Here is a 230,686-nt window from a genome sequence, read left to right on the forward strand (position 1 = left end):
ACAGCGAAGACGCCATCAGTTACTGGACGGAGATCGAAACCGCCGTGGGTGCCAGATTGCAGGCCGATGGCAGCATCCAACTCGTCGCGCCTTTTGGCCTACAGGCGCTGTTCAACCGCAGCATCACCTTCAACCCCAAGAGCAATAACCTGGCCGCTTTCGAACAACGCGTGGTGGAGAAGCAGTGGCTCGAACTCTGGCCGCAGCTAAAGCTGGCGCCAAGGTAAAGTTTTGCCGCGATTTGCCGATACCTCTGACAAGCTACCTGGGAGGATCGCATGTCGACCAACATTACCATGATGGTGCCCATCAAGAACCCGATTGCCGGAGTCCGTGAGGTGTTTACCGCCACGGGTAAAGGCGGGGCTGCACTGATGTCGGCACCGGTTAACAATGCCCCTGAAGGGGAGAAATCCAAGAAAACCGATAATGATGCGCCAGTGACCCCAAAAGATAGCAGCGCGGCGTCACGTATTGCAGCGCTGTATAAGCAGATCCAGAACCTGCAGCAAAAGCTGATCGAACTGAAAGACTCGGGTGGCGACACTCAAGAGATCGAACAACAAAAACAGCTGATCATGAGCCAGATCGAAATGCTCCAGGCTGAGATCGCGCGCATTCAGAAACAAGAAATGGAAAAACAGCAGCAAGAGCAGATGGCCAAGGCCATGAGCGGTGATGGCGTGAACCGCCCAACCGCCGCCAACGCCGTGGACGTTTATATCTGAGATGAAGGGCGCAACAGGGCGTTACGCCCATCGACTCAGCTTTTCTTCAGGGGTTTGATCAGGTGATCCAGCCCTTCAATTTTAATCGCCAACGTCATTTCCATCAGCATTCCCAACCTGCCGTTGGGGAATTCGCCCTTACGGGCGAACCATAGCAGATACTCTTCCGGCAGGTCGATCAGCACCCTGCCCTGGTATTTGCCAAAGGGCATCACGGTGTTGGCGATTTCGATCAGGTTCTCTTTTTCCATCAGGCCCCCAGCAGGCGGATCATCTCCGCCTCGTCGATCACCTCGATCCCCAGTTCCTGTGCCTTGACCAGCTTGGAGCCGGCAGCCTCACCGGCAATCACCAGATCGGTTTTCTTGGATACGCTGCCGCTGACCTTGGCCCCCAGCGCCGTCAGCCGATCTTTGGCTTCATCGCGGGAGAGCTGGCTGAGAGATCCGGTCAGCACCACGGTTTTACCGGCAAATGGGCTGTCGATCTCTTCGGCAACTACCACCACCGGCGCAGGCCAGTTAATGCCGATTTCCGGGCTGGTCAGCTCTGCTATCACCTGCTGGTTATGTGCTTCAGCAAAGAAGTTCACCACGTGACTGGCCACCACCTCGCCCACGTCCGGCACCTGTTTTAACGCGTCCAGATCGGCCTCTCGCAGCTTCTCCAACGAGCCAAAATGCGCCGCCAGACCGGCAGCTGTAGCCTCTCCTACCTCACGAATACCCAACGCATACAGGAATCGGGCAAAGGTAGTCTGTTTGGCGTTGGTCAAGGCATTGACCAGATTCTGTGCCGATTTGGGCCCCATGCGATCCAGCCCGGTGAGAATACCGGCGGAAAGACGGAACAGATCGGCTGGCGTTTTGACATATTCTTTATCGACCAGCTGTTCGATAATTTTATCGCCCATGCCGTCAACGTCCATCGCCCGGCGGGAAACGAAGTGCTTCAGCGCCTCTTTACGCTGGGCACCGCAGATCAGCCCGCCGGTACAACGCGCAATGGCTTCGCCTTCCACCCGTTCCACATCGGAACCGCACACCGGGCAATGCAGTGGGAATACCACTTCACGCGCGTCCTGCGGGCGGCGATCTTCGATCACCCCGACCACTTTCGGGATCACATCCCCGGCACGGCGTACGATCACCGTGTCGCCGATGCGCAGGCCAAGGCGTTCGATTTCATCAGCATTATGCAGCGTGGCGTTACTGACTATCACCCCGGCGACCAAAACTGGCTCAAGGCGCGCGACCGGCGTAATCGCACCGGTACGCCCGACCTGGAACTCCACTTCCCGCACCACGGTGATCTGCTCTTGTGCCGGGAATTTGAACGCCGTAGCCCAACGCGGTGCGCGAGCAACAAAGCCCAGAGATTCTTGCAGATCGATATCGTCGATCTTCACCACCACGCCGTCGATATCAAAGCCAAGGTTGATGCGGTCCTGCTCTACCTGACGATAAAACGCCAGCACCTCATCGCTACCGGTGCAAAGCTTGACGCGATCGCTCACCGGCAAGCCCCAGGCTTTGAACTGCATCAGGCGTTGCCAATGGCTGCGCGGCAATTCGCCCCCTTCCAGCAGGCCAACGCCATAGCAGAAGAAGGTCAGCGGACGCTTGGCCGTGATACGCGGATCAAGCTGACGCAGGGAGCCTGCTGCGGCGTTACGCGGGTTGGCGAAGATTTTGCCGTCTTTGCGGCGCGCCTCTTCGTTCATCTGCTCAAAGCCGGCATGCGGCATAAAGACTTCACCACGCACTTCCACCCGGCGCGGGATATTGTCGCCGGTCAGGCGCAGCGGGATGGCGCGGATAGTGCGCACATTAGAGGTGATATTTTCCCCGGTGGTACCATCACCACGCGTGGAGGCACGCACCAGCTCACCATCTTCATACAGCAGGCTGACGGCCAACCCGTCCAGCTTCAGCTCACAGCAGAAGGTCAGTGGCTCGTTGCTTTTCAGGCGATCCTGCACGCGCTTGTAAAACGCCAGATAGCTCTCTTCATCAAAGACGTTGTCCAACGACAGCATCGGCACTTCATGACGCACCTGATCAAACGCCGCCAAGGGGGCGGCCCCGACGCGCTGAGTTGGAGAATCGGCGGTGATCAGCTCAGGATGGGCTTCTTCCAGCTCACGCAGCTCACGCATCAGGCGATCGTATTCCACATCCGGGATCTCCGGCGCATCGAGTACGTGATACTGATATTCGTGATGGCGCAATGAGGTGCGTAGTTGATTGATTGTTTCGTTAATCGATGCCATGGCTCACCATCAAAGATAAAAAACCCCCGGCTGGCGGGGGTTCTGGATTACGGATTATGCAGTGCACAGGCAACCGGTCAGGCGTTGTTTTCCAACACTTCGCGGATGCGTGCTTTATAGGTTTCCAGCTTTTGCGGGGTCATCATGCGGCGCTCGTCGTCAAGCACCACGCCGCCCACATCGTCGGCAATACGTTGTGCCGATTGCAGCATCAGCTTGAAGTTCTGATTGGCGTCGCCGTAAGACGGCACCATCATAAACATCGATACGCCCGGCGTGGAGAAATCGGACATCATTTCCGGATCGAATGAGCCAGGCTTGACCATATTGGCCAGGCTGAACAGCACGGGGCCACTGCCTGCCGGGCTGATATGGCGATGGAAGATCCCCATTTCACCAAATTGGAAGCCCGCCTGCAGTACGCTCTGCAGCAACACCTCCCCCCCGATCACACCGCCTTGATGAGCTGCAACGTGCAGCACCAATACGGTCTCCTGCAGTTTTGCCGGTTTCAACGGTTCCGGCGCTGGCTGCGGTTCACGCACAGGCTCTGCATGCTGGAAGGCTGGCTCTGGTGCAGGAGCGGTAGCCGGAGGCATATCATCAACGCGCGGCTCACGACGCACAACAGGTTGCTGCGGCTCTTCGTCCTCGTCCTGGGCATAGTTATCCAGCAGGATGTCATCGTAATCCGGCCGCTGGGAAAGCGGCGCGGGCTGGGCTGGCCGAGGCGCAGGTTGAGCTGCTGGAGCTGGCCTTGGTGCAATCACCGGCTCTTCGCGTGCGACATCGATATGGCCCATTGATGGCTCATCCTCAACTTCTGCGCGAGTGGCACGGATACGTACCTCTCCCACGCTTTCGGCAGGATCATCAAGTGGAGTAGGTTCACGCTCATTTTTCGAGCGTTTGGCTGGGCGATCGCGAAAAAGGGACGAGCGTTCCTTACGGCTGGTCCAAAGACCATGTAATAACAACGCTATTATGGCGATCGCGCCAACAACGATTAATATCAGACGCAAATCCTGCATCATTGCTATCTCTGTTGTTCCAAGACATTGCCACCGCGGCAAACATTCACTCTTTAACTCTATTTGCCCACAGGCACAAGTGCAAGTCCGTGCTGAACTTTATGCCAATAAAGATGATTATTCGGCATTTTTTTGCTGTTTTTTCAGCCAATGTGGCTCTAGCCAGTGGAAAATCAACCCTATATGATAGCTTGGCCTGTTTAGCCAAAGAGAAAATCTTAAGATATGTCCTATGTGCCTCCCCCTGTCGGATCCACCAACGGCTTCCATTATTTTGCCCAAGGATGGCGCCTGATTTCGCGCCCGGGTATTAAACGCTATGTCGTCCTGCCGTTGCTGGTGAACGTGCTGCTGATGGGCTCTGCCTTCTGGTGGCTGTTCAGCCAACTGGGCGACTGGATCCCGAGCATGATGAGCCATGTGCCAAGCTGGCTACAGTGGCTAAGTTATTTACTCTGGCCGATGGCGGTCATTTCCGTGCTGTTGGTGTTCAGTTACCTGTTCAGTACCATCACCAACCTGATCGCCGCCCCGTTTTGCGGGCTGCTGGCGGAACAGCTCGAAGGCAGCCTGACCGGCAAACCGTTGCCGGATACCGGTATGCTCGGCGTGGTCAAAGATCTGCCGCGCATCATGTCCCGTGAATGGCGCAAGCTGATGTATTACCTGCCACGCGCGCTGGGCCTGCTGTTGCTCTATTTTATACCGGGCATCGGCCAAACGCTGGCTCCGGTGCTGTGGTTCCTGTTCAGCGCCTGGATGCTGGCCATTCAATACTGCGATTATCCGTTTGATAACCACAAGGTCAGCTTCGCCGAGATGCGCCAGGCGTTGCGGCAGCACAAAACCGACAACCTGCAGTTTGGTGCGTTGGTCAGCCTGTTCACCATGATCCCCATCCTCAATCTGGTGATCCTGCCGGTGGCGGTCTGCGGTGCCACGGCGATGTGGGTCGACCGTTATCGTGCACAATTTGTTCGTCACTAACGGCTTTATTTGGGGGCGCTTCGTGCGCCCTTGCTATTGTGATTAAAACTTATTCTCTAATAACATATCGATATACCAATTCTTTACTTCCCTGCCGAGACCGTTAGCGTATGCTTTCGATGTTCCCTACATTTCATAGAGTTATAAGGACGGGCCATGAGCAAGATTTACCAAGACAACTCATTAACAATCGGCCATACGCCGCTGGTTCGTCTGAACCGTATCGGCAACGGACGCATTCTCGCCAAGGTTGAATCTCGCAACCCGAGCTTCAGCGTCAAATGCCGCATCGGTGCCAATATGATTTGGGATGCCGAAAAGCGTGGCATTCTGAGCGCAGGCAAAGAGCTGGTGGAGCCAACCAGCGGCAACACCGGTATCGCTCTGGCGTTTGTCGCCGCGGCGCGGGGTTACAAGCTCACGCTGACCATGCCGGAAACCATGAGCATCGAACGTCGTAAACTGCTCAAGGCGCTGGGTGCCAATCTGGTGCTGACCGAAGGTGCCAAAGGCATGAAAGGGGCGATCGCCAAGGCCGAAGAGATTGTGGCCACCGATCCGAACCGCTACATCCTGCTGCAACAGTTCAGCAACCCGGCCAACCCGGAAATCCACGAACAAACCACCGGCCCGGAAATCTGGGAAGATACCGATGGCGAGGTCGATGTCTTTATCGCGGGCGTCGGCACTGGCGGTACACTGACCGGCGTCAGCCGCTTTATCAAGAACACCAAGGGCAAGGCTATCACCACAGTGGCGGTTGAACCAACCGACTCACCGGTCATCAGCCAGGCATTGGCAGGCCAGGAAATCAAACCCGGCCCGCACAAAATCCAGGGCATTGGTGCCGGTTTCATTCCGGGCAACCTGGATCTGAGCCTGGTTGACCGCGTCGCGCAGATCACCAACGACGAAGCCATCAGCATGGCACGACGCCTGATGGAAGAAGAAGGCATCCTGGCCGGGATTTCTTCCGGTGCCGCCGTGGCGGCCGCCGTCAAACTTTCCGAAGAAGCCGACTTTACCGACAAGACAATTGTGGTTATTCTGCCCTCTTCAGGTGAGCGCTACTTGAGCACCGCTTTGTTTGCCGATCTGTTCACCGAACAGGAACTGCAGCAATAGCGCAAACAGTGCACAAATAGCTAAAAAAGCACCTATTCAGGTGCTTTTTTTGTGGACTGGATCAAAGTTTACACCACTCAACGATTGATTTTCACCGCTGGCTTTAGTATTTAACCGGTCAATTATTTCGATGCGCAAAATTAATCACCTTCCTGCCATTGTTTGAGCTGAATCGATTTACTCATTTGTTGCTCCAGCGAAAAACACGGCATAATGGGGAGCTGATTGAAACAACGCCAGATGCTCGGATTTTTTGATCTGAAATGCTTAAAGCGTCGTTTTATGTTGCATCCATGCTCGCCCCTGTACCATAGTCAGGCGCTAACCAGACAAGCTAAAATCACGCCGTTAGGCTAAACTTTAGCTCCACAACCTTAAATCCGATAAGTTGGGGAAACATCAATGTTCCAGCAAGAAGTGACTATCACCGCTCCGAATGGTCTGCACACTCGCCCTGCCGCTCAGTTCGTAAAAGAAGCCAAAGGCTTCGCGTCTGACATCACCGTGACTTCCAACGGCAAGAGCGCTAGCGCCAAAAGCCTGTTTAAGCTGCAAACTCTGGGCCTGACCCAAGGAACAGTAGTCACCATCGAAGCCGTTGGTGAAGACGAGCAGAAAGCCGTTGAGCACTTGGTAAAACTGATGGCAGAGCTTGAGTAATCGGCCCGTCTTTTTAGTTAACACCAGTCAAGAGTAAGGTAGGGTTATGATTTCAGGCATTTTAGTATCACCGGGTATCGCTTTTGGTAAGGCTCTCTTGCTGAAGGAAGATGAGATTGTCATCAACCGGAAAAAAATCTCTGCAGACCATGTAGAGCAGGAAATCTCACGTTTTCTGGCAGGCCGCGCCAAAGCGTCTGAACAGCTGGAAGTAATCAAAACCAAGGCAGGCGAGACCTTCGGCGAAGAAAAAGAAGCGATCTTCGAAGGCCACATCATGCTGTTGGAAGACGAAGAGCTTGAGCAGGAAATCATAGCCCTCATCAAAGACGATCTGGCGTCTGCCGATGCGGCAGCCTACACCGTGATCGAAGGCCAGGCGAAAGCGCTGGAAGAATTAGACGACGAATACCTGAAAGAGCGCGCGGCTGACGTGCGTGATATCGGTAAGCGTCTGCTGCAAAACATCCTGGGCCTGGCGATTGTCGATCTGACCGCCATTCAGGATGAGGTGATCCTGGTCGCGAAGGACCTGACACCGTCAGAAACCGCACAGCTGAACCTGGACAAAGTGCTGGGCTTCATCACCGATCTGGGTGGCCGTACTTCCCACACCTCGATCATGGCTCGCTCCCTGGAACTGCCCGCTATCGTTGGCACCAGCGACGTGACCACCCAGGTAAAAAACGGCGATTACCTGATCCTGGATGCGGTTAACAACAAGATTTACGTCAACCCGACGGCCGAGGTGATTGAACAGCTGAAAGCGGTTCATACCCAATACGTCACCGAGAAAAACGATCTGGCCAAGCTGAAAGACCTGCCGGCGATCACGCTGGACGGGCATCAGGTTGAAGTCTGTGCCAACATCGGTACCGTGCGCGACGTCGCCGGTGCAGAGCGCAATGGTGCCGAAGGTGTCGGCCTGTATCGTACCGAATTCCTGTTCATGGACCGCGACTCACTGCCAACCGAAGACGAGCAGTTCTCGGCTTACAAGGCCGTTGCGGAAGCCATGGGCTCACAGGCAGTCATCGTCCGTACCATGGACATCGGCGGCGATAAAGACCTGCCGTACATGAACCTGCCAAAAGAAGAGAACCCGTTCCTGGGCTGGCGCGCGATCCGTATCGCGATGGACCGCCGGGAAATCCTGCACGCTCAGCTGCGCGCCATCCTGCGTGCCTCTGCTTTCGGCAAACTGCGCATCATGTTCCCGATGATCATCTCGGTGGAAGAAGTGCGCGATCTGAAGGGCGAGCTGGAAACGCTGAAAGCGCAGCTGCGTGAAGAAGGCAAAGCCTTTGACGAGAGCATTGAAGTGGGCGTAATGGTGGAAACACCGGCCGCGGCAGTGATTGCTCGCCACCTGGCGAAAGAAGTCGACTTCTTTAGTATTGGGACAAACGATTTAACCCAGTATACTCTGGCAGTAGATCGCGGCAACGAGCTGATTTCTCATCTCTATAACCCGATGTCCCCATCAGTGCTTGGCCTGATCAAACAGGTTATTGATGCATCTCACGCAGAAGGCAAGTGGACCGGTATGTGCGGCGAGCTGGCTGGCGATGAGCGTGCTACACTGTTGCTTTTGGGCATGGGGCTGGATGAGTTCAGCATGAGTGCGATTGCAATCCCGCGCATCAAGAAAATTATTCGTAATACCAATTTCGAAGATGTGAAGGCATTGGCAGCGCAGGCCTTGGAACAACCAACGGCACAGGATTTGATGAACTGCGTCAATAAGTTCATCGAAGAAAAAACGCTCTGCTAAAATTCCACGACACTGGAACGCCGCCCAATTTAATGCTTAGGAGAAGATCATGGGTTTGTTCGATAAACTGAAGTCTCTGGTTTCTGATGACAAGAAAGACATGGGCACTATCGAGATCGTCGCTCCACTTTCTGGCGAAATCGTCAATATCGAAGATGTACCGGACGTCGTATTCGCCGAGAAGATCGTTGGCGACGGCATTGCTATCAAACCTGCTGGCAACAAAATGGTTGCTCCGGTTGACGGCACTATCGGTAAAATTTTCGAAACCAACCATGCGTTCTCTATCGAATCTGATAGCGGCATTGAGCTGTTCGTGCACTTTGGTATCGACACCGTTGAACTGAAAGGCGAAGGCTTCAAACGCATCGCGGAAGAAGGCCAACGCGTCAAGAAAGGCGATGTGATTATCGAGTTCAATCTGGCCCTGCTGGAAGAGAAAGCCAAGTCTACCCTGACTCCGGTGGTTATCTCCAACATGGACGAGATCAAAGAGCTGATCAAACTGTCCGGCAGCGTCACCGTTGGCGAGACCCCGATCATCCGCATCAAGAAGTAATCGCGGTTCGATCGTAAAAATGGCGCCTTTATCGGCGCCATTTTTTTATCCAAGACTTCTAAGCCCTACTGCGCTACCAGCGGTTCCGCTTGTAGCTCCTGTTGCTGTCTTTCACGCTCCAAGGCCAATACGCCACGATGTGACAGATAGCAGAACAAGATGCAGCACACCACGCCGCCCATCAGCAGATAAAAGCCGCCATGCCACCCCATGTTATCGACCATCACGCCAAACAGGCTGGTGCCCAGCGTAGCCCCAAAGATATAGCTCATAAAGCCGCGCAGGCCAACGGCGGAGCCGACAGCAAAGCTGGGAACGATCTCCATCGTCTGTACCGAAGCCAGGAACTGTGGCACATAGATCAGGCAACCGACGATCGCAGCAAAGATGGTGACCATCAACAGCGAGTCACTCTTCCAGTAACCAATCAGGCAGATGAAAATCATCACCATGCAGATCATCGCCAGCGGCATACGGCGTCCCTTGAACAGCTTATCCGACAGCCACCCAGCCAACAGTGTGGACGGGATCGCCGCCCATTCGAAGAACAGAAACGCTATACTCATCTGCTCTTTGGAGAAATGCTTTTCGGTGAGCAGGTAGATAGGCAGCCAGCTGATCATGCCAAAGCGCACCATGTAGACAAATACGTCCACCAGCGAGACATACCAGGCATTTTTATTACGCAGAACATAGGTGCAGAAGATCTGGAAGGCGCTCATATTTTCCGGCGCCTGCTCCTGCACACCGGTTTTCACCCTGACGGTTTCTTCCGGCATCATTTGCTCCAAGGCAGGCAGACCTTCGCTGCGCGGGGAACCTTTACCCAGCCATAGCACCACCAACGCAAACAACACTGCTACACCTGCTGGGACGATGTAGCTGGCGCTCTGCCAGTGTTCACTACCCAATACCGCAAAAGCCACGCCGACGATGGGGGCAACTACCCCACCGCCGATATTGTGGGATATATTCCAAAATGCGCCAACGCGGCCACGCTCACGGCGTGGGAACCAGTTGGCAATGGTAATGAACGAAGGCCCTACTCCCATCCCCTGGAACAGGCCGTTAAACACCACCAATGCGGCAAAGACCCAGAAGGCAGTGCTGAACCCCAAACCGACGTTGACGATGGCACACAGCACCAGGCCACAAGCCATAAACACTTTAGGGTTGGCCTTATCGGCCAGGCTGCTCATCACCCCTTTGCTGATGCCGTAGGCAATCAGCATGCAACTGCTCAACATGCCGATCTGCGTCGCACTCAGATCCAGATGCTCTTTCAGGTAGGGCGTCGAAAGGGTGAAGTTGTTACGCACGATGTAATAGGCCAGGTAGCCCAAAAAGACGCTCAGTAACGCTTGCATGCGATAACGCTGGTAGGTTGCCTGCACCTGTTCTGGCGGAACACGCTTCGCCGCCGCGCTAGGTTTTAATAATGAAAACATGTTATTCCCCTGTGAGGTTTATCTGTACTGGCTCGATGCGCCTGCTATTTATTAATAACGCTCGCAGCGGATGGTGTAATTAATTCATTAATAAGACAAGCCCCGTAATATGTGTCAAAATTGACTCAAACCCAGAACAAATAAGCCCAGTTTTGACTCATCAATTAACATTACCGTTATTAACCAAAAACCAGCTCGCTCACTTCCCCGCGCCAGAGCGCCACAGCACTAAGGTTGCACACAAAGCCAGCCCACAAGTGGTGATGTTTTTGAAGGCGTTAACAGTATTGATGGGCTATCGATGGTAATATTCTGACTTCATCAACGTTATAACCCCGGCTAAATTCTGTTGGTTGACGAAAAATATTTTTGTCCCAAATGCTTTGCGGGTTATTTTTATCGTTATTGCGATTTTATGAATAAGATCACAATCGATGAGGTCTAGGGAGAGTTTTATTATGCGTGCAACGCTCGTTTTTGCGGCAATGGCCTGCTGGCTGTTATCCACTGCTGCCTGCGCCAAAAGAAATGAACTGGTGATGGCCACCACCTTTTCACCAGAGGCAACCGCCTACCTCATTAGCCGTTGGCAAGGCCAGCCCCAGTCTGTAGTCATCCGCACGCTGAACCGCACCAGCACCTCCCTGGAACAACTGCTCGACAGCACTGGCAGTGACAACGTCGATCTGGTGCTGACCTCCTCCCCCATGCTGCTCCAGCACCTGCAACAGCATCAGCGCCTGGCAAACTATGAGGGTGCTCCGGAACAATCACAGCGGCTGGTGCCTGAACCTATCCGCAATACCGCCGTGGCGGTGGCCATTTCGGGTTTTGGCCTGCTGATCAACCGCACCAATCTGGCAGAGAAACGGCTGCCGCTACCAGACGATTGGGACGATCTGACCGATGCCCGCTACCAGGGGGCCCTGCTGATGAGCAGCCCTTCCCGCTCGGATACCAGCCACCTGATGGTGGAATCGCTATTGCAACAGCGGGGGTGGCAATCCGGCTGGCAAACGATGCTATCGGCGGCCGGTAACCTGATCACCATCTCTTCGCGCAGCTTTGGCGTGGCGGATAAAGTCAAAAGCGGCCTGGGTTCGGTCGGGCCGATTATCGATAACTATGCCAATCTGCTGCTTGACGATCCACACCTGGCCTTCCATTATTTCCCTCAGGCCGCGGCCTCCCCCACCTATATTGCCGTGACAAGCAATAGCCATTACCCCGCCGAGGCCCGGCGCTTTATTCAGTTCCTCCTCAGCCCACAGGGGCAGCGGGTCCTGGCCGATACCAGCACGGGAAAATACCCGGTGGTTCCACTGCCGGCAGACAGCCCACGCTTCGCGCAGCAGCAAAAGCTGTTACAGCGGCCACCGCTGAATGACTCCCTAATATTGCAACGCCAGCGCCTGGTCCAAAAGCTGTTTGATACGGCCATCAGCTTCCGCCTGTCTCAACTCAAGGACGCTTGGAAAGCGTTGCATGGTGCTGAAAGCCGCCTCAAACGGCCCTTGCCGGAGATCCGTGCGCTGTTGACCGCCATTCCCGTCACCCAGGCCCAAAGCGAAGATCCGCAGTACCTTAAACAGTTTGCTGCACGTAGCGAGAGCGAGCAGCAGGTCATGGAATGGCAACTGTTCTTTCAGCAACAGCAGAGAAAGGCCATCAAGGCGCTGGAAGAGTTAAAATGAGCCGTTTATTGCCGCGCTTCTTCAAACGCCTGACCATCAGCGCCTGCCTGCGGGGTGCCTTTCTCACCGGCGCGCTGCTGACGCTTACCGTCAGCGGGGTCAGCCTGTACTCCTGGCATGAGCAAAGCTCGCAGGTCCGCTATGCGCTGGATGATTACTTTCCGCGCATCCAATCCTCGTTCGTGATCGAAAGTAATCTGAACACGCTGGTCGATCAGCTCAATGAGTTTTTGCAGGCCGCCAATACCAATGCCCGCCTGCAGTTAAGAAATCAGATCGTCGGTCATTTGGAGCAAATCGAGCAGGCCAGTATGCAGTTGGATAACCCTGAACGTCAGCAAATTCAGGCGACGCTGGCAGAAAGCCGCCAACTGTTGGGACGATTGGACAATGCGCTCTACAACATGTTTATCGCCAGGGAAAAGGTCAATGAGATCGCCGCACGCATCAGTTGGTTACATGATGACTTCACCACCGAGCTGAATTCGCTGGTGCAGGATTTCAGCTGGCAACAGGGAGCTTTGCTCGATCAGATGGAGACAGGTTCTGGCCAGGCACTCCCCCGCTTGCAGGCCAGTTTGCGCGAGGTGCAAAGTGAACAGCAGCAGGTTTATGCCCTGGCACGCATCGAGAACCAGATCGCCGATGCCCTGCGCGATCGCCTCAATGAGCTGCAATCCGGCGCTGAAGAGCCCACTTCGGTTGCCGAGCACGTACGTTACCTCGCCTACCTGAAAAAAACGGCGAACGAAAATATGCAGGGGTTGCAGGCTCACCCCAGCACCATCACGCTGCGGCAAACCATCGACGAACTGCTGGAGACCGGCATTGCCGAAAACAGTATGCCTGCGGCGATGAAAGACTATCATCAGGCACAACGAGCACTTACGCTGGCTACTCAGGCCAAGGAGGCGACGCTTGCCCGCTTTCGCACACAGCTGGAATCGCAACTGAGTAACAGCCACCGGCAGATGCAAACCTTTAACCACCGTCTGGAGCAGATCATCCGCGTCAGCGGCAGGCTAATTGTGATCGCCACCCTGCTGGCGATGTTATTGGTGTATTTGCTCAATCACTATTTTATCCGTTCCCGCCTGGTCAAGCGCTTTACCCTGCTAAACCAGGTGGTGGTGCGTATCGGCCTTGGGGAAACCAACGCGGCGATCCCGGTTTACGGTGGCGATGAACTGGGCCGCATCGCCCGTCTGTTGCGGCGCACCCTAGGCCAGTTGAACCAGCAAAAATCCCGACTGGAGCAGGAAATCACCGAGCGCAAGGGCATTGAGCAACATTTGCGATCCACACAGGATGAGCTGGTGCAGGCCGCCAAACTGGCCGTGGTTGGGCAGACCATGACCACGCTGGCCCATGAGATCAACCAACCGCTGAACGCCCTGTCGATGTATCTGTTTACCGCTCGTCATGCGGTGGAGAAACAACAGCCAGAGGCGGCCACGCTGGCCCTGACCAAAGCCGACGGTCTGATTGGCCGCATGGATGCCATCATCCGTATGCTGCGGCAATTCACCCGGCGAACGGAACAGGATAGCCCCTCTCAGCCCGTTGATTTGCGCCAGTCATTAATTGCCGCGTGGGAGTTGCTGGCTCTGCGCCACCAACCGCTGCGGGGGGAACTGCGGCTACCGGACGGTGCGCCAAACGTGTTAGGTGACGAGGTACGCATTCAGCAGGTGCTGGTCAATCTGATGAGCAACGCGCTGGATGCCTGCCAAGAGCGGCCACTATTGCAGATAAGCTGGCAACGCCAGGCGTCCGGTTGGCAGGTCTTGCTGTGGGATAATGGGTCTGGCTGGCCGCTGGCGCGGGCTGAATCGTTACTCAAACCCTTCACCACCAGCAAATCGGTGGGCTTGGGGATTGGCCTGTCCATCTCGCTTTCGCTGATGCAGCAAATGGGCGGTAGCCTGCATCTGGCCTCTACGCTGACGCAAAACGCCTGCGTCGTTTTACAGTTTCAACCGGTGGATCAACCATGTTAAGCCAACAAGCGCAAATTCTGTTAATCGACGACGATGCCGACGTCCTCGATGCCTATACCATGCTGCTCAACCAGGCAGGCTATCAGGTTCAGGCCTGTAATAACCCGCTTAAGGCACAGGAAATGCTCGGTGAGGAGTGGCCAGGGATCGTGATCAGCGATGTCTGTATGCCAGGCTGTTCCGGGATTGAGCTGATGGCGCTACTGCTCGCTCACGATGCCTGTTTGCCGGTGTTGTTGATCACTGGCCATGGCGATGTGCCGATGGCGGTTGAAGCGGTGAAAAAAGGGGCCTGGGACTTCCTGCAAAAGCCGGTCAACCCGGCCCAGCTACTCGAACAGGTCGCGACCGCGCTGGCCCAGAGACGTTCTTACATTGCCCGTCGCCGTTGGCAACAGGAACAGCTGCAGAGCAATCTGATTGGCCGTAGTGAGTGGATAAAGCAGCTACGAGTGCGTTTGCAGCAGGTAGCCGAAACCGATTTAGCGGTTTATCTGCAAGGGGAATTAGGCGTCGGCAGGACGTTGGCAGCCCGTTATTTACACCGCATGAGCCATCGCAGCGAACAGCCGTTGATCGTAGGTGAATTGACGCCAGGGGGTGAGGCACCGTTAGAACAATGGATTGAGCAGGCAAGCGGCGGGACGCTGATTTTACGCCACCTCGAGCACTTGTCTATCACCCAGCAGGCGCGGTTGATCCAGCTCCAGGGACAAGACCCTCTGCCCTTCCGGCTGATCGGCATTGGGACTGCACCGCTGGTGGAACTGGCCGCCGGGCATACCCTACTGCCCGATTTCTATTACTGCTTTGCCATGACCCAAATCGCCTGCCTGCCGCTTTCTCTGCGCCCTGACGATATAGAGCCGTTATTCCGCCATTACCTGGAGCAGGCCTGCCTGCGCCTTAACCATCCGTTGCCGGATCTGCCAGCCGAGCTGATTAAGCGTTTGGTCAAAAGGGTATGGCCAAATAACGTGCGCGAGCTGGCCAATGCTGCAGAGCTGTTTGCCGTAGGGGTGATGCCACTGGCAGAGACCGCCAACCCGCTGTTGCACGGCTCCGATCCCGCTCCGCTGGATCAGCGTATCGAAGACTATGAGCGCCAGATCATTACCGAGGCATTGAACCTGCATCAGGGACGGATTAACGAGGTGTCCGAGTATTTACAGATCCCGCGTAAAAAGCTCTACCTGCGGATGAAAAAGTACGATCTGGACAAGCAGCATTATCGTTGAGTGTGCCAGCGCGGTACCCGAAGCGTGATCACCAGGCCACCCTGTTCGCCATTGTGTGCCTCAACCTGCCCACCATGGGCCAGCACCACTTTGCGCGTGATCGCCAAACCCAGGCCATAGCCTTTGCCAGACATCGCCGATTTTACCCGGACGAAAGGATCAAAGATGCTGGACAGCTTTGACTCCTCCACGCCCGGCCCCTGATCGCTGACCTGGATCTGGAACAGCTGATCGATACGCGTCAGCACCACGGTCACCCGCTGGCCGTGGCTAGAAAAGCGCAGGGCATTACGCACAATATTCTCTACCGCCCGGCGCATCAGTTCAGCATTACCTTTTACGGTGTATTCCTCGTCGGAACTGGCCTGCAACACGATTTCTACGCCAGGGATCTGCGCCTCATAGCGCGCATCGTTAACCACCGCCTCCACCAGTCCATAGAGATCGAAATACTCTTCATCATTGGACAGGCCGTTGTTCTCGGTGCGCGACAGCGCCAGCAGTTCGCCAATCATCTTGTCCAACCGCCCGGCTTCGTGCTCGATACGCTGCAACGAGTTCTCCACGTTCTCCGGATTTTGCCGCCCCAGGCCGATGGCTAGCTGCAAGCGGGCCAATGGCGAACGCAACTCATGGGAGACATCATGCAGCAATTGCTCACGGGCGCTGACCAGTACCTCCAGCCGCTCCGCCATGCTGTCAAAGTCACGAGCCACCTCAGAAAGCTCGTCATGGCGCCTCCGCATCGCCGGGAACAGCCGCACCGCCAGATCGCCCTGCGCTACCCGCTCAAAACCGGCGCGCAGTTGGCGCATCGGGCGCGTCAGGTTCCAGGCCAACATGGCGCTGAACAGCAAGCCCCCCAGCCCACCGACCCACACCATTGGCTCCGGGATGTTCAGCAGACGCCAGCGTTTGGGTGGCCGATATTCGGCACGCAGTCCTGCCAGATCGTAGCTCAACCGGTAGCTCTGGTTATCTGCACCGGTTACCCATTCCACCATCATTTTCGCTGGCTGGTTGGTCTGTGGGTTTTGGCCTGACTCATCAGCCGATGGCTTAATGGCTGGCGTTACGCTTAAGAAGCGGCGTTCGGTTTCAGGCCATTTGGCAACCATTGCGTTCAGCGCAGGCATCCCACTGCTGCGCAACACCGAGGCCGCAGAGGTCAGTTGCAGATTAGCGATACGCCAGGTCATGCTGTTTTCCGGGACCTCATGGCGATTACCATAAAAGGTAAACGTCACCCACAGCGCCTGGGTCATGATGATAAACGTCAGCCAGAAACCGAGCAGGATTTTCCAGAACAGTCTTCCGCGCATCGGCATTACCTGATGCGGTAACCGATACTGCGCACGGTTTCAATGCTCAGTCGGTTATCGGTTAGCGCGCCCAGCTTCTGGCGGATATTGCTGATATGCACGTCCACGCTGCGATCGTAAGCCTCACGTGGCCGCCCCAGACCTTTCTCTGACAGTTCATCCTTCGACACCACTCGTTCTGGCGAACGCAGCAGTAACTCCAACAAGTTGAACTCTGAGGCGGTGAGGTCGAACGTCTTACCCTGCCAGGCACTGCTGCGGGTGGACGGGTTGAGCGTCAATTCGTTAAAGCTCAGGACAGAAACCTTATCCACCGCTTCCGGTTGCTCTTCAAACCGGCGCAGCACCGCACGCAGGCGTGCCACCAGTTCGCGTGGGTAACAAGGTTTGGGGACATAGTCGTCGGCGCCCATCTCCAGCCCGATTACCCGGTCGATGTTGTCCCCTTTGGCCGTCAGCATGATGATCGGCAAGCGGCTTTTTTTGCGTACCTCGCGCAGCACGTCGATACCGCTCATGTCCGGCAGCATGATGTCGAGGATCATCGCGATATACTCGCCAGAAAGTGCACCATCTACTCCAGCCTTGCCGGTCAGCACCAGGGACGCGTTGAATCCTTCAGCCGTCAGGTATTCGCTCAGCATGGTGCCAAGTTCCAGATCGTCATCGACCAATAAAATTTTCATGCCCACTCCTCCGCTGATTTGCCGCCATTTTCGCGTCTATTGTCGCTGTACGCAGCCGGTTTTACCTAATCCTTACACATTGACATTCTCCCGACACAAATGAAAGACGGGGCTTTAAGGCTCAGGGGATAATCGATCTTGAGGGGATAAATGGCAGAGGTTAGGGAATAGGTAGAGAGTCACGCTCCTCCCTACCGATTATTACTCAGCTAGGAAAATACGCCGGTAGACAGGTAACGGTCACCGCGATCGCAGATAATGGCGACAATGACGCTGCCAGGATTGGCCGCAGCAACGCGCAGTGCTCCGGCTACGGCACCTCCGGAGCTGACGCCGCAGAAAATACCTTCCCGCTGAGCCAGTTGGCGCATGGTCTGTTCGGCTTCGCTTTGTGCCATATCCAACACCTGATCCACCAGCTCAGGGCGGAAAATACCCGGCAGATAGGCCGGTGCCCAACGGCGGATGCCCGGAATGCTGCTGCCTTCAGCAGGCTGTAAACCGATGATATTCACCTGCGGATTTTGGCTTTTCAGGTAGCCACCAACGCCGGTAATGGTGCCGGTGGTGCCCATGCTGGAAACGAAATGGGTGATACGGCCAGCGGTCTGCTGCCAGATTTCCGGGCCGGTGGTGGTGAAATGCGCGTAGGGGTTATCCAGATTGTTGAACTGATCCAACACCTTGCCCTGACCCTGCTGCTGCATCTCCAGCGCCAGGTCACGCGCCCCTTCCATCCCCTGTTCACGGCTGACCAGGATCAGTTCTGCACCATAGGCACGCATTGCCGCCTGGCGTTCCATGCTCATGTTTTCCGGCATCAGCAGCTTCAGCGTGTAGCCCTTCATCGCACAAATCATCGCCAGCGCGATGCCGGTATTGCCACTGGTGGCCTCGATCAGCGTATCGCCCGGCTGGATTTCACCACGCAGCTCCGCCTGCTGGATCATCCCCAGCGCGGCCCGATCCTTGACCGACCCCGCCGGATTGTTGCCCTCCAGCTTGAGCCAGATTTCACTGTCCAGCCCTTCGGCCAGTCGTTGTAGTTTTACTAACGGTGTATTACCGATGCATTGTTCCAGCGTGGTCACAATCATTGCCTGCGTATAATGTAAAAAGGCAACCCAGGGTTGCCTTAAATGGGAATGGTTAGAAATTATCAGGCGCTTTTAGCTAACGCAACCGGTTGTAACAGTTGTTCACCGGCGTAGAGGCGGGCATTCAGGCTGCCAACATAGTAACGATCCCCTCGCGCCGGTGCGGCATGGCCTTCCGACATAATCACGCTGATAGGCTCCTGATGCCAGCCAATCGGCTGCACGGTCAACTGCCAGAAGTGGCCACGCGGGCTGACTTCCAACACCTGTACCGGTAATGGGCAACGGGCGCTGCAATCGGTGCCAATCTCCATTTCCCACGGGCGCAGGAACAGTTCGACGCTGCCTTGGTGCATTGGCTGGAACGACAGCGGCCATTGGTGAGCGCCCACAAACAGCTGTGAACCGCGGATTTCACCGTTCAGGCGGTTAACTTCGCCCATAAACTCCAGCACGAAGCGGGTGGCGGGTTCACGCATGATCTCGGTCGGTGAACCTACCTGCTCGATATTCCCCTGGCTCATCACCACGATGCGATCGGCGACTTCCATCGCTTCTTCCTGGTCGTGAGTGACGAACACGCTGGTGAACTTCAGTTCCTCATGCAATTGACGCAGCCAGCGGCGCAGTTCTTTACGCACCTGAGCATCCAGCGCACCAAACGGCTCGTCCAGCAGCAGGATCTGAGGCTCCACCGCCAGCGCGCGCGCCAAGGCGACACGTTGCTTCTGGCCGCCGGAAAGCTGTGAAGGGTAGCGGTTAGCCAGATGACCCAACTGCACCATCTCCAGCAACTGCTCCACTTTCTGTTTGATCGCCGCCGCATTCGGACGTTCACGGCGTGGCAGCACGCTCAGGCCAAAGGCGATATTGTCGAAAACCGTCATATGGCGGAACAGCGCATAGTGTTGGAACACGAAGCCGACGCGACGATCGCGCGCATGCACGCGGCTGACGTCGGTGCCGTGAAAGCCCAGCTTACCGCTGCTCTGGCTTTCCAGCCCGGCGATAATCCGCAGCAAAGTGGTCTTGCCCGAACCGGATGGGCCTAATAACGCCACCATCTCACCGGAAGGAATATCGAGCGAGATATCGTTCAATACCTTGGTACGGCCAAAAGACTTGTTGATACCGTTAATCTCAATGCTCATGATTTTCCTCCCGCTCGAGACGCGCATCCTGACGCGCCAGGCGCCATTGCAGTCCGCTTTTCAGAAATAGGGTGACTATCGCCATCAGGGTCATCAGTGCCGCGGCGGTAAACGCCCCGGCGGTGTTGTAATCCTGATGCAGTAATTCCACTTGCAGTGGCAGGGTATAGGTTTCGCCACGGATAGAGCCGGACACCACCGATACCGCACCAAACTCGCCAATCGCGCGGGCGTTGGTCAGTACCACGCCATACAGCAATGCCCAGCGGATGTTCGGTAAGGTGACGCGGCGGAACATCTGCCACCCGGAAGCGCCCAACAGCACCGCGGCCTCGTCTTCCTGGCTGCCCTGGCTCATCATCAACGGCACCAATTCACGGACCACAAACGGGCAGGTCACGAATATCGTCACCAGCACCATGCCCGGCCAGGCGAACATCAGTTGAATATCATGGGCATCCAGCCAGCCGCCGATCGGGCCGTTGGTGCCGTAAAACAGCAGATACAGCAGCCCCGCCACCACCGGCGACACCGCAAACGGCATATCGAACAGCGTGAGCAGCAGTTGGCGGCCAGGGAACGTAAAGCGCGTAACCAGCCAGGCCAGCAAAGTACCGAACACCAGGTTGACCGGCACGGTGATCAACGCCACCAGCACCGTCAGCCAAATGGCGTGCAGCATGTCCGGATCCGACAGGTTATGCCACACTGCACCTACGCCAGAGGAAAATGCCTCGATAAAGATCATCACCATCGGCACGACCAACAGCAGGATGGAGAACAGCACGCCGATGGCAATCAGCGTCCATTTTCCCCAATTCACGCGTGGGCGCTCTGCGCCGTTCAGGGCGGTAACATCAGCCATCAGTGCCCTCCAATACGGCGGCCAAAGCGGCTCTGCAAGGTGTTAATGGCAAACAGCAACAGCAGTGATGCTGCCAGGATCACCGAGGCAATCGCACTAGCGGCCGGGTAATCGAACTCCTGTAAGCGCACAAAAATCATCAATGAGGTCACTTCGGTTTTCCAGGCAATGTTGCCTGCGATAAATATCACCGCCCCAAACTCCCCCAGGCTACGGGTAAACGACAGCGCCGTACCGGCGAGCAGTGCTGGCGCAACCTCTGGCAACACCACGCGACGGAAACTTTGCCAGCGGGTAGCCCCAAGGGTTTCGGCGGCCTCTTCATATTCTGGCCCCAACTCTTCCAGTACCGGTTGCACCGTGCGCACCACGAAAGGAATGCTGGTAAAGGCCATCGCCACCGCAATCCCCAACCAGGTGAAGGAAACCTTGATATCAAAATGAGCCAGCCATTGGCCGTACCAACCGGTGGTAGAAAACAGCCCCGCCAGGGTCAGCCCGGCCACCGCCGTAGGTAATGCAAACGGCAAATCCATCAGGCCATCCAGTAAGGAGCGGCCAGGAAACTGGTAACGGGTGAGGATCCAGGCCATCAGCATGCCAAACACCGCGTTGAAAACGCTGGCGACTCCGGCCGCCAGCAGCGTCACCTTATAAGCGGCCACGACCTGCGGATTGGTGATCACTTCCCAATACTGTGCCAGGCTCATCTGCGCCAGCTGCATCACCAGCGCGCTGAGCGGCAACAGCAAAATCAGGCAGGTAAAAAGCAGGCTGCTTCCCAGACTGAGAGTAAACCCAGGCAGAACCCGCTTGCTGGCCATCGAAAACATTACTTATGCCCTGCCGCTAACAGTTGGTCCAATTCGCCGCCCGTTGCAAAGTGGGCACTCATCACCTGCGGCCAGCCGCCGAACTGATCTTCTACGCTGAACAGCTTGGTCTCAGGGAATTGGCTCTTGGCCGCCGCCATCACCTGCGGATCATTGACGCGATAATAGAAGCTGGTGATCAGCTTCTGGGCCGCCGGGCTATAGAGATAGTTCAGGTACTCTTTGGCCACCTGTTCGGTGCCGTTTTTCTCAACGTTTTTGTCCACCCAGGCCACCGGGAACTCCGCCAGAATATCGACCGGCGGCACGATCACTTCATACTTGTCTGCACCGTACTGCTTGCGGATATTGTTCACTTCGGATTCAAAGCTGATCAGCACGTCACCCAGGCCACGCTCGACAAAGGTCGTCGTTGCGCCACGGCCACCGGTATCAAACACCACCACGTTTTTCAGCAAACGGGTCATGAACTCACGGGTCTTGGCCTGATCGTTGCCATCAGCCTGGCTGGCCGCGCCCCAGGCGGCCAGATAGGTGTAGCGGCCATTGCCGGAGGTTTTCGGGTTCGGGAAGACCAGCTTCACGTCATCACGCACCAGATCGCTCCAGGTGTGGATGCCTTTCGGGTTGTCCTTGCGCACCAGGAACGCCATGGTGGAATAGAATGGAGAGCTGTTGTTCGGCAGGCGTTGCTGCCAATCTGCCGGGATCAGTTGGCCGCGATCGTGCAGGATTTGCACGTCACTGACCTGGTTATAGGTGACCACATCGGCACGCAGCCCCTGCAAGATCGCCAACGCCTGTTTGGAAGAACCGGCATGGGACTGTTTGATGGTCAGTTTGTCGTTCGGATGCTGCTGATCCCACTGCTTTTCAAAGCCTGGGTTTAGCGCGGCAAACAGTTCGCGGGAGACGTCATAAGAGCTGTTGAGCAATTCTGCCGCCGAAGCCGTACCGCTGGCTAACAATGCCGCCACCAGCCAACCTTTCAACAGCGTATTTTTAACCCGGGAATGTTTCATTCTGCACCTTATCACTGAGTCTTACCGCCGGGCTGATGCCCTGATATTGACCAGTGTATTTATAACTTGATGCAGACCTGTAACGCTTTTATATACCGTTTAGTGATTTTCAAGCATCAAACGCTATAAGGCAGGAGGGGAGCGGTTCACCGCAGAGGGAAGGAAAGCCCGGAGCCAGAGGAACTGGCCCCAGGAGACGCATCAAAGTGACAACAGACGCGTCAACGAAGGTGCGAAGTAGTAGCTGCCGGTCACCGCACGGCTGAAACGCAGCATCGCGTCGTGTTTGCCGTCCAGCTCGCCGAACATGCTTAACAGCTGCTGTTCGATGTTGTGCAGGCGCGCACAATAGGCGATGAAATACAGGCCATGTTTGCCGCTGGCGGTGCCATAAGGCAGGCTCTGGCGCAAAATTTTCAGCCCTTTGCCGTCCTCTTTCAGATCGACACGGCTGACGTGCGAGGTATCTGGCCGTTGATCCGGCGGCAGTTCTTCACTGTCTTGTTTGGTACGGCCAATGATCTGTTCCTGCTGTTCGGTGGTGAAACGCTGCCACTGGCGCAGGTTGTGCTCGTAACGCTGAACCAGCACGTAGCTGCCACCTTCGTCTTCTTCGCCAGCACCAATCACCGCGACTTCCGGGCGTTGTTCACCCTGTGGATTTTCGGTACCGTCGATAAAGCCGCTCAGATCGCGCTCTTCTACCCAGCGGAAACCGTGCGTTTCTTCTTCAATACGAATGGTGTTACCAAACGCGGCCAGTGCGGCCTGCGCCAGGGTAAAGTTAACGTCATGACGCAGCGATTGAATATGGATCAGCATATCGCGTTGGGTGGCCGGTGCCAGCCCCTTGCCCAGCGGTGCGAAAGGCTTCAGTTCTTTGGCTCCCTGGCCATTGGAAAGGTCATGCCAAACGTCGGAGCCAAAAGCGATAACCGCACCCAAGTGGGCATCTGGAAACTGTTGCTGCAACTCACCGAGCGCCTGACAGAACTGTTTGCAACCCTGGCGCAGATCGACAAATTCGCCCTGCACCATAGCTTCCATAAAAATACCAAAACGGCAGTGTTCCAGCAGGATGCCGCTCTGAACCTGTGTCATGTTGATTTCCTCAAGACCTGAATCGGGTAACAGGTTGCCCTGTTATAAACGCGCAATATCATAACGCACAGCAAGCTGATTGCCTTGCCCGAACGCAAAGAAAATAGGGATTTAACGCCAAGCGAGGCAGGCACACCGCAAGGTGCGCCCGCAATAAGAATTATTGTGCTTTGGCATGCCAGACGATCTTACTCACCGTCCAGTTTTGCAGAGTATCGTCCGGTGGGATCAGATCCTGTGGGCCAGCCCATTTGCCACTGAAGATATAGCTGACATTGCGGCTTTGCTGCGCCACGCACTCGACCTTGCCAATATCCTCGCCGTCGGCCGGTTTACAGGCACCATAGGCCTTGCTGAACAGTTCGCTAAACGGCGTACCCAGCTTGCTGCCCCATTCAGTGGCGATCTTGGCGTCCATTACGTCAACGCGCTGCACGTGGCCTTTAGGTTCTCCGGTGATCACCAGCTTAACGTCATCGCCGTCCAATGCCTGGAAGTAGGAAACGATCTGCCCTTGGTTGGTCGCCATCCCACCACGCATGCGGTAGTTGTTATTCAGGCCCTTGCCAATCGCCGCCTCCGTCATGGGAGTACCCGCCCCCACATCACCGACACCTTTGGCGCTAACCTCTACGCTGCCGCCAAACCAGTTTAACGGCGACAGGCTGGACCAGGAGAAGTTTGACATGGCCGAACAGCCGGTCAACAACAGCGGTAGCCCTAACAACAGTGGGCGAATATTCATTCATAGCTCCTTAACATCAATGACATCGGCGATATGCAGCCTCTCATAACCGCTGGGGCTGCGCCATCAATTGCCAGCTTGGAGTACGTAAATTGGGAAAAGTGCCGCAACTTTTAACAATTAACCCGCCTCATCCTGCGGGATAAAACAGGCTTTCAAGCGCCGATTCATTAACAGATACCCCATCGCCAGCACATCCAACAGCACCAGTAGGAGATCCAGCGGAGGTTCATTGCTGTCTTGCTGCCATAGGCTATAAAGCGATCCGAGCAGCGCTGCCGCCAGCGACACTACCAGTACCCAACGCCAACAACGCCATAGACGGGGCCAATGCTGGCGGCGGCCAGCAATCAAAAAGGCCAGCGCCGCAGGCAGCCCAAGCGCAATACCGTACCAAAAGCGCTGAGTATCTGGATAGAACAGTTGTAACAAGCCAGCGCCCTGATCGCGTGAGGTACCCGCCATCACAAACAGTAGCCAGGTACGGGCCTGTATGATCAGTACGCCCCAAAACCACAGCGGCAACCGTAACATACCGTGCTGATCGTAATCGTCCGGTGAAAACCGGTGTGTTGACGCCTTCAAAGACTTTTCCTTGCCGATGTTATGATTACCCTTGCAAATGGCGACGCTGGCCACCATTTTCAATCTGCAGCTTAAGAAGCTCTTAAGATCCTTATGGTTTAATCAGGTCATGTCCCGCTAACGGGAAATCATTCAGACCACTGATAAGGAAAATCCAGATGAAAAAGATCGCTTTACTTACACTCATCGCATTATGCAGCGCACCGGTTCTAGCTCAACAGGGCGGGTTCATCGACCCCAACGCGACACCGGCTCAAACGCAAACCAGCCCGCAAGGTGGTTTCTCCGGCCCTAGCGCCACGCTGACCACGGTAGATAAGGTCAAATCGTTGAGCGATGATACCTGGGTGATGTTGCAGGGCAATATCGAACAGCGCGTGGGTGATGACACCTACACCTTCCGCGACGCCACCGGTACGCTGACGGTAGAGATCGACAGAAAGCGCTGGAACGGCCAGACCATCACCCCAAAAGACAAGGTACAGTTGGAAGGGAAAGTGGATAAGGACTGGAACAACGTGGAAGTCGATGTGAAAAACATCAAAAAACTGCCTTAAACCAGGGCTTGGGGCGGTGGCAACCACCGCCCTGACGATCAATATTCTTGATCTTCGATCAGGCGTTTCCCCAGACTGGTGATCGCCTGAATTTCGTAGCCGAGCTTTTCATACATTTCGATCACGGTGTCGTTGTCTTCACGCACCATCAGCTGAATTTTCGGGCAGCCGCGCGCAATCAGCTTTTTCTCCAGCCGACTAATCAACGCATTGGCAATGCCGCGCCCGCGATAGTCTGGGTGAACGCCCAGGTAATACGCCGAACCACGGTGGCCGTCGTAACCGCCCATCACCGAGCCAACCACCTCACCGCCCACTTCCGCCACTAAAAACAGATCCGGATCGTGGTTCAGTTTGCGTTCAATATCCATCTCGGGATCGTTCCATGGCCGTAACAGGTCGCAACGCTCCCACAGGGTGATGACTTCTTCAAAGTCGTCTTGCCGAAATACGCGAATTTCCATCGTTGCTCGCTACTGTTAATTGCACTTTTTTCTGATTATTGCGTAATTATTAACTGATACCCACAGTCTTTCAAGCTGCAGCGTTTTGCCAGGTAATAAATGGCAATAGTTATCAAGTCGATTAATGAGGATCAATACGCTATAACGTCGCGAAATAGATTGATCGAGTTGGAGCCGCGCGTGATGAAGAAACAGAGCAAAACCTACCTCAATTTCAGCCCCCTCACCGCTTCATCAACCCGCCGCCAACTGCTGCTCTCCGGGCTGGCTCTGGCTCTGCTCGGTGGCAAAACCTCTGCCACCCAGGCCAATATGCTGCAACCAAAACCGCACAGCAAACCGCTACCCAAAGCCACTGGGAGCAAAAGAGTAGTGATGATCGATCCAGGCCACGGCGGTATTGACTCCGGTGCAGTGGGGCATGAAGGCTCACAGGAAAAACACGTGGTGCTGGAAATTGCCAACCATGTGCGGCGTTTTTTGCATGAGCACGAGCACGTTGAAGCCCGCCTGACACGTGAGGAGGATGAGTTTATCCCGCTGTTCCAGCGCGTGGAGATCGCCCACCAGCACCAGGCCGATCTGTTTATCTCGATCCATGCCGATGGATTTACCAGCCCGGATGCCGCCGGTGCTTCGGTGTTTGCCCTTTCCAATCGCGGAGCCAGCAGCGCGATGGCGCGCTATCTCTCCAATAAGGAAAACGCCGCCGATGACGTTGCGGGGGGCAAATACAAAAATCAGGACAACTATCTACAGCAGGTGTTGTTCGATCTGGTGCAAACCGACACCATCAACAACAGCCTGACCCTGGGCCGCCACGTGCTGGGCCAGATCCGCCCGGTTCACCGCCTGCATAGCGAAAGCACCGAACAGGCGGCGTTTGCCGTATTAAAGTCCCCTTCTATTCCTTCGGTGCTGGTAGAAACCTCGTTTATCACCAACCCCGGTGAGGAGCGCCTGTTAGGTACCACCGCCTTTCGCGAAAAAATTGCCCGTGCCATCGCAGACGGCGTGATCAATTTCTTCCACTATTACGACGTTCACCAACGTAAGCCGCGCTAGACCTGCAAAATACGGGGCGAGAAGGTATACTTGCCGCCCTGTTCAGTTACCCATTGCGAAAAACCCGTATGAGTTTACCCACCATTGCCGCAGTAAAATCCTTCCTGCTGGCGTTGCAAGACAAGATTTGTGAGCAGTTGGCCCAGGCCGATGGCGGCGCCGATTTTAAGGAAGATCGCTGGACGCGTGAAGAAGGCGGCGGTGGCCGTAGCCGGGTGCTGACTAACGGTGCGGTATTCGAACAGGCCGGAGTAAACTTTTCCCACGTTTCCGGTGCCACGCTGCCCGCCTCTGCTACTGCGCATCGTCCAGAACTGGCCGGGCGCAGCTTTCAGGCGATGGGCGTATCGCTGGTGATCCATCCGCTCAGCCCCTATATACCGACCAGCCATGCCAACGTGCGCTTCTTTATCGCGGAAAAAGCGGGCGAAGAGCCGGTTTGGTGGTTTGGCGGCGGCTTTGACCTAACGCCCTTCTATGGCTTTACCGAGGACGCCGTTCACTGGCACCGCACAGCGCTTCAACTCTGCGCCCCCTTCGGCGACGACGTGTACCCGAAATACAAAAAGTGGTGCGATGACTATTTCTTTATCAAACACCGTAACGAAGCCCGCGGTATCGGCGGCTTATTCTTTGACGATCTGAATACCCCGGATTTCGAAAGCTGCTTCGCGTTTACCCAGGCGGTAGGTGAAGGCTTCCTGGAGGCCTATCTGCCGATCGTGGAAAGACGTAAAGCACAGCCTTGGGGCGACAACGAACGCCAGTTTCAGCTGTATCGCCGTGGCCGCTATGTCGAGTTTAATCTGGTGTGGGATCGCGGTACGCTGTTCGGCCTGCAAACCGGTGGCCGCACCGAATCGATCCTGATGTCGATGCCGCCTTTGGTGCGTTGGGAATATAACTTCCAGCCCGCAACCGACAGCCCGGAAGCCGCGCTATACCGTGACTTTCTGCCGGTGCGCGACTGGCTACAGGAGCAACAATAATGCAGATTTGGGTCGATGCTGACGCCTGTCCAAACGTGATCAAAGAAGTGCTGTTCCGTGCCGCAGACCGTGCGGCAATGCCTGTCACCCTGGTGGCTAATCAGCCTTTGCGTACGCCCCCTTCGAAATTTATCCGCACCTTGCAGGTTGCTGCAGGATTTGACGTGGCGGATAACGAAATCGTTCGCCGCTGTGAAAAAGGCGATCTGGTGATCACCGCGGATATCCCGCTGGCCGCCGAAGTGATAGAAAAAGGCGCTATCGCCCTGAATCCTCGCGGTGAGCGTTATACACCAGACACCATACGTGAACGCCTGAACATGCGTGATTTTATGGATACCCTGCGCTCCAGCGGGATCCAGACCGGAGGACCGAACACTCTCAACCAGCGCGATAGACAGCAGTTTGCCAATGAGCTGGACAAGTGGCTGCAGCAGGCGAAACGGGCCAATTAGTTTAGGGAGACGCCCCTCACCCCAACCCTCTCCCCAAAAAGGAGAGGGGGCTGGTACGGTGTTGTAATCAGGTACAGGAGCCTAATTGCGGCTCAGGATGAGGGAAATCAGCTTAGAAGCGTACCTCGCCGCCAAACAGATAAGTTCGACCGCGGGCGGTGTTGGCCGCGGTTGCCTCATCTCCCTGGATCGGCAGCATATTCAGCTTGTTAAGCGCGTCGGAATAGCTTTTATCCATCACGTTTTGCACGCTGAATTTCAGCAAAACATTACGGTTGATCTGATAGGTGCTGTACAGATCGATAACGGTGGGAATATTTGGCATCTCCTGTTTCATCAGCTTCCCGGTTTGCTCACTGGTTTCATAGTCTGGAGAAAGGCGGCGAGCCTTGCCGGTATATTTGATGATGCTGCCCACGGTCAACGCTTCGTCAAAGAAACGTAACCCGCTATCCAGCGTGAAGTACATGTCCGGCAGTTCGTTGATATCTCCTGCGCCAAAGTAACTACTGGCGATAGAGGTAGGCTGGTCGGTGTGCTGCTTGCTAAATGAGGCACGGGCAAAACCGCGGCCAGCATCATAGTTGGCTTCCAGCTCCACCCCGTGGGTACGCACCGGCGTCAGGGAGTTGACGTAGATATACATGTTATCCGAGAACGCTTCGCTGGCATCGCTCCAGTCATTCTGCAAGTTCTCACCCAAACTACACTTACGGCCATTTCGGCACACCATGTAAGACTCGCTGAAGATATAGTTTTTGATTTTGCTGGTGTAAACCACCGCCTTAAAGCGCAGTGTGTCCTGCTTGAACAGCAGATCGTTGCCGCTGAGGTTAAAGCCCGCTTGCCAGGTTTCTGAACGTTCGCCTTTCAGGAACGGGTTCATCGAAGCGCCACCGGAATTAGAGAAAAACACCTCTTGGATGTTGGGGGCGCGCATCGATTTACTGTAGCTGGCAAAAGGTTGCAGCCAAGGTGTGACCTGTGCAGACAGCATCACTGACGGGTTAAATCCGTGCTCCTTCAGATCGATATTGGCACTGCCCTGCGGAAAACACTCCACCCGCAAATCACAGGCCGGTTTAAAGCCGGTGAGCTTGTTGTTGGCATAATTGAGATTGAGATCGAGCTGGTAGATATCACGGTTGAGTTGCAAACCGGTGTACAGGCTGGCGATACGCTGGTCACCCGACGGGGCAAAGGTGTTGTTCTCGATCGCCTCATGCGCCGTCTGCGGATCCTCAATCTGTGATTCAACGTGCTTGTCGTACTGGTTGCGCATCAGTTTACCGCCGTAGGTGAACGCTACGTCGGTCTGCCAAAGGCTGAAACGGCTGGTATTATTGATATCCAGCGCGTCGGAGCGGTTTTCCGCATTGGTATTAAAGAAAGTGAACAGTGAATCGCTGTCATACTTCTGATTACCCTTGCTGTGGCTGGCGATCATATTCAGATCCACCAGCTCGGAAAATGGCGCATAGTGATATTTGAGATAAAAATCGTTGCTGTCGATATCGCGGCGCGAGAATTTATTCTGGTAAGTACGGGCAGATAATTCAATGCTGTAATATTCGTTGGGCTTGATATCCACCTTGAACAGCTGCGATTTGGGGTTTTGCTTCATAAACTCGTCGTAGCCGAAGTCCTCACTGCTCACGCCGTCGCCGTTGTTAAAGTTGGAATAGATGGAGCTGCCGCTAATGGCAGCCATCACGCCCAAACTGCCGCTATCGGTGAACGCCGCCCCTTTGGCCCCAACGGCGATCATACCGCTGCGGCCAATGCCGTTACTGCCCACGGAGAACTTGGTGCGCACGCCAAACGGATTATCGGCAAACACCACATCATCCACGCCGATAGTGCGGAAGTTGGCGCTGCCCGCCAATGCGTTCACCCCAGATGCGCCGCTGTTCTCACCACGCGCCACATCGACCCCAACAATAAAATTCGGATCGATCAGCACGCCGGATTGATTGTTGGTGGAACCATGGGACATCACGCCAGAGGTCGAGGTGCCAAAATAGCTCTGGGTAATGCCATCAACCATGGTATTTACCCGGCCAAAACCGCTCATCCCACGGATATTGACGCTGACCGCCCCCTGGCTGGGATCGATTTGAGTAAAAGTGCCGGGCATGCTGCGCAGGATATTATCTATCGACTGTAGATTTTTATTTTCATCGCGCGAACTGAATGCCCCAGGCTTTTCCAATGCCTCCTGTTCGCTGTTATTAGCCGCCGCCGAAACGTTCAGCGGGCTGAATACCGCCTGGCCTTTATTTTCTGCAGCCAACAGCGGGCCAGCCAAAACCATACCGGTGCCAACCGCACCAATAAGCAGTTTAAATTTCATATATCCCCTAAAGTATTGCTATCAAAATCAGTGAGTGATCAATGCTCAGCAGAAAATACCGCTAGGAAGGCGGAAATTAATTATGGTTATTATCTGCCGCGCAGCCATTAAGCCGCGCGGCCAAGATCCTTATTTTTGTGTTTTTGCGTCCATTGCTAAAATAAAGCTGTATTCCAGTGCGCTATTTTCCAACCGACTCAAGCGGCCCGATTTCCCCCCGTGGCCCGCCGACATATCCGTGGACAGCAATAACACCGCATCCCCCTGCTGGAATTGGCGCAGTTTCGCCACCCATTTGGCGGGTTCCCAATACTGTACCTGTGAATCATAGAGCCCGCTGGTGACCAACAGATTCGGGTAGTGCTGCGCGCGCACATTATCGTACGGACTGTAGGACTTGATCAGCGCATAGGGCTGCGGCTGATTGGGATTGCCCCACTCTTCGTATTCGCCGACGGTCAACGGAATGCTGTCATCCAGCATCGTTGTCAGCACATCGACAAAAGGCACCTGTGCCACCACAGCGTTGTATAGGCGGGGAGCCTGATTGATCACCGCCCCTACCAGCAAGCCTCCGGCACTGCCTCCCATCGCGTAAACGCGCCCCGGCTGCCCGTATCCCTTATCGATCAGCGCCTGAGTGGCATCGATAAAGTCATTGAAGGTGTTTGGCTTGTTCGCCAATTTTCCCTGCTGATACCAGTTTTGACCAAGCTCACCGCCGCCGCGTACGTGGATGAGCGCATAGACGAAACCGCGATCCAACAGGCTAATGCGGTTGGCGCTGAACGCCGGGTCCATGCTCATGCCGTAGGCACCATAGCCGTACACCACCAGCGGACTTTTGCCTGGTTTGAATTTGGCACTGTTGTATACCAGCGAGACCGGCACCTTTATCCCGTCGCGGGCGGTGATCCACAAGCGCTCACTGTGATACAGGCCTGGTTCTACGCCCTTCACCTCCTGCCGTTTCAACAACTCGCGTTTACCGCTGTTGAGATCCCATTCATAGGTGCTGGTTGGCGTGGTCATGGCCGAATAGCCATAGCGCAGGCGGTCACTTTCCGGGTCCGGGTTGTAGCCCAGCCAGGCCATATAGCTGGCATCATCAAACGGAATGCTGCGTTGCTCGCCCCCTTGCCAGGCAATCTGCCGCAGATGCACCAAGCCTTCGCTGCGCTCTTTTACCACCAGCCAGTCACGAAACAGGGCAAAGCTTTCCAACTCCCTGTTTTCCTGTGGAGCGATCAGGGGCCGCCATGGCTGGCTCGCGGATGCGGTCTGGTACAAACCGAAATGCGGGCTTTGATGATTGGAACGCAGATAAAACGCACCGCGATAATGGTCGAGATAATATTCGCGCCCGGTCTGACGCGGGGCAAAAAGTTGCACCGGAGTTTGCGGCCGGTTCGCGTCGATCAGGCGCACTTCGGAAGTGGTATTCCCGCTGATGGTGACAATCACGTAATCCCGCGAAGAGGAGCGATCCAGGCTCAGGTAAAAGGCCCCATCGTTTTCCTGATACACCAACTTATCGGCAGCAACCGGCGTACCAAATTGATGGCGGTAGACCTGATAGGGTGACAGCGTTTGGGGATGATTGCGCACATAGAACAAGCTGTTGCCGTCGTTGGCCCACACCATATTGCCCGAGGTGTTTTCAATCACCTCTTTGGCCCAAGCGCCGCTAGCCAGATCGCGCAGGGAAATGCGGTATTGCCTACGCCCTTGAGTATCCTCCGCGACGGCCAGGCGGCGGTTATCTTCACTGACTGCCAATCCCCCCACGCGGTAATAATCTTGGCCTTGGGCACGCTGATTGCCATCCAGCAGCGTCTGCCAGGCGGAGCCATCCGCCACGGCCTGCCGCTGGTAGACGGCAAACTCTTTGCCCGCATCAATGCGTTCCTGATAGCGGTAGCCGTTGAGCTGATAGGGAACCGAGCGATCTTCCGGACTCATGCGGCCCAGCATCTCGTGATACAACCGATCGCGCAGCGTCTGATATGGCTGCATCACCTGTTCGGTATAACGGTTTTCCGCCGTCAGATAAGCCAACACCTGTTTATTCTGGCGGCCATCATCGCGCAGCCAATAATAATTATCGATTCGCGTTTCGCCCTGGGCGGTTAATTTATGCGGAATAATTTCAGCCTGGGGCGGCTGTACGGCCGCCTTGGTGGTAAAGCTTAATAACCCCATAAAAATCAGTAAATAAGTCACCAAAGGCCTGCGGCAGCGAGCCGATTGAACAGGTAATGTCATAACCCCTCACGATAATTTGAGCGTAGCAAACCCCTCTCCTGTTGCGCACAACAAGAGATAAAGCCTGATGGGTAAATACGTTTTGGCTGGCTTACAACAGCGCCAGGTTAAAATCTACTGCCATGGTCACGGCAACCTTGCCTTGGCGTAGCATCTCCGCCGGTGGCGTAGGTAACGGCTGCGCACGCAATATCACCGCCAGCGCTTCACGATCTAACGACGCGGTAGCTGAGGACGTTTTCAGTGCGACATCGGCCACTCGCCCCTGAGCATCCACCACGAAACTCACCACCGGTGCCCCCGAACGCTGACGCCGTTTGGCGTCTGCCGGATAACGCTTCACGCGGTTGAGCATCCCTTTAACCTGACTCTCCCAAGAAAGCTTGGCCTGTGCCTGCGCGGTAGAATCGCTGTTTAACGGTGCCGCCACCCGCTGCGCCAGGTTTTGCGCCTTGGGTGCCGCCGTGCTGGCCGCTGCAGAATGCGTGACGTCTTGCTCTTTCTCTATAGGCGTTGGCGGCTTTGGCGGTGCTTTACGCTGTTGCTTATGCGCATTTTTACTGCGCTCGGCCACCACAATTTTTGCCGCTTCGGCACGTGCCAGTTCGGGCATCTCTGGCTCCCTCTGCTGTTGCACAGGCTGTGCCGCCGAACTATCCGCCTGTTGCTGCAACCCCAGCGGCAACGGCTTGGGCTGGCTTGGCGCTTCGATCTGCGCCGCCCAACTGAGCATGATCGCCGGTGGTGGCATCAGCACCGGCGGCAGCGAAGTTTGCGGCCAGTAAAACAGCCATACCAGCGCCAGATGAATGCCTAGCGCATACAGTAAACCACGCCCCCAGCGCGGCTGCGGCAGAGTTGCCGCCTGAGGGCCATAAGGCTGACTAAACATAGGGATAGTAGATTACCTAATTGCGAATGATTGCAGATCACATTTGCTAATGATAATCATTTGTAAATGTTAATGACAGATCTTTTCGCTATCTTGACGTAATCATTTTGCGGTTGGCGTGACCCAAAGGTAATCCGCCATAGGCCGATCGATGGCCACGCCCTGCTCTGCCAACATCAGCACCGTAAATTTGGCACCGGGCTGCAGATCCTGGATGTGCAGTGGCACACCGACCGTTCTGGAGGCGTGATAACCGCCCACCATCAGCAGTGCCGGGGTGGGTGCAGCCAGTAAACTTTCGGCCATACGGCGATCGCGTTGCTGCTGAATAGCCAGCATGGCATGCAGCTGCACCGCATCAATTTTGCCGTCATGGGAATCACGGATGGTGGCAGCGAGCGCCTGCTGGACTTCTGGCCGCACCGAAAGCTGGCCTTTGGGGAATTCGGGCCGTTGATAAAACGCCATGATTTCGCTGCGATCGAGGTTGGCAGACAACAGAGGATAAGGTGCGCGCATCGCCGCCATTACCACCTCGCCATACAGTGACCACTTCCAACTGGCTTGCCAGGCGGTCAGTTCAGCTACGCGGCTATCACGCACCGTCGGTTCGGTTTGCAGCCATTGTTTTACTTCATACACTTTGCCTTGCTGGCTGGGCGTGATCATCTCCATCAGCACGCTGCCCTGTGGCCGCTGTTGCGGTAATTGCTCTACCAGCCACAGTTCGATCTGGTGGTGATAAGGATTGTCATGCTTTTCGCCCACGATCACCCGTGGCTGTTCTGCCAGGCGCGTCAGTAACTGTTGCGGCGTCAACGTCTCGCCACTGCGTAAATCAACAATCTTGCCTAGCGTGGTAATGTCGCTTTTCGGGGGGGAGACCGGCCCCTGGCTACAGGCTGTAAGCACCAGCGTTGCAAACACTATCAGAAATTTCATTTCGTCTTTCCTTACACAAAAGTGGCGACATTATAGAGAATAATTATCATTTGCATATAGAAATTGGCAGCAACTGGTGGCTGACAGCTGTTTTTTCGTTACCTTGTTTTGAGTTACGTTGATTTCGCGTAATGGAACCGGTATAACTGATAGCCATTTAGACGTCTATATGGATAGATTGTTATGCAACCTGCCGCTGAAGGGCAATTCAAACGCACCATGAAAGCCCGGCATTTGGTGATGCTGTCGCTGGGCGGCGTGATCGGTACCGGTCTGTTTTTCAACACCGGCTATATCATCTCCACGACCGGTGCACTAGGCACCCTGCTGGCCTACTTGATTGGCGCTGTCGTGGTCTATCTGGTCATGCTGTGTCTGGGGGAACTTGCCGTTGCCATGCCGGAAACCGGCGCATTTCACGTCTATGCGGCACGCTATCTTGGCCCGGCAACCGGCTATACCGTTGCCTGGCTGTATTGGCTGACCTGGACCGTTGCGTTGGGCTCCAGCCTGACCGCCGCCGGTTTCTGTATGCAATACTGGTTTCCACAATCACCGGTCTGGTTGTGGTGTCTGATTTTCTGTCTGGCCATTTTTCTGCTCAACGTCATTACCACCCGCTTCTTTGCCGAAAGTGAATTCTGGTTCTCGCTGATCAAGGTGATCACTATTCTGGCATTCATCGTGCTGGGCGGTGCGGCCATGTTTGGCCTGATCCCGATGAAAGACGGCACGCCAGCGCCCTTCCTGAGTAACCTGACCTCATCGGGTTGGCTGCCCAATGGAACGTTACCGATCCTGATGACCATGGTTGCGGTCAATTTCGCCTTCTCCGGTACTGAGCTGATCGGCATTGCGGCGGGCGAAACCGAAAATCCGGAAAAAGTGGTGCCCTGGGCCATCCGCACCACGGTGATCCGCCTGATGGTATTCTTTATCGGAACAGTATTTATCCTGGCAGCGTTGATCCCTATGGAGCAGGCCGGGATTGTGAAAAGTCCGTTTGTCCTGGTCTTTGAACGCATTGGAGTGCCTTATGCCGCCGATATTTTCAACTTCGTGATCCTGACCGCCATTCTCTCGGCCGCCAACTCCGGGCTGTATGCCTCGGGACGCATGCTGTGGTCGCTGGCCAATCAGCGCACCCTGCCTGCCTATTTTTCACGGGTGAATGCGCGCGGGATCCCGATGAATGCATTGACGTTCAGCATGCTCGGCGGCGTGCTGGCCCTGTTGACCAGCGTGATCGCGCCCGATACGGTGTTTGTGGCACTGTCTGCCATTTCCGGCTTTGCGGTCGTTGCCGTCTGGCTGAGCATCTGTGCCGCCCACTACGTTTTTCGCCGCCGCTACCTGCGCAGCGGTCAACCGATTGAAGGGCTGAAATACCGAGCACCAGGCTATCCGCTGACGCCTATTGTCGGCTTTGCGCTGTGTTTATTGGCCTGTATCGGTCTGGCATTCGACCCAGAGCAACGCGTAGCGCTATATTGCGGCCTGCCGTTTGTGGCGATCTGCTATCTGGCCTATTACCTGACCCGGCGTTCCGGGCAGAAAAATCTACTGAACACCGGAGAAGAACATGTCGGTTAACAACCCTCTGGCCGCCTTGCTGGCCGATAACCGCACGTTGATTTTGGACGGGGCAATGGCCACCGAACTGGAGGCCCGAGGTTGCGATCTCACCGATCCGCTATGGTCGGCAAAGGTGCTGATTGAAAACCCGGAGCTGATTTATCAGGTGCATCTGGATTACTTCAAAGCAGGAGCACAGTGCGCTATTACCGCCAGCTATCAGGCCACGCCCCAAGGTTTTTTACGCCGGGGTCTGGATGAGCCGCAATCGTTGGCACTGATCGCCCAAAGCGTCCACCTGGCGCAGCAGGCGCGCGCCGATTATCTGGCCCAGCACCCACAACGATTGCCTTTGCTGGTGGCCGGTTCGGTCGGCCCCTATGGCGCCTACCTGGCGGACGGCTCTGAATACCGTGGCGACTATCATCTGCCGCAAGCAGAAATGATCGCGTTCCATCGCCCTCGCATCACTACTCTGGCTAACGCTGGCGTGGATCTGCTGGCATGTGAAACGCTGCCTTCGTACGCGGAATTAAAGGCCCTGCTGGCGCTGCTGGCGGAATTCCCAGCGCTGGGTGGATGGTTCTCTTTCACTCTGCGCGATAGCCAGCATCTCAGCGATGGAACGCCACTGGCCGTCGTCATGGCTGAGCTTAACAGTAACCCGCAGGTGCTGGCAGTAGGCGTCAATTGTATCGCGTTGGAAAACGTCACCCCGGCGTTGCAGCAGCTTGCCGCACTGAGTGATAAACCGTTACTGGTTTACCCAAACTCCGGCGAACACTACGACGCGGTGAGCAAAACCTGGCACAGCTGTGGTAACCACCAGCAGCATCTGATCAATCAGCTGGCCGATTGGCAGCATGCCGGTGCCCGCTTGATTGGCGGCTGCTGCCGAACCACACCTGCCGACATTCAGGCAATTGCCGAACGCTGCCACGCATAAAAAACCCCCTGTGGCCGAAGCCGCAGGGGGTCACTTTCACGCTATTACAGCGGTTGGGTTTGTGCTTCCACTACGGCCAATGCCACCATGTTGACGATACGGCGCACCGAAGCGATCGGCGTCAGGATATGTACCGGCTTGGACACGCCCATCAATACCGGCCCTACCGTCACCCCTTCGGAAGAGGAGACACGCAGCAGGTTGTAGCTGATCCGCGCCGCTTCCATACTTGGCATGATCAAGATGTTGGCGGAGCCTTTCAGCGGGCTGTCCGGCATCAAATCGTGGCGGATACTTTCCACCAGCGCGGCGTCACCGTGCATCTCACCGTCGATCTCCAATCCTGGTGCCATCTGATTGACCAGCTCCAGCGTTTTACGCATTTTGCTCGCCGACGGGCAGTTGGAAGAACCAAAGCTGGAGTGGGACAACAACGCCACCTTCGGTTCAATCCCGAAGCGCCGTACCGTGTCTGCCGCCATCAGGGTGATTTCCGCCAGCTGTTCCGGCGTTGGATCATCGTTGACGTAGGTATCGGCGATGAAGGTGTTACCGCTCGGCAGCAGTAAGGCGTTCATTGCCCCTGCCACATGTACCCCTTCACGGAACCCGAATACCTTTTCCACCACGTCATAATGCTCGTGGTAGCTGCCGATGGTGCCACAGATCATGGCGTCGGCTTCCCCACGGTGCAGCATGATGGCAGCAATCAGCGTTGGGTTACCAATCACCGCACGGCGAGCCTGCTCCTGGGAGACGCCACGGCGCTTCATGATCTGGTAATACTCACCCCAGTATTCATTGAAACGCGGATCGGACTCGTTATTCACCACTTCAAAGTCTTTACCCGGCGTCAGCTGCAGGCCAAGTTTCTTCAGGCGCATTTCAATCACGCTTGGGCGACCCACCAGGATCGGGTAAGCCAGCCCCTGCGATACCAGCTCTTGGGTAGCATGCAGGACGCGCTCTTCTTCACCTTCGGCCATTACCACGCGTTTCACTTCTTTCTTCGCCTGGGAGAAGATCGGCTTCATAAACAGGTTGGTTTTGTAAACGAACTCGGTCAGTTTCTCCACGTAGGCATCGAAGTCTTCGATCGGGCGCATCGCCACGCCAGAATCCATGGCTGCCTTGGCTACCGCCGGGGCGATTTTGACAATCAGGCGCGGATCGAACGGTTTGGGAATGATGTATTCCGGGCCAAAGGAAAGGTCCTGATCGCCATACGCCGAAGCCACCACGTCGCTCTGCTCTGCCAGCGCCAGATCGGCAATGGCGTGCACGCAGGCCAGCTTCATCTCTTCGTTGATGGTCGTGGCCCCCACATCCAGCGCGCCACGGAAGATGAACGGGAAGCACAGCACGTTGTTCACCTGGTTGGGGTAATCAGAACGGCCGGTACAGATAATCGCATCTGGGCGCACCGCTTTCGCCAACGGCGGCAGAATTTCCGGTTCCGGGTTAGCCAGCGCCATGATCAGCGGATCTTTGGCCATGGTTTTCACCATGTCCTGCGTCAGCACGCCAGGGCCGGAGCAACCCAGGAAAATATCGGCATTGGGAATGGCATCCCCTAGCGTACGCTGGCCGTTATCCGCAATGGCATACGCCGCCTTGGTTTCTTCCATCTTGGCATCGCGGCCCTGATAGATCACGCCTTTGGAGTCGCAAACGGTGATATTCTGCTTGCTCAGACCCAACGCGACCAGCAGGTTCAAACAGGCAATGGAGGCCGCACCGGCTCCCGATACCACCAGGCGTACGTCGGAGATATTTTTCTTCACCACCCGCAGGCCGTTGAGCACCGCAGCGGTAGTAATAATCGCCGTGCCGTGCTGATCGTCATGGAACACCGGGATCTTCATGCGCTCACGCAGTTTCTTCTCAATATAGAAGCACTCGGGCGCTTTGATATCTTCCAGGTTAATACCGCCGAAGGTCGGTTCCAGCGCGGCGATCACGTCAATCAGCTTGTCAGGATCGAGTTCATCGACTTCGATATCGAACACGTCAATACCGGAAAACTTCTTAAACAGAACCCCTTTACCTTCCATGACCGGTTTACCGGCTAGCGCCCCGATATTCCCCAATCCCAGCACCGCGGTGCCGTTGGAGATCACCGCCACCAGGTTACCCTTGGCGGTATATTTATAAGCGGCCAGCGGATCGGCGGCAATTTCCAGGCAGGGGGCAGCCACACCCGGCGAATAGGCCAAGGCCAGATCGCGCTGTGTCTCTAGCGGTTTAGTCGGCGATACCTGGATCTTCCCTGGGACCGGAAACTGATGGAAATCAAGGGCACTCTGTTTGAGCTGTTCGTCCATTATGGGTTCCTTTGCTTTCTTCTTTTATGTTGAGGTAAGGCTTTATCGCTGAACCAGTATAGTGAGAGAATCGTCACAAACTTTGAAGCGTGCCATAACCTTGGGTAAAATTCGTAAATAAAAGTTAAAAGGAAGTTAAACGAACAGAAAAGCAGCAGTTTTATTATGCCTGCGTCAACCGTTTACCACGAAGGTTCGTAGGTGTATGTGAGTGAGAGGGGAAATGGCAAAGGGCTCAACCTGACGCAGTTAAACCCTTTTTTACCACAGCGATTACTGTGACATATTAAGAATGGTGCGGATATTGAGGGCGCTAGTCGCGATGATATCGATCGCCCCGGTACGCAGCGCGCCCAGAATAGCCAACGCTTTGGTATTCTCAGAAGCAATGGCGATCACACAAGGGATTTTCCGCAGCTCATCAATACTCAGGCCAATGACGCGATCGTTCATCACCGTATCTACATGCATCCCCTGCGCGTTGAAAAAGTCATAACCGGCGATATCACCGATCACCCCCTGATTCAGACTGGCATCAATGATCTCGTGGGGAGTAAACCAGCCAAGCTTGACCATATAGCTGTTTTCATTCATATCACCGATGCCCACCAGGGCCACATCGGCCTTGCGCGCCCGATCCAGGGTTTCCTTGATGGTGCCGTTTTGCATAAACGCTTCTTTCAGCGCCCGGTTTTCTACATATGCCGGGGCATACAGCGTCTCGCTGCTACCACCAAACTTCTTCGCCAGACGGCGGCTGATGTGGTCAGCATTGATGGCGTCACCGGGGCGATGTGTTCCCCCAATGCCACAGATAAACTTACAATTTTTGGGGGCCACGCTGCCCACATGATCGGCGATCGCGGCCACGTTACGCCCTTGGCCAACCGCCAGCACCATATCGTCTTTCAGGGACATGGCCAGATAACCGGAAACCAATGCTGCTACCTGACGCCGCTGTTCTTCCTCATCCTGATGATCCAGCGCGATTAATGCACGGCTGAGGGAGAAACGCTCCAGCATTTGCTGCTCCAGCCGGGTACTGAATACCGGATGATAGCGGACGGTGATCTCAACAATGCCTTCTTCTTTGGCCCGCTTGAGTAAACGCCCGACCTTAATCCGCGAAATACCGAACTTTTTTGCAATCTCCTCCTGAGTGATTTCGTCCTGATAATACGCCACGGCAATTTCAGTCAGCAGTTCGTTATCCTGGGATCCTGTTTTTTTTTCCATCCGTTACACGTTTCCCCACGGCAGATTGGTCTTTTTCAATAGAAGATGGGTTCAGCATGCCGAACCCATCTTATCGCATTGCCCGCTAGTATAACCTGTTCAGGCGGCAACGGTATTCAAGCGTTGTTCCACCGCATCAGCCAGTTGGCATAAAAGTAGACAACAGGATACCGCACCGGCATCCAGCACGCCGCGCGAACGTTCCCCCAATCGGCTCGCGCGACCAATCTTGGCAACCAGATCGCGGGTTGAATCACGCCCGGCAACGGCAGCCCGTTTCAACTGCTCCAGCGACTCACTGAAGCTATCGCCACGCCGAACCGCCTGCTCAAACCCTTCGATAGCAGGGATCAGCGTATCCATCAGGCACTTGTCGCCTACGCCAGCGCTGCTGATGTCCTGCAGTTCAGTGAGCCCATTGCGCAACATGGCTAGAAAAACCTGTTTATCCAGCGCCATTTTATCACGCACGCTGTCGGCCATGCCCATGAACAGGCTGCCATACAGCGGCCCCATCGAGCCACCAATCCCTTCCATCAGCGCGTCCGCTACCGCGTCAAAAGCCTGCGCCAACGTCAGTTTTTGGCCCTTGATGGCCTCACCACATAAGGTGAAGCCTTTTGACATATTAATGCCGTGATCGCCGTCGCCAATCGCACCATCTATTTCACTGAGATACTCGCGATTGCTGACAATCACGCCAATCAGCGCCGCGACGATCTCATTGCCATACTGCGTAGAAATTTGTGTGGTCATGATTCACTCCACCTGAGTTAGGCCCAATGAATGAGCGGGCATATCGAGCAACGTTTTCAATTGGTCGTCGAGCTTCATCAAGGTTAACGTCACCCCCATCATTTCCAGCGAGGTAAAATAGTTACCCACATAGCGACGGTGAACCTTGATACCGCGCTCCGTCAGCCGCTTTTCAAGCTCGGCATAATAGATGTAGAGCTCCATCACCGGCGTGGCCCCCAGGCCGGAAATCAACAGGGCAACTTCCTGCCCCTTGTTCAACGGCATATCATTGAGCACAAAGTCGAGCATGGTGCCAGCCATCGCGGACGCCGACTGGATCGGTGATACCTCAATCCCAGGCTCACCGTGATGCCCAATCCCGATCTCCATGTGGCCATCGGCGATATGGAAGTTGGGCTTACCTACCGCCGGGATGGTGCAAGAACTGAGCCCGACGCCGATCGAGCGGCAATTGCCAATCGCCTTTTGCGCAGCAGCGATCACCCCGTCAAGATCGTCACCCAGCGCTGCGGCAGCAGCCCCGATTTTCCACATCAGAATCTCACCGGCAACGCCACGACGTTTTTCAATTTCACTGGCGGGCGCAGAAGCAACATCATCATTTGCCACCACGGTTTTTACCGTGATACCGGCGGCGCTGGCCTTCTTCATCGCCATTTTGACGTTCATATTATCGCCAGCATAGTTGCCATACAGGCAGGCGACCCCCGCCCCGCTGTCCGCTGCCTTGAACGCATCCAGAAATGCCCCCGCCGTTGGCGAAGAGAAAATCTCACCGATGGCCACAGCATCGAGCATGTTCTTGCCAACATAGCCCAGAAACGCAGGCTCATGCCCCGAGCCCCCACCGGTAACAATACCCACCTTGCCTTTGATCGGTGCGGCAGGGTATTTGAGGACTCGTGCATTATCGGTCGCGGTGAAATATTCCGGATGAGCCTTCAGATAGCCCTGAATGGCATCTTCCACGACGCGATCGGGATCGTTAATGATTCTGTTCATCATGGCCTCTCTTTTGCCTGAGTATCGAGTTATTGAATGGTGTAACCGCCGTCAACCACCAGATTGCTGCCGGTGATCATGCTGGCCGCATCGCTCGCCAGGAACAGCGCGCTGGCGGCAATATCCTCGGGTTCGGCAAAGCGCCTCAGGGGGATTTTCTGCTTCATTTGTTCTGCAACCTCGCCAGACCATGCTTTGCGCCCCAACTCGGTCAGCACCACCGTGGGCGAAATGGCGTTTACCCGCACGTTGTGCGGCCCCCATTCCAGTGCCAGAACCTGGGTCAAGCCAATTACGCCGGCTTTGCTGGCGCAGTAAGCCAGATGATTGGGCAAGGCGACCACGCCGGCCTGCGAGGCCAGGTTGATAATGCTGCCACTGCCCTGACGGATCAGATAGTGGCCCACGACCTGGCTGGTAAGAAACACCCCTTTCAGGTTCACCGCCATGGTGTTATCCCAAGCGTCTTCGGGCAGTTCTTCCGCCGGATACAGCGCGACGATCCCGGCACTATTGACCAGCACATCCAGCCGCCCGAAATGGGCATTGGCCTGCGCAACCGCCTGTTCTACCGAGGCTTTGTCGGTGACGTCCATCACGATGCCTAACGCCTGTCGCTGATCCAGCTGCTGAGCAGTCTGCACCACCTGTGGAGCACGATCCAACAGTACGACCTGCGCGCCGTTTTGCAGATAGCATTTGGCAATAGCCAGACCTATTCCCGCCGCGCCGCCGGTTATCAACGCCACTTTCCCTTGCAAGGCTCCCTTGCTTTGACCAGTAATCATAGAAAACTCCCTCAAACGGTTAGTTACGCCAAGCTGTGATGATTTTCTTCCACGGCGGCAGGCACGGCTTTAGGCAAGGTGACATATTTCATCAAGACGCCGCTGAACAAATACAGGCCGGTGAAAATCCAAATCACCCCGCTGCTCCCCAAGCTGCCGATAAATAACCCTACCACTGCCGGGCCAACGAAAGTGCTCAACCCCGCGCCAAGATTCAGGATCGACATGGCGGCACCTTTATTCTCCGGGGCCAACGTTGGCATAATGGCCGAAAGAGGCACGAAGGCCGCCAGGCAAGCACCGAATAGCCCGGCGGCCACGACGGTCAGCAGATAATTGGGGCCGAGGAAGTAAGGCACGTAATAGAACATCAGCGTGGTGATAGCGCAGCCGACGCAACCGAACCACATGACGACGTTACGCCAGCCCAAGCCGTCGCTGATCACCCCAAAGATCAGGTTGAAGATAATGTTCACCGTCCACAGTGCCGCATACATCTGTAGCCAGTCAGTGCGGCTAAACCCGATATCCATCATGTACATCGGCATAAACACCACGAAGCCATACGCCGCAGAGGTATTGATGGTGCGGACAATGCCACCCAGGCCGATTTTCGGGTTCTCAAACGCAATGGTGATCCCCTTTAGCACATAGCTGAGGGAGGCTTTTTGCCTGTCCCCCACGTCGCTATGGCCAGGAGTGCGGTTAAGCATCAGTGCGATCATCGCCCCGAGCACCACAAAGATTAATGCGCTCCATAAGGTGTGAATTTCCCCCAGGAACGGCAGCATGATGCTGGAATAGAGCACGCCCAGTACGCTCAACCCACCGCTATAGACAAACCAGAAAATCCCCACGGCGGAACCCAGCCTTTCCGGCGGTGCCTCATAGGCGACCCATACCAGAAAACCATAGGCAAACAGGGGATAGCCCAGCCCGCGCAGCGCATAGGTCGGTATCATCACCGACAAGTTATTACTGGGTAATCCCCACACCAGAAAACACACCGAGCCCAGCAGGAATAGTAACAATCCAGCCAGCATGACGCGGCGAGCGGTAAAGATTTCTGCCAAAACGCCGGAAAACCAGGCGGAGATTGCCGCAGCAAAACCGTAAACGCTAAACAGCAGCGCAGATTCCTGAATGGTTAAGCCTTTGCCGATCAAATAAGGTGAAAGCCAGCCTTGTTCCAGCCCCTCCCCCATCATAAAGACCAACACACCGGCATAACCGAGCATTAATTTTGGTGACAGACCAATGCGATGAATCAGTCCATTCAGCATAAAACACCCCAGCACATTGAATTGTGGAGGTGCAGGCTAGCCCGCACCCGAAGAATGATGCAGGCATTACAGATTTGGGTTGAGCACCACTTTGATTGAGCCGATGCCCCGTTTCATCATGGCGAAGCCTTCAGCAAACTGCTCGAGCGGCAACGTTTGGGTGACGACGCCTTTGGTGGGCAGATCGCCATTGCGTATCCCTTCAATCACCAACGGATAACAATAAGGGCCTAGGTGCGATCCCAATACGTCCAGTTCCTTGCGATCGCTGATAATGCTCCAATCGACGGTCACCGGATCTTTAAATACCGAGAACTCGACAAAGGTGCCCAACTTACGGATCAGCATCAGCCCCTGTTCGACAGATTGCTGCGCGCCGGTGGCTTCAATGTAGATATCGCAGCCGTAGCCTTCGGTCATGTCCTTAACGATCGCCATCACATCATCGCGCAGTGGGTTCAGCACAACGTCAGCACCAAATTCTTTCGCCAGCGCCAGGCGTTCGTCTGACAGGTCGAGCACCACCAGCTTCGATGGACCGGATTTTTTAATCGCACCGATCATCCCCAAGCCCAGCGTTCCGGCCCCGGCCAGCACCACCACGTCCCCCAGCTTGATGTTGGCGCGCTGTACCGCATGGAAAGAACAGGCATAGGGTTCGATCAGAATGGCGTCTTCGATCGGCATATCCGCAGGAACGTGATAGTTGATGGCCTCTTTGGTGAACTTCATGTATTCCGCCATGCCGCCATTAACGTTATTCTGGAAGCCGTACAGATCGTGTTTCTCACACATCCAATACTGGCCCCGGTTACAGAAACGGCATTGCCAGCAGGGAACGATCTGTTCTGAAATCACCCGATCGCCCAACTTGAATCCTTCAACGCCCTCCCCATAGCCCACCACGTGGCCGATAAATTCGTGGCCTGGGATCATCGGCGCTTTGATGTAAGCCGGCTGTTTTTCATCCCCCCAAAAACTGGCCGCTCCTTCAAACGCTTTAACATCACCGGCGCAGATGCCACAGGCTTCAACTTTCACCAGGATCTCGTGCGGGCCAATTTTCGGTACCTCCACAAGCTCCAGGCGGTAATCCTGCGGGGCATAAGCCACCACCGCTTTCATGGTTTCAGGAATGCCTTCGGCCATGGTTGCCGCTGTTACACAGTTCTGACACATAGTTCTATCCTCGGGTAGGGTTTATTTTTATGATCATAAGTACACGCAAAGAACAAATAAACACTACATACTCTCAACATGTTTGCCCACCACCAACCTTTGAAATTGTGATCCTGCTCAAGAAGCCCCCTTAAAGTCACCTAATAGGCCTTAAAGTCGATTTATTCGTGATGTTGATCACCTTTATCAGCCATAATCCCTTAGTCAAAATAAAAACAAATGAACATCAATTGAACATTTGATAAATCATGGTTATGGTATTCGCCATGACGCGCCAGCGGGGATCGTCAGCCTTACCCTTGATCAACAGGAGATGTGTTATGCAGCCTATTGCGATTGGCGCCGATGATGCCGCCATTGAACTGAAGAATGTGATCGTTGCGTTTCTGCAACAGCGCGATATTCAGGTTACCGACTACTCACCGGGAAGCGATACGCCCCCCATCGGCTATCCCGATATCGCCTTTCAGGTGGCGCAAGGCATTAAGGATGGGAAACACCAACGTGGCATTTTGCTGTGTGGCACCGGTATTGGCATGAGCATTGTGGCCAACAAGGTCCCGGGGATCCGCGCAGCACAGTGCCATGATACCTATTCGGCACAGCGCGCACGTAAAAGCAACGATGCACAAATCATCACGCTTGGCGCACGCGTCATTGGCCCGGAACTGGCAAAATCGATCGTCGAAGCCTGGTTGAGCTCTGAATTTGAAGGAGGGGGATCGGCGCCTAAGGTGGCAAGGATCGGCTATTACGAACAGGTTGTTGGCCAACGCTGAACCAACGTCGACAGAGGGTCACGGCTTGGGGGGCCCATGTGGTATTTCTGCCCCCATTGTTTCTATCCATCGCAACAATCAGAAAAAGCGTATTTCATTCATCAGCCATATGATGCATGGTGTTAACCATAATGAAATACGTTCTCATTTACTGTTATGACTTTGGGCAAGGAGCTTATAAATGAACCAGTTAGACGCACTCAAACAGTTGACCGTGGTTGTTGCCGACAGCGGTGATATCGAATCCATCCGCCAGTTCGAACCGCAGGATGCCACCACCAACCCTTCGTTGATCCTCAAGGCCGCGGCGCTGCCGCAGTATAAGTCGCTGATCACCGAAGCGCTGGAGTACGCCCGCCAGCAAGGCGGCAGCAAAGAAACCCAACTGATTAACGCCAGTGACAGACTGGCGGTGAATATTGGGGTCGAAATTCTAAAAAGCGTACCAGGGCGAATCTCCACCGAGGTGGATGCCCGTCTATCCTTCGATCGCGGTATGTGCGTGGCCAAAGCACGCAAGCTGATCGGCATGTATCAAAACCAGGGGATCGATAAATCCCGCATTCTGATCAAGCTGGCAGCCACCTGGGAAGGGATCAAGGCGGCCGAAGAGCTGGAAAAAGAAGGCATCAACACCAACCTGACGCTACTGTTCTCCTTTGCTCAGGCCCGTGCCTGTGCCGAAGCCGGTGTCTATCTGATTTCGCCGTTCGTTGGCCGTATCTACGACTGGTATCAGGCCAGACAGCCGATGACCGATTACGATGCCGAGCAGGATCCGGGCGTGAAGTCCGTTCGTACCATTTATGAATACTATAAACAGCACCGCTATCAGACCGTGATCATGGGCGCCAGCTTCCGTAAGGTTGAGCAGATCCTGGCGTTGGCGGGTTGTGACCGTTTGACCATTGCGCCAAACCTGTTGGAAGAGTTGAAGCAAAGCAATCAGCCTATCGAACGTAAACTGACGCCGTCTACCGAAGGGTTTTATCAGCCAGCACCACTGGCCGAGGCGGAGTTCCGCTGGCTGCATAACCAGGATGCCATGGCGGTCGAGAAATTGGCCGAAGGCATTCGCCTGTTTGCCATCGACCAGCAGAAGCTGGAAGACATGCTGATCGCACAGCTGTAAGACGATGATAGAAAAGTGAGATCGGCAAAGCAATTGCCCCTCACCCTAACCCTCTCCCACAGGGAGAGGGGACCGATCGAGTGTGTTTTAAAGATAGTGACTCACTTTGGCTAAAGACGATCAAGCTAGCTAAAATGACTGCTTTATTTTCAGGACCGATCGAGTGTGTTTTAAAGATAGTGACTCACTTTGGCTAAGGACGATCAAGCTAGCTAAAATGACTGCTTTATTTTCAGGACCGATCGAGTGTGTTTTAAATGCAGTGACTCACTTTGGCCAAAGGCGATCAAGCCAGCTAAAATGACTTCTTTATTTTCAAACGAGTAGGGGCTAACAGCTCCCTCTCCCTGTGGGAGAGGGGACCGATCGAGTGTGTTTTAAATGTAGTGACTCACTTTGGCTAAGGGCGATCACGCTAGCTAAAATGACTTCTTTATTTTCAAACGAGTAGGGGCTAACAGCTCCCTCTCCCTGTGGGAGAGGGTTGGGGTGAGGGAAACTACTCCATCACCCGGTGGATCTGCAAATACTGCAACAGCATGATGGTTTTACCATCCTTAATGCGACCATCGGCGATCATCGCGATTGCCTCACCAAAGGGCAATTCCACCACTTCAATATCTTCATCCTCAATGCCACCCCCGCTGGTTTGGCGTTCGTTATCCTGGTACTCAGCAATAAAGAAGTGGAGTATTTCCGTCACGCCGCCCGGTGACATGTAGGCCTCAAAGATCTTTTGCACCTTCGAAACCTGAAAACCGGTTTCTTCTACCGCTTCACGGCGAGCGCACTGTTCGGGCTGATCGTCATCCAGCAGCCCGGCGCAGGCTTCCAACAACATGCCTGTGGCATTGCCGTTGACGTAGGTTGGCATACGGAATTGGTTGGTCAGCACCACGGTGCCCTTGGCCCGGTTATACAGCAAAATGGTCGCCCCGTTACCGCGGTCATAGACCTCGCGCACCTGTTCGATGGTTCCGCCGTTTTTACGTTTTAACTCAAAGGTGTATTTATTCAATACGTACCAGTTGTCCGATAACAGCTGCTTTCTGATATTTTCTATTTTTGACGACATATTCCCTCTTCCGTTAGCCAACGCACCACAACCTTTGGCCACTAGCAAAGCGCAGCCACGGCGGATTTGCAACAAAAAACCGCAGGCTGAACAGAAATGGGGGCTTGGGGCGACTAAAACTTCAGCAAGATGATATTACAGTGGCTAGCCAATGCCACACAGCTGAAATATACCAATGAGATAAAAACCTCTCATTTCACAACAAAAGGTTTTTATCAAAAAGACAGCTGTAAAACCTGAGAATAACCTGGCTTATTTACGGTTTAGGAATGGCATCCAACTGGAAACTTGTTCCACTGGTCACGTTACCCTCGTCATCATAGAAATCAACACCGAGCCATGCACTGGTAAATTGCCCTCCATTAGCGGGTAACATCATTGAATTGGGCGTCAAGATCCCTTTATCGATCATATCCTGATATGCAGCGATCAGTTCCTGCTGCCGTGCCAATACCTCTCCGACGGTATCACCACCGACTTGAGCATACCCCGTACTGACACTATTTAAGGCCGCTTGATTAAAACAGTTATAAAAGCCGCTAGCAAATCCCGAAAAATTCTCATTGCCGATAGCCTCCCTGACGGCTACGGAATCAAAGCTGGCATTAAACAAATAGATACCAACTTTTATTTTTTTATCGGCCTCTGTCACATTGGGATTAACTTCAAAACTCAGCATCGAATAAATGCTACTCTTATCCTCTTTATCCCAACCATGCATACGTGCATCAGTAATAAACTCATGAGCGTCCATATTATCAATCCTCTTCAGTCAGTGTGTCGTTTGGTTTTCCAACCCAAGCACCTACTTGGATAAAAATAATATATGTAATTGGGGTAAATGATGATATCCAGTCCTGTTGTGCTGACTCTGAAACAAACACTCATCATTTGATCACGGAAGGGCGGGGTAGCGAATAATCCGACACCTCATCATATTGAAAAAAACCCCGCAGGCCTTGCAGCGCTGCGGGGTTGATATCTACCAGAGTTAGAATCCGGTAGGGACTCCGTGCATGTCCGGCAGTTTATGTGCGATCCCTTTATGGCAATCGATACAGGTTTTGCCTTCGGTGATGGCTTTGTCATGCATCTTGGCCGCCACGGTTTTCTGCGCGGTGAAATCCATATACTCGAAGTTGTGGCAGTTACGGCACTCCTGCGAGTTATTGGCTTTCATACGCGCCCATTCGTTGCTGGCCATGGTCAGACGATGCTCCTCGAACTTCTGCGGCGTGTCGATGATGCCAAACACCTTGGCGTACAACTCTTTGCTGGCCTTCAGCTTACGCAGCATCTTCGGCCCCCACTCATGCGGGACGTGGCAATCCGGGCAGGTGGCACGGACGCCACTGCGGTTGTTGTAATGCACCGTCTCCATATACTCTTCGTAGACGTTTTCACGCATCTCGTGGCAGCTAATACAGAATTTTTCGGTGTTGGCCGCTTCCATACCGGTGTTGAAACCGCCCCAGAAAACGATCCCGGCGACAAAGCCCAACAGCAGCAAAGTCCCCAGGGCCAGCCTGCTCGGCCTGCGCCACCAGCGCCATAGACGACGGATCGGTCCGGCCTTTTTCTCGGATGTTGTGGTATTACGTTCGGCCATAGCTCCCCCGCTTAGTGCCCAAAGCCCTGCATAGGCTTGAAATCATTGCCGATGATTGGTGCCGCATCGGTTTGTGGTACGTGGCATTGCAGACAGAAATAACGACGTGGAGCGACTTCCCCCAGCACCTTGCCATCGCTGTCCATAAAGTGTGTCGGGCTGATACGCGGTGCTCCGGTGGTGCGATAGTGCTCCACGCCGTGGCACTGCAAGCAGCGGTTAGTGTTTTTGCTAATCTGGTAGCCGTCGACGCTGTGTGGGATCATCGGCGGCTGGTTGACATAGTTTAGCGCCATCTTTTCCTGCTGCTTGGGCATTTTGATCTGCCCTTCAGCCGTGCCGGAAACCTCTGGCGATTGCTTGAGATCGACATCACTGGCGGCAAACGCGGCACTGGCAACTACCAGTGTTAACAGCGCGCCCCACAGGGAAAGCTGCTTTTTCAGGACATTGCTGGTCATTTTTTGGCTCCCGAATAATGAAATTTGCTCTTAATTTCGAATACGTTTTCTGCACAAACGTCGATACAACGTCCGCAGGCAATACAGGCATCACTGGCAACCCGTGGTGTGCCTTTTTTAACTAATAACGGCTCACGCAGGATCTGCGGTTCTGGGCAAACATGAAAACAATCCATGCAGCGGGTACAGTTATCACGATGCTCCGCGCTGATCTGCACCACACCCTGGCTACCAATGGCGCCATACAGCGCTCCCATTGGGCAAAGATGGCCACACCAGCCGTGTTCGACCACCAGCAGGTCGAACAGGAACAGCGCCACAATCAGCCAGATGCCAGCACCAAATGCGGCACCCAGCCCTTTCAGCCAGGCTAATACCCCTTCCCCACTGCTGCCATGGATCAGCCCGCGCCCCATCAGGGCCACCGGATTAATCCATTCCCAGATCAGCGTGCCACTCACGGCACTGCCAACCAGTACGACAAGCAAGATGCCATAGCGCAGGGAACGAGGCAGGCTGGCCGATTGACGCAAACCTAACTTGCGCCGCAGCCAGGCCGCCAGATCGGTCACCGGGTTGACCGGGCAAACCCAGCCGCAAAACACCCGATTACCGATCAGGCCGTAGATCAGCACCACTACCGCGCCTACCCACACCAACCAAGCTGGCCAATGCCCGGCCAACAGGCTTTGCAGCATCATCAACGGATCCGTTAACGGTACCGTCTCCGCCAATAGGCTGGCGCTGTAATTGCCACGCAGGATCCAGATGCCCCACAGCGGCCCGGAGAGAAACATCAACAAGATCAACAGTTGGCTACAACGGCGCAGGATCAGGAAGCGGTTGCTACGCAACCAGCCATGGCGCGAACGGGCATCACGCCCCGCTTCAGCGACTGGATTAGCCATCATTCACCTCCCTTTACGCCGCGTGCCGGCAATGTGAGGCCTTCCGGCACCAGTGAATGCCCTGCACGCTGCTTTTCCTGCCAGCCCCAGCGATAGTGTTCACCCAATTGGCCACGCGCCAGTTCCATCGGTAACACCTTGATCGCCGCCTGCTCAAGTACACAAGCCTGCTCACACTTACCACAGCCGGTACAATCCTGGCTGTGAACCGTCGGCAGAAACATGGCGTGCTTGCCGGTACGCTCGTTGTGTTGCAGATCCAAGGTGATGGCCTTGTCGATCTGCGGGCAAACGCGGTAACACACATCGCAACGCAGCCCTTGCCAATTCAGACAGTTTTCATGATCCAGCAACACCGCCAGCCCCATCCGCGCCTGATCGATCTCCGTCAGGTTCGGATCCAGCGCACCGCTCGGGCAGGCCACCACACACGGGATGTCTTCACACATCTCGCAAGGGATATCCCGCGCCACAAAGTACGGCGTTCCCGCCGCTCTCGGCGACAGCAGCGTCGCCAGTTTCAGCGTCTGGTACGGGCAGGCTTGCACACACTGACCGCAGCGAATGCAGGCGCTATCAAACGCCCCTTCGGCCAGTGCTCCCGGCGGCCGCAGGGCCAGGCCATCACGTGCCTGAGACTGCTTTTGTTGCAACCCCAGCAGTACGCCTATCCCTGCCAACCCGGCCACGCTGCGCGCAGCATCCCGCAGGAAGCGCCGCCGGGCCGGTGTTTTATCTCGTTGCTGGCTCATTCCGTTGGCCTTATACCTTCTCCAGTTTTACCGCACACTTCTTGAAGTCGGTCTCTTTCGACAGCGGATCGGTAGCGTCCAGCGTCAGATTATTGACCAGTTGCGCGGCATCAAAGAACGGCATATACACCAGGCCTTTCGGCACACGGTTACGGCCACGGGTTTCGACGATGCTCACCACTTCACCACGGCGTGACACTACCTTCACCTTGTCACCACGGCGCAGATTGCGGCTCTTGGCGTCCAGCGGATGGATAAACAGCACCGCCTCTGGGAAGGCTCTGTGCAATTCTGGCACCCGGCGAGTCATCGAACCGGTGTGCCAATGTTCCAGCACGCGGCCAGTGGACAACCACAGATCGAACTCCTGATCCGGGCTTTCCGCCGCTGGCTCGAACGGCAGTGCGAAGATCACGGCTTTGCCGTCTGGCTTGCCATAGAAGCGCACGCTTTCACCGGCCTTCACATAAGGATCGGTCCCTTCACGGTAACGCCACAGGGTTTCCTTGCCATCCACCACCGGCCAGCGTAAACCGCGCGCCTTATGGTACATATCAAAGGCCGCCAGATCGTGACCATGGCCACGGCCAAACCCGGCATACTCTTCAAACAGCCCTTTCTGGATGTAAAAACCGAAGTCGCGCGACTCGTCGTTCAACTGGTCGGCCGGGATCTCTTCCAGCTTGTACTTGTTCACTTCACCGTTAACGAACAGGACGTCGTACAAGGTTTTACCCCGGTATTCCGGCTTCTGGTTAATCAGCTCCGCAGGCCACACTTCTTCCACCTTGAAGCGTTTGGCAAATTCCACCAACTGCCACAGGTCAGACTTGGCCTCGCCAGGCGCTTTCACCTGCTGATGCCAGAACTGAGTACGGCGCTCGGCGTTACCGTAAGCCCCTTCTTTCTCTACCCACATCGCAGTAGGCAGGATCAGGTCGGCGGCCAATGCGCTCACCGTTGGGTACGGATCGGAAACCACGATAAAGTTGCGCGGATCGCGCCAGCCCGGCATACGATCTTCGTTAATGTTTGGCCCGGCCTGCATGTTGTTGTTACACATCACCCAGTAGGCGTTCAGCTTGCCGTCTTTCAACGCACGGTCCTGCGCAACCGCATGCAGCCCGACTTTTTCCGGGATGGTGCCAGCTGGCAGTTGCCATTTCTGTTCGGCAATCTGGCGGTGCTTCTCGTTGGTCACGACCATGTCCGCTGGCAGGCGGTGGGAGAACGTCCCCACTTCACGCGCGGTACCACAGGCAGAAGGCTGGCCAGTGAGTGAGAACGGCCCACAGCCCGGCTTGGAGATCTTGCCGGTCAGCAGGTGCAGGTTGTAGCACAGGTTATTGGCCCAGACGCCGCGGGTATGCTGGTTGAAGCCCATCGTCCAGTAAGAGACGACTTTCACATTCGGGTCGGCATACAGTTTGGCCAAGGCTTCCAGTTGGTCTTTCGGCACACCGCTTAACTCAGCGGTTTTATCCAGCGTGTACTCCGCCACAAAGGCCTTGTAATCTTCGAAGCTCATCGGCTCCGAAGCATCGCTCCCTGGGTTCTTGGCCGCTTTCTCCAACGGGTGGGTTGGGCGCAGGCCGTAACCGATATCGGTCGCCCCTTTGCGGATATTGACGTGCTGCTTGAGGAAATCCTGGTCAACCGCATTGTTCTGAATAATGTAGTTGGCGATGTAGTTCATGATCGCCAGATCGGTCTGCGGGGTAAACACCATGCCGTTATCCGCCAACTCGAAGCTGCGGTGTTCAAAGGTGGAAAGTACCGAGACGTTGACCTTATCGTTGCCCAGGCGGCGGTTGGTAATGCGCGACCACAGGATCGGGTGCATTTCTGCCATATTGGAGCCCCACAGCACGAAGGCGTCGGCCTGCTCGATATCATCGTAGCAGCCCATCGGTTCATCCATGCCAAAGGTGCGCATAAAGCCGACCACAGCAGAAGCCATGCAGTGGCGAGCGTTTGGATCGAGGTTGTTGGAACGCAAGCCCGCTTTGAACAGTTTGGACGCAGCGTAGCCTTCCCATACCGTCCACTGGCCGGAGCCAAACATACCTACCGCCTCTGGCCCTTTTTCTTTCAGTGCCCCTTTGAATTTTTCTTCCATAACATCGAAGGCTTTTTCCCAAGTGATGGGAGTAAACTCACCTTCTTTGTCGTACTGCCCGTTCTTCATGCGCAGCATTGGCTGTGTCAGTCGATCCTTGCCGTACATGATCTTGGGCAGGAAGTAGCCTTTGATACAGTTCAGGCCCCGGTTAACCGGAGCATCCGGATCGCCCTGCGAAGCCACGATGCGGCCATTTTGGGTGCCGACCAGAACGCCACACCCGGTGCCGCAGAAACGGCAAGGTGCTTTATCCCATTTGATTTCGTCACCGCTGCCGACCACGGCCTGGGCGACCGTTGGGATCGTCAGCCCGGCAGCTGCGGCAGCAGCCGCGGCAGCGTTCGCTTTCATGAAGTCTCGACGACTGAGTTTCATGGCATTACCTCACCTTGCTCATCCTGCTGGTGATAAACCAGCGACACTGCCAACACGCCTTCCAGATTGCGCGCCGACTCAATTTTTTCCAGCAGCGCCTGGGAGCGTGCTGCTTGCATAACGACGACCAGTTTGCCCTGCTGTTGATCCTGTGCCGGAATTTCCGTATCAGGGATTGCCAGCAGCGCCGAGATCAGCGCCGGGAATTTGTCAGGCCGGGCCTGCACCATCAACCCGCTTACGTGCCATTCACTGCTCATTATTTTCACTCCGGGTTATTGCAATCGCCGAGGTCGGGCAACCGGCAACGCAGGCACCACAACCATTGCACGCCGCCGCCTCGAGCGCCGGTTGGGCTATGCCGCCTAACCGTGGCCGAAAACGGATTGCCTGCGTTTCACAACTGTCCTGACAGCTGCGACACTCTACCCCCTGCATCGCCAGGCAAACGGCCGAAAACGAGGCCACTTGTTGCCAGGGTTGGTGCTGGGGTGGGTAAAACAGTGGGGCTTCGCAGGCATCTGCGCATTGTCGGCAAAAGGTACATTCCGCGCGTTGGAAATCGATTTCGGGATAACCGCCACTGCCACTGATCAATACGCCGGTTTCGCAGGCATTAACGCAGGCCTGGCACCGGGTACAACCCGCAAGGAAGAGAGGGGCTTCACGCGACCACGGGGGACGGATCGCATCAGTTTGATGACGCCATTGTCCGCTGAGCAATCTGCGTCGCGACAATTCGGCCATTCGGGTTATCCTTCAAAGTTGGCAACACGCGCGCGTGTAAAAAATTATTATAGTGTGACTTTATTATTGTTTGTCTCGCACCTCGGGTAAGAGGCAAGGATAAAATAGGCTTATCGGAGGGGGTAGATAATCACCCTAAATAGGTAAAAGTAGGTATTACTTGCGCCAGATCAATCACTGATAGCCGATATAGGGCATTTTGCCAACGGTAGACCGCCAAATCGCTATTTAATTGATTATATAGCGAAGATTTGTTTTGGCGCTAAATCGGCCGTTTGCTCAAAATCGCCATGCTTTTTGCCAGCAAAAGTTATAATTTGACGGCGCATAACACTCAGGCCTATAACCAGAAGGACGCTTAATTGCTCGTAAAACGCTCAGTGACCGGCAGCCTGGCGAAGGCGCTGATAAGTATCGTGATCCTTTCCGTGCTGTCCACCGGACTGGCACTGACTACCGTGGCCGGCAGCCTGCAAGATGCCGAAGCGATCAATATCGCGGGATCGTTGCGCATGCAGAGCTACCGGTTGGCGTATGAGCTCACTAACGGTTCCGCTGAAGTGCAGCAGCACCTGGTGCAGTATCAGCAGTCGCTGATGGCTCCGGCCTTGCTTAAACTCGATCGATTTTATGTGCCTGACGATGTGCGGCAAAAATACCTGACGCTGCGCCAGGCCTGGCTGGTACTGGAAAAACAGATCCTGGCCGGGAACCCGGAAAACTATCAGGCCAACGTGGCCAGCTATGTTAACCAGATCGACCATTTTGTCTTGGCTTTGCAGCGCTACTCCGAACAAAAACTGACCATCGTAGCGACGATCAGCGTGATGGGCTACATCGCCATCATTGCCCTGGTGCTGTTCTGCATCCGCTTTATGCGCCGCCAAGTGGTCACCCCGCTCAAACGCCTGGTGGACGCCAGCCTGCGTATGCAACAACGTGACTTTAATCATCCGCCGCTCGACGTTTCATTGCCAAACGAACTGGGCGTCCTGTCGCAAACCTTCACCACCATGTCTGGCGAATTGGCGAAGCTCTACCAGTCACTGGAACAAAAGGTGCAGGAAAAAACCGAGCGCCTACAGCAGGCCAACCGCACGCTGGAGGTGCTCTACAGCTGCTCCCAGGCGCTGAGCGTTGGGCAGTTGGATCAGCGGGCGTTTGAGAAGGTCTTGCATATCATCAAGCTAAGCGAACAATTACATTGTATCCGGCTCAATGTGGAAGACAGCCTAAGCCAATGGCAGGTCAGCAGTGGTGAACCCGTGGCGGAACTGGCCTGGCATTCACAGGTGATCATGCAAGACAACAAACCCTTGGGTAGCCTGAGCTGGCAACATGAGCAACAGCCGCCCCACCCGCACCTGATGCAAAGCGTGACCAATATGCTCAGCCGCGGGGTTTACTTTAACCGCGCACAAAAGCAGCATATGCAGTTCCTGCTGATGGAGGAACGCGCCACCATTGCCCGTGAACTGCACGATTCGTTAGCCCAGGCCCTCACTTTCCTGCGCATCCAGCTTACCTTGCTCAAACGTACCCTGACAGGCCATTCATCGCAGGCAGATGAGATCATTGATGATTTTGATCGGGCGCTGGCGGATGCCTATCGCCAATTGCGCGAACTGCTGGCCACCTTCCGGTTGAGCATTCAGGATGCCGATCTGAACGCCGCGTTGCAGCAGGTACTGGAACCATTAAAACTGCTGACCAGCGCGCGGATTCAGTTACACTGTCGGTTAGCCTCACAGGCGTTGAATGCCCAACAACAGGTTCACGCGCTACAGATCGTGCGTGAAGCCGTGCTTAATGCCATCAAACACGCCGATGCACAGGAAATTGTGATCCATTGCGAAGTCTCCCCCAGCGGCGACAACGAGATCACCATTTGTGACGACGGCTGCGGCATCGACAGCCTGGATGAACCGGAAGGCCATTACGGGCTAACCATTATGAGCGAACGCGCATCGCGCCTGAACGGGACGTTACATATCAGGCGTGGCAATGCCGGGGGCACGGAGGTCTGTCTTAGCTTCCCGCCATAAGGGCTAACAGCATTACACGGCGGCCATTCGAGCCGAGCGACAATGCTAATTACTACTATATTTTAAGAGTCAGCTTTACTGCCGGCAGTAGGCAGTGGCTTTACTCGCTACAGGGAGCACGTTTTATTGTGATGAATAATTACCGAGTAATGATCGTGGACGATCACCCATTGATGCGCCGTGGCATCAAACAGTTACTGGGGCTAGATCCTACTTTCACCGTGGTGGCAGAAGCCAGCGGCGGTGCTGAGGCGATCGCCCTGGCCGCGCAGTTCACGCCAGACGTGATCCTGCTCGATCTGAACATGAAGGGTCTTTCCGGGCTGGATACGCTGAAAGCACTGCGCGATGAAGGGGTAGATGCACGCATTATCGTGCTGACCGTTTCCGACTCCCGCAGCGACGTCTATGCGCTGATCGATGCGGGCGCCGATGGCTACCTGCTGAAAGACAGCGAGCCAGAACAGTTGCTGGAGCATATTCGCCAGGCTGCCGAGGGCCAGAACGTGATTAGCGATGCGGTAGCGGACTATCTTTCGTCACGCAGCGAGCAACACGATCCCTTTGCCGCTCTCACCGAGCGTGAACTGGATGTGTTGCAGGAAGTGGCGCGTGGCATGTCAAACAAGCAGGTCGCGGCGCAGTTGCATATTTCTGAAGAGACGGTGAAAGTGCACATCCGCAATATGCTGCGCAAGCTCAACGTGCGCTCACGCGTGGCAGCGACCGTGATGTATCTGGAAGCGAAAAGCCAGTAATGCTTCCCCGGCACGCCGGGGAACATTCACCCAATGGCCGCCAGCAGCATCTCATGATGCTGATTAACCCAGCTTTGGCTTAACGGGCCCCAGTTTACCAACTGGTAATAGCCATCATTATTACGCTTCCCCTGCTGCACAAACTGCAACTCCAGGCCCAGGCCTGGCAAAGCTTTGAGTACATCCTGCAACGTACGGCGCGGCCAACCGGTCAGTTCCATCAGGCGCGGAACGTTAGGGCGTTCATTGCTGCTGATCAGCCAACACAGATAAAGACGACGAGCAAATACCGGGTTAATTTCCATACTTAACTCCTGCTGAGGAAAACGTCCTGATTATTTCACCGTAACGCAATAAAATCGCCATAATGACGCGTTTCGTGGTGGTGCAATGTGTAACTGTAGATTTCTACTACTGTTATTTACATTATCTCCTTTTTTTCTCCACGCTTTATCTGCGCTCGACGAGTAAAGTGCAGTAGCACCTTTGGGTACAATCAAATCCTGCGACAGCCCGGCCATCCATCAGCGCCAGGCGAAAGCATAGGTGATGCTGTCAAAAATAGAATAAGTCACAACGAGGTTCATGCCGCATGGCCAATTTTTTTATTGATCGCCCGATTTTTGCCTGGGTTCTGGCAATTATTCTTTGCCTGACGGGGACGTTGGCGATTTTTTCTCTGCCTGTCGAACAATATCCGAACCTCGCTCCGCCAAACGTGCGTATCAGCGCCTCCTATCCAGGCGCATCGGCACAGACGCTGGAAAATACCGTTACCCAGATTATCGAACAGAACATGACCGGCCTCGACAACATGATGTATATGTCGTCCCAGAGCACCAATACCGGCCAGGCCTCGGTTACGTTGACCTTTGATGCCGGCACCGATCCCAACGAGGCAATGCAACAAGTACAAAACAAGCTGCAAGCCGCCATCAAGCGGTTGCCACAGGCGGTACAGCAACAAGGCGTAACGGTGTCAAAATCGGGCGATACCACGCTGATGATGGTGGCCTTTGTCTCCAACGATGGCAGCATGGATAAGCAGGACATCGCGGACTACATCGTCTCCAATCTGCAAGACCCCCTCAGCCGCATTAACGGCGTGGGCAGCATGGACGTTTACGGTTCACAATACGCCATGCGTATCTGGCTGGATCCGAACAAGCTCACCAGCTATCAGCTCACCACTCAGGATGTAGTCAGCGCCATCAGTTCGCAGAACACCCAGGTCGCGGTGGGCCAGTTGGGCGGATCCCCTTCCGTGGATCAGCAGGCGCTAAACGCCACCATCAACGCTCAATCCCAGTTGCAAACGCCGGAGCAGTTCCGCCAGATCACGCTGCGCGTCAATCGGGACGGTTCGCTGGTCACCCTGGGTGACGTTGCCACGGTGGAATTGGGCGGGGAAAACTATAACTACCTCAGCCGTTACAACGGATTGCAGGCCGCCGGGATGAACATCAAGCTGGCTTCCGGTGCCAACGAATTGCAAACCGACCAGTTGGTGAAAGCCAAGATCGCCGAGCTTTCACACTATTTCCCCCACGGGCTGGAAGCCAAGATCGCCTATGAGACGACGCCGTTCGTGCAGGCGTCGATCCATGATGTGGTAAAAACCCTGCTGGAAGCCATTTTGCTGGTGTTTTTAGTCATGTACCTGTTCTTGCAGAACTTCCGCGCCACGCTAATTCCCACTATCGCCGTTCCGGTGGTGCTGTTGGGCACCTTTGCCATCCTTTCGGCCTTCGGCTACAGCATCAACACCCTGACGATGTTTGCCATGGTGCTGGCGATCGGCCTATTGGTGGATGACGCCATCGTGGTGGTAGAAAACGTGGAACGCGTGATGAGCGAGGAAGGTCTCTCCCCCAGGGACGCCACCCGTAAATCCATGGGGCAGATCCAGGGCGCGCTGGTGGGGATTGCAATGGTGCTTTCGGCGGTATTTATTCCTATGGCCTTCTTCGGCGGCACCACCGGCGCCATTTATCGCCAGTTCTCGATCACTATCGTTTCCGCAATGGTGCTTTCGGTGCTGGTCGCCATGATCCTCACCCCAGCGCTGTGCGCCACTATTCTCCAGCCGATCGCCAAAGGCCATCATCACGGCAAGCGCGGTTTCTTCGGCTGGTTTAACCGCATGTTCAACCGCAATACCGAACGCTATGAACGTGGGGTAGCGCGCGTGCTGCACCACAGTGCCCGCTACATGGTGATCTACCTGTTGCTGTTGGCCGGTATGGCGGTGCTGTTTATCAAACTGCCGACCTCGTTCCTGCCGCAGGAAGACCGTGGCGTGTTCACCGTGCAGGTGCAGTTGCCAGCAGGTTCCACCCTGCAACAAACCACCAAGGTGGTGGAAAAGGTCGAGCACTACTTCCTGACCGAAGAGAAAGCCGACGTACTGTCAGTGTTCTCCACCATCGGTGCCGGGCCAGGCGGCAACGGCCAGAACGTCGCACGCCTGTTCTTGCGCCTGAAGGACTGGGATCTACGCAGTTCGGGAGCCAATAGTTCTTTCGATATCATCGAGCGAGCTACCAAAGCCTTTAGCAATATCAACGAAGCGCGCGTTATTGCCAGCAGCCCGCCAGCAATCACCGGGCTGGGGAACTCTTCGGGCTTCGATATGCAGTTGGAAGACCACGCCGGGCTGGGGCACGTCAAGCTGATGGAGGCTCGCGATCAATTACTGCAGTTGGCTGGGCAAAACCCGCAGCTATCGCGCGTGCGCCATAATGGTCTTGATGACAGCCCGCAGTTGCAGATCGATATCGACCAACGCAAGGCGCAGGCGCTGGGCGTGTCGATCGACGATATCAACAGCACCTTGTCAACCGCCTGGGGCTCCACCTACGTCAACGACTTTTTAGACCGCGGGCGAGTGAAGAAAGTGTACGTCCAGGCCGGAGCGCCCTTCCGCATGCTGCCGGAGGACATCAACAAGTGGTACGTGCGTAACGACAGCGGTGGGATGGTGCCCTTCTCCGCCTTTGCTACCTCCCATTGGGAATATGGTTCACCGCGTCTGGAACGCTACAACGGTAACTCCACGGTAGAAATCGTGGGCGAGGCTGCCCCGGGCGTCAGTACCGGTACCGCGATGGATGAAATGGAAAAACTCGTCAGCCAGCTACCGACCGGTTTCGGTCTGGAATGGACCGCAATGTCCTACCAGGAACGCCTGTCCGGTTCCCAGGCACCGGCGCTGTATGCCATCTCGCTGTTGGTGGTATTCCTGTGTCTCGCCGCCCTGTATGAAAGCTGGTCGATCCCGTTCTCGGTCATATTGGTGGTACCACTGGGGGTGATCGGTGCCGTCACGGCCACCTGGCTGCGCGGGCTGGAAAACGATGTGTACTTCCAAGTGGGGCTATTGACGATTATCGGGCTGTCGGCCAAGAACGCCATTCTGATCGTGGAATTTGCCAACGAACTGAACAATAAAGGCCAGGAGTTGCTGGAGGCAACGCTGGAAGCCTCGCGCCAGCGTTTGCGCCCTATCCTGATGACCTCACTGGCGTTTATCTTCGGCGTTCTGCCAATGGCCATCAGTTCCGGTGCAGGTTCTGGCAGCCAGCATGCAGTAGGTACCGGAGTGATGGGCGGTATGATTTCAGCCACCGTTCTGGCAATTTTCTTTGTGCCGCTGTTCTTCGTATTGGTACGCCGCCGCTTCCCTGGTAAGGCGCTGCCTCACCATCACGATAGCCAATAGCAGGCGTAAAAAAAGCAGCTTCGGGAAACCGAGGCTGCTTTGCTAAAGACTTAATATTGTTACCCTAGGTGCTTTAAATAAAAACAAACCCAACAGCCTTATTCAAGCTTTAAACCCTATATGGTGTTAGTTACCTAACATCTCATCAATAAAGTCTTTCCAATTTGTTAACTCTCGATCAACCATGATACTTCATAACCTCCAGTTATTGGACGCAGGGATTCTACGCCTGTTTTTTGACCAAGTGAAGCCTTTTGGGAACGATGCCAGTTAACAAAACCCAGGAGCGGAGCATATTTTCAGATTAATCAAAAACCTACCCGGATGTTACTTTTTTAACGAAACCCGCCGAATAATTTGGATGATCCGCGGTCTGCCTTAGCCAAAACAATTGTGTGGCTGATTATTGTTGTAAAATAATCATGACGCGTCGCTATCCCTCTTTTTCCGGCTGCCTGCGCTTGAGAATACGCTGATACCATGGCTGAGGCACGGGGTGAACAATATGTCGCAGCGCTCGGGCGTAATCCATCACCAGCCCCGGCGTCCAGGCCATTGAGAGTGCCCGTCTGCGTACCTGCGCGGCAATCCACAGTTCCGGCATGGTCAAAATACGTAAGGTACCCAGCCAGCTTTTACTCTGTTTGGCAAGCACGCCATCCAGTGAGGCTTCCAAGGCATAGGCAACACTACTGGAGCAGTTACGCGACGTCAGGTTGTAGACTTTTGTCTGCTGATAGCCGCTCCAAAAACGTAGCAGTGCCGAGCTGTTATAACGGTGAAACTGGATCTGCCGATTCGAATCGCACCAGTTGGTCGCCTCGGTAACATAGTCCGGCTGGAAGGTGCCGGGCACGTCATTTTCTCGCGTCGCCTTCAACACATTGAGGAACTCTGAAGGAGAACGATCGATATCTGCCGCTGGATACAGGCTGATGTAGATGCTCGGTACCAGTTCCAATGCAGCATGCCCGGTAGAGATAACCCCTTGAGCATCTACTGCCGCGATATAGCGATTAATGACTGGCCGGGGGATTGGGGCCGCACTCGCCGTTCCTTCCGGAGTCCAGATATGGACGGTTAAAGGCTGTTTAAAATCAATGCTGGGAGCAACCACCTCGGCTGGCCGAGCCGCCGATTTCTTTCCAAAGGCATATAACATCTCGGTGGGTGCCAACAATTCAAACACCGAGGTGCCTTCCCTTAACAGGTTGGCCCGCCTGGCTAATTTCAGGATATTGATGCCACTGAAAACCATCAATGTGCCCAGGAAAAACGATATGGTGGCCTTATAGTGCGCCGGATAAGGGCTAAATAAGAGCATGGCGAACAGTATTTGAGCAATGCCGCTGACCAGCGCATTCCTCCAACGTGGAAACCGGACGATCCAGGCAGAAGCGACCATAAACAAGCCGATAACGAAATAGGAGAAACCAAATAGGATTGCCAGGAGCAGATTACTGTAGGGTTTGTTCGCCAGAATCAACAGTGCGACAACACAAAAGATCCCCCCCTTGAAGTAGAGCACGGCTTTCTGCGCCCCAACCCCGCTGGAGGCAATACTCAACGTGACCAGGCTCTCCAGAAGCATCAGGGCACCAAAAACCTGTAAGGGAAAATAGAGCACACCATCAAGGCCATCGATAAAGATACCGATCCCCATAAGCCCCCAGATAATCCCGATTACCCCCAAAAATTTGGCTTTGGAGCGCACAAAATCAACGCCGAATAATAACAAGGCAATCTGGATCACTGCTGCAACTCTCCACAATACGCAAATAATAGGTTCATTTAACTGTCCTGGTGATAGTGGCTTGCTTGCCAATTGCCGACAATAATGCTCTGTTCTTCCTCATCCAGCAGAACACAGCTGTTATCCACCAACGTCAACCACTCTCCCTGTGGCATCTGGAAACGGAATATCAACGGGGCACGGGGTTGAGGACTATCATTGAGGAGCCAATGGTCACGCAGTTTGCCTTGATCATGCGGGTGAACCCATTGCATCACGTCATCTACGGTGTCTAGCTTGCTGGGAACCTTCTGCTCATACAAACTGCCGAGCTCATCCTCCCAGTGCAAAACCCCGGTCCGCGGATTGAGGCTATAAATCACCCCCTTGCCGGTTATCCGGCCAGTGTCTGGGTTAAAACTGTTGGTAGAGTGCTTCAACACCCTGATAAACACGATCAACAACGCCGTCGCGGAAAGGTAGCTCAAGGCTAATAACAGAGACTCATTGAGATGTAACCCCTTGATAAAAAATGGTCCATTCTGATTATCGGTATAATAAATCACTCCCAACCCAAGAGTGAGAAGCGCTAGAGATCCCCCACGATTCCCCCAGGCCACAGACAGCATAATAGCCAGAATAATGGGGAGGCATGCCAAGGCAAAGTAGAGCGCAGCGGCGTTGTGTTGCAGCCAGAGAAGTGGGTAGCCGAAGATAAACCAGATCGAAGCACACAGCAGCAGCCAAAGTGCCCCTCCCAGAAGGCCCATTTGCAGATTGCAACTGGCGGCAACCAAACGCCGATTGACAACCCCCATGATAACGGCTGTGGCAAAGATAATACCGGTAACATCAGCGATAAAATTCTGCCAGAACAAGCTGAACAAAGGCTGCTGGTGGATTAGTGCATAACCTCCACCGATAATTAGCGCATCCAGACCGCTGAAGACCACGGTTGCGGTGATACAAATTAAGATTGTATGGAGATCGTCATTAAGCCGTGCAAAGCGGCGAACGGCCCAGGCGATCGCGACGTTGGCTGGCATGGACAGCAGGGTATAGATCAGCGATATCAGTGGATTATTCTGCCAGCTTTCCGTCAACAACAAGTCCGCCAACGTCAAGATGACGAACAGGGATAAATAACTGCGCCAGCGAGTCAAAAGAAAGGCGGCAACCGCAACACCGGAGGGAAACCACACGATAGCGATCGGCGAATCGGGATCGTCAAATTTTAATGAGATCAATCCGGCGAGGTAATAGATGATCCCCCATAGCAGCAGGGTGACAAGTTGTCGAACATATGATGGAACGTGGGGTGTCATTTTTTACTCACTGGTATGCCCGCAGGCATTTTTTGTGAAAAATATCACGGGTTACCGTCAAAAAAAACCTGTTTAATCATAGGACATTATCCATCAGAATGAGTGAACTCACCATTGCAAACTCATCAGAGATCTATCCGGGTATATATTTCTTTGCGGATGAATAGTGAAGGAGTAACGTTGCTACAGGATTTAGCGAAACACCGTTGAAAGGGAAAATCATGTCTTCGAGTATCACCATCGAGCAGTTGAAACAACAAGGTCGCTATCCGGAAGCCACCGAGCTGGCCCAACAGATGCTGCAACAGGCACCGTTGGATGGCTCGCTACATTACCAGCTGGCGTGCCTTTACGATGTGCAGGGCTTTGAACAGCAGGCGATCCCCTGCTATCTCGCCGCCTTGCAGCACGGCCTGCCTGCACAGTTACGCCAGGAAGCCTGGCTGGGCCTGGGTAGCACCTATCGCGCATTGGGGGAATACCAGAAATCGCTAACCGCTTTCGACGACGGGCTAAACGAGTTCCCGCAGGCCAAGGAGATCACGCTGTTCCGCGCCATGACGCTCTACAATCTGGGGGAAACCAAACAGGCGGTATCGGACCTGCTGATCCTGTTGGCAGAGACCTCGGCACATACGGAGATCAGCAGCTACCAGCGTGCGATCCAGCAATATGCTGCGGATTTGGATCGTATTGGTTAAGGGGAGAATGATGGAGCTCATCACCGATCTGCGTAACTGTAATATCGACTGGCAACAGTTGGGCGAATTGCTGGCCGCTGCCGGACTGGGCGAGCGTGATCCACAGGTCTTACAGAAGGTATACCAAAATAGCCAATTCTGTTATTGGGGCTTTATTGAGGGGGAGTTGATGGCCACCGCCCATGCCATCAGTGACATGACTTCGGTAGCTTATCTGGCCGATGTCGCCATCCATCCGCGCTTCCAGGGGCAAGGTTATGGTCAGCAGTTGATGGATCGCGTCATGCATGATCTGGCCCCATTAGGTAAAGTGTTTATTTACTCGGTGCCGGACAAATTGGCATTTTATAAGCGATATGGCTTCCACGATCTGACTACCGGCATGGTGTACGCCGATGGGAGCGCGCTGGAAAGGTTACAAAATAGCGGGTATGTGCGTTGAACATCAAACTGCTAATTATTAAGTGAGAAAATAAAAATACTGCTATGAGGACATTTCAAGCAGGCTTATCCCTTAATACACTTAAAGCCACACTTTATGACAATGACTACAAATATCATGATAGTGAATAATTCATAATAACAAAAAAACAATATTCATTTGTGTGCTACGGTAGGCTGAGCCTAAAAATAAAAACCCTCAACCTTAAGTTAATTAACTTTATTGTGGTTTTTATCTGTAACTTACTTGCTTTACCATTCCTAATTACCACACAAGCCACGAATGCTATGCTTATAATAAACATGACAAATGGCCCTCTAGTTAAGCCATGGAGGCATATAAGAATCCCTGTATTTAAAATACCTAAAGCCGAGAAGATGAAAACAGTGCTACTTACAATATCGGCAAGAACAAAAATATAATTCTCAAATGTCTCTTCACTCGAAACCCTACCCTCTCCACCATAAACCTTACGCACGGTTTTAGCATACGAGCGTTTTATTTCTAATAGATCCCTATATGAAAAGCAACTTGTTAGGATTAGTTTTCTCGCATTCATTTTCACTTCCATGTTGTAATATAAAATAAAGAATAATATGTTGCACAAGTCATACGAAACTACATCATCTATTCCCAGATGATATTATCAAAAATTGTTGGAGGTTGTCTTGGTAAATTAATATTCGCAGCATAATTACTTTCCCCCGTCTGTGACAAACAATTAGTACTGAGTGGGGCAGTATCTCGTCGCTTTACAGAGAAGGTCAAAACCAAATGTGTTACTCATCTGCGGACCTGAAAATACAGGTATCTCCCTGTCAATGATGAACACATCGTTGTCTGGATTTAAACTCCATTTTCCCGCATTATCTGTTCTATAACCGAGTGGTATAACATTGTGACCCAGTCTGCCACTCAGTACAGATTTTGACGATTAAAAGGTAGCTTTTACGCCATGACAGACAAACCGCAGCACGCCTCGCTGACCATGTTCGGCATCAACATTCCCTGTGCGTTACACTAATTTTCCATCATAGCTACGGAGGTATCCTCATTCCGCCCCCCATCACTCAAGCAAAGTAGCTACATTTGATCACTTTCGTAGAGATTGCTATCATGAATAAGCGAATTAAAGTAAGCACGATATAATGATCACGATTTTTATTTTAAAGGGATTTGTTTTATATGGATAATTATTTCGGTTTTCGTGAACAAGTGAAAAACTACTACCTTGAGATGGCACTTGCAAACTCTCATGAGTTAGGCCGTTTGGCTAACAGAGCATCTGCTTTTTATCTAAAAAATGCACAATCAAGATTTTCATTTCAAAAAGAAATTGATGGTCTGATCAATCATCATATATCGACTTGCCGTGCAGCAACGACTCAAGAAGGGCAACGCAATGCATTTGCCTGTCTAAAAACTGAGCATGATTCTTTAAGAATGCAGTATGAGTCGTTACAACTTAATAAGGTGGCCAGAGCTGTATATTTGGAAATAAAAAAAGAAAACGGCGTATACACATATGTTGTTAAAGCAATCGGCGTTGTCGCAGGACTATCACAAGTGGCCTCTGGATTAGCTATGGTGCTAGCATCAGAAGTCACTTTCGTTAGTGGTGTTACGGGCGTTTTACTTATTTGTCATGGAGCGAATAACATCTACGAAAACTTACAATTTTTCTTCACGGGTGAGGAAAATACAGGTTACTTAAGAGACCTATATCGCTGGGCATCTACCAACGTAGGTTATGGTGAACGTGGTGGCGATATTCTATATGCAGGCATAGACCTGTCCCTTTCATTAAAAGCTTTATTTGGCAAGGTAGTAGTACCAAATAGTAGAAGCTGGTTAGGTATAAGTGGTAGAGGACCAGATACTGAAAGATTATATTATGCTATGTATAACGATGCGGTTACTGGCTTTAAAACCATGGGGAAGTTCTCACTCTCATTGGAGATAGTGAGCGATGCTATTACTATAAAGGGAGTAATGAAATAGCTCACTAAGAAATATGTGACTTACACAAAAATGCAAATTAATTTCTCATTTTAACTTTTCATTTCTTCTGTCTTTCACAAAAAAATACAAAGACTTAATGTAGAGCCTCATTGGAGTTAGGAAATAAGAAGGTATTACAATCATAAAGCACATAAGAACTATAATTCCAAAACCAAAAACACCATCTTTGGAAACTGTTCCAATTGTGAAAATAGTTAGTATTACCCCTAAGATGATACTTGCTCTGAGGGTTCTTCTACCTATATCTCTAACTGAATATAGAATATCGAGTTGAAAAACATTAGCATTGTTTTTTATTTTTTTTATTTCACTCCTAGTGAAATAAGACTCCAAAAGGAGTCTATCAACGCTTTTTACTTTTTTCATTAGTAAACTCTATCATCCCAAATACTGTAACCACTGGTTCCTGCAATATGATGCTGCCAGGAGATGCTTTCGTACTTCAGAGATATACTTTCTTGTGGTTGTGATTCATTATGCGTTGATGAATTAGGGTAGAAAATGTTAACGTCTATAATTGCAACGTTAGTCAACTTGATGGTGTAAAACAACTCTCGACCACCATTTTGGTTGGTTCTATATATATCTATAATTGCATCCAAACGTTCATTGTTAGATATTGCGATACCAATTAAAGGTGAAGACTTATCGATTGGCTTAACGATAACGAACGGATGATGGCTAACGTGCTGCTCTCTACTGATTGAATGGCTTAGTTGATAAAGATAACTTTGATCTGTATGTCCAGACTGGTATAAGTTCCCGATTGAATCTTTAGTGGAACATCCCGCAGTAATTAACCCTTGTTTTGCACCTTTCAGAGTTAGAAAAATGTCATTAGCCATATCAAAATCCTTTTTTATAAAGTCACTACGCAAACATCATATAAGACTCAATATTATATACAAAACAAATGGTTTTTAACACCTCTACCATAAACAATCAAGTGTAAAGAGAATGATGCGATCATTAAAAACCGCCAATACATCACCAAAATCAATGTAAAGAAACCACTTACCCATATCTCATGAATGTAATCACCCCGTATTAGTGCCATTAGTGCCGTTGATTAAAACTATAGATTTACCCTATTATTTCACAGGGATGCTGTTACAGTTCAAACTCCCCCCTACCGGAGGATTGGCAAAACAGCCCCATGTTCCTCACAAACCAAAACTCTTCACCTGCATGATACCCCCTTGACCGTCTGGATCTAAACCCCGTTTTCCCGCATTATCTGTGCTATCACCGTGCGGTATAAGTTAGTGATCAACGCTTGTGCCACTCAGTACAGATTTTGACGATTAAAAGGTAGCTTTTACGCCATGACAGACAAACCGCAGCACGCCTCGCTGACCATGTTCGGCATCAAAAATTGTGACACCATCAAAAAAGCCCGCCGCTGGCTGGAAGAACAGGGAGTGGCTTACCAATTCCACGACTATCGCGCAGACGGGCTCGACGAGCAGCTGTTGCGTGATTTTGTCGCGCGCCTGGGTTGGGAACCATTGTTGAATACTCGTGGAACCACCTGGCGTAAACTGGATGAAGCCCAGCGCAATGCCTGCGACAATGCCGATGCCGCCATCGCCCTTATGCTGGAGCAACCGGCCATGATCAAACGCCCTTTGCTGGATGATGGTAAAGGACATGCCCTGCCAGGCTTCAGCAGCGAAGGCTATCAGCAATTTATTACCGAGGTTAACTCATGATCTGCCCTGTTATCGAACTGGCGCAACAGCTTATCAAGCGCCCTTCCCTCAGCCCACATGACGAAGGTTGTCAGGAGTTGATGATCGCCCGCCTGAAAGCGATCGGTTTTACCGTCGAACCAATGAACTTTGGCGATACGCAAAACTTCTGGGCCTGGCGCGGTCAGGGCAGTACTCTGGCATTTGCTGGTCACACCGATGTGGTGCCAACCGGCGACGAGAAAAATTGGGATAACCCGCCGTTTGAGCCCGTCATCCGCGACGGCATGCTTTATGGTCGTGGAGCCGCCGATATGAAAGGCTCCCTGGCCGCCATGGTGGTAGCCGCAGAACGCTTCGTTGCCGCCAACCCCAACCATCAGGGCCGCCTGGCGTTTCTGATCACCTCAGACGAAGAGGCCAGCGCCACTCATGGTACCGTGAAGGTGGTGGAAGCCTTGATGGCTCGCAACGAGCGCCTTGATTATTGCCTGGTCGGCGAACCTTCAAGCACCGAACGGGTCGGAGACGTGGTGAAAAATGGCCGCCGTGGCTCGATCACCGCCAATCTGCGTATTCATGGAGTCCAGGGTCACGTCGCCTATCCACATCTGGCCGATAATCCGGTTCACCGGGCTATGCCTGCGTTAAACGAACTGGTCGCCATTGAGTGGGATCAGGGCAACGAATTCTTCCCGCCAACCAGCATGCAAATTGCCAACGTGCAGGCCGGTACCGGCAGCAACAACGTGATCCCCGGTGAAATGTTCGTGCAGTTCAACTTCCGCTTCAGCACCGAGCTTACCGACACCCTGATCAAGCAGCGGGTGCAGGAACTGTTGGATCGCCATAACTTGAACTACAGCATCGACTGGTGGCTGTCTGGTCAGCCTTTCCTGACCGCTCGAGGCGCTTTGGTCGATGCCGTGGTAAATGCGGTAGAACACTATGCCGAGCTCACCCCGCAACTACTGACTACCGGCGGTACTTCTGATGGCCGCTTTATCGCTCAGATGGGAGCACAGGTGGTTGAGCTGGGGCCGGTCAACGCCACCATCCATAAAGTGAATGAATGCGTACATGCGGCCGATCTGCAGTTACTGAGCCGCATGTATCAGCGTATCATGGAGCAACTGGTCGCATGATCAGCGCAGAAATGCTCACCGGGCGCTCGACGGAGCACCTTACCGTACTGAGCGGCAATCACCGGCTGCAACCCGCTGCGGTGGTGGCCTTTCAGGCCATGCAACAGGCGGCTAAAACGGCAGGCTTCGATCTGCAACCGGCCAGCACCTTTCGCGATTTTGACCGGCAGCTGGCGATCTGGAATGGTAAGTTCTGCGGAGAGCGGCCAGTATTGGATCACAATAGCCAACCGATGGATATCCAGCCACTGTCTGCCGCCGAGCGTTGTGAAGCCATTTTGCGTTGGTCGGCCCTACCGGGTGCCAGCCGTCACCACTGGGGCAGCGATCTGGATGTTTACGATCCGTCGCTGCTGCCCGTTGGGCAAAAGTTGCAGTTAGAGCCGTGGGAATATGAAGCCGGTGGTTATTTCCATCCGCTAAATCTTTGGCTGACTGCACATATGGCCGAGTTTGGCTTCTATCGCCCGTTTACCGCCGATCAAGGTGGGGTGGCGGTGGAACCCTGGCATTTAAGTTATCGCCCGCTGGCGCAAGAGGCCGAGCATTTACTGACGCCCGAGCTGCTGCTGGCGGCCTGGCGAGATAAGGACGTTGCTGGTGCAGCTTGGCTCGCAAGCCATCTGCCCGCGATATTCTCGCGTTTTGTTCGCCCTGAAGGAAAGGTGTAAACATGCATTGGTTAGCTGACTACTGGTGGATAATCCTGGTGATATTGGCAGGTATTATCATTAGCGGGATCAAGGAATTACGCCGCCTGGATCATCGAAAATTCCTGGCCAACAAGCCTGAATTGCCGCCCCACCGCGATAACAACGCCAAGTGGGACGACGAAGACGACTGGCCGAAAAAGCCATAACCTCAGGGCGCACATAGCGCCCTGCTGTTTATTTAAAGGCGATCAGATCGCCCCGTTTACCAAACATCGCCTCTTCCCAATAGCGCTGCGGCACGTAGTAATGCAAACGCTCCAGAGCAGCATTCATCATGCCCGAACTGATTGCATGCCCGACGCCTGGTTCAATATCCAACGTCACATCTGCGCCAACGGCCTGCAACTGAGCCTCAGCCGCTTGCGCATGTTCCGCAGCAATAACGCCGTCCGTCTCACCATGGATCAGGTGTACCACGCTGTCACCAAAATCGGCTTGCGGTAACTGGGCAAAACGGCCGCTGAAGGCCACTACCCGCCCGGCCAGTTTGGCTTCGGCTTTTAGCCCTTCCAGCGCCATGATCGAACCCTGCGAAAAACCAACCAGCGCGGTGCCCGCGTAGCCCACACCGCTGTGCTGCTGCCAGTAGCGCACGGTTTCAACAAAGGTTGGCATCACTTCGGCAATGCGTTGCGTGCGGTTGTGTTCGGTGATCCCCTGAACCGAGAACCATTGGCGACCCTCACCGTTGCCAAAAGCGAATGGGCCACCAATACTCACCACCAAGGCCTGTGGGAAATCTTTGGCGAAGTAACTGCCGATCTCCCCCATCGCCACCGGATTATCCCCCACGCCATGAAACAACAGTATCAGTTGCTCTGCCGGTGTTGCGGGGCTTTGGACAACGAAATGCGAGTGTTTCATAGGGGACTCCTCAGGTTAGAGACATCCGGGACAGACCCGGCAACTGCCCTTACTATACGCCGCGGAGAAATCAGGAAAATCGGGTTTTATTGAACAACTCTTTCCATTTATTGCAACGACTGCGCCCACTCCTGCCAGTAGCGGCAATGTTGCGCATTAAGCTGTTGCAACGCCTGCCCTGCCTCTTGCCGCCAAAGCCGCAGCAAGGCTTTTTGGCCACTCAGGCCATATTGGGCAGCGCACTGGGCCACGGTTTGTTGTTGCTGCAAATGCGCACGTAATGCCGCACAGGGCAATGAGCTGTTCAACAACAGACGTTGTAGTGCCCCCAGGCTAGCCTCCAAGGGGCGATGGGCAAAGGCAAAACCGGCCAGCTCGCGCCAGTCTTCTTCATTTAATAGCGGATCGGTATCATCGTCGAGCTCCAGCAACAGGTCGCTATGTTGCCGCAACCAGCGCCAATCCCGAGCCAAGTGCTTATGCGCCGCATGGCACAGCTCCTCCCCTTGCTCGCTAATGGCCAGCACCGCCATGGCGGTGTAACAGCCACTGCTGGCCTCCCGTTTGTTGCCAATCCGCACCAGAGTGAAGCCACAAGATTGCCAAAACCGCCACAGCGGCTCGGTATAGCCGAAGCTAACGGAAAGAAAATCCACCCCCTGAGAGTCACGTTTTTGCTGTTTCACCAACCGGCTGGCGATCCCTTGCTGGCGTAACTCCGGCAACACGGCGATACGGGTAATGCGACGGGAACGCAACGTAGGTGCCCACCATTGGCCGCTATGTGCCGCCAAAGATTGAACGACCAGATTGCCACGCGGCCTTCTGCGGCCCGCCCACACCTCGTGGGCCAGTTCAACCGATAAGCCGCCCTCATCTACCAACCATAGCGCCCCGACCACCTCATCCCCCAACAACGCCGCACTGAAGTGCATCCCGGGCGCATCCATCAGACGGCGTAAATCCAGCGGTGAGGTTCTATAGTGTGCGCTACAGAGCAACGCATAGAAACGCCGTAACCGTTGCGGATCGGCGCACAGTTCAGCCTGTTCAATAGCACTAAAAGTGGGTGACTGCCCTGCCACTGCCCATGCCGGTTCCTCGTTGAACAGCAAGGCGTGATCGATAATCCGCTCCAGGGCATCACCCGCAGCCCAACGCATCGGTTGCTGCAAGCTTACCGGCTGCCACTGCGGCAAAGTAGCGCAGAACTTCAGTAAAAATCCGCGCCCCGTTCCTTCATATCCCTGCACCGTAGTTGTCAGCAATACGCGCGGGAAATAGTCCATTAACTGTTGCAGTAAAGGTCCAGGGATCGCTGCAGCCTCATCCACCAGCAGCCAGCCAACACCCTCTGCACCCTGTTCAGAACAATGCTGTAGCAAAGCATCCGGTGCCCAAAACTTGGCCCGTCCTGCGGCCCACTCGCTGGCAACGTCGGTAGCGGCGCGGCTCGGGCCGGTGATCCAACAGGTTAACGGGCTGCTGGCCATCAACATCCCCGCCACCGTTGATTTCCCCCGGCCACGCGCAGCAGTTAATACCCAGATCCCAGACTCGGCAGCCAACAAGCGGGCCAAAATGGCCTGCTGTTCCTCACTCGGATTACCTTGGGGAGCCTGCCAAGCTGGCCGTAATGGTAAGGGAGCCAGGCACAACGGTTCACCTTGCCGCCAGATAGACACTTCGCTATCGGCCAGCAACCGTTGTTGCAGATGGTGGATAAAATGGGGCGTGGCGATCGGCTGTGGGCAATCGCTCCAGCGCAGGCTGTCGCTATCTGGCTGCTGCGGCCAACTTTGCCAAGGTGGAACCAGCAACAGTAACCAGCTACCGGCTTGTAATGTCCCGCAGAGCTGGGCCAGCGCTTCAACGTCCAGCCCCGCTAACGCATCAAATACCGCATGCAACCGCTCTTGCCCCAACAAGGTTTTGACCGCGTGACTCGCCAACGCATCGATTCCTGCGGGCACGTCATTACCGACCCAAGGCCAGTCCCCCGGCAGCCGTGCCGCCAGTTGCTGCGCCTGATCTCGGCACCATTGCGATTCTCCGCTGATCACCAACAGCCGCCGAATACCCTGCTGCTGCATGCGTTGTTGCATTTTTTGTAACATGAATATTGAGGCCTGAAAGCAGAGTGCCGGGCTCTAGGCACCGGCACTGAGTAATATCAACGGGAGGCGAAGGTATTGCAGGTATTAGGGTCGCCGCTATCGAACCCTTGCTTGAACCAGGTATAACGCTGCTGCGAAGTGCCATGCGTAAAGCTGTCTGGCACCACTCTCCCTTGGCTTTGCTGCTGCAAACGGTCGTCACCAATCGCCTGCGCGGCATTCAATGCGGATTGCAGATCGCCTGCTTCCAGCATCTGCTGTTTCTCGGCGTAATGGCCCCAAACGCCAGCAAAGCAGTCGGCCTGAAGCTCCATTTTCACCGACAGGCGGTTAACCTCTGCCTGGCTAGCCCCTTGCTGCATCTGGCGAACCTTGCGCTCAATCCCCAAGAGATTCTGCACGTGGTGGCCCACTTCATGCGCAACCACATAGGCCTGGGCAAAATCACCGCCAGCGCCCAGCTTGGTTTTCATATCCTGGTAGAACGAGAGATCGATATAGACCGTATCGTCCGCAGGGCAGTAAAACGGCCCCATCACCGATTGACCGGTGCCGCAGCCGGTACGCGTCGCGCCCCGGTACATCACCAGTTTCGGATCCTGATAGTTTTTCCCCATCTGCTTGAAGATGCCCTGCCAGTTATCTTCGGTAGACGCCAGCACCACCGAGGTAAACTTGGCCAGTTGATCGTCTTGCGGGCTGATGCTGGCGCTTTGCTGCTGAGACTGTGGGGAGACATCTCCGCCATTCAGCAGAGGAGTCAGGTCTACCCCGTAGTAACCGGCAACCAGCACCACGACCAGAATGATCAGGCCACCTTTGCCGCCGATAGGTATCCGGGGGCCGCCACCGCCGCCGCCCAGACCTGAAGACTGCCCACGGCGATCCTCGACATTGTCACTTTCTCGACGCCCTTGCCAACGCATAAATAAACTCCAGAGATGATTTTTAATAATCGTAGGAAACTAGCCCTGGTTACTATTATAAGGCGTTCGTGACGCAGCGAATGCAGTAATTTTCTGGAAAGTGGTGAATGAGGGGTGGGAGGCTCAGTTCGATGCTTTGCCCCTCACTCTAGCCCTTCCCCTGTAAGAGAGTGCTAAAGTGAGGGGCATGATTTAACGATTAGTCCAACTTCACGCCGATACGGCGAGCGACTTCTTCGTAGGCTTCAATCAGGCCACCCAGGCTCTGGCGGAAGCGATCCTTGTCCATCTTGGCCAGGGTATTCTTGTCCCACAGGCGGCTACCGTCCGGGGAGAACTCATCGCCCAGCACCACTTCACCGTTGAACAGGCCGAACTCCAGTTTGAAATCGACCAGGATCAGGCCCGCATCGTCAAACAGCTTGCTTAGCACGTCGTTAGCCATATAGCTAAGCTCGCGCATGCGCGCCAGATGCTCTTTGCTCACCCAGCCGAAGGTTTCGCAATAGGATTCGTTCACCATTGGGTCGTGCATCGCGTCGTTCTTCAGGAACAGATCAAACAGCGGCGGGTTCAGCGGCAAACCTTCTTCGATCCCCAAGCGCTTGACCAAAGAGCCTGCGGCACGGTTACGGATCACGCACTCAACCGGTACCATCTCCAGCTTTTTCACCAGCACTTCGTTGTCTGACAGCAGGCGTTCCATCTGCGTTGGGATACCGGCCTCTTCCAGCTTGCTCATAATGAAATGGTTGAACTTGTTGTTCACCATCCCTTTACGATCGAACTGCTCAATGCGCTGACCATCCAGTGCTGACGTATCGTTACGGAATTCCAACACCAGCAGATCCGGGTTTTCGGTGGTGTAGACGGTTTTTGCCTTGCCGCGATACAGTTCAGCTAGCTTTTGCATCTTAACTTACTCCAATGAGATGGTACCTTCCGGCTGCCTGGCAGCCTACTGGGCACAAAATTGACCTGATAAGTTCTTTGGTTTGCTGATAACTATTGTGCCAAATCTGCGACGCAAACGATACCGTATCAGCAAAACAAAAAGGGGCCGCAGCCCCTAGATGTAGTTATTTCACGCTGGTTTTACTGAAAGCCGTCTGGAGCACCGCTACCAGCGCATCGTTCTGCGACTGGGTCAACGGCTTACCTTTGGAATCGATAAATTGCAAACTGGTACGGTTATTCAAATCACCGACCTGCAGTTTGTAATCACCTTCTTTCAGTTCAGGATCTTTGGCGCCCAACGCATCCCAATCACTGCTGCTCAGGGATTTGTAGGTTACGGCGACGCTACCCTGCGGACGGCTGCGGTCACCCACTTTCATCCCCAGTTTTTCCAGTGCCGGTGGCAAACGATCCCACACTACCGTGTACGGCGCACGCACGATCAGCGTTGGCAGGCCGGTGTCATCCGCACCGCTCTGCACGTCCAACACACCAACACGGTTGGCAGACTGGCTGCTCGACAGGTTGTCCTGCTTGTCCAGGCCCTCAACGATGGTGTTCATCATCATACCGTTGTAGCGCTGAACTTCAGAAGGGTCGGTAACCTTGTCGGTTTGCCCCTGCTGACGCAGTTCGAGGGTTTTCACCACCAACGCTTGTTGGTAGCCCTGTTTCTGTACCGTGATCTGGTAGCGGCCTTCGTACTGGTTGTCTTCATCCAGACGGTTCCACTTCACCCAGTCGGTAGTCAGCGTTTGGCTGGCATCCGTACGTGAGGCGATCGGAATGTTTTTGCTCTGCAACAGGCTGGCTACGCGGGACCACAGGTTATCGTTCTGCGGGCTGCTTTCCAGCAGCAGCGTGCCGCTGTCACCGGCATATTGACCTCGGGAACCGCTCAGCAGTGCCAGCGGCTGTACCGGTGGCCGGATATCCAGTTGCTTGCCAACAGCGCCTTTCTGCGCGTTTGCCGGAACTTCATAATTACCAGTTTGTACCGGCAGGATCAGGCCGGACGGCGCGCTCAGCGGTTTGAGCGGTGCGGCGTCAAGATAGGCCTCATCGCCGCTAACCTGGCGTTTGTAGCGCTGATCGGTAGAACAAGCCGCCAGCGTCATCACCAGCGCTAATCCCACGACCGTTGCTAGCGTCGACTTTTGCAATGAATAAGCCATCAAATCTCCCTAAGAGTTACAGCAAACCGGCGCTTTTCAACGCACGCTCCACGACAGGACGGGCAGCGTCGGTCAACGGCGTCATAGGCAGACGCATCGTATCGGTTGCCATCAATCCCAATGCCTTACAGGCCCATTTCACCGGAATTGGGTTTGCTTCTACGAACAAATCCTGATGCAAAGGCATCAAGCGCTGATTCAAACGGCGGGCTTCGGCAAAATTGCCTTGCGCCGCCAGGCGGCAAAGTTCGACCATTTCACGCGCAGCCACGTTGGCCGTCACGGAAATCACCCCTTTGCCACCCAGTTGCATGAAGTCCAGACCGCTGGCGTCGTCGCCGCTCAGCAAAATGAAGTCTTCATCATCAACCAGCACTTGGATCTGACTAACACGACTTAAGTTCCCTGTTGCCTCTTTAACGGCAACAATATTCTTAATTTTGGCCAAACGAGCGATGGTTGGCGGCAGCATGTCACAACCGGTACGTGAAGGCACGTTATAGAGGATCTGCGGCAGATCGGTGCTTTCGGCAATGGCTTTGAAATGCTGGTACAGGCCTTCCTGGGTCGGTCTGTTGTAGTAAGGCGTGACCGACAGGCAGCCCACGACACCGGTATTGCTGAAACGCTGCGTCAGTGAGATAGCCTCGCTGGTGGCGTTGGCACCGGTACCGGCGATCACCGGAATACGGCCTGCGGCCAGTTCCAGCGTCTGCAAGACCACGTCCACATGTTCGTCATGGGGCAGCGTGGCGGACTCGCCGGTAGTTCCTACGGAAACGATCGCCGCAGTCCCACTGGCTACATGATAATCAATCAGTTTTTTTAGGCTCGCACGATCGACAGCACCTTTGGTGTCCATCGGCGTAACCAGTGCAACAATACTTCCCGTAAACATTGGCCGTCCCCTTCACAAACAAGTCACCCATGGTACTTTTGTCACCTATCCAAAAGCAAGCAAACAACGTGTCTAAGCGCTTGGCAGGCGGTTTTTTTTATGTTTACCTTGGTAACCCCATTCAGCACGACAGGAAGCTGCATTTTGCCTAAGCCTGATGAACACTATCTGGTGATCACCGCACTGGGCGCCGATCGCCCCGGTATCGTCAACGCCATCACCCGCCACGTCAGTAGCTGCGGGTGCAATATCGAAGATAGCCGTCTGGCCATGCTGGGTGAAGAGTTCACCTTCATCATGCTGCTTTCAGGTAGCTGGAACGCGATTACCCTGATCGAATCCACTTTGCCGCAAAAAGGCGCCGAGCTGGATTTACTGATCGTGATGAAACGCACAAACTCGCAAGAAAGACCGCCAATGCCAGCTACAGTGTGGGTACAGGTTGAGGTAAAAGACTCCCCGCATATCATCGAGCGGTTTACCGGCCTGTTTGATTCGAGCCAGATGAACATTGCCGAGCTGGTGTCACGGACTCAGCCAGCACAGGGGGATCAGCCCTCCCAGCTCTATATCCAGATCACCGCCCACAGTTCCGGTGGCCAGGATGCAACAAATATTGAACAAGCCTTTTATCGCCTATGTACAGAATTGAATGCACAAGGCAGTATTAGCGTGGTGAACTATCCACAGCATGATGAGAGAGATGGAGAGTAGTTATGAGCCCATTGAAAGCCGGTGATACAGCGCCGAAATTTAGTTTACTCGACCAGGATGGCGAGGAAATTAATTTGGCCGACTTCCAGGGACAACGAGTACTGGTTTACTTTTATCCCAAAGCCATGACGCCAGGTTGCACCGTGCAAGCCTGCGGGCTACGGGATAACATGGATGAATTGAAAAAGGCGGGCGTCGAAGTGCTGGGTATCAGCACCGATAAACCCGAAAAGCTCTCGCGTTTTGTTGAGAAAGAACTGCTCAATTTCACGCTGCTATCCGACGAAGATCATCAGGTAGCTCAGCAGTTTGGCGTTTGGGGCGAGAAAACCTTCATGGGCAAAACCTATGACGGTATTCACCGTATCAGTTTCCTGATCGGCACCGACGGCAAGGTTGAGAAAGTGTTCGATGATTTCAAGACCACCAATCATCACGAAATCGTTCTGAACTACCTGCAGCAGTAAAGGGTAAAGCGCAGCAACATGAGTTGCTGCGCTTTATTTTTCTCACTTCACTTCATCCCCCACATCCACCAGCATGTCATCCGGCCAGGCGTGGATCACGGCTTTCACCAGCGTCGCCAACGGAATGGCGAAGAATACGCCCCAGAACCCCCACAGGCCGCCGAAGATAATCACCGAGAGTATGATCACCAGCGGATGCAGGTTGACCGCCTCGGAGAACAAGATCGGCACCAGCAGGTTGCCATCCAACCCTTGCACCACCAGATAAGCGATAATCAGCGTCCAGAAGTCGGCACCAATGCCCCACTGGAACATCGCCACCACCACCACCGGGATCGTCACCAGCACCGCGCCGATGTAAGGGATCAGCACCGAAAGGCCGACCAACACCGCCAATAACAGGGAATAGCGCATATCCAGGATGAAGAACACCAGATAGGTCGCCACCCCGACGATCACCATCTCCAGCACCTTGCCGCGAATATAGTTGGTGATCTGTTGGTTCATCTCGACCCATACCTGCCCTGCCAACCCACGGTTGCGCGGCAGCACGCGGCGCACCGCATTGATCATCTGCTCTTTGTCCTTCAGCAGGAAGAACGCCATCAACGGGACCAGGATCAGATAGATGGCCAGCGTCAGCAGCCCAACCAGTGAGGCCAGCGAGAATTTCACCACCGACTCACCCATGCCCGACAGACGCTCACGCAGGTTCTGCGCCATCATATCAATGATGCCTGCATCCACCAGCGCCGGATAGCGTGTCGGCAAGGTCGCCGCATAGTTGTAGAACTGATTGAGCATGCCCGGTAAATCGGTCATCAGGTTGATGCCCTGCTGCCAGGCGGTTGGCGCGACCACGAAGACCAACAGCATGGCAATACCGCCAAACACGATCAGCATGATACTTGCCGCCCAGGTGCGCGAACATCCCAGACGCTGAAGGCGAGCGGTAGGCCACTCCAGCAGGTAAGCAAGCACTAGCGCCACCAGCAAGGGGGTCAAGATACCGTGAAAAAAATAAAGGATGCAGAACCCGGCAACCAGGATCACCAGCAACGCAATAGCTTGTGGATCGGTGAAACGACGTCGGTACCACTGTAATAACAACTCCAACATCAGAGATTGCTCCTTATTCCATCAATGGGGGTGAGGCTCGCCAGTCCCTATGCGGCCGAGCAGATATGACATGATTTTTAGATAATTTTAGCCCGGTTATCACCGTGCAGACGTTTCAATGTGGGTAGTGGCTGGCTATGATGTGATAACGTTTGCCGCTCAGGCGCACGATCCCCTGAAAATGCATTTTTGTGAGCCAACGCACTTTCGCGCTGATTGTACTGGAGAGTCTGGCACGGAAGAAGAACTCTTATCTGATACTGACGTCTTACTTGATGACTTTATTGAGGGAATGACCTGACTATGACCATCCGGTTGACTAAAACAGCGTTAACAGTCCTGCTGCTCGGCTCACTTTGCACCTCTGCGTTGGCGCCGGTTAACGCCCAAACGCAAGACCAACTGCCGGATATGGGGACTTCCGCGGGGGGGACGTTGAGCATCGGCCAGGAACTGACCATGGGCGATTTTTACGTGCGGCAGCTACGCGCAAGCGCCCCGTTGATCAACGATCCGCTATTGACCCAATATATCAACCAGTTGGGTAACCGGCTGGTCGCCAGCGCCTATTCGGTGCGCACCCCGTTCCACTTCTTTCTAGTCCGTAACGACGAGATCAACGCCTTTGCCTTCTTCGGCGGCAACGTGGTGCTGCACTCGGCCTTGTTCCGTGAAACCGACAACGAGAGCCAACTGGCCTCGGTCCTGGCGCACGAAATCTCACACGTGACCCAGCGCCATCTGGCCCGCGCAATGGAAGACCAGCAACGCAACGCACCACTGACCTGGGTGGGCGCACTGGGCTCTATCCTGCTGGCGATGGCCAACCCAACCATGGGCATGGCGGCGCTGAGCGGTACGCTGGCGGGAACGCAGCAGGGGATGATCAGCTTCACCCAGGCAAATGAACAAGAGGCCGACCGTATCGGTATTCAGGTATTGCAGCGCGCCGGGTTCGATCCCGAAGCGATGCCAGACTTCTTGCAAAGGCTGGCCGATCAGTCCCGCTATGCCTCAAAACCACCGGAAATGCTGCTGACGCACCCATTGCCAGACAGCCGGCTTTCGGACGCCCGCAACCGCGCCAACCAAATGCCGCGCCATCTGGTGCAATCCAGCCAAGACTATCTGCTAGCAAGGGTACGTACGCTGGGCATGTACAGCTCGGAAGGCTATGGTCTGAGCGAAGACCTGCTGAACACTTACAGCAAAGGCAACATTCGCGAGCAAATAGCCGCCAAATATGGCCGGGCGATCCTGTTCTATGAAGCCAAGAAATACGACGAAGCGCGCAATCTTATTCAGCCCCTACTGGCAAAAGATCCGAAAAACGTCTGGCTGCTGGATCTGCTGACCGACATCGATCTGGGTCAGAATAAGGCGGCTCAGGCTATTGCTCGCCTTGAGGCGGTCAATGCGGCGCAAAGCAATAACCCGGTGTTGCTGCTCAATCTGGCAAACGCCTACGTTGAGGGTAATCAACCCGCTCAAGCGTCAAAAATCCTCAACCGATATACCTTTGCCCATCCGGACGATCCGAACGGCTGGGATCTGTTGGCTCAGGCCAGTGCCGCCCAAGGTCTACGCGATGAAGAACTTTCCGCCCGGGCAGAAAGCCTGGCGCTGGCAGGCCGTCTGGATCAGGCGATCGGTTTACTCAGCAACGCCAGCTCATTACAAAAACTGGGCAGCCTGAAACAGGCTCGTTATGACGCGCGGATTGACCAACTGCGTCAGTTGCAAAGAACCTTCAGCAAGTTCCAACGCACTTGATTTGAACAAGGAAAGAGAAAAAATGAAAAACGTCACTATTTATCACAACCCACGCTGCTCGAAGAGCCGTGAGACGCTGGCACTGCTGGAACAGCATGGCGTTGAACCGCAGGTGGTGCTGTATCTGGATACGCCGCCTTCCGTCGCCGAGCTGAAAAAGCTGTTGCAAGAACTCGGTTTCACTTCGGCCCGCGAATTGATGCGCAAGAAAGAAGATCTCTACAAGGAACTGAAACTGGCGGATGACACCCTGAGCGAAGAGCAACTGCTGCAAGCGATGGTGAGCAATCCGAAACTGATCGAACGCCCAATAGTGGTCAAAGGCAGCAAAGCCCGCATCGGCAGACCACCGGAGCAGGTGCTGGAGATCCTGTGACAGCAAGCCGGGCGATTATCAGCGCGTTGGCCGCACAGGACAGCGACGCCGCAGCTAGTGCTGCACAGGCGCATGTTCTGTCATTCCGCAGTGCGCTGTTACACGAAGGGTGAATAACCTAAAAATGGGTAATGGGGGAGTAGTGACCCACTACAGCCCCAGAATTTCCTTCACAAACGGAATGGTCAGCTTGCGTTGTGCCGTGATCGACGCGCGATCCAGCTGATCGAGCGTCATAAACAGCGTGCGCATTTCACGATCCAGGCGCTTGAGCAGGAAACGGCCCACGTCTTCCGGCAGTTCGAAACCACGCAGTTTGGCGCGCAACTGCAACGCCTGTAGTTTCTCTTCGTCCGACAGTGGCTGTAGCTTGTAGATCTGCCCCCAATCCAGGCGCGAGGCCAGATCCGGCAAATGCAGATTTAGCTGGCGCGGCGGACGATCGCCAGTGATAAACAGGCGGGTGCGGCCAGTTTCCAGAATGCGGTTATAGAGATTGAAAATCGCCATTTCCCATTCTTCATCACCGGCAATACACTCGATGTTATCAATGCAGACCAACGCCAGCTGTTCCATGCCGTCCAGCACTTCGGGCACAAAATAGGCCCGCTTATCCAGGGGCACATAGCCTACTGCTTCGCCACGCTGCGAGAGTTCGGCACAGGCCGCATGCAGCAAATGGCTGCGTCCCCCGCCTTCGCGTGACCAGAAATAGATGTAGCTACCATGCTCCTGACGGACTGCGGATTGGATCGCGGCTAATAAGGATGGGTTCTCACCCGGATAAAAACTGGCAAAAGTTTCATCATCGGGTAGATAAAGTGGCAATGAAAGCTGTGCCGGCGTATTCAGAAAAGCACCTCAACCAAAACTGGCAGGAAAACGCAATGAGTCTACCACAGAAAGCAACCGCTGTTGAACCCGCCATGAGAACAACGCGATTTAGTTGCCAAATTTGTCTTATACGGCAAAGCTGTTCTAAGATAAGTCGTACAAATTGACGATCACCGAAAGGAGTTAGACCGTGAAAGCGTGGAATAAAGTGCTATTGGCCTCAATGGTAGGTTTACTGCTGGTGGGCTGCGATGATGCCAAGGTCGATTCCCACCTGGATAAGGCCAAAGACAGTGCCGAACAAATGAAAGATGCGGCGGAAAAGAAAGCGGATCAACTGACCGACGATGCCAAGGCCAAAGCGGAAGAAATCAAGCAGGCTGCAGCGGCCCAGACGGAACAGCTGAAGGATCAGGCTTCCGCCATTAAAGATGACGCTGCCAAGCAGGCAGATGCCCTCACTGATGAGGCCAAGGCCAAAGCTGCAGCGATCAAACAGGATGCAGACAAACAAAGCCAGCAGCTGATCGATCAGGCCAAAAACATCAAGGCCGATGCGATTAACGGAGCTAACGATCTGGCACAACAGGCCAAGGCAAAAACCGAACAGCTCAAGAACAGCATGGACAATAAGGCTCAACAAGCCGACGGTAAAACCGAACAACCGGCCCAGCCTGCCAATCAATAAACAGAGTTGCTCTGTATGGGCGCAGCATGCTGCGCCCGCTTGGCTACCCGCCCAAGTTGTCTATCAGCGTGATGATGGATAATTTAAAGTTTTTTGGGACATACCGATGTAGCGCAGGTGAGGACGCTCAGAACGTACGTAGCCAGTCAGAATACTTCGGAGTAACCTCCCCTAAAACCCTCGGGCTTTTCATCTTATATCCCCACCTGCATTGAGCAATGAGTTTACGGCGGATTATATTAAATCCGGATAAGACTTTACATGCACTGGGAATAATCCTATCCTTATGGGTGGCATTCATTACTCAGAGGATTGAGATGGTTGGTTACTATTTGATAGATAAAAAGATAGTTTACAATAATGATCACGGGGAAATTCTCAACCTTAATGAGCCAGAAGTAAAAGTAAAGCTTTCTAACCCTGCGGCTAAATGTTTACAGAAACTCATTGATGCAGATCATCAAATTGTCTCTCCAGATGAGCTTATCGATGATATTTGGGGACAGAAAGGTGTCATTGTAGGCACTAATACCCTATATCAGCATATCTATATCCTGAGAAAACACCTTTGCTCACTGGGATTAGATAAAAACATTATTAAAACAACTCCGCGCTCCGGGTTCAATATCCCGCAAGAATTTACTATTGAGCCATTTCAGGATGAAGTCGAGTACGTAAAACAAGAAGATCATCAAAAACAACAGCAACAGGTAGAAGAACAACCGGCATTAGCAATCAATGCGTTCCCCCCCCAAAAAAACAGCTTATTAAAAAGAAGTAGCACCTATTATTTAGTGATAGCCTCCACCCTCGTTATTGTTTCATTACTTTATGTTTACAACACTAAAAACCCGCCAATAATAAATTACTCATTAATGGGGAAATATCAACACTGTAATATCTATCAGAAAGATGGAAAATTCACCTTATTATATATCAAATCAAAAATTGATAAGCACAAGATACAGTGCGATAAAGTAGGGAACCAGTCTTTGTATTATTTTGGAAATCCCGAGATTAAAAGGGAATCTATTTTCATATGTGATAATCGCATTGATGGTGATGCTAGAAGTAATTGTAAATCATATCATTGGTCTGGCTATGAAAACTAAATCCATCATTTCATTAGTAATGCTAACATGTGCCATCCTGGCCATAGCGTATTATTTTCTTTACTCAGAAAACAAAACAGAAAGTATCTCTTGCGAATCTAAGCTTTATTTGAAATTTGACGTCCCAAAACCTGGATTAGTCGCCAATTATAATATTTCAATAGACTTAAAAGGCGATAGCAGTAAAGATGATGGAAGAGGTAAATTTTCAGTAACTGCAAACTATTATGATGGGGAGAAAACGTACTATATCAGGCGTGATATCATTGTCAGCTACCAAGTTGACGATAATGGGTTGTATTTTTTTAAAACCCTTTATATCAACAAATATGCCCGAGACACCATTCCTGAAAATATTGAAAAACGCCTTGTGCCAGATGTTTATTCGAAAGTAAACAGTTTGTCAAGCTACGCCATACGCCCGGCAGGTAAGCAAGGGTATTTTATCTATGATCCCGATATTCCGATCTTGTACTGTAATCGGTTATAACCGGACAACCTTTTGCAGATGCACTCGAGATACATCGCCTGTCCATGAAGCCAATATTCTCACCGTTAAGGTGAGTAATATTGGCATAATCAATGGCCAGCAGGCTAATAGGCCTTTATGGGTTATTTTTGATCCAGTCGCTCTTCTGGCACATCGATCACTTCTTCTTCCTTGCGGTACAGGCTGATCAGTTTGAACAGCAGGCTCAGGCCGACGCCAACGATGGTCGCCAATGCCATACCTTTCAGCTCCGCCGCACCGATATGCACTTTCGCGCCGCTAACGCCAATAATCAAGATCACCGAAGTCAGGATCAGGTTCTGCGCCTTGTTGTAATCCACCTTGGATTCGATCAATACGCGGATACCCGAAGCGCCAATTACACCATACAGCAACAGGGAAACACCACCCATTACCGGCACCGGTACCACCTGGATCGCCGCCGCCAGCTTGCCTACGCAGGAAAGCAGAATGGCCAGAATAGCCGCGCCGCCGATCACCCAGGTGCTATAAACCTTGGTGATGGCCATGACACCGATGTTCTCACCATAGGTGGTGTTAGGCGTAGAGCCGAAGAAGCCGGAGATCACGGTAGAAATCCCGTTAGCAAACATGGAACGGTGCAGGCCCGGATCGCGCAGCAGGTCTTTTTTAACGATGTTCGCCGTGACTACCAGGTGACCAACGTGCTCGGCAATCACCACCAATGCCGCTGGCAGAATGGTAAAGATGGCAAACCACTCAAAGCGTGGCGTGTAGAAGGTCGGCAAGGCAAACCAGTGCGCGTCACGGATTGGCGTCAGATCCACCACGCCCATAAAGAACGACAGCGCATAGCCTACCAACACCCCGATCAGGATCGGGATAATCGCCAGGAAGCCGCGGAACAGCACCGAGCCCAATACGGTAACACCCAGCGTCACCAGTGAAATAGTGATGGTCGTGCTGTCTGCAGAGGTACCTTCCGCCGGTAACAGCCCGGCCATGTTGGCCGCCACGCCCGCCAGCTCCAAACCGATGACGGCAACGATTGCGCCCATCGCCGCAGGCGGGAACATCACGTCCAGCCAGCCGGTTCCGGCCTTCTTGACGATCAGCGCCACCAGGCAGAACAGCACGCCACACATGATAAAACCGCCCAGTGCAACCTCATACCCCAGCGGCAACAGCAGCAACACCGGTGAAATAAACGCAAAGCTGGAACCCAGATAGGCAGGTATCTTGCCTTTACAGATAAACAGATACAGCAATGTCCCCACGCCGTTGAACAACAGCACCGTCGCCGGGTTGATCTTGAACAGGATCGGCACCAGCACGGTGGCCCCGAACATGGCAAACAGATGCTGGAAGCTGAGTGGGATGGTCTGGAACAGCGGCGGGCGTTCACTAACGCCGATGGCGCGACGGGTCATGGGGTGTTTTTCCTCTGAGTTAGTATCAGTTGTGTTAGCTTGGTGATTAATACCCAATGGATTGCCAGTGTTAGCAATCCAAAGGGCATTAAAAAGCCGACTCTCAGGTCGGCTTATTTATTATTTGGTACCAAATATCTTGTCGCCTGCATCACCCAGGCCAGGCACGATGTACCCTTTGTCATTCAGACATTGATCGATCGACGCGGTATACAGCTCAACATCTGGATGCGCTTTCTCCAGCGCGGCGATCCCTTCAGGAGCGGCGACCAGCACCAGCACCTTGATGCTGCTGCAACCGGCTTTCTTCAGCAGGTCGATAGTGGCGATCATCGAACCACCGGTAGCCAGCATTGGGTCAACCACCAGCGCCATGCGCTCGTCAATGTTGGAAACCAGTTTCTGGAAATAAGGGACCGGCTCCAGGGTTTCTTCATCACGATAAACCCCAACCACGCTGATACGAGCACTCGGTACGTGCTCCAGCACCCCTTCCATCATGCCCAGACCGGCACGCAGGATAGGCACTACGGTAATTTTTTTCCCTTTAATCTGCTCAACTTCAACCGGCCCACACCAGCCTTCGATGGTAACTTTCTCTGTCACCAGATCGGCGGTCGCTTCATAGGTCAGCAAACTACCCACTTCAGAAGCCAGCTCACGAAAGCGTTTGGTGCTGATATCGTGTTCGCGCATCAGACCAAGCTTGTGCTTAACCAGCGGGTGTTTCACCTCAACGATCTTCATCATTTTTCTCCTATTAAGGTGGTTGACGGCCAAAAAAATCGCCGGATTATACCGCCTTTTGCTCCCGACGCCACTATCAATAGCCGGATCGAGATCAACAAAAGAGTGATCAACAGTATAGAAGACGAAAAGTTCGAGCGGGCTCACATGGTTCTCGCAAACGTTTGCTTGCGCTGTTAGAATTGCCGCGCCTGGTTCCGGCATCACCGCCGGAAGCACCGTTCTCAAACCGCAAACCGTCGTGGGGATCGCGCAGTGACCGACAAAACCTCTCTCAGCTATAAAGACGCAGGTGTCGATATCGATGCTGGCAACGCATTGGTAGACCGCATCAAAGGTGTAGTGAAACAGACCCGCCGCCCGGAAGTAATGGGTGGGCTGGGCGGTTTTGGCGCCCTGTGCGCGTTGCCGCAGAAATACCGCGAGCCGATACTGGTTTCCGGCACCGACGGCGTGGGCACCAAGCTGCGTCTGGCAATGGATTTAAAACGCCACGACACCATCGGTATCGATCTGGTGGCGATGTGCGTTAACGATCTGGTGGTTCAGGGCGCTGAGCCGCTGTTCTTCCTCGATTACTTCGCCACCGGCAAGCTGGATGTGGATACCGCCGCCAGCGTGATCACCGGGATTGCCGAAGGCTGTAAACAATCCGGCTGTGCGTTAGTGGGTGGTGAGACCGCCGAAATGCCCGGCATGTACCACGGTGAAGACTATGACGTCGCCGGTTTCTGCGTGGGCGTGGTTGAAAAATCCGAAATCATCGACGGCAGCAAAGTGCAGTCTGGCGATGCGCTGATCGCACTGGGCGCTTCAGGCCCGCACTCCAACGGTTATTCGCTGGTGCGCAAGATCCTGGAAGTGAGCAAGACCGACCCCACTACCACCGACCTGGCAGGCAAACCGCTGGCAGATCATCTGCTCGAGCCGACCAAGATTTACGTCAAATCGGTACTGGAATTGATCGAGAAAGTGGAAGTACATGCGATTGCTCACCTGACCGGTGGCGGTTTCTGGGAAAACATCCCACGCGTGCTGCCAGAAGGGATGCAGGCGGTGATCGACGAATCGAGCTGGCAGTGGCCTGCCGTGTTTAGTTGGTTGCAGCAGGCGGGCAACGTGAGCCGCCATGAAATGTACCGTACCTTTAACTGCGGTGTCGGTATGGTGATCGCGCTGCCACAGGAGTCGGTAGAAAAAGCCATCGCCATATTGACCGCCGCGGGTGAAAAAGCCTGGCAGATTGGTAAACTGACCGCTTCTTCTGACGAACAACAAGTGGTCATCCAGTGATGAAAAAGATTGTGGTGTTGGTCTCCGGCCAGGGGAGTAATCTCCAGGCACTGATCGACGCCTGCCAACAGGGCCGGATCGCCGCCACTATCGTGGCGGTACTCAGCAACAACGCACAGGCTTATGGCCTGCAGCGTGCCGAAGAAGCTGGCATTGCCGCTCAAGCGCTGGATGCCAAATCCTTTGCCGATCGCGAAGCCTTTGACGCCGCGCTGGCGCAAGCTATCGACCAATACCAACCCGATCTGGTGGTGCTGGCCGGTTATATGCGCATTCTCAGCAACGCGTTTGTGCAGCGCTATGCCGGGCGCATGCTGAATATCCACCCTTCCCTGCTGCCGAAATACCCCGGGTTGCATACCCATCGCCAAGCTATCGACAACGGCGATGCCGAGCATGGCACTTCGGTACATTTCGTCACGGAGCAGCTCGACGGTGGCCCGGTGATCCTGCAAGCCAAGGTGCCGATCTTCCCCGGTGACGAGGAAGATGAGGTCATTGAGCGGGTGCAAACCCAGGAACACACCATATACCCTCTGGTGGTGGGCTGGTTTATCGAAGGGCGGCTGGCAATGCGCGACAACGCTGCCTGGCTGGATGGTGAACGCCTGCCAGCACAAGGCTATGCCGCCGACTGACCCGCAATTTAACCGCAAGCTAAACGGTGCCTTTCACGGTGCCGTTTTTTTTCGCCTTCAATCAGCTCCTGAGGTTATACTTTTGCCAGATTAATAATACCGAGGAGAATGTATGTCGAGTACCACCAACGTCAGGCTACGCCCGCTGGAGCGGGAAGATCTGGCGTTTGTTCACCAGATGGATAACAACGCCAGCGTCATGCGCTACTGGTTCGAAGAACCCTATGAAGCCTTTGTCGAGCTTTCCGATCTGTACGATAAACACATTCACGACCAGAGCGAACGGCGTTTTATCATCGAGCATGAAGGGGCCAAAGTCGGGCTGGTTGAACTGGTAGAGATCGACCATATTCACCGCCGCGCCGAATTCCAGATCATCATCGATCCGGCGCATCAGGGCAAAGGCTACGCCAGCACCGCCGCCAAACTGGCGATGGACTACGGCTTCTCGGTACTTAACCTGTATAAGCTGTATTTGATCGTCGATAAAGAAAACCCGAAGGCGATCCATATTTACAGCAAGCTGGGCTTTGAGGTGGAAGGCGAACTGATTGACGAATTCTTCGTTAGCGGCGCATACCGCACCGTGCTGCGCATGTGCATCTTCCAGCCGCAGTATTTGGCGAAGTTCAAGACTGCCCAGCCTGGCGATAGGCCATTGGTTAAATAGCAGTAAAACGGGGAGATATTCCTCTCCCCGAAAGATCCAGAATTACTTCGCGCCCAGATAATCCCATTTCCCCACTTCCACACCCTGATTACGCAGGATGTTGTAGGCGGTGGTCAGGTGGAAATAAAAGTTGGGGAGGGCGAAAGTCAGCAGGAAATCTTGCGCGGTGAAGTGAAAATCACGCGTTTTGCTTTTTATTTCAATATTGCGGCCATCGGCCTCGGCGAAATCGGCTGCCTGGAAGCCCTGCACATAGGCGATAGTTTTTTCGATACGCTGGTGCAGCTCGGCAAAGCTGGCTTCGTTATCCGGCATGGACGGTACTTCCTGCCCGGCTAATCTGGCCACTGCGCCTTTGGCAGCATCGCTGGCAATCTGTACCTGCCGCAGCAGTGGAAACATATCTGGCGCCAGTCGGGCTTCTAACAGCACGCTTTCAGCCTGCTGCTTCTGCTGCAAGAACTGCTCACCTTTTTTCAGTAACGCCGACAGGATCTGCAAACCACGGACAAACTGCATTGGGGAATGGGCATAAATCGATAAAGACATACAACCTCCAGATGTGAGTGACCAGCCATCTTACGCCGGTTGCCAGAGTATTGTCGTTGAGTTGTTTGACAGGTTGTGTCCGCGCCCAATATTCATGCACAAAATCAATTTAGCCTTAATAATCACACAAATAAACAATTTGCGTGGCCACTTCAGATTATCCTTGGTTGGTCAAGCGAGTGGTGAATTAGGCGACAATATTAGGTATCATCACTCGCTACTACGGATAGCCTAACAGGAACCGTCACGCTGGCTGCCGCCTGGCATCCCGCACTTTCGCGGCGAATGGACTTCAAACGGCCTGAAAAACATGCGTAATTACAACTTATTATGGTGTATATGGGGATTATGGACGCTGTCCATCGTTCTCTGGCTGACAGGGATCAGCTTCACCGGTATCTACATAAAACGCGCGCTGCTGGCCGCCTTGGTCCTGGCACTGTTGGCAACGCTGGCGTTTATCTACAAAATAACAAGGACGAATCAAATGCTGTCATTCAATAAGAAAAATAAAGCCGTTAATGAAGAAAAAGCGCAGGAGCTGATCGATCAGCCCGTGCCTCAGCCGGTTGCTCACTCTGAGCCAAACACCCTGCCTGAAGTTGCCGACGCCATCAAGCCAATCCGTGCCAAGAAAGACACCTTTATCTCCAATGGTGCACTGTTCACCGGCGTGATCGAAGGCGATGGCAATATCATTGTCGAAGGTCGGGTTGAGGGAAACATCATTTGCAGCCACATGGTGCGTATTGAAACCAGCGGCCATGTCAAAGGCGAGATCCGCGCCCAGCAGATCATGATCAATGGCCCGGTTGAAGGCCGTTGCTTCGCCGACTCGCTGTCAATCCAGCCTAAGGGCAGCATGCGCGGGGATATTTTCGCCGACGAAATCTCCATCGAGAAAGGCGGCCTGTTTATTGGCCAGTCGCAGCTGATGCAAAAAACTCCTCCTCAGGCCCAGCCCTCTCAGGCAAAAGTGACCGCGCTGAAAAAGGTTGAACCTGAACAGCAGGAACAACCGACCCCGCAGCCGAGCAAGCATGCCAATTAAGCTCCTCGCCCGTCAACCATAGCGGCCAGTGATGTAATCCTCTGTGCGGCGTTGGCGTGGCGAAGTGAAAATCGCGTCGGTATCGTTATATTCCACCAGCGTCCCCTGGTGGATAAACGCCGTATAGTCGGAAACCCGCGCGGCCTGCTGCATGTTGTGAGTCACCAGCACCACGCTGTAGCGCTGTTTCAGCACCGAAATCAACTCCTCGATGGTTAAGGTGGAAATCGGATCCAGCGCAGAGGTCGGCTCATCAAGCAGCAACACTTCCGGTTCAACCGCGATCGCCCGTGCAATCACCAACCGTTGTTGTTGGCCGCTGGACAGGCGGAACGCATTTTCCCGTAGCCGATCTTTCACCTCGTGCCACAGCGCGGCGGCACGCAAGGATCGCTCTACGGCTTCATCCAGAATACGCCTGTCGCGGACGCCCTGTAAGCGCAGGCCGTAAACCACGTTTTCGTAGATCGATTTCGGGAACGGGTTGGGCCGTTGGAATACCATGCCCACGCGCCGCCGCAATGCGGCAACGTCAATCTGCGGGCCGGAAATGGTTTCGCCATTAAGCTGCAGTTCGCCGTCAATCCGGCAGCGATCCACCAGATCGTTCATCCGGTTAAAGCAGCGCAACAGCGTCGACTTGCCGCAGCCAGAAGGGCCGATCAGCGCCGTCACCCGGTGTTTGGGAATGCGCAGGGAAATATTGTGCAGCACCTGCTTGTCACCATAAAACAGATCCAGACCGTTGACCGCCAGCGCGGTATGCTCATCGGCCAACTGCTGGACATCCAACCGGGGTAGGCTGCCCGGCGTTATCAGACTCATTTGGCGCTCCCCAAAAGATTCAATCTTGTTACTGCGACCATGCTTTATACCGCTCCCTTAGCGAATGCCGGATGCCCATTGCCGTCAGATTCAACCCAACAACAATTAACACCAGCAGGAATGCCGTGGCAAACACCAGTGGCCGCGCCGCTTCTACGCTAGGGCTCTGAAACGCCATATCGTAAATCTGGAAGCTCAGGTGCATGAATTTACGTTCCAGGTGCAAATAGGGGAAAATATCGTCCACCGGCAACACCGGTACCGATTTCACCACGCCAACCAGCATAAGCGGTGCCGTTTCCCCCGCTGCTCGTGCTACGGCCAGGATCAGGCCGGTCATCATCGCCGGTGCCGCCATCGGCAGCACGATCCGCCAGAGCGTTTCCGCCCGGGTGGCTCCCAGGGCCAAAGACCCCTGGCGCAACGAAACGGGAATACGCGACAACCCTTCTTCAGTGGCAACAATCACCACCGGCAAGGTCAGCAATGCCAAGGTCAAGGCGGCCCACAGCACGCCCGGTGTGCCGAACGTCGGGTTCGGCAAGGAATCGGCGTAAAACAGCCGATCGAGCGAGCCCCCCACCATATAGACAAAGAACCCCAGACCAAATACCCCGTAGACGATCGACGGCACCCCCGCCAGATTCACTACCGAGATGCGGATCAGCCGCGTCAGCAGATTATTACCGGCATACTCGTGCAGATAGACGGCGGCAATCACGCCAAACGGCATCACCACGATCGACATCAGGATCACCATCAACACGGTACCAAAGATCGCCGGGAACACGCCCCCTTCGGTATTGGCTTCCCGTGGGCTGTCGGTCAGGAATTTTTGTACTTGCTTGGTCCAATGCGCCAACTTCTGCCCGTTGCTCATGTCATTGGGATACCAGGCATCGCGCACCTGGCTCAGGGCAATGGTGTGAACCTGCCCGTGCATGTCGCGCAGCAGCAAGGCATCACGCTGGCGATCGCGTTCCAACCCTTGCAGTTTGCCTGCAAGCTGGCGGTATTGGCGTTGCAACTCCTGCCGTTCGGCACGGATAGAGGCTTGCCAACGTGCATCCAGCTTATTCTCACGCTGCAGGCTCTTTTCATGCAGGCGCAAATGTTCAAACTGTTCGTTAATCCGCGCCATGTCGCGGAACTGAATATCACGCGCCTGTCGCGTCAGCGCCGAAATCTGCGGCAAGCGCTGTTGCAACGCCTGGCTGAGATCGCTACCGGTCAACGGTTGGCCATCCTCCAGTAAACCGGCTAGGTAGCCGTACGCGGTGCCGTTGCTGTTACGCTCCAACACTAATAAATCGCGTGGGGTGGTCATTCTACCGACGTCACTGGCCAGCAAAGTACGGAAATCCTGCCCTTCGCTTTCCCGGTTTCCCACTTTGATCAGGTAGCGGATAAAGCTTTGCGCTTCCCCTGGTGGCAACGCAACACCGGCGTCTTGCAATTGCTGGCGCGAGATCGTCTGCCGTTGATACAGTTCCCCCACGATCGTTACCGGGCCTGCGGCCGTCTGATTCAGCTCGAACTGATAGACCGGGCTAGGCCAGAAATAACGCGTCCCCTGCCCGGCCAGCAGCAGTAAAATGCCGATCAGCGCCAGCAGGCTGATGGCCACCGATGCCGCCGTCAGCCAAATCCACGGGGAGCCGCTTTTCACCCAGCTTCTCATGGGGTCTCCTGGTTCAGCGTATAGCGCTTACGCAAGCGTAAGCGTACCGCCTCCGCCAGCGTGTTAAACACAAAGGTAAAGATAAACAGCACCAGCGCAGTCAGGAACAGCACCCGATAATGGCTACTGCCCGTGACGGCCTCTGGCATTTCGATCGCGATATTGGCCGCCATCGCCCGTAAGCCCTGGAACAGGCTGCCGTCGATCAGCGGCGTGTTGCCGGTGGCCATCAGCACGATCATGGTTTCCCCCACCGCGCGGCCAAAACCGATCATCAGCGCAGAGAAAATACCGGCGCTGGCGGAAGGCAACACTACGCGCAACACGGTTTGCCACTGGGTAGCCCCCAGGGCCAATGACCCCCGGCTAAGCGAGGCAGGCACGCTGAACAACGCATCCTCTGCCAGCGAAAAGATAATCGGCACCAGTGCGAAGCCCATCGCCACGCCCACCACCAACGTATTGCGCTGGTCGAAGTCCTCGCCCAACCAGAAATGCAGCGGCTCACCAAACAGCTTAAGCTCCAGCCAAGGCCCTACGGCAAGCGCCAGCCAAACCGTTAGCACCACTACAGGTAACAGCAACAGTAAATCCCAACCCGGTGACCAAGGCCGCGTCGTAAATCGGTTAACCAGCCAACTGCATAACAGCACGACCCCGGCCAACAGGAACGGCAAGGCCAACACGGCCAGCAGATAACGCTCAATCATCGGCGCCAGCCAGATACCGGCCACCAGCCCAATCACCACCGTTGGTAACGCGCCCATCACCTCGACCGCCGGTTTGACGACCCGCCTTAACCCTGCCGACATAAAGCAGGCGGTATAGATCGCCCCGGCCAGCGCCAGCGGGATGGCGAATAACATGGAGTACGCTGCCGCCTTGAAGGTGCCAAAGATCACCGGCATCAGGCTGAATTTAGCCTGGTAGCTATCTTCACCCGAAGTGGATTGCCACACATACGCCGGTTCAGGGTAGTTCTCATACCACAGCCGCTGCCACAGGGAACGCCAGGTGACGTCTGGATAGAGATTATCCACGGCGTAATGCTGCCAACCCTGGGCAGTTTCCAGCAACAGACCGTCGCCACGTGGGGCAAACGCCATCTGTTGTACGTTGACGGGGAGCTTGTCCTTCAGCAACGGCTTGGACTGGATACTGGAAAACAAGGCGAACTCGCCCTGCGGCTGCAAAGTTGCGAATACCCGCCGATATGGCTCGGCGACCAACAACTCCTGCGTGGTAGTCTGATGGGCAAATTGCTGTATCGGTGCTAACTGATAGCGCTGGTTTTTCTCCACGTCAAACCATTCACGCAGGCTACCGTCGCCAGCCTGGATCAATAATGCGCTCCCCCCCGGCAACGCCGTCAGACGGTAGGGAGGATGTTCACCCAGGGTTCGCGTCTCTCGCAGCTGCGGCTGTGCCCCTTCAATCTGATAACGGGCCAGTTGGTTGCCGGTTAACAGATAGAGCTGGCGGCCATCCGGCGTTAGCAACAGTTGTTGTGGCACGTCGGTCAAAGGGATTTCCGTGGGTTGGCCCTGAAGCGTCGGGCTGAAACGCCCAAACAGCAGCCGGTTATCGTCCGTTACCGCCGCCAGCAGGAAGTTGCCCCGGCGGACTTGCGCCAGGCTTAGCAATGTCAGTGCTTGCCCATGGGGATCAAACGCCAAAGGCTCCTGCCCCAGCGGAAAACGCCACTGCGGTTCACCACCGCCCGACGGTGCAAAATCGGCCTGGGCAACTATCAATCGGCCATCCGCCCGTGCCAGGGCAAACAGGTCACGCTCTCCAACCGCATGAGCCAATAATGTTGGCTGGCTCAATAGCGTTTGCTGTATAGGAGTATTGTTCGGTGCCTGCAACGGATAAAAATGCCCTTCCCCCTGGCGATCGATGCGATAACCAATACGCTGCTGTACGTCCATCCCGATAGCCAGCGCCGGGGAGCTGTAGCTCATTGGCAATACGCGTGAAGTGCCTAGCGAGGCCGGTTTGAACAGCGGTAAAACCGAAAGCAATAGATAGACAAAGATCAGCATCAGCGTCATCAATACCAGCAGCCCGCTGACGGTCACGGCTCCTTGTACGCCACGATCAACGTGCGCACGCAGGCGATCGCGGGGATGTTGGTTAAGCGTTGTCTGTGCCATTTGCCTGTCGTCGGTTCCGTTGTCGGGCTTGCACCCAAAGATAACCGGGCATCTTATGTCAGTTTTGTGACGTTTGCATGACAAAGTTGCCGGGAGCCATGCTGGAGGAATAACAATTTGCGGCGGGCAATACGGCGGGATAACTCCTCAGATATGTTGGACATTGTTGTCAATCTCTCGCAATAATGAAGAAGGACACTAGAGCGGTATTCGGCGATAAGTCCGATCCTTTTCTAAAATTGAACTGGAGTAGCAATGGGTCAGGAAAAGCTCTACATCGATAAAGAATTAAGCTGGTTATCCTTTAATGAACGCGTGTTGCAGGAAGCCGCAGATAAGAGCAATCCCTTGATTGAGCGCATGCGATTTCTGGGCATTTACTCCAATAACCTGGATGAATTCTATAAAGTCCGCTTTGCCGATCTGAAACGGCGCATCTTGATCAGCGAAGAACAGGGTTCAGGTGGCGCGTCACGTCATTTGCTGAAAAAAATTCAGGCCAAGGTGCTGAAGACCGATCAGGAGTTCGACAGCCTGTACAACGATCTGCTGCTGGAGATGGCGCGCAACCAGATCTTCCTGATCAACGAGCGTCAGGTGTCGGAGAACCAGCAAATCTGGCTGCGGCAATACTTCAAGCATCATTTGCGCCAGCACATCACGCCGATCCTGATCAATCACGACACCAATCTGGTGCAGTTCCTGAAGGACGATTACACCTATCTGGCGGTGGAGATCATTCGCGGTACGCGCATCGATTATGCGTTACTGGAAATTCCTTCCGACAAAGTGCCCCGCTTCGTCAATCTGCCGCCGGAAGCCCCCCGCAGACGCAAGCCGATGATCCTGCTGGATAACATCCTGCGCTATTGCCTGGACGACATCTTCAAGGGCTTCTTCGACTATGATGCGCTCAACGCCTATTCGATGAAAATGACGCGCGATGCAGAATACGATCTGGTGACCGAAATGGAATCCAGCCTGTTGGAACTGATGTCGTCGAGCCTGAAACAACGCCTGACCGCTGAGCCGGTACGCTTTGTGTATCAGCGCGATATGCCCAACGAGATGGTGGAGTTGCTGCGTAACAAGCTGGGGATATCCAACTACGACTCGGTGATCGCCGGTGGCCGTTACCACAATTTTAAAGACTTCATCAGTTTCCCGAACGTCGGCAAGGCCAATCTGGTCAACCGCCCGCTACCGCGTCTGCGGCATATCTGGTTCGATAAATTCCGCAACGGCTTCGATGCCATCCGCGAAAAAGACGTGCTGCTGTACTACCCGTACCACACCTTTGAACACGTACTGGAGCTGCTGCGTCAGGCGTCGTTCGATCCCAGCGTGCTGGCGATAAAAATCAATATCTATCGGGTAGCCAAAGACTCACGCATTATCGAATCGATGATCCATGCGGCGCATAACGGCAAGAAAGTGACCGTGGTGGTGGAGCTACAGGCACGCTTCGACGAAGAGGCCAACATCCACTGGGCCAAACGCTTGACCGAGGCCGGGGTGCACGTGATCTTCTCCGCTCCGGGGCTGAAAATTCACGCCAAACTATTCCTGATCTCGCGCCGTGAAGGCGACGATATTGTGCGCTATGCTCATATTGGTACCGGCAACTTTAACGAAAAAACCGCCCGTATCTACACCGACTACTCGCTGCTGACCGCCGATTCGCGCATCACTAACGAAGTACGCCGGGTATTCAATTTTATTGAAAATCCGTACCGGCCGGTCTCCTTCGACAACCTGATGGTTTCGCCGCAGAACTCCCGCCGCATGCTGTACGATCTGATCGATCGGGAAATTGCCAACGCATTAGCCGGTGAAAACGCCGCTATTATGTTGAAAATAAATAATCTGGTGGATAAAGGGCTGGTAGATCGGTTATATACCGCTGCCGCCGCCGGCGTGAAAATCCGTCTGTTGGTACGCGGCATGTGTTCGCTGATCCCCAACCTGCCGGGAATTAGTGACAATATTCAAGTTATCAGCATCGTCGACCGTTATCTGGAACACGATCGGGTATACGTTTTCGAAAACAAAGGTGACAAACGGGTTTACCTCTCTTCCGCCGACTGGATGACCCGTAACATAGATTACCGTATCGAAGTGGCTGTATCGCTGCTGGATCCGGCGCTCAAACAGCGCGTTCTGGACATTCTGGAGCTGCTGTTTAGCGATACGGTCAAGGCCCGCTATATCGATAAAGAACTGAGCAACCAGTATGTACCGCGTGGCAATCGCCGTAAGGTCCGTGCACAGGTGGCCATTTATGAGTATTTAAAAGCTCTGGAACAACCGGACAACTAGGCCAGCCACTATGCCGCTAAAAAGCACTGTAACCAATAATAAGCCACAGGAAATCGCTGCCATCGATCTTGGCTCGAACAGTTTCCATATGGTGATCGCCCGCGTCGTTAACGGCGCATTACAGGTGTTAGGCCGTTTAAAACAGCGGGTACACCTTGCCGATGGATTGGATAGCAACAACGTGCTCAGTGAAGAAGCCATGGAGCGGGGCTTGGCCTGCCTGGCGCTGTTCGCCGAGCGATTACAGGGGTTCCCAGCGGATAACGTCACCATCGTGGGTACCCACACCCTGCGTCAGGCGGTGAATGCCGAAGTGTTCCTCAAGCGGGCGGAAAAAGTGATCCCTTATCCGATCGAAATCATCGCCGGGCAGGAAGAGGCCCGTCTGATTTTTATGGGGGTCGAGCATACTCAGCCGGAAAAAGGCCGTAAGCTGGTGATCGACATCGGCGGGGGGTCCACCGAACTGGTGATCGGGGAGGATTTCGAGCCTCTGCTGGCAGAGAGCCGCCGCATGGGCTGCGTGAGCTTTGCCCATATGTTCTTCCCTGAAGGGGAGATCAGCAAAACCAACTTTAAACGAGCACGCCTGGCCGCCGCACAAAAATTGGAAACCCTGGCCTGGCAATACCGCATCCAGGGCTGGCAATATGCCTTGGGGGCATCTGGCACCATCAAGGCCGCTCACGAAGTTTTGGTGGCCATGGGTGAAAAAGACGGTTTGATTACCCTTGAACGGCTGGAGTTACTGGTTGAGCAAGTGTTGCAGTTTAAAAACTTCAGCGCCCTGAGCCTGCCGGGCCTGTCGGAAGATCGCCAATCGGTATTTGTGCCGGGGCTGGCGATCCTGTGTGGGGTATTTGATGCGCTGGCAATCCGCGATCTGCGTCTGTCCGACGGTGCCCTGCGCGAAGGCGTGTTGTATGAAATGGAGGGCCGCTTCCGCCACCAGGATATTCGCAGCCGCACGGCCAAAAGTCTGGCCGATCACTATAATATTGACCGCGAGCAGGCCAAGCGCGTGCTCGAAACCACCGAGCTGTTGTACGCTCAGTGGATGGCGCAAAACACCAAGCTGGTGCAGCCACAGTTGGAAGCGCTGCTGAAATGGGCCGCCATGCTGCATGAGGTGGGACTGAGCATCAACCACAGCGGCATGCACCGCCACTCCGCCTATATTCTGCAAAATACCAACCTGCCAGGCTTCAACCAGGAACAGCAGTTGCTGCTATCGGCGCTGGTGCGTTTCCAGCGTAAAGCGATCAAGCTCGAAGAGTTGCCCCGCTTGAACCTGTTCAAGAAGAAGTACTATCTGCCGCTGATCCAGCTGTTACGCCTGAGCACCCTGCTTAACAATCAGCGTCAGGCCACTACCACGCCGGAAACCCTGCGCCTGGTCACGGATGACAATCACTGGACGCTGCGCTTCCCGGCGGGCTATCTGTCGCAGAACAACCTGGTACAGCTCGATTTTGAGCGTGAGCAGGAATACTGGAATGACGTGGTTGGCTGGAAACTGGTGATAGAAGAAGAAGGCGAGCAGGACGCAGACGCAAAACCTGCCGCGTAACCCCTCACCCCAACCCTCTCCCACAGGGAGAGGGAGCTGACCGGAGTGCTTGGTTGGCCTGTGCTGCTTCGGTAAATACGGAGTAAGAAGAACGAGGATGGTGTACGGCGCAGAAAAATCAGCGTACTCGATCATCCCTCATCCAAGATGAATCACTACAATTTCAACCACGCTCGATCGGTTCCCTCTCCCTGTACTAGAGGGAGCTGACCGGAGTGCTGTAAATACGGAGTAAGAAGAACAAAGATGGAGCATGGCGCAGAAAAATCAGCGTACTCGATCGTCTCTCATCCAAGATGAATCACTACAATTTCAACCACGCTCGATCGGTTCCCTCTCCCTGTACTAGAGGGAGCTGACCGGAGTGCTTGGTTGGCCTGTGCTGCTTCGGTAAATACGGAGTAAGAAGAACGAGGATGGTGTACGGCGCAGAAAAATCAGCGTACTCGATCGTCCCTCATCCAAGATGAATCACTACAATTTCAACCACGCTCGATCGGTTCCCTCTCCCTGTGGGAGAGGGTTAGGGTGAGGGGCCACGTTCTCAGTCAGACTCTTCGTCTTCCGGTTGTGCCTCCATCGGCACTAGAGACGCCAACAATTGAGGTTTGCCGATAAAGTAGCCCTGCATATAATCCACGCCGAGGCTTTTAAGCGCATCGCGCTGCTCGGGCGACTCGACATATTCCGCCACAATCGACAACCTTCTCATCAGCGCCACCTTGCAGATTGACGCAATGATCTGGTAATCCACTTTGCTGGTCAGCATATCCTGCACAAAACTGCCGTCGATCTTCAAGATATCGACATGCAGCTCCTTCAGTCGATCGTAGGTGGCATAGCCGGTGCCAAAATCATCCAGGGCAATACGGCAACCTAACTGACGCAGCTCTTTCAGCGAATTTTTGGCATATTTCACATCCTGCACCAGATGAGACTCCGTCACTTCCAACACCAGTTGATAAGGCTCAATCTGGTATTGCCGCAAGGCATCGCGCACGTCTTGGCACAGGCTTGGGCGACACAGCGAGGACGGTGACAGATTCACGGCAAAGCGCGCGCTAGGCATACCTTCGCGATAGAGCTCCATAAACTGCAAGGTTTGGCGCAGTACCCACATATCCAACTGGTAAGCCAACCCGAATTCATGCACCACCGGCAGGAATTCGTTGGGAGGAATAACGTTCCCTTCATCATCCAGCATACGCAGCAGGATCTCATGGTAAGAATCGCCGCGAACCCCGACAATCGGTTGAGCCATCAACATGAAACCGTCATTATCCAGCGAGCGTTGTACCCAGTGTAACAAGGCGACCTTGCGCTTGATTTCATCCTGAACCACATGATGATCGTTCTGCACGTTTTCAGGCCGGCCACTGGTCAGAGACATTTCCGCCAACGAGCTCAATTCCCCCAGTAACAGATGCAGGTGTTCCACTTCCGAATAGACTCCACAGTAGCTAATTCCCAGCGGTGGATGGATTGGCAGACCGTTCCACACCAGACGAAACTTCTCCAGCGTGCTGTGGATTTTGGCCACCCGGGCCTCACCGTCGGAACCGTTGAGCCGCAGCACCAGATCGTACCCCGGCAGGTGATAGACGTCCTCCCCTTCCTCCAGCACCGTGCGCAGGCTGCTCGCCAGCTTCTGTTTGAACCGGATGCGCAACTGCATGCCATAGTTACGGCTGAGCAAATCCAGCTCGGAAATCCGCAGGAAACACAGCGTCGAACGCGGCACCTTGGCCAGATCGCGCTTCAATGCACGCAGGTTGGGTAAGCCGATGACCGGATCTTTTAACGAGGCGCTTTGCGCCTTCGCATGGTCCATCCGCTGGCGAGTATGCACCGCAGATGTCAGCAAAATACTGAGGGTGAACGCCAGCATCATTGACGAGATCATGGTCAGGTTATGCAGCAGGCTGTCCCATTGCACATAACCCGGATAGTTAAAGAACAGCACCAGAAGGGTTGCCGCCCAGATAATACAGTTGAACAGGTAGCCAAAGCGCATGGCGCTATACAGCATTACTGGCAATAACAGCGTCAGGCTGTAGTCGGGCACCTGCATGGCATTGGTATCAGCCGTGTGGTAGGCAAGCACCACGACCAAGGCAAGCAGCACCACGACCCACAGCTGCAGCTCACTTTTTTTAACCGATGGCGCCATCTCACGACGGATCCTTCCCAGCAGTACGCGAGCAAACTTGGGGTTCTTAATGATCCGTAAGACGAAATAGAACAGTTGCATGGAGGACAGGCAGCCAATCAGAATGGCCTGAAAGTTTATCAGTGCATGCAGGTGATTACCGCTTCCGGAAAGCATGCCGAGTTCGTCCGGCAACAAATCGAGGCCGATAACCAGCTGTAAACCAAAAATAAACAGCACTGGCGGCATCAGCACCAGCCAGATAAGCCGGTGTTTACCCAGCTTCAACTCGGTGAGTCCCACACACCAGTGGCGCTGCGACTGGCAGCGATAGCCCCACCAGCAAATGCTCAGACATCCCACATACAGCAACGTCATGATCACGTCGACTTCGCTGCCGCCGGCGCGGTTGGAATAGCGGATAAGGATAGCCAAAGCGATGCCAGGCATGGCACGCCAGTCATAAACCATCAGCAAAGAAAAGCAGACCACTAGCGGTAGATAAACCAGATACACTTTGCCATCAGGCAGCATCAGGCGCGGCGATAGCCAGCCTGCAAGCGGCACCAGCAGTAGGCTCAGCACAATAGGCTGCCCCCACCAACGGTCACGTAAATTATTCCAGAACTTTAAAATACCCATCAAGACACAGTATCCGCTAAGGCGTGATTCACTTCGTCGCTTAAGCGTTTTAAATCGCAGAGAAAGCAGGATCCGATCCCACCACAGAACCATTCGGGGAGCAAGCTGAGACATACGGTTCCAGCATCAAGAATGGCTGTGAATTCTATTCTCTGCGATAGCTTAAGATTTGACCACGATCAATTAATAGAGAAAAGGCTAATAAAAATCCATATGACACGTCATAGGCCGATAATAACCTATTAATACACAACAAAAAATCAGACAAAATCTATATCCCGTGCATTTCGAGTAACCACTTAAAAAGTGGTGGACATAAACCCCAGCTAAATTGCTCGATCAAACGCACGGAAATAAATGGACATCTTTTGTCATCAGAGCCTAGAATTCCATTTACAATTTAAATCAATGTTAGTCATGGCAGGCATGTGTCAAACAACAGTAATCGCCACCATCATTTTCCAGCGGCAGCCCCAACAGGGTGCTTGAACAATGCCAATGGGAAAAACCGACGGGCTCAATGAACCATGAGAAAGACCACAACCGGGCGCATGACCAAAGTCGTGCTGCTGATCAGTTTCATCATTCTAGTCGGTCGCCTGCTGTATGCCGCCATTGCCGCTATTCCCCATCATCAGGAAAAAAGATCGCTGCCTGAACCGCAGACCCAGGAAGCCCGCGTGGATAATCGGTGATTATCTTGCCCTACCAAGCGACCATCACCCTGAGTCACTGGCACGCCAAAGCTGCTGACCCTGCACCATCAGATTGATAAAAATCACGCCAACTGCCGCTATGCTCTATCTTTTAAAGATAGTCTAAAAGGAACCCGGTGTGCCAAGTCAGCGTTAAGGAATTCCATGTCCGCCGCAACACATAACGTCAAAAAAGTCGCTGAGTATCGTCAGCGCATCCTAAGCCTACTGTTAAATAATACCCCTTTGGTTGACGGCATTCTTGGCCGCTCAGGGGATGAAAAGCAACTCAGCGAAGGCGAACTGCTTAATCATACCGCCGAAATCACCCACTTGCTGCAAGATATGCACGCCGCTGACCTGGCGGACCTGCTAGAAGCGCTGCCACAAGATGAACGCCTGGCGCTGTGGCGGCTGGTGGATAACAACAAGCGCGGCCAAACCCTGGTAGAAGTTGCCGAACCCGTCTGGGATAGCCTGATCGAAGAGATGAGCGATAAAGACCTGCTCAAGGCGATCAAAACCCTGGATGTCGATGAACAGGCCTATCTGGCGCAATACCTGCCACGTAACCTGATGGGCCGCCTGCTGACCTCACTGGAGCCAGAGCAGCGTGAGCAGGTGCGCGAGATGGTCCATTACGGTAAGGATACCGTCGGCTGGATGATGGACTTTGAACTGGTCTCGGTACGCCCTGATGTCTCTTTGGGGGCCGTACACCGCTTCCTGCGTCAACGCAAAACCATCCCGGACGCCACCGATAAGCTGTTCGTCACCGACCGCAAAAATACCCTGTTAGGCGAGCTGCCGCTGACCGCGATCCTGCTTAACGATCCGCAAACCCCGGTGTTTAAGGTGATGGATAGCGATCCCACCACCTTCCAGCCGGAAGACAAAGCCGAAGCGGCGGCCAGCGCGTTCGAACGTTATGACCTGATCAGCGCCCCGGTGATCGATGCCAAAGGCAAACTGATGGGGCGGTTAACCATCGAAGAGATCGTTGACGTAGTTAACGAAGAAAGCGACACCACTCTGCGTCGCATGGGCGGGTTAAGCCCGGAAGAAGACGTGTTTGCCCCGGTCAGCAAGGCAGTGAAAACCCGTTGGGCCTGGCTGGCCATCAACCTCTGTACCGCCTTTATCGCCTCCAGGGTCATTGGCCTGTTTGAACACACCATTTCACAATTGGTGGCGCTGGCCGCCTTGATGCCTATCGTCGCAGGTATCGGCGGCAATACCGGCAACCAGACCATTACCATGATCGTGCGCGCGCTGGCGCTGCATCAGATCGAAGAGGGCAATATTTCACGCCTGTTGTTCAGAGAGCTGGGCGTAGCCATCATCAACGGGATCGTCTGGGGTGGCATCATGGGGCTGGTCACCTATCTGCTGTATGGCGACCTGGCGATGGGGGGCGTGATGACGCTGGCCATGATGCTGAACCTGCTGGTCGCCGCGCTGATGGGGGTGATCATACCGATGACCATGCTCAAACTGGGCCGCGATCCTGCCGTGGGCTCCAGCGTACTGATCACTGCCCTGACCGATACCGGTGGCTTCTTTATCTTCCTGGGGCTGGCAACCGTATTTCTGCTTTAGTCAGTGTCACCGCTAGCTCGACCAGAGCAAATCGCTGGTTTCCCTTGCGGAGAAAGTGCCGAATCGCAACGGTGTGTCTTGATAGAGGTTGGGTATATACTTGGATAGGTATTCCTCGTCCGCTGTACTTCCCTATGGCGGCGGGGTTTAGTGGTCGATAGCACAAAGTGAAGGTTACCGATGGATCTCAGCGCAACGCAGCACCCACTCAAAGCTAAAGGTGTCTTGTTCACCCACTCGTTGCTGAGCGCACTGATTGTGTTTCTGCTGGCCTACCTGTGCCTGACGCTGTCAGCAGAATCCAGCCACTTTACCCCGCTGTGGTTCCCGACTGCCGCCGTTATTATGCTGATGTTCCACCAGCCACCGCGTACTTGGCCATTGCACTTGATCCTCTGCGGGATCGGCATGTGTCTTGCCAGTTTCCTGCTGTTCGGCCTCAGTTGGTTCCCGGTCAAACTCACGCTGATCAACCTGCTGGAAGCCACCGTTTGTACCCTGCTGCTACGGCGAATACTGCAGCCAGACGACCCGTTGAACGGCTTGGCAAGCTGGTTGAAATTTGTGTTCTGCGCCGTGATCTTCATGCCCATGTTCAGCGCACTGCTGGCAGCCTCACTAGCGCCCGCGCCTGGGGAAACCTTTTGGCAACCCTTCAGCATCTGGTTTATTTCCGAGGCGATCGGCGTACTGGCTCTGGCGCCGATCGGGCTGGTTTATCGCCGCTCAATGTTAAGAACGCTGAACCTGTTCGAACTGTTGTTGGTATTGCTGGGAACACTGACCTTCAGCTATCTGGCGCTACTCTACCTACCCTTCCCGTTTACCTTTATCATCCTGCCGTTGCTGTGGGCAGCGATCAGCCTGCCGCGGCTCGAAGCCTTTATCATCTGTTTTACCACGACCCTGATGATTACGGTGTTGATCTCGCTCGGACTGTTACATTTTCAAGAGAACGGGGCGTTTTTAAGCGATGTGACAATCTACCTGCCACTGATGTTGATCCTGATCCCAGCCCACGCCATGGCGATGGTGATGCATGCTTTTCGGGTGGAAAAAGAGCATATCGTGGAAAGTGAAACGCGTTTTCGTAATGCGTTGGAGTATTCAGCCATCGGCATGGCGCTGGTCTCACCAGAAGGGAAATGGTTACAGGTCAATCAGGCGCTGTGCAAGCTGCTGCGCTATCCCGCAGAAACCCTGCGCCGCCTGACGTTTCAAGAAATCACCCATCCCGATGATTTAAATGCCGATCTGACACAGTTACAGGACCTGCTTGATGGCCATATCAGCAGCTACACCATGGAAAAACGCTATATTCGTAGCGACGGTGAGAGCGTCTGGACACTGCTGGCGGTATCCCTGGTGCGCGATCCGCAGGGCCAACCGCTGTACTTTATTTCTCAAGTAGAAGATATCAACGAACTAAAACGCACCGAAGCGGAGAACCGCAGCCTGGTGGAACGAATAACGCTAGCTAATCAGGCTGGCGGGATCGGCGTGTGGGAATGGATGTTGAACGGAGATAAGCTCACCTGGGACAAAAGGATGTTCGAGTTGTACGAACTGACGCCGGATCAAACTCCCACTCTGGCCCTATGGAACTCTTTACTGCTGGAGGAAGATCGTGAACGCATCGGGCGGCAAATGGCAACGCTTACCGACCAGCACCGGCCGTTTGTGATGGAGTTCCGCATCAAGACCCGGTTGGGGGGAATACGCCATATTCGCGCCCAGGGTAATACCATTTTCGATGAGCATGGTGAGCCGAAGCGGATGATCGGTACCAATATCGACATGACGGAAATCAAATCGCTGGCCGAAGCGCTGCACGAAGAGAAGGAACGTTTACACATTACGCTGGACGCCATCGGCGAAGGGGTGATCTCCACCGACCGCGAAATGCGCATCACCTTTATGAACCCGGTAGCTGAACAAATGTGCGGTTGGCCGCTGGAGTTGGCGCTCGGTATGCCGATCAACGGCGTAGTACGGATGACCGACGGCAAGGATGGCCCAGAGATAGAAAATCCGGTGAAAAACTGCCTGCAAGAGGGTCCTCCCCTGCCAGCAGAATACGCGCTGGTACTGCATAGCCGCGACGGCCGCCGCTTCGACGTCCAGGAATCGGTATCGCCGCTGAAAACCATCGAGGGCGAGGTGATGGGGGCAGTGATGGTGTTGCAGGATGTCAGCGCCTCGCGAGAACTGATGAAAAAGCTCAGCTACAACGCCTCACACGATGCACTGACCGACCTGAAAAACCGTACCAGCTTCGAAAAGCGGCTGAAGGGCGCCATTGCCAGCGCGGCCGAAAGCCAGCAACAGCACTCGCTGGTGTTCCTCGATCTCGACAGGTTCAAGGCGGTTAACGATAGCGCCGGACACGCAGCAGGCGATGCCTTGCTCAGGGAGATTGGCCAGTTGATGCAACGCCAGCTGCGTAACAGCGACTGCCTGGCACGGCTCGGTGGCGACGAATTTGGCCTGATCCTGTTCGACTGTTCGTTGGAACAGGCCAAGCAACTGATGCAAAAGATGATCGAGCAAATCGGCGAACACTCATTCTGCTGGGCGGGCAAGATTTATCATGTCGGAGCCAGTGCCGGTATTACGCAAATCGGTGCCACCAGCGGCAAGAGCAGCGAGCTATTGGCACAGGCCGATATCGCCTGTTATACCGCCAAGCACCATGGCCGCGGCCAGGTTTATATTTATGAAGCTCGGCAAAAACAGCAGATGGAGCGCCAGCATGAGCTGCTAACGCGCCAGGAAGTACTAGATATTATCGATAATCAGCAATTGCTGTTACGCGTCAGGGCAGCCTCGCCGCCTAAAACGCCGCAGGCGGTCTGTTTCTATCAGCTAAAGCTGTACGTTACCCCACCCGACGAACGCCTGCTAGCCGCTGAATCCTTCCTCGCCGCCGCCCAGCTCTACGGCCTGCTGCCGGATGTCGATCGCTGGTTGGTAAGTCAGGTACTGGAAAGACACGCAGAGGCTCTACACCGCAAGGGGCTGGCCATTGCGCTGCCATTAGCCACGGATAGCGTGCTGGATATTGATTTTCAAAGTTATTTGCTGGAGTTACTGGCGGCTTCAGTGCTGCCAGCCAGCGCGCTGTATCTGATGGTGGACGAGACCATCGTGCTCGATCACCCAGAGGACGGCGGTGACTTTATGCGCCGTTTGCAGCAGATGGGCTGCAAGCTGATCGTCAATGGTTTTGGCCGCAACCTGAACGCCTTCAATCAATTAAACGGCCAGACTATCGATTACATCCGCATCGACGAGCGTTTTATCACCGACGTCCACTGTAACCAAATGGATGAGCTGATGGTGTCGATGATCCATGGTGCCGCGCAACGTATTAATACTCAAACTCTAGCCGGGCCTGCACATCAACAGGTTACGCTAAGTGCGCTGACAGCCATCGGGGTCGATCTGGTAGACGGTGACACCGTTGCGCTGGAGCTACCGCTGAGCGAGTTACTCAGCGGCGGCTACTTCGGTATTCACTGAAGGAGCCCAACGATCGTTATGCCACAGATGCAAGGTGGCGTAGGAACGCCAAGGCCGCCAGCGTTCGGCATAGCGCTCAATCTGGCGCGGCGTCATGCCGGGGAAACGCTGTTTGATCAGATAGTCCCCCGCCAGAAAAACGTCCGGCCATGACCAGGCCCGCATCGCGATATAGCTGGCGGTCCAACTGCCTATCCCCGGTAATGAAGTTAACTCCTTGATACCCTGTTCGATATCCAGCACGTTATCCAGCTGCAAACGCCCTTCTGTTACCCTGCGTGCAATTTCAATCAGCGCCGCCGCGCGCTTCAGCTGTACGCCCAATGGACGCAGATCTTCCGGTTGCAACTGGGCGATCCGCACCGCCTGCGGAAAAACATGAGTGATATCGCCATACGGCTGCTCCAGCGCCGTTCCCCAGCGTTCGGCCATCCGTCCGGCAAAGGTAGCCGCCATCTTGACGCTGACCAACTGCCCCAACACCGCACGCGTAGCCTGCTCAAAGCTGTTGACGCAGCCTGGCAAACGTAAGCCGGGCGCATTCGCCGCTAACGTACCTAACGCCTCGCAAATGCGGTCCGGCGCGGCATCCAGATCGAACAGTTGGCGAATGCGCCGCAGGACTTCGGTCGTCACTCTGCTGAGCGATGGGGCAATTTCCACCCGCACCCGGTTTCGCGCCTCTTCCGGCTGGACGCTCACCCAACCGCAATATTCGACGCCGCCCTGATCCACCGCGATCGAACGACAGTATTGTTGACCGGCAACGCTTTCCACGCCGCTGACCGCACGAGTCTGTAAGAATCCCAGCATACGCGGCCAATCGTAAGGTGGCCGATACCCCAGATGAAATACCAGTCCACTGGTGGCGGCCCGCTCACTTCGGCCAGCAGTGCTGCGCAATACCGAAGGGATCAGGCGATAACGGGCCTTAAACAGCTCATTAAAACGCCGCAGGCTGCCAAACCCGGCGGCAAACGCCACCTCGCTCAGGGGCAAATCGGTATCCGCCAGCAGCCGTTTGGCCTGCAACAGACGGTGCGACTGGGCGTAATCAATGGGGGAAGCGCCGAACTGCTCGGCAAAAATGCGCCGCAGATGGCGATCGGAAATCCCCAGACGGGTAGCCAGCTGTTCACAGCTATGCTCTGAAAGATAGCCCTGCTCAATCAGCTGAACCGCAACCTGAGCATAGCGATTGCCCAGATCGATCAGCGCCAGCCCTGGAGCCAATTCGGGGCGGCATTTCAGGCAGGGGCGAAAACCGGCCAGTTCGGCGGCGGCGGCGCTGGGATAAAAGGTACAATTTTCGATTTTCGGCGTGCGGGCACTACATACCGGCCTGCAATAGATACCGGTGGAGGAGACACCGACAAAAAATCGTCCGTCAAACTTACGGTCACGCGCACTCAGCGCGCTATACAGCGCCTGTTGTTGATTCTTCATGGCATCGCTCGGAGTCAGTTTTTTGTTCATTATGGCGCTCGGACCTGTGGCTGACGTGCGGGAATCGGACATTAACCTGTTTGATATCGCTGCCATCAAGTTAACCATGCCGCCGCGATTGCCGCTAAATTTTTCGCCAGTTAGCGGCCCACTCGTTGCTCGGCAGACCAGTCTCGGGTAAAGTCGCCCCCCTTCATCGGCATGGGGAACGAAAAATGTTTATTGGCTTCGATTATGGCACTGCCAACTGTTCTGTCGCCGTTATGCGCGACCAGGGCCCTGAATTACTGACGTTGGAAAACAACGAACCGTATCTCCCTTCGATGCTGTGCGCACCGACGCGTGAGGCGGTGAGTGAGTGCCTGCATCGCCACTGGCAGGTGCCAACCGGCAGCGAGGAAAACCAGCAGCTGCTGCGCCGCGCCATCACTTTCAACCGCGAAGAAGATATTCCGGTCAACGGCGACAGCGTGCTGTTCGGCCTGCAGGCGCTGGCCCACTACATCGAAGATCCGGAAGAAGTGTATTTTGTCCGCTCGCCGAAATCCTTCCTCGGGGCTAACGGCCTTAAGCCACAGCAGATTGCGCTATTTGAAGATCTGGTGTGCGCCATGATGTTCCACATCAAGCGCCAGGCGGAAAGCGTATTACAAACCAGCATCGCTCAGGCCGTCATTGGCCGCCCGATCAACTTCCAGGGCACCGGCGGTGAAGAGGCTAACCAGCAGGCGCAGGGGATTTTGCACCGCGCCGCACAGCGGGCCGGTTTCAAAGAGATCGAGTTCCAGTTCGAACCGGTTGCCGCCGGGCTGGACTTTGAAGCGACGCTAAGCGAAGAGAAAACCGTGCTGGTGGTCGATATCGGCGGCGGCACCACCGACTGCTCGGTGCTGTTGATGGGGCCACAATGGCGCGATCGTGCCGATCGCCAACAGAGCCTGTTGGGGCACAGCGGTTGCCGCGTAGGCGGTAACGATCTGGATATCATGCTGGCGTTCAAACAGCTGATGCCGCTGTTCGGTATGGGCGGTGAAACCGAGAAAGGCATTGCCATGCCTGCATTGCCTTACTGGAACGCGGTAGCGACCAACGACGTCCCGGCCCAAATCGATTTCTACAGCACGGCCAATGGCCGTATGCTGCGCGATCTGATCCGCGACGCTGCCGAACCCGAGAAGGTGAAACGTCTGTTGAAAGTCCATCAGCAGCGCCTGAGCTATCGGCTGGTACGTGCGGCGGAAGAGAGTAAAATCGCGCTATCGGGTCAGGCAAGCATCAGCGCTCAACTGGATTTTGTGCAGCCGGAGCTGGCAGAAACGATCAGCCAGGAGCAGTTGGCCGATGCCATTGCCCAACCTCTGCTACGTATCCAGGAACAGGTTAGCGCCGCTCTGGCTACCAGCCAAAGTAAGCCGCAGGTCATTTACCTGACCGGTGGTAGCGCGCGCTCACCACTGCTGAGAACTGCACTGCAACAGCAGTTGCCGGGGATCCCGATCGTCGGTGGCAACGATTTTGGCTCGGTCACCGCCGGGTTGGCACGCTGGGCGCAGACGCTGTTTCGTTGATTAACGCAGGGGCGGCTAACGCCCCTGACAATGGAGCATTATGGCTATCATCACTGGTGAAACACCTAGATTGCTGCTGCGCGGTTGGCAAGATAGCGATCTGCCCGCCTTTGCCGCGCTCAATAGCGCTCCTGAGGTGATGAAATACTTCCCGGCAACGCTAAGCAGAGCTGAAAGCGACGCCCAGGCCAATCGTATCCGCCAATTTATGCAACAACACGGCTGGGGGCTATGGGCCGTCGAGGTGAAGCATCAGGCTGCCTTTATCGGCTTTGTCGGGCTAGCCATTCCTGGCGACGATCTGCCCTGCTCGCCCTGCGTGGAAATTGGCTGGCGGTTGGCGAAGGAGCATTGGGGCCAAGGCTATGCCAGCGAAGCGGCACGTTGCGCACTGGATATCGCTTTCAATAGGCTGCAACTGCCAGAGGTGGTGTCCTTTACCGCTGAAATTAATCTCCCTTCCCGCCGGGTGATGGAGCGCATCGGGATGACCTTCAGCGGTGAAACCTTCGAGCATCCCCGTTTACCTCTGGGCCATCCACTACGCAAGCATGTGTTGTATCGTAAGCTGTCGCCAAACAAGTAATGGTGATAATAACTCATTGAATAATAATTGATGTTATGGGCCTTACCAGGCACTTGCCTCATCCAGCGCCTTGATATCCTCGGCGGCCAATTGGAGCCGAGTGGCACTCACCAACTCATCCAACTGGGTTAACGAGGTGGCGCTGACGATGGGCGCGGTGATGCTTGGGCGAGCAATCAGCCAAGCCAACGAGATCTGTGCGGGTGTAGTCTGGTGCTTCTCTGCCAGCAGATCGAGGGCTGCCAGAATGCGGAAACCGCGCGGGTTCAGATAACGCGACACAATGGTATCTCCGCGCTGGCTCTTACCCACGTCCTGTGCGCTACGATATTTGCCGGTGAGGAAACCACTGGCCAGTGAGAAGAAGTTGATCACCCCCAGCCCCTGTTGCTGCGCCACCGCTTCCAGCGCCTGCTCATAACCTTCACGGGCATACAGATTATATTCCGGCTGCAGGGTTTCATAGCGCGCCAGTCCGTTTTGCTCGCTGACTTTCAGTGCTTCCACCAGCCGGTCTGCCTGATAGTTGGAAGCGCCAATAGCACGCACTTTCCCGGCTTTGATCAATTCATCAAATGCAGACAGAGTTTCTGCCAGCGGAGTGTCCTGGTCATCATCATGGGACTGATAAAGATCGATATAATCGGTTTGCAGGCGGCGCAACGAAGCCTCTACGGCCTGACGAATATAGCGTGGCGACAAGCCTTGTTTGCCCTCGCCCATCGGTTTTCCCACCTTGGTAGCGATGATCACCTGGTCGCGCTTGCCGCTTTTCTTCAGCCAGTTACCAATCACCGTTTCTGACTCGCCACCTTGGTTGCCCGGCGCCCAGCTCGAATAAACGTCGGCGGTATCAATAAAATTCAACTGATTGGCTACCAGCGCATCCAACAGGCTGAAAGACGTGGCCTCGTCTGCAGTCCAACCAAACACGTTGCCGCCAAAGGTCAGTTGCGGGACCTGAATGCCGGAACGGCCCAACGGTTTCTTGCTCATGATGTGGCTCCTGAGGGAAAAGGAAATATTCGCCCTAAATTATTAGCGCGAAAACGGCTGGAACGCTAAAACGAATCGGTTATATGTCAGAAAATGTCTAGCTAAGCGTGGTTTTGGTAAAATAGACATTCTCCGCCGATAAACCTGACGCTTCCTCCATATTTCCTTCATTTTTACACCGTGACGGCTCGCTAAACTAGTATCCTGTAAGGAGTATCACTTTTGGCAACTGATTGCCCGCACGACTGTCTCTGGAGAGAATGCCCAACGCCATGAATACAAAACCCAAACGCCGCTCACTGCTCTTGCGCCTGCTAGCCATAGGTATCGTGGTGCTTGCCGCCATTCTGATCTGGCGTCACTTTAGCGCGCCACAGGCTACCGGTGCAGCGCCGGGTGCGCAGCAGGCAGGTTCAGGCCCAGCAGGAGCCGCAGGCAGAGCCGGTGGTAGACGAGGGGCTCCCATGTCTCCAGTGCAGGCCGCCACCGCCACAGTGCAGAGCGTGCCGCGTTTCCTCTCGGGATTGGGCACCGCCACCGCGGCCAACACCGTGACCGTCACCAGCCGCGTCGATGGTCAATTGATGGCGATACACTTTACCGAAGGCCAACAGGTCAAGGCGGGAGACCTGCTGGTTGAGATCGACCCGCGCCCTTACGAAGTGCAATTAACTCAGGCTCTGGGGCAGTTAGCCAAAGATCAGGCGACGCTGGCCAATGCCAAACGCGACCTCGCCCGTTACCAACAGTTGGCAAAAACCAATCTGGTATCGCGCCAGGAGCTGGATACCCAGGAGTCATTGGTTCGCCAGACCGAAGGGGCTATCAAGGCCGATCAAGGGGCGGTGGACAGCGCCAAACTGCAAATAACCTACAGTAAGATCACCGCACCGATTAATGGCCGCGTGGGCCTTAAGCTGGTTGACGTGGGCAATTACATCGCCAGCGGCAGCACTACCGGCATCGTGGTGATCACCCAAACGCATCCGATCGATGTAGTCTTTACCCTACCGGAGAGCAATATCGCCGATCTGGTCAAAGCACAGAAAGCTGGCCCCGTGAGCGTCGAGGCATGGGACCGCACCAACCAGCAGTTGTTAACCACCGGTGAGTTATTGAGCCTGGATAACCAGATCGATACCGCGACGGGTACCATCAAACTGAAGGCTCGCTTCGACAATCAGGACGATGCGCTGTTCCCGAATCAGTTCGTTAACGCCCGGCTGAAGGTTGCCACCCTGCAAAATGCGGTGGTGATCCCCACCGCCGCGCTGCAAATGGGCAACGAAGGTAACTTCGTCTGGCTGCTGAGCGCAGACAATAAGGTCAGCAAACATCTGGTGACCGCCGGTATTCAGGATAGCCAGCAGGTGGTCATTAGTGCCGGGGTCAATGCGGGCGACCGCGTCGTCACCGACGGGATCGACCGCCTGACCGAAGGCATGCAGGTTGAAGTGGTGGCCCCTCATACATCGACGGCCACCCCGAATGCAGAACAACCGAAGCACCGCGCTAAACCTCAGGGGAACTCCTGATGCAGTCGATGTCCCCACATAGCGGAGGTGGGCCTTCCCGCCTGTTTATTCTTCGCCCGGTAGCCACCACGCTGTTTATGCTGGCTATCATGCTGGCCGGGATTATTGGCTATCGCTCGCTGCCGGTTTCCGCCCTGCCGGAAGTGGATTACCCAACCATCCAGATCGTCACACTCTACCCTGGCGCCAGCCCGGATGTGGTCACCTCGGCGATCACCGCGCCGTTGGAGCGCCAGTTTGGCCAGATGTCCGGCCTTAAGCAGATGGCCTCGCAGAGCTCCGGTGGCGCCTCGGTGATCACCCTGCAATTCCAGCTTGAACTGCCGCTGGACGTTGCCGAGCAGGAAGTGCAGGCGGCCATCAATGCCGCCACCAACCTGCTGCCCAGCGATCTGCCCTACCCGCCGATTTACAGCAAGGTTAACCCTGCCGATCCACCGATCCTGACGCTGGCCGTCACCTCGACCGCCATGCCGATGACCCAGGTAGAAGACATGGTGGAAACCCGGGTGGCGCAAAAGATTTCGCAGGTTACCGGGGTCGGTCTGGTCACCATTTCCGGCGGCCAGCGCCCGGCCGTACGGGTGAAACTCAATGCTACGGCGGTCGCCGCCTATGGGCTGGATAGCGAAACCATTCGCACCGCCATCAGTAACGCCAACGTCAACTCGGCCAAAGGTAGCCTGGACGGCCCGACGCGTTCGGTCACGCTCTCTGCCAACGATCAGATGAAAACCGCTGAGGATTACCGTCAGCTGATTATCGCCTATCAGAACGGAGCAGCCATCCGCCTGCAAGATATCGCCACCATTGAGCAAGGCGCAGAGAACAACCGCCTGGCGGCATGGGCCAATAAAGAACAGGCCATCGTGCTGAATATTCAGCGCCAGCCGGGTGCCAACGTGATCACCACCGCCGACAGTATTCGCGAGATGCTGCCAGAGCTGATCAAAAGCCTGCCAAAATCGGTAGATGTGAAGGTGCTGACCGACCGCACCACCACCATCCGGGCCTCGGTCAGTGACGTACAGTTTGAGCTGCTGCTGGCGATCGCCCTGGTCATCATGGTGATCTACGTCTTCCTGCGTAACGTTCCCGCCACCATTATCCCGAGCGTGGCGGTGCCGCTTTCCCTGGTGGGCACCTTTGCCGTCATGTATTTCCTCGACTTCTCCATCAACAACCTGACGCTGATGGCGCTGACCATCGCCACCGGCTTTGTGGTGGATGACGCCATCGTGGTGATCGAGAATATCTCGCGCTATATCGAAAAAGGTGAAAAACCGCTCGACGCGGCGCTGAAAGGGGCAGGAGAGATCGGCTTTACCATTATCTCGCTGACCTTCTCGCTGGTAGCGGTGCTGATCCCACTGCTGTTTATGGGCGATATCGTTGGCCGTCTGTTCCGAGAGTTTGCGGTGACGCTGGCAGTGGCGATCCTGATTTCCGCGCTGGTTTCGCTGACGCTGACGCCGATGATGTGCGCCCGGATGCTTAGCCACGAATCGCTGCGTAAGCAAAACCGTTTCTCTCGTGCTTGCGAGCGTTTCTTTGACCGGGTGATCGCCCAATACGGCGTGTGGCTGAAAGTGGTGCTGAACCATCAGTGGCTGACGTTAGGCGTCGTCTTCGGCACCATGGCGCTGACCGTGTTGCTGTATCTGCTGATGCCAAAAGGCTTCTTCCCGGTGCAGGATAACGGCATTATTCAGGGTACGCTGGAAGCGCCACAGAGCGTTTCATTCAGTAACATGGCCGAGCGCCAGCAGCAGGTTGCTGCCGAAATTCTCAAGGATCCGGCGGTAGAAAGCCTGACGTCCTTTGTTGGCGTGGACGGCAGCAACGCCACGCTCAACAGCGGCCGTTTGCAGATCAACCTTAAACCGCTGAGCGAACGTAGCGATCGCATCCCGGCGATCATTACCCGCCTGCAGCAACAGACGGCGCAGTTCCCCGGCTTGAAGCTGTATCTGCAACCGGTGCAGGATCTGACCATCGACACCCAGGTGAGCCGCACGCAGTACCAGTTCACCCTTCAGGCGATGTCATTGGATGACCTCAGCCTGTGGGTGCCGAAGTTGATGGCCGAATTGCAGCAGGCCCCGCAACTGGCCGAAGTGACCAGCAACTGGCAGGATCAGGGGCTGGTGGCCTATGTGAATGTCGACCGAGACTCGGCCTCGCGCCTTGGCATCACCATGAGCGATGTCGACAGCGCGCTGTATAACGCCTTCGGCCAGCGCCTGATCTCAACCATTTACACCCAGGCAAACCAATATCGGGTGGTACTGGAGCATGATGTCTCCAGCACACCAGGGCTTTCAGCGTTAAACGATATCCGCCTGATCAGCAGCAACGGCACCATCGTGCCATTAAGCACCATCGCCAAAATAGAGGAGCGCTTTGGCCCGCTGTCGATCAACCATCTCGATCAGTTCCCGTCGGCCACCGTGTCGTTTAACGTGGCCGGTAATTACTCGCTCGGGGAAGCGGTAGAGGCCATTACTCAGGCTGAGAAAGATCTCAACATGCCCAAAGACATCACCACCCAGTTCCAGGGGGCCACGTTGGCATTTCAGGCTGCCCTTGGCAGCACGCTGTGGCTGATCCTGGCGGCGGTGGTCGCGATGTATATTGTGTTGGGCGTGCTGTATGAGAGCTTTATCCACCCGGTGACCATTCTTTCGACCCTGCCCACCGCCGGTGTCGGGGCCCTGCTGGCACTGATGCTCTCCGGCCATGAGCTGGATGTGATCGCCATTATCGGCATCATCTTGCTGATCGGCATCGTGAAAAAGAACGCCATCATGATGATCGACTTTGCATTGGCTGCCGAGCGTGAGCAAGGGATGACGCCGTACGACGCCATCTATCAGGCCTGCCTGCTGCGTTTTCGCCCGATCCTGATGACCACGCTGGCCGCGCTGCTGGGGGCATTGCCGCTGATGCTGAGTACCGGCGTCGGGGCCGAACTGCGCCGCCCGCTGGGCGTCTGTATGGTCGGTGGTCTGGTGATGAGCCAGATCCTGACGCTGTTCACCACGCCGGTGATTTACCTGCTGTTTGATAAATTGGCTCGCAATACCCACCGCCAGCCAGAACCGCAGGAGCTGCCGTGAAATTCTTTGCCCTGTTTATCTACCGGCCGGTTGCCACAACGCTGTTGACGCTGGCGATCACCATCGCCGGGGTGATTGGCTTTCGGCTGCTGCCGGTATCGCCGCTGCCGCAGGTGGATTTCCCCGTCATTCTGGTGAGCGCTTCGTTACCTGGCGCCGATCCGGAAACCATGGCCTCCTCGGTAGCTACACCGCTGGAACGGGCCCTGGGCCGGATCGCCGGGGTGAATGAAATGACCTCGACGAGTTCACTTGGCAGCACCAGGGTGATCCTGCAGTTCGATCTCGATCGCGATATCAACGGGGCTGCACGTGACGTACAGGCTGCGATTAATGCCGCCCAAAGCTTATTGCCTACCGGGATGCCAAGCCGACCCACCTATCGCAAGATCAACCCGTCCGACGCGCCAATCATGATCCTGACGCTGACTTCGGATACCTACAACCAAGGGCAGCTGTATGACTTCGCGTCAACGCAGCTGGCGCAAAAGATTGCCCAGACGGAAGGCGTAGGCGATGTCTCGGTCGGCGGCAGTTCCTTACCTGCGGTACGCGTGGAGCTTAATCCCGGTGCCTTATTCAACCAGGGGATTTCACTGGATGCGGTAAGGCAAACCATCGCCAACGCCAACGTACGCCGCCCGCAAGGCGCGGTGGATGACCCACAGCAGCGCTGGCAGATCCAGGCCAACGACGAATTGAAAACTGCGGCGGCCTACCAGCCGTTGGTGATTCACTATAACAACGGCGCGGCGGTACGGCTGAGCGACGTGGCCAACGTCATCGATTCGGTCCAGGACGTACGCAACGCCGGGATGACCAACGCCAAACCGGCCATCATTCTCACCATTAGCCGTGCTCCCGGTGCCAATATCATTCAAACCGTGGATCGTATCCGCGCCGAGTTGCCCGCGTTGCGGGAGAACATCCCCGCCTCGATCGAACTGAGTATTGCCCAGGATCGCTCACCGACGATCCGTGCCTCACTGGCCGAAGTAGAGCAATCACTGGTGATCGCCATCGGGCTGGTGATCCTGGTGGTCTTCATCTTCCTGCGCTCTGGCCGCGCAACGCTGATCCCGGCAGTGGCCGTACCGGTTTCCCTGATCGGTTCCTTCGCCGCCATGTACCTGTGCGGCTTCAGCCTGAACAACTTGTCGCTGATGGCCCTCACCATCGCCACCGGTTTTGTGGTGGATGACGCCATCGTGGTGCTGGAAAACATTTCGCGCCACGTCGAGGCCGGGATGAAACCGATCAAAGCTGCCCTGCAAGGGGTACGTGAAGTCGGTTTCACCGTGCTTTCCATGAGCGTATCGCTGGTGGCGGTGTTTATTCCCTTGCTGTTTATGGCCGGCTTGCCAGGCAGGCTGTTCCGTGAATTTGCCGTGACGCTTTCGGTGTCGATCGGGCTTTCGTTACTGATTTCACTGACGCTGACGCCAATGATGTGCGCCTATCTGCTGCGCTACCAGCCACCGCGCGAACAGCGTCGTATTCGGGGTTTTGGCCGCATGTTGCTGGGTTTGCAGCAGGGCTATGGCCGCTCACTCAACTGGGTATTAGGCCATTCCCGCTGGGTAATGGCAGTGTTCCTGGCTACGATTGCCCTTAACGTCTGGCTGTACATCAGTATTCCAAAAACCTTCTTCCCCGAGCAGGATACCGGCCGCCTGATGGGCTTTATCCAGGCCGACCAGAGCATTTCGTTTCAGGCAATGCGCGGTAAGCTGCAAGAGTTTATGAAGATCGTGCGGGAAGACAAGGACGTGGATAACGTCACCGGTTTCACCGGCGGTTCGCGCACCAATAGCGGCTCGATGTTTATCTCCCTCAAACCGCTGTCGGAACGCACCGATGATGCTCAGAAGGTGATCGCCCGCCTGCGTGCCAAACTGGCGAAAGAGCCGGGGGCCAGCCTGTTCCTGATGGCTGTACAAGACATTCGCGTTGGTGGGCGGCAGGCCAACGCCAGTTACCAATACACGCTGCTTGCCGACGATCTTGGCGCACTACGCGAATGGGAACCGAAGATCCGCACCGCACTGGCAGCGTTGCCGGAGCTGGCGGACGTCAACTCCGATCAGCAGGACAAAGGCTCGGAAATGGATCTGACCTACGATCGCGAAACCATGTCGCGGCTGGGCATTTCGGTCAACGACGCCAACAACCTGCTCAACAACGCTTTCGGACAACGCCAGATTTCCACCATCTATCAGCCGCTGAACCAATACAAAGTGGTGATGGAGGTAGCTCCGCCCTATACCCAGGACGTGAGCTCGCTGGACAAAATGTTTGTGATCAACAGCAGCGGCCAGCCGATCCCGCTGTCTTACTTTGCCCAATGGCGGCCAGCCAACGCACCGCTGGCGGTGAACCATCAGGGGCTGTCGGCAGCCTCTACCATCTCGTTCAACCTGCCAGACGGTGGCAGCCTGTCCGAGGCGACGGCAGCCATCGAACGGACCATGACGCAGCTGGGAGTTCCCTCCACCGTGCGAGGCTCGTTTGCCGGTACCGCACAGGTGTTTCAGGAAACGCTGAAATCACAGCTGTTCCTGATCGCGGCGGCCATCGCCACGGTATATATCGTGCTAGGTATTTTGTATGAGAGCTATATCCATCCGCTGACCATACTGTCCACGCTACCTTCTGCCGGAGTCGGGGCATTGCTGGCACTGGAACTGTTTGACGCGCCGTTTAGCCTGATTGCGCTAATCGGGATTATGCTGTTGATTGGTATCGTTAAAAAGAACGCCATCATGATGGTCGACTTTGCCCTGGATGCGCAACGCAACGGCGGGATCAGCGCCCGTGAGGCCATCTTCCAGGCCTGCTTACTGCGTTTTCGCCCCATCATGATGACGACGTTGGCGGCCCTGTTTGGCGCCTTGCCGCTGGTTCTGACCAGCGGGGACGGGGCTGAGCTGAGGCAGCCGCTGGGGATCACCATCGCCGGGGGGCTGCTGATGAGCCAATTGTTGACGCTGTATACCACGCCGGTGATCTATCTGTACTTTGACCGCTTGCAGATGAAGTTCTGTCGCGGTAAAAAACTGACGCCGCTGCCTCACTGATCGGCAGCAACGCGGGAGATAAGGGCCTATGAGATGAACATCAAACCCAGCGCCCCACCAGGGTCCACCTCGGTGCGATGGCAGCTGTGGATCGTGGCTTTCGGCTTCTTTATGCAGACGCTGGATACCACCATCGTCAATACCGCGCTGCCCTCCATGGCAGCCAGCCTGGGGGAAAACCCGCTGCGCATGCAGTCGGTGATTGTTTCCTATGTGCTGACGGTCGCAGTGATGCTACCTGCCAGCGGATGGCTGGCGGATCGGGTAGGTGTCAAACGGGTGTTCTTCAGCGCCATCGTGCTGTTCACGCTTGGGTCGATCCTGTGCGCCCGTTCGGAAACCCTGAATGAGCTGGTGGCCTCCCGCGTGATACAGGGCATCGGCGGCGCGATGATGGTGCCGGTCGGCAGGCTGACGGTGATGAAAATCGTCCCGCGTGAACAGTATATGGCGGCGATGACCTTCGTCACCCTGCCCGGCCAGATCGGCCCGCTGATGGGACCCGCCTTGGGGGGCTTTCTGGTGCAATACGCCAGTTGGCACTGGATCTTCCTGATCAACATTCCCGTGGGGATCGCCGGAGCGATTGCCACCGCGCTGCTGATGCCCAATTACACCATGCAGACCCGGCGTTTCGATATCAGCGGCTTTATCATGTTGGCAATTGGCATGGCGACGCTGACGCTGGCGCTCGACGGGCATAAAGGCATGGGGCTTTCCTCTGCCACCATCGCCGGGCTGGTGGTTATGGGTTGCGCTGCGCTGGCTGGCTACTGGTTGCATGCCCGAGGTAACAGCCGGGCGCTGTTCTCACTACGACTATTCAAGACGGCAACCTACCGCATCGGGCTAACCGGCAGCCTGTTGGGGCGGATCGGCAGCGGGATGTTGCCCTTTATGACCCCGTTGTTTTTGCAAGTGGGTATGGGGTTTTCCCCGTTCCACGCTGGGTTGATGATGATCCCGATGATCATCGGCAGCATGGGCATGAAGCGCATCGTGGTGCAGGTGGTTAACCGCTTCGGTTATCGCAATGTACTGGTGGCCGCCACCCTGATGCTGGCGCTGGTTACCCTGAGTTTTCCGCTGGTGGCGATACTGGGCTGGGTTTATCTGCTGCCGGTGATACTCTTCTTCCAAGGCATGGTTAACTCCCTGCGTTTTTCCGCCATGAATACCCTGACGCTGAAAGATCTGCCCGATCGGCTCGCCAGCAGCGGCAACAGCCTACTGTCTATGGTGATGCAGCTATCCATGAGCCTGGGCGTCAGCATTGCCGGGATCCTGATTGGCAGCTTCGCGCATCATCAGGTGGTGGCCGATAGCCCGGCTATCCACAACGCCTTTATCTACAGCTATGGCTGCATGGCGCTGATTATTGCCCTACCGGCGCTGGCTTTCGCCCGCGTACCGACCGACATCGCCCCCAACCGCACGTTGACCAAAGAGCCGGGCACCGGCTCCACGAGGAAACAATGAGAATTGGCATAACCGGCAAGCTGTTCATGGCGATCTTCGCCACCTGCATGTTGGTGTTGATCACCATGCACTGGGGCGTACGCGTCAGCTTTGAACGGGGTTTTATCGATTACATCAAGCACAGCAATGAGCAGCGCATCAGCATGCTCGGTGACGCGTTGGAAGATCAGTATCGCCGCCACGGCAACTGGGAATTTCTGCGTAACAACGATCAGGTGGTGTATCAGATTATGCGTTCGTTTGAGCAGAACAGCGACAGTAGCCACAATCTGCCCCCCAAGGGCTGGCGCACCCAATTCTGGGTGGTGGACAGTCAATATAACCGGTTGGTAGGCCATTCCGGCCCGATCCCGAAAGAAAGCACCCGACACCCGATTCATTACAACAATCAGATCGTCGGTTGGGTAGTGGCTACTCCACCGGAAAAACTGACGCGCAATGCGGACATCAACTTCGATCGCCAACAGAAGCGCACCAGCTGGATGATCGTTGGGCTATCTACCTTGTTGGCGGCGGCAGTCACTTGGCTGATGTCGCGCGGCCTGCTGGCACCGGTTAAACGCCTGGTTGCTGGTACCCATCGGCTAGCGGCGGGTGATTTCAGCGCTCGGGTGGCGGTCAGCAGCCAAGATGAGCTGGGTCGGCTGGCACAGGATTTTAACCAGCTTGCCACTTCGTTAGAAAAGAACGAACAGATGCGGCGAGCGCTAATGGCGGATGTTTCCCACGAGCTGCGTACCCCACTGGCGGTACTGCGTGGTGAGTTAGAGGCGCTGCAAGACGGCGTTCGCCAACCCACACCGGCTTCGCTCAGTTCGCTACAGGCGGAAGTCTCAACCCTCACCAAATTGGTGGACGATCTGCACCAGCTGTCACTCTCCGATCTCGGCGCCCTCGCCTACCGTAAATTGCCGGTAGATTGTGTACATCTGGTGCAGATCGCAGTGGCGGCCTTCCGTGAACGTTTTCATGCCAAACAGTTGGAAATCGTCACCTATCTACCGGAACAGATGCCACTGTTTGGCGATCCTGACCGACTGCTCCAGTTATTCAACAACCTGTTGGAAAACAGCCAACGCTATACCGATGCCGGTGGTCGGCTGGAGATTGGTATCGAACGCCTGCCGGGAATGGTGCGGATTTACTGGCAGGACAGCGCCCCAGGAGTGAATGACGAGCAGTTGGCTCTCATCTTCGAACGCTTTTATCGCACTGAAGGATCGCGTAACCGCGCCAGCGGCGGTTCGGGGCTGGGGCTCTCCATCTGTCAGAACATTGTGGAGGCACATGGCGGCGAGATCCGCGCACAACACTCGCCTTTAGGCGGCGTGCGCATTACAGTAGATTTCCCCATCTCTGGTGAATAATAAGGTTGTTTGATGGAAAACCAAAATCAGCCACTACAAATCTTGATTGTGGAAGATGAACCCAAGCTGGGCCAACTGTTGGTAGATTATCTGCAGGCTGCTGGCTACGCCACCCGCTGGCTGAGCAACGGCAGCGAGGTGATCCCGGCGGTGCATGAACATCCACCAGCGCTTATTTTGCTGGATTTGATGCTGCCAGGCTGCGATGGCTTAACCGTTTGCCGTGAGCTACGCCGTTTTACCGATATCCCCGTCATCATGGTGACCGCCAAAATCGAGGAGATCGACCGCCTGCTGGGGCTGGAGATCGGGGCGGATGACTACATCTGCAAGCCTTACAGCCCGCGCGAAGTGGTTGCCAGGGTGAAAACCATCCTGCGCCGTTGCTATCGGCCCCAGGAACATAGCGATGATGATTCACTGTTGCAGATTGATGAGCCACGCTTTCAGGCCAGCTATCAGGGCCATATCCTGGATCTGACTCCGGCGGAATTCCGCCTGCTGAAAACCCTGGCCTGCCAGCCGGGCAACGTGTTTTCACGCGAACAACTGCTGAACAATCTGTACGACGATTACCGGGTGGTGACAGACCGTACCATCGATAGCCATATCAAGAACCTGCGCCGCAAGCTGGAGCTGATCGACGGCGACAAGGCGTTTATCCGTTCAGTCTACGGGGTGGGCTACCGCTGGGAAGCCGAACAGTGTAGGCTGGTCAATGGGCTGTGACGCTTACAGCGTCCAGTCTTCCACCTCAAGCTCCGCGACCATAGTGAAAGCCCGATCGCTGGTCACTATGGTTGCGCCACGGCTAACCGCATGTGCGGCAATAAGCTGATCCAACGCCCCCATCGGTCTGCCTTGTTTTTCCATACTTGCGCGCATGACACCATAGCAATGCGCCGCCGCAGAGTCCCAGGAGTAAACGGTGACGGCGTCCAGGAACATCATCACCGTCTGTTTTAGCGCCTTGTTCTGCCGCTTGGCGACACCATAAAGCAGTTCCGCCTGGGTTATGCTGGAAATACACACCGACGATGGCGGTACCCGGCCCATAGCCGCAAGCAGCCGGGGATGTTGACGAAAAAGCTGGCTCACCGTGTTAGTGTCGAACATATACATGACTTACTGTTCCTCCTTGAACGGATCCCGTTCTGCTACCCCTTGCTGGCGATCGTCAGCAGTCAGGAAGTCAGCAGGAACCGCCACGTTTTGCAGCATGGTCAGTAGCGGTTGCCAGGAGTCCAATTTCATTGGATGCTTCGACAAGATAACGTTACCCTGTTCATCCCGGCGAATATAAACCTGATCGACATCGAATTCGAATTCCACTGGCAATCTCACCGCCTGATTTCTACCGTTTTTAAAAAGCTTGGCGACTCTTTCCATATTGCACCTCCTCACGCTGGCATAGGCCAAAGCATATGCCTATTTTGAGTGGATGCCAAGGCCAAGCTGCCTGTTTTTTGTTCGCATAAGGAATGCGGATATCAGCCACCCTATCCTCTCAACGTAGCAAAATCATCTGCCTCCTAACGTTTTATGCCAACGATGCGAACCGCTACGCAATCGCCAATGTAACCAGGGGCAACCTCCCTCCAGCCCAACCTGGCAACGAATACAACAAGCCACCCATTTCTGTGCACTGGTACGCATTACTTCACCGTTAAAAAAACGCTTGCTGAGACATTAGCTACACTTATCTCTCTTATTGGCACTAATCAGGAGCAGGACCATGGCAAGCGGACATTATGAGCTGACAAAATCGAGCAACGGGCAATATCACTTCAACCTGAAGGCCAGCAATGGCGAGATCATTCTCTCCAGCGAGATGTATGCCAGCAAAGCCTCGGCGGAAAACGGGATTGCGTCCGTGCAAACCAATTCGCCTCATGAGGCGCAGTTTGAAGTGAAAATCAGCAGCAACAACAAACCCTATTTCGTGCTGAAAGCCAAAAACCATCAGGTGATTGGCACCAGCCAGATGTACAGCTCGGATAGCGCAGCGAAAGGCGGGATTCAGTCAGTGATCAAGAATGGCCCAACCACAGACGTGCGTGATTTAAGCGTATAAATCTCATCCGGCCTGCGCGCGGTATCCACTACCGCGCGGTTTTTCTGATGATGAAGATCAATCTCCCTTGAAAATTTCCGGTTAATTGCTGATTTCTTGGCGGGCTGCCGCTACAATCCCCCGCTTTCACTGCGCCATTGGGTGGCGCGGTGCTGACCTGAAATCAGACCGAGAATCACTATGTTTACACCAGAACTCCTCTCCCCGGCGGGAACGCTGAAAAACATGCGTTACGCCTTTGCCTATGGGGCCGATGCGGTTTACGCTGGCCAGCCGCGTTACAGCCTGCGGGTACGTAATAACGAATTTAACCACGAGAACCTGCAGCTCGGGATTAACGAAGCCCATGCGCTAGGCAAAAGGTTCTACGTGGTGGTTAACATCGCGCCACACAACGCCAAACTGAAAACCTTCCTGCGTGACCTGAAACCGGTGATCGACATGGGCCCGGACGCGCTAATCATGTCCGACCCCGGTTTGATCATGATGGTGCGCGAAGCCTTCCCGCAGATGGACATTCACCTCTCGGTGCAGGCTAACGCGGTCAACTGGGCAACGGTGAAGTTCTGGCAGCAGATGGGCTTGACGCGAGTGATCCTTTCCCGCGAGCTGTCGCTGGATGAAGTGGCAGAAATCCGTAGCCAGGTACCAGAAATGGAGCTGGAGATCTTCGTGCATGGCGCACTGTGCATGGCCTATTCCGGCCGCTGCCTGCTTTCCGGTTACATCAACAAACGCGATCCCAACCAAGGCACCTGCACCAATGCCTGCCGCTGGCAGTACAAGGCAGAAGAAGGCAAGGAAGACGATACCGGCAGCATCGTGCATCTGCATGAGCCTATCGCGGTGCAAAACGTTGAGCCGACGCTGGGCATTGGCGCACCAACCGATAAAGTCTTTATGCTTTCCGAAGCGCAGAAACCCGGCGAGTACATGAGCGCGTTTGAGGACGAGCACGGCACCTACATCATGAACTCAAAAGATCTGCGTGCCATCCAGCACGTAGAGCGACTCACCCAGTTGGGCGTACATTCGCTGAAGATTGAAGGCCGTACCAAGTCGTTTTATTACTGCGCCCGTACCGCACAGGTTTATCGCCGTGCCATTGACGACGCCGTTGCCGGTAAGCCCTTCGACCCAAGCCTGCTAACCACGCTGGAAGGCCTGGCTCATCGTGGCTATACCGAAGGTTTCCTGCGCCGTCATACGCATGATGCCCACCAGAACTATGATTACGGTTCCTCCATTTCCGAACTGCAGCAGTTTGTCGGAGAATTTACCGGGGTGCGCCGTAACGGCTGGGCAGAAGTGGATGTAAAAAATAAATTCCTGGTCGGTGACAGCGTAGAGATGATGACGCCAGGGGGTAACGTGTTGTTTACCCTGGAAAGCCTGCAGAACAAGAAGGGCGAGACGATCGATGTCGCTCCGGGCAACGGCCATATCGTTTATTTGCCGATCCCCGAGGATATCGACCTCAATTATGCGTTGTTGATCCGCAATTTGCCGCAGGACGATAGCCAGAACGGTTAAGATGTTTATCGCCACCCACCTGGGTGGCAATTTTTGGCAAATATTAGAATCAGATCACATCAATTAGCGCGCAGCTTGGTTATTATCAGGCTGCTTAAAACTAATAACGAAAATATTTGCATAGCAATACTAGGAACCACCTCCTTAGCCAGCCCAATCTCCCTTGGGTTGGCCTTTTCTTTTTTATCCCCTTAAATTTCAATCAGCTGAGAATTTCATTGGTTTTTTTAGGATATTTCTTGCATTGCGCCAAGCGGCTTATCATTTTCCCTGCAATATATAAATTATTCTATAGCGATTAATAAGGTCGTTAATACCAACGCTTAACTTGCGTGAAAGAAAGGTATTTCCCCCCATTGGGCATTGATTATATAAATACCCTGTAGCAGCCAAACGCGGCATTACCTGAATATTCTTATGGCCCGCTACCGGATTGTGGTTTATCGTTAATGGCTTGGTTTAGGGTTCAAACTACTGGGAAGCCCCACCTGGCCACCGTTTGACAGCCGATTCGTTTTTCGCCATAAGGATCAGGAATGCACCAATATGCACCAGCACTGCTTATCATCAATGGTAAAAGCTCCGGCAACGAGGAAGTTCGCGCAGCGGTGAACCTGCTGCGCCATGAGGGCCAGACCCTGCATGTCCGCGTCACCTGGGAACTGGGGGATGCCGCTCGTTACGTCAAAGAGGCTAGCCAACTGAGGGTTGAAACCGTGATCGCCGGGGGTGGCGACGGTACCATCAACGAGGTCGCTGCCGCATTGGCACAACTGCCCGCAGAGTTTCGCCCAATACTCGGCATACTGCCGCTGGGCACCGCCAACGACTTTGCTACCGCCTGCTCTATTCCCTTACAACCAGATTTGGCCTTGCAGTTAGCCATCAAGGGCCGAGCGGTGCCGATCGATCTGGCCAAGGTCAATGACGAGCGCTATTTCATCAATATGGCGACCGGCGGCTTTGGCACCCGCATTACCACCGAAACCCCAGAAAAACTGAAGGCTGCGCTGGGGGGCGTTTCCTATTTCATTCACGGCCTGCTGCGCCTGGATGCGCTGAAAGCCGACAGCTGCGAGATCCGTGGGCCAGATTTCCATTGGGCCGGAGAAGCGCTGGTGATCGGTATCGGCAACGGTAGGCAGGCCGGGGGTGGGCAGAAACTTTGCCCTGGCGCGTTGATCAACGATGGTTTATTGCAGGTGCGCCTGCTCACCGCCGAAGAGTTGCTGCCTACGCTGGTCAATATCTTGTTCAGCGGTGAGGAAAACAGCAACGTAGTTGATGCCTCATTGCCATGGCTGGAAATCACCGCGCCGCATGAAATCACCTTTAACCTTGATGGCGAACCGCTGACGGGCCGTGATTTCCGCATTGAGGTACTGCCTGATGCTATCGAGTGCCGCTTACCGCCAAATTGCGATCTGCTGGGATAAGCAAATAAGCCACGTGCTCAGATCGAGCAAGCTTTAGCCCGGCGTAACGCCCCTCACCCTAACCCTCTCCCACAGGGAGAGGGGACAGTATGTGCTACAAATTAGCTCCTACGCTCAACAGCAGCATCGTAAAAAACCCCAACTAATTGATGGGGTTACCAAGTTACAAATTATCATCCGCACCTGACCGCATCACCGAATCAGCTCCCTCTCCCTGTGGGAGAGGGTTGGGGTGAGGGGCTGGTGCTACAAATTAACTCCCCCTCCTGAACACGCCTGCGAACCCACATCCCTCTTTTTACCTCAAGATAAAACCACCACCCCACGTCTGCGATCCACCCATAACTGTGATCTCCAGCGGCAATTCTCACAAATCATACTTGTATGGTAGTCAGTTCAAGGTTAATTTCCGCCCATACGTTATCAGCAACAACAGGATGTGGAAGTCATGAAAATTGTTAAAGCCGAGGTGTTTGTCACCTGCCCAGGGAGAAATTTCGTCACCCTGAAGATCACTACCGACTGCGGGCTAACCGGGATCGGCGATGCAACCCTGAACGGCCGCGAACTGCCAGTCGCGTCTTATCTGGAAGATCACGTCTGCCCGCAGTTGATCGGCCGCGATGCTCATCAAATTGAAGATATCTGGCAGTACTTCTACAAAGGTGCTTACTGGCGCCGTGGCCCGGTGACCATGTCGGCCATCTCTGCAGTGGACACGGCATTGTGGGATATCAAAGCCAAAGCGGCCAATATGCCGCTGTACCAGTTGCTGGGTGGCGCTTCACGTACCGGCGTCATGGTGTATTGCCATACCACCGGCCACTCGATTGACGAAGTGCTGGACGATTATGCCAAGCACAAGGAGCTGGGCTTCAAGGCAATCCGCGCACAATGCGGCGTCCCAGGCATGAAAACCACCTACGGCATGGCCAAGGGCAAAGGCCTGGCGTATGAGCCTGCGACCAAAGGTAACTGGCCGGAAGAGCAGCTGTGGTCAACCGAGAAATACCTCGACTTCACCCCGAAACTTTTTGCAGCCGTGCGTGACAAATTCGGTTTTGACGAACACCTGCTGCACGATATGCATCACCGCCTGACGCCGATCGAAGCGGCCCGCTTTGGCAAAAGCGTTGAGCAATATCGCCTGTTCTGGATGGAAGATCCTACCCCGGCCGAAAACCAGGAGTGCTTCCGCCTGATCCGCCAACATACCGTGACCCCGATTGCGGTCGGTGAGGTGTTCAACAGCATCTGGGATTGCAAACAGCTGATAGAAGAGCAACTGATCGATTACATCCGTACCACCATCACCCACGCCGGGGGCATCACCGGCATGCGCCGTATCGCCGATTTCGCTTCACTGTATCAGGTACGTACCGGCTCACACGGCCCTTCCGATCTCTCGCCAATCTGCATGGCGGCGGCGTTGCACTTTGACCTGTGGGTGCCGAACTTCGGCGTGCAGGAATATATGGGCTACTCCGAACAGATGCTGGAGGTGTTCCCACATAACTGGACGTTCGACAACGGCTACATGCATCCGGGCGAAAAACCAGGGTTGGGCATCGAGTTTGACGAAAAACTGGCTGCCAAATATCCCTACGATCCAGCCTACCTGCCGGTAGCGCGCCTGGAAGACGGCACCCTGTGGAACTGGTAAACCGAGGAATTTCTATGAAAAGCATTACTGTTCAACAGCCAGGGCAATTGGTGATCGAAGAACGCCCATTGCCATCGCCGCAGCAAGGTGAAGTCCGGATCCGTGTGGCTAGTGCCGGGATCTGCGGTTCCGACGTGCATATCTATCGGGGCCATAATCCGTTTGCCAAATACCCGCGCGTGATCGGCCATGAGTTCTTTGGCCATATCGATGCTATCGGCGAAGGTGTCGACCCGTCACGCATCGGAGAACGCGTAGTGGGCGATCCGGTTGTCAGTTGCGGCCATTGCTATCCCTGCTCGGTGGGCAGACCAAACGTCTGCACCGAACTGCAGGTCATCGGGGTGCACCGTGACGGCGGGTTCAGCGAATTTGTGACGCTACCGGCCAAAAATGCCCATCTAGTACCGGACAGCATTCCAGACAACGAAGCCACGATGGTCGAACCCTTCACCATTGCTGCCAACATCTGTAGCCAACTGCAACCTGGCCCGTTAGATGTGGCCTTGGTGTATGGTGCCGGACCTATGGGCCTAACCTCCATTCAGGCGTTGAGCGGCGTTTACGGCGTTAAACAGATTGTGGTAGCTGACCGTATCGATGAGCGCCTGGCGATGGCCACTGCCAACGGCGCGGATGTGGTGATCAACAACAGCCAGCTGGATTTGGCCAGCGAGTTACAAAAACTCGGCATCCGGCCAACGCTGATCATCGATGCTGCCTGCCACCCGGCCATTCTGCCGGAGGCAATCGGCTTGGCTTCTCCCGCCGCACGCATTGGCATTATGGGCTTCTCTGCCGAACCCTGCGTGATCAGCCAGCAAGCCATTACCAGTAAAGAGATCTCGATTTACAGCTCACGCCTTAACAGCAACCGCTTCCCGCAGGTGATTGCCTGGATGGCGCAACGCCAGATCCAACCAGAGAAACTGATCACCCATCAGTTTACGTTTACGCAAGTGCTTGACGCGATGGAGATCTTCGAAAAAGACCAAAAGCAGTGCTGTAAAGTTTTACTGAAATTCTGACCTGACCACTTTCCAGCTACGGCCTGCTGTAGCTGGAAGGAAACAGGGGCTTCTGAACCTCATCTTTGCCGTCCTTACAACAATTTGCAGAGAACAGAACAATGATGAACGCAAAAATTGACAACACTCAGCCGGAAAGAAGTACCTCGGACCTGATCAAGGCGGCCGTTTCCGGCTGGCTTGGTACCGCATTGGAATTTATGGATTTTCAGCTTTATTCGCTAGGTGCAGCATTAGTTTTCCATGAAATATTTTTCCCGGAACAGTCCGCCGCCATGGCGTTAATCTTGGCGATGGGAACCTACGGCGCGGGTTATATCGCCCGTATTGCGGGTGCCTTCTTCTTTGGACGCATGGGGGATACCCTCGGCCGTAAAAGGGTGCTGTTTATTACCATTACCATGATGGGGATCTGCACCACCTTAATCGGCGTGCTGCCAACCTATGCGCAAATCGGTATTTTCGCCCCTTTGTTACTGGTGTTACTGCGTATTATTCAAGGGTTGGGAGCAGGTGCGGAAATTTCCGGAGCCGGAACCATGCTGGCAGAATATGCGCCTAAGGGTAAACGCGGGATTATCTCCTCACTGGTAGCCATGGGCACCAACTGCGGCACGCTGTCAGCAACGGCTATCTGGGCCGTCATGTTCTTCTTCCTGTCAAAAGAGGAGCTGCTGGCCTGGGGCTGGCGCGTGCCTTTCCTGGCCAGCGTGGTCGTCATGCTGTTTGCCATCTGGCTGCGTATGAACCTGAAAGAAAGCCCGGTGTTTGAAAAAGTTAACGACGACAGCACCAGCGCAACACCGGCTCACGCCGTGGCTGACAAGACCCATTCGCTGTCGGCAATGTTCAGTAGCAAATCCTTCTGGCTGGCTACCGGGCTGCGTTTTGGCCAGGCAGGCAACTCCGGTCTGATACAGACCTTCCTGGCTGGTTATCTGGTGCAAACCCTGCTGTTTGAGAAGGCTATCCCAACCGACGCCTTGATGATCAGCTCCGCCATCGGTTTTATTACCATCCCGTTCCTTGGCTGGCTCTCCGACAAGATCGGCCGGCGGATACCTTATATCCTGGTCAATATCTCCGCCATCATTCTGGCTTACCCTATGATTTCGATGATTGTGGACAAGACCAATGAGGTGAACGTGATTATGGCCTCGATCATTATTATCCATAACGTCGCGGTGCTGGGCCTGTTTGCGCTGGAAAACATCACCATGGCGGAAATGTTTGGTTCACGTAACCGCTTTACCCGCATGGCGATCTCCAAAGAGGCCGGTGGTTTGGTGGCGGTCGGCTTCGGCCCGGTATTGGCCGGTATCTTCTGCAATATGACCGACTCCTGGTGGCCAATCGCCGCCATGATGATCCTGTACTCCGTTATCGGCTTGCTGGCAGCGATATTGATGCCAGAAGTCAGAGATCGCGACCTGAGCCTGGCGGAAGATGCCGCAGAAAGCCCAGCGCTACCGATAGCCCAGCGCGTCAGCAGTCATTAATCCCTCTTCAATCCTCTGCCGCAGAGAAGGTTCTGCGGCAATCAAACCATCACACAGTGAGTTTTAACATGGATACCAAGCTGTTAGCAGCCAACGCCATTGTTCCGCAGTACGATCGTAGCAAACTGGTTTCGCGCCTGGTTCATCTGGGCTTTGGTGCCTTTCATCGGGCCCACCAGGCGGTATACGCCGATATTCTGGCACAGGAACACGGCAGCGACTGGGGGTACTGCGAAATCAACCTGATCGGCGGCGAACAGCAAATCGCCGATCTCAAACAGCAAGATATGCTCTACAGCGTGGCAGAGATGTCAGCCGATGCCTGGAAATGCCGAGTGGTGGGCGTAGTAAAACAGGCGCTGCATGCGCAAATCGACGGGCTGGACGCCGTGTTCCAGGCTCTGGCCCAGCCAGAAGTGGCGATTGTGTCCATGACCATCACCGAAAAAGGCTACTGTCATTCTCCCGCCACCGGCCAGTTGCAGCTAGATCATCCATTGATTGTGCGGGATCTGGCTAATCCACATCACCCACAAAGCGCAGTGGGGGTCATCGTCGCAGCCTTGGCACAACGTAAAGCTGCCGAGCAATCTGCATTCAGCGTGATGTCTTGCGACAATATGCCGGAAAACGGCCATGTGACCCGCAACGTGATCACCACCTATGCCAAAGCGCTCGATCCGGCGTTGGCAACGTGGATCGAAACCCACGTCACCTTCCCTTCCACCATGGTCGATCGCATCGTGCCAGCCGTGACGCCAGACACCCTGGCCCAGGTCGCACAGCAAACCGGCGTGCAGGATCCGGCAGCCGTGGCCTGCGAGCCGTTCCGCCAATGGGTGATTGAGGACAATTTTGTCGCGGGCCGCCCGGCATGGGAACAAGCCGGTGCCGAACTGGTCAGCGATGTGTTGCCGTTCGAAGAGATGAAGCTGCGTATGCTGAACGGCAGCCACTCGTTCCTGGCCTATCTGGGTTATTTAGCCGGTTACCCACACATCAGTGACTGTATGCAGGATGAGCATTACGTCAAGGCCGCCCGCCATCTGATGCTGGCTGAGCAGGCCCCGACGCTGAACACGCCGGGAACCGATCTGGAGAAATACGCCGATTCCCTGCTGGCACGCTATCGCAATACGGCGTTGAAGCACCGCACCTGGCAGATCGCCATGGACGGCACGCAAAAGCTGCCGCAGCGCATGCTGGATTCGGTGCGCTGGCATCTGGCCAACGGCAGTGATTTTGACTGTCTGGCGCTGGGCGTAGCGGGCTGGATGCGTTACGTCGGCGGTAAGGACGAACAGGGTCAACCGATCGACATCAGCGATCCATTGCGTGAGGAAATTGCCCGGCGCGTCGCCAACAGTGCTGAAGGTGAGCCTCGCGTGATGGCGTTACTGCAAATGACCTCGGTATTCGGACGCGACCTGCCGGATAACCAACGCTTCGTCAATGCCGTGACCAGTGCTTATCTGGCGCTGTTGGCGCGGGGAGCTAAAGCGACGGTGGCAAGGGTGCTGGCGCGCTAATAGAAAAGCAGAGAATGCGGGTGGATTTATCCGCCCTCTTTCACGGGTTAATCTGCTAGTATGGTGGCATTCACTACTACTCTCATATATTGATTGTCGCCATGTCAGAATCGTACATCCTCACGAATAATGTCCCGGTCAATCAGCAGATCTATCGTTTCCTGCGCAAAGATATCGTCGATTGCACCATCCCTCCGGGCACGTTGCTTTCCGAGAAAGAGATCTCCACCCGTTTCAGCGTTTCACGCCAACCGGTGCGCGAAGCCTTTATCAAACTGGCTGAAGCGGGGCTGGTGCAGATCTTGCCGCAGCGCGGGACCTTCGTGATGAAAATTTCCGCCAAACGAGTGGCTGACGGGCGCTTTATCCGTCAGGCGGTGGAATGCGCCATCGTGCGGCGAGTTGCCACCACCATCACCCCCGAGCAGTTGATGACGCTGGAGCATAACCTGCATCGCCAGGAGCTGGCGGCACAGAATAATCAGATCCGCGAGTTTTTGGCGCTGGACGATGAATTCCACCATCTGCTGACGCAAATGGCCAACTGTGCTCTGGCGTGGGAAACCATCGAGACCATCAAAGCGACGATGGATCGGGTGCGCTTCCTCAGCCTGAGCGAAGTGTCACCGCCGGAGAATCTGATCCACCAGCATTACCGTATTTTTGCGGCGCTGAAAGCCCAGGATCCGGATGCGGCGGAGCTGGCTATTCATGAGCATTTGCAGGAGATGATCTATTCGATCACCCCGATTGCTCTGCAAAATACCGACTGGTTTGAAGCCGAGTAAAAACTGTTCCCCTCTCCGACCAGGAAAGGGGACGCCATCAACAAGCGCTCACTCGCAAATTTTGCCTTCTAAATAGCATTTCTTCTCAATCGCATCTATTGTCTCTTCGCACCATCAGGTTTTGATTAGTATCTTTGCATAGCTTCAATCACCGCTTTTGACTACGCCGGTGGCCAAATACCCAGAGTTACCGGTGTATAGGAAGCTTTAACGGGAGTGAATCATGACGGATATTGCACAATTGTTAGGTAAGGAAGCGGAAGACCTTTTGCAACACCGCTGCACCACCATCCCTGCGGAAAATCTGTACCTGCCCGGTGGCGACTTTGTTGACCGGGTGATGATCGACAACAACCGCCCAAACAGCGTGCTGCGTTCAATGCAAACCTTGCTGAACCATGGCCGCCTGGCGGGCACCGGTTATCTATCGATCCTGCCGGTCGATCAGGGCGTGGAGCACTCTGCCGGTGCCTCGTTTGCCGCCAACCCACTCTATTTTGATCCAAAAAATATCGTTGAGCTGGCGATCGAAGCCGGATGTAACTGCGTGGCATCCACTTACGGCGTGCTGGCTTCGGTCTCCCGCCGCTACGCCCACAAGATCCCGTTCCTGGTCAAGCTGAACCACAACGAAACCCTGAGCTATCCAACGCAATACGACCAGACCCTGTATGCCAGCGTTGAGCAGGCGTTCAATATGGGGGCGGTGGCGGTTGGTGCAACCATTTACTTCGGTTCCGAGCAGTCACGCCGCCAGATTGAAGAGATCTCGATCGCCTTTGAGCGCGCTCACGAACTGGGCATGGTGACCGTATTGTGGGCCTATCTACGTAACCCTGCGTTCAACAAGGATGGCGTCGATTATCATTCCAGCGCCGATCTGACCGGCCAAGCCAACCACATTGCGGCCACCATCGGTGCCGATATCGTTAAACAGAAAATGGCCGAGAACAACGGCGGCTACCGTGCAGTGAAATTCGGTTATACCGACGATCGCGTCTATGACAAGCTGACCACCGATCACCCGATCGATCTGGTGCGCTACCAGTTGGCAAACTGCTACATGGGCCGTGCCGGTTTGATTAACTCTGGCGGCGCCGCAGGGGAAAACGACCTGCAAGAGTCAGTGCGTACCGCCGTGATCAATAAACGGGCTGGCGGGATGGGCCTGATCCTGGGGCGTAAAGCGTTCAAGAAATCGATGAAGGATGGCATCGCCCTGATCAATGCCGTGCAGGACACCTATCTCGACAACAGCGTCACCATCGCTTAATCGTTATTTATCAAATTATTAGTCTTCGAGGCTCAGCTCTGCTGGGCCTTTTTCATGTCCTAACCCCTCTCTTCCTTCATTATTAATTTCTTTTCTTTCATTTTTATCTTTCACAATAAAATATTTATCTTTCAAAGTGTGATCCATTTAAAACAAAAGCCGAACCAAAGTGGTTACTGTATGACCCATGGCGAAAGAGCCGCACTTCGCTCCAGGCCATAGCATCCATCACAGGAGAAAAAAATGATTGAGCTAATAACCCACGGAGCCGAATGGTTTATCGGCCTGTTCCAAAAAGGCGGGGAAGTGTTTGTCGGTATGGTGACCGGCATTTTACCGTTGTTGATCAGCCTGTTAGTTATCATGAACGCGTTGATCAACTTTGTTGGCCAGGAACGTATCGAACGTTTGGCACAGCGCTGTGCCGGTAACCCGGTTTCACGCTACCTGCTACTCCCCCTGATCGGCACCTTTGTGTTTTGTAATCCGATGACGTTGAGTCTCGGACGTTTTATGCCAGAGAAATATAAACCCAGTTATTACGCCGCAGCCTCCTACAGTTGCCACTCCATGAACGGCCTGTTCCCCCATATCAACCCTGGCGAACTGTTCGTTTACCTCGGCATTGCCAGCGGTTTGACCACGCTTGGCCTGCCGTTGGCTCCTCTGGCAGTGAGTTACTTCCTGGTTGGGCTGTTCACCAACTTCTTCCGCGGTTGGATCACCGATCTCACCACCAGCATATTTGAACGCAAGATGGGCATCCAACTGGATCGCCAGGTTCAACTTTAATTTGTGGAGCGCAGCATGAGTGCTTATATCCGTATTGAGAAAGGTGCTGGCGGCTGGGGTGGCCCACTACAGTTACCTATCGAGCCAGGTAAGAAAATCGTCTATATCACCGCCGGTACCCGCCCGGCGATCGTCGACAAACTCAGCGATTTAACCGGCTGGCCTGCGGTAGACGGTTTCAAAGAAGGCGAACCACCGGCGGAAGAGATTGGTCTGGCGATTATTGACTGTGGGGGGACGTTGCGTTGTGGCATCTACCCTAAACGCCGCATCCCGACCATCAATATTCATTCAACTGGCCGTTCTGGCCCGCTGGCGCAGTTTATTCTGGAGGATATTTACGTTTCCGGCGTACGGGAAAACAACATCAGCCTGATTGAAGTTGCACAAGGGTCTGAAACTCCTCCGCCCAGCGAAAAACAGCCACAACCAAAGGTTCGTGATTACGATACCAGCAAAAAAATCACCGAACAGAGCGATGGCCTGTTGGCAAAAGTCGGGATGGGTATGGGGTCAGTTGTCGCGGTGTTTTTCCAGGCCGGACGTGACACCATCGATACCGTGTTGAAAACCATTCTGCCGTTTATGGCCTTCGTCTCGGCGCTGATCGGCATCATCATGGCCTCGGGTCTGGGTGACTTTATCGCCCACGGCCTGACGCCGCTGGCCAACAGCCCAATCGGTTTGGTGACGTTGGCGCTGATCTGTTCCTTCCCCCTGCTTTCACCGTTCCTCGGCCCTGGCGCCGTCATCGCTCAGGTCATCGGCGTGCTGGTGGGCGTACAGATTGGTCTTGGCCATATTCCCCCTCAGTTGGCACTCCCGGCGCTGTTCGCCATTAACGCCCAGGCCGCCTGTGACTTTATCCCGGTGGGTCTGTCCCTGGCAGAGGCCAAGCAGGATACGGTGCGTGTCGGCGTCCCTTCGGTACTGGTTGGGCGCTTCCTCACTGGCGCACCGACGGTCCTGATCGCTTGGGCCGCATCGGCCTTTATCTATCAATAAATTGCCCGGAGGAAAACCATGAGCACCATTTTCCAGACCACTATCACCCAGATTGGCGGCTGCGCCCGTGACGCACTGCTGGACAATATGCTGATCACCTTCCGCGAAGGCGCACCGGCAGATATTGAAGAGTACTGCTTCATCCACCAGCACGGCGAGACCGCCGGTGAATTACAAACCGGGGGCGTGATGGAGCTTGGCGATCGGCGCTACCCCATCACCGCTGTCGGAGAGGTTGCCACCCAGAACCTACGCGAACTGGGCCATATCACCGTACGTTTTGATGGAGAAACTCAGGCCGAATTCCCTGGCACGATCCACGTAACAGGCAGCACGCCCGCTGATATCCCGTTAGGCAGCACACTGAAATTTATCGCATAAGGAGTAGATCATGTCTGAAGTAGCTGTAGTGATTGGCGGTGGCCAAACGTTGGGGGCTTTCCTGTGTCATGGCCTGGCTGAAGCGGGTTATCGCGTTGCGGTCGCCGATTTGAATGCCGACAACGCCAATCTGGTGGCACAGCAAATCAATCAGGAGTTCGGGGCCGATCGCGCCATCGGTTTCCAGGCCGATGCCACCGATGAGGCCAGCGTTATCGCGCTGGCTAGTGCGGTTGACCGGGCTTTCGGTCAGACCAACCTGTTGGTGTACAGCGCCGGGATTGCCAAAGCCGCGCCGATCACCGATTTCCCACTGGGGGATTTTGACCGCTCCTTGCAGGTGAACCTGGTGGGTTATTTCCTGTGTGCCCGCGAGTTCTCTCGCCTGATGATCCGCGACGGTATCGCCGGGCGCATCATTCAAATCAACTCTAAATCCGGCAAGGTCGGCAGCAAGCATAATTCCGGCTACAGCGCCGCCAAGTTCGGTGGCGTTGGATTGACGCAGTCGCTGGCGCTCGATCTGGCCGATTACGGTATCACCGTGCACTCCCTGATGCTCGGTAACCTGTTGAAGTCGCCGATGTTCCAGTCGCTATTGCCGCAATATGCACAGAAGCTGGGCATCAAGCCGGAAGAAGTTGAGAAATATTACACCGATAAGGTGCCGCTGAAACGCGGCTGTGACTACCAGGACGTGCTGAACACGCTGCTGTTTTATGCCAGCGACAAAGCCTCTTACTGCACCGGCCAGTCGATCAACATTACCGGCGGGCAGGTGATGTTCTGATTTACGGGCTGGGAATAAGGGCTAACTAAATATGTACCTAACAGCCCCTCACCCCCACCCTCTCCCACAGGGAGAGGGGGCCAGTACGGTGTCATAGTCAGGTATAGGACTCTATCTGAAGAACGCTAACCCCATATTTTGATACCGTGCCGTGGTTAAATACAGGAATAACGTTGTAGCACATTCGGTCCCCTCTCCCTGTGGGAGAGGGTTAGGGTGAGGGGTCGATCGCCGGACTCTCTCCCTTTATTTTCACACAGGAGAACAACCGTATGACCAGCGCACTCATTACCTTCGCCGTTATCGCCTGGCTGCTGCAAATCGCCCTGGGTTGGTGGCAGCTACAGCGCTTTAACCGCGCGTTCGAGAGCCTATGCCAATTGGGCACCGTGGGCGTTGGCCGCTCTGGGGGCCGGTTCAAACCCCGCGTGGTATTGGCGCTAGCGTTTGACGCACAACAGCGGGTATGTGGCAGCATGCTGATGCGCGGCCTGACCATCTTCGCCCAGCCGAAACAGCTCACGCAGTTACATGGCATGCACCAACAACAACTCTGCCCAGATGTGATCTTCCCTGAGGATCGGGCATGCCAAACTGCACTATCGTTAGCGATCGCACCGAAATCATGATATTTTCACATTAAAAGACATTACCTTTCATAGTGAACTATCTCACCGAGAGGAATGGTCAACTCTTGTGAACAGGGATCTCTATGAAACCAAAGCAGCGGCAAGCCGCTATCCTCGAATACTTGCAGCGGCATGGCAAAACGGCAGTGGATGCCCTGGCAGAGCATTTTTCCACGACCGGCACTACCATCCGTAAAGATCTCACCTTGCTGGAAGAAGAAGGCGAGGTGATCCGCACCTATGGCGGCGTGGTGCTTAGCCGTGACGATGGCGATCAGCCCATCGATCGTAAAACCCATATCAACACCGAAAAGAAACGGCAGATCGCCTATGCCGCCATCAAGCTGATCGATGATGGTGATTCGCTGATCTTTGACGCAGGCAGTACGGTATTGCAGATGGTGCCACATCTGGCGCAGTTCAATAACATCACCGTGATGACCAACAGCCTGACTATCGTTAACGCGCTGGTGGAACTGGATAACGATCAAACCATCCTGATGCCCGGTGGCACCTACCGTAAAAAATCTGCCTCCTTTCACGGCAGCCTGGCGGAGTCGGCATTTCAGCAGTTCAGCTTCGATAAGCTGTTTATTGGGGCCGACGGTGTCGACCTCAATGCGGGTGTCACCACCTTTAATGAAGTGCATAATGTCAGCAAGGCGATGTGTGAAGCCGCCAGCCGTATTGTGTTGCTGGTCGATTCCTCGAAGTTTGGCCGCAAAAGCCCCAACGTGGTGTGCGATCTGAGCGTTGTGGATACCCTGATCACCGATAACGGCATCAACCCGGATTACCTGGCTGCGCTACAGGCTAAAGGTATCAATATCATTCTGGTAGGAGACCCCCTTGATGAGTAACGCCACTGCCCTGCTCAACTTTGCCCGTGAAACGCTGGAAATTGAGCTGACCGAAGCGCAGCGCCTGCTGACACGCCTGGATGACAACTTTGTCCAAGCCTGTGAACTGCTGCTCAACTGCCGTGGCAAGGCGGTTATTTCCGGTATTGGTAAATCCGGCCATATCGGCAAGAAGATTGCCGCTTCATTGGCCAGCACTGGCACCCCGTCGTTTTTCGTCCATCCGGCGGAAGCCTTGCATGGCGATTTGGGGATGATCGGCGCCGATGATGTGGTGATCTTTATCTCCTATTCAGGCCGCGCCAAAGAGCTGGATCTGATCCTGCCGCTGCTGGCAGAGAGTAAGATCCCAGTCATTGCCATGACCGGTGGCAAAGAGTCGCCACTGGCGCTCGGGGCTGCCTGTACGTTGGACATCAGCGTTGAACGTGAAGCCTGCCCGATGGGCCTGGCACCAACCTCCAGCGGAGTGACTACGCTGATGATGGGGGATGCATTAGCGATGGCCCTGATGCGCCAGCGCGGTTTTAATGCCGAGGATTTTGCCCGTTCCCATCCAGGTGGCAGCCTGGGTGCTCGCCTGCTCAATCGCGTCCATCACTTGATGCGTACCGGCGATCGCCTGCCGATGGTGCAAGAAAGCGCCAACGTAATGGAAGCCATGCTGGAGTTGAGCCGTACCGGGCTAGGCCTGGTAGCCGTATGCGATGCACAGCAAAAAGTGGTGGGCGTATTTACCGACGGTGACCTGCGCCGCTGGTTGGTGAAGGGTAATAGCCTCAATGACGGCCTCAGCCCGGCGATCACTCGCCCCGGCTACCGCTTGCCAGAACAGTGGCGCGCCGGGGAGGCTCTGGAAGCGTTACACGAACAACACATCAGCGCCGCTCCGGTGGTGGATATCGATGGCGTACTGGTAGGGGCAATCAACCTGCACGACCTGCATCAAGCCGGGATCGGCTGATATCACGTAGGGGGCGTAGCATGCTACGCCCGCTTAACTACTACCTTGGCGCGTAGCTTTCCCCCTCAGCAGCGTTACTTCCAGTCTGGATTGCCCTCAAACTGTTTCTTCAGCAACGCTTTCATCTGATCATCCGGTTTACCCAGCCATTGATATTTGGCGTATTTCTTCGGATGGTCGATGGCCTGCGGCTTATTGGGCACTTCAACCCGCACGCCCCAAGCCTGGGACTTGTCGGCTTTAAAAGCCACAATCATAAAGTTATTGGCGCAGTCATGCGGCTTGCAGATGTTACCGATCTGGTAGCTTTGCCCTTGCCAGGTGACGGTTTCAGCTGGCGTGGAAGTGCCGATCCCTTTACGCGCCCAACCCGGTAACTGTGCCTGCCCCTTCACCATATTTTTCCAACTGGTTTGGTAGCCCGGCTGCTGGATCAGATCTGAGGCAGTGATAATCTGTTCGGCAAAACTGCCGGTGCTAAATCCAAGCAGGGTCGCAACCAGGGCTCCCAACAACCTCTTTTTTCCTATCATGGTCTCCTCCCTCGGTAAATCAAAAGCGTAGCTCCAAGTAGCTCAGACCACAATTAAACGGGAAAGTTGGCTCAGCGTTTTCGTCAGACTACCTGCCAATATCCTTTTTTGGTTGCCCCAACCCTGATTAGCCGCTTTCCTTCCTGGAGCACCTTGAGGCTTCGCTCAATGGTACGGCTGCTCATCGCCAATGTTTCCGCCAATTGGGCAATGGTGACGGAGGGATTGGCAGCAATAATGGCCAAGATGCGTTCAGTCGTTCGACTCAGCGGTAGTAAATTTTCTTCCGACATTTCTTCCGACATTTCTTCCGACATTTCTTCCGACATTTCTTCCGACATTTCTTCCGACATTGTGGCAGACTTCCCCTTCTGCTCGCCAATACCTTCGGCTAATGCCGCCACCAGTTTCTCCAGCATGAAGTCAATAAATGCGGTGCAATCGCTAGCCCTATCACAGACTCCCAGGACTCGGTAATAGTCCTGCTGTTGATTATGGATCAGGGTTTCAACCGGTAGCCATGCCAACTCTGAACGCCACTCACTGAGGATCAACGTTTGCCATAAACGCCCCATTCGCCCATTGCCATCGGCAAACGGATGAATAAATTCGAACTCATAGTGAAAGATAGAGCTGGCGATCAGTGGATGAATATCGGTGTGCTTTAACCACGCCAACAGATCGCCAACCAAACGCGATAGTTGATTGGCAGGTGGCGCCATATGGATAAGTTGTTTATCTCGATATACCCCAACATTGCCGCTGCGTAGCTGCCCCGGAGCATCGACCAGCCCTCCCATTAATAAACCATGTGCCGCCAACAAATCCTCAAGCCGATGGCTTTGCCAGCTTGGCAATTTTTCATAGGTAAGGATGGCGTTACGGACTTCCTGAATATCTTTTGCCGGTGCCAACACCCGCTTACCTTCCATGATCGCAGTCACCTGCTCAGTAGACAGGCTATTATGCTCAATGGCCAATGAGGCCTGAATGGTGCGGATACGGTTCTCTTTGCGTAACAAAGGTGAAGATTGCCCAGCCTGCGCGGCCCAATGCCCCAATAGCTCCCCCACCTCAATCACTCGATTCAGGATAGCTGGCGTAATGGTATAAGGTGGTTGATAACCAGCCATCTTGCTTCCCTTTATTTTCACAAATCAATCAGCCTGAGCCGCATTGGGCCTGGTTCCCGATCATGGAGGGCTCGGTGGAAAATATCAAGCAATTGACCAACTAGCATCGGCTAGTGGAAAAGTTGGCTCACCACCAGGCATGGAAATGATGCACCGGCCCAATACCCTGCCCTACCTCCAGGCTATCGGCCTGCTGTAAGGCCTGTTGCAGGTAGTTTTTTGCCGCTGCCACGGTATCGGCCCAATTTGGGTAGCGTGGGCGCAGGGCTGCCAGTGCCGCAGATAAGGTGCAACCGGTGCCGTGCGTGTGCCTGGTCGCTATGCGCGGCGCACTAAAGCGCTGCTCAAAGCCGGGGATAAATAGCCAATCTGGGCTTTCCTCTTCACTTAGGTGGCCCCCCTTCATCAACACCGCCTGACAGCCCATCGCTAATAACGCCTGGCCCTGCTCGCGCATTTGTGATTCGTTTTGCGCCGGAGCGCAGGCCAGCAAAGCCGCCGCCTCTGGCAAGTTCGGCGTGATAATGGAAACCAACGGCATTAGCTCACGGCGGATGGACTCCACCGCTTCCGGTGCCAGCAGCGGGTCACCACTTTTAGCCAGCATCACCGTATCCAGCACCACATAAGGCAGCTTGTAATGGCGTAGGCGCTCGGCCACCGCCTGCACAATGTCGGCGTTAGCCAGCATACCGATTTTAGCGCTGTCGATACGCACATCGCTGAGTACCGAATCCAACTGGGCGGCCACAAATGCCGGTTCGATATGATATACCGACTGCACGCCACGGGTGTTCTGCGCCACCAGCGCGGTGATTACGCTGGTGCCATAGGCCCCCAACGCGGAGAAGGCTTTCAGATCGGCCTGAATACCGGCCCCACCGCTAGGATCGGTACCAGCGATGGTGAGAGCGTTAATCCGTTTCATAGCAGATCCTCCATTCGCAGTTGGTAGAGGGCATCCAGGAAGGCGGTAGTAAAGCTGCCAGGGCCAGAACAAGTCGCGGTGGCCCTTTCACCACATAGCGCCATCACGCGGCAAGCGGTGGCAACATTATCCAGCCGATCGCCCGGCAAACTGCAAAATGCTGCCGCGACGGCCGAAAGCGCGCAGCCCGTCCCCACCACGCGCGTCATCAATACATCGCCACCCGTGACGGCCCAGTCTCTTTCACCATCAGTGATGTAGTCTGTCTCACCGGTGACGGCCACAATGGCCCCACAATTACGTGCTAATACGCGTGCTGCGGGTAATGCCATCAGCGAGTCATCCTGGCTATCTACGCCACGGGCGCTGGTCTGCAGGCCGCTCAATGCAATGATTTCCGACGCGTTGCCACGGATCGCCGCAGGCCGCAGGGTGAGCAAGCGGCGGGCGAAGATTGCTCGGTATTCCAATCCCCCAACGGCAACCGGATCCAGTAACCAGGGCTTTTCAGCACGATTGGCAGCCTCGATGGCGGCTAACATCGACTCTGCCCGCGAAGCGTGCAGGGTGCCGATATTGATCAACAGCGCATCAGCAACGCGGCTGAACTGCGCGGCCTCTTCCGGTTCCACTACCATCGCCGGTGAAGCACCAAGCGCCAGCAGCACGTTGGCCGTCAGCTCTTGCACCACTTCGTTGGTCAGGCAGTGGATCAATGGAGGTTGGCGTTTAAATTGGTTAAAACAGGCCGCGGCACGGGTGCCGGATAACACATCAGGTCGAGTAAACATAGCGCTCCCAACCGGCGTTCAAGAAGGCGGGTACCGGTTGAGATACCGCGACATCCCTACGCTGGTATAATCCAGATCAGGTAATACGGGTAATTTCTCAGCCCCTAAGGGCACCCCGAGTCGACGTTTGCCATTATTGAGGCTGTGGCCAGTGAGGTCAATCACGCGATAGCGTCAAAAAATAAAAAGGAGACGCCGTCTCCCCCAGATAATGTATAGTTCGCGTTTAACGGGGAAACCATGCTCACTCACTCATCTATCCGCCTTAACAAATACATTAGCGACAGCGGCATTTGTTCTCGTCGCTCTGCCGACCGCCACATCAAGCAAGGCAACGTTTTCATCAACGACAAGTTAGCCTCCTTGGGCGCTCAAGTATTGGTCGGGGATGTGGTCAAAATTAACGGCCAGCCGATCGAACCGCGCGATGCGGCCGATCTGGTGCTAATCGCGCTGAACAAGCCGGTTGGTATCATCACCAGCATGGGAAAGCACGTGCGGGATAACATCGGTGATTACGTTAATCACAATAGGCGCATCTTTCCCATCGGGCGGCTGGATAAGGACTCTCAGGGGCTGATTTTCCTGACCAATGATGGCGAACTGTTCAATAAGATCCTCCGTGCTGGCAATAATCATCAAAAAGAGTACCTGGTCACCGTCAACAAACCGGTGACGGATGAGTTTATTCAGGGCATGGGCGCAGGCGTACCCATACTGGATACGGTGACTCAACAATGCCTGGTGGAGCAAGAAGCCCCGCAGATGTTTCGCATCACGCTGGTGCAGGGGCTTAACCGCCAAATCCGCCGTATGTGCAAATATTTTGGTTATCATGTCACCAAACTTGAGCGCCAGCGTATTATGAATATCACTCTGCAAGGGTTACCGCTGGGCGAATGGCGGGATTTGACCGATGATGAGCGGATCGAGTTATTCGAGCTGATTGAACACTCCTCGTCCGAGGATATTTCCGCCCCGCGTCAATATAGCCAGATATAGGCGACTGTCGCGATATGCAATCAACCTCTCAAAACAGCCGCTAATTATCAGTTGATCTTGTTTTCATTCGGCTCTATCTTCTCGCATCCGGGTAAATGTTGCGGCTCGCTGGATGCGGTCTATCCCTCCTCCCCTTTCCGTCAACCAAACGGATTTATGACTCTTTTCTTGTCAGAGTTACCACACGGCATTTGATAACTTTCGGTAAACATGAACTCAACGGTTAAAGATACCCTGGCAGCACGTGACGTCACCCTAACCCCGTGGACAGGCTTTTACTTCCTGCAGTCGCTGCTGATCAACTTCGCCCTCGGCTATCCATTTAGTCTGCTGTATGCCGTGGCGTTTAGCTGTGTGTTACTGCTGCTGTGGCGCCTCAGCTCGCGCCTGCAAAAGAGCGTGATCGGGCTGTGTAGCCTCATCGCCGCCCTGTATTTCCCATTTTCTCAGGCCTATGGCTCGCCCAATTTTAATACCCTGCTGGCGTTACACTCGACCACGGTGGAGGAGTCCAGCGAGATATTGACCATCTTTCCGTGGTACAGCTATTTGGTGTCCCTGTTTATTCTGGCACTGGGCATTATCGCGTTGCGCCGTAAGCCAACCCCGAAAGGGGCTTGGAACACCCTCCAGAGCTTATGTCTCACCATCAGCGTGGTCTGCTTTTTTGTCACGCCAGTGCAGAATCTGGCATACGGTGGCGTGTTTAAATTGACCGATTCTGGTTATCCCGTGTTTCGTTTCGTCAGAGATGTGATCGCCAATAACCAGGAAGTGATTGATGAAAAAGCCCGTATGCAGGCGTTTTCACAGCTGAAAGATTCCTGGAACGTGCTGACGGTGAAACCGAAATATCATATCTACATGGTAGTGATCGGCGAAAGCGCGCGGCGAGATGCCTTAGGGGCGTTTGGTGGGCACTGGGACAATACCCCCTTCGCCAGCCACGTAAACGGTACGCTGTTGCTTAACTATATTGCGGCCAGCGGCTCAACACAGAAATCGCTCGGCTTAACGTTAACCCGTGTCATTAACGGCAAACCGCAGTATCAGGATAACTTCGTCACGTTGGCCAATCGTGCAGGTTTTCAGACCTGGTGGTTCTCCAACCAAGGCCAAATTGGTGAATATGACACCGCTATCGCCAGCATTGCCAAACGTGCCGATGAAGTGCAGTTCCTGAAAAACGGTGATTTTGAAGCGGATAAGAACACCCATGATGAAACGCTGCTCAAGATGACCGCCCAGGTTTTTGCCGCCCCACGCAGCACTAACCCGCAGTTGATCGTCTTGCATCTGATGGGTTCACATCCGCAAGCCTGCGACCGGACTCAGGGGAAATACGCGGACTTTGTGCAATCCAAAGAGACCTCCTGCTATCTTTACACCATGACGCAAACGGACAACCTGCTGAAACAGCTCTATCAGCAGTTACGCGACACCGGGGAAAGTTTCTCAATGGTCTACTTCTCCGATCACGGTCTGGCGTTTAAAGAGCGCGGTACCCAGGTGCAATATCTGGCGCACGATGATCAGTTTCAGCAAAATTTTCAGGTCCCCTTTATGGTGCTTTCCAGCGATGACACCGCACACCGCCTGATTAAAGCCCCTCGTTCAGCCAATGACTTCCTGACCTTTTTCGCCTCGTGGACCGGGATCAAAACCAAAGAGCTGACGCCGAAATACTCGTTTCTTTCCGAGCAAAAAGCCGGCCCCGTCTATATCACCAACTTTAAGCTCAAGAAGGTGGACTACACCCATTTGCCGACGGATATCTTTGAAACCCAAACGCGCTAAAGTGTAACAAGGTTGCCTTTGCATCTCGGGCCACTTCGTCTGTAATATGAGGCAGTTAAAATGAAAAGAGCCTGTTGACCAATGAAAAAACCGACTTTTCTGCCTCTCATTGTCCTGACACTGGCACTGGCGGGTTGCACCAGTGACTACATTATCACGACTAAATATGGCGATATCCTACAGGCCCACGGCGAACCGGACACTGACCGCAGTAGCGGTATGACCAGCTATACCGGCATGAACGGCGACTATCATCTGATCAATACCAATGATATTTCCGGAATAGTAAAAAAATAGCCTTCCCTACGGCTGTGTGACTTTCACACCAGACCTGCATAAAGCCTGCCATGGATTGCAGCGGTAACCTGTTTTATGCAGGCCCTTAGGAACTAGCGGCCTGTTCATGATTAACGACTCCGATAAAGGTTATATCCCATTTGCTGGGCAACAGCCGCAACCATTTTTTGCCCACGCACGCTGTTACCAACGGGATCAAGAGGAGGTGAGAACGCAGCAATCCCCATTACGCCGGGCACCACGGTCAAGATACCGCCTCCAACACCACTTTTACCCGGTAAACCCACGGTATAGGCCCAATCGCCTGAACTGCCATACATCCCTTCCATCGTCATTTCTGCCAAAATAAAGGGGGTGTTAGATTCTGTCAGCACTCGCTTTTTGCTGACGGGGTTGATACCACCAGCGGCAATTGTCGCCCCCATCGTGGCCAATTCAATGGTATTAAGCAGCGTTGAACATTGGCGGGTATAAACATCGCAGGCTTCCATTGGATCGCAGTACATCGCATCGGCGCTATAGAGTAACCAGGCGATCGCACGGTTATGGAAGTTGGTCGATTGCTCTGAATCATTCACCTCGTCAGAGAGTGCGATTTGTGCACCCGCTAACTGCTGTTGCATATCAAGAATGCGCAACCAGCGGTTTTCACGGTCACTCGCTTTGACTAAGCTCACCGTTGACATTGCCCCGGCATTCACCAGCGGCGAGAGGGGTTTACCTTTATGTAGCTCAAGAGCAATCACCGAGTTAAAGGGCAAGCCGGTGGGATCGGCACCAATCTTCTCCTGTACGTCTTGTGGGCCAACATCTTCCAACGCCAAGGCTAGCGAGCACACTTTTGAAATTGACTCCAGCGCAAAGCGGAACTCCGCATCGCCCTGAGAAATGATATCCCCGTCGACGGTCACAATCGCCAAGGCGGCTAAATGGCTTGGCACGCTCGCTAAAAAAGGGATATAGCTGGCATTCTCGCCACCACTCAATGTGGAATACTGCGCATAGGCATTCGATGCCACCTGTTGAAGCCGTTGTAAATCGATAGTCATGTTGTTGACTCCCAGACTGAATTTGCGAGGTTGGGAGGTAATACTCACAACCCTTGAAATAAATATTAAGGTTTTGGCAGCGGAGCGGTTGGTACAGAAGGTTCAATAGCTCTCATCACGCCAATGGCTATACAAAGCCATAATCGGCCCCAGCCATTCTAGGCCCGCCCACTTAAACATAGTGTAATAGCCGGCCAACAAGCTCTGGGTGATAATGGCGATAGGATAGTTTCAAGAGCGGTATGATCAGCTATACCGGCATGAACGGTGATGATCATCCGAACATAGTGAAAAAATAGCGGGTGTCTGAGTTTTTATCTGCTAATCCGTAATGGCTTTCTTGTTTATTAGCGCTAGCCAAACAAAGAAAACTTTCGCTAACCAGGCTTGAACAAGCCTGGCTGCGATAATGTTGAAGCGATATCGGCCCTTATTTAGCCGCCAGCTTGCACAGCGTTAACGCCACATTGTAGGAGGCCTCGAACGACTTAAGGGGTAAAAACTCGAACCGTGAATGGAAGTTATGCGCGCCGGTAAAGAAATTGGGCGTTAATAACCCTTTTGCCGACAACGCAGCACCATCGGTGCCCCCGCGCATCGGGATGACTTTAGGCTCAATGTTCAACTCGGCCAGTGCGGCAAAAATCAGATCAATGGCCCGGCGGTCATCGGTGATGGCATTGCTGATATTGCTGTAGGTATCGCTGATGTGATACTCCACCCGGGCGGTGGGATACTGCGCGGCAATCTTCTCCGCTACTTCACCAATCTGCTGCTTGCGGCGCTCAAAGTTCGCCAAGTCGAAATCACGGATATTGGCCTTCAGCAGCGCTTCGCTTTGTGATGCCTGCATGCCGTTAAACCAGATATAACCTTCACGCCCTTCGGTATGCTCAGGAGTCTGCTGGCGATCGAAGTGGCTGATATAATCCATCGCCATCAGCAGCGGGTTCACCAGCACGCCTTTGGAGGACATCGGGTGGCTGGTCACACCGGCAAAGCGCAGTTCGGCGCTGGCGGCGTTGAAGTTCTCATACACCACTTCGCCCAATTCACAACAGTCGATAGTCCAGGCAAAGTCGACGTCGAAACGCGCCATATCCAGCGCTTTGGCACCGCACAGACCAATCTCTTCATCCGGTACAAATGCCACCACGATATCGCCGTGTTGGTCCTCTGCGGTAAGGTTTTCCAACACCGTCATCACTACCGTGACGGCCGCTTTGTTATCCGCCCCCAACACGCTGGTGCCGTCGCTGAAAATAATCTCTTCCCCCGGATAGGCTTTGATTTCCGGGTGTTCAGCGGTACGTAGCCAGATATCTTGCTGCGCGTTCAGGCACAAATCTTCACCGGTAAAACGCAAGATTTGTGGGTGGATGTCCGGCGATAAACCAACGTCTACGGTATCAATATGGGTGATAAACCCGATACGTGGCGCGCCGGGTACATTGCCTTTTTTCACTGCGGTGACGGTGGCATGTTCGTCAATAACCACATTATCCAGGCCGAGTTGGCGTAGTTCCTCTGCCAACATTTCTGCCATGGCGAACTGGCCAGGAGTGCTGGGTAAAGTACTTACCGCTGGGTTACTCTGGCTGGTGACGGCCAGGTAGCGGAAGAAACGTTGGGTTAACTGCGTGGCGAGCGGTGAAGACATTGTGTTGTATATGAACGCATCCCGTTTGCAAGGCTCCCATGGCTAGGATCACCAGAGCAATCTTTCAGAATTCACCCTTTTGTTAGAGTTTATTTTTGCCAACTACCGCCTTTACCGAGGCTAGCGTTGACCTCATTGTTATCGTTCGATGTTGTTTGCTGACAATGTAAATTTAATGTTATTTATTAAGCGCTTTAGTACAAGCTTTATTTTTCAGTGGTAGGCTCACCAACAGGAAGATAGTGATGATAATTAAAATTACAAAGCTTGCGCTGACCGTAGCAGCGCTCTCAATAAGCTCTGGGGTAGCAGCAAAAACGTTAGTCTATTGTTCAGAAGGTTCACCAGAAAACTTTAACCCGCAGCTCTACACCTCCGGGACCAGCGTAGATGCCAGTGCGGTGCCGATCTATAACCGACTGGTGGATTTCAAAGTCGGTACCACCGAACTGCAGCCTAGCCTGGCAGAAAGCTGGGACGTCAGTGAAGACGGTAAGGTGTACACCTTCCATCTGCGCCAAGGGGTGAAGTTCCAGAGCAACAAATATTTCAAGCCGACGCGCGATTTTAACGCCGATGATGTGATCTTCTCGTTTATGCGTCAGAAAGATCCAAACCATCCCTATCACAACGTTTCCAACGGCAACTACTCCAACTTCGAGAGCCTGGAGTTTGGCAAGTTAATTACCGCCATCGACAAGGTTGATGACCATACCGTGCGTTTTACTCTGGCCCATCCGGAAGCGCCGTTTGTTGCCGATTTAGGCTGGTATTTCGCCTCAATTCTCTCGGCAGAATACGCCAATAGCATGTTGAAAGCGGGCACACCAGAGCGTGTGGATATGGAGCCGATTGGCACCGGGCCGTTTGAACTGAAGCAGTATCAGAAAGACTCCCGCATCCTGTTTAGCGCCTTCCCTGATTACTGGCAGGGCAAAGCGAAAATCGACCGTCTGGTGTTCTCCATCACGCCGGACGCGTCGATCCGTTACGCCAAGCTGGAAAAAAATGAATGCCAGGTGATGCCATTCCCTAACCCGGCAGATCTGCCACGCATGCGGGAAAATAAAGACATCAACCTGATGCAAAAAGCGGGCTTGAACACCGGCTTCCTGGCGTTTAACACCCAGAAGGCACCGCTGGATAACGTGAAGGTCCGTCAGGCGTTGGCGCTGGCCATCAATAAACCAGCGATCATCGAGGCGGTTTTCCACGGTACCGGCACAGCGGCGAAAAATATACTGCCACCGGGCGTGTGGAGTGCCGATGCGGATTTGAAAGACTACGATTACGATCCGGAGAAGGCCAAAGCCCTACTGAAAGAAGCCGGCTTCGCCAACGGCATGACCATCGATCTGTGGGCAATGCCGGTTCAGCGTCCGTATAACCCGAACGCCAAGCGCATGGCCGAGATGATCCAGGCCGACTGGGCAAAAGTGGGCGTAACGGCCAAAGTAGTCACTTTCGAATGGGGCGAGTACCTGACGCGGGTGAAAAACGGCGAGCATCAGGCCGCACTGATGGGCTGGACCACGGCAACCGGCGATCCGGATAACTTCTTTGGTCCACTGTATAGCTGCACGTCAGCCAACGGCGGTTCCAACTCGTCGAAGTGGTGCTATCAGCCGTTTGATAAGCTGATCCTGGAAGCTCGCGCCGAAAGTAACCACGAAAAACGTGTAGCGCTGTACAAAGAAGCCCAGCAGATGATGCACGATCAGATGCCTGCGGTGATGATTGCCCACTCGACGATTTTTGAGCCGGTGCGCAAAGAAGTCACCGGATACGAAATCGACCCGTTCGGCAAACACATTTTCTATCAGGTCGATGTGAAATAAGCACCGACGCTTGAACGATGACTCAGGGCTTCAAACCGAGAGGAATGAAGCCTTTTTTATTGGCGAAAAGCTCATTCAAGGTATGTGGCATATTAAGCCCGAAAAACTCGAATAGTATGATGTTTGAAGAATAAACCGCCATCGCCTGTGATCCAGATCCTATATTTAATTAATGAGGCCAGCCTTTTCGGCCATGGTTCCGCAGGGAGAAAAGTATCAACCACTTATTCGGCAACCAATGGCTACTGGCAATGGCGTTGATAACCAGTGCCAATGCTGCCCCCACACTTTCACCGGATCCGATGGTTCTGGCGCAGGAGCAATTTGCGCAGATTGCTGCGTACCAATGCAGGATCGACTCTCGAACGGCACAAGGCGATCGTACCCTGATGCGTTACAGCTACCGTAAGCCGGGTTATGTGCGGATGGATTTCAGCGAACCTCATCGCGGTGCCGTGCTGATCTATGATCCCGATAGCGCTAAGGTGCGCGTATGGCCATTCGGTATCGGCACTCTGCCAGTGTTGAGCCTGTCATCCAGCAACTCATTGGTACAAGGGCCTAACGGCCATCGCGTAGACCAATCGGACGTCGGCACCTTGCTGCGTAATATTCGTCACCTTCAGCAAGGGGGAAAAACGACCGTGGTCGGCAAGGAGACCCTGGCTGGCCAAGGCGCTTTGCATGTCACCATCCTTGGAGTGGCGGGGGTTAGCGTCGATGGCGTTCACCGTTATGAAGTTTGGCTAGAGGAGAGCCACGGCTTCCCAACCAAGGTGGTCAGCTACGATAGCAACGATCGAGAAATGGAAACCGTGATGATGGATGCGCTGGTGTTCAACCTGCATTTTCCCGCTGACTTCTTTACCCCTTAAGGCAGAACTCGATATGGCCGAATACCAGTTCACCACCCTCTGGCGCATCAAAGCCCCGTTACCAACGGTATGGGAGGTACTTTATCATCCCGATATCTGGCCAAGCTGGTGGAAAAACCTGTTACAGGTGGTCGAAATAGGAAAAGGCGATGCACTCGGTATCGGGGCGTTGCATCGTTATACCTGGCAAGGCGTACTGCCTTACCGCATCACCTTCGATATGCGCATCGTGAATATTGTGCCGCTAAAGCTATTGGAGGGACAAGCCAGCGGCGAAGTAGAAGGGGTCGGCCAATGGCGGTTAAGTTCAGACGGGGTTTATACCCTTGCGCATTATACCTGGCAGGTGCGAACCACTACGCTCTGGATGAACTGCCTGGCACCGTTAGCAGCACCGTTATTTCGCTGGAACCACGATGCGGTGATGCGGGCCGGGGCCAAAGGGTTGGCGCAACGGCTGGGTACCAGCGTTGAAATGAGTTGATTGTCAGCTATAGTGCTAGCAAATCATCAGGAGCCGCCATGCACATAAGACCTTACCAAGAGGCCGATCGTCCTTTTCTGCGCAGCCTGTATCTGGCCGCTCGCCAAGCCGCCTTTACCTGGCGTAACACACGTAATTACCGGCTGGAAGATTTTAATCGCTCAACGATTGGCGAAGAGATCTGGGTTGCCGAGCAGGACGGCAAGCTGCTCGGCTTTGTCTCAATTTATCGCGCCGATAATTTTATTCATAATCTGTATGTCGACCCCCTGTTGCCGCCACAAGGCGTGGGCAGCGCGCTGTTGCATGCCGCAGAGCAGACGTTTACCTCAACCGGCTCGCTCAAGTGCCTGGTGAAAAATGACAAGGCGATAGCGTTCTATCACAAGCACGGCTGGCAGATCGTCTCCACCGGTGGTGACGGCGGAGAAGAGTATTACCTGATGTATTCACCGCAAAGATAGCGTTGTTCTTAAGCTTGCGGTTTCAGCACCGGGCACTATCCTTGGTACGCTCAGTGCGTTCATCGGGGGGATCATAGCTGCATGGGGCGTCATAAAGGTATGAAAGGGTCAACGGCAATATTTCAGCGTACGCCACCAAAACAGCAATGCCACCAGGCTTACCGAACCACCCAACCAGCATACGCCGTGCCAGCCTGCCCACGCATAAATCTGGCTACCGGCAAACGCCCCCAGCCCACTGCCAACGGCATAAAACAGCATGTAGCACCCGACCAGGCGACTGTGGGACTGCGGGTGTGCAGTGAAAATCATGCTCTGATTGAGGACATGGATTGCCTGCCCGGCCAGATCCAGCAGGATAATACCGCCAATCAGGTACGCCATTCCTCGCTCCATCAACCCAAGCGGCAGCCAAGCGATCATCAGCAACAACAGGCACACTCCGCTAGCTGTCTGCCCCCAGCCTTGGTCAGCTAGATGCCCAGCTCTCATCGCCGCCAGCGCTCCGACTGCCCCTACCAGCCCAAATGCACCAATGGTCGAATGAGAAAAAAGAAATGGGGGTTGGCTCAAAGGGAGAACCAGCGTGCTCCAGAAGATGCTGAATGCCGCGAACATCAACAACGCCAACATACCGCGTATCTGCAAAATCCGGTCATGGCGCAACAGGCTCAGCATTGAGCTCAGCAGTTGCCAATAGCTTAACTTCAACTCGTAAGCAGGCTGCTTTGGTAATAAACGAGCCAGAACAGGAAGTAATATCAGGGTAAGAGCCGCTGAGAAAATGTAGACGGTTCGCCAACCGCCGATATCCGCCAGTAACCCAGAAAGGGTGCGCGCCAGCAGTAAACCCATCACCACTCCGCCCTGAGCAGCCCCCACCACGCGTCCACGTTCCTGCGGGGAGGCCAACGTCGCGGCAAAGGCGATCAATCCCTGCGTTATCGCGGTTCCCAGCAGCCCCACCAGCAGCATAGCCGCCAGTAACGCCAAACTGCTACTAGACACCACAACCATCAGCAACGCGGCAATCAACAGTATTTGCTGCACCGCCAGCAGACGATGGCGATCCAGCAAATCCCCCAAAGGAACCACCAATAACAGCGCACAGGCACAGCCGATCTGGGTCGCCGCAATCACCATCCCTACTCTTGCCAGGCTGATATTAAAATCCTCCGCAATGGCATCAAGCAGCGGTTGCGCGTAATAAACATTGGCCACGCTGAAGGCGCAGGCTGTAGCCAACAGCAGCACCAGTGACGTAGGCAAAAGCTCGACAGACTGTGAGCGGAAGGTTTCCAGCGGTTTATCACTCATCAAGCGCCTCGTTAATGTGGTTTCATTATTAAACTCAATGCACTTTAGTGAAAGAGGTTTTATAATGCAACCAGAATAATTCGGGAGCCACAGCATGAAACGTAAAAGCCTTGAGGATGCTCAATGCCCGGTAGCACGAACCTTGGATGTGCTGGGTGATTGGTGGTCATTACTGATCATCCGCGACGCCTTTGACGGCATCAGCCGGTTTAGTGAGTTTCAAAAGAACCTGGGGATGGCAAAGAATATTCTTTCCACTCGGCTACGCACGCTGGTCGCCCAGGGGATTTTGCAAGTTAGCCCTGCCGCCGATGGCAGCGCCTATCAGGAGTATTTGCTGACCGATAAAGGCCGAGAAATCTTCCCGATTATCGTCGCACTGCGCCAATGGGGAGAAGACCATCTTTTTGCAGCAGGAGAGGACTACTCACGCCTGGTGGAAAACGACAGCGGCCAGCCAATACCTCGCATGACACCCATCGGTCATACCGGGCAAGCACTCAACTTAGGCAATACCCGAGTCGTAAAAGTGGATGAAGAATAATAATGCTGAAAGTCATTGCCGAAGATTTTATCAAGGTTGAAGCGATAGAAACGGTGTTACCGCTTTATCAAGAGTTGGTTGAAGCCACCAAGCAGGAGCCTCGCTGCATAGCCTATGATCTGTATGTCGATCAAAAGGATGCCGGACACTTTATCTTTATCGAAGAGTGGCCCGATCGCGCGGCGTTGGATGCTCACTGCGCGAGCGAACACTTTAAACGCCTAGTGCCGCTGATCGATCAACATAAACGTAAGGATGCCAGCTATATATTGATGGATAATTTTCCTGAGAAAGCATAGATAAGTAGCAAAGCAATAACCTGAACGGCCTGAGTCCGTTTGAAAACCGAACTCAGGCCAGATTAACCGCTTGATGCAGATAAACCAAATTCATAGGCTCAGTTAAAAATTATTGAGCCAATATAAGTAGTTAATGTTTAGTGGTTCCCAATGTGACTATGGCCTCATTACCAGAAACGTATAACGAATAGTCCTTATTAGAGGATACCGGCTTAATGCCTTTTTCTATCATCCCCGCAAGTCTATCCATATTGGCTTGCTCATCAACGTAACCATGCAGCGTTTGCGTTAATCCCTTATTAATCAACTGGAAAGACGCTATAAACTCAGAGGCCGGGCTAAGAAAATGGCCAATCAGCGGCTTGTTTTCCATGATTAACTTGGTTCTTTCGTTAATGTTCACTTGCCCAGTAGTGCCGATAGTCTCTATGTTTGGGTAGCTCAGCATTTCTCTGGCAATCATGTCAAAAACAAAGTCTTCATATTCACGCTGTGACTTTATGGCGCTACTTAGCTGAGCACTAAATGCAAACACGGTGATTAGCGGGACGAGCGATAGATATTTTAATTTAGGCGAAAAATACATAATCGGAATGGCAATAATAACCAGTAGAACCGAAAATGAAACCAAAGTCCTAGGGAATACAGGAGCATCTTGCAGAAGGATTGTTGGCCCCATTAGAGACACCAGGAAAATAAAGCATGACAGCAAAGCGTATATCATGAATGAAATTATTTTCTTGGCATGTGCATAGTTGCTGACCATCATGAATACCAAAGCAATCACTACAGGCACCAGGAAATAGATATAAACAGGGCCGTAAAAATACGACAAAACCAGCTCTTTTAATCCCTTTATCGTGCTTAACAGTTTTTCAGCACCCTCAGCATTCGGCAAAATAATGTCCGAACGAGAGTTATTTCTTACAGCAAAAAACAGCATGTACACAAGATAAAAACAAACAAATGTCACTGCCTTGTTTATTATTAATTTTATGGAATGAGCTATTGTAGATTCACTTTTAACTGCAATAATCATCATATCAATGGCAAGCAGGCCGATGAAAATATTCATGCATGGTTGATAGAGGGTTAGCGATAATACGCCCGCTATTATTTTTATTGAGCCTTCACGAATTATGCTGTCGTTCCTATAGGTATAGGCTAACACGGCAAGAAACAAGGCAATTACCATACCCAAAGAGTCGTATCTATAGGCAATATTTTGTAATAGATAAGGATTGAATATCAAAAGTGCCGCTACAAGTTTGGCATGCGGAACATCCATTTTAACCAAATGTTTGAAAAGTAAGAAGGAAGCGGCACCTATAAACAGACAAGATGCAATCATTGTATAGGGAAACAGGTCAAGATTATAGCGCCCACTCGCCGATAGGATTTTCATCAGAATATCCGCAATTGGCCGCCCTAAGCCACGCCATCCATATTGACCTGTAATCGCTCGGTCTAAGTCATCCCTGTAAAACACCCCAGCTTGAATAAGAGGATATATAAACAGCAGAGCCAAGCCTGAATACAAGGCCAATGTTTTTTTATCGTCTTTACAGATCATCTGATTTCCCATCTCACTTTTTAACTATGTAACGCGGCCTGCGTTTTGTTTCTACGTAAATCCGTCCTACATATTCACCTAGGACACCTATTCCTATTAGCTGCACACCTCCAAGGAAGAGGATAGAAACGATAATAGAGGAATAGCCCGGCACCGGATTGCCCCAAATTAATTTATCCAGAATCATCCATGCACCATAAATGAAGGATAAAGTGGCAACGAAAAAACCGATATATGCCCATACCCGTAGCGGAAAGGTCGAAAAACTGGTGATACCTTCTATCGCCAGATTCCACAGTTTCCAGCCATTGAATTTACTTGAACCAGCAACTCGTTGGGCTCTTGAATACTCGACGATGTCAACCTTTCCGCCCACCCAGCTTAATATCCCTTTCATAAACAGGTTTCTTTCGGGAAGTAATTTGATGTTATCCACGACTTCTCGAGACATAAGCCTAAAATCGCCGACATTTTCTTCTATGGCCGGTTTGCTTATTTTGTTGTGAATGCGATAAAACCACTCTGCAGTTTTACGCTTCATTCTTCCATCACTCTGTCTATCTATACGTTTAGCTAAAACAACTTCCGCACCATTTTCCCATTTATTTAACAATAACGGGATAACATCTATTGGATCTTGAAGATCTACGTCGATAGGAATGATGACATCACCCGAAGATGCCTCCAAACCAGCAAATAAGGCAGGCTCTTTGCCAAAATTACGCGTGAAATTTATAACTTTTATTTTCTCATCAGCTAGCGACAAGGCTGATATTATGTTCTCTGTTTTATCAGAACTCCCATCGTTTACAAACACGATTTCTATATCTTTGTCTGCGAACTCTTTATATTCACGAACGGACTTATAGAAGAGAGGGATTGCTTCTTCTTCATTAAATACAGGAACTACCAACGATATTTTCATTTATCATCCTTGAATACAACTAGTTTAGAATAAATGAAGCCACAAATGAGACTTACTGCAGAAAAGGTAATCAGTGTGACTATTGGGTTAGCCTTTACTTCGTCTGCGATCCAACCTACGCAAAATGCCATGCCCCCCATAAACAGCACATACGCCATGTAGCGGACAGTAGTCGCTTCTTTTTTAAAGGTCCATCTGGCGTTTGCAAAGAACGAGAAGGTCACCGCGATGCAAAAGGCAACAACGTTGGATATTGATTGGGAAAAACCACTAAAAAACATGAGCGCAAACACAGCCCAATGAACAAAGGTGTTCAGCACACCTACAGATGCATAACGTAAAAAAATATTCAATGCGAAAAAATTCTTAAAAGTTAGTTTGCCGTATTCTGCCACCACATCATGCCGATGGCAAAACTTTCGAGGCTAACACAATGAATGCTCACTGAAAAAGAAAAATCCCCTGTAAAACAGAGGATTTTCATTCTATTCACGCTATCGAGTGAGGCTGATATTAACTTATCATTCCCATTCAATCGTCGCCGGTGGCTTCCCGCTGATATCATAAACCACACGGGAAATCCCGTTGACTTCGTTGATGATACGGTTGGAAACACGGCCCAGGAAATCGTACGGCAGGTGTGCCCAATGCGCGGTCATAAAGTCGATGGTTTCTACCGCACGCAGAGAGACAACCCAATCGTATTTACGGCCATCGCCCATCACGCCAACGGAACGCACCGGCAGGAATACGGTGAATGCCTGGCTGACCTTGTTGTACAGATCGGCTTTGTGCAGCTCTTCGATGAAGATCGCATCGGCACGGCGCAGCAGATCGCAGTATTCTTTCTTCACTTCGCCCAATACGCGCACGCCCAGACCTGGCCCTGGGAACGGGTGGCGGTACAGCATGTCGTACGGCAGGCCCAGCTCCAGACCAATCTTGCGCACTTCGTCTTTGAACAGCTCTTTCAGCGGTTCCACCAGGCCCAGCTTCATCTCTTTCGGCAGGCCACCGACGTTGTGGTGCGATTTGATCACGTGTGCTTTGCCGGTAGCGGAAGCGGCAGACTCGATCACATCCGGATAGATGGTGCCCTGAGCCAGCCACTTCACGGCGCTCTGCTTGCAGGCTTCTTCGTCGAATACTTCGACAAAGACGCGGCCAATGATCTTACGCTTGGCTTCTGGCTCATCCACACCCGCCAGCGCGCTCAGGAAACGGTTCTCTGCCGCCACATGCACGATGTTCAGACCGAAGTGGTCACCGAACATTTCCAACACTTGGTCAGCTTCGTTCAGGCGCAGCAGGCCGTTATCTACGAATACGCAGGTCAGGCGCTTGCCAATGGCACGGTGCAGCAGCATGGCGGTAACGGATGAATCCACGCCGCCAGACAGGCCGAGGATCACATGATCTTCGCCGACCTGCTCACGAATACGCGCAACGGCATCTTCGATAATGGTGGCAGGCGTCCACAGCGCTTCACAACCACAGATATCCAGTACGAAACGCTCCAGGATGCGCTGGCCCTGACGGGTATGGGTGACTTCCGGGTGGAACTGTACGCCGTAGAAGCGTTTTTCCTCGTTGGCCATAATGGCAAACGGGCAGGTATCGGTGCTGGCAACGGTGACGAAATCTGACGGGATAGCGGTAACTTTATCGCCGTGGCTCATCCATACGTCTAATACCGGTTTGCCTGCCGGGCTGATCGCATCTTCGATATCGCGGATCAGGGCGCTTGATTGGGTGATTTCCACCTGAGCATAACCGAACTCGCGCTCGGTTGACCCCTGTACATGGCCGCCCAGTTGCATCGCCATGGTCTGCATGCCATAGCACACGCCCAATACCGGTACGCCGGCGGTGAAGACATATTCTGGCGCACGCGGGCTGTTCAGTTCGGTGGTGCTTTCCGGGCCACCGGAGAGAATGATGCCGCTTGGATTGAACTCGCGGATCTGCTCTTCGCTGACGTCCCAGGCCCACAGCTCACAGTAAACGCCAATCTCACGCACGCGGCGAGCAACCAGCTGGGTGTATTGTGAACCGAAATCCAGGATCAGGATGCGATGCTTATGAATATTTTTTGTCATGTGAGGCAAATTCCAGCAACAGAGAAAAAGAGCAAAAAGGGTATTTGGGATGAGAGGTTGCCCCCCTCATCCCTGCCCCTCTCCCGCAGGAGAGAGGTTAAAGCATTAGCCCATGCGGTAGTTTGGTGATTCTTTGGTGATGGTCACGTCATGCACATGGCTTTCTTGAATACCGGCACCGCTGATGCGCACAAACTCGGCTTTGGTACGCAGTTCGTCGATGGTCGCACAGCCGGTCAGGCCCATGCAGGAACGCAGACCGCCCATCTGCTGATGTACGATCGCCTTCAGCATGCCTTTGTAGGCCACACGGCCTTCGATACCTTCCGGCACCAGTTTATCAGCGGCGTTATCGGTCTGGAAGTAACGGTCGGAGGAACCTTTGGACATTGCGCCCAGAGAACCCATCCCACGGTAAGATTTGAACGAACGGCCCTGATACAGCTCGATTTCGCCCGGAGATTCTTCCGTACCCGCCAGCATTGAGCCAACCATCACACAGGACGCACCGGCAGCAATCGCTTTGGCGATATCGCCAGAGAAGCGGATACCACCGTCAGCGATAACTGGGATACCCGTCCCTTCCAGTGCTTCGACCGCATCGGCGATAGCGGTGATCTGCGGAACACCCACGCCGGTTACGATACGAGTGGTACAGATAGAGCCAGGACCGATACCGACTTTCACCGCACTCACCCCGGCTTCCATCAGGGCTTTGGCACCAGCCCCAGTTGCGACGTTGCCGCCAAGGATTTGCAGGTCTGGGTATTTGGCACGGGTTTCACGGATGCGCTGTAACACGCCTTCGGAATGGCCGTGTGAAGAGTCGATGAGCAGTACGTCAACACCGGCAGCGACCAGCGCATCAACGCGCTCTTCGTTACCGGCACCGGCACCCACCGCAGCGCCTACGCGCAGACGGCCATGCTCATCTTTACAGGCGTTAGGTTTACGCTCTGCTTTCTGGAAGTCTTTAACGGTGATCATGCCCAGCAGGTGGAAGCTGTCGTCCACCACCAGCGCTTTTTCAACGCGTTTTTCGTGCATTTTTTGCAGCACGACTTCACGCGCTTCGCCTTCCTTGACGGTGACCAGACGCTCTTTTGGCGTCATCACTGCGGTGACAGGCTGAGTCAGATCGGTGACGAAGCGCACGTCACGGCCGGTAATGATCCCCACCAGTTCGTTTTCTTCGGTCACAACCGGGTAACCGGCAAAGCCGTTACGCGCGGTTAACTCTTTCACTTCAGCCAGCGTGGTGGAAGGAGTAACGGTCTGTGGGTCCGTGACCACGCCGCTTTCATGTTTTTTCACCCGGCGAACTTCTTCCGCCTGGCGCTCAATGGACATGTTTTTGTGAATGAAGCCCAGACCGCCTTCCTGCGCTAGCGCAATGGCCAGGTTGGCTTCGGTTACGGTATCCATGGCTGCGGACAGCATAGGGATATTCAGGCGGATGGATTTGGTCAGTTGGGTGCCAAGATCTGCGGTATTAGGCAGAACTGTGGAGTGGGCTGGAACCAGGAGAACGTCATCAAACGTTAGAGCTTCTTTTACAATACGTAGCATGGGCAATATCTCACCAAGGTGGATGCGGAAAAGATAAAATATTGCCGTGGCATTATACAGAGCGTAATCGGTTGCCTCCAGCACTTTCTTATAAAAACTCTTGATTACCTTTCGCCGAGCTGTAATATCGACCAATTAAGTGCTTGTTTTGAAATTTGATCTGGGTCACATGTCACTACCTACTTCACCGTCCATTTTTACCGTAAGCCGCCTCAATCAGACGGTTCGACAGCTGCTGGAAATGGAAATGGGGCAGATTTGGCTCTCCGCCGAGATCTCCAACTTCTCCCAGCCCTCCTCCGGCCACTGGTATTTTACGCTGAAAGATGACCGTGCCCAGGTGCGTTGTGCGATGTTCCGCAACAGCAACCGGCGCACTACCTTTCGCCCGCAAAATGGCCAGCAGGTTCTGGTGCGGGCCAGTATCACCCTGTATGAACCACGCGGTGATTACCAACTGATCGCCGAAAGCATGCAGCCTGCCGGTGACGGCCTGCTGCAACAGCAATTCGAGCAGTTGAAACAGCGCCTGGCAGCCGAAGGTCTGTTTGATCAACAGTTCAAGCAACCATTGCCAAGCCCGGCCAAATGCGTTGGGGTGATCACCTCCGCCAGCGGCGCGGCACTGCACGATATTTTACAGGTGTTACAACGGCGCGATCCTTCACTGCCGATCGTGATTTACCCCACGTCCGTGCAAGGGGCAGAAGCTCCGTTGCAGATCGTTCGCGCGATCGAAACCGCCAACCGCCGTGATGAGTGCGATGTGCTGATCGTCGGGCGCGGCGGTGGCTCGTTAGAAGATTTATGGAGTTTTAACGACGAACGCGTCGCGAAGGCCATTTTTGCCAGCCGTATCCCGATCGTCAGCGCCGTCGGCCATGAAACTGACGTCACCATTGCCGACTTTGTTGCCGACCTGCGGGCACCTACCCCTTCCGCTGCGGCGGAGTTGGTCAGCCGTAATCAGCTTGAGCTGTTGCGCCAATTGCAGTCACAGCAACAGCGGCTGGAAATGGCGATGGACTATTATCTGGCGCAGCGCCAGCAGCAGTTCACCCGCATCAACCACCGTTTGCAACAACAGCATCCGCACCTGAGGCTGGCGCGGCAGCAAACGCTGTTATTCAAGCTACAGCGCCGTTTGGAAGATGGGATGCAGCAGCAATTACGGCTATCTTCTCGCCGCAGTGAACGCGTACAGCAGCGCCTGGCGCAGGTCCAGCCGATGGGCCGCATCCACCGCTTGCAGCAGCGTGTTCAGCAGCAGGAATACCGTTTGCAACAGGGGATGGAGCGGCAACTTAATGGTTATCGCCAACGCTTTGGCGTCGCCTGTAGTCAGTTGGAGGCGGTTAGCCCGCTGGCAACCTTGGCTCGCGGCTATAGCGTAACGCAGACACCACAGGGTGAGTTACTGAAAACCACCAAGCAGGCACAGGTTGGGGAAATGCTGAAAACCCGCCTGCAGGATGGCTGGGTGGAGAGCGAAGTCAAAACCGTCACCGTGGCGAAAAAGCCGCGTAAGAAACGCGTGGTGGAATAGCCGTTAGTGGCAGAGCCGATCGACTGCTTCTTTTTTAGGCCAAACTTCATCCCGTTTGATAGCATCCCAACCCTCAGTAGAGGGTTGGGATGTGGCATCAGTCATAGCACATAGCTATCACAACAAACCCCATTCACCCATAGTTCGCGAGTCTCACCTGCTGGCAACACAATGTTCAGCGCCTGCCACGTCGGTTTGAAATGCCCTTCACAGGTGAAGGTCAGCTCGATGCGCTGATTGTCACTCACTGCCTCCCAGCGGAGCCACAGCGCATTATTCTGCTGCCAGCCATGGCTTTCCCCGTCGTCTTCAAACAGCAGGCCTGAGGACCATCCGCAGCCCTTGGTGGGGAACAGCCGCAGTTCACGGCGATCGTCTGCCGCATTGTCTACATGCCCCAACCGTTGTGACATCGGGAGCCCGGCCCCAGCGCGCACCAGCAACGGCAAGCGCTCCAGCGGTGCCTCCAGCACTATGCTCTGGCCACCGCTGTACCATTGGCCGCTATAGAAGCAGTACCAACCATCGACGTTATCCGGCAGGTAGACTTCACGCTGGCGCTGCCCCTGATCCACCACGCTGGCCACCAGCAGGTCGCGGCCAATCAGGAAATCATCGGTCTCACCGAAGGTGCGTTCATCGTGCTCATGATCGAGGAAGGTTGGCCGCAGCATCGGCTCATCATCATGGCTTGCCTGCCACAGCAGCGTGTAGAAGTAAGGCATCAGCCGATAACGCAGGTTGATGGCATCACGGATCATCGGCGTTGCCGCCGGGTACATCCAGGGTTCATTGACGGTAGCATCATCATTCCACGAATGGATGGTAAAGCGCGGGTGCATGACCCCGTTTTGTACCCAACGTACCAACAGTTCCGCGTCCGGTTTATCGCCGGAGAAACCGCCCACATCGTGCCCAACGTTAAACAACCCGGACAGGCTCATCCCCACCCCCATACGGGTGTTGTAGCGCAAGGTTTGCCAACTGGTGCGGTTGTCCCCACTCCAGGTTTGCACATAGCGCTGCATACCGGCACAGCCGGAACGCGAAATCAAATAAGGCCGCAGGTTCGGTGCAAAGCGCTGCTGTGCTTCAAGCGAGGCTCGCATCATCAGCAGCGGCATCACCGGGCGAATATGCTTGATGGCGATTGGCTTGCCGAAGCCATGGCAGCGCGCTTCTCCATCCCACACTTCATACTCGTTGTTGTCATTCCAGGTGGAATCAATCCCCATTTCCAGCAGTTGCTCTGTCACCCCTTGCTGCCACCAGCGAACCGCCGCTGGGTTGGTGAAGTCGAGGTGCGAACCTTCGTCATCCCAGAAGCTGGAACGTTCTGGAGCGTCGCTTTGCGAATCGCGGATAAACAAGCCAAGTTCTGCCACCTGTTGATATTTGGGATGGTCCTGCAACAGGCAGGGTTTGATATTCGCCGCCAGCTTCAACCCAGCATCGTGAAAGGCTTGGCTAAGCTGTTTAGGCTGCGGCACCTTGTCGTAGTTCCAGTTGAAGACGTAGCGTTTGTTATTGATCGAGGTATAGCCGGAAGAGAGCTGGAACGAATCGCACGGGATGGCGTGCTGGCGGCACAGCTGGATAAACTGCTGCAACTGCTGCTGGGCATCCGGCGCGTCGGTGTAGTGCATCGTCGAGCCGCTGTACCCCAGGCTCCACTTCGGCCCAAAATGGGTTTTACCGGTCAGGCGCACGAAGGCTTTGGTGACGTCGAGCATCTTTGGCCCCAGGAACAGATAGTAATCCAGATCGCCCGCCTCGGCCTGATAGCGACGATAGGCCAGGTGATAGTTGTCGATCTCATTACCCAGATCCAGCCAGCAGCTGCTCAGGTTGTCATAAAACAGACCAAAGCTGACCTCTTCCCGACGCGTGATGGTAAAAGGGATATGCTTGTAGAGCGGATCGGTACTGGCGGCGTTGTAGCCCATCGCGTCCAGGTTACGCATTTCAAAGCGGCGGCCTGTACGTTCCAGATCGCCCGCCTTTTCACCCAGGCCATAATAACGTTCGCCCTTGTGACGGCGCTGATAATGCGCCACGCCGTCACCGTGCGCATTGAGCAGATAGGCGCTGGTTGGGCGATCCGCTGCCAGTGGTAGCCATTCCCCCGCCGCGTTGCAATATTCCCATTCCAGCCAGAGCGGCTGATGTATCGTCACGCGTAGCTGCGGGGTCGCTACCGTCAAACTGTCTGCCTGCTGGTTAAGTTGATAGCCCGGCAGGCCAAAACCGGCGACGCTGAGGCGATCGCGTCCTTCCCAAGGCACATCCTCCTGCGGGGCGATACTCCAGGTACGATCCAGCGCCAGCTCACCGTGGCGTTTGATCAGCACGCGGAACAGATTGCTTTCCAGCACGTAGAGGCAGAACAGGTGTTGCTCGTCCACCAGCAGTTCAACACGGTCCGCGTATTGCCCCGCCAGCGTCCAGTTTTTTAACGTTTTCATAATGATCCAACTTAAGCAGTAGGTGAAGGTTTTTTGCCGCGCTCGGCGATCAAACCGATCAGGAACATCGCACCGATCAGATCGAAGAAGCCCATGGCGACGAAGAGCGGGTTGAAGCCGACGGTGTCGGAAACGGCACCAATCAACAGCGTAAACAGGAAACTGGCGATCCAGGCGCTGGAGCCGCGCATACCGTTCACCGTCGCCATCTGGTTTTTATCGAAGGATTCCACTACCAGCGCGCTCAACATGCAGGAGATCACCTGGTGGCCAAAGCCACCAATGGAGATCAGCGCGATTGCGATGTAGGGATCTTTGGTGATCGCGACAAACGCCAGCGATACCATCATGAAGGCTCCGGTCACCGAGCTGGCCACTACCGAGTTCACCCGTGAACAGCCGAACCATTTGCGATACAGCGTAGTGAGATAACCACTGGCGACGCTGCCGATATCCGCCGCCAGGAAAGGCAGCCAGGCAAACATGGCAATCTGTTTGAGATCCATGCCGCGCTCGGTGGCCAGGTACAGCGGCACCCAGAAGCTAAACACCGCCCAAGCCGGTTCAGCCAGAAACGCTGGGATGGCGATGCCGTAGAATTTTTTGTTTTTGCACAGGATCGCCAACGATTTAAAGAACGGCAGCTTCGGCAGTACCGGTTCATTATCCTCGTTGATCAGATCAAACTCCTTTTGGCTCAGGTTCGGGTGCTGCTGCGGCGAGTGGTAAAATACCCACCACAGCACCACCCAGATCAGCGCCAGAGCACCGGAGAACAGGAAGGCTCCCTGCCAGCCGAAGGACACATGGGCAATCACAATGATCGGCGGAGCCAACATCGCACCGATCGAGAAGCCAACCCCTGCCCAGCCTGCGGCTATTGGCCGTTCTTTTTTCGGGAACCAGTCAGAAATCGCTTTGGCGTTAGCCGGGGTAGCCGCCGCTTCAGCTGCCCCCATGAAGAAACGTAAGATCGCCAGTTGCAACCAGCTGCCCGCACCAGCATGCATCATGCACACTACCGCCCAGATGCTGGCACAAACCAGGAACCCCATCTTCAGACCAATGACGTCTATCAGCCACCCGCAGATCGGTTGGAACAGGGTATAGGCCAGTTGGAAGGACGCCACCACCCAAGAATATTGCTCGGTGGTCATGTTGAGGCTGGTTTTCAGCTCAGGGGCCAAAATACCCAGCGAGTTACGGGTTATGTAGTTAACCGTGACGCCCAGCAGGAACAGGGCCAACATCCACCAGCGCAACGATTTGAATTTGCGGCGGCTGCTGGCAACTACCGTTTGATTGATTTCTACACTCATCTTGATCTCCGTGGCGACCATACGCCTTTTTGGTAGGGCAACTCTTACTAACGGAGGTGTTAACAGCGTTATTTGTGACGCCGGCCACAAATACAACGTCAATGCTGCGACAACCCTATGATTTAATGTTGTTTTACTTGTATTCCAGCCAATAAATTGGACTGATAAATCTATAAAATTGGTGTACCAACGCAGACTAACCAGCGGAGAGGGCGAGTGAAATGGCGAAATTTGCAAAAATTTTCATGCACCAGTTAAATTTTCGCCGTTATAGCCATAGAAAGCCGTATGAAAGACAGAAATATGCCGTGAAAAAATTTTCACGACCGAATTTGAAGGAGATCACAAAATGAACGGAAAGCTGAAAGTACAGGAAATTGCGCGCCAAACCGGGCTTTCGATCAGCACCGTTTCACGCGTGTTGGCCGGGAAATCCAACACCAGCGCCGAGGCGCGGCAACGAGTGCTGGCCTGTGCGCAACAAAACGGTATCTTGCAGGGGCTTTCTAACGGCAGGCTGATGTTGAACAACGTAATGGTATTTGCCCCGCAACGCGCCTTTGATGTCCGCACCGATATTTTCTACTACAAGGTGATCCAGGGGATCACCAGCGCACTGGCGCAACATGATGTGAGGATCCGCTACTGCGGGTTGGAGGAACAACACAGCGACAGCGTACTGTTTTTGGAAAAGATGAGCGATCCGTTAACCGAAGCCGTGCTGATCATCGGCATTGATGACGAGCATATCCATACGCTGGCCGCCGATCTGAACAAGCCCTGCATTCTGATTAACTGCACCGATCGCCAGATGCGGCTAGACAGCGTCTCCCCAGACCATCAACTGATTGGGGAGTATTCCGCCAACTATCTGTTGCAACAGGGCCACAGCCGTATCCTCAATCTGCAATGTCTACGGCGTAATACCATGGAGCTGCGGCTGGCGGGGATCAAACAGGCCTATATGCGGCACAATATTCCCTTCGATGATCGCCAACATCTGGTCACCACTTCCGGGTTCGGCAGCGAAGAAGCCGAGCAGGCCATCACGGCCTTTATCAACGGCGTTACCGATCGGGCGCAATTGCCGACGGCGATCTTGGCAGGGGGTGACTATATGGCGGTAGGTGCGGTTAATGCGCTAAAGAAGATGCATATCAACGTGCCGGGGCATGTTTCGGTGATGAGTACGGATGGTTTTAATCTGGCAGAAATTCACGACGTGCCGCTCACCTCGGTTCACGTTCCTCGTGATGAGCTGGGTGCAGAGGCCATTGCTCTATTGCAACGCCGTATGCTGCGCCCGGATGCGCCACCCAGCAATATGCTGTTGCACGGGCGCTTGGCGGTGCGGGCCTCGGTAAAACGCCTCAGCCAAAACAAGGTGTCGCCAGCGGTCAGCACGCACGACCACCGGCTCTATGATGTATGAGGTCATTCCACCGGTTGATAGCTGAACTTCACCCTTTTTTTGGAGATCAGCCCGTGGCCATGTTGGCAGAGATAATCCACGGCGCCGCAGGCTTTCAGTTCTTGCAACAGTTGCCCGCAGTCGGGGCATTCGGCAAGCTGCCGGTAATCGCTGTTGCAGTCGTCACAATGATAGTGGCCATTCACCCAGCTCATCGGCTGAGCACAAACCGGACATAAGGCGTCCATCTTTCCTCCTGATTTAAATCACGCCCCACGAGCGCAAGAAAGAGATCCCCAACGCGGTGGTAAAGAAGGATCCCACGGTGGTGATCGCAATAATATTGGCGGCCAACGTCGCGTTGCCCCCCATGGCGCGCGTCATCACATAGCTGCCGGAGGCGGTCGGCGTCGCCGAGAACATAAAAATAATGCCGAGCGTAGCGCCCTCGAAACCGCAAAGCCAACCCCCAAACGTCATCAACACCGGTACCAAAAACAGTTTAGCCGACGACGACAACGCAGCGACGTTGGAAGAACGGAACATTGCCCGCAGATCGAGGCTGGCCCCGGTACACAACAAAGCCAGCGGTAATGACAGGCCTGAAATATAGCTGCCGGTCTGCTTGAGCACGGGCGCAATCCCCAGCCCGGTCTGAGCATAGGCCAGACCGCTTAACAGCCCGAGGATCAGCGGATTGGTCACGATACTGCGCAGCAATGACAGATGTTTGATCTTCTGCCCGTTGCCGCCTTGCAGGCTGCGCGTCAGGGTGATAACCGATAGCACGTTAAACAGGATCACCGTCACGGTCAGATACAGCGAGGCAATAGCGACGCCCTCATCGCCGTAAGCGGTCATAGCATAAGCCAGGCCGACAATCGCGGTATTCGCCCGGAATCCCCCCTGCACGAACACGCCACGTTCACGTGGATCTTTCACCAGCCACTTGGCTGCGAACTCCAGCAGCAGGAAGGTCACAATCGTCCCTACCGCACCGTAGATCACCAGAGCAAAATTATCGCGCAGTTGCGGGTGGTTGGTGGCGATACTGAAGAACAACAGGCAGGGCAGCGCCAGATTAAACACCAGCTTGGTGGCCCCATCGATAAAGCGATCGTCCATCAGCCGCCAGTGGCGCAGCAGGATCCCCAGCAGCATCATCAATAAGTTGGGTACGGTGACGCTAAAGGCAAAACTCCAGGTTTCCCAGGACATGAGCTTCCTTTGCAAGGCCGGTGTAGAAGTGAGATTGGCAGATAATAGAACGGTTTAAGCAGGATAAAAATAGGGCGCGGTATCAATTCCACGCCCTACGGTTGTTATTTTGACTTCTTCAGGTGGCTCATCAAGCGCTTGCGCTTGCGCATCTGGTTTGGCGTCAAGGTGTTGCGCTTGCCCGCAAACGGGTTCTCACCCTCTTTAAACTGGATGCGGATCGGCGTCCCCATCACCTTGAGTGAACGACGGAAGTAGTTCATCAGGTAACGTTTGTAGGAGTCGGCCAGATCGGATACCTGGTTACCGTGGATCACCACGATTGGCGGGTTATAACCCCCTGCATGCGCATATTTGAGCTTCACGCGGCGGCCACGCACCAACGGCGGCTGGTGGTCTTCGGCAGCCATCTGCATGATCTTGGTAAGCATCGAGGTGTTTACGCGGCGAGTCGCACACTCATAGGCTTCGTTCACAGATTCGAATAGGTTACCCACACCGCTGCCGTGCAGCGCAGAGATAAAGTGCACACGCGCAAAATCGACAAAGCCCAAACGCAGATCGAGCATCTCTTTCACGTGATCGCGATCTTCCTCACTCATGCCGTCCCACTTGTTGACCGCAATCACCAGTGAGCGCCCACTATTGAGGATAAAGCCCAGCAGCGACAGATCCTGATCGGAAATGCCTTCGCGGGCGTCGATCACCAACAACACGACGTTGGCATCTTCGATCGCCTGCAGCGTTTTGATCACCGAGAATTTCTCAACGGTTTCGGTAACCTTGCCACGCTTGCGCACCCCGGCGGTGTCGATAAGCACATATTCACGCTCGTCACGCACCATCGGAATGTAAATGCTGTCGCGAGTCGTGCCAGGCATGTCAAACACGACCACACGCTCTTCGCCGAGAATACGGTTAGTGAGCGTCGACTTACCTACGTTAGGGCGGCCAACGATCGCCAGCTTGATCGGCAGATCCTGCGGGTTGAAGTCCTCTTCCGGATCTTCATATTCACCCTCTTCCAGCTCACCGCTCTGCTCGGCCCAATAGGCGGCATTGGCTTCTTCTTCGGTCAGCTCGACTTCTTCCGGTTTTGCCGGGATGAACGGCACCAGCACGTGCTCGATCAGCTGTGTGACGCCACGGCCATGGGAAGCGGCAATCGCATAGACGTCGCCCAGGCCCAAGGAATAGAAATCTGCCGTCGCGGTGTCCGGATCCATGCCATCGGTTTTGTTGGCAACCAGGAACGTCGCCTTCTGGCGATTACGCAGGTGCTGGGCAATCCCCTGATCGGCAGGCATCAGCCCGGCACGGGCATCGACCATAAACAGGACGATATCGGCCTCTTCGATCGCCAGCAGCGACTGACCGGCCATACGCGTTTCAACGCCATCTTCCGTCCCGTCAATACCTCCGGTATCGACGATAATAAATTCGTTGCCCTCAACTTCAGCACGACCATATTTGCGGTCTCGCGTTAGCCCGGGGAAATCCGCCACCAGCGCATCGCGCGTCTGTGTTAAACGGTTAAACAAGGTGGATTTACCGACATTCGGGCGCCCGACCAGCGCAACGACAGGTATCATGTTGAAGCCTCATTACTTAATAATCAATGCGTTACTATGCAGCGCAATAGACAGCAGCGGCATAGCTTAAAAATACGAAACGGCCCCTGACGTCAGGAGCCGTTATCCCATGAATCTTACAGGCTGCACAGCCTGCGATTGATTGGGGTTACAACTGTTAGCGAGTGAAGGCGTAAACCTTGCCGCCACGCGCCTGGATCAGCAGTTTGTCACCGGCCACAATTGGCGCGGACAGGAAGCCGGAGCTATCCACTTTTTGCTGAGCCACAAAACGGCCATCGGTGGTATTGATCCAGTGCAGATAACCTTCGGCATCGCCGACGACCAGGTAGCCGTTATACAGCACTGGTGCAGTCAGGTTACGGTGAAGCAGATCGCTCTGGCGCCACAGGTTAACGCCACCTTCGGTATTCATTGCCACTACACGGTCATTCTGATCGACCACATAGATACGGCCTGCATCGACGATAAAGTCGTTCACCGAACCCATATCACGTTTCCACATGATTTGGCCGGAGCGCAGATCCAGCGCCGCCATGTTGCCATTGTAACCCAAGGCATAGACCACGTTGTCAATAATCACCGGCGTGGTATCTACGTCATTCAGGCGGTCGATCTCGGTCGCACCGCTTGGCTGGGAAATACGCTGCTGCCAGATCAACTGGCCCTGCTGCATCAACACGGCGCTGACGCGACCGTTGTCACCGCCAACTACCGCTGCACCAAAGGCCGTTGCCGGAGCTGACTCACCACGCAGTGACAGTGAAGGGATATCCAGGTTGACCGTCCACTTGATGGCACCATCAGACTCGTTCAGCGCTTGCAGCTGACCGTTGGTGGTATGGATCAGCACCAGCCCCTCGGCGACCACCGGACGGGAAATCGCTTCACCCGCAACCTTGGTTTGCCAGGCGACTTTACCGTCTTCGGTATTCAGCGCATATACCACCGCTTTCTCACTGCCAACGTACACGTTGGAGCCAGACACCGTCAGGCCGCCAGACAGCAGCGCAGGCAGGTTGCTGGAGAAGAAGCCGGTTTTCTCGGAGAGATCGGCCTTCCATTTTTCTTTACCGTCGGCCAGGTCCATCGCTTTCACCGTACCGCGACGATCGGCAGCATAAACCGTGCTGTCCTGATAAGCCGGGCGCAGGTGAGAGTAGTACTCACCAATACCATCACCGACCGACGTGCTCCACGCTTTGTTCGGCGTGAACTGATTTTCAACCGTTGGCAGCGGCGACATGGTAACCACGTCTTCTTCGCCACTAAACAACGAGCAGCCACTCAGCAAAGTCACGGAAACCAGTCCGACCAAGAGTGTTTTACGCAATTGCATGGGAATTCCCCTTAGCTGGACAAGTTATTCAATTTCATGCGCATTACTGCCGCAAGCGCCTGAGAAGCATTGGATTCGATGCCTTTGCTGTAAGCTTCACGCGCACCTTTACTGTCGCCTTTGGCCAACAGCACGTCGCCGCGTACGTCTTGCATCATGGCCATCCAACCTTCGCCTTTCACGCCATCCAGCGTTTTCAGCGCTTCATCCAGCTTTTTCTCTTGCATCTGAACACGAGCCAGACGCAGATTTACCAACGCCAACAGGTTTTCATCTTTGGCATGGCTCTGTGCCACCACCAGTTGCTGTTCTGCCTTGGCAAAATCACCTTGTTGTGCAAAGTGTTTAGCCAAATCCAGAGCCGCGAACACGCCGTAGCTGTTGTCGTTCGCCTGGATAAACTTCTCTGCCGCTGCCACGTCTTCGGCTTTACCCGATGCCAAGGCAACGTCAACCTGTTGATACGACTGTGAGGCAGCCATCATGCTGGAGGTCTGGTTGCTCTGCCAGTAGCGCCAACCAACCAGGGCACCAATACCGAGCACCACACCCACAACCAAAGCTTTACCGTTTTCGGCAAAAAAGTTGCGCACGGCGTCAAGCTGTTCGTTTTCAGTGGTATAGACTTCCACGGTGTCCTTCTCCTTAACCTAACATCAAAGCCAGACGCGCAGCGACTTCGCTTTGCGCCAGCGTTTCTTGTTCACCACTGCGCAGGTCTTTAACCACCACCTGCTGTGCTGCGACTTCGTTCTCACCCAGGATCAGGGCGATACGCGCGCCCCACTTGTCTGCACGGGTGATCTGCTTTTTAAAGTTGCCGCCGCCATAGTTGGTCATCAATTTAATCTGCGGCGCAGCATCACGAACCTGCTCTGCCAGCAACATGGCCGCACTCTGGGTACCCGCACCGCTCGATATGACGTATACGTCGATGGTGGCCGGTGCCTTGAAGTCCGGATTAACCGCCTGAACCAGCAGTACCAAACGCTCCAGCCCCATGGCAAAACCCACGCCAGGGGTAGCGCGCCCCCCCAGTTGCTCAACCAGGCCGTCGTAACGGCCACCGGCACACACGGTGCCCTGAGCGCCCAGGCTGGTGGTGACCCACTCAAACACCGTGCGATTGTAATAATCCAGGCCGCGCACCAGGCGCTCGTTAACGGTATATGGGATACCGGCCTGAGCTAAAAGTTCACACAGCCCGGCAAAGTGGGCTTTGGACTCTTCATCCAGATAGTCGGAAAGACGCGGCGCATCGTTAAGCAGGGTTTGCACTTCTGGATTTTTAGAATCCAGCACGCGCAGTGGGTTGCTGTACATGCGGCGCTTGCAGTCTTCGTCGAGTTTTTCCTGATGCTGTTCCAGGAAAGCCACCAGAGCGTCACGGTAGTTGGCGCGAGCTTCCAGTGAACCAATGGAGTTCAGTTCCAGATTGACGTGTTCGGCAATGCCCAGCGCTTTCCACCAGCGGGCGGTCAGCAGGATCAGCTCGGCGTCAATGTCGGGGCCTTGCAGGCCAAATACCTCTGCCCCTAACTGATGGAACTGGCGGTAACGGCCTTTTTGTGGACGTTCGTAACGGAACATCGGGCCGATATACCACAGACGCTGTTCCTGATTGTACAGCAGACCATGTTCGATACCGGCGCGTACGCAGCCAGCCGTTCCTTCCGGGCGCAGCGTCAGGCTTTCGCCGTTGCGGTCCTCGAAGGTATACATTTCTTTTTCCACGACGTCGGTCACTTCACCGATGGCGCGCTTGAATAACGGGGTCTGCTCTACAATCGGCAACCGGATTTCGCTATAGCCATAGCCGCTCAGCACCTGCTTGAGTGTGCCTTCAATACGCTGCCACAGTGCCGTTTCTTCCGGCAGGTAATCGTTCATGCCGCGAATGGCTTGAATGTTTTTTGCCACGTGAGTTCTCTGTCCGTTTATATAAAATGGATCCGATTATAGGGACTTTGCCACCCGCTATTCAACGCAGATGCGCAATCCAGTCCTCGGATTATCAATCAGCGGGCCAATAGCCGCCGACTTATTCTTCCAGAAGATTGATCGAAATGCGCTTGGATCCGTCCATCATGGCCGCTTTGGCCCGGATCTTCGCTTCCAACTGGTCAATCATCTGTTCGTTATCAAAACGCTCTTTCTGGCGCACGCCGTCTTCGTAGAAGCCGCTCTTCTTGTGCCCACCGGTTACTCCAATGGTCGACACCAGGGCTTCGCCCGGCCCGTTCACCACGCAACCGATAATGGACACGTCCATCGGGGTGATGAGGTCTTCCAGGCGTTGTTCCAACGCATTGACGGTACCAATGACGTCAAACTCCTGACGTGAGCAGGTTGGGCAGGCAATGAAGTTGATGCCACGAGCGCGGATGCGCAAGGACTTCAGGATATCAAAGCCAACCTTCACTTCTTCAACCGGATCCGCCGCCAGCGAAATGCGCAGCGTATCGCCGATCCCTTCCGACAGCAGCATGCCCAGGCCAATGGCTGATTTCACTGAGCCACTGCGTGCTCCGCCCGCCTCGGTGATGCCAAGATGCAAGGGTTGGTCAATACGGGCAGCCAGCAGCCGGTAAGACTGTACGGCCAGGAACACGTCGGACGCTTTCACGCTCACCTTGAACTGGTCAAAGTTGAGACGATCCAGAATATCCACGTGACGCATGGCGGATTCCAGCAGCGCTTCCGGCGTAGGTTCGCCGTACTTTTCCTGAATATCTTTTTCCAACGAGCCGCCGTTAACGCCGATGCGGATCGGGATATTTTTGTCACGCGCGCAGTCAACCACTGAACGGATACGAGATTCGTTGCCAATGTTGCCTGGGTTGATACGCAGGCAGTCAACGCCGTATTCGGCAACCTGCAACGCAATGCGGTAATCGAAATGGATATCGGCCACCAGCGGTACGTTGACCTGCTGCTTGATCAGCCTAAACGCCTCGGCGGCGTCCATGGTGGGAACGGAAACGCGGACGATATCAACCCCCACGCGCTCCAGAGCCCGGATCTGATTAACCGTCGCTTCGACATCGGTGGTACGGGTGTTGGTCATCGATTGCACGGCAATCGGCGCTCCATCGCCTATAGGCACGTTACCGACGTAAATACGGGTGGATTTGCGACGGTTAATGGGAGCTTGGTTATGCATCAGTTACTCTCCACTGCTGCTCTGACTTAACGACAATAGCCGCGCTATTACTGCGCGGCAACGGTCAGACGAGCAACACGGTTTGACTTGACAAACCGGCTTAAATCGACCGGTTTACCCTGGAATTGGACCTGTACCGAAGCCGGTGCGCCAAGGGTCAGTTTAAACGGCGCCTTGCCAGTCAGATTCAGCCGGGAACCGCTTTTCTGGATGCCGCTGACCAAGGATTTACCCGTCGCGTCAACCACTTGCACCCAGCAGTCGCCGGAAAAATCCATCACCAGCCCGTTGGCATCAGCCTCCGAAGCACTGACGCCAGCAGCACCGGTAGGCAACTGAGCCTGAGCGGCTGGCGCGGTCGATGTCGCATCCGGGATAGTAGCCTGACTTGGTGCTACTACAGCAGGCTGTTGAGCCGCCTGAGGATCAAGCACGGCCGGGACCTGTTGAGTCGTAGCAGCGCTATTGGTTGACGGCGCAGGGCTGTTGTCTGGGACAACTGCCGATGCACCATTATCCACGTTGCCGTCGGTCAATGGCACTGGCTGGCCTTCACCATGCTGAGAAAGCTGTGCGGAAGATTGATCCGCCATGGTGGCGATCTCTTCCTGCTGAGCCTTGTGATTCTGCCACCACCAGGCACCGGTCAAACCCACGACCACAAACACAATCAGCCAGGTAAAGCTCATCAGCCAGCCATCACGCTTTTTACGGCGCTTACCCAAAGAGAAGCTCTGCATCTGAGCCACTTTGGCCGCTCTCACCGGTGCCTGTTTTTCCATCATCGGCAACAGTTCATCTTCTGGCAAATGCACCAGCTTGGCATAGGAACGGATATAACCACGCACGAACGTTGAAGCCAGATCGGCAGACATATTGTCGTCTTCAATGTCGCGCACGGTAGACATTTTTAGGCACAGGCGTTCAGCCACGGCCTGTTGACTCAGCCCGAGTTGTTCACGAGCCTGGCGCAGGCGTTGACCTGTTGTCATAGATACGGTTTTATCTTGGGAATCTTCAGTATTCATTAGCTAAGAACTGCTGGTACTGTTTGGATTGTGGAAAACTTCGCGCTAGCTGTTTGCCATAGCGTTGAACGCTATCCTGACGGCCCGCTAACGCGGCGAAACGAATCTGTAGCCATAGACTGTCGGCACTCGCCGGCAGAACATGTTGATAACTGTCCAATAAAAGTTGCGACTGCGCGCGCTTCCCTTCTCCAAATTGCTTTTCTGCTTCCACTAGCAGCGGAGCCCCCTTGTCCGGATCGATCTTCAGTGCTCGCGTTAATAACTTACGAGCTTCATCATTTTGACCGGCCTTGAGGAAACAGTAACCTGCGTTTTCCAGACTGTCGGCAACCTGGCCATATTCTGGCGCCAGTGCCGCAGCGCTAAACTGCTGTTGGGCCGGTACATACTGCCCTAAACTACAGAGAAACGCACCGTAATTATTCAATACGGTACCGTTACCCGGTGCAAGTTTAAGCGATTGCTGATAACGCTGTTCAGCGGCGGCGTTATCGCCGATCCGCTGATTGTAGAGTGCCATGCCCAATTGGGTACGATAATCCTGTGGGGCCGCATCGACCGCTTTTTGCAGATTCTGCCTGGCTGCCGGTAGATCGCCCTGGTTCAGATACTCCAGGCCCAGTTGCAACCGGGTCTGGCCTGCCGCCACCGCTGGCCCGTCGTTATCGGGTTGCGAGCTGGAACAGCCCGCCAGCAAACTGGCCGCCAATAATACACCCCACAGTTTCAGCTTCATGCTTGCACTCATTTCCTTATCCGATGTTACCCGATCGCCTGAAGGATTGCTGCTCACATAACAGGCTGTTAGATAACAAAAAAATCATGCTATAGGATTCAGACCGCTCGTACGTTGATAGGTTCCCCGGCCATTTTCTTTTTCAGGGTACGCTTGGTACGATCGATCACCTCTCCCGCCAACTGCCCACAGGCAGCATCGATGTCATCGCCACGGGTTTTACGAACAATAGTCGTAAAGCCGTATTCCATCAACACCTTGGAGAAACGGTCGACGCGGCTGTTGGAGCTGCGGCCATAAGGTGCCCCAGGGAACGGGTTCCATGGGATCAGGTTGATCTTGCACGGCGTATCTTTCAGCACTTCCGCCAGTTGGTGCGCATCGTCGGTGCTGTCGTTGATGTGATCCAGCATCACGTATTCAACGGTGACGCGCCCTTGATTGGCATTGGACTTTTCCAGATAACGGCGTACCGCCGCCAGGAAGGTTTCAATATTGTACTTGCGGTTGATCGGTACAATCTCGTCACGGATCTTGTCGTTAGGCGCATGCAGCGAAATGGCCAGCGCCACATCGATCATATCGCCCAATTTGTCCAGAGCGGGTACGACACCGGAGGTAGACAAGGTAACGCGGCGCTTGGACAGACCAAAACCAAAGTCATCCAGCATGATTTCCATCGCTGGCACCACGTTGGTCAGGTTAAGCAACGGCTCCCCCATGCCCATCATCACCACGTTGGTGATAGGACGTTGGCCGGTGACTTTGATGGCGCCCAGGATTTTAGCAGCACGCCATACCTGGCCAATGATTTCCGAGACGCGCAGGTTGCGGTTAAAGCCCTGCTGAGCCGTGGAACAGAATTTGCACTCCAGTGCGCAGCCTACCTGTGAAGACACGCACAGGGTGGCGCGATCGCCATCTGGGATATAGACGGTTTCGACCTGTTGATCGCCCACCTTGATGGCCCACTTGATGGTGCCATCGGCCGAACGCTGCTCTTCTGCGACTTCCGGCGCACGGATTTCCGCCACGCGTTGTAATTTATTGCGCAGCACCTTGTTGATGTCGGTCATCTGCTCAAAATCGTCGCAGCAATAGTGATACATCCACTTCATCACCTGATCGGCGCGGAAAGGTTTTTCACCCATGTTGGCGAAAAATTCGCGCAATTGCTGACGGTTCAAATCCAGCAGGTTGATTTTGGCGGTAGCCGGTTGTTCCGTTTGCACGGTCAGGGAAGTATTTTCAGACAAGGTATGCTCGGGCGCGATGGGTTCTAACATAATGATCTCTTAGCCTCGTTATTACACGTTATGGCTTGAAGGAGTGAAAAGTAAGTGTGTCATCAAAAGACACGCCCCAGGCAAGATAGCTTCCCTGGGGCGCGGCATTGTACAAATTTTAGTAGCGGGTTTCTACGTCTGAACGGCTTTCACGGCATTTTTATTGTATCTGCCGGTAAATTGCCGGTCTCAGCAGACCCCACCACAATTAACGTGGGCAGATTTCGCTTTCGTTAAAGAAGTATGCGATTTCACGCTGGGCAGATTCTACTGCGTCTGAGCCGTGCACGGCGTTGGCAGTGAAGCTGTCTGCATAGTCAGCACGCAGGGTGCCGGCCAATGCGTTGTCAGGGTTGGTTGCGCCCATGATGTCACGGTTACGCTGTACGGCATTTTCCGCTTCCAGAACCTGTACCACGATCGGGCCAGAGGTCATGAACTCAACCAGACCGTCGAAGAAAGGACGGCCTTTGTGCTCGGCGTAGAAGCCTTCGGCTTGTTCGCGAGTCAGACGCAACATTTTAGATGCGATGATTTTGAAACCCGCGCGCTCGAAACGAGCATAGATAGCGCCGATGTCATTGTTAGCTACAGCGTTTGGCTTAATGATGGAAAAGGTACGTTCTACGGTCATGATGGCCTCTATTATGTCTTCCAAAACAGGCCGGGCGATAAGGTGAGGTGCCGGCCTTTCAAGTGGCGCAGATTATATGTGCGCTGTTAACGCTTGCCTACGGGAAAATCAACATTTCATTAAAAAAAAATTATCTTAATCCACCATAGTCAGCGACAAATGGGATCCTGACCGATCGGCTTACTGGGTTTTATCGGTCGATGGGATCATATTTCGCAGCCAACTGCCCCAGCGACGCTGATAGAAAGCCTGGGTATGGTTGATCAGATAATGGCTCACGCCCCGCGCATTCTCTTCTACCAGGCAAAAGTCGACTGGCTCATCGTTCGGCGCGGTTTCGCTGGCCACCATACCGGCTTCGCTGATCAGGGCTTCAATCTCTGCCGGATCGCCATCCACTTCAAGGCCCACCAGCAGGTTCGGCTTCTCGTCTACGGCACGATCGTGCATCAACGCCAGGAAAGCGCGGCGTACCGGTTTCCGCTGGCTGAACAAGGTCGTCAGCGCATCCACCATCGCCGCCGGATACTCTTCAGGCTGCCCCAGCAGTAGCTGAGTTTCGGTATCGATATAACGCTCTGCCGGTTTCACTACGCCACCGGTAGCCAACAGCATGGCGATCTCGGCTGGAAGAAATTCCTTGCCGTGGGTGCCTTTCGGGTTCAGGAACAGTTCGGCACCTTGGGTGATTTCAAACAGCACGCGAGCGGGCATGGCGATAAAGGGTTGCTCATCCTCCACTGCGTTTTGCAGCGCCTCCAGCGAGGTGAAGAAAGGCACCACGCTGCTGCCATCCTGCTTTTCCCAGTGCTGAATATTCACCGGTGTCTCGGCATTCAGCGTAATTTCACCGTCGTGCGGCACCTGCTCGCTGTCACCCAGAATGTAGACCGTTGAATCCAGCAGTTCGCGGAAAAACGCCGGGCGGTATGCCGGTTCTGAGGCCGCCAGCCTCAGCAGGCGCTCAAGCTCGTTTTCGCCTGAAACGGCGTCATCATCATGATGGTGGGAACTCATTGCCGACTCCTCCAATGTATTAAGGGCCCAGCATGCTGAGCCCCTACGGAAAAACGTAATGTTAAACTTACTTCGCTTTGCTCAGCAACAGGTTGGCCAGCGTACGTACGCCCAGACCGGTTGCGCCTGCTGACCACTGCTCCACGGCACCTTTACGATAGGTGGCAGAACAGTCGATATGCAGCCAACCCTTTTGATAATTCTGCACAAAGTGCGACAGGAAGGCCGCGGCGGTGCTGGCGCCAGCGGTGTAAGCCGGGCCCGCAACGTTGTTCAGTTCAGCAAAGTTTGACGGCAACTGGCTGCGGTGAAATTCCGCTAGCGGCAGACGCCAGAACGGCTCGTGCTCTTCATCCGCACTGGCCAACAGCTCTTGCGCCAGCGCATCGTCAAAGCTGAACAGCGCGTGGTAATCATTACCTACCGCCGTTTTCGCTGCGCCAGTCAAGGTCGCGCAGTCGATGATCAACTGCGGGTTTTGCGCGCTGGCATCGATCAGGCCATCGGCCAATACCAGACGCCCTTCCGCATCGGTGTTCATCACTTCAACCGTTTTGCCATTGCGATAGCGGATAATGTCGCCCAGTTTAAAGGCGTTACCGCTGACCATATTGTCCGCACAGCACAGGTACAGTTTGACGCGCTGCTGCAAGCCGCGAGCCACCGCCAATGCCAATGCGCCAGTGATGGTGGCCGCGCCGCCCATGTCGGACTTCATCGAGTCCATAAACGCGCTTTGCTTGAGGCTGTAACCGCCGCTGTCGAAGGTGATCCCTTTACCTACCAGGCAGGCGAATACCGGTGCATCCGGGTTGCCCGTCGGGTTAAAGTCCAGCGCCAACAGCACCGGAGAACGATCGGAACCCCGCCCAACCGTATGAATACCGGCGTAGTTCTGCTCACGCAGGTCTTCACCTTTGGTGATGCGATAGCTGACGGCATCACAACCAACAGCACACATCAGATCAACCGCGCGGGTTGCCAGTTGCTCTGGCCCCAGCTCTTCCGCTGGCATATTGATGGTGTCACGCACCCAATCGATAATCTTCAGGCGCTGTTGCAGCTCTTGGCTTTCCGCTTCCGGCAGCTCAGCCCACTCGACGCTACGCTGCCCTTTTGGCCCGCGATAGCCCTGCCAAAACGCCCAGCTGTTTTCCAGGTCCCAGCCTTCCCCGGCCAGTTTCACTTTCTTGATGCCCTGGCCATCGATCCTGCGTGCCGCGCGCTGGATCAGGCCCAGCTTGCCGGAATTGCTCAGATGGATGGTGATGCCTTGGTCATTGGTGCTCAGCAGCGCCTTTTCACCCCAGCGCGCATCGGCGGGTTGCTGGGATAGCGTGATCTGCATGATTTCGGTTGTCATAGCCTTACTCCGGATTATTCTTGTACTAATCTTGTCGGATACAAAATAAACGGGCTGCCTATGGCAGCCCGTCATGCTATTTACTCTGCTTCATCTAACCAGACCAGCAGGATCGCTTCCAGTATTTTTTCATTGGAAGCCTGCGGTTCATCGTCAAATTCTTCCAGATCGCAAATCCACTGGTGCATATCGGTGAAACGCACGGTTTTCGGATCGGTATCTGGATAGGCGTCGTACAGGGCTTCGCCGATTTCGCGGCTGTCTGTCCACTTCAGTCCCATTCTTATCTCCTAGTGCTCGCGCGCATGGTTGACAGTATAACGCGGCATTTCGACCACCAAATCGTCTTCGGTGACGCGGGCCTGGCAGCTCAAGCGGCTTTCCGGCTCCAGCCCCCAGGCTTTGTCCAGCATGTCATCTTCCAGCTCGCTGCTTTCGGCCAGGGAATCAAACCCTTCACGCACGATGCAGTGGCAGGTGGTACAGGCACAGGATTTCTCACAGGCATGTTCAATTTCAATACCGTTACGCAGTGCGACATCGAGGATAGTTTCCCCAACTTCCGCTTCCAGTACTGCCCCCTCCGGGCAGAGATCTTGATGGGGCAGGAAAACAATTTTCGGCATGGTTAAACCTCATCCACAGAATGGCCAGCCAGCGCACGGCGAATGGAGGCATCCATGCGGCGCGCGGCAAAATCTTGGGTTGTTGCATCGACTATTTTTATTGCGGCCTCGATCGCAGCAGGATCGGAGCCTTGCATCACTTGCTGGAGCTCGGCTACCGCGTTGTTGATAGCCAGGCTTTCTTCGTCACTCAGCAGAGCGGCATCGCTTGCCAGTGCACCTTGCAGGCTTTCCAGCACGCGGGAAGCTTCTACCCGTTGCTCCGCCAGCTTGCGAGCACCGACATCGCTTTGCGCATTGGCCATCGAGTCCTTCAACATGCCGGCAATTTCGGCATCGGACAGGCCATACGAAGGCTTGACCTGAATGGAGGCTTCGACGCCGGTGGATTTCTCCATCGCCGTCACGCTCAGCAGGCCGTCGGCATCCACCTGGAAGGTCACACGGATATGCGCCCCGCCGGCAGGAAGCGGCGGCAAGCCACGCAGCGTAAAGCGCGCCAGCGAACGGCAATCTTGCACCAGTTCACGCTCGCCTTGCAGCACGTGGATCATCATCGCGCTCTGGCCGTCTTTGAAGGTGGTAAACTCCTGCGCACGCGCCACCGGAATGGTGGTGTTACGCGGGATCACCTTTTCAACCAAGCCACCCATGGTTTCCAAGCCAAGCGACAGCGGGATCACGTCCAGCAGCAGCATTTCGCTATCCGGTTTGTTACCCACCAGGATATCCGCCTGGATAGCAGCACCGATCGCCACCACCTTGTCCGGATCGATCGACGTCAGCGGCGTACGGCCAAAGAACTCGCCCACCTGTTCGCGGACCAATGGCACACGGGTTGAACCGCCCACCATCACCACTTCCAGCACCTCATCGGCACTGACGGCGGCGTCTTTCAGCGCGCGGCGGCAAGCCATCAGGGTACGTTTCACCAGCGAGGCAATCAGCGTTTCGAACTGTTCGCGGGTCACTTCACCCTGCCAACCAGCGATATCTACCGTGGTGCTCTGCGCATCGCTCAGGGCGATTTTGACCGCAATCGCAGCATCCAGCAATTGGCGTTGCACACCATGATCGCTACGATCGCTAATACCTGCCTGTTCACGCAACCAGTCCGCCAGCAGATGATCGAAGTCATCGCCACCCAATGCGGAATCACCGCCGGTAGCCAGCACTTCGAACACGCCACGGCTGAGGCGCAAAATGGAAATATCAAAGGTGCCACCGCCCAGATCGTAAACGGCGATGACCCCTTCCTGACCCGAATCCAACCCGTAAGCGATAGCCGCAGCGGTCGGTTCGTTCAACAGGCGCAGCACGTGCAGGCCAGCCAGACGCGCTGCGTCTTTGGTGCCTTGGCGTTGAGCGTCGTCGAAGTAGGCAGGAACGGTGATCACCACACCATCAAGCTCACCTTCCAACGCTGCTTTAGCACGGGTAGCCAGTGCCTTGAGGATATCGGCGGAAACACCAACTGGGTTAACCAGGCCTGCGGCGGTCACGATCATTGGCAAGCCGTTATCGCTGGCCTGGAACTGATACGGCAGGTTTGGATAGCGTTGTTGCACGTCAGCCAAAGAACGGCCCATCATGCGCTTGACAGAGCTGACCGTATTGACCGGATCTTGTGCCGCCTGTGCACGAGCGCTCCAGCCAACCTGATGTTCGGTGGCCTGATAATGCACCACAGAAGGCAGCAGATAGCGCCCTTCAATGTCGGCCAGCGTCTCGGCCTGGCCGCTACGCACCGTAGCCACCAGCGAGTTGGTGGTCCCCAGATCAATACCGGCAGCCAGGCGGCGCTGATGCGGCGCAGCCGTGAGGCCAGGCTCACTAATTTGTAATAAGGCCATTTACAGAGCTTCCAAAATCGAGATCAAGAATCTATTACTCAAAACCCAGCAGTTTTTCTTCGAGTTGTTCAATCTGTTGCTGGAGTTTGTCCAAAAAGCGTAGCTTGCGCACGGTATCGGCAGCCTGTGACCACTGCTGCTCATCCAACTCCTGCACCATCTGCGCGCTACGCTGTTTGAAGGTCTTGTTCAGGCGCGTGGCGAAGGCAGCCAGTGCGTTTTGCGCATCCGGCGAACGTTCAATGGCATCAAGCTCTTCACGCAGCTCCAACTGTTCCATCAGGAACGCGGTGTCGCGCAGGGTATGCTGCTCGTTGCCCAAATCAAAGCCGTGCAAAGATAACATATACTCGGCACGTTTTAACGGGTGCTTCAGCGACTGATAGGCTTCGTTGATGGTCGCCGCCTGCTGTAACGCCATCAGGCGTTCACGCTCCGGTTGGAGGGCATGGCGATCGGGGTGGAATTGGCGCTGCAAATCTTGATAGCGTGAGGTAAGCAAGCTGCCGTCTACGCTATAGCAGACCGGCAACCCGAATAAAGTAAAGTAATCCATAGCGTGCTCGGGGCGTTATCGTGATGATTGAGGTTCCCCCGTGGGTCACGGGGGAGCACGATGGACTGTCAGACGTTAAAGCTCTCGCCGCAGCCGCACTCGCTTGAGACGTTCGGGTTGTTGAACTTGAAGCCTTCGTTCAGACCTTCCTTGACGAAATCAAGCTCGGTACCGTCCAGATAGACCAGGCTCTTGCCGTCAATGATCACCTTGACGCCTTTGTCTTCAAAAACGATATCATCGTCGTTCGTTTCATCAACAAATTCGAGCACATACGCCATTCCGGAACAGCCGGAAGTTCGCACGCCCAGACGCAGGCCGAGACCTTTGCCACGGTGGTCCAAAAATGCCTGAACCCGCTGCGCGGCGCTGTCGCTCATGGTAATCGACATAACAACCTCTTCAATCTTAGCCCGCAAGGCGGGCTAACTGACTCAATAATAACTACTTGGCGCTGTGCTTGCTCTTGTAGTCGGCGATCGCTGCTTTAATGGCGTCTTCGGCCAGAATTGAGCAGTGAATTTTAACCGGAGGTAACTCCAGTTCTTCGGCGATCTGGGTATTTTTGATCGCTTCGGCCTGATCAAGAGACTTGCCTTTCATCCATTCGGTGACCAGCGAGCTGGAAGCGATGGCGGAACCGCAGCCGTAGGTTTTGAAACGGGCATCTTCAATAATGCCTTCGTTGTTGACCTTGATCTGCAGCTTCATCACGTCGCCACAGGCCGGTGCCCCTACCATACCGCTACCGACGGTAGGATCTTCGTTATCAAACGACCCTACGTTACGCGGGTTTTCATAATGATCGATTACTTTTTCGCTGTAAGCCATGACGTTGCTCCTGGATCCTGAGAATTAATGATGTGCCCATTCGATGCTGTTGATATCCACTCCCTGCTTGAACATGTCCCACAGTGGGGAGAGATCGCGCAGACGGCCAATGGATTTACGCACCAACGAAATGGTGTAATCGATCTCTTCTTCCGTGGTGAAACGCCCCAGGGAGAAACGGATCGAGCTGTGCGCTAACTCATCACTCATACCCAGTGCACGCAGCACATAGGAAGGTTCAAGGCTGGCAGAAGTACAGGCTGAGCCTGAAGAAACCGCCAAGTCTTTCAACGCCATGATCAGCGACTCACCTTCAACATAGTTGAAGCTGACGTTGAGAATGTTCGGTGCACCGTGTTGCAGATCGCCGTTCAGATACACTTCTTCCATATCTTTCACGCCGTTCCACAGACGATCGCGCAGGATGCGCAGGCGTGCCATTTCGCTGGCCATTTCTTCTTTGGCGATACGATAGGCTTCACCCATGGCAACGATCTGATGCACTGCCAGGGTACCAGAACGCATACCGCGCTCATGGCCACCGCCGTGGATCTGGGCTTCGATGCGGATGCGCGGCTTACGCTGCACATACAGGGCACCAATGCCTTTCGGGCCATAAATCTTGTGGCCGGAGAAGGACATCAGATCCACTTTCAGCTTGCTCAGGTCGATAGGCAGTTTACCTACGCTCTGGGTTGCATCGACGTGATAGATGATGCCACGCGCCCGGCACATTTCGCCGATGGCGGCGATATCCTGCACTACGCCAATTTCGTTATTCACGTGCATGATGGAAACCAGGATGGTGTCTTCACGCATCGCGGCTTCGAGAACCTGGAGATCGATGATCCCGTTGCTCTGCGGTGCCAGATAGGTGACTTCAAAACCTTCGCGCTCAAGTTGGCGGCAGGTATCCAGCACGGCTTTATGTTCGGTTTTACAGGTGATGATGTGCTTGCCTTTCTTCTGATAGAAGTTGGCAGCGCCTTTGATCGCCAGGTTATCGGATTCGGTGGCCCCTGAGGTAAACACGATCTCACGCGGGTCCGCACCAACCAGTTCAGCGATCTGGTTACGGGCGATATCAACCGCCTCTTCCGCCTGCCAGCCGAAACGGTGGGAACGGGAGGCCGGGTTACCGAAAGTGCCGTCCAGGGTCAAAAACTGCATCATCTTCTCGGCAACACGCGGGTCGACCGGAGTCGTGGCCGAGTAGTCCAGATAAATCGGTAATTTCATTGCTCTTGTACTCCGTACATCACTTCCAAAAACCAATAAATTAGTCGTCAGCTGCTTATGCGCGCAGATTAACGTTGATCGTTTCTTGCAGACGACCGTTGGCCGTGCGGCGCGTATCGCTATTTTGACGGTCTGCCACGTCCAGCACTTCCTGGTTGTTTACCAGTTCGGCCAGCGTAATATTGTTCAAGAACCCGCTGATGCGCTCGCTCAGATCGCGCCACAGGGTATGGGTCAGGCAACGATCGCCCCCCTGGCAGCCTTCTTTACCCTGGCAACGGGTGGCGTCTACCGATTCGTCGACTGCGGAAATCACCGCGCCTACGGCGATAGCGTCCGCTTCTTTGCCCAACAGGTAACCACCGCCTGGCCCACGCACGCTGGCCACCAGGCCATTCTTACGCAGACGGGAAAACAGTTGTTCCAGATAAGAGAGCGAGATACCTTGGCGTTCGGAAATATCCGCCAGTGGTACCGGCCCTTCCTGGGAGTGTAATGCCACGTCGAGCATGGCAGTTACTGCATAACGGCCTTTGGATGTCAGTCTCATAGCTAATTGGTTACCTGTTGGTCAAACATGGGCCAAATTCTGACATTCCCGAGTAAATCAGTCAACTATTTAACCTACTAATTTACTCAAGTATTCGTGCTTTTTGTGCGCTTTGCTATCCGATGCATATAAAATACACCTTATAACCCGCAGATAAGCAATACTATCTTGCCTAACTGCGGGTGACAGCAAAATTAATTACCTTGCTGTTTATCCTGTTTCTCGATCGAGGTCAGCATACCACGCAAGATATTCAGCTCCTGCGCTTCCGGGCGTGCCCGGGCAAACAGGCGGCGTAAACGGTTCATCACCTGCCCTGGATGGGCGGCGCGGATAAAGCCGGTGCGCACCAAAGTCTGCTCCAGATGCTGATAGAAGCGTTCAATATCATCCACCAGAGGATACGGCGATTCTTCCACCGGTGCGGCATCAGCCTGCTGACGATCGAGGAAGGCAACGCGAACCTCATACGCCAGGATTTGCACCGCCATGGCCAGATTCAGCGAGCTGTACTCCGGGTTGGCAGGAATGGCGACATGATAATGGCATTTCTGTAATTCGTCATTGGTTAGCCCAACGCGTTCACGGCCAAAGACCAACGCAACCGGCCCCTGCTCGCCTTCCTGTACTGCTCGCACGCCGCATTCGCGGGGTTCCAGCATCGGCCATGGGAGAGTGCGCGAGCGAGCGCTGGTGCCCACTACCAAGCGGCAACCCGCAATGGCTTCATCAAAGGTATCGACAATCGTGGCGTTGCCAATCACATCGCTGGCGCCTGCGGCCAGGGCGATCGCCTGGGAATCGGGTTTCACCAGTGGATTGACCAGATAAAGGTTGGTTAATCCCATGGTTTTCATGGCACGGGCAGTAGAGCCCATGTTGCCGGTATGAGAGGTTTCAACCAGAACAATGCGGATATTGTGCAGCATACAAACTCTGAGCGTTGCGGAAAATCGTAGCATCCTAACACAGTCGTAGGTATTTTGCCGAACACCTGCTATACTTCGCGCCGTTTCCTGTTCTTTAACATCCTGTGGAAGATACCCATGCATCCGATGCTGACTATCGCCGTGCGCGCTGCGCGCAAGGCTGGCAACCTGATTGCCAAAAATTACGAGACTCCAGACGCTGTAGAAGCGACACAAAAAGGTTCTAACGACTTTGTCACTAACGTCGATCGCGAGGCTGAGCGTCTGATCATCGAAATCATCCGTAAATCTTACCCGAAACACACCGTTATTGGTGAAGAGTGCGGTGAGTTAACCGGTGAAGATCAGGATGTACAATGGGTGATTGATCCACTGGATGGCACCGCCAACTTCATCAAACGTCTTCCACACTTCTCCGTTTCCATCGCCGTACGCATTAAAGGCCGTACCGAAGTGGCCGTGGTTTACGATCCAATGCGCAACGAACTGTTCACCGCCACCCGTGGCCAGGGCGCACAGCTCAACGGTTACCGTCTGCGCGGCACCAATGCCAAAGATCTGGATGGCACCATCCTGGCGACCGGCTTCCCGTTCAAAGTCAAACAGCACGCACCGGCTTACATCAACGTGCTGGGCAAACTGTTCACCCAATGTGCCGACTTCCGCCGTACCGGTTCAGCCGCGCTGGATCTGGCCTACGTTGCCGCTGGCCGCGTTGATGGTTTCTTTGAGATTGGCCTGAAGCCTTGGGACTTTGCTGCTGGCGAATTGCTGGTACGTGAGTCTGGCGGCCTGGTCACCGACTTTGTTGGCGGCCATAACCACTTCAGCTCTGGCAACGTGGTTGCCGGTAACCCACGTGTGGTGAAAGCATTGCTTTCCAATATGCGTGAAGAACTGAGTGAAGCGCTGAAGCGTTAATAACTCAGCTGAAAATCAAGGCGCTGCATTTGCAGCGCTTTTTTTTTCCTCAGCGGGCAAAAGGCCGTATCCCGCCGCCAAATTCCGGCTGAGCGCTGACGTACAGCAGCACACCGGCAAACAGCAGAATTAAACCTCCGGCTAACGCCAACGAGCCCCAAGCAACCGCACTCCAGGCCGCCGGTGCGCGCTGGCGGCTGATGCGTATCGCCAGCTTACGGCTGTAATGCACCAACAGCGCCAATCCGGAAATCGTGATCGAAGTACCCAGTGCCATGGCCAGTGCCGACAACACGCCCCAGGTAAAAACGCCGATCACCTTGGAAAACAGCAAGACCAGGATCGCCCCGGAGCAAGGCCGCAGACCCATTGCCAGCACAATCGCCGTTTTGGTGCGCCAATCATTGCCAGCTTGCAGTTCCTCATCGCTTGGCAAATGCCGGTGGCCACAACCACAATTCGCGCTATGGACATGATCGGCAGGCAGAGGCTGCAAGCTGTTGATGCGCAGCGCAGGCCGAGGCCGCATCGCTTTCACCGCCATAAACAAGCGCTTTAACGCCCGCCAACTGAGCAAGACACCGAGCAGGATCACCAGAATAAAACTGCCCTTCTCCAGCCAGAAACTACTTTGATGCAACTGCCGGGAAGAAAGTTGCAGCACCACCAGCACTAGCGTGACCAGGGCAATCGCGACCAATCCCTGCACCACAGAGGCGGCAAACGTCAGCTTCAGGCTGCTTTTCAACCGTGCCGGGTGGGTAGCCAGATAGGTGGCGATCACCACTTTACCGTGGCCCGGCCCCAGGGCATGCAATACGCCATAGCCTAGACTGAACAGCATCAGCGCCACTCCCGCTTGCTGGGGAGCCGCCTTGACCTGTTGCAGCAAGGCCGCCATTTCCTGATGTAACCCTTTCTGCCACACCACGCTTTGCATCAACAGCTGCGGCCAGTAATGCCAAACCCACTGGGCCACCGCCGCCAGCAGAATGAAGAACAGCAACAGCGGCCACAGGCTGAAGGCCCAATGGCGCTGAGGTTTGCTGGTCTGGCTGAGGTTTATTGACATGTTAACGTCACCCGCTGGGCAAACTGTTGCCCTAATGCCATATCTTCACCGGGCGAGTCGTTCTTATCGAGAGACAATGCATAAGCTTGTAATGACGAATCGGGCTTTGGCGTCACCAGGCTGAATTTGCACTGCTTTGCCATTTCTGGCGGCAAGTGCAGCGCCTTTTGATCCTGATAGGTCATGTCCACAAAATAGGTGGGATCGTAGGTGGCAATCTCAAAGGGTTCCCCCACCAGCGGCTGTGGCTCCGCCAGCGGCAGCACAAACTCCAGCACGGCTTTATGGCCCTGCCGGGATAGATGGTATTCGGTTGGCAGATTGAGGTATTTCACCGGTTTGCCTGCGCGGTAAATATCGGTGAAATAGTGCTGCCCGAGGACGTTAGCCATTACTTCCGCCGCCAGTTTTTTCCAGACTTCTGAATCGCTGTTGGCATTTTCTGCGTCATACAGCAGATCCGCCGAGGTGATCTCATCCATTACCCAAACCATTTTTAAACCGGTCAGCTTCTGATCCTTAGCCACAAAGGTGGTGTTCATATCGATAAAACTGTGTGGGTGGGCGAGTGCGCCCATGCAGGTCATCATTAGCAAGCAGGCCACCAGGCCACGGAGTTTCATCGTCCAAGCATACTTTTTATTGTTATAATATAACATCAACAAAACCTCAACCGGCGTTAACAAGCCGAATAACTGTGACGAAAGTAGTAAGCCGAAGTAAAAGCAGGGGCAACTGCCACGGCCCACAGAGCCTTTTGCTATGCTTAAACATAATTTAAACACGACCTGCCAGAAGGTGATATGAGCCTGGAGACTTCTTCTGCGCCTGAGTTTTCAGGTCAACAACGGCGCTGTCATTTACTGCTGATGCTGTATGCGCCAGTACCCTCGGTACAACTGGAGACCATCGGCCAAATCAACGGCGTAGACCTGCTCATTACCCGGCAAGATATAGCTGAGGTTGCCCGCGAGATCCAGCATTTCCATCATCTGGAAATCAGCGGCGATCCCTACGAGGGCTACCAGATCCAGGGCAGCGCGCTGGATCTTCGCTTGTGTCTGCTCCAATGGCTACGGCGAGCCTTGCGTTGCAGCCCAGAGTTTGTCGAGCAACACTTTGGCCCTCAGTTTCAGCGGGCGATGCAACTTCAACACCCACAGCTTCCGGCACTGGAATTGTGCATCAACCAATGTGAACAGCGCCTTAACCGCCGCTTTGAGCAGCGTGACCGCCTGTTTTTGCAACACTATCTTTGTTATTGCGTCTGGGCTAGCCAGCATCAGCGCCATCCTCAATTTGATCGCCGCCAGCATGAGTGGCTGCAAACCAAGCCAGAGCATCTGGCGGCAGAGGAACTGCATCAAGCGCTAAATCAGCTATTTGGCCAGCCCGGTGACAGTAGAGAATGTGACTTCCTGGCGTTGATGTTTACCCTGCTGAAAAGTCACAGCTACCAGAGCAGTGATTCGCCCGAGGACCAACGCCTGATGGCGGCCATCGGGCAGGTGGTGGAACGCTTCCAACAGATCTCCGGCATGCATTTCAGCAGCCAGGAGGGGTTAATCAGCCAGCTGTTTGCCCATTTGGCCCCTGCCGTGGAACGCTGCCGGTTTGCTATCGGCATCGACAATACGCTACTGGAAGAGGTGGTCCGTAAATATCCCCGTCTGATGCGTACCACACAGGAGGCGTTAGCGCCGTTTGAACAGGAATATGAGATTCAATTTTCGCGGGAAGAAGCAGGGCTAGTGGCGATCAGCTTTGGTGCCTGGTTGATGCAGGGCAACGCGTTGCATGAAAAGCAGATACTGTTGCTGACGCTGGATAACCCGCAGTTGGAAGAAGAAGTGGAATATCAGATCCGCGAATTGACGCTGTTGCCATTGAATATCAAATATCAGCCCTTACACGACTACCTGCTTGCTGGTGCACCACAAGGGATTACGCTGGTGATTAGCCCCTACGCCACACCGAGCCAGGAGCAACCACCCACACTGATTATTACCGAACTGCCGCTGGAGCGTCAGCAGCGCAAGGCGATCCGTGCGCTGCTGGAAAGCCATTAACGGCTATTACTAACCGCCACCGCCGGTGGGCGAATAAACAACGCTGGCACCACCACCGCGACCATCACCCAGAACACTCCGCCCTGATAGTGCTCGAACAGGAAGCCCGCCACTACGGTCATCACTGCAATGCCGCCGCCCATCGCCAGCGCCGAATAAACCGCCTGCAGACGGATCACTTCCGCCCCCTGACGCGCCGCAATAAAGCGCATTGCCGCCAGATGGCAGACCGTGAAGGTACCACAGTGCAGCACCTGCACCAGCAACAGCCAGCCGATTTCCGTCGTGGTTGCCATCAGGCCCCAGCGCAGCAGACCACACACGGCGGAAAGTAACAGCAGATTACGCGCATTCCAACGGCGGAACAGGAAATTGCTGCTGGCAAAGATAACCACTTCAGCGACCACACCCAAAGACCACAGGTAGCCGATAGTCGCCGCAGAGTAACCCGCCTCTTCCCAATAGATGGAGGCAAAGCTGTAATAACCGGCATGTGCCCCTTGCAACAGCGTCACACACAGCAGAAAACGCCAGACAGGCCCTTCGCTGAGCAATTCACGCCAGGAGCGGCTAGATTCATTCTGTGCCCGAGATTCACCTTGTGGCAGCACGCTCGGTTTCAGCAACATGCCCACCAGCATCGCCAGGATGCTGACCAGCAGGCTGATCAAAATCGCATTATGGCCCCAAACGGACACCAGCTTGCCGGTTAACGCCGAGCCGATCACAAAGGCCAGCGATCCCCATAACCGCACCCGGCCATAGTCCAGAGTGATCTGCCGTTGCCAGGTGGCAGCCAACGCATCGGTCAGCGGAACCAGCGGGGAGAAGAACAGGTTAAAACCGGCGATCACCAGCATCAGCCAGGCCCAGCCATTACCGAAACAGAAGCCGACGGCAAACGCCAGGGAGAGCAATGCCAACAAACGCAACGCGGTGATTAAATAGGAGGGATCTTTTACACGTGGAGCAATCAGCAGGCTACCGAGGAAGCGCGCCACCAGGCCAGCGCCGAGCAAGATACCGATGGTTTCAGGCGGTATGCCCTCACCTTTTAACCAAACGCTCCAAAACGGGAGATAGATGCCATAGGAAAAGAAGTACGTGAAATAACTGAGAGCGAGCCAACGCGTTGATTGCAGAACCATGTTCCCTCCAGGATGAGGGCAATACTTTGACAGAGCTCACACCTTGCAGCAATCTTCATTCATGTTCAAAGGGCTAGAGTGCAAAGCAGTTCACAGTTTAGCTGCAACAATGCTAAAAAAAACCCGCCGAGGCGGGTTTATCTGCAAACCAATTGAAGTACTTAGGCGTAAACCGGGAAGCGAGCGCAGATATCCAGCACTTTCTTCTTGGTACGTTCGATGGTGGCTTCGTCGTTCAGGTTGTCCAGCACGTCACAGATCCAGCCAGCCAGTTCACGCACTTCGGCTTCTTTAAAGCCACGGCGAGTCACCGCTGGAGTACCCAGACGAATGCCAGAGGTCACAAACGGGCTCTTCGGATCGTTTGGCACGCTGTTCTTGTTAACGGTAATGTTAGCGCGGCCCAACGCGGCATCAGCTTCTTTACCGGTCAGGTTCTTATCGACCAGATCCAGCAGGAACAGGTGGTTGTAGGTGCCGCCGGAAACCACTTTGTAACCGCGCTCCAGGAACACTTTCACCATCGCTTTGGCGTTATCGGCCACTTGCTGCTGGTAAACCTTGAACTCAGGCTCCATCGCTTCTTTCAACGCTACCGCTTTACCGGCGATGACGTGCATCAGCGGGCCGCCCTGGCCGCCAGGGAAGACGGCAGAGTTCAGCTTCTTATACAGCTCTTCATCACCACCTTTGGCCAGGATCAGGCCGCCACGCGGACCCGCCAGCGTTTTATGGGTAGTAGTGGTCACGACGTGGGCATGAGGAACCGGGTTCGGGTAAACGCCAGCGGCAATCAGGCCCGCCACGTGTGCCATATCCACGAACAGATAAGCGCCGATGCTGTCTGCGATTTCACGCATTTTTGCCCAATCAACCACACCGGAGAAGGCAGAGAAACCGCCGATGATCATTTTTGGTTTGTGTGTCTGCGCCTGTTTGGCCAGATCGTTATAGTCAATCTGCCCAGTTTCGTCGATGCCGTAAGGCACCACGTTATACAGCTTACCGGACAGGTTCACCGGTGAACCGTGCGTCAGGTGGCCGCCGTGTGCCAGGTTCATCCCCAGGATGGTGTCGCCCGGCTGCAGCAGCGCGGTATAAACGGCAAAGTTAGCCTGGGAACCTGAGTGTGGCTGCACGTTGGCATAGTCGGCACCGAACAGCTCTTTGGCGCGATCGATCGCCAGTTGCTCAACGATATCAACGTATTCGCAACCGCCGTAGTAACGCTTGCCCGGATAGCCTTCTGCGTATTTGTTGGTCAGTTGGGAACCCTGGGCCTGCATCACGCGCGGGCTGGTGTAGTTCTCAGACGCAATCAGCTCAATGTGCTCTTCCTGACGCACGACTTCCTGCTCCATTGCATGCCACAGTTCGGCATCATAATCAGCAATGTTCATTTCACGCTTTAACATCCGGCATCTCCTGACTGAAATCAGCTAACTTAATTTACCCCTACGGGTGCTGGGCAACAGTGTAAACCGTTTCGGCCTATCGAAGATAGGTCTTGACAGAGGTTTTTACGCAAACGATTGGCATCACGTGGCGTAAGGCTTTGAACCCTTAAAGGCCACATTTTGGCAACGGAGTTTTACTCATCAACAAAATGCGCTTTTTTCATGTTCTGTGAAGGCGATCGACGGTTAACAACCCCATAACAATAACAGGGATATTTACAAGCACGGGGTAATTTTATAAGATGCATTTAAAATACACCTATTAGACAAACATAAAACGCCCGCCAAGGAGTATCACCATGCTGGATAGTCAAACCATCGCCACCGTTAAATCGACCATTCCCCTGTTAGCCGAAACCGGCCCCAAACTGACCGCCCACTTCTACGATCGCATGTTTGCCCATAACCCTGAATTGAAAGATATTTTCAATATGAGCAACCAGCGTAACGGCGATCAGCGCCAGGCGTTGTTCGATGCCATCTGCGCTTACGCCAGCAATCTGGAAAACCTGGCCGCCCTGCTGCCTGCGGTAGAACGCATTGCCCAGAAGCACGCCAGCTTCAATATCCAGCCCGATCAGTATCAGATTGTCGGCCACCACCTGTTAGCCACGTTGGACGAAATGCTCAGCCCTGGCCAGGAAGTGCTTGATGCCTGGGGAAAAGCCTACGGGGTGCTGGCCAACGTGTTTATTCAACGTGAAGGCCAGATCTACCAGGAAACGGAAAAGAGTGACGGTGGCTGGCGTGATTTGCGTGCCTTCCGCATCGTGAAAAAACAGCCTCAGAGCGAGGTCATATCCAGCTTTGTACTGGCTCCAGTAGACGGTGGTCGCGTGGCCGATTATCAGCCAGGCCAGTATCTGGCGATTTATATTAACGATGACAGCCTGCAACATCAGGAGATCCGCCAATATTCACTCACCACCGCACCGAACGGGGAATATTATCGTATCGCGGTCAAACGTGAGGAACGGGGCGCCGTTTCCAACTTCCTGCATCAGCAGGCCAAAGAAGGCGATATCATTCATCTTGCGGCACCACACGGCGATTTCTTCCTGCAGGTAGAACCGACTACGCCAGTGGCATTAATCTCGGCAGGCGTTGGCCAAACGCCAATGCTGGGGATGCTTAACACCCTGCACAACAATCAGCATCCGGCCAACATCCACTGGTTACATGCTGCAGAAAACGGTGCGGTGCATGCTTTTGCCGACGAAGTGGCGGATATAGCCGGGCGTATGCCTAATCTGAGCCGTCATGTCTGGTACCGTGAACCCAATGCCGATGATGTGCAGGGCCGCGATTATCACAGCCAGGGCCTGATGGATCTGAGCGCATTGCGTAGCGAGTTAAGCGATCCGCAGATGCATTACTACTTCTGTGGCCCGGTGCCGTTTATGCAGCACGTGGGTAAGCAGTTGCTTGAGATGGGCGTGGAGGCCGAACGTATCCACTACGAATGCTTCGGCCCGCATAAGGTGCTGTAACATCCTAGTGTCTTGATAACATTATCAGGTACGAATGTTATTGATTACTTTGCGCGATAAGTGCGGGTGCCTAAGAAACGGTACCCGCAAAAATCATCAACGGATTTGACCTCAATCTAAAACCTACAATTTCCTTAATGTTATTCCCCTTTCCACTATCGTTTTTAAACCGACATTGTGGTAAATCTACGCCCCATTGATAAGGACTTTGCATGGAGCGCAAGGATGATCCAGCTTTCAGCATCCCGCTGTATTTTCGCCAGTAATCTGACCCGCCACTCTCGCCATACTCCCGTCAGGCTAATACCTTTTTTGGCAGCCATAGCTGTTCATTCACGTTGTTAATTATGGAAAGTGTACGTTGATCGCATCAGTGGACTCACTATTTGCGTCATCTTCAAGGAGGTACAGAGATGCAACAGACCGTACAGGACTGGGTAAGAAACACGGCGGGTACACCGTTGTATGCCATCCTGGCCAATACCCATGGTGCGCAAGGCATCAAGGCCTATTACCGTGAGGACGGCAGCCGCACGCCGCACGGGCTTTACGCCAATACGCCCTATGCCAACTGGTTTGAAGTGATGCCGGTACTGGTGCAGCTAAACGAAGGCAGCCCATTCTTACGCTGGGTGGCAGAAACCCCTTTACGCAACTGGGGCTGGCTGGCACGTTCGCCGTTGCCGCAGGCTGCCCTGGCGGCCCACCTTGCCGGTTTGACACAGGTGATCATGCCCAGCGGCAAAGCGGTGTTTTTCCGCTATTGGGATGGGCGCTATCTGCCAGCTTACCTGCGCTACTTTGGCAATGAGTGGCGCTCTATCCTGCCGGTATTCTCCGATTACTGGGTGAACGGCGAGGGTTTTACCTGCCCGGTAGATCCTTCTGCGCAGGCCCAGATCAGCCCCTGGTGGCAGGTGCCCCAAGGGATGGTGGATGCTCTGCTGGATGAAGATCCAGAACCGCTGATCGCCAACCAGCTGACCTGGCTGCGCGAGAATGAGTTTGAACTCTATCAAGCCGTGCCAGAACCGGTTCTGCGCCAGATAGCGCTGCGGCTTTACCCACAGGTCTGGCAACAGACGCCAGATCCGAAGAAGCGAACCGCCCGGTTGTCCCAGGCCCTGGTAGATGCGCTAAGCCGCCGTACCAATCCGTTCGAGGTGATCACCTTCAACGTTTCCTCTTTTCGACCGTGAGTAATGGACTATGACGACCGAATATATTGCGAGTATTGACAATGCCTTGCTGGGCTTCAAAAACAAGACCCTGATCACCCAAGAGTATCGGCAGATCGTCAAGGAGTGGGCCACGGCCAGCAGCATTTCCGGGCGATTAGGTGGGCCGACGCTGGAGATGGAAAAAACTCTGCGGCTCAACGACAGCAAGACCGTGGTCTCGGAAAACGATCGCAGCTTTGAGAGTAGCGTAGTGACCTGCCCGAAGAGTGGCGAGATCAAGGTGGCTCTCGCCTACGAGTCCACGCTTGAACTGCCCATCCCCGATGTAACCATTGAGATCTATGAAGATGTCAGTTTTGGTTTTGACTCCAAGGTGGCTACCCAGCAGACCGATGAGCAAGGCATAGCCCGTTTCCCTGGTCTGACTGCGGGCAAGAAATATTACGTTAAAGCCACCGATCCCCAGCTGGAGCAGCACAATGACCAGATGCTGCAAGCCTATGACGGCCTGATGCTGGAGATGTACGACACCTTGTCAACGCAATGGCAGACCTACAGGCCGCAGTGGCAGTTGAGTCCAATCAATGCAGGCCTGTTGACTGCGCTGGGCACTGGGTTGTACGACGGCATGTTTGGGCTGTGGGACGACGTGAAACTGGCCTACGACGTGATCACCGACCCCGCAAAGTACGGGCAGAAAATCTATGCGGAAGCGGGTAAGTATAAGGATCTGATCACCCAGGTAGATGAACAGAAGCTGAAGTCGCTGCTGGAAGGCAGCAAGCAGATGGCCCGCGAGCTGTTGGCGCTGTTCAATGATGAAGCTGCGCTGTACCTGTTTATGCGCTCAGTGGAACTGCAAGTGCGTATGTACCCTTGGGGCGCACTACTGGAACCGATGGTAAAAATAGGGGGGTCCATTATCAGCGATGCGTTGGTCGGTATTGTCTTCGGGGCGCTGCTGACCCTGGTGACCGCCGGGTTGGGCGTGGCGTTCCTGATCTATAAGGTAGGCAGATTGCTCAAGAAACTGGGCAACGCATTGCAGTCTGTCTGGCAGGGGCTGAAGACGATTCTGTTTGCCACCCTGGAACTGGTCAAACGGTTCTTTGAGAAGACCCGCCAACTGAACCTCAAGCGCCAGGCCAATGCCAAGTTGAAACAGGATCGGAAAAACCAGCTGGGTTCGTCAAACCATACTGGTCTGGTGGATAACTCAGGCACGGTGAAAAACAACCCCGCGACAAATGCGGCTGACCAGCCCACGGTGAACTCGCAGTGCACCCCCGGCACCGGCTGCCCGGTCTCGCTGATCAACGGCGAAGAGTTGCTTACTCTGGACGATGGGCAACTGATTGGCCTGACGCCCTTTATCTTCCAGCGTCAGTACCGCACCACCGCGGTCGAACGCACATCGGTGTTTGGTTTTGGCTGGAGCCATAGCCTGCAACATCAGGTGGAGTTTATCGGTGATGAACTGCACTGGACCGATCACCAGACCCTCACCACCATTCTGCCGTTACCTACCGAAGTTTCCCCAAGTGGGCTTAACTATGTAGCCGGGGCCGCCGCCTATCTGAACGAGGAACCTGATAGCTACTGCCTGATGGCCGGTAGCATGGAAGGCTGGGTGCTGCATGTGCAGCGGCTGCCGGGCAAGACGACCGGGCTTATCACCGGCCTTTCACACCGCCAGTTGCGATTGACCCTGCATTATCACGATGGCTTACCTGTTCGGCTGGAACATCCGGCAGGTGCGGCCTTGCAGTTCAGCTATCAAGAGCTGCCTCAAGGCTGGCGCCTGACGCAGCTGAGCCTGACCCCAGAATCGGGTCGGGAAGAGGCTCTCCATCCACTGATGACCTATGAGTACGATGAACGGGGGCAACTGAGTGCCGCTATCAATGCGGCCGGGGAGGCCGAGCGCTATCAGTATCGTGATGATTATGTGTTCAGCCTGCGGCAGTTGGCCGGCGGGGCTGAGTTTTATTGGGAATGGCAAGGGGAAGGCAAACAAGCTCGTGCGGTGCGCCACTGGAGCAACCTGCCTAACTTTGACCAACGTTTTCTGTGGGATGAGCAACCCGGGGCCGTCACCCTGGTCCATCAGGACGGTTCACGGGAGACCTGGCAACATGACACCCGCTTTCGCCGCCTGATAAAGAAGGTCGACCCAGACGGGGCGATTCACCACAACGAATACGGTGAACGCGGTGAGCTGCTGAGTGAAACCGATCCGTTGGGCAACCGCACCGAATATGGCTATAACGGTGAACTACAGTGCACTTGGGTGCGCACTCCTGACGGACAAGAGACCCAATACCGTTATTCGCGGGGCCGAGTAGTAGAGAAAACCACCTGGAGCCTCGATCAGGAGGACAAGATCCGTGAACGGTATCGCTACGATACGCAGGGCAACCTGACGGAAGAAACCGATGCGTTGGGCAATACCTGCCACTACCTGTGGTCTGCGCAAGGGGCACTCAACGAGGTGCAATACCCGGATGGCAGCCGCGAGCGCTTTGTCCGCGATGCCTTTGGCCAGGTTCTGGAACACCATCAGCGCAACGGGCTGACCCACTATTATCGCTACAACCTGCTGGGGCAAGTGATCCGGCACAGCGACAGCCCATTGGACGAGGCCGGGGTCAACGGCACCCGTTATACCTGGAACGCAGCCAACCGTCTGGAAGCCATCCACTCACCGGACGGCACGGTGCGGCAGTACCGCTATAACGCCTACGGCAAGGTGACCAGCGAGCGTGACGAAAAAGGGCTCACCACCCAATACGAATACCATCCAAACTCCCATCTGGTGAGTCGGGTGATATACCCTGACCTCAGTCAGGTGGAATACCGCTATGACAACCCGAAGAACTTCGTCAGCGACATCATCAACCAGAACGGCGAACATCATCGACTGGCCTATCACCCCAATGGCTTGGTGAGTGAAGAACACACCATTGACGGACGTCACTTCTTCTATGACTACGACCTTAACGGGCACCTGAGCCAGCGCACCGAATACGGCACCAGCCGGAGTGAACAGACCGCGCTGGTGACTCGCTACGAGCGGGATGCTGCCGGTAGGCTGGTTCGCAAGGTGTTGCCGGACGGCAAGGAAGTCAGTTACGCCTACGATAGTTTTAACCGCCTACGGCTGGTGGACGACGGACATTGGCCATTGGCGTACGGCTATGATGAGGTTGGTCGATTGACGGAGGAGTATCAGGGCTTTGCCAGCCTGTTTTACGGCTATGACAACGCGGGCAACCTGACACGCCAACGCCTGCCCGATGGCAACCTGCTGGCTTACCACTACCAACAGGGGCAAGTCTCACGCATTGACCTGAATGGCCGCATACTGAGTGAACACCAGTATCGCGGCGAGCGGGAAACCCGACGCATCACCGGTGAGGTGGTCAGCGAGTTTGATTATGACGCGCAGCAACGCCTGCGCCATCAACGGGCTACCGCCGTGGTCCAGGCAGAAATGGAGGGTGACGCCCCAGACGTGACGCCGGTGATGCAGCGCCGCTACGAGTACGATCCGGCAGGTAACCTGACACAGATCCTCGACCCGCACAAAGGCAACCGGGAATACCGCTACGATAAGCAACATCGCCTGACCGAAGCGCTGCACCACCCGATAGCCTACCCCGAAGCCTTGCCGCAGGCGCTGCGCTGGAGGGGTATCAGTGAACAGTTTACGCACGATGCAGCGGGTAACGTATTGGGGAACGATGCTGCCTCCCGTGGAACACAAGTGCGTGGCAACCTGCTGAAGCAGAAAGGCGATGTGCGGTTCGAGTATGACGAGTTTGGCAACCTGACACGTGAAGTGCGCAGCACCAAGCCACTGTGGGTGCGGGAGTTCCGTTATGACTGCCAGCATCGGCTGGTGGAATTTATTGAACAACGCCAGGGGCAGAAAACCCACTTTGCCTATACCTATGATGCCTTTGGTCGACGCATCCAAAAACAGGACCTGCTAGCCCAACGGCCTGATGCCATAACCCGGTTCTTCTGGCAGGGTGAGCGGATGGTGGCAGAATGCGCCGACGATGATAATATCTTCACAGCGGATGACCCAAAACCGGCGCACCTGGCGACCTATAAAAGCTACCTGTACAGCCCCGGCAGCTTTGTGCCGCTGGCGCAGTTACTGGGTAAAGGACGTAAGTCAGAGATTTACTACTACCTGACTGACCACCTTGGTACCCCGCAGGAACTGGTCAACGGCAAAGGACAGATTGCCTGGAGTGCGGCGTACCGCGCCTACGGCAATCTGGCGGTAGCGTTCGTTGAATCTGTGCCGCAACCACTGCGTTTTCAGGGGCAGTACTTCGATGCAGAAAGCGGGTTGCACTATAACCGGTATCGTTATTACTCGCCGGAGACCGCAAGGTTTATCACCCCTGATCCTATTGGGTTGGCCGGTGGGCTGAACCAGACGCAGTATGTGCCTAACCCTACTGGGTGGGTGGATCCGCTGGGGTTGGCTAGTGTGAAGGGGGGGTGCCCTCCGGACTCAGATATACCGGCTGGGGTGAAGACGGGTGAGCCTGATATCCCGACATCAAATGGAAAAACCGCCTATACCCATTTTCCAGAAGATCCAAACGAACTAACTAAAGTATTAGGTGTTCCTCCCAAGATAACGGAGACCCAACATGGAACCACCCGTATGGTATGGCAACCAAATAGTGATACTCGCATCAGGTATGAAAGCCACCCTGGTGATGGAGGAACATTCAACGCCCGACATCATGGTGAGCATTATCACATCGAGTTAAAACCAGAAGAGTTATCTTGGGGACAAGCAGGAAGGCAAAATAGAGTTACAAAGGTTACACCAAGAGACTATCAACGTGGGCATGGTACTGGCCATTTGCCCGGTGAACAACATCCAGGGATAGAATAATGGCTATAAGTAAAATAAATATCAGTGATAATATATTAAAAAAAATAACTTCAAATACGGATGGGAGTGTGGATGTTTATGTTCTTGATTGGCAGGAAAGAGAAAACACTCTTCATTTTAACGATGTATCTGCCTTGCTATCATTTAATTCAATTGGTTGTGAATTGTCACATCTCGAAGAATCGAGCAACGACGACTTTAAACATGAAAGCCAAAAATATACAGATGAAGACCTTTCTGAAATGATTTGCTTCAATTTTTTTTCCGCGTGGTCTAATAACGCTGTTTTGAAAATCCTAGCATTGCCAGACTCAGTTGAGTTTAAAAAATCATGAGGCCTTAATTATGTAGTGTTACGAACAACTCACTTTGGTGCAGTGATGATGTTGAAGAGCATTCCAATCCACCGAATGCGGCTCTCAGCATAGTGAACGAACACCACCTGCAGTGGGGCAAAAGTCCGTGGCAACCTGCTTGCGAACGTGGTTTGACTATGTCGCTTCGGCAACCTGACACGCGAAGTGCGCAGCGCCAAGCTAGTGTGGGTGCGAAGCCAGCACCCACTTGTGCAGTTACTGAGTCAAGGATATCAGTCGGAGATTTACTACTACCTGAATGACCATCTGGGCCCCCCGCAGGAACTGCTCAATGGCAAAGGACAGATTGCCTGGAGCGCGGCGTACCGCGCCTACGGCAATCTGGCGGTAGCGTTCGTTGAATCTGTGCCGCAACCACTGCGTTTTCAGGGGCAGTACTTCGATGCAGAAAGCGGGTTGCACTATAACCGGTATCGCTATTACTCGCCGGAGACCGCAAGGTTTATCACCCCTGACCCTATTGGGCTGGCCGGTGGGCTGAACCAGACGCAATATGTACCTAACCCTACCGGGTGGGTGGATCCGCTGGGGTTGGCGAATGCGTTGGGAGATTGTCCGCCATCAATTAAGTTCATAAATCCTAAAACTATCCAGTACTCTCAAGATAGTATTAATCCACATTTTAGTGACGGTAATAAAATTAATGATTTAATATTTAGATTGAAAAATGATCCTTCATATATCAATCAAGTTGAGCCAATAAGAAGAGTGAGGATGGTGGATCTCCCTGTTGAAGTCCAAGAAAAACTATTGTCACAAGGAGCGCACAAACATTCAGTATTTTCTTTAGACAACAGAAGGTTATATGCAGCTAAGGAGGCTGGAATATCCCAAATTCCAACACGATGGGCAACACCGGATGATTTGAAAGGGATTAATTTAGTTGACAGGTTCTCCACTAAAACAGGTGGGAAAAATATAAGGGTGAGGAATTAAAAATGGAAAACAGAGCAATTAAAACTCAGTACGGGACAATACATGGAAGAGATGCGCTAATATTAAAGGATGTCAAGTTAGATATGTACCCCATGAGCATTGAGGTGAATGCTTTACTTGATCTGTCTTTTTGTCAGCCGCCCACAGAAAGTAATATTGAAGCTCTAGTTTGTTTTAAATTCAAAAACATAAAGAGCTTAAAAATAATAATGATTGATGAATCAGACTATCAGTTGATAAAGAAGTCTTGTTTTGATTTGATTGTTTCAGGAGGAAATAACAATTACATTTTAAGTACTTATGATCATGTCTTTGATGTGATAGGTCAGTGCGAAGTTGTATATGCTTAAGTGATTAGAAAGGCCGGAGGTTAAGATTTTTTCGGCCTTATATCTTTTTTGTTATATAAGTATATTCCTTTGCCACACCGAATCACCTTGTCGGATATCATGCTTACAGTCCCACCAGATTGATATTCTGGCTCTGCCATAACGTCATTGCTATATAACTTAACACATCTCAAAAAAAATTATAAAGTTGCAAAAAATGAACTCAATAGAACGGATATGCAGAGATCTTGGCTTACCTTGCGGGGATGATTTTACTCAAGATTGGACATATGAATTACCTGAGGAATTTCGTACCGAGGAATATCTGAACAAATATATCTTAACTTACTCAAATGATAATTATTCAGAATCAGAGAGAGATTTGCTGATGCAATTGATACTCGATGTTACTAATGATTGTTTAAGTATGGGAATGGATACTAATAATGAAGTTATCGTTAAAGCATTAGATTTGCTTTCAAATAATCACCAGAAGCATTTTCAGTTAATTGAATACTGGGCGTTAGATGGAGAACCACTGGAGGATTGTTTTGTTTTGACTTATAAAGCAAGGGAAATAATAAACAATATTAGATAAATGTTAACCCACTGCTCTCATGATAACTTGACGTAATTCATTAGTTATGTTGTAGATGAGAATGCTGGAACTTCTGATAGTTCCGGCTTTTTACATCACTTATCTTTCCAGTCACTGGATACAGTCCGGTTTATCAAGCAGTAATACATAAAAGTGCCGCGAAAGCTGGGCAAGCGAAAGTCCCCTAGAGCTCCGAAACGATATTTAAGCCAACGAGATCAGCTTAACTCTATTTATCACGCCAAATTGATATTGAAACAAAGAGGTGACAACAGTCTTTCAAAAAGGCCCCAACATATGGGGAAAGATATTGATGATAATGGCAGTCCATTAACCAGCCATCCTAAACGGGGACAGTAAAAGTGAAATTAAATAAAAAGAAAAGGCTGAAAGCGATGGGGTTTTTAGGGGGGGTGTTAAGCCCCTTCAACTCAAATATCACTACTGTGGAGTGAGGATATATTTGAATGCAATTTCTCCGATAAGTCAAGCATTTTTAAATCATTTGATAAATATATAAAAAGTGATCTGGCATCATCCCTGCTTGGATGTTTTTAACTATTACCGTGCTTGAGAAGTATCTTTTGAATGCTGACGAGTCTTTTGAAGATGCTTTGCATAAGTTAGTATTTGGTGACATCTTAGAAGATCCCCACCATTTTATGAAATTACTTCTTGAGTATGCAATTGAAATCTCAATCAATCAAGAAATAGATGATAATAAAAAAGGAATTTATAACTATAAAGTGAATGAAATGATATAAAGGTAGCTCAGAAAGGTCGATATGAAAATATCGACCTGAACAATCTGAATGACTACCTAGGTCCCCCGAGGAACTGGTCAACGGCAAAGGACAGATTGCCTGGAGCGCGGCGTACCGCGCCTACGGCAATCTGGCGGTAGCGTTCGTTGAATCTGTGCCGCAACCACTGCGTTTTCAGGGGCAGTACTTCGATGTAGAAAGCGGGTTGCACTATAACCGGTATCGCTATTACTCGCCGGAGACCGCAAGGTTTATCATCCCTGATCCGATTGGGCTGGCCGGTGGCCTAAACCAGACGCAGTATGTACCTAACCCTACCGGGTGGGTGGATCCGCTTGGTTTGGCTAGCGTTCCTGGAGATTGTCCGGAGCCGCCGGGCACAGGAGTAAGAGCGCATGCGGGTGAAGAACTGGTTGAAGTTTATCGAGTTCAGCCCGTGAGACCTAATTCAGATATTGTTTTAGGTGGTGCATTCTTGCGTGAGCGTGAGAAAGGTAAATCTATAATGCAGGCAAATAATCAGCGGAAGAAATTGCTTGGAAAACTGGAGTCTGATGATCCTGCAGACGCGGTTAGAGCTATGCAGCATGCTCAGGCTGGTGGAGGTAGCAGTCCAGTGATATCTACAACTTTTGATAAAGCTGGGGCAGAACGTGAATTTCGTGAGGCATTAAATGACGGTAGAAATGTGGAGCTTATTACGATTAGAGGTCCAAAAAGTGCTGGCATAGATTTCAATCTGGAACTTGAAACTAGAGGTGGAAGAACAAAACCCAATAGGTTTAGAGATGAGGAAATGAATGAGTTCGGAATTAAGGATCTATATGTTCCGCCTAAGGGAAAAGGAACTAGTAAATCAGGTTTCAAAATTGTTGATGTGAAAAAAGAGTTGGAGTAACTATGCGAAAAGATAAAGTTTTCTGGAAGAAGGAAGTTGTTGGGTTTCTACTGAATGGTAGAATGGATAACTTTGATTTATATGGAGAATGGGAGCCATTGGCAAGTGTTCATCATGATGAGTTTATCGCTTGCATAGAAGCAGATGAAGATGAAGTATATGTTTGTGTAGGTAGCAATGAAAAGGGAAGGATAGGGAATGTCGCTGATATTCCAGATGAGCAAATAAGCATTCGATGCAGAGGATCTTACACGGATATTAATTCAGTACAGGATACTGAAGAGTATTATAGAAAGTATCTGCATTATTAATTTAATATGCAAATGATTTTTGTAATGATACAGTAGGGTTAGCTGCCGATTTCCAGCAGTTAACTCTCCATATCAATAACTGGCGTTCCTAAATAGCTGCGCTTAATACCGCTACACTTTTGCCAGACCCTGTTTCTCTCCAGGGAATGGGCCGGCGGTTTCCATAAAATGACGAACCTTTTTCAACAACTGCCACATTGAACGGCACTGATGATTGCGGGTTATTGTGTCATGAAGCGCCTGCCATAAACGCTCAACGTGGTTCACCCACGGCGAGTAAACCGGCTGATAAATCACCCTGAACTTTGGATTCGCCTTTAGCCAACGCTGTGTTTCATGGCTTTTATGGATAATGTAGTTATCCACGATGAGTGTGATGGTTTTTGCCCGTCTGTATGTGGCTTTAAGGTGTTTAAGCAGGCTGATGAACAACACCGAGCTTTTGCTGTTGCCACCTACGTAACTGACCTTTCCCGTACCGCTGTGTAAGGCCCCGGCAAGGTAGTATTTTTCATTCTGGCCCGGCGTTACCACTCGCTTTTGTTGTCCGCGAAGTTGCCAGTCTGCGCCGATTTTTGGGTTGAGATGGATATCCACTTCATCCTCATAAAAGACCGGATGTTCTGCACTACATTTAGCCAGCGCGTTATGGATTACAGCCATCTTTTCATCCTTGTGTGGGTCACGGATATGCAGGGTTGGTGCTGCCCTGCGCCAGACCAGTCCGGCTAACGGCAACCAGCGACGTACAGTTCCGGCATGTAACGAACATCCTATTATCTCTCTGATTTTTATCGCCAACAGTTCTGTACTCCATCGTGAACGCTGATACCCAAAATCGCCGGGAGAGTGCTTTATCAGTTCGCGTAACAATGTGCAGATGTGTTCAAAAGACCAGCGTCGAGAGCGCCCGGCAGGCAAGGATTTCAGACCTTCGACACCCGATAATGTAAACCAGTTAATCCAGCGGCCTACGGATGAACGGGCACAACAGAGAGTTCTTGCGACGTCGCTGACGCGTTCTCCACGGTGCAACATCAACATAGCCATAAGCCTGCGGGCATGATTTTTATCTGGTGTTTTATGGATGATTTTCTGCATCTGGCGTCGTTCATTTCGGGGGATGGGTGCTATGATCGGCATAACTCAGTCCGGTTGGTGATTTTGGTTGGTTTGGCGATTGATCAGATCGCACAACCCGGGCTGAGTTCCCTTTAAGTGATCTACTATTAGGCGCAGCTATTTAGGTGAAGTAGTTTATACAAACCTTGATCCATACGCCTGAGTATTATGACGAGCTTATTCGGAAGGGAAAACACGATGGTTAATTATTTTTTAATTAGCTGCATCAGATATCGCAGACATGATGTTAATTTGGTGTATACGGTGGGGTTTGCCTGGGTACGATATACGGCGCTTCGACAATCTGGAGGTGGCATTCGATGAGAGTGGCTGAAGTTATAGGGTTCGAACATGTTCGAACCCTATAAAACAAGCACAGAGTAACACACCGCAACACTCTGTTATTTAGTCAGCTTCCACGCATCCCGTACCTGTTCCGCCGTCACCGGCGCAGCCTGGTTCCCCCAGCTCCCACGCAGATAGCTCATCAGATCGGCAGCCTTCTGATCGTTGAGCACCCAGCCATAGCCCGGCATAACGATAGATGGTGCATGTTGGGTGACGGGCGTATGCGCTCCTTCCAGCACCACGCGCAAGGCGGTCAGTGGATTATCCGCCGTCACCGACAGATTGCCCGCCAGAGCAGGTATGACATTGTCGCTCCCCTCCCCCTTATTGCCATGGCAAGTTGAACAGTACATCGCATAGATCTGCCCGCCAGAAGCCATGCTCGCGCTTGATGCCGCCATGGTTGCTACAGGTTTCGGTGCCTCTATCTCCAGGCTGTGTACATACTGCGCGATAGCCTTTAAATCGTCATCGCTGAGGTATTGCGTGCTGTGCGCCACCACGTCGCTCATCGGCCCGGCCACAGCCGCATGTTGGCTGCGGCCGCTTTTCAGCAGCGCAACCACATCATCCGGCTTCAACCCACGCAGGCTCGGTGCATACCAACCATCCAACTCTGCGCCGCTCAGGAACTCAGGGGATTGGTTATCCAGCCCTTTTTCCTGCATCGCCCAGCCGCGCGGAGTATGGCAACTGCCACAGTGGCCCAGCCCCTGTACCAGATAGGCGCCGCGATTCCACTGGGCGCTTTGCTTACTGTCTGGCTGATAGGTTTGGTCTTCATGGAACAGCGTATTCCATACCCCTAACGGCCAACGCATGGACATTGGCCAGCTGATATCGCTTTCCCGGTTGGCAGTGTCTTGCGCCGGGACTTCGTGCATCAGGTAGTCATACAGAGCACGCATGTCCTGCTCGCTCATTTTGGCGTAGGAGGTATAAGGCATGGCGGGATACAGACGATGCCCATCTTTGGCCACGCCCTGCCGCATGGCACGATCGAACTCTGCAAAGCTGTAGCTACCAATACCTTGCTGTTTATCGGGCGTAATATTGGTGGCATAGATATCCCCTACCGGCGTTGGGAACTTCATCCCGCCCGCCAGTTCCTTACCACCCGGAGCGGTATGGCAAGCCGTACAGTCCCCTGCCTTGGCCACGTATTCCCCGGCGGACATGGCGTGAGCCGAGCCACCAGCCAGCAACAGCATCAGATACCACGGACGTAATGTCATACCCCCTCCTTGGCAGCAACCTTGCCGTAGGCCAGTTCATTCACGGCTCGCCAAGCCTGATCGATCGCCGAGTTGGCATACGGGCTCCAGTCGGAATCGGAATTGGCAATGACGATCTTGCCGATCGGTTGCCGCGCGGTTTCGATGATCTTTTGGGACTCATCTTCATCATCGAACATACCGTTGAGGAAATAGGAGTAACCGTGCGACCAGCGGTTGACGGTGATCGCCTGAATATCCCGCTGATGATCAAATCCGGCATCACCTAACATGCCCTGCAGCTGCTCACGGATCATCTTCTCATGTACCTCAAACGGGGTTCCTAGCAACAGCGCTCGCCCTTTGCGCGACTGTTCACGCGGGCTAAGGCCGCTGCCGGGCAATGTCGGCACATACACCATATGCAGCCCGATAGGCTGGTTTGGATCGCGTGGGTGCTGATATCCCCCCATGCTTACCGGGTAGTCCAATTTCACCCGGCTATAAGGCGCGGTCGGGGCATACACTTCGTGCACTCCCAGTTTGATAAACGGCTGCCAGTTGCGGATCACCACCTTGCTGTACACCAATGGCGATTTGACGTTCTGCTTCAGCGCCTCTTGCTGCTCGTGAGGCATTTCCGGGATCAGATAAGGGATCATCATATTGTAACCGGCCATCACCACTTGCCCGGCCCGTACTTTGACCATCTTCTCGCCGTTGATATAGGTCAGCTCGGCCTTATCACCCACGTTGGCCACGTGCAGCCCGGTGCTGTTCAAGCGTAGTTTCACCGGCGACTCGGGGCGATCCAGCTGGCTGTAATCAAACTTTGCCAGGATGACGTCGTTCATATCTTTGCCACCCGGTGCCACCGCCGGGATCAAATGACGCACCATCAGGCGAGCCAGCGTAGCGTTGCCATCCGGGAAGTGGAATACATAGGGATCGTCAAGATCGGCCTGCGATTCCTCATCCAACGGCGGCAGGTTCATGCCGTTCAGGCCTGGCAGATCACAGATGCGGGCATCGCTGCAAGAGGTCGCATCAATGCCGACGGCCTGAAAATCGTTGGTGGTTTGCTGGAAATAGCGGATCGCCATTTCGCTCAGCCCCACTTTCTCGCGCAGGAACTGGCTATAGCTGTGCTTGTCCAACCAGGCCACCTTCTCTTCCTGGCTCAGGCCCGGCAGGTAGTCTTTTTCGACGGTGTGCAGCGCAATCAAGGCCTGGCGATCGGCCTGCGGCAACGGGAAGTCGTTGATAAAATCTTCATAAGAGCGACCATTGAGGCGATCACGCGGAATATCATCCGCCACCACTCGGCCCGGATCGCCACTGACCACCTTATCAACGCCAAAGTTCTGGCGATCGAAGTAGACGCCACGGCTGAGATTGAGGTCCGGATAGAAAGTGGTGTCGAAGGCCTTTTCCATACCGTCCAGGCTAACGCCCAGATTTTTCAGCAACCCCATGGCGACCGGGCTGAAGTTGGAACGCGGCGACTGTAACGATTCGCTGCCCCCGTAACCGAGGAGGGTGCCGTTCTCGCTGCTGAATTCGTTACGCTTGGCGTGGCCGCCAAAGTCATCATGGTTATCAATCAGCAAAATACGTTGCTGTTTGCCCTTCATTTGCTGCCAGAAACAGGCCGCCGCCAGGCCGCTGATGCCAGCGCCGACGATCACCAGATCGAATTCTTCTTCGATCGGCAGGTTGCCAAAATCAAAGGTTTTGCCATCACGCCCCAGTTGATGGGCATGTTCGAATGAGCCTGGATGATTGCCGCGCAGGCCAGTTAACGCTGGTGGGTAATACAGAGTTTGATGGGCGGCTTGCGGCGATGCGCGCAGGATCTGCATCGGCGTAAGCCCGGCGGCGATGGTGATCGCCACCCCATTAAGAAAATCGCGACGGGTGATAGCCATAAAAGCGTCCTTTTATTCTTTATTATTATCAGGCCAGCCGAAGCCAGCCTGAGAGCCGCGTTATTGTGCGTATAAATCCTACCAGATCAAGCAGATTAGTGTTTGAACATCACATGGCGAATGGTGGTGTAATCCTCCAGCCCGTACATCGACATGTCTTTGCCATAGCCCGACAGCTTCTGCCCGCCGTGCGGCATTTCGCTCACCAGCATAAAGTGGGTGTTCACCCAGGTGCAGCCATACTGCAAACGCGCGCTCAGGCGATGGGCACGCCCTACGTCACGCGTCCACAAAGAGGAAGCAAGACCGTAATTGGAGGCGTTGGCCCAGGCCAGTACCTGCGCCTCGTCGTCGAATTCCGTCACCGTCACTACTGGGCCAAACACTTCACGCTGGACAATCTCATCTTCCTGGCGCGCACCTGCCAACAGCGTTGGTTGGAAATAGAAGCCAGGGCCAGCGACTTTTTCGCCCCCGGTGACCACCTGGATATGAGGCAGTGCTTTGGCCCGCTCAACAAAGCCAATCACCCGCTCCAGATGCTGGGAAGTGATCAACGGTCCTAATTCGGTACTGCTGTCTTCCGGTGGCCCGATCTTCAAGCTGGCCACCGCTTCGCCCAGCGCTTTCACCAGCTTTGGGTAAATGCCTTTTTGCGCATAGATCCGGCAGGCAGCGGTGCAATCCTGCCCGGCATTGTAAAAACCGAAGGTGCGGATGCCGTCAACAACCTGCTGAATGTCGGCATCATCGAAGACGATTACCGGCGCTTTGCCGCCCAGCTCCATATGGGTGCGTTTAATCCCTGGAGCGGTATGGGCAATGATATGCTCACCGGTAGCAATAGAGCCGGTAAGAGAGACCATGCGCACCTTGTCATGTCCGGTCAGCACATCGCCCACGCTGGCACCACGGCCAAACAGCACGTTGAGTACGCCCGGCGGGAACACGCCAGCGGCCAGTTCGGCCAGCTTGAAAGTGGTTAACGGCGTCTGTTCAGAAGGTTTGATCACCACGCAGTTCCCTGCCGCCAACGCGGGTGCCAACTTCCAGGCGGCCATCATCAGTGGGTAATTCCAGGGAGCAATCGAAGCCACCACGCCCAACGGATCGCGGCGGATCATCGAAGTGTGCCCCGCCAGATATTCACCGGCCGCCATGCCACTCAGGCAACGGCTGGCACCGGCAAAGAAGCGGAAGACATCGGCCACCGCAGGCAGTTCGTCATTCAGCGCACAGTGATAAGGCTTGCCGCAGTTGAGGGACTCCAGTTTGGCGAAGGTTTCCGCATGCTGGTCAATCACGTCCGCCAGCGCCAGTAAGTGTTCGGCACGCTCTTTCGGGGTAGTTTGCCCCCACTGTTCAAACGCCGCATCGGCGGCCTGCACGGCCTCTTCAACCTGCTGTGCGCTGGCCTCGGCCACTTGAACAATCACTTCTCCCGTTGCCGGGTTGTAGACCGGCAACTTTTCGCCCTGGCCGGTAACCAGTTGACCATTAATCAGCAGTTGGCTTTGCATAGGGTTATCCTTTGAAATATTGGCATAAGCTATTTAGGAATTGAGGTGCTATTTACCGCTGCCTGCGACGCTTTCTCCGCCTTTGGTCAGGTAGTACGCGCCCAGGATCGGGAACATCGTCAATACCATCACCGACAACGCGACCACGTTGGTGATCGGCACATCACGTGGGCGGCCCAACTGGTTCAGCAGCCACAGCGGCAGCGTACGTTCGTGCCCGGCGGTGAAGGTGGTCACAATGATTTCGTCGAATGACAGGGCAAACGCCAGCATCCCTCCCGCCAGCAGTGCCGAGCCCAGATTCGGCAAGATCACGTAACGGAAGGTCTGCCAGCCATCGGCCCCCAAATCCATCGAGGCTTCGATCAGGCTGTGTGAGGTTCGGCGGAAGCGGGCGATCACGTTGTTGAACACGATCACCACGCAGAAGGTGGCATGGCCGATGACGATCGTCATGATCCCCGGTTCGATGTTCAGCGCCTTGAAGGCCGCCAGCAATGCCAGACCGGTGACGATCCCCGGCAAGGCAATAGGTAACAGCAGCAGCAGAGAAATGCTGTCCTTGCCGAAGAAATCCCGGCGATACAGCGCCGCTGCGGCCAGCGTGCCGAGCACCAGCGCAATCGCCGTGGCCAGGCAGGCGATCTGTACCGAAAGCAGTACCGCATCAATAATGTCCTGCCGCCCCGCCGCCACGCTGAACCAATGCAGGGTGAAGCCCCGCGGCGGGAAGCTGAATGCCGCGTCTTCGGTATTGAAGGCGTACATGGCAATAATCACTATCGGGAAGTGCAGGAAGATCAGGCCACCCCAGGCGGCCAGTTTCAGCCCTAACGGCGCGCGTTCAGAGTGCATCGAAGGCCCCCAGGCGTTTCACAATCGAGAGATAAATGGCGATCAGGACGATCGGCACCAGCGTAAAGGCGGCCGCCATCGGCATATTGCCGATCGCCCCCTGTTGGGCATACACCATGCTGCCAATAAAGTAGCCCGGCGGCCCCACCAGCTGTGGCACGATAAAATCACCCAGCGTCAGCGAAAAAGTAAAGATGGAACCGGCTGCGATACCCGGTACCGCCAGCGGCAGGATCACATAGCGGAACGTTTGGGACGGGCGCGCGCCCAGATCCGCAGAAGCGTGCAGCAACGAAGGCGGCAAGCGCTCTAACGCCGCCTGGATCGGTAAGATCATGAACGGCAGCCAAATATAGACAAACACCAGGAAGCGCCCAAGACCGGAAGTGGATAGCGTATTACCCCCTACGCCGGGAATGCTCAGAATGCTCGCCAATACCGGCTCCAGCCCCATATGTTGCAGGAACCACTGCGCCACGCCGTCTTTCGCCAGCAATAGCGTCCAGGCATAGGCTTTAACGATGTAGCTGGCCCACATCGGCATCATCACGGCGATATAAAAGAACGCTTTTACCTTGCCGCTGGTGTATCGGGCCATGTAATAGGCGATGGGGAATGCCAATACCGCACTGGCCAGCGAAACGACCACCGCCATGGTCAGCGTACGGACGATGATGTCATAGTTGGCCGGGTTGAACAGCGCGCTCAGGTTGGCGAAGGTCAGATCCGGCGTCACCGTCATGGTGAAGTCGTCGAAGGTGTAAAAGCCCTGCCACAGCAGGGTCAGCAGCGAGCCCAGATACACCGCCCCAAACCACAGCAGCGGCGGTACCAGCAACAGCAGCAGATACAGCGTTGGCTTGCGGTACAGGTAGGTGGAAATCGCGCGAATTTTACCGCCGGGCGCTGCCGGCTGCTCGATGCTCATGTCCATCTCACCTCTCCTCCAGCAGCGGCACCATTGCCTCTCTGGCCCAACAGGCGGTGACCGGCTGACCGATCAGGCGCTGCTGTGCCACGGCCTGCCACTGCGGGTTAGCCTGGCTGACCAGCAGTTTCTCACCGCTGCTCAGGGCGATTTCATAGCGTGTCGCCGCCCCTTGGTAATGGATATCCTGCAAGGTACCCTGAACCTGAACTTCCCCCTGCGTTGCGCCGCTTTGATCCAGCAGGCGGATATGCTCCGGGCGGATCGAAAAGGTGGCCGATTGCCCCAGCAACCGCTCCGCCAATTCGCTGCGTACCACGTTGGACGTGCCGACAAACTCGGCGACAAACGGCGTTCTTGGCCGCATATACAGTTCGCGAGGCGCATCTACCTGCTCAATGCGGCCATTGTTAAATACCGCCACCCGATCGGACATCGACAGGGCTTCGCTTTGATCGTGCGTAACGAAGATAAAGGTGATGCCCAGTTGGCGTTGCAGCTTCTTCAACTCCCCCTGCATCTGCTCACGCAATTTCAGGTCCAACGCCCCAAGCGGTTCGTCCAGCAGCAGCACGCGTGGGCGATTGACCAATGCACGAGCCAGAGCCACGCGCTGACGTTGGCCACCGGAAAGGTGCGCCGGTTTACGTTCGGCAGCAAACCCCAATGCCACGCTTTCCAATGCCTGATTCGCCCGCGCCAGCCGTTCACGCTTGGCAACACCTTTCACCATCAGGCCGTAGGCCACGTTCTCCAGCACCGACATGTGTGGGAACAGCGCATAGTCCTGGAACACGGTGTTCACATCGCGCTGGTAAGGCGGCAGATTGCTCGCCTCTTGCCCATGAATACGGATGGAGCCGGAGCTAAGTTGTTCAAAGCCAGCGATCAGCCGCAGGCAGGTGGTTTTACCCGAGCCTGAAGGCCCAAGCATGGAGAAAAACTCGCCGTCCTGTATTTCAACAGAAACCCGATCTACGGCGCGAACATCGCCGAAAATGCGCGAGACATCGATAAATTGCACAGCAATGGTCATGATGTACGCTCCAAAATGTTGCCCCTCACCCCAACCCTCTCCCAAAGGGAGAGGGAGCTGTTAGTCCCTGCTCTTTGGGAAGTAAAAAGGTCATCTCAGCAAACTCGATCGGTCCCCCACAGGGGAGCCGTCTAGCGCTCGCAGGTGAGAGCTATAAGGGTTATCTACCGCCCATGATGGCGATGTAGTCCTGGGTCCAGCGGCTATAAGGGACGAACTTGCCGCCCTCGGCCTGTGGCGTTTTCCAGAAGGCAATTTTGTCAAACTGGTTGAAACCGTTGGTTTCACACCCTTTGTCACCGAGCAAGGTGCTGGCTTTGCAACCGGCAGGAACTGCCGGTAACGAGCCAAACCAGGCCGCAACGTCACCCTGTACCTTCGGTTCCAGCGACCAGTTCATCCACTGGTAGGCGCAGCTTGGATGCTTGGCCTCGGCGTGCAACATGGTGGTATCCGCCCAGCCGGTAACCCCTTCTTTCGGGAATACGGTAGCGATAGGCTGGCCTTCGCCTTTCAGGGCGTTGGCCTGGTATGGCCAGGCGCTGGAAGCCACCACGCCTTCGTTTTTGAAATCGCTCATCTGTACCGAGGTGTCATGCCAGTAACGGTGGATCAGCGCGTGCTGGCTGCGCAGCAGTTTCAGTGCCGCCTGATACTGCTCTTCGTTCAGTTGGTAAGGGTCGGTGATGCCAAGCTGGGGTTGAGTCGCTTTCAGGAACAGCGCCGCATCGGCGATATAGATTGGGCCGTCGTAAGCCTGCACCCGGCCTTGATTGGTCTTGCCGTCCGGCAGGTTTTGCTGCTGGAACACCACAGCCCAGCTGTCTGGCGGCGTCGGGAAGGTTTTGGTGTTATACATCAGCAGGTTTGGCCCCCACTGATATGGCGTACCGTAGGTTTTGCCCGCCACGTTGTACCAAGGGCCGTTTATCAGGCGTGGGTCGATATTCTGCCAGTTAGGGATCAGCGCGGTATTGATTGGCTGCACGCGTTTGCCGTAGATCAGGCGCAGCGAGGCATCGCCAGAAGCGGTCACCAGATCGTAACCGCCTTTTGCCATCAAGCTGACCATTTCATCCGAGGTCGCGGCGGTTTTCACATTCACCGCGCAGCCGGTCTGTTTCTCAAACTGGGTCACCCAGTCGTAGTTCTTGTCGGACTGACCACGTTCGATGTAGCCGGGCCAGGCGATGATGTCCAACCGCCCTTCCCCCTTGCCCAACGGCTGTGGCGTATCGGCGGCCTGAGCCATACCGCAAAGGATCGTCATACAGAGTGCGGTGACTGTGGTGATTGCGTGTGTTTTTCCCATCGTAATTACCCCTGTGTTGCATGTTGGTATGCGGCAAGGAACGGTTGCCGCCGATTTTTTATCGGCCGTGTGGCTAGAAGGAAGCCTTGAACTTCGCCATCACGTGCCGGACAACGCTGTAATCCTGTAATGAATCGCTGGAGAGATCTTTGCCGTAGCCGGAGCGCTTTAAGCCGCCGTGAGGCATTTCGCTCGCCAGCGTAAAGTGGGTGTTGATCCAGGTGCTGCCATATTGCAGATGCGCCGCGATATGCAGCGCGCGGTCGATATTCTGTGTCCACACCGAGGAGGCCAGACCGTATTCGGAATCGTTGGCCCAGGTCACCGCCTGCTCCAGGGTGTCGAAACGCGTCACGCTGACCACCGGGCCAAACACTTCGCGCTGGACGATTTCATCGGTTTGCAGGCAGCCAGCCAATAACGTGGGCTGATAGTAAAAGCCGGGGCCAGAGTGTGCCGCCGCACCAGTAATCAATTCGATATGTGGCTGGCTGAGAGCCCGTTCGACAAAGCTGGCGACCCGGTCACGCTGGCGGCTGCTGATCAGCGGGCCGATTTCATTATCTTCATCACGCTTGCGGGCAAAACGTAGGCTGGCGACCGCTTCCCCCAAGGCTTCCACCAGCTTCGGATAGATGCCTGCCTGGGCGTAAATGCGGCAGGCAGCGGTGCAATCCTGCCCGGCATTGTAGTAACCGAAGGTACGGATACTGCTGACGACCTCATCCAGATCGGCATCGTCACAGACGATCACCGGGGCTTTACCGCCCAGTTCCAGGTGGGTGCGCTTGACGCTTTTGACCGCCGCCTGCAAGATTTTTTGCCCGGTAACGATATCGCCGGTAACCGACACTAAACGAACCTGCGGATGACCAACCAGATGGCTGCCCACCCCTTCGCCACCGCCGTAGACAATGTTCAACACGCCTGGCGGCAGGATTTCCTGCAACGCAGGCACCAAGGCCAGAATGGTCAATGGCGTATGTTCGGAGGGCTTGAATACTACGGTGTTGCCGGCTGCAAGCGCCGGAGCAATCTTCCAGGCCGCCATCATCAGCGGATAATTCCATGGTGCGATGGAGGCCACCACGCCGATCGGGTCACGCCGGATCATGGAGGTATGGCCCTCAACATATTCACCTGCCAACTGGCCTTGCTGGGTGCGCACGGCCCCGGCGAAGAAGCGGAATACGTCAATGGCTGCGGGAAGATCGTCGTTCAGTGCCTGATGGAAAGGTTTACCGCAGTTCAGCGCTTCAAGGCGCGCCAGATGTTCTGCCTGCCGTTCGATGGCATCGGCAATACGCAGCAGGATTGTTGCTCGGAAAGCGGGAGTGGTGCGTGACCAGTGGGAAAATGCCTGCTGCGCGGCGGCAACTGCGCGACCCACCTGGGTTGGCGTTGCCTCGGCAATGGAAACCAGGGTTTCACCGTTGGCAGGATTAACAATGGTCTCCTGATGGCCTTCACCCTCGAGCGACTCGCCGTTAATGAATTGCCGACAGGATAAACCGGAAACCAACTGTAGCTCTGCCATTGCGCTGCCCCATGTGACAAAAACGTTAACTAAATGTGATAAGTTAGTTTTAATCAGACTAAGCGAGCGCACTGCGGACAACAAATTCTAAATACTGAAGGCAGCGTTCGATTAAATCGAATGCTTGAGGCCGGTCATGTTCGTTTTGCTGTTCTCCCGCGCAATCGTGAGGAATGGGGTTACCAATTCAGGCCGCGCACTGCCACGCCGCCAGGCCAGGCCGATATCCAGCGGTTCCAGCAAATCCACCAGCTTGCGCGCCTCAATCATATTGCCCTCCAACGACCAGGCGCGGTAAGCCATATCCGGCAGGATGGCAATGCCCATGCCCGCCGCCACCAGGCTACGCACCGCTTCGGTGGAGGCAGTTTTCATGGCGATCTCCGGCTTCAGGCCCGCGCGTCCCCAGATGCGCCGGGCATGAACATCCATTTCATCGACGTTGAGCTGGATCAGCGGCTGTTTGGCCACGTCTGCCAAACCGATGCTTTCGTGCTCCAGCAGCGGGTGCAGCGGCGGTAGCCACAGGCGATACGGCGAGTGCATCAGCACTTCGGTCTGTAAGGCATCGCGATCTTCAATGTTCGACAGGATCAGCACCCCGATATCGATTTCACCGCTCACCAGCAAATGCTCGATATAGGGCCTTTCGTCCTCAATCACCTGGATAGTCACGTTGGGATAGGCAGACTTGAAGCGCTTGAGCAGTTCCACCAGAAAATATCCCGCCACCAGACTGGTGACGCCGATGGTCAGTTTGCCGCTCAGGCTTTCAGTGCCCAGTTGCAGGCTGCGCTTGGCATTATCCACCGTTGCCAGGATCAGGTATGACTGGCGCAAGAACTGGTGCCCCTGGTGGGTCAGGTTCATTCCCTTGGCGTGGCGCTCGAACAGCCGGACGCCAATGTCGGTTTCCAACTGCTGGATCGCCAGCGTGAGCGAAGACTGTGACACAAACACCGCCTGCGCCGCCGCCGAGATCGACCCGGTTTCGGCCACGGCAATAAAATGGCGGATTTGGCGTAACGTCATCATGGTAGCAACCTCAAACAAAACAGTTGGTTTGAGTGTAGATGCTCACCGGTAAGCCATCAGGAAATGTGTGAAAAACGCGATGTCGTTCGCTTTTTTAGAACGCAAAGAGGGAGGGAGTGCACAAAAACAACCAAGGCGCAGCTAAGCCGCGCCTTGGTTGTGAGCCTGTTAGGGCTTTGATTAAATCGCTTCTTCGTCCTGCTCGCCAGTACGGATACGCACTACACGGGCCACGTCGAAGACAAAGATTTTACCGTCGCCAATTTTACCGGTCTGCGCTGTCTGCATGATGGTTTCCACACAGGTATCCACGATATCGTCAGCTACCACGATCTCGATTTTAACCTTTGGCAGGAAGTCGACCATATACTCGGCACCACGGTACAGCTCGGTATGGCCCTTCTGGCGCCCAAAGCCTTTCACTTCGGTCACCGTCATGCCGGTGATGCCTACTTCGGCCAGTGCTTCACGCACGTCATCCAGTTTGAAGGGCTTGATAATCGCGTCAATTTTTTTCATTTTTATTCCTTAATTACCAATTTTTACGGCCAAAGCCGGAGGTGATCGGATAGCGGCGGTCTTTGCCAAAGTTACGGGCGGTAATGCGCGGCCCGACGGCGGCCTGACGGCGTTTGTACTCGTTGATGTCCACCAGGCGGATCACCTTGCGCACCACGGCTTCTTCAAAGCCCTCAGCAACCAGATCGGCGACCGATTTATCGCGCTCGACATAACCTTCCAGAATAGCATCCAGAATGTCATACGGTGGCAGGCTATCCTGATCGAGCTGATCCGGCGCCAGCTCGGCAGACGGTGGACGATCGATCACCCGTTGAGGGATCACGTAGGAGACGGTATTACGGTATTCGGAAAGCTTGAACACCAGGGTTTTCGGCACATCTTTCAATACGTCGAAACCACCGGCCATATCACCATACAGCGTGCAATAACCGACAGCCACCTCGCTTTTGTTACCCGTGGTTAACACGATGCTGCCGCGTTTGTTAGACAGCGCCATCAGCACCACGCCACGGCAGCGGGCCTGCAGGTTTTCTTCGGTGGTATCCCGTGCGGTATCGGCAAACATCGGGGCGAGCTGGCCCATAAAGGCTTCGAACATGGGTTCAATCGAGACGATGTCAAATTCGATGCCGAGGATTTCGGCCTCTTCCTTGGCATCGGCGATGCTGATATCTGCCGTATAGCGGAACGGCATCATCAAGGCCTGAACCTTGTCTTTGCCCAACGCATCCACGGCGATCGCCAGGGTCAGCGCCGAGTCGATCCCGCCGGACAAGCCCAGCACCGCACCTTTGAAACCGTTCTTGGTCACATAGTCGCGTACGGCCAGCACCAGCGCTTCATACACCTGCGCCAGCTGTGGCAACTCTGCAGCCGGAGCCGTCATCGGCACCACTTCCAGGCCTTTGAACTCAAGCAGAGTCACCTGTTCGGCGAAAGCCGCCAGGCGATGAGTCATATTGCCAGCGGCATCAAAGACTTTTGAACAGCCGTCAAAAATCAGTTCGTCCTGCCCGCCGATCTGATTCAGATAGACCAACGGCAACCCTGTACGCTGGCAGTGGCCGGACATCAGGGTTTTGCGGATATACGGCTTTTCGCGGTTATACGGGGAAGCGTTGATCGACAGCAGGATCTCTGCCCCCGCCGCTTTCGCCGCATCGACCGGTTCCGGGAACCACAGATCTTCGCAGATCAGCAGCCCCAGGCGGTAACCTTTCAGCTCCACCACGCAGTTTTTATCACCCGCATGGAAGTAGCGCTTCTCATCGAATACGCCGTAGTTAGGCAACTGTTGCTTGAAGTAACGAGCCTGCAAAGCCCCCTCAGAGAACAGGGACAGCGCGTTATACAGCTTGCCGTCTTCACGCCACGGGTGGCCGACCAGGATCGCCACATCGGCGGAGGCCTGCTGCAAGCGGCTTAGCTGGGTATCGCAACGCTGGTAGAAATCATCACGGTACAGCAGGTCTTCCGGCGGATAGCCGGACAGCGCCAGTTCGCTGAACATGACCAGATCGGCTCCCGCCTTCTTCTGCTCCTGCACGGTTTGCAACATGCGCTCGCTGTTGCCTTCAATATCGCCCACCAGCAAATTCAGCTGGGCCAACGCAATGGAAAGTGATCTGCTCATATCTCTATGGTCTGCCATGCCACAACAAAGAAACCGGAGTGTAAATCATTCCGGCTACTTTGTTGAGAACCTGCGCATGCAGGTTCAGAAAAGAAAACATCATTCTTTGAAATCGTTGGCATCCAGTTCATGGCGCGACAACAATTTATAGAACTCAGTACGGTTACGGCCCGCCATGCGCGCGGCCTGGGTAACGTTACCCTTGGTGATCTGCAACAGTTTACGTAGATAGTGTAATTCAAACTGGTTGCGCGCCTCGACAAAGGTTGGCAACGCCGTGTTTTCCCCTTCCAGCGCCTGCTCAACCAGCGCTTCACTGATCACCGGTGCCGTAGTCAATGCCACGCACTGCTCGATCACGTTCACCAACTGGCGCACGTTGCCGGGCCAGCTGGCGGTCATCAGGCGTTTCATGGCATCGGAGGAGAAACTGCGTACAAAAGGTTTGTGGCGCAGCGCCGAAGCACGTAGCAGATGGTTGGCCAGCAGCGGGATATCTTCGGCCCGCTCGTTGAGCGCTGGTATTTTCAGGTTAACCACGTTCAGACGATAATAGAGATCTTCACGGAACTCGTTTTTTACCATCGCTTTAGGCAGATCGCGGTGGGTGGCGGAAATGATGCGTACGTCAATATCCAGATCGCGGTTGCTGCCCAGTGGGCGCACCTTGCGTTCCTGCAACACGCGTAGCAATTTTACCTGCAGCGAGAGCGGCATATCGCCAATCTCATCCAGGAACAGCGTGCCCCCTTCTGCCGCCTGGAACAAACCTTCACGGCTGCTGACGGCACCGGTGAACGCCCCTTTGGCATGGCCAAACAGCTCCGACTCCAGCAGTTGCTCCGGCAACGCACCGCAGTTGATGGCGATAAAGGCTTTCTTGGCCCGTGGGCTGGCCGCATGGATGGCCTGTGCCAACACCTCTTTACCGGTGCCACTCTGGCCATTGATCAGCACGCTGACGTCCGACTGGGCGACCATCTTGGCCTGTTCAAGCAGCCGCAGCATAATCGGGCTGCGGGTGACAAAATCCTCACGCCAGCTGTCATCACCGGCTGGGATCGACGACAGCGACAGCGCTTCATCGATCGCCTTATACAACGCATCGCGATCGACCGGTTTAGTCAGGAAGCTGAACACCCCCTGCTGGGTCGCCGCCACCGCGTCCGGGATAGAACCGTGGGCGGTCAGGATGATCACCGGCATCCCCGGCTGGTATTTCTGGATCTCGGCAAACAGCGCCATGCCGTCCATTTCATCCATCCGCAGATCGCTGATCACCAGGTCGATCTTTTCGCGGGCCAGCAGGCGCAACGCCTCTTGGCCGCTTTCCGCCGTAGTAACGTGAAAACCTTCGCTGGTCAGGCGCATTCCCAACAGCTTGAGCAGGCTGGGATCGTCGTCAACCAACAACAGATTGGCCGGTTTGCGAGCTGTCATTGCGCTGGGGACTCCTTGTTAGCCGCGGGCGGCGTGTAGGTCTCTTCCGGCTCTACCGGCAAGGCGGTACCGGTTTCAGTCACCGGGGCTGGCTCTGCGGGCTCGGCCACTTTGGCGGGCGCTGCGGGCTTGCCTGCGGGCTCGGCTTTAGGCTGCGCCACGCTGCTTTCCGGGATTTCCCCCTGCATTTGCTTGCGTGACGAAAGCTGGCGCTCGATATCGGTCAGGTTCTCCAGTTTGCGGGAGGTCTCCTGCAACTGGCTCTGCAGATGGATCTGGTTCTGGCGCAGCAAATCGATCTGGCTGTCTGAACTTTCCTGCAGGTGCTGGTAACGCGCCCGCTCGTCAAACAGGCTCACTTGCAACGCCTGCTGCTGACGCCACAGTTGCAGCAATGGACGCAGCGAGTTAGGGAACTCGAGACGATAGCTGTTCAGACGATCGATGATCTGACGGCGCTCACTCGAGCTCGGCTCAGCGCTGCCCAGCAAAATGCTTTGCTTGAACACGTCCTGCCAATTGTTGCCCGGCAGGGTTTTCGCTAACGCTCTGGCCTGCGTGGAGCCGATACGATCGGCGCAGTCCATCGCCCGCAGCCAAAAGAGTGAGTTTTCCAAGGCTTCTTTTTCGTCAAGCTGCCATAGCGTATCGCAAGGCGCAATGCGGTAATCCACCACCTTGGTATCCGGGATCGCTTCCTGTTGCTGCTGGGCTGGGCCGCTACTGACGGCACGATCGACACAGCCAATCAGCAGAAACGGGGCAAAAAGGATCGTGCCCAAAAAAGAAAGCGAATGTTTGCCGAGCGGTGCGCGTAGAGAAACACGCGGTGAACCTTCGGTCTGCGATTGATAAGCGCGATTAGACCCTGTGTACATTATTTATTCATTCTCGGCGGTTAATGGCAATTCAATACGGAAGCAGACGTCGGCATCGGCGAGATCCACCAATGTCAATTCGCCACGCATACGGCGAATACAGTCCTGTGCAATGCTCAGCCCCAGTCCGCTTCCTTTAACGGCCCCTTTTCTCTGGTGACTCCCCTGGAAAAAAGGCTCAAAAATCATGGTTCGTTCCGCTTGCGGGATCGCGCTGCCGGTATTGGCAACGTCAATCTGTACCCGCTGGCCGACCTGGCGGCTGCGGATCCAAATGTTACCGGATTCCTTGCCGTAGTGCACCGCATTGGAGTAGAGATTATCCAGTACGCGCATTAATAGCGTAGGCTCTGCCCAGCAGATTTCCGCCTCAAGTTTGACTTCCGTACGGATCATCTTGGCACGTGCCGGCAAACTGTGGGCGGCGACCACCATATCCACCAGTTCTTCCAGCTCGACGTTTTCATGTTCCGACGGGCCATCTGCCAGTTTGCGGTTGTAATCCAGCAGTTGCTCAATCAACAATTGCAGATGGCGGCTGCTCTGATCGAGGATCGCCACCACCTCTTTCTGATCGGAGGTGAGCGGGCCTGCCACACCATCGGCCAACAGCTCGGTGCCTTCACGCATGCTGGCCAGCGGCGTTTTCAGCTCATGGGAGATATGGCGCAGGAACTCATGACGCTGCGATTCCAGCCAGGCCAGGCGCTCGCTCAACCAGACAATCCGCTGAGCCAAAGAACGCAGTTCACGCGGGCCTTTAAAGGATGCCGTCATGCCGATGGGACGCCCTTCCCCCAGGCGGTTAATCATACGCTCAACGGCCTTGACGGGCCCGATAATCATGCGGGTAAACAGCACCACCAACAGTACGCTGACCAGGAACAGCAACAGCGCTTGCCAACCAAAGTATTGGCCACGCTCGGCGATCGCCTGCTGCAGTTGCTGCCCACGGGAAAAGATTACGGTACGGGTGGCCTGGACCATTTCGGCGTTGGAATGTGAAAAAGACTCTAACAGTAGTGAAGCTTCCTTGTCCGGCCCGCTGCTCTGGCACTTGATAGTGGCAAGCTGAGTCAGCAGTTTACGAAGTGTCTGGTAGTAACGTTCGTCCGGCAGGATCGGGGCGTGGGCATCCAGCATTTGTGAATACTGTTTACGCTGGTTCTGGTACAGCCGCTCCAGGGTCGGATCGACCAGTACGCAATACTGACGATAGCTGCGCTCCATTTCCAGCGCCACGCTGGTCATTGCCTCACTGCGCCGGGCATCCACCAGCGTCGTACGGTTGATATCCGCCGCCTGCGCGCTGAGATGATCCAGGCTTTGGTAGGCCTGATAAGCCAATACCAGCAGCGGTAACAGCACCAGCAGGAACGCCATTACGACCAATTGGCGCAACGAGCGTGGAAATAGACGCCATCTTTTCAAAGAAATCATCTCATTATCTCTAGTCTGCCCAGATGCTAACCGACAATCCGGGGAGAGAAAAGCCCGGCAGCGGATTAATGGCGTTCAGATAAGCAAAAACGCGTTATCCCAAAAGAGGAAACTGATGTGGTTTGAGAACGTATCGAGGGAAATAACGGAGGCAACGCGGTTTGGATATTGACGCTGGGGCATGATGCCCCATCGCAAGGAATATGTGGATGCCCTTACTCCTCGTCCCCAGGTGATGTAGCACTAAGCTGGCATCTGATTGGGACGAATAGCATCCAAAAAGTATCCGGGATTGATGAACATATCATCACAGTTGGATACTAGGCGGTGCCTCACTCCACGTGTCGTCCGATGCTTGATAAAGTCGCTTGCGCGTCTGTTATCGGTTTGGTTGGACGATAGGCACCATTTCTTAGGCATCATTCGGAGGCTTATGAGGCGCTGTTCCATACTAGACGGGGCCAATCATAAAAAGTTGAATGAGCAACTGATAGTTATAATGCACCTTCCGTGCCAACTTTATGAAAATATTTATATCATATTGTTTATTAACGATAATTTATTTCAACATCACTTCCGGCGCTCTACTTGGGTAGTCAAGCTTGAGTATTAATCCGACATACCGTCGCCAAAACACGACAACTAAATCCGATCGATTTAACTCATATAAAAATCAATGAGTTAAATGTCTCTTTTTAGAGACAGGCAATATGGCCTTTGTCTCAAAAAACCGACATACGGGCTAACCGATTAAAAAATAAAGAAATAAAAAAGGCGCCAATGCGGCGCCTCAGTAAACTTCACGCAAACCTCAGGTTAAATTACCCCAGTTGCTTGCGAGCGTTGCGGAACATGCGCATCCAAGGGCTGTCTTCACCCCACTCCTCTGGATGCCAGGAGTTGCTGACGGTGCGGAACACGCGTTCTGGATGCGGCATCATTACGGTGGCGCGGCCATTGCTGCTAGTCACTGCGGTAATCCCATTCGGTGAGCCGTTCGGGTTGGCAGGGTAAGCTTCGGTCACTTGACCATGGTTGTCGACAAAGCGTAACGCAACCAGGCCGTGATGTTCCAACGCCGCCAGATGCGCCGCATCGCGCACTTCTACATGGCCTTCACCATGAGAGACGGCAATCGGCATGCGCGAACCTGTCATACCCTGCATAAACAGCGACGGGCTACTGGCCACTTCCACCAGGCTGAAGCGCGCTTCGAAACGATCCGACAGGTTGCGCACAAAGCGCGGCCAATGTTCAGCCCCCGGGATCAGTTCACGCAGGTTGGACATCATCTGGCAACCGTTACAAACGCCCAGCGCCAAGGTCTGCGGGCGATGGAAGAAATCGGCAAACTCATCGCGTACGCGCTCGTTGAACAGTATCGATTTCGCCCAGCCTTCACCAGCCCCCAACACGTCGCCATAAGAGAAGCCGCCACAGGCCACCAGCGTGTGGAACTCTTGCAAATCGCGGCGGCCTGCCAGCAGATCGCTCATGTGAACATCAACCGCATCGAAACCGGCACGGTGGAACGCTGCGGCCATCTCAACGTGGGAGTTAACCCCTTGCTCACGCAATACCGCAACTTTAGGGCGTGCGCCCTTGGCGATATAAGGTGCCGCGATGTCGTCGTCCGTAGCGAAAGTCAGCTTGACGTTCAGGCCCGGATCGCGCTCTTCCTGCTTGGCCTGGTGCTCCTGATCGGCACATTCCGGGTTATCACGCAGGCGCTGCATCTGCCAGGTGGTTTCAGCCCACCAGGTACGCAGAGTGCTGCGGCTTTCGCTGTACACCGGTTTGCCAGCGCTGGTGATAACGAAACGATCGCCACTCAGCGCCTGGCCAAGGTGATGCACGTTATCCGTCAGACCGTGTTGGGCAAAGA

The 230,686-nt window shown here is 54.4% G+C and carries 207 protein-coding genes, 1 pseudogene and 1 riboswitch (2 of these 209 only partly in view); of the genes and pseudogenes, 92 read left to right on the top strand and 116 right to left on the bottom strand.

The features are described 5' to 3' along the window. Together KGP21_RS20310 and KGP21_RS20315 are read left to right on the top strand one after the other, a co-directional pair. Positions 1-227, top strand: the 3' end of a protein-coding gene (locus KGP21_RS20310; protein ID WP_021807052.1) for a nucleotidyltransferase family protein. The gene continues 322 nt to the left of window position 1, outside the view; the window shows 227 of its 549 coding nt (coding positions 323-549); its start codon lies beyond the left edge, outside the window; its stop codon occupies positions 225-227. A gap of 51 nt (positions 228-278) precedes the next feature. Continuing rightward, entirely contained in the window at positions 279-728 is a 450-nt protein-coding gene (locus KGP21_RS20315) for a FlxA-like family protein (protein WP_021807053.1), read from the top strand. A 35-nt stretch (positions 729-763) separates the two neighbouring features. Here KGP21_RS20315 and KGP21_RS20320 read toward each other — a convergent pair whose 3' ends face one another. From KGP21_RS20320 to zipA, 3 genes are all read right to left on the bottom strand, one after another. Further along, a complete protein-coding gene (locus tag KGP21_RS20320; protein WP_021178683.1) occupies positions 764-979 on the bottom strand; it encodes a DUF3820 family protein in 216 nt (71 codons plus the stop codon). Next, positions 979-3,000 (bottom strand): NAD-dependent DNA ligase LigA, encoded by a 2,022-nt coding sequence (gene ligA / locus KGP21_RS20325; protein ID WP_021807054.1) that lies wholly within the window; start codon positions 2,998-3,000, stop codon positions 979-981. Before ligA ends, KGP21_RS20320 begins: the two co-directional genes overlap by 1 nt. Positions 3,001-3,077: 77 nt before the next feature. Continuing rightward, positions 3,078-4,034 (bottom strand): cell division protein ZipA, encoded by a 957-nt coding sequence (gene zipA, locus KGP21_RS20330; RefSeq protein WP_021807055.1) that lies wholly within the window; start codon positions 4,032-4,034, stop codon positions 3,078-3,080. 222 nt (positions 4,035-4,256) lie between these two features. Here zipA and cysZ point away from each other — a divergent pair, with 222 nt between their 5' ends. The 5 genes from cysZ (at position 4,257) to crr (ending at position 9,136) form a co-directional block, all read left to right on the top strand. Further along, on the top strand, positions 4,257-5,018 hold the full coding sequence (gene cysZ, locus KGP21_RS20335; protein ID WP_021178686.1) for a sulfate transporter CysZ: 762 nt from the start codon (positions 4,257-4,259) through the stop codon (positions 5,016-5,018). Positions 5,019-5,174: 156 nt separating this feature from the next. Further along, positions 5,175-6,143 (top strand): cysteine synthase A, encoded by a 969-nt coding sequence (gene cysK / locus KGP21_RS20340; protein ID WP_021178687.1) that lies wholly within the window; start codon positions 5,175-5,177, stop codon positions 6,141-6,143. Positions 6,144-6,545: 402 nt separating this feature from the next. Further along, positions 6,546-6,803: a phosphocarrier protein Hpr gene (gene ptsH, locus KGP21_RS20345; protein WP_021178688.1), complete on the top strand. Its 258-nt coding sequence runs from the start codon at positions 6,546-6,548 to the stop codon at positions 6,801-6,803. Positions 6,804-6,849: 46 nt separating this feature from the next. Beyond that, positions 6,850-8,577, top strand: a complete 1,728-nt coding sequence (gene ptsI, locus KGP21_RS20350; protein WP_021178689.1) for a phosphoenolpyruvate-protein phosphotransferase PtsI — start codon at positions 6,850-6,852, stop codon at positions 8,575-8,577. A 49-nt stretch (positions 8,578-8,626) separates the two neighbouring features. Then, complete coding sequence (gene crr, locus KGP21_RS20355; RefSeq protein ID WP_021807057.1) at positions 8,627-9,136, top strand: PTS glucose transporter subunit IIA; 510 nt, start codon at positions 8,627-8,629, stop codon at positions 9,134-9,136. Between the two features lie 65 nt (positions 9,137-9,201). On the opposite strand, the gene pgtP is transcribed toward crr, so the two are convergent. Next, positions 9,202-10,584, bottom strand: coding sequence for a phosphoglycerate transporter PgtP (pgtP, locus tag KGP21_RS20360; RefSeq protein ID WP_021807058.1), 1,383 nt, complete (start codon positions 10,582-10,584; stop codon positions 9,202-9,204). A 458-nt stretch (positions 10,585-11,042) separates the two neighbouring features. Between pgtP and KGP21_RS20365 the strand changes: the two genes are divergently transcribed. Genes KGP21_RS20365 through KGP21_RS20375 form a run of 3 tightly spaced genes read left to right on the top strand, consistent with a single transcriptional unit; the run spans position 11,043 to position 15,516 of the window. Next, positions 11,043-12,278: an ABC transporter substrate-binding protein gene (locus tag KGP21_RS20365; RefSeq protein ID WP_280922719.1), complete on the top strand. Its 1,236-nt coding sequence runs from the start codon at positions 11,043-11,045 to the stop codon at positions 12,276-12,278. Further along, entirely contained in the window at positions 12,275-14,278 is a 2,004-nt protein-coding gene (locus KGP21_RS20370; protein ID WP_223536133.1) for an ATP-binding protein, read from the top strand. The genes KGP21_RS20365 and KGP21_RS20370 overlap by 4 nt, the downstream gene beginning before the upstream one ends. Further along, the gene (locus KGP21_RS20375) at positions 14,272-15,516 is read left to right on the top strand and encodes a sigma-54 dependent transcriptional regulator (RefSeq protein ID WP_166733091.1); all 1,245 of its coding nucleotides are present in this window, start codon (positions 14,272-14,274) and stop codon (positions 15,514-15,516) included. Before KGP21_RS20370 ends, KGP21_RS20375 begins: the two co-directional genes overlap by 7 nt. Here KGP21_RS20375 and KGP21_RS20380 read toward each other — a convergent pair. The 10 genes from KGP21_RS20380 to KGP21_RS20425 form a co-directional block, all read right to left on the bottom strand. Further along, positions 15,507-16,838 carry an ATP-binding protein gene (locus KGP21_RS20380; protein ID WP_115159924.1) on the bottom strand — a complete coding sequence of 444 codons (1,332 nt, stop codon included), beginning with the start codon at positions 16,836-16,838 and terminating at the stop codon, positions 15,507-15,509. The two genes, KGP21_RS20375 and KGP21_RS20380, sit on opposite strands and share 10 nt — an antisense overlap. Positions 16,839-16,843: 5 nt before the next feature. Next, a complete protein-coding gene (locus KGP21_RS20385) occupies positions 16,844-17,524 on the bottom strand; it encodes a response regulator transcription factor (protein WP_021807065.1) in 681 nt (226 codons plus the stop codon). Positions 17,525-17,733: 209 nt separating this feature from the next. Then, entirely contained in the window at positions 17,734-18,615 is an 882-nt protein-coding gene (gene cysM, locus KGP21_RS20390) for a cysteine synthase CysM (RefSeq protein ID WP_039995377.1), read from the bottom strand. A 68-nt stretch (positions 18,616-18,683) separates the two neighbouring features. After that, complete coding sequence (gene cysA, locus KGP21_RS20395; RefSeq protein ID WP_115159926.1) at positions 18,684-19,772, bottom strand: sulfate/thiosulfate ABC transporter ATP-binding protein CysA; 1,089 nt, start codon at positions 19,770-19,772, stop codon at positions 18,684-18,686. Next, positions 19,762-20,637 (bottom strand): sulfate/thiosulfate ABC transporter permease CysW, encoded by an 876-nt coding sequence (gene cysW / locus KGP21_RS20400; RefSeq protein WP_223536136.1) that lies wholly within the window; start codon positions 20,635-20,637, stop codon positions 19,762-19,764. Before cysW ends, cysA begins: the two co-directional genes overlap by 11 nt. Further along, positions 20,637-21,470, bottom strand: a complete 834-nt coding sequence (gene cysT / locus KGP21_RS20405) for a sulfate/thiosulfate ABC transporter permease CysT (protein WP_021178700.1) — start codon at positions 21,468-21,470, stop codon at positions 20,637-20,639. Before cysT ends, cysW begins: the two co-directional genes overlap by 1 nt. After that, complete coding sequence (locus tag KGP21_RS20410) at positions 21,470-22,492, bottom strand: sulfate ABC transporter substrate-binding protein (protein ID WP_021807068.1); 1,023 nt, start codon at positions 22,490-22,492, stop codon at positions 21,470-21,472. The genes cysT and KGP21_RS20410 overlap by 1 nt, the downstream gene beginning before the upstream one ends. 201 nt (positions 22,493-22,693) lie before the next feature. Then, on the bottom strand, positions 22,694-23,593 hold the full coding sequence (locus KGP21_RS20415; RefSeq protein WP_021807069.1) for a Dyp-type peroxidase: 900 nt from the start codon (positions 23,591-23,593) through the stop codon (positions 22,694-22,696). Between the two features lie 160 nt (positions 23,594-23,753). After that, on the bottom strand, positions 23,754-24,338 hold the full coding sequence (locus tag KGP21_RS20420; protein WP_209524021.1) for an RpoE-regulated lipoprotein: 585 nt from the start codon (positions 24,336-24,338) through the stop codon (positions 23,754-23,756). 120 nt (positions 24,339-24,458) lie between these two features. Beyond that, positions 24,459-24,923, bottom strand: coding sequence for a DUF2919 domain-containing protein (locus KGP21_RS20425; RefSeq protein WP_021807071.1), 465 nt, complete (start codon positions 24,921-24,923; stop codon positions 24,459-24,461). A gap of 158 nt (positions 24,924-25,081) precedes the next feature. On the opposite strand from KGP21_RS20425, the gene KGP21_RS20430 reads away from it, so the two are divergent. Continuing rightward, positions 25,082-25,480 (top strand): YgiW/YdeI family stress tolerance OB fold protein, encoded by a 399-nt coding sequence (locus KGP21_RS20430; RefSeq protein WP_021178705.1) that lies wholly within the window; start codon positions 25,082-25,084, stop codon positions 25,478-25,480. Between the two features lie 38 nt (positions 25,481-25,518). On the opposite strand, the gene KGP21_RS20435 is transcribed toward KGP21_RS20430, so the two are convergent. Beyond that, positions 25,519-25,944: a GNAT family acetyltransferase gene (locus tag KGP21_RS20435; RefSeq protein WP_021807072.1), complete on the bottom strand. Its 426-nt coding sequence runs from the start codon at positions 25,942-25,944 to the stop codon at positions 25,519-25,521. Positions 25,945-26,127: 183 nt separating this feature from the next. On the opposite strand from KGP21_RS20435, the gene amiA reads away from it, so the two are divergent. From amiA to KGP21_RS20450, 3 genes are all read left to right on the top strand, one after another. Then, entirely contained in the window at positions 26,128-27,009 is an 882-nt protein-coding gene (gene amiA, locus KGP21_RS20440) for an N-acetylmuramoyl-L-alanine amidase AmiA (RefSeq protein WP_094982043.1), read from the top strand. Between the two features lie 68 nt (positions 27,010-27,077). Next, positions 27,078-27,998 (top strand): oxygen-dependent coproporphyrinogen oxidase, encoded by a 921-nt coding sequence (gene hemF / locus KGP21_RS20445; RefSeq protein ID WP_218519062.1) that lies wholly within the window; start codon positions 27,078-27,080, stop codon positions 27,996-27,998. Next, entirely contained in the window at positions 27,998-28,453 is a 456-nt protein-coding gene (locus KGP21_RS20450; protein ID WP_024527105.1) for a YaiI/YqxD family protein, read from the top strand. The genes hemF and KGP21_RS20450 overlap by 1 nt, the downstream gene beginning before the upstream one ends. Positions 28,454-28,565: 112 nt before the next feature. On the opposite strand, the gene KGP21_RS20455 is transcribed toward KGP21_RS20450, so the two are convergent. The 4 genes from KGP21_RS20455 to KGP21_RS20470 form a co-directional block, all read right to left on the bottom strand. Next, positions 28,566-30,806, bottom strand: a complete 2,241-nt coding sequence (locus tag KGP21_RS20455) for a TonB-dependent receptor domain-containing protein (protein WP_223536138.1) — start codon at positions 30,804-30,806, stop codon at positions 28,566-28,568. 129 nt (positions 30,807-30,935) lie between these two features. Next, entirely contained in the window at positions 30,936-33,008 is a 2,073-nt protein-coding gene (locus KGP21_RS20460) for a S9 family peptidase (protein WP_223538540.1), read from the bottom strand. Between the two features lie 154 nt (positions 33,009-33,162). Further along, positions 33,163-33,963 (bottom strand): energy transducer TonB, encoded by an 801-nt coding sequence (locus tag KGP21_RS20465; RefSeq protein WP_209529222.1) that lies wholly within the window; start codon positions 33,961-33,963, stop codon positions 33,163-33,165. A 102-nt stretch (positions 33,964-34,065) separates the two neighbouring features. Further along, entirely contained in the window at positions 34,066-34,905 is an 840-nt protein-coding gene (locus tag KGP21_RS20470) for a ChaN family lipoprotein (protein WP_223536141.1), read from the bottom strand. A 183-nt stretch (positions 34,906-35,088) separates the two neighbouring features. On the opposite strand from KGP21_RS20470, the gene mmuP reads away from it, so the two are divergent. Further along, entirely contained in the window at positions 35,089-36,498 is a 1,410-nt protein-coding gene (gene mmuP / locus KGP21_RS20475; protein WP_021807081.1) for an S-methylmethionine permease, read from the top strand. Then, positions 36,488-37,426 (top strand): homocysteine S-methyltransferase, encoded by a 939-nt coding sequence (gene mmuM / locus KGP21_RS20480; protein ID WP_209554876.1) that lies wholly within the window; start codon positions 36,488-36,490, stop codon positions 37,424-37,426. The genes mmuP and mmuM overlap by 11 nt, the downstream gene beginning before the upstream one ends. Positions 37,427-37,470: 44 nt before the next feature. Here the strand turns inward: mmuM and maeB are convergent, their stop codons facing one another. From maeB to KGP21_RS20515, 7 genes are all read right to left on the bottom strand, one after another. Then, entirely contained in the window at positions 37,471-39,750 is a 2,280-nt protein-coding gene (gene maeB, locus KGP21_RS20485; RefSeq protein WP_223536143.1) for an NADP-dependent oxaloacetate-decarboxylating malate dehydrogenase, read from the bottom strand. A 273-nt stretch (positions 39,751-40,023) separates the two neighbouring features. Beyond that, positions 40,024-40,986 (bottom strand): sugar-binding transcriptional regulator, encoded by a 963-nt coding sequence (locus KGP21_RS20490; RefSeq protein ID WP_021178715.1) that lies wholly within the window; start codon positions 40,984-40,986, stop codon positions 40,024-40,026. 99 nt (positions 40,987-41,085) lie between these two features. Next, on the bottom strand, positions 41,086-41,742 hold the full coding sequence (gene dhaL / locus KGP21_RS20495) for a dihydroxyacetone kinase subunit DhaL (RefSeq protein ID WP_059201461.1): 657 nt from the start codon (positions 41,740-41,742) through the stop codon (positions 41,086-41,088). Between the two features lie 3 nt (positions 41,743-41,745). After that, positions 41,746-42,747 carry a dihydroxyacetone kinase subunit DhaK gene (locus KGP21_RS20500; RefSeq protein WP_223538541.1) on the bottom strand — a complete coding sequence of 334 codons (1,002 nt, stop codon included), beginning with the start codon at positions 42,745-42,747 and terminating at the stop codon, positions 41,746-41,748. A 29-nt stretch (positions 42,748-42,776) separates the two neighbouring features. Beyond that, positions 42,777-43,535 carry an SDR family oxidoreductase gene (locus KGP21_RS20505; RefSeq protein ID WP_209524016.1) on the bottom strand — a complete coding sequence of 253 codons (759 nt, stop codon included), beginning with the start codon at positions 43,533-43,535 and terminating at the stop codon, positions 42,777-42,779. A gap of 23 nt (positions 43,536-43,558) precedes the next feature. Next, complete coding sequence (locus KGP21_RS20510; protein WP_021178719.1) at positions 43,559-44,818, bottom strand: MFS transporter; 1,260 nt, start codon at positions 44,816-44,818, stop codon at positions 43,559-43,561. Positions 44,819-44,884: 66 nt separating this feature from the next. Further along, positions 44,885-45,997 (bottom strand): alcohol dehydrogenase catalytic domain-containing protein, encoded by a 1,113-nt coding sequence (locus KGP21_RS20515; RefSeq protein WP_021807087.1) that lies wholly within the window; start codon positions 45,995-45,997, stop codon positions 44,885-44,887. A 320-nt stretch (positions 45,998-46,317) separates the two neighbouring features. Between KGP21_RS20515 and rpiB the strand changes: the two genes are divergently transcribed. Both rpiB and tal read left to right on the top strand, forming a co-directional pair. Beyond that, a complete protein-coding gene (gene rpiB / locus KGP21_RS20520; RefSeq protein WP_021178721.1) occupies positions 46,318-46,776 on the top strand; it encodes a ribose 5-phosphate isomerase B in 459 nt (152 codons plus the stop codon). A gap of 181 nt (positions 46,777-46,957) precedes the next feature. Further along, a complete protein-coding gene (tal, locus tag KGP21_RS20525) occupies positions 46,958-47,908 on the top strand; it encodes a transaldolase (RefSeq protein ID WP_021807088.1) in 951 nt (316 codons plus the stop codon). 499 nt (positions 47,909-48,407) lie between these two features. Here the strand turns inward: tal and nudK are convergent, their stop codons facing one another. The 9 genes from nudK to napF all read right to left on the bottom strand — a co-directional run bounded on the left by nudK (position 48,408) and on the right by napF (position 55,957). Beyond that, on the bottom strand, positions 48,408-48,983 hold the full coding sequence (gene nudK / locus KGP21_RS20530) for a GDP-mannose pyrophosphatase NudK (protein ID WP_037376378.1): 576 nt from the start codon (positions 48,981-48,983) through the stop codon (positions 48,408-48,410). A gap of 256 nt (positions 48,984-49,239) precedes the next feature. Next, positions 49,240-49,737, bottom strand: a complete 498-nt coding sequence (locus KGP21_RS20535) for a hypothetical protein (RefSeq protein WP_059201465.1) — start codon at positions 49,735-49,737, stop codon at positions 49,240-49,242. A 237-nt stretch (positions 49,738-49,974) separates the two neighbouring features. Then, positions 49,975-50,592: a cytochrome c-type protein NapC gene (gene napC, locus KGP21_RS20540; RefSeq protein ID WP_021178724.1), complete on the bottom strand. Its 618-nt coding sequence runs from the start codon at positions 50,590-50,592 to the stop codon at positions 49,975-49,977. Positions 50,593-50,603: 11 nt separating this feature from the next. Next, positions 50,604-51,053 carry a nitrate reductase cytochrome c-type subunit gene (gene napB, locus KGP21_RS20545; protein WP_021178725.1) on the bottom strand — a complete coding sequence of 150 codons (450 nt, stop codon included), beginning with the start codon at positions 51,051-51,053 and terminating at the stop codon, positions 50,604-50,606. Continuing rightward, the gene (napH, locus tag KGP21_RS20550) at positions 51,050-51,961 is read right to left on the bottom strand and encodes a quinol dehydrogenase ferredoxin subunit NapH (RefSeq protein WP_094982733.1); all 912 of its coding nucleotides are present in this window, start codon (positions 51,959-51,961) and stop codon (positions 51,050-51,052) included. Before napH ends, napB begins: the two co-directional genes overlap by 4 nt. Further along, on the bottom strand, positions 51,961-52,713 hold the full coding sequence (gene napG / locus KGP21_RS20555) for a ferredoxin-type protein NapG (RefSeq protein WP_223536146.1): 753 nt from the start codon (positions 52,711-52,713) through the stop codon (positions 51,961-51,963). The genes napH and napG overlap by 1 nt, the downstream gene beginning before the upstream one ends. Before the next feature lie 10 nt (positions 52,714-52,723). Then, a complete protein-coding gene (gene napA, locus KGP21_RS20560; RefSeq protein WP_024527084.1) occupies positions 52,724-55,210 on the bottom strand; it encodes a nitrate reductase catalytic subunit NapA in 2,487 nt (828 codons plus the stop codon). Then, positions 55,207-55,473, bottom strand: a complete 267-nt coding sequence (gene napD / locus KGP21_RS20565; protein ID WP_166735081.1) for a chaperone NapD — start codon at positions 55,471-55,473, stop codon at positions 55,207-55,209. The genes napA and napD overlap by 4 nt, the downstream gene beginning before the upstream one ends. Next, positions 55,460-55,957 carry a ferredoxin-type protein NapF gene (gene napF, locus KGP21_RS20570; RefSeq protein WP_021807093.1) on the bottom strand — a complete coding sequence of 166 codons (498 nt, stop codon included), beginning with the start codon at positions 55,955-55,957 and terminating at the stop codon, positions 55,460-55,462. Before napF ends, napD begins: the two co-directional genes overlap by 14 nt. A gap of 362 nt (positions 55,958-56,319) precedes the next feature. Here napF and narQ point away from each other — a divergent pair, with 362 nt between their 5' ends. Together narQ and narP are read left to right on the top strand one after the other, a co-directional pair. Then, positions 56,320-58,002, top strand: coding sequence for a nitrate/nitrite two-component system sensor histidine kinase NarQ (gene narQ / locus KGP21_RS20575; protein WP_021807094.1), 1,683 nt, complete (start codon positions 56,320-56,322; stop codon positions 58,000-58,002). Between the two features lie 125 nt (positions 58,003-58,127). After that, positions 58,128-58,760: a nitrate/nitrite response regulator protein NarP gene (gene narP / locus KGP21_RS20580; RefSeq protein ID WP_059201467.1), complete on the top strand. Its 633-nt coding sequence runs from the start codon at positions 58,128-58,130 to the stop codon at positions 58,758-58,760. Positions 58,761-58,786: 26 nt separating this feature from the next. Here the strand turns inward: narP and KGP21_RS20585 are convergent, their stop codons facing one another. Continuing rightward, the gene (locus KGP21_RS20585; protein ID WP_021807096.1) at positions 58,787-59,065 is read right to left on the bottom strand and encodes a helix-turn-helix domain-containing protein; all 279 of its coding nucleotides are present in this window, start codon (positions 59,063-59,065) and stop codon (positions 58,787-58,789) included. 287 nt (positions 59,066-59,352) lie between these two features. On the opposite strand from KGP21_RS20585, the gene acrD reads away from it, so the two are divergent. After that, positions 59,353-62,481 carry a multidrug efflux RND transporter permease AcrD gene (acrD, locus tag KGP21_RS20590; protein WP_223536148.1) on the top strand — a complete coding sequence of 1,043 codons (3,129 nt, stop codon included), beginning with the start codon at positions 59,353-59,355 and terminating at the stop codon, positions 62,479-62,481. Positions 62,482-62,607: 126 nt separating this feature from the next. On the opposite strand, the gene ypfM is transcribed toward acrD, so the two are convergent. From ypfM to KGP21_RS20605, 3 genes are all read right to left on the bottom strand, one after another. Continuing rightward, a complete protein-coding gene (gene ypfM / locus KGP21_RS29790; protein WP_138106377.1) occupies positions 62,608-62,667 on the bottom strand; it encodes a protein YpfM in 60 nt (19 codons plus the stop codon). A gap of 247 nt (positions 62,668-62,914) precedes the next feature. Next, on the bottom strand, positions 62,915-64,234 hold the full coding sequence (locus KGP21_RS20600; protein WP_094982735.1) for an HdeD family acid-resistance protein: 1,320 nt from the start codon (positions 64,232-64,234) through the stop codon (positions 62,915-62,917). A gap of 38 nt (positions 64,235-64,272) precedes the next feature. Then, a complete protein-coding gene (locus KGP21_RS20605; protein ID WP_223536150.1) occupies positions 64,273-65,538 on the bottom strand; it encodes an MASE1 domain-containing protein in 1,266 nt (421 codons plus the stop codon). A gap of 221 nt (positions 65,539-65,759) precedes the next feature. On the opposite strand from KGP21_RS20605, the gene KGP21_RS20610 reads away from it, so the two are divergent. The 3 genes from KGP21_RS20610 to KGP21_RS20620 all read left to right on the top strand — a co-directional run bounded on the left by KGP21_RS20610 (position 65,760) and on the right by KGP21_RS20620 (position 68,682). Next, the gene (locus KGP21_RS20610; protein ID WP_115159520.1) at positions 65,760-66,239 is read left to right on the top strand and encodes a tetratricopeptide repeat protein; all 480 of its coding nucleotides are present in this window, start codon (positions 65,760-65,762) and stop codon (positions 66,237-66,239) included. A gap of 10 nt (positions 66,240-66,249) precedes the next feature. Continuing rightward, positions 66,250-66,681: a GNAT family N-acetyltransferase gene (locus KGP21_RS20615; RefSeq protein ID WP_094982798.1), complete on the top strand. Its 432-nt coding sequence runs from the start codon at positions 66,250-66,252 to the stop codon at positions 66,679-66,681. A gap of 1,185 nt (positions 66,682-67,866) precedes the next feature. Next, positions 67,867-68,682 carry a DUF4225 domain-containing protein gene (locus KGP21_RS20620; RefSeq protein ID WP_223536152.1) on the top strand — a complete coding sequence of 272 codons (816 nt, stop codon included), beginning with the start codon at positions 67,867-67,869 and terminating at the stop codon, positions 68,680-68,682. Positions 68,683-68,727: 45 nt separating this feature from the next. On the opposite strand, the gene KGP21_RS20625 is transcribed toward KGP21_RS20620, so the two are convergent. After that, positions 68,728-69,069, bottom strand: coding sequence for a hypothetical protein (locus KGP21_RS20625; protein WP_037376382.1), 342 nt, complete (start codon positions 69,067-69,069; stop codon positions 68,728-68,730). Further along, on the bottom strand, positions 69,069-69,548 hold the full coding sequence (locus tag KGP21_RS20630; RefSeq protein WP_037376383.1) for an Hcp family type VI secretion system effector: 480 nt from the start codon (positions 69,546-69,548) through the stop codon (positions 69,069-69,071). Before KGP21_RS20630 ends, KGP21_RS20625 begins: the two co-directional genes overlap by 1 nt. A 480-nt stretch (positions 69,549-70,028) precedes the next feature. Here KGP21_RS20630 and KGP21_RS20635 point away from each other — a divergent pair, with 480 nt between their 5' ends. From KGP21_RS20635 to KGP21_RS20650, 4 genes are read left to right on the top strand one after another with little or no spacing between them, the layout of a single operon-like run. Next, positions 70,029-70,415 (top strand): ArsC family reductase, encoded by a 387-nt coding sequence (locus tag KGP21_RS20635; RefSeq protein WP_223536154.1) that lies wholly within the window; start codon positions 70,029-70,031, stop codon positions 70,413-70,415. Continuing rightward, entirely contained in the window at positions 70,412-71,539 is a 1,128-nt protein-coding gene (gene dapE, locus KGP21_RS20640) for a succinyl-diaminopimelate desuccinylase (RefSeq protein WP_021807105.1), read from the top strand. Before KGP21_RS20635 ends, dapE begins: the two co-directional genes overlap by 4 nt. After that, positions 71,536-72,210: a M15 family metallopeptidase gene (locus tag KGP21_RS20645; RefSeq protein WP_059201475.1), complete on the top strand. Its 675-nt coding sequence runs from the start codon at positions 71,536-71,538 to the stop codon at positions 72,208-72,210. Before dapE ends, KGP21_RS20645 begins: the two co-directional genes overlap by 4 nt. 2 nt (positions 72,211-72,212) lie before the next feature. Beyond that, a complete protein-coding gene (locus KGP21_RS20650; RefSeq protein ID WP_021178743.1) occupies positions 72,213-72,398 on the top strand; it encodes a YpfN family protein in 186 nt (61 codons plus the stop codon). Positions 72,399-72,426: 28 nt separating this feature from the next. On the opposite strand, the gene ypfH is transcribed toward KGP21_RS20650, so the two are convergent. The 6 genes from ypfH to dapA form a co-directional block, all read right to left on the bottom strand. Continuing rightward, positions 72,427-73,116 carry an esterase gene (gene ypfH, locus KGP21_RS20655; protein WP_094982742.1) on the bottom strand — a complete coding sequence of 230 codons (690 nt, stop codon included), beginning with the start codon at positions 73,114-73,116 and terminating at the stop codon, positions 72,427-72,429. 107 nt (positions 73,117-73,223) lie between these two features. Next, positions 73,224-75,233, bottom strand: a complete 2,010-nt coding sequence (locus tag KGP21_RS20660; protein WP_223536157.1) for a tRNA(Met) cytidine acetyltransferase TmcA — start codon at positions 75,231-75,233, stop codon at positions 73,224-73,226. A 56-nt stretch (positions 75,234-75,289) separates the two neighbouring features. Then, on the bottom strand, positions 75,290-76,159 hold the full coding sequence (locus tag KGP21_RS20665; protein WP_021807109.1) for a neutral zinc metallopeptidase: 870 nt from the start codon (positions 76,157-76,159) through the stop codon (positions 75,290-75,292). Positions 76,160-76,358: 199 nt separating this feature from the next. Further along, positions 76,359-77,072 carry a phosphoribosylaminoimidazolesuccinocarboxamide synthase gene (purC, locus tag KGP21_RS20670; protein WP_021178747.1) on the bottom strand — a complete coding sequence of 238 codons (714 nt, stop codon included), beginning with the start codon at positions 77,070-77,072 and terminating at the stop codon, positions 76,359-76,361. 166 nt (positions 77,073-77,238) lie between these two features. Further along, positions 77,239-78,291, bottom strand: a complete 1,053-nt coding sequence (gene bamC / locus KGP21_RS20675) for an outer membrane protein assembly factor BamC (protein ID WP_021178748.1) — start codon at positions 78,289-78,291, stop codon at positions 77,239-77,241. A 16-nt stretch (positions 78,292-78,307) separates the two neighbouring features. Further along, positions 78,308-79,189, bottom strand: a complete 882-nt coding sequence (gene dapA / locus KGP21_RS20680) for a 4-hydroxy-tetrahydrodipicolinate synthase (RefSeq protein WP_021807111.1) — start codon at positions 79,187-79,189, stop codon at positions 78,308-78,310. 99 nt (positions 79,190-79,288) lie between these two features. Between dapA and KGP21_RS20685 the strand changes: the two genes are divergently transcribed. Together KGP21_RS20685 and bcp are read left to right on the top strand one after the other, a co-directional pair. Beyond that, positions 79,289-79,903, top strand: coding sequence for a glycine cleavage system transcriptional repressor (locus tag KGP21_RS20685; RefSeq protein WP_021807112.1), 615 nt, complete (start codon positions 79,289-79,291; stop codon positions 79,901-79,903). Between the two features lie 2 nt (positions 79,904-79,905). Further along, on the top strand, positions 79,906-80,370 hold the full coding sequence (gene bcp, locus KGP21_RS20690) for a thioredoxin-dependent thiol peroxidase (protein WP_021178751.1): 465 nt from the start codon (positions 79,906-79,908) through the stop codon (positions 80,368-80,370). 42 nt (positions 80,371-80,412) lie between these two features. Here the strand turns inward: bcp and KGP21_RS20695 are convergent, their stop codons facing one another. After that, positions 80,413-81,489: an AI-2E family transporter gene (locus KGP21_RS20695; protein WP_021807113.1), complete on the bottom strand. Its 1,077-nt coding sequence runs from the start codon at positions 81,487-81,489 to the stop codon at positions 80,413-80,415. Positions 81,490-81,792: 303 nt separating this feature from the next. Here KGP21_RS20695 and KGP21_RS20700 point away from each other — a divergent pair, with 303 nt between their 5' ends. Further along, a complete protein-coding gene (locus KGP21_RS20700) occupies positions 81,793-83,262 on the top strand; it encodes a M48 family metallopeptidase (protein ID WP_021807115.1) in 1,470 nt (489 codons plus the stop codon). Positions 83,263-83,284: 22 nt separating this feature from the next. Continuing rightward, positions 83,285-83,638: an arsenate reductase (glutaredoxin) gene (gene arsC, locus KGP21_RS20705; protein WP_021807116.1), complete on the top strand. Its 354-nt coding sequence runs from the start codon at positions 83,285-83,287 to the stop codon at positions 83,636-83,638. A 150-nt stretch (positions 83,639-83,788) separates the two neighbouring features. On the opposite strand, the gene hda is transcribed toward arsC, so the two are convergent. Further along, positions 83,789-84,490 (bottom strand): DnaA inactivator Hda, encoded by a 702-nt coding sequence (gene hda, locus KGP21_RS20715; protein ID WP_024484905.1) that lies wholly within the window; start codon positions 84,488-84,490, stop codon positions 83,789-83,791. Positions 84,491-84,662: 172 nt separating this feature from the next. On the opposite strand from hda, the gene KGP21_RS20720 reads away from it, so the two are divergent. From KGP21_RS20720 to KGP21_RS20730, 3 genes are all read left to right on the top strand, one after another. After that, positions 84,663-85,160, top strand: coding sequence for a hypothetical protein (locus KGP21_RS20720; RefSeq protein WP_021807118.1), 498 nt, complete (start codon positions 84,663-84,665; stop codon positions 85,158-85,160). Positions 85,161-85,477: 317 nt separating this feature from the next. After that, a complete protein-coding gene (locus KGP21_RS20725; protein ID WP_223536159.1) occupies positions 85,478-86,272 on the top strand; it encodes a winged helix-turn-helix domain-containing protein in 795 nt (264 codons plus the stop codon). Continuing rightward, positions 86,262-86,762 carry a hypothetical protein gene (locus KGP21_RS20730; RefSeq protein WP_223536161.1) on the top strand — a complete coding sequence of 167 codons (501 nt, stop codon included), beginning with the start codon at positions 86,262-86,264 and terminating at the stop codon, positions 86,760-86,762. Before KGP21_RS20725 ends, KGP21_RS20730 begins: the two co-directional genes overlap by 11 nt. A 122-nt stretch (positions 86,763-86,884) precedes the next feature. Here the strand turns inward: KGP21_RS20730 and uraA are convergent, their stop codons facing one another. Together uraA and upp are read right to left on the bottom strand one after the other, a co-directional pair. Continuing rightward, positions 86,885-88,174, bottom strand: a complete 1,290-nt coding sequence (uraA, locus tag KGP21_RS20735; protein ID WP_021178765.1) for a uracil permease — start codon at positions 88,172-88,174, stop codon at positions 86,885-86,887. A 120-nt stretch (positions 88,175-88,294) separates the two neighbouring features. Further along, complete coding sequence (gene upp / locus KGP21_RS20740; protein ID WP_024484908.1) at positions 88,295-88,921, bottom strand: uracil phosphoribosyltransferase; 627 nt, start codon at positions 88,919-88,921, stop codon at positions 88,295-88,297. A gap of 255 nt (positions 88,922-89,176) precedes the next feature. On the opposite strand from upp, the gene purM reads away from it, so the two are divergent. From purM to speG, 3 genes are all read left to right on the top strand, one after another. Continuing rightward, complete coding sequence (gene purM / locus KGP21_RS20745; RefSeq protein ID WP_021807122.1) at positions 89,177-90,214, top strand: phosphoribosylformylglycinamidine cyclo-ligase; 1,038 nt, start codon at positions 89,177-89,179, stop codon at positions 90,212-90,214. Then, the gene (gene purN / locus KGP21_RS20750; protein ID WP_223536163.1) at positions 90,214-90,852 is read left to right on the top strand and encodes a phosphoribosylglycinamide formyltransferase; all 639 of its coding nucleotides are present in this window, start codon (positions 90,214-90,216) and stop codon (positions 90,850-90,852) included. The genes purM and purN overlap by 1 nt, the downstream gene beginning before the upstream one ends. 112 nt (positions 90,853-90,964) lie before the next feature. Further along, positions 90,965-91,522 (top strand): spermidine N1-acetyltransferase, encoded by a 558-nt coding sequence (gene speG, locus KGP21_RS20755; RefSeq protein ID WP_037376386.1) that lies wholly within the window; start codon positions 90,965-90,967, stop codon positions 91,520-91,522. 42 nt (positions 91,523-91,564) lie between these two features. Here speG and KGP21_RS20760 read toward each other — a convergent pair whose 3' ends face one another. Further along, on the bottom strand, positions 91,565-92,071 hold the full coding sequence (locus tag KGP21_RS20760) for a DUF1993 family protein (RefSeq protein WP_209554887.1): 507 nt from the start codon (positions 92,069-92,071) through the stop codon (positions 91,565-91,567). Between the two features lie 310 nt (positions 92,072-92,381). Here KGP21_RS20760 and KGP21_RS20765 point away from each other — a divergent pair, with 310 nt between their 5' ends. Continuing rightward, complete coding sequence (locus KGP21_RS20765) at positions 92,382-93,122, top strand: polymer-forming cytoskeletal protein (protein WP_223536165.1); 741 nt, start codon at positions 92,382-92,384, stop codon at positions 93,120-93,122. 12 nt (positions 93,123-93,134) lie between these two features. On the opposite strand, the gene pstB is transcribed toward KGP21_RS20765, so the two are convergent. From pstB to KGP21_RS20780, 3 genes are read right to left on the bottom strand one after another with little or no spacing between them, the layout of a single operon-like run. Next, entirely contained in the window at positions 93,135-93,947 is an 813-nt protein-coding gene (pstB, locus tag KGP21_RS20770; RefSeq protein WP_021178772.1) for a phosphate ABC transporter ATP-binding protein PstB, read from the bottom strand. A 28-nt stretch (positions 93,948-93,975) separates the two neighbouring features. Then, on the bottom strand, positions 93,976-95,628 hold the full coding sequence (gene pstA, locus KGP21_RS20775) for a phosphate ABC transporter permease PstA (protein WP_021807127.1): 1,653 nt from the start codon (positions 95,626-95,628) through the stop codon (positions 93,976-93,978). Then, positions 95,625-97,784: an ABC transporter permease subunit gene (locus KGP21_RS20780; protein ID WP_223536168.1), complete on the bottom strand. Its 2,160-nt coding sequence runs from the start codon at positions 97,782-97,784 to the stop codon at positions 95,625-95,627. The genes pstA and KGP21_RS20780 overlap by 4 nt, the downstream gene beginning before the upstream one ends. 255 nt (positions 97,785-98,039) lie before the next feature. Between KGP21_RS20780 and ppk1 the strand changes: the two genes are divergently transcribed. Both ppk1 and ppx read left to right on the top strand, forming a co-directional pair. Further along, entirely contained in the window at positions 98,040-100,103 is a 2,064-nt protein-coding gene (gene ppk1, locus KGP21_RS20785) for a polyphosphate kinase 1 (protein WP_021807129.1), read from the top strand. Positions 100,104-100,113: 10 nt separating this feature from the next. Further along, positions 100,114-101,673, top strand: a complete 1,560-nt coding sequence (gene ppx, locus KGP21_RS20790; protein WP_021807130.1) for an exopolyphosphatase — start codon at positions 100,114-100,116, stop codon at positions 101,671-101,673. Between the two features lie 544 nt (positions 101,674-102,217). Here the strand turns inward: ppx and KGP21_RS20795 are convergent. Beyond that, positions 102,218-104,464 (bottom strand): EAL domain-containing protein, encoded by a 2,247-nt coding sequence (locus tag KGP21_RS20795; RefSeq protein ID WP_021807131.1) that lies wholly within the window; start codon positions 104,462-104,464, stop codon positions 102,218-102,220. A 527-nt stretch (positions 104,465-104,991) separates the two neighbouring features. Here KGP21_RS20795 and KGP21_RS20800 point away from each other — a divergent pair. The 3 genes from KGP21_RS20800 to KGP21_RS20810 all read left to right on the top strand — a co-directional run bounded on the left by KGP21_RS20800 (position 104,992) and on the right by KGP21_RS20810 (position 110,280). Next, complete coding sequence (locus KGP21_RS20800; RefSeq protein WP_065686557.1) at positions 104,992-105,159, top strand: YfgG family protein; 168 nt, start codon at positions 104,992-104,994, stop codon at positions 105,157-105,159. A 165-nt stretch (positions 105,160-105,324) separates the two neighbouring features. After that, positions 105,325-106,758, top strand: coding sequence for a magnesium transporter (gene mgtE / locus KGP21_RS20805; protein ID WP_021178779.1), 1,434 nt, complete (start codon positions 105,325-105,327; stop codon positions 106,756-106,758). A 180-nt stretch (positions 106,759-106,938) separates the two neighbouring features. Next, complete coding sequence (locus KGP21_RS20810; protein WP_223498185.1) at positions 106,939-110,280, top strand: diguanylate cyclase; 3,342 nt, start codon at positions 106,939-106,941, stop codon at positions 110,278-110,280. Here the strand turns inward: KGP21_RS20810 and alkA are convergent. Beyond that, positions 110,248-111,756 carry a DNA-3-methyladenine glycosylase 2 gene (gene alkA / locus KGP21_RS20815; RefSeq protein ID WP_223536171.1) on the bottom strand — a complete coding sequence of 503 codons (1,509 nt, stop codon included), beginning with the start codon at positions 111,754-111,756 and terminating at the stop codon, positions 110,248-110,250. The two genes, KGP21_RS20810 and alkA, sit on opposite strands and share 33 nt — an antisense overlap. A gap of 185 nt (positions 111,757-111,941) precedes the next feature. On the opposite strand from alkA, the gene yegD reads away from it, so the two are divergent. Both yegD and KGP21_RS20825 read left to right on the top strand, forming a co-directional pair. Then, the gene (gene yegD / locus KGP21_RS20820) at positions 111,942-113,294 is read left to right on the top strand and encodes a molecular chaperone (RefSeq protein ID WP_094982764.1); all 1,353 of its coding nucleotides are present in this window, start codon (positions 111,942-111,944) and stop codon (positions 113,292-113,294) included. Between the two features lie 40 nt (positions 113,295-113,334). Further along, complete coding sequence (locus KGP21_RS20825) at positions 113,335-113,880, top strand: GNAT family N-acetyltransferase (protein ID WP_021807135.1); 546 nt, start codon at positions 113,335-113,337, stop codon at positions 113,878-113,880. A 42-nt stretch (positions 113,881-113,922) separates the two neighbouring features. Here the strand turns inward: KGP21_RS20825 and KGP21_RS20830 are convergent, their stop codons facing one another. Continuing rightward, positions 113,923-114,876 carry an aldo/keto reductase gene (locus KGP21_RS20830; RefSeq protein ID WP_021807136.1) on the bottom strand — a complete coding sequence of 318 codons (954 nt, stop codon included), beginning with the start codon at positions 114,874-114,876 and terminating at the stop codon, positions 113,923-113,925. 272 nt (positions 114,877-115,148) lie between these two features. Here KGP21_RS20830 and KGP21_RS20835 point away from each other — a divergent pair, with 272 nt between their 5' ends. Genes KGP21_RS20835 through baeR form a run of 6 tightly spaced genes read left to right on the top strand, consistent with a single transcriptional unit; the run spans position 115,149 to position 126,182 of the window. Continuing rightward, the gene (locus KGP21_RS20835; RefSeq protein ID WP_223536174.1) at positions 115,149-116,411 is read left to right on the top strand and encodes an MdtA/MuxA family multidrug efflux RND transporter periplasmic adaptor subunit; all 1,263 of its coding nucleotides are present in this window, start codon (positions 115,149-115,151) and stop codon (positions 116,409-116,411) included. Next, complete coding sequence (locus tag KGP21_RS20840) at positions 116,411-119,530, top strand: MdtB/MuxB family multidrug efflux RND transporter permease subunit (RefSeq protein ID WP_223536176.1); 3,120 nt, start codon at positions 116,411-116,413, stop codon at positions 119,528-119,530. Before KGP21_RS20835 ends, KGP21_RS20840 begins: the two co-directional genes overlap by 1 nt. Beyond that, complete coding sequence (gene mdtC / locus KGP21_RS20845; RefSeq protein WP_223536179.1) at positions 119,527-122,607, top strand: multidrug efflux RND transporter permease subunit MdtC; 3,081 nt, start codon at positions 119,527-119,529, stop codon at positions 122,605-122,607. Before KGP21_RS20840 ends, mdtC begins: the two co-directional genes overlap by 4 nt. Positions 122,608-122,640: 33 nt before the next feature. Continuing rightward, positions 122,641-124,086, top strand: coding sequence for an MFS transporter (locus tag KGP21_RS20850; protein WP_021807140.1), 1,446 nt, complete (start codon positions 122,641-122,643; stop codon positions 124,084-124,086). Then, complete coding sequence (gene baeS / locus KGP21_RS20855; RefSeq protein ID WP_218519040.1) at positions 124,083-125,453, top strand: two-component system sensor histidine kinase BaeS; 1,371 nt, start codon at positions 124,083-124,085, stop codon at positions 125,451-125,453. Before KGP21_RS20850 ends, baeS begins: the two co-directional genes overlap by 4 nt. Positions 125,454-125,465: 12 nt before the next feature. Further along, positions 125,466-126,182 carry a two-component system response regulator BaeR gene (baeR, locus tag KGP21_RS20860; protein ID WP_021807142.1) on the top strand — a complete coding sequence of 239 codons (717 nt, stop codon included), beginning with the start codon at positions 125,466-125,468 and terminating at the stop codon, positions 126,180-126,182. 3 nt (positions 126,183-126,185) lie between these two features. Here baeR and KGP21_RS20865 read toward each other — a convergent pair whose 3' ends face one another. Both KGP21_RS20865 and KGP21_RS20870 read right to left on the bottom strand, forming a co-directional pair. Next, on the bottom strand, positions 126,186-126,575 hold the full coding sequence (locus tag KGP21_RS20865) for a type II toxin-antitoxin system VapC family toxin (RefSeq protein ID WP_021807143.1): 390 nt from the start codon (positions 126,573-126,575) through the stop codon (positions 126,186-126,188). Positions 126,576-126,578: 3 nt separating this feature from the next. After that, entirely contained in the window at positions 126,579-126,842 is a 264-nt protein-coding gene (locus KGP21_RS20870; protein ID WP_021178792.1) for an antitoxin, read from the bottom strand. A 346-nt stretch (positions 126,843-127,188) separates the two neighbouring features. On the opposite strand from KGP21_RS20870, the gene KGP21_RS20875 reads away from it, so the two are divergent. From KGP21_RS20875 to gutQ, 16 genes are all read left to right on the top strand, one after another. Next, entirely contained in the window at positions 127,189-127,527 is a 339-nt protein-coding gene (locus tag KGP21_RS20875) for a YegP family protein (RefSeq protein ID WP_021178793.1), read from the top strand. Positions 127,528-127,707: 180 nt separating this feature from the next. Further along, positions 127,708-129,060, top strand: coding sequence for a tRNA 5-hydroxyuridine modification protein YegQ (gene yegQ, locus KGP21_RS20880; RefSeq protein ID WP_021178794.1), 1,353 nt, complete (start codon positions 127,708-127,710; stop codon positions 129,058-129,060). 536 nt (positions 129,061-129,596) lie between these two features. Beyond that, the gene (yegS, locus tag KGP21_RS20885; protein ID WP_059201495.1) at positions 129,597-130,496 is read left to right on the top strand and encodes a lipid kinase YegS; all 900 of its coding nucleotides are present in this window, start codon (positions 129,597-129,599) and stop codon (positions 130,494-130,496) included. 448 nt (positions 130,497-130,944) lie between these two features. Continuing rightward, positions 130,945-132,159, top strand: a complete 1,215-nt coding sequence (gene manD / locus KGP21_RS20890) for a D-mannonate dehydratase ManD (protein WP_021178796.1) — start codon at positions 130,945-130,947, stop codon at positions 132,157-132,159. 14 nt (positions 132,160-132,173) lie between these two features. Further along, positions 132,174-133,187: a Zn-dependent oxidoreductase gene (locus KGP21_RS20895; RefSeq protein ID WP_021807145.1), complete on the top strand. Its 1,014-nt coding sequence runs from the start codon at positions 132,174-132,176 to the stop codon at positions 133,185-133,187. A gap of 104 nt (positions 133,188-133,291) precedes the next feature. Then, the gene (locus KGP21_RS20900; RefSeq protein WP_179247807.1) at positions 133,292-134,686 is read left to right on the top strand and encodes an MFS transporter; all 1,395 of its coding nucleotides are present in this window, start codon (positions 133,292-133,294) and stop codon (positions 134,684-134,686) included. A gap of 68 nt (positions 134,687-134,754) precedes the next feature. Further along, positions 134,755-136,215 carry a mannitol dehydrogenase family protein gene (locus KGP21_RS20905; RefSeq protein ID WP_223536182.1) on the top strand — a complete coding sequence of 487 codons (1,461 nt, stop codon included), beginning with the start codon at positions 134,755-134,757 and terminating at the stop codon, positions 136,213-136,215. 101 nt (positions 136,216-136,316) lie between these two features. Beyond that, positions 136,317-137,003 carry a GntR family transcriptional regulator gene (locus KGP21_RS20910; RefSeq protein ID WP_223536185.1) on the top strand — a complete coding sequence of 229 codons (687 nt, stop codon included), beginning with the start codon at positions 136,317-136,319 and terminating at the stop codon, positions 137,001-137,003. A 223-nt stretch (positions 137,004-137,226) separates the two neighbouring features. Further along, positions 137,227-138,276 carry a class I fructose-bisphosphate aldolase gene (gene fbaB, locus KGP21_RS20915; protein ID WP_021178801.1) on the top strand — a complete coding sequence of 350 codons (1,050 nt, stop codon included), beginning with the start codon at positions 137,227-137,229 and terminating at the stop codon, positions 138,274-138,276. Between the two features lie 243 nt (positions 138,277-138,519). Next, positions 138,520-139,068 (top strand): PTS glucitol/sorbitol transporter subunit IIC, encoded by a 549-nt coding sequence (locus KGP21_RS20920; RefSeq protein ID WP_021807150.1) that lies wholly within the window; start codon positions 138,520-138,522, stop codon positions 139,066-139,068. Between the two features lie 15 nt (positions 139,069-139,083). Further along, entirely contained in the window at positions 139,084-140,073 is a 990-nt protein-coding gene (locus tag KGP21_RS20925; protein ID WP_021807151.1) for a PTS glucitol/sorbitol transporter subunit IIB, read from the top strand. Positions 140,074-140,091: 18 nt separating this feature from the next. Then, positions 140,092-140,454: a PTS glucitol/sorbitol transporter subunit IIA gene (srlB, locus tag KGP21_RS20930; RefSeq protein ID WP_021178804.1), complete on the top strand. Its 363-nt coding sequence runs from the start codon at positions 140,092-140,094 to the stop codon at positions 140,452-140,454. A 10-nt stretch (positions 140,455-140,464) separates the two neighbouring features. Then, entirely contained in the window at positions 140,465-141,244 is a 780-nt protein-coding gene (srlD, locus tag KGP21_RS20935) for a sorbitol-6-phosphate dehydrogenase (RefSeq protein ID WP_024527024.1), read from the top strand. A gap of 272 nt (positions 141,245-141,516) precedes the next feature. Beyond that, complete coding sequence (gutM, locus tag KGP21_RS20940; RefSeq protein ID WP_021807153.1) at positions 141,517-141,873, top strand: transcriptional regulator GutM; 357 nt, start codon at positions 141,517-141,519, stop codon at positions 141,871-141,873. Between the two features lie 83 nt (positions 141,874-141,956). Beyond that, a complete protein-coding gene (locus KGP21_RS20945; RefSeq protein WP_021178807.1) occupies positions 141,957-142,733 on the top strand; it encodes a DNA-binding transcriptional repressor in 777 nt (258 codons plus the stop codon). Further along, the gene (gene gutQ / locus KGP21_RS20950; protein ID WP_021807154.1) at positions 142,726-143,697 is read left to right on the top strand and encodes an arabinose-5-phosphate isomerase GutQ; all 972 of its coding nucleotides are present in this window, start codon (positions 142,726-142,728) and stop codon (positions 143,695-143,697) included. Before KGP21_RS20945 ends, gutQ begins: the two co-directional genes overlap by 8 nt. Positions 143,698-143,771: 74 nt before the next feature. Here gutQ and KGP21_RS20955 read toward each other — a convergent pair whose 3' ends face one another. From KGP21_RS20955 to thiM, 4 genes are all read right to left on the bottom strand, one after another. Next, positions 143,772-144,230: an inhibitor of vertebrate lysozyme family protein gene (locus KGP21_RS20955; protein ID WP_094982774.1), complete on the bottom strand. Its 459-nt coding sequence runs from the start codon at positions 144,228-144,230 to the stop codon at positions 143,772-143,774. 83 nt (positions 144,231-144,313) lie between these two features. Beyond that, on the bottom strand, positions 144,314-145,363 hold the full coding sequence (locus tag KGP21_RS20960) for a Fic family protein (protein WP_223536187.1): 1,050 nt from the start codon (positions 145,361-145,363) through the stop codon (positions 144,314-144,316). A 127-nt stretch (positions 145,364-145,490) separates the two neighbouring features. Further along, complete coding sequence (gene thiD / locus KGP21_RS20965) at positions 145,491-146,291, bottom strand: bifunctional hydroxymethylpyrimidine kinase/phosphomethylpyrimidine kinase (protein ID WP_021807158.1); 801 nt, start codon at positions 146,289-146,291, stop codon at positions 145,491-145,493. Further along, the gene (gene thiM, locus KGP21_RS20970; protein WP_223536189.1) at positions 146,288-147,082 is read right to left on the bottom strand and encodes a hydroxyethylthiazole kinase; all 795 of its coding nucleotides are present in this window, start codon (positions 147,080-147,082) and stop codon (positions 146,288-146,290) included. The genes thiD and thiM overlap by 4 nt, the downstream gene beginning before the upstream one ends. Positions 147,083-147,118: 36 nt before the next feature. Continuing rightward, a riboswitch (TPP riboswitch) is annotated at positions 147,119-147,210 on the bottom strand. A gap of 112 nt (positions 147,211-147,322) precedes the next feature. On the opposite strand from thiM, the gene rluF reads away from it, so the two are divergent. The 3 genes from rluF to KGP21_RS20985 all read left to right on the top strand — a co-directional run bounded on the left by rluF (position 147,323) and on the right by KGP21_RS20985 (position 150,178). Continuing rightward, entirely contained in the window at positions 147,323-148,084 is a 762-nt protein-coding gene (rluF, locus tag KGP21_RS20975) for a 23S rRNA pseudouridine(2604) synthase RluF (RefSeq protein ID WP_059201507.1), read from the top strand. Between the two features lie 210 nt (positions 148,085-148,294). After that, positions 148,295-149,881 (top strand): phosphoethanolamine transferase, encoded by a 1,587-nt coding sequence (locus KGP21_RS20980; protein ID WP_218519033.1) that lies wholly within the window; start codon positions 148,295-148,297, stop codon positions 149,879-149,881. Between the two features lie 81 nt (positions 149,882-149,962). Next, positions 149,963-150,178, top strand: coding sequence for a YgdI/YgdR family lipoprotein (locus KGP21_RS20985; protein ID WP_021178824.1), 216 nt, complete (start codon positions 149,963-149,965; stop codon positions 150,176-150,178). 110 nt (positions 150,179-150,288) lie between these two features. Here the strand turns inward: KGP21_RS20985 and glsA are convergent, their stop codons facing one another. After that, positions 150,289-151,227, bottom strand: coding sequence for a glutaminase A (gene glsA / locus KGP21_RS20990; protein WP_223536191.1), 939 nt, complete (start codon positions 151,225-151,227; stop codon positions 150,289-150,291). Between the two features lie 430 nt (positions 151,228-151,657). Further along, on the bottom strand, positions 151,658-152,887 hold the full coding sequence (gene pepT, locus KGP21_RS20995) for a peptidase T (protein WP_223536194.1): 1,230 nt from the start codon (positions 152,885-152,887) through the stop codon (positions 151,658-151,660). A 245-nt stretch (positions 152,888-153,132) separates the two neighbouring features. Between pepT and KGP21_RS21000 the strand changes: the two genes are divergently transcribed. From KGP21_RS21000 to KGP21_RS21015, 4 genes are all read left to right on the top strand, one after another. Further along, positions 153,133-154,725, top strand: a complete 1,593-nt coding sequence (locus KGP21_RS21000) for an ABC transporter substrate-binding protein (protein WP_021178829.1) — start codon at positions 153,133-153,135, stop codon at positions 154,723-154,725. 251 nt (positions 154,726-154,976) lie between these two features. Further along, positions 154,977-155,600 carry a DUF1571 domain-containing protein gene (locus tag KGP21_RS21005; protein WP_223536196.1) on the top strand — a complete coding sequence of 208 codons (624 nt, stop codon included), beginning with the start codon at positions 154,977-154,979 and terminating at the stop codon, positions 155,598-155,600. Between the two features lie 13 nt (positions 155,601-155,613). Then, positions 155,614-156,084, top strand: coding sequence for an SRPBCC family protein (locus KGP21_RS21010; RefSeq protein ID WP_223498196.1), 471 nt, complete (start codon positions 155,614-155,616; stop codon positions 156,082-156,084). Positions 156,085-156,122: 38 nt separating this feature from the next. After that, positions 156,123-156,548: a GNAT family N-acetyltransferase gene (locus KGP21_RS21015; RefSeq protein WP_223536198.1), complete on the top strand. Its 426-nt coding sequence runs from the start codon at positions 156,123-156,125 to the stop codon at positions 156,546-156,548. A gap of 108 nt (positions 156,549-156,656) precedes the next feature. Here KGP21_RS21015 and KGP21_RS21020 read toward each other — a convergent pair whose 3' ends face one another. Beyond that, positions 156,657-157,865 carry an MFS transporter gene (locus KGP21_RS21020; RefSeq protein WP_223536200.1) on the bottom strand — a complete coding sequence of 403 codons (1,209 nt, stop codon included), beginning with the start codon at positions 157,863-157,865 and terminating at the stop codon, positions 156,657-156,659. A gap of 94 nt (positions 157,866-157,959) precedes the next feature. On the opposite strand from KGP21_RS21020, the gene KGP21_RS21025 reads away from it, so the two are divergent. Next, positions 157,960-158,409 carry a helix-turn-helix domain-containing protein gene (locus tag KGP21_RS21025; RefSeq protein WP_223536202.1) on the top strand — a complete coding sequence of 150 codons (450 nt, stop codon included), beginning with the start codon at positions 157,960-157,962 and terminating at the stop codon, positions 158,407-158,409. Positions 158,410-158,411: 2 nt separating this feature from the next. Further along, positions 158,412-158,708 carry a putative quinol monooxygenase gene (locus tag KGP21_RS21030; protein WP_021807174.1) on the top strand — a complete coding sequence of 99 codons (297 nt, stop codon included), beginning with the start codon at positions 158,412-158,414 and terminating at the stop codon, positions 158,706-158,708. A 130-nt stretch (positions 158,709-158,838) separates the two neighbouring features. Here KGP21_RS21030 and KGP21_RS21035 read toward each other — a convergent pair whose 3' ends face one another. The 5 genes from KGP21_RS21035 to guaB all read right to left on the bottom strand — a co-directional run bounded on the left by KGP21_RS21035 (position 158,839) and on the right by guaB (position 164,874). After that, positions 158,839-160,281 (bottom strand): glucosyltransferase domain-containing protein, encoded by a 1,443-nt coding sequence (locus tag KGP21_RS21035; RefSeq protein ID WP_223536204.1) that lies wholly within the window; start codon positions 160,279-160,281, stop codon positions 158,839-158,841. 13 nt (positions 160,282-160,294) lie between these two features. Further along, positions 160,295-161,206 (bottom strand): glycosyltransferase family 2 protein, encoded by a 912-nt coding sequence (locus tag KGP21_RS21040; RefSeq protein WP_059201516.1) that lies wholly within the window; start codon positions 161,204-161,206, stop codon positions 160,295-160,297. Continuing rightward, positions 161,203-161,601: a GtrA family protein gene (locus KGP21_RS21045; RefSeq protein WP_301178828.1), complete on the bottom strand. Its 399-nt coding sequence runs from the start codon at positions 161,599-161,601 to the stop codon at positions 161,203-161,205. Before KGP21_RS21045 ends, KGP21_RS21040 begins: the two co-directional genes overlap by 4 nt. A 126-nt stretch (positions 161,602-161,727) precedes the next feature. Continuing rightward, a complete protein-coding gene (guaA, locus tag KGP21_RS21050; protein WP_021178837.1) occupies positions 161,728-163,305 on the bottom strand; it encodes a glutamine-hydrolyzing GMP synthase in 1,578 nt (525 codons plus the stop codon). Between the two features lie 105 nt (positions 163,306-163,410). Further along, entirely contained in the window at positions 163,411-164,874 is a 1,464-nt protein-coding gene (gene guaB, locus KGP21_RS21055; RefSeq protein ID WP_141234372.1) for an IMP dehydrogenase, read from the bottom strand. A gap of 169 nt (positions 164,875-165,043) precedes the next feature. Here guaB and xseA point away from each other — a divergent pair, with 169 nt between their 5' ends. Further along, positions 165,044-166,420, top strand: coding sequence for an exodeoxyribonuclease VII large subunit (gene xseA, locus KGP21_RS21060; RefSeq protein ID WP_021178839.1), 1,377 nt, complete (start codon positions 165,044-165,046; stop codon positions 166,418-166,420). Positions 166,421-166,521: 101 nt separating this feature from the next. Here xseA and KGP21_RS21065 read toward each other — a convergent pair whose 3' ends face one another. Both KGP21_RS21065 and KGP21_RS21070 read right to left on the bottom strand, forming a co-directional pair. Then, positions 166,522-168,885, bottom strand: coding sequence for a glycoside hydrolase family 31 protein (locus KGP21_RS21065; protein WP_021807179.1), 2,364 nt, complete (start codon positions 168,883-168,885; stop codon positions 166,522-166,524). 11 nt (positions 168,886-168,896) lie between these two features. Continuing rightward, positions 168,897-170,204, bottom strand: coding sequence for an MFS transporter (locus tag KGP21_RS21070; RefSeq protein ID WP_021807180.1), 1,308 nt, complete (start codon positions 170,202-170,204; stop codon positions 168,897-168,899). A 349-nt stretch (positions 170,205-170,553) separates the two neighbouring features. Here KGP21_RS21070 and KGP21_RS21075 point away from each other — a divergent pair, with 349 nt between their 5' ends. After that, positions 170,554-171,636: a LacI family DNA-binding transcriptional regulator gene (locus tag KGP21_RS21075; protein WP_094982787.1), complete on the top strand. Its 1,083-nt coding sequence runs from the start codon at positions 170,554-170,556 to the stop codon at positions 171,634-171,636. 2 nt (positions 171,637-171,638) lie between these two features. Here KGP21_RS21075 and KGP21_RS21080 read toward each other — a convergent pair whose 3' ends face one another. The 22 genes from KGP21_RS21080 to trmJ all read right to left on the bottom strand — a co-directional run bounded on the left by KGP21_RS21080 (position 171,639) and on the right by trmJ (position 191,578). Beyond that, on the bottom strand, positions 171,639-171,863 hold the full coding sequence (locus tag KGP21_RS21080) for a zinc ribbon domain-containing protein (protein ID WP_021178843.1): 225 nt from the start codon (positions 171,861-171,863) through the stop codon (positions 171,639-171,641). 13 nt (positions 171,864-171,876) lie between these two features. Beyond that, entirely contained in the window at positions 171,877-172,833 is a 957-nt protein-coding gene (locus KGP21_RS21085; protein WP_071683910.1) for an AEC family transporter, read from the bottom strand. Positions 172,834-172,937: 104 nt separating this feature from the next. Further along, positions 172,938-174,425 (bottom strand): ribosome biogenesis GTPase Der, encoded by a 1,488-nt coding sequence (gene der / locus KGP21_RS21090; protein WP_021178845.1) that lies wholly within the window; start codon positions 174,423-174,425, stop codon positions 172,938-172,940. A 157-nt stretch (positions 174,426-174,582) separates the two neighbouring features. Continuing rightward, positions 174,583-175,764, bottom strand: coding sequence for an outer membrane protein assembly factor BamB (gene bamB, locus KGP21_RS21095; RefSeq protein ID WP_021807184.1), 1,182 nt, complete (start codon positions 175,762-175,764; stop codon positions 174,583-174,585). 11 nt (positions 175,765-175,775) lie between these two features. Further along, positions 175,776-176,396 (bottom strand): YfgM family protein, encoded by a 621-nt coding sequence (locus KGP21_RS21100; RefSeq protein ID WP_021807185.1) that lies wholly within the window; start codon positions 176,394-176,396, stop codon positions 175,776-175,778. Positions 176,397-176,409: 13 nt separating this feature from the next. Further along, positions 176,410-177,684 (bottom strand): histidine--tRNA ligase, encoded by a 1,275-nt coding sequence (gene hisS / locus KGP21_RS21105; RefSeq protein ID WP_021178848.1) that lies wholly within the window; start codon positions 177,682-177,684, stop codon positions 176,410-176,412. A gap of 121 nt (positions 177,685-177,805) precedes the next feature. Beyond that, on the bottom strand, positions 177,806-178,927 hold the full coding sequence (gene ispG, locus KGP21_RS21110; RefSeq protein ID WP_021178849.1) for a flavodoxin-dependent (E)-4-hydroxy-3-methylbut-2-enyl-diphosphate synthase: 1,122 nt from the start codon (positions 178,925-178,927) through the stop codon (positions 177,806-177,808). A gap of 47 nt (positions 178,928-178,974) precedes the next feature. Continuing rightward, positions 178,975-179,955 carry a cytoskeleton protein RodZ gene (rodZ, locus tag KGP21_RS21115; protein WP_223536206.1) on the bottom strand — a complete coding sequence of 327 codons (981 nt, stop codon included), beginning with the start codon at positions 179,953-179,955 and terminating at the stop codon, positions 178,975-178,977. Further along, positions 179,945-180,694 (bottom strand): type IV pilus biogenesis/stability protein PilW, encoded by a 750-nt coding sequence (gene pilW / locus KGP21_RS21120; protein ID WP_223536209.1) that lies wholly within the window; start codon positions 180,692-180,694, stop codon positions 179,945-179,947. The genes rodZ and pilW overlap by 11 nt, the downstream gene beginning before the upstream one ends. A gap of 98 nt (positions 180,695-180,792) precedes the next feature. Continuing rightward, complete coding sequence (locus tag KGP21_RS21125; protein WP_021178852.1) at positions 180,793-181,980, bottom strand: bifunctional tRNA (adenosine(37)-C2)-methyltransferase TrmG/ribosomal RNA large subunit methyltransferase RlmN; 1,188 nt, start codon at positions 181,978-181,980, stop codon at positions 180,793-180,795. A 208-nt stretch (positions 181,981-182,188) separates the two neighbouring features. After that, the gene (ndk, locus tag KGP21_RS21130) at positions 182,189-182,614 is read right to left on the bottom strand and encodes a nucleoside-diphosphate kinase (protein ID WP_004952077.1); all 426 of its coding nucleotides are present in this window, start codon (positions 182,612-182,614) and stop codon (positions 182,189-182,191) included. 180 nt (positions 182,615-182,794) lie between these two features. After that, positions 182,795-183,631 (bottom strand): enhanced serine sensitivity protein SseB, encoded by an 837-nt coding sequence (gene sseB, locus KGP21_RS21135; protein WP_021807188.1) that lies wholly within the window; start codon positions 183,629-183,631, stop codon positions 182,795-182,797. Positions 183,632-183,698: 67 nt separating this feature from the next. Beyond that, entirely contained in the window at positions 183,699-184,994 is a 1,296-nt protein-coding gene (gene pepB, locus KGP21_RS21140) for an aminopeptidase PepB (RefSeq protein WP_223536210.1), read from the bottom strand. Between the two features lie 80 nt (positions 184,995-185,074). Beyond that, positions 185,075-185,275: a Fe-S cluster assembly protein IscX gene (gene iscX, locus KGP21_RS21145; protein WP_021178855.1), complete on the bottom strand. Its 201-nt coding sequence runs from the start codon at positions 185,273-185,275 to the stop codon at positions 185,075-185,077. Between the two features lie 9 nt (positions 185,276-185,284). After that, the gene (gene fdx, locus KGP21_RS21150; RefSeq protein WP_021178856.1) at positions 185,285-185,620 is read right to left on the bottom strand and encodes an ISC system 2Fe-2S type ferredoxin; all 336 of its coding nucleotides are present in this window, start codon (positions 185,618-185,620) and stop codon (positions 185,285-185,287) included. A 2-nt stretch (positions 185,621-185,622) separates the two neighbouring features. Continuing rightward, positions 185,623-187,473: a Fe-S protein assembly chaperone HscA gene (hscA, locus tag KGP21_RS21155; RefSeq protein WP_021807190.1), complete on the bottom strand. Its 1,851-nt coding sequence runs from the start codon at positions 187,471-187,473 to the stop codon at positions 185,623-185,625. Between the two features lie 34 nt (positions 187,474-187,507). After that, positions 187,508-188,029 (bottom strand): co-chaperone HscB, encoded by a 522-nt coding sequence (hscB, locus tag KGP21_RS21160; protein ID WP_223536211.1) that lies wholly within the window; start codon positions 188,027-188,029, stop codon positions 187,508-187,510. A gap of 68 nt (positions 188,030-188,097) precedes the next feature. After that, complete coding sequence (gene iscA / locus KGP21_RS21165) at positions 188,098-188,421, bottom strand: iron-sulfur cluster assembly protein IscA (protein ID WP_021178859.1); 324 nt, start codon at positions 188,419-188,421, stop codon at positions 188,098-188,100. A gap of 52 nt (positions 188,422-188,473) precedes the next feature. Continuing rightward, entirely contained in the window at positions 188,474-188,860 is a 387-nt protein-coding gene (iscU, locus tag KGP21_RS21170) for a Fe-S cluster assembly scaffold IscU (RefSeq protein ID WP_004952090.1), read from the bottom strand. A gap of 24 nt (positions 188,861-188,884) precedes the next feature. After that, positions 188,885-190,099, bottom strand: a complete 1,215-nt coding sequence (locus KGP21_RS21175) for an IscS subfamily cysteine desulfurase (RefSeq protein WP_021178860.1) — start codon at positions 190,097-190,099, stop codon at positions 188,885-188,887. A 55-nt stretch (positions 190,100-190,154) separates the two neighbouring features. After that, positions 190,155-190,649 (bottom strand): Fe-S cluster assembly transcriptional regulator IscR, encoded by a 495-nt coding sequence (gene iscR / locus KGP21_RS21180; protein ID WP_021807192.1) that lies wholly within the window; start codon positions 190,647-190,649, stop codon positions 190,155-190,157. Positions 190,650-190,843: 194 nt separating this feature from the next. After that, complete coding sequence (gene trmJ, locus KGP21_RS21185) at positions 190,844-191,578, bottom strand: tRNA (cytosine(32)/uridine(32)-2'-O)-methyltransferase TrmJ (RefSeq protein WP_021807193.1); 735 nt, start codon at positions 191,576-191,578, stop codon at positions 190,844-190,846. A 117-nt stretch (positions 191,579-191,695) separates the two neighbouring features. Here trmJ and suhB point away from each other — a divergent pair, with 117 nt between their 5' ends. Beyond that, positions 191,696-192,499, top strand: a complete 804-nt coding sequence (gene suhB / locus KGP21_RS21190) for an inositol-1-monophosphatase (protein WP_021178863.1) — start codon at positions 191,696-191,698, stop codon at positions 192,497-192,499. 49 nt (positions 192,500-192,548) lie between these two features. Here the strand turns inward: suhB and KGP21_RS21195 are convergent, their stop codons facing one another. After that, positions 192,549-193,571, bottom strand: coding sequence for a nickel/cobalt transporter (locus KGP21_RS21195; protein ID WP_021807194.1), 1,023 nt, complete (start codon positions 193,569-193,571; stop codon positions 192,549-192,551). Continuing rightward, positions 193,562-194,230, bottom strand: coding sequence for a DUF1007 family protein (locus KGP21_RS21200; RefSeq protein ID WP_179247640.1), 669 nt, complete (start codon positions 194,228-194,230; stop codon positions 193,562-193,564). Before KGP21_RS21200 ends, KGP21_RS21195 begins: the two co-directional genes overlap by 10 nt. Positions 194,231-194,374: 144 nt before the next feature. On the opposite strand from KGP21_RS21200, the gene csiE reads away from it, so the two are divergent. Beyond that, positions 194,375-195,640, top strand: coding sequence for a stationary phase inducible protein CsiE (gene csiE, locus KGP21_RS21205; RefSeq protein ID WP_021807196.1), 1,266 nt, complete (start codon positions 194,375-194,377; stop codon positions 195,638-195,640). On the opposite strand, the gene KGP21_RS21210 is transcribed toward csiE, so the two are convergent. Together KGP21_RS21210 and glyA are read right to left on the bottom strand one after the other, a co-directional pair. Beyond that, on the bottom strand, positions 195,637-196,788 hold the full coding sequence (locus KGP21_RS21210) for a 3-phenylpropionate MFS transporter (protein ID WP_223536212.1): 1,152 nt from the start codon (positions 196,786-196,788) through the stop codon (positions 195,637-195,639). The two genes, csiE and KGP21_RS21210, sit on opposite strands and share 4 nt — an antisense overlap. A gap of 161 nt (positions 196,789-196,949) precedes the next feature. Further along, positions 196,950-198,203, bottom strand: coding sequence for a serine hydroxymethyltransferase (glyA, locus tag KGP21_RS21215; RefSeq protein ID WP_024529358.1), 1,254 nt, complete (start codon positions 198,201-198,203; stop codon positions 196,950-196,952). A gap of 341 nt (positions 198,204-198,544) precedes the next feature. Here glyA and hmpA point away from each other — a divergent pair, with 341 nt between their 5' ends. The 11 genes and pseudogenes from hmpA (at position 198,545) to KGP21_RS21270 (ending at position 210,053) form a co-directional block, all read left to right on the top strand. Next, positions 198,545-199,735, top strand: a complete 1,191-nt coding sequence (gene hmpA / locus KGP21_RS21220) for an NO-inducible flavohemoprotein (protein WP_094982796.1) — start codon at positions 198,545-198,547, stop codon at positions 199,733-199,735. 413 nt (positions 199,736-200,148) lie between these two features. Next, positions 200,149-200,934 carry a DUF4123 domain-containing protein gene (locus tag KGP21_RS21225; protein WP_021807200.1) on the top strand — a complete coding sequence of 262 codons (786 nt, stop codon included), beginning with the start codon at positions 200,149-200,151 and terminating at the stop codon, positions 200,932-200,934. A gap of 10 nt (positions 200,935-200,944) precedes the next feature. Beyond that, positions 200,945-205,840, top strand: a complete 4,896-nt coding sequence (locus KGP21_RS21230; RefSeq protein WP_094982797.1) for an RHS repeat-associated core domain-containing protein — start codon at positions 200,945-200,947, stop codon at positions 205,838-205,840. Continuing rightward, positions 205,840-206,175, top strand: coding sequence for a hypothetical protein (locus KGP21_RS21235; protein WP_059201537.1), 336 nt, complete (start codon positions 205,840-205,842; stop codon positions 206,173-206,175). Before KGP21_RS21230 ends, KGP21_RS21235 begins: the two co-directional genes overlap by 1 nt. A 231-nt stretch (positions 206,176-206,406) precedes the next feature. Then, positions 206,407-207,153, top strand: coding sequence for an RHS repeat domain-containing protein (locus KGP21_RS21240; RefSeq protein ID WP_371822643.1), 747 nt, complete (start codon positions 206,407-206,409; stop codon positions 207,151-207,153). A gap of 2 nt (positions 207,154-207,155) precedes the next feature. Then, positions 207,156-207,503, top strand: a complete 348-nt coding sequence (locus KGP21_RS21245; RefSeq protein WP_059201538.1) for a hypothetical protein — start codon at positions 207,156-207,158, stop codon at positions 207,501-207,503. Between the two features lie 196 nt (positions 207,504-207,699). Further along, complete coding sequence (locus KGP21_RS21250; protein ID WP_071683925.1) at positions 207,700-208,080, top strand: hypothetical protein; 381 nt, start codon at positions 207,700-207,702, stop codon at positions 208,078-208,080. Positions 208,081-208,664: 584 nt separating this feature from the next. Next, entirely contained in the window at positions 208,665-208,844 is a 180-nt protein-coding gene (locus tag KGP21_RS21255; protein WP_137751187.1) for a hypothetical protein, read from the top strand. A 154-nt stretch (positions 208,845-208,998) separates the two neighbouring features. Continuing rightward, positions 208,999-209,127: pseudogene (locus tag KGP21_RS29795) on the top strand (RHS repeat-associated core domain-containing protein); the annotation flags it as partial. Between the two features lie 57 nt (positions 209,128-209,184). Next, positions 209,185-209,742, top strand: coding sequence for a hypothetical protein (locus KGP21_RS21265; RefSeq protein ID WP_223498216.1), 558 nt, complete (start codon positions 209,185-209,187; stop codon positions 209,740-209,742). Positions 209,743-209,744: 2 nt separating this feature from the next. After that, positions 209,745-210,053, top strand: coding sequence for a hypothetical protein (locus tag KGP21_RS21270; RefSeq protein WP_037376419.1), 309 nt, complete (start codon positions 209,745-209,747; stop codon positions 210,051-210,053). 111 nt (positions 210,054-210,164) lie between these two features. Here the strand turns inward: KGP21_RS21270 and KGP21_RS21275 are convergent, their stop codons facing one another. The 16 genes from KGP21_RS21275 to purL form a co-directional block, all read right to left on the bottom strand. After that, positions 210,165-211,196: an IS630 family transposase gene (locus KGP21_RS21275; RefSeq protein ID WP_059201542.1), complete on the bottom strand. Its 1,032-nt coding sequence runs from the start codon at positions 211,194-211,196 to the stop codon at positions 210,165-210,167. 380 nt (positions 211,197-211,576) lie between these two features. Further along, positions 211,577-212,758 (bottom strand): cytochrome c, encoded by a 1,182-nt coding sequence (locus tag KGP21_RS21280; RefSeq protein ID WP_223536213.1) that lies wholly within the window; start codon positions 212,756-212,758, stop codon positions 211,577-211,579. Beyond that, positions 212,755-214,665, bottom strand: a complete 1,911-nt coding sequence (locus KGP21_RS21285) for an FAD/NAD(P)-binding protein (protein WP_223536214.1) — start codon at positions 214,663-214,665, stop codon at positions 212,755-212,757. The genes KGP21_RS21280 and KGP21_RS21285 overlap by 4 nt, the downstream gene beginning before the upstream one ends. A 95-nt stretch (positions 214,666-214,760) precedes the next feature. Next, positions 214,761-216,185 (bottom strand): aminobutyraldehyde dehydrogenase, encoded by a 1,425-nt coding sequence (gene patD / locus KGP21_RS21290; protein WP_021807703.1) that lies wholly within the window; start codon positions 216,183-216,185, stop codon positions 214,761-214,763. Positions 216,186-216,233: 48 nt separating this feature from the next. Then, complete coding sequence (locus KGP21_RS21295) at positions 216,234-217,040, bottom strand: ABC transporter permease (RefSeq protein ID WP_021178881.1); 807 nt, start codon at positions 217,038-217,040, stop codon at positions 216,234-216,236. Beyond that, positions 217,030-217,974 (bottom strand): ABC transporter permease, encoded by a 945-nt coding sequence (locus tag KGP21_RS21300; RefSeq protein ID WP_021807702.1) that lies wholly within the window; start codon positions 217,972-217,974, stop codon positions 217,030-217,032. Before KGP21_RS21300 ends, KGP21_RS21295 begins: the two co-directional genes overlap by 11 nt. Before the next feature lies 1 nt (position 217,975). Next, entirely contained in the window at positions 217,976-219,004 is a 1,029-nt protein-coding gene (locus KGP21_RS21305; RefSeq protein ID WP_021178883.1) for an ABC transporter ATP-binding protein, read from the bottom strand. A 160-nt stretch (positions 219,005-219,164) separates the two neighbouring features. Continuing rightward, positions 219,165-220,274 (bottom strand): putative ABC transporter substrate-binding protein YdcS, encoded by a 1,110-nt coding sequence (gene ydcS / locus KGP21_RS21310; protein WP_371822716.1) that lies wholly within the window; start codon positions 220,272-220,274, stop codon positions 219,165-219,167. A gap of 115 nt (positions 220,275-220,389) precedes the next feature. Next, on the bottom strand, positions 220,390-221,853 hold the full coding sequence (locus tag KGP21_RS21315; RefSeq protein ID WP_223536215.1) for a gamma-aminobutyraldehyde dehydrogenase: 1,464 nt from the start codon (positions 221,851-221,853) through the stop codon (positions 220,390-220,392). A gap of 111 nt (positions 221,854-221,964) precedes the next feature. Next, positions 221,965-222,888, bottom strand: coding sequence for a LysR substrate-binding domain-containing protein (locus KGP21_RS21320; RefSeq protein ID WP_021807699.1), 924 nt, complete (start codon positions 222,886-222,888; stop codon positions 221,965-221,967). Between the two features lie 180 nt (positions 222,889-223,068). Beyond that, a complete protein-coding gene (glnB, locus tag KGP21_RS21325) occupies positions 223,069-223,407 on the bottom strand; it encodes a nitrogen regulatory protein P-II (protein WP_004847623.1) in 339 nt (112 codons plus the stop codon). Positions 223,408-223,420: 13 nt separating this feature from the next. After that, entirely contained in the window at positions 223,421-225,043 is a 1,623-nt protein-coding gene (locus KGP21_RS21330; protein ID WP_223536216.1) for an NAD+ synthase, read from the bottom strand. A gap of 99 nt (positions 225,044-225,142) precedes the next feature. Beyond that, positions 225,143-226,483: a two-component system response regulator GlrR gene (glrR, locus tag KGP21_RS21335; protein WP_021178888.1), complete on the bottom strand. Its 1,341-nt coding sequence runs from the start codon at positions 226,481-226,483 to the stop codon at positions 225,143-225,145. Then, the gene (gene qseG / locus KGP21_RS21340; protein ID WP_218519022.1) at positions 226,480-227,361 is read right to left on the bottom strand and encodes a two-component system QseEF-associated lipoprotein QseG; all 882 of its coding nucleotides are present in this window, start codon (positions 227,359-227,361) and stop codon (positions 226,480-226,482) included. Before qseG ends, glrR begins: the two co-directional genes overlap by 4 nt. Before the next feature lie 3 nt (positions 227,362-227,364). Next, positions 227,365-228,801: a HAMP domain-containing sensor histidine kinase gene (locus tag KGP21_RS21345; protein ID WP_223536219.1), complete on the bottom strand. Its 1,437-nt coding sequence runs from the start codon at positions 228,799-228,801 to the stop codon at positions 227,365-227,367. Positions 228,802-229,622: 821 nt separating this feature from the next. Beyond that, positions 229,623-230,686: the final stretch of a phosphoribosylformylglycinamidine synthase gene (purL, locus tag KGP21_RS21350; RefSeq protein ID WP_223501551.1), read on the bottom strand. Its footprint extends 2,830 nt past the window's final position; the window shows 1,064 of its 3,894 coding nt (coding positions 2,831-3,894); its start codon lies off the right edge, out of view; the stop codon is at positions 229,623-229,625.

The organism is Serratia sp. JSRIV004, from assembly GCF_019968705.1.
Lineage (GTDB): Bacteria > Pseudomonadota > Gammaproteobacteria > Enterobacterales > Enterobacteriaceae > Chania > Chania fonticola_B.

What these genes read in the sequence shown, in the direction of transcription:
- KGP21_RS20760 (WP_209554887.1), bottom strand. Translation starts at nt 92,071, where the DNA reads ATGTCTTTATCGATTTATGCCCATTCCCCAATGCAGTTTGTCCGTGGT.
- KGP21_RS21025 (WP_223536202.1), top strand. Translation starts at nt 157,960, where the DNA reads ATGAAACGTAAAAGCCTTGAGGATGCTCAATGCCCGGTAGCACGAACC.
- ypfH (WP_094982742.1), bottom strand. Translation starts at nt 73,116, where the DNA reads ATGAAACACTCGCATTTCGTTGTCCAAAGCCCCGCAACACCGGCAGAG.
- KGP21_RS21015 (WP_223536198.1), top strand. Translation starts at nt 156,123, where the DNA reads ATGCACATAAGACCTTACCAAGAGGCCGATCGTCCTTTTCTGCGCAGC.
- KGP21_RS20585 (WP_021807096.1), bottom strand. Translation starts at nt 59,065, where the DNA reads ATGGAAATTAACCCGGTATTTGCTCGTCGTCTTTATCTGTGTTGGCTG.
- KGP21_RS21250 (WP_071683925.1), top strand. Translation starts at nt 207,700, where the DNA reads ATGAACTCAATAGAACGGATATGCAGAGATCTTGGCTTACCTTGCGGG.
- KGP21_RS20610 (WP_115159520.1), top strand. Translation starts at nt 65,760, where the DNA reads ATGTCTTCGAGTATCACCATCGAGCAGTTGAAACAACAAGGTCGCTAT.
- bcp (WP_021178751.1), top strand. Translation starts at nt 79,906, where the DNA reads ATGAGCCCATTGAAAGCCGGTGATACAGCGCCGAAATTTAGTTTACTC.
- KGP21_RS21070 (WP_021807180.1), bottom strand. Translation starts at nt 170,204, where the DNA reads ATGAGTGTAGAAATCAATCAAACGGTAGTTGCCAGCAGCCGCCGCAAA.
- thiD (WP_021807158.1), bottom strand. Translation starts at nt 146,291, where the DNA reads ATGAAACGGATTAACGCTCTCACCATCGCTGGTACCGATCCTAGCGGT.
- KGP21_RS20375 (WP_166733091.1), top strand. Translation starts at nt 14,272, where the DNA reads ATGTTAAGCCAACAAGCGCAAATTCTGTTAATCGACGACGATGCCGAC.
- baeS (WP_218519040.1), top strand. Translation starts at nt 124,083, where the DNA reads ATGAGAATTGGCATAACCGGCAAGCTGTTCATGGCGATCTTCGCCACC.
- KGP21_RS20795 (WP_021807131.1), bottom strand. Translation starts at nt 104,464, where the DNA reads ATGGGTATTTTAAAGTTCTGGAATAATTTACGTGACCGTTGGTGGGGG.
- KGP21_RS20320 (WP_021178683.1), bottom strand. Translation starts at nt 979, where the DNA reads ATGGAAAAAGAGAACCTGATCGAAATCGCCAACACCGTGATGCCCTTT.
- pilW (WP_223536209.1), bottom strand. Translation starts at nt 180,694, where the DNA reads ATGAAGCTGAAACTGTGGGGTGTATTATTGGCGGCCAGTTTGCTGGCG.
- mmuM (WP_209554876.1), top strand. Translation starts at nt 36,488, where the DNA reads ATGTCGGTTAACAACCCTCTGGCCGCCTTGCTGGCCGATAACCGCACG.
- uraA (WP_021178765.1), bottom strand. Translation starts at nt 88,174, where the DNA reads ATGACCCGTCGCGCCATCGGCGTTAGTGAACGCCCGCCGCTGTTCCAG.
- ispG (WP_021178849.1), bottom strand. Translation starts at nt 178,927, where the DNA reads ATGCATAACCAAGCTCCCATTAACCGTCGCAAATCCACCCGTATTTAC.
- mmuP (WP_021807081.1), top strand. Translation starts at nt 35,089, where the DNA reads ATGCAACCTGCCGCTGAAGGGCAATTCAAACGCACCATGAAAGCCCGG.
- alkA (WP_223536171.1), bottom strand. Translation starts at nt 111,756, where the DNA reads ATGAACAAAAAACTGACTCCGAGCGATGCCATGAAGAATCAACAACAG.
- napF (WP_021807093.1), bottom strand. Translation starts at nt 55,957, where the DNA reads ATGGCCGAATTGTCGCGACGCAGATTGCTCAGCGGACAATGGCGTCAT.
- KGP21_RS21235 (WP_059201537.1), top strand. Translation starts at nt 205,840, where the DNA reads ATGGCTATAAGTAAAATAAATATCAGTGATAATATATTAAAAAAAATA.
- baeR (WP_021807142.1), top strand. Translation starts at nt 125,466, where the DNA reads ATGGAAAACCAAAATCAGCCACTACAAATCTTGATTGTGGAAGATGAA.
- rodZ (WP_223536206.1), bottom strand. Translation starts at nt 179,955, where the DNA reads ATGAATACTGAAGATTCCCAAGATAAAACCGTATCTATGACAACAGGT.
- KGP21_RS21020 (WP_223536200.1), bottom strand. Translation starts at nt 157,865, where the DNA reads ATGAGTGATAAACCGCTGGAAACCTTCCGCTCACAGTCTGTCGAGCTT.
- KGP21_RS21075 (WP_094982787.1), top strand. Translation starts at nt 170,554, where the DNA reads ATGAACGGAAAGCTGAAAGTACAGGAAATTGCGCGCCAAACCGGGCTT.
- iscX (WP_021178855.1), bottom strand. Translation starts at nt 185,275, where the DNA reads ATGGGACTGAAGTGGACAGACAGCCGCGAAATCGGCGAAGCCCTGTAC.
- KGP21_RS20900 (WP_179247807.1), top strand. Translation starts at nt 133,292, where the DNA reads ATGAACGCAAAAATTGACAACACTCAGCCGGAAAGAAGTACCTCGGAC.
- KGP21_RS20505 (WP_209524016.1), bottom strand. Translation starts at nt 43,535, where the DNA reads ATGATTACTGGTCAAAGCAAGGGAGCCTTGCAAGGGAAAGTGGCGTTG.
- KGP21_RS21195 (WP_021807194.1), bottom strand. Translation starts at nt 193,571, where the DNA reads ATGTCAATAAACCTCAGCCAGACCAGCAAACCTCAGCGCCATTGGGCC.
- KGP21_RS21225 (WP_021807200.1), top strand. Translation starts at nt 200,149, where the DNA reads ATGCAACAGACCGTACAGGACTGGGTAAGAAACACGGCGGGTACACCG.
- KGP21_RS20920 (WP_021807150.1), top strand. Translation starts at nt 138,520, where the DNA reads ATGATTGAGCTAATAACCCACGGAGCCGAATGGTTTATCGGCCTGTTC.
- KGP21_RS20840 (WP_223536176.1), top strand. Translation starts at nt 116,411, where the DNA reads ATGCAGTCGATGTCCCCACATAGCGGAGGTGGGCCTTCCCGCCTGTTT.
- KGP21_RS21275 (WP_059201542.1), bottom strand. Translation starts at nt 211,196, where the DNA reads ATGCCGATCATAGCACCCATCCCCCGAAATGAACGACGCCAGATGCAG.
- KGP21_RS20430 (WP_021178705.1), top strand. Translation starts at nt 25,082, where the DNA reads ATGAAAAAGATCGCTTTACTTACACTCATCGCATTATGCAGCGCACCG.
- KGP21_RS20515 (WP_021807087.1), bottom strand. Translation starts at nt 45,997, where the DNA reads ATGTGTCAGAACTGTGTAACAGCGGCAACCATGGCCGAAGGCATTCCT.
- ligA (WP_021807054.1), bottom strand. Translation starts at nt 3,000, where the DNA reads ATGGCATCGATTAACGAAACAATCAATCAACTACGCACCTCATTGCGC.
- KGP21_RS20700 (WP_021807115.1), top strand. Translation starts at nt 81,793, where the DNA reads ATGACCATCCGGTTGACTAAAACAGCGTTAACAGTCCTGCTGCTCGGC.
- KGP21_RS20730 (WP_223536161.1), top strand. Translation starts at nt 86,262, where the DNA reads ATGAAAACTAAATCCATCATTTCATTAGTAATGCTAACATGTGCCATC.
- patD (WP_021807703.1), bottom strand. Translation starts at nt 216,185, where the DNA reads ATGCAAAGCCAACTGCTGATTAATGGTCAACTGGTTACCGGCCAGGGC.
- glyA (WP_024529358.1), bottom strand. Translation starts at nt 198,203, where the DNA reads ATGTTAAAGCGTGAAATGAACATTGCTGATTATGATGCCGAACTGTGG.
- KGP21_RS21085 (WP_071683910.1), bottom strand. Translation starts at nt 172,833, where the DNA reads ATGTCCTGGGAAACCTGGAGTTTTGCCTTTAGCGTCACCGTACCCAAC.
- KGP21_RS21280 (WP_223536213.1), bottom strand. Translation starts at nt 212,758, where the DNA reads ATGACATTACGTCCGTGGTATCTGATGCTGTTGCTGGCTGGTGGCTCG.
- purC (WP_021178747.1), bottom strand. Translation starts at nt 77,072, where the DNA reads ATGCAAAAGCTAGCTGAACTGTATCGCGGCAAGGCAAAAACCGTCTAC.
- KGP21_RS21345 (WP_223536219.1), bottom strand. Translation starts at nt 228,801, where the DNA reads ATGATTTCTTTGAAAAGATGGCGTCTATTTCCACGCTCGTTGCGCCAA.
- KGP21_RS21030 (WP_021807174.1), top strand. Translation starts at nt 158,412, where the DNA reads ATGCTGAAAGTCATTGCCGAAGATTTTATCAAGGTTGAAGCGATAGAA.
- KGP21_RS20415 (WP_021807069.1), bottom strand. Translation starts at nt 23,593, where the DNA reads ATGACACAGGTTCAGAGCGGCATCCTGCTGGAACACTGCCGTTTTGGT.
- KGP21_RS21040 (WP_059201516.1), bottom strand. Translation starts at nt 161,206, where the DNA reads ATGAAAATATCGTTGGTAGTTCCTGTATTTAATGAAGAAGAAGCAATC.
- KGP21_RS20645 (WP_059201475.1), top strand. Translation starts at nt 71,536, where the DNA reads ATGATCAGCGCAGAAATGCTCACCGGGCGCTCGACGGAGCACCTTACC.
- KGP21_RS21080 (WP_021178843.1), bottom strand. Translation starts at nt 171,863, where the DNA reads ATGGACGCCTTATGTCCGGTTTGTGCTCAGCCGATGAGCTGGGTGAAT.
- arsC (WP_021807116.1), top strand. Translation starts at nt 83,285, where the DNA reads ATGAAAAACGTCACTATTTATCACAACCCACGCTGCTCGAAGAGCCGT.
- KGP21_RS21330 (WP_223536216.1), bottom strand. Translation starts at nt 225,043, where the DNA reads ATGAGCAGATCACTTTCCATTGCGTTGGCCCAGCTGAATTTGCTGGTG.
- speG (WP_037376386.1), top strand. Translation starts at nt 90,965, where the DNA reads ATGTCGAGTACCACCAACGTCAGGCTACGCCCGCTGGAGCGGGAAGAT.
- yegS (WP_059201495.1), top strand. Translation starts at nt 129,597, where the DNA reads ATGCACCAATATGCACCAGCACTGCTTATCATCAATGGTAAAAGCTCC.
- napH (WP_094982733.1), bottom strand. Translation starts at nt 51,961, where the DNA reads ATGGCTAATCCAGTCGCTGAAGCGGGGCGTGATGCCCGTTCGCGCCAT.
- gutQ (WP_021807154.1), top strand. Translation starts at nt 142,726, where the DNA reads ATGAGTAACGCCACTGCCCTGCTCAACTTTGCCCGTGAAACGCTGGAA.
- KGP21_RS20835 (WP_223536174.1), top strand. Translation starts at nt 115,149, where the DNA reads ATGAATACAAAACCCAAACGCCGCTCACTGCTCTTGCGCCTGCTAGCC.
- hmpA (WP_094982796.1), top strand. Translation starts at nt 198,545, where the DNA reads ATGCTGGATAGTCAAACCATCGCCACCGTTAAATCGACCATTCCCCTG.
- pstB (WP_021178772.1), bottom strand. Translation starts at nt 93,947, where the DNA reads ATGAGTCTGATAACGCCGGGCAGCCTACCCCGGTTGGATGTCCAGCAG.
- napB (WP_021178725.1), bottom strand. Translation starts at nt 51,053, where the DNA reads ATGACCAGCAATGTCCTGAAAAAGCAGCTTTCCCTGTGGGGCGCGCTG.
- cysT (WP_021178700.1), bottom strand. Translation starts at nt 21,470, where the DNA reads ATGTTTTCGATGGCCAGCAAGCGGGTTCTGCCTGGGTTTACTCTCAGT.
- KGP21_RS20605 (WP_223536150.1), bottom strand. Translation starts at nt 65,538, where the DNA reads ATGACACCCCACGTTCCATCATATGTTCGACAACTTGTCACCCTGCTG.
- KGP21_RS20870 (WP_021178792.1), bottom strand. Translation starts at nt 126,842, where the DNA reads ATGGAAAGAGTCGCCAAGCTTTTTAAAAACGGTAGAAATCAGGCGGTG.
- ppk1 (WP_021807129.1), top strand. Translation starts at nt 98,040, where the DNA reads ATGGGTCAGGAAAAGCTCTACATCGATAAAGAATTAAGCTGGTTATCC.
- iscR (WP_021807192.1), bottom strand. Translation starts at nt 190,649, where the DNA reads ATGAGACTGACATCCAAAGGCCGTTATGCAGTAACTGCCATGCTCGAC.
- ydcS (WP_371822716.1), bottom strand. Translation starts at nt 220,274, where the DNA reads ATGACGATCCTTTGCGGTATGGCTCAGGCCGCCGATACGCCACAGCCG.
- KGP21_RS20370 (WP_223536133.1), top strand. Translation starts at nt 12,275, where the DNA reads ATGAGCCGTTTATTGCCGCGCTTCTTCAAACGCCTGACCATCAGCGCC.
- der (WP_021178845.1), bottom strand. Translation starts at nt 174,425, where the DNA reads ATGATACCTGTCGTTGCGCTGGTCGGGCGCCCGAATGTCGGTAAATCC.
- KGP21_RS20875 (WP_021178793.1), top strand. Translation starts at nt 127,189, where the DNA reads ATGGCAAGCGGACATTATGAGCTGACAAAATCGAGCAACGGGCAATAT.
- KGP21_RS20910 (WP_223536185.1), top strand. Translation starts at nt 136,317, where the DNA reads ATGTCAGAATCGTACATCCTCACGAATAATGTCCCGGTCAATCAGCAG.
- KGP21_RS20635 (WP_223536154.1), top strand. Translation starts at nt 70,029, where the DNA reads ATGACAGACAAACCGCAGCACGCCTCGCTGACCATGTTCGGCATCAAA.
- zipA (WP_021807055.1), bottom strand. Translation starts at nt 4,034, where the DNA reads ATGATGCAGGATTTGCGTCTGATATTAATCGTTGTTGGCGCGATCGCC.
- nudK (WP_037376378.1), bottom strand. Translation starts at nt 48,983, where the DNA reads ATGTCGTCAAAAATAGAAAATATCAGAAAGCAGCTGTTATCGGACAAC.
- KGP21_RS20615 (WP_094982798.1), top strand. Translation starts at nt 66,250, where the DNA reads ATGGAGCTCATCACCGATCTGCGTAACTGTAATATCGACTGGCAACAG.
- KGP21_RS21175 (WP_021178860.1), bottom strand. Translation starts at nt 190,099, where the DNA reads ATGAAATTACCGATTTATCTGGACTACTCGGCCACGACTCCGGTCGAC.
- KGP21_RS20925 (WP_021807151.1), top strand. Translation starts at nt 139,084, where the DNA reads ATGAGTGCTTATATCCGTATTGAGAAAGGTGCTGGCGGCTGGGGTGGC.
- KGP21_RS20980 (WP_218519033.1), top strand. Translation starts at nt 148,295, where the DNA reads ATGAACTCAACGGTTAAAGATACCCTGGCAGCACGTGACGTCACCCTA.
- mgtE (WP_021178779.1), top strand. Translation starts at nt 105,325, where the DNA reads ATGTCCGCCGCAACACATAACGTCAAAAAAGTCGCTGAGTATCGTCAG.
- amiA (WP_094982043.1), top strand. Translation starts at nt 26,128, where the DNA reads ATGAAGAAACAGAGCAAAACCTACCTCAATTTCAGCCCCCTCACCGCT.
- guaA (WP_021178837.1), bottom strand. Translation starts at nt 163,305, where the DNA reads ATGACAAAAAATATTCATAAGCATCGCATCCTGATCCTGGATTTCGGT.
- hscB (WP_223536211.1), bottom strand. Translation starts at nt 188,029, where the DNA reads ATGGATTACTTTACTTTATTCGGGTTGCCGGTCTGCTATAGCGTAGAC.
- KGP21_RS21200 (WP_179247640.1), bottom strand. Translation starts at nt 194,230, where the DNA reads ATGTTATATTATAACAATAAAAAGTATGCTTGGACGATGAAACTCCGT.
- KGP21_RS20895 (WP_021807145.1), top strand. Translation starts at nt 132,174, where the DNA reads ATGAAAAGCATTACTGTTCAACAGCCAGGGCAATTGGTGATCGAAGAA.
- yegQ (WP_021178794.1), top strand. Translation starts at nt 127,708, where the DNA reads ATGTTTACACCAGAACTCCTCTCCCCGGCGGGAACGCTGAAAAACATG.
- KGP21_RS21320 (WP_021807699.1), bottom strand. Translation starts at nt 222,888, where the DNA reads ATGATGACGTTACGCCAAATCCGCCATTTTATTGCCGTGGCCGAAACC.
- pstA (WP_021807127.1), bottom strand. Translation starts at nt 95,628, where the DNA reads ATGAGAAGCTGGGTGAAAAGCGGCTCCCCGTGGATTTGGCTGACGGCG.
- qseG (WP_218519022.1), bottom strand. Translation starts at nt 227,361, where the DNA reads ATGTACACAGGGTCTAATCGCGCTTATCAATCGCAGACCGAAGGTTCA.
- KGP21_RS21295 (WP_021178881.1), bottom strand. Translation starts at nt 217,040, where the DNA reads ATGCACTCTGAACGCGCGCCGTTAGGGCTGAAACTGGCCGCCTGGGGT.
- hscA (WP_021807190.1), bottom strand. Translation starts at nt 187,473, where the DNA reads ATGGCCTTATTACAAATTAGTGAGCCTGGCCTCACGGCTGCGCCGCAT.
- KGP21_RS20685 (WP_021807112.1), top strand. Translation starts at nt 79,289, where the DNA reads ATGTTTACCTTGGTAACCCCATTCAGCACGACAGGAAGCTGCATTTTG.
- KGP21_RS20660 (WP_223536157.1), bottom strand. Translation starts at nt 75,233, where the DNA reads ATGTTACAAAAAATGCAACAACGCATGCAGCAGCAGGGTATTCGGCGG.
- pepT (WP_223536194.1), bottom strand. Translation starts at nt 152,887, where the DNA reads ATGTCTTCACCGCTCGCCACGCAGTTAACCCAACGTTTCTTCCGCTAC.
- KGP21_RS20455 (WP_223536138.1), bottom strand. Translation starts at nt 30,806, where the DNA reads ATGAAATTTAAACTGCTTATTGGTGCGGTTGGCACCGGTATGGTTTTG.
- KGP21_RS20385 (WP_021807065.1), bottom strand. Translation starts at nt 17,524, where the DNA reads ATGAAAATTTTATTGGTCGATGACGATCTGGAACTTGGCACCATGCTG.
- KGP21_RS21285 (WP_223536214.1), bottom strand. Translation starts at nt 214,665, where the DNA reads ATGGCTATCACCCGTCGCGATTTTCTTAATGGGGTGGCGATCACCATC.
- KGP21_RS20420 (WP_209524021.1), bottom strand. Translation starts at nt 24,338, where the DNA reads ATGAATATTCGCCCACTGTTGTTAGGGCTACCGCTGTTGTTGACCGGC.
- KGP21_RS20865 (WP_021807143.1), bottom strand. Translation starts at nt 126,575, where the DNA reads ATGTATATGTTCGACACTAACACGGTGAGCCAGCTTTTTCGTCAACAT.
- srlD (WP_024527024.1), top strand. Translation starts at nt 140,465, where the DNA reads ATGTCTGAAGTAGCTGTAGTGATTGGCGGTGGCCAAACGTTGGGGGCT.
- bamC (WP_021178748.1), bottom strand. Translation starts at nt 78,291, where the DNA reads ATGGCTTATTCATTGCAAAAGTCGACGCTAGCAACGGTCGTGGGATTA.
- gutM (WP_021807153.1), top strand. Translation starts at nt 141,517, where the DNA reads ATGACCAGCGCACTCATTACCTTCGCCGTTATCGCCTGGCTGCTGCAA.
- guaB (WP_141234372.1), bottom strand. Translation starts at nt 164,874, where the DNA reads ATGCTACGTATTGTAAAAGAAGCTCTAACGTTTGATGACGTTCTCCTG.
- cysW (WP_223536136.1), bottom strand. Translation starts at nt 20,637, where the DNA reads ATGGCTGATGTTACCGCCCTGAACGGCGCAGAGCGCCCACGCGTGAAT.
- KGP21_RS20905 (WP_223536182.1), top strand. Translation starts at nt 134,755, where the DNA reads ATGGATACCAAGCTGTTAGCAGCCAACGCCATTGTTCCGCAGTACGAT.
- KGP21_RS21270 (WP_037376419.1), top strand. Translation starts at nt 209,745, where the DNA reads ATGCGAAAAGATAAAGTTTTCTGGAAGAAGGAAGTTGTTGGGTTTCTA.
- fdx (WP_021178856.1), bottom strand. Translation starts at nt 185,620, where the DNA reads ATGCCGAAAATTGTTTTCCTGCCCCATCAAGATCTCTGCCCGGAGGGG.
- srlB (WP_021178804.1), top strand. Translation starts at nt 140,092, where the DNA reads ATGAGCACCATTTTCCAGACCACTATCACCCAGATTGGCGGCTGCGCC.
- hemF (WP_218519062.1), top strand. Translation starts at nt 27,078, where the DNA reads ATGAGTTTACCCACCATTGCCGCAGTAAAATCCTTCCTGCTGGCGTTG.
- fbaB (WP_021178801.1), top strand. Translation starts at nt 137,227, where the DNA reads ATGACGGATATTGCACAATTGTTAGGTAAGGAAGCGGAAGACCTTTTG.
- KGP21_RS20435 (WP_021807072.1), bottom strand. Translation starts at nt 25,944, where the DNA reads ATGGAAATTCGCGTATTTCGGCAAGACGACTTTGAAGAAGTCATCACC.
- KGP21_RS20625 (WP_037376382.1), bottom strand. Translation starts at nt 69,069, where the DNA reads ATGAAAAAAGTAAAAAGCGTTGATAGACTCCTTTTGGAGTCTTATTTC.
- KGP21_RS20825 (WP_021807135.1), top strand. Translation starts at nt 113,335, where the DNA reads ATGGCTATCATCACTGGTGAAACACCTAGATTGCTGCTGCGCGGTTGG.
- KGP21_RS20800 (WP_065686557.1), top strand. Translation starts at nt 104,992, where the DNA reads ATGAGAAAGACCACAACCGGGCGCATGACCAAAGTCGTGCTGCTGATC.
- KGP21_RS21125 (WP_021178852.1), bottom strand. Translation starts at nt 181,980, where the DNA reads ATGTTAGAACCCATCGCGCCCGAGCATACCTTGTCTGAAAATACTTCC.
- KGP21_RS21000 (WP_021178829.1), top strand. Translation starts at nt 153,133, where the DNA reads ATGATAATTAAAATTACAAAGCTTGCGCTGACCGTAGCAGCGCTCTCA.
- ndk (WP_004952077.1), bottom strand. Translation starts at nt 182,614, where the DNA reads ATGACCGTAGAACGTACCTTTTCCATCATTAAGCCAAACGCTGTAGCT.
- ptsI (WP_021178689.1), top strand. Translation starts at nt 6,850, where the DNA reads ATGATTTCAGGCATTTTAGTATCACCGGGTATCGCTTTTGGTAAGGCT.
- KGP21_RS21065 (WP_021807179.1), bottom strand. Translation starts at nt 168,885, where the DNA reads ATGAAAACGTTAAAAAACTGGACGCTGGCGGGGCAATACGCGGACCGT.
- manD (WP_021178796.1), top strand. Translation starts at nt 130,945, where the DNA reads ATGAAAATTGTTAAAGCCGAGGTGTTTGTCACCTGCCCAGGGAGAAAT.
- pgtP (WP_021807058.1), bottom strand. Translation starts at nt 10,584, where the DNA reads ATGTTTTCATTATTAAAACCTAGCGCGGCGGCGAAGCGTGTTCCGCCA.
- napA (WP_024527084.1), bottom strand. Translation starts at nt 55,210, where the DNA reads ATGAAACTCAGTCGTCGAGACTTCATGAAAGCGAACGCTGCCGCGGCT.
- KGP21_RS20780 (WP_223536168.1), bottom strand. Translation starts at nt 97,784, where the DNA reads ATGGCACAGACAACGCTTAACCAACATCCCCGCGATCGCCTGCGTGCG.
- dhaL (WP_059201461.1), bottom strand. Translation starts at nt 41,742, where the DNA reads ATGACCACACAAATTTCTACGCAGTATGGCAATGAGATCGTCGCGGCG.
- tal (WP_021807088.1), top strand. Translation starts at nt 46,958, where the DNA reads ATGAACCAGTTAGACGCACTCAAACAGTTGACCGTGGTTGTTGCCGAC.
- rpiB (WP_021178721.1), top strand. Translation starts at nt 46,318, where the DNA reads ATGCAGCCTATTGCGATTGGCGCCGATGATGCCGCCATTGAACTGAAG.
- KGP21_RS21245 (WP_059201538.1), top strand. Translation starts at nt 207,156, where the DNA reads ATGGAAAACAGAGCAATTAAAACTCAGTACGGGACAATACATGGAAGA.
- KGP21_RS20450 (WP_024527105.1), top strand. Translation starts at nt 27,998, where the DNA reads ATGCAGATTTGGGTCGATGCTGACGCCTGTCCAAACGTGATCAAAGAA.
- cysZ (WP_021178686.1), top strand. Translation starts at nt 4,257, where the DNA reads ATGTCCTATGTGCCTCCCCCTGTCGGATCCACCAACGGCTTCCATTAT.
- trmJ (WP_021807193.1), bottom strand. Translation starts at nt 191,578, where the DNA reads ATGCTGCACAATATCCGCATTGTTCTGGTTGAAACCTCTCATACCGGC.
- KGP21_RS20650 (WP_021178743.1), top strand. Translation starts at nt 72,213, where the DNA reads ATGCATTGGTTAGCTGACTACTGGTGGATAATCCTGGTGATATTGGCA.
- glnB (WP_004847623.1), bottom strand. Translation starts at nt 223,407, where the DNA reads ATGAAAAAAATTGACGCGATTATCAAGCCCTTCAAACTGGATGACGTG.
- acrD (WP_223536148.1), top strand. Translation starts at nt 59,353, where the DNA reads ATGGCCAATTTTTTTATTGATCGCCCGATTTTTGCCTGGGTTCTGGCA.
- ptsH (WP_021178688.1), top strand. Translation starts at nt 6,546, where the DNA reads ATGTTCCAGCAAGAAGTGACTATCACCGCTCCGAATGGTCTGCACACT.
- purN (WP_223536163.1), top strand. Translation starts at nt 90,214, where the DNA reads ATGAAAAAGATTGTGGTGTTGGTCTCCGGCCAGGGGAGTAATCTCCAG.
- KGP21_RS20630 (WP_037376383.1), bottom strand. Translation starts at nt 69,548, where the DNA reads ATGGCTAATGACATTTTTCTAACTCTGAAAGGTGCAAAACAAGGGTTA.
- dapA (WP_021807111.1), bottom strand. Translation starts at nt 79,189, where the DNA reads ATGTTTACGGGAAGTATTGTTGCACTGGTTACGCCGATGGACACCAAA.
- KGP21_RS20765 (WP_223536165.1), top strand. Translation starts at nt 92,382, where the DNA reads ATGCGTAATTACAACTTATTATGGTGTATATGGGGATTATGGACGCTG.
- KGP21_RS21005 (WP_223536196.1), top strand. Translation starts at nt 154,977, where the DNA reads ATGGCGTTGATAACCAGTGCCAATGCTGCCCCCACACTTTCACCGGAT.
- KGP21_RS20510 (WP_021178719.1), bottom strand. Translation starts at nt 44,818, where the DNA reads ATGCTGAATGGACTGATTCATCGCATTGGTCTGTCACCAAAATTAATG.
- KGP21_RS21230 (WP_094982797.1), top strand. Translation starts at nt 200,945, where the DNA reads ATGACGACCGAATATATTGCGAGTATTGACAATGCCTTGCTGGGCTTC.
- KGP21_RS20490 (WP_021178715.1), bottom strand. Translation starts at nt 40,986, where the DNA reads ATGGAAAAAAAAACAGGATCCCAGGATAACGAACTGCTGACTGAAATT.
- KGP21_RS20535 (WP_059201465.1), bottom strand. Translation starts at nt 49,737, where the DNA reads ATGGACGCTCATGAGTTTATTACTGATGCACGTATGCATGGTTGGGAT.
- KGP21_RS20945 (WP_021178807.1), top strand. Translation starts at nt 141,957, where the DNA reads ATGAAACCAAAGCAGCGGCAAGCCGCTATCCTCGAATACTTGCAGCGG.
- thiM (WP_223536189.1), bottom strand. Translation starts at nt 147,082, where the DNA reads ATGTTTACTCGACCTGATGTGTTATCCGGCACCCGTGCCGCGGCCTGT.
- glsA (WP_223536191.1), bottom strand. Translation starts at nt 151,227, where the DNA reads ATGACTATCGATTTACAACGGCTTCAACAGGTGGCATCGAATGCCTAT.
- KGP21_RS20500 (WP_223538541.1), bottom strand. Translation starts at nt 42,747, where the DNA reads ATGAACAGAATCATTAACGATCCCGATCGCGTCGTGGAAGATGCCATT.
- KGP21_RS21035 (WP_223536204.1), bottom strand. Translation starts at nt 160,281, where the DNA reads ATGATCTGTAAAGACGATAAAAAAACATTGGCCTTGTATTCAGGCTTG.
- KGP21_RS20380 (WP_115159924.1), bottom strand. Translation starts at nt 16,838, where the DNA reads ATGCGCGGAAGACTGTTCTGGAAAATCCTGCTCGGTTTCTGGCTGACG.
- KGP21_RS20830 (WP_021807136.1), bottom strand. Translation starts at nt 114,876, where the DNA reads ATGAGCAAGAAACCGTTGGGCCGTTCCGGCATTCAGGTCCCGCAACTG.
- glrR (WP_021178888.1), bottom strand. Translation starts at nt 226,483, where the DNA reads ATGACAGCTCGCAAACCGGCCAATCTGTTGTTGGTTGACGACGATCCC.
- KGP21_RS20620 (WP_223536152.1), top strand. Translation starts at nt 67,867, where the DNA reads ATGGATAATTATTTCGGTTTTCGTGAACAAGTGAAAAACTACTACCTT.
- ppx (WP_021807130.1), top strand. Translation starts at nt 100,114, where the DNA reads ATGCCGCTAAAAAGCACTGTAACCAATAATAAGCCACAGGAAATCGCT.
- csiE (WP_021807196.1), top strand. Translation starts at nt 194,375, where the DNA reads ATGAGCCTGGAGACTTCTTCTGCGCCTGAGTTTTCAGGTCAACAACGG.
- pepB (WP_223536210.1), bottom strand. Translation starts at nt 184,994, where the DNA reads ATGACAACCGAAATCATGCAGATCACGCTATCCCAGCAACCCGCCGAT.
- KGP21_RS20960 (WP_223536187.1), bottom strand. Translation starts at nt 145,363, where the DNA reads ATGGCTGGTTATCAACCACCTTATACCATTACGCCAGCTATCCTGAAT.
- bamB (WP_021807184.1), bottom strand. Translation starts at nt 175,764, where the DNA reads ATGCAATTGCGTAAAACACTCTTGGTCGGACTGGTTTCCGTGACTTTG.
- KGP21_RS20365 (WP_280922719.1), top strand. Translation starts at nt 11,043, where the DNA reads ATGCGTGCAACGCTCGTTTTTGCGGCAATGGCCTGCTGGCTGTTATCC.
- KGP21_RS20695 (WP_021807113.1), bottom strand. Translation starts at nt 81,489, where the DNA reads ATGTTGGAGTTGTTATTACAGTGGTACCGACGTCGTTTCACCGATCCA.
- KGP21_RS20410 (WP_021807068.1), bottom strand. Translation starts at nt 22,492, where the DNA reads ATGAAACATTCCCGGGTTAAAAATACGCTGTTGAAAGGTTGGCTGGTG.
- napG (WP_223536146.1), bottom strand. Translation starts at nt 52,713, where the DNA reads ATGAGCCAGCAACGAGATAAAACACCGGCCCGGCGGCGCTTCCTGCGG.
- KGP21_RS21300 (WP_021807702.1), bottom strand. Translation starts at nt 217,974, where the DNA reads ATGGACATGAGCATCGAGCAGCCGGCAGCGCCCGGCGGTAAAATTCGC.
- cysK (WP_021178687.1), top strand. Translation starts at nt 5,175, where the DNA reads ATGAGCAAGATTTACCAAGACAACTCATTAACAATCGGCCATACGCCG.
- crr (WP_021807057.1), top strand. Translation starts at nt 8,627, where the DNA reads ATGGGTTTGTTCGATAAACTGAAGTCTCTGGTTTCTGATGACAAGAAA.
- maeB (WP_223536143.1), bottom strand. Translation starts at nt 39,750, where the DNA reads ATGGACGAACAGCTCAAACAGAGTGCCCTTGATTTCCATCAGTTTCCG.
- sseB (WP_021807188.1), bottom strand. Translation starts at nt 183,631, where the DNA reads ATGAGTTCCCACCATCATGATGATGACGCCGTTTCAGGCGAAAACGAG.
- KGP21_RS20725 (WP_223536159.1), top strand. Translation starts at nt 85,478, where the DNA reads ATGGTTGGTTACTATTTGATAGATAAAAAGATAGTTTACAATAATGAT.
- KGP21_RS20850 (WP_021807140.1), top strand. Translation starts at nt 122,641, where the DNA reads ATGAACATCAAACCCAGCGCCCCACCAGGGTCCACCTCGGTGCGATGG.
- dapE (WP_021807105.1), top strand. Translation starts at nt 70,412, where the DNA reads ATGATCTGCCCTGTTATCGAACTGGCGCAACAGCTTATCAAGCGCCCT.
- KGP21_RS20985 (WP_021178824.1), top strand. Translation starts at nt 149,963, where the DNA reads ATGAAAAAACCGACTTTTCTGCCTCTCATTGTCCTGACACTGGCACTG.
- KGP21_RS21305 (WP_021178883.1), bottom strand. Translation starts at nt 219,004, where the DNA reads ATGACCATTGCTGTGCAATTTATCGATGTCTCGCGCATTTTCGGCGAT.
- napC (WP_021178724.1), bottom strand. Translation starts at nt 50,592, where the DNA reads ATGGCCGAACGTAATACCACAACATCCGAGAAAAAGGCCGGACCGATC.
- upp (WP_024484908.1), bottom strand. Translation starts at nt 88,921, where the DNA reads ATGAAGATCGTTGAGGTGAAACACCCGCTGGTTAAGCACAAGCTTGGT.
- cysA (WP_115159926.1), bottom strand. Translation starts at nt 19,772, where the DNA reads ATGAGCATTGAGATTAACGGTATCAACAAGTCTTTTGGCCGTACCAAG.
- KGP21_RS21010 (WP_223498196.1), top strand. Translation starts at nt 155,614, where the DNA reads ATGGCCGAATACCAGTTCACCACCCTCTGGCGCATCAAAGCCCCGTTA.
- KGP21_RS20955 (WP_094982774.1), bottom strand. Translation starts at nt 144,230, where the DNA reads ATGATAGGAAAAAAGAGGTTGTTGGGAGCCCTGGTTGCGACCCTGCTT.
- KGP21_RS20810 (WP_223498185.1), top strand. Translation starts at nt 106,939, where the DNA reads ATGGATCTCAGCGCAACGCAGCACCCACTCAAAGCTAAAGGTGTCTTG.
- rluF (WP_059201507.1), top strand. Translation starts at nt 147,323, where the DNA reads ATGCTCACTCACTCATCTATCCGCCTTAACAAATACATTAGCGACAGC.
- iscA (WP_021178859.1), bottom strand. Translation starts at nt 188,421, where the DNA reads ATGTCGATTACCATGAGCGACAGCGCCGCGCAGCGGGTTCAGGCATTT.
- KGP21_RS20665 (WP_021807109.1), bottom strand. Translation starts at nt 76,159, where the DNA reads ATGCGTTGGCAAGGGCGTCGAGAAAGTGACAATGTCGAGGATCGCCGT.
- yegD (WP_094982764.1), top strand. Translation starts at nt 111,942, where the DNA reads ATGTTTATTGGCTTCGATTATGGCACTGCCAACTGTTCTGTCGCCGTT.
- KGP21_RS20470 (WP_223536141.1), bottom strand. Translation starts at nt 34,905, where the DNA reads ATGAAATTTCTGATAGTGTTTGCAACGCTGGTGCTTACAGCCTGTAGC.
- iscU (WP_004952090.1), bottom strand. Translation starts at nt 188,860, where the DNA reads ATGGCTTACAGCGAAAAAGTAATCGATCATTATGAAAACCCGCGTAAC.
- KGP21_RS21315 (WP_223536215.1), bottom strand. Translation starts at nt 221,853, where the DNA reads ATGGCAGAGCTACAGTTGGTTTCCGGTTTATCCTGTCGGCAATTCATT.
- KGP21_RS20465 (WP_209529222.1), bottom strand. Translation starts at nt 33,963, where the DNA reads ATGTTTAGTCAGCCTTATGGCCCTCAGGCGGCAACTCTGCCGCAGCCG.
- xseA (WP_021178839.1), top strand. Translation starts at nt 165,044, where the DNA reads ATGTCACTACCTACTTCACCGTCCATTTTTACCGTAAGCCGCCTCAAT.
- KGP21_RS20315 (WP_021807053.1), top strand. Translation starts at nt 279, where the DNA reads ATGTCGACCAACATTACCATGATGGTGCCCATCAAGAACCCGATTGCC.
- suhB (WP_021178863.1), top strand. Translation starts at nt 191,696, where the DNA reads ATGCATCCGATGCTGACTATCGCCGTGCGCGCTGCGCGCAAGGCTGGC.
- KGP21_RS21210 (WP_223536212.1), bottom strand. Translation starts at nt 196,788, where the DNA reads ATGGTTCTGCAATCAACGCGTTGGCTCGCTCTCAGTTATTTCACGTAC.
- KGP21_RS20460 (WP_223538540.1), bottom strand. Translation starts at nt 33,008, where the DNA reads ATGGGGTTATTAAGCTTTACCACCAAGGCGGCCGTACAGCCGCCCCAG.